Raw genomic sequence first — 227985 nt, 5'->3', positions numbered from 1 at the left:
CGGCGCCTCCGCCGTCCTCGCCGAGACCCTCGGCTCGGTCGGCGCCATGCTGCACGGCGGCAGCTCCAAGATCGCCGTCGGTGTCGACCTGAACTGCACCCACCACCGCGGGGTGCGCTCGGGCCTGGTCACCGGCGTGGCCACCCCCGTCCACCGGGGGCGCTCCACGGCGACGTACGAAATCGTCATCAGCGACGAGAGCGGCAAGCGCGTGTGCACCGCCCGCCTCACCTGTCTGCTGCGCGATGTGCAGCCGGGCGACGAGGCGCACCTGCGCACGGCGGAATGAGCCGCGAAAGCCCGTGGCCCGCACGGCCGTTGCCCTCGGACACCCGGCGGCTTAGCGTCATGGCATGAGAACGGGAGGAGTCCTCCGGCCGGGGCCGACGGCGTGCGGGGTCTGGCTCGGACTGGCGCTGCTGACGAGCGCGGTGACCACCGGGTGCGGCGCCTCCGGTCAGAGCGACGCCAGGAGCGCGGGAGGGGTCGCCTCCCCCTCGACGTCGCCACGGGCCACGCCCGACGAGGAGTTGTGCGCGCGGGTCGTCGCCTACTGGTCGCGCAAGGTGCTGGATGCCCACACCTACGGTGACTACCAGTCGATGGGGCTCTCCAACGGTCAGTACGAGATCCTCCGGACGGTCGTGGACGCCGCGCGGGCGGAGAAGAGGCTCCAAGGCGCCGATGCCGCCAGCAAGCTGATCGACCGCCAGGCCCGCGAGGGTTGTGCCGCCTGGTATCGCACCGGCGGCCCGAGCAAGGGCCCGTGGGGTTGAGCGGCGTAGGCCCCCTCGAGCCGGGCGAGGGCACACAGGCGGGGGACGTGGATCCGGACGACGCCCCCGGTGTCCGCCGTGGACCTCTGGCCCGGCTGTCCGACCGGCACCGCCGTGCGGTCCTCACGGCCGCGACAGCCGCCGTCCTTCTCGCGGGCGGCGGCTATCTCTATGCGACCAGGCCCCACAAGCCACCGGCGCCGGCCCCGCCGTACCCCTCCCAGGTGGTCGACATCACCTATCTGCATACTGCGGCCACACCCCGGGGCGCACCCAGCGCGAGCTTCAGTTTCGAGGTCGCGCTGCGCGTGCAGTCCGGCCCACCGGTCACTGTGACTCGGATCACCCAGCCCTACGCCGGCCTGTCACTGGCCTCCGAGCCCGCCGTCCCTTTCCGGACAGCGGCGGGATCCAATCGCAAGATCACTATCACCATGCATGTGACGGACTGCGGGAAAGCGCCGGAGAACGCCGGACTGCCTTTCCTGGACGTAACTCTGCGTAATACGCGTGCAATAGAGGCTCACAGTTACATACCAGGGGCACGGTATGCGCACGACCTCTCGGAAGCCCTGCAAGTCGCCTGCAGCAACCGTTCGACGTAATCACCAAAACGACTGAGACGCCTGAACGTACCCCGGCACGTCCTGCGAGTTCTCACTATGCGGACTGGGCGAATCAGTCCGAATTCCGCTCTTCCGCCCACCCAGTACCGCTCTTCATTACCCGATGTCATAACAAGAGCGTCACAGCCTCGCTCAACCACTCCTTTACTTCCCCCACACCCGCTTAGAGTCACGGCCAGTCACCGCGCGGTCTGAATGTCAGTTCGGCCCAGCGCTCGACTCGGCCGCTTCCAGGGGGGAGGGCCGTGCCAGGGAAAGGACTGATCGTGCGTCAACGTTCGCTCATCGCCATCACCGCCGCGCTGGCGGCGGGAGCACTCACCCTCACCGCCTGCGGCTCGCGCGACAGCGGCGACAAGGGCTCGTCCGGCAGCGGTGGCGGCACCACCGTCACCATCGGAGTCGACGCCCCGCTGACCGGCGACCTGTCCGCACTGGGCCTGGGCATCAAGAACTCGGTGGACCTCGCGGTCAGGACCGCCAACAAGCAGAACTACGTCAAGGGCGTCACCTTCAAGATCGAGGCCCTCGACGACCAGGCGCAGCCCTCCTCGGGCCAGCAGAACGCCACCAAGCTCGTCGCCGACAACAGCGTCCTCGGCGTCGTCGGCCCGCTGAACTCCTCCGTCGCGCAGTCCATGCAGAAGGTCTTCGACGACGCCAAGCTGGTCGAGGTCTCCCCGGCCAACACCAACCCGGCCCTGACCCAGGGCACGAACTGGCAGACGTCTAAGTCGCGCACGTACAAGTCGTACTTCCGCACCGCGACCACAGACGCCATCCAGGGCCCGTTCGCCGCCCAGTACGTCTACAACGACGCGAAGAAGAAGAAGGTCTTCGTCATCGACGACAAGAAGACCTACGGCGCCGGCCTCGCCTCCACCTTCACCACCGAGTTCAAGAAGCTCGGCGGCCAGGTCGTCGGCACGGAGCACATCAACCCCGACACCAAGGACTTCTCCGCGGTCGCCACCAAGGTGAAGAACTCCGGTGCGGACGTCGTCTACTACGGCGGCGAGTACCCGCAGGCCGGTCCGCTCAGCAAGCAGATCAAGGACGCGGGCGCCAAGATCCCGCTCGTCGGCGGCGACGGCATCTACGACCCCACCTTCATCAAGCTCGCCGGCACCAACAGCACGGGCGACCTGGCCACCTCGGTCGGCGCCCCGGTCGAGCAGCTCCCCTCCGCCAAGGAGTTCGTGGCCAACTACAAGGCGGCGGGCTACAAGGAGGAGTACGCGGCCTACGGCGGCTACTCCTACGACTCGGCGTGGTCGATCATCGAGGCCGTGAAGAAGGTCGTCGACGACAACGGCGGCAAGCTGCCCTCCGACGCCCGCGCGAAGGTCACCGCCGCCATGCAGAACGTCTCCTTCGACGGTGTGACCGGCAAGGTCTCCTTCGACGAATACGGTGACACGACCAACAAGCAGCTCACCGTGTACGCCGTGAAGAACGGTGCCTGGGCGCCGGTCAAGTCCGGTACCTACACCGGCTGATCCACGCCCGCACCACTCCTAGAGCCGCGCGGGGCGCTGTTCCACTGGCGCCCCGCGCGGACTCGCATCCGGCCACATCCGTCGAACATTTCCGAACGTCTCGGAGGACATGCGGTGAACGAACTGCCGCAGCAGCTGGTCAACGGCCTGCTACTGGGATCCATGTACGGGCTGGTCGCCATCGGCTACACAATGGTCTACGGCATCGTCCAGCTCATCAACTTCGCCCACGGCGAAATCTTCATGACCGGCGCCTTCGGCGCCCTGACGGTCTACGCGTACGTGCTGCCCGACGGCACGTCCATGTGGATCGCCCTTCCGCTGATGCTCATCGGCGCCGTTCTGGTCGCCACGCTCGTCGCCGTGGGAGCGGAACGATTCGCCTACCGCCCCCTGCGCAACGCGCCGCGTCTGGCACCCCTCATCACCGCGATCGGCCTCTCCCTCGCCCTCCAGCAGGCGGTCTGGGCCTGGTACCCCGACGCCAAGTCCGCCCGCACCTTCCCGCAGATCGACGGAGGCCCCTTCCACATCGGCAGTGTCACTATTCAGACCGGTGACATCTTCCTGCTCGTCGCGGCCCCCATCAGCATGGCCATCCTCGCCTACTTCGTCATGAAGACCCGTACCGGACGCGGCATGCAGGCCACCGCCCAGGACCCCGACACCGCCAAGCTCATGGGCGTCGACACCGACCGCATCATCGTGATCGCCTTCGCCCTCGGCGCCACCTTCGCCGCGGTCGGAGGAGTCGCCTACGGCCTCAAGTACGGCCAGATCGACTTCAAGATGGGCTTCCTCCTCGGCCTCAAGGCCTTCACCGCGGCCGTCCTCGGTGGCATCGGCAATATCTACGGCGCCATGATCGGCGGCGTCGTCCTCGGCATCGCCGAAACCCTCGCCGCCGCCTACATCGCCGACCTCCCCGGCATGGAGAAATTCGGCAGCCAGTCCTGGGCAGACGTCTGGGCCTTCGTACTCCTCATCCTCGTGCTCCTGTTCCGGCCCCAGGGCCTGCTCGGCGAGCGCGTCGCGGACAGGGCGTGACACCGATGACCACACAGACCACCGCACCTGAAACCCCGGGCACCCCCACCGCGGGCACCACCTCGGGCCTCATCGGCATCCCGCCGCACATCGGCCGCGCTCTCGCCACCGCCGGCGGCGCCCTCACCGTCGTCTCCACCTTCCTGTCCTGGACGTGGACCGACGCCTTCCCCGGCGACCTCACCATCTACGGCTACCCCGGCGGACTGCAGATCCTCGTCCTCATCGGCGGCGCCCTCACCACCCTCTTCGGCCTCGCCTCCTACGGCGTCAAGGGCCTCACCTGGCTCGTACCCGCCGGCGCCGAAGCGGCCATCAAATTCGCCGCCCTCACCGCCTTCGCCACCGCCTGGTACACCGTCCTCTCGATCAGCATCGAACTCGGCGGCCTCGTCAACCTCGAACCCGGCGGCTTCATCGTGGCCGTCACCAGCCTCGCCGCCCTACTCGGCGCCCTCGCCCTGCCCTTCGAACGGCCCCAACCCGACCCGATCGACCCCGACGACACCTCCTGGGAACACTTCAAGCACAAGGCCGCCCACCAGTGGGAAACGGTCAAGGCCGCCTTCGCCTCCGGCACGGCCCGCCCCGTGGGCAAACTGCCCGCCTACGCCGAGATTCTCATCATCGTCGCTGTCCTCGCCCTGGGCCTGACCGTCTTCACCTACGGCATCGGCACCCAGTACGACGAACTCTTCGTCGGCTTCCTCATCACCGCCGGCTTCGGCTTCGCCGCACTCAACAAGGCCGGTCTCATCAACCAGGCCTCCCAGATCACCGCACGCCACCAGTCCATCACCACCTGCGGCGCCTTCATCGCGGCGGCCCTGTTCCCCTTCACCCAGACCGACGACCAGTACGCGACCCTCGGCGTCTACATCCTGATCTTCGCCACCGTCGCCCTCGGCCTGAACATCGTCGTCGGCCTCGCCGGCCTGCTCGACCTCGGATACGTCGCCTTCCTCGGCGTCGGCGCCTACGCCGCGTCCCTGGTCTCCGGCTCCCCCAGCTCACCGTTCCACGTGCACTTCCCCTTCTGGGCCGCCGTCATCATCGGCGCCATAGCCTCGCTCGTCTTCGGCGTCCTCATCGGCGCCCCCACCCTGCGACTGCGCGGCGACTACCTCGCCATCGTCACCCTCGGCTTCGGTGAGATCTTCCGCATCACCGCCAACAACCTGGACGGCACCTCCGGACCGTCCCTCACCAACGGCTCCAACGGCATCTCCTCGATCCCGAACCTCGACGTCCTCGGGTTCGACTTCGGCGCCCAGCACAGCATCGCCGGATTCACCATCGGCCGCTTCGCCAACTACTTCTTCCTGATGCTCCTCATCACCGCGGTGGTCGTCCTCGTCTTCCGACGCAGTGGCAACTCCCGCATCGGACGCGCCTGGGTCGCCATCCGCGAAGACGAGACCGCCGCCCTCGCCATGGGCATCAACGGCTTCCGCGTCAAACTCATCGCCTTCGCCGTCGGCGCCTGCCTCGCCGGCCTCGCCGGCACCGTCCAGGCCCACGTCACCTACACCGTCACACCCGAGCAGTACCTCTTCGCCGGCCCCATCCCGCCCAACTCCGCCTTCCTGCTCGCCGCAGTCGTCCTCGGCGGCATGGGCACCATCAGCGGCCCCCTCATCGGCGCCGCACTCCTCTTCCTCATCCCCAACAAGCTCCAGTTCCTCGGCGACTACCAGCTCTTCGCCTTCGGTGTCGCACTCATCCTGCTGATGCGCTTCCGTCCGGAAGGCCTCATCCCGAACCGGCGCCGACAGCTCGAATTCCACGAAGAGGCGGAAGCGCCCACAGTCCTCAGCAAGACAGGGGCCTGAACACGATGACCACCGACACCACCACCACGGACCCCACCCCGGGAGCCACCACCCCCGGCCAGACCGTACTCGACGCACGCGGCGTCACCATGCGCTTCGGCGGCCTCACCGCCGTACGAGGCGTCGACCTGACCGTGAACAGCGGCGAGATCGTCGGCCTCATCGGCCCCAACGGCGCCGGCAAAACCACCTTCTTCAACTGCCTGACCGGCCTCTACGTCCCCACCGAAGGCGAAGTCCGCTACAAGGGCAACGTCCTGCCGCCCAAATCCTTCAAGGTCACCGCCGCAGGCATCGCCCGCACGTTCCAGAACATCCGCCTGTTCGCCAACATGACGGTCCTGGAAAACGTCCTCGTCGGACGCCACACCCGCACCAAAGAAGGCTTCTGGTCCGCCGTCCTGCGCGGCCCCGGCTTCCACAAGGCCGAAACAGCCTCCCGCGAACGCGCCATGGAACTCCTCGAGTTCGTCGGCCTCGCAGACAAGGCCGAACACCTCGCCCGCAACCTCCCCTACGGCGAACAGCGCAAGCTCGAAATCGCACGAGCACTCGCCAGCGAGCCCGGCCTGCTGCTGCTGGACGAACCGACCGCCGGCATGAACCCGCAGGAAACCCGCACCACCGAGGAACTGGTCTTCGCCATCCGCGACAAAGGCATCGCCATCCTCGTCATCGAGCACGACATGCGGTTCATCTTCAACCTCTGCGACCGCGTCGCCGTCCTCGTCCAGGGCGAAAAACTCATCGAAGGCGACAGCGCCACCGTCCAGGGAGACGAACGCGTCATCGCCGCCTACCTCGGTGAACCCTTCGAAAACGCCCCCGGCGAGGAAGAGATCGCCGAAGTCGAAGCCGCCGAAGCAGCAGCCGAGACCACGACGGACGCCGCGCCCGGCAAGGAGAACGACCGATGACCGCACTGCTCGAAGTCGAAGACCTCCGAGTCGCCTACGGCAAGATCGAAGCCGTCAAGGGCATCTCCTTCAAGGTCGACGCCGGCCAGGTCGTCACCCTCATCGGCACCAACGGCGCCGGCAAGACCACCACCCTGCGCACCCTGTCGGGCCTGTTGAAGCCCGTCGGCGGACAGATCAAATTCAACGGCAAATCACTGAAGAAGACCCCCGCCCACCAGGTGGTCTCCCTGGGCCTCGCCCACTCCCCCGAGGGCCGGCACATCTTCCCCCGCATGACCATCGAGGACAACCTCCGCCTCGGAGCGTTCCTGCGCACCGACAAGCCAGGCATCGAAAAGGACATCCAGCGCGCCTACGACCTCTTCCCCATCCTCGGAGAACGCAGGAAGCAGGCCGCAGGCACCCTGTCCGGCGGCGAACAGCAGATGCTGGCCATGGGCCGCGCACTGATGTCCCAGCCCAAGCTGCTCATGCTCGACGAACCCTCCATGGGCCTCTCCCCGATCATGATGCAGAAGATCATGGCGACGATCGCCGAGCTGAAGTCCCAGGGCACCACCATCCTGCTCGTCGAGCAGAACGCCCAGGCCGCACTGTCCCTGGCCGACCAGGGCCACGTCATGGAGGTCGGCAACATCGTCCTCTCGGGCACGGGCCAGGACCTGCTGCACGACGAGTCGGTACGCAAGGCGTACCTCGGCGAGGACTGAAGCACGTTTCCGGCCACACGCCGAACGACGAGGCCCGCGCCCCGTGCCACGGGGTGCGGGCCTCTCCGCTGCACCGGCGGGGATGTCAGCCCTTGGCGGCCTTCTTCTCCTCCGCGTCCTGAATGACAGCCTCGGCGACCTGCTGCATGGACATACGACGGTCCATCGACGTCTTCTGAATCCACCGGAACGCGGCCGGCTCCGTCAGCCCGTACTCCGTCTGCAGGATCGACTTCGCCCGGTCCACCAGCTTCCGGGTCTCCAGGCGCTGCGAGAGGTCCGCGACCTCCTTCTCCAGCTCCTTCAACTCCGTGAACCGCGAGACAGCCATCTCGATGGCCGGAACGACATCACTCTTGCTGAACGGCTTCACCAAGTACGCCATCGCACCCGCGTCCCGCGCCCGCTCCACCAGATCACGCTGCGAGAACGCCGTCAGCATCAGCACCGGGGCGATACGCTCCTCGGCGATCTTCTCCGCCGCCGAGATGCCATCGAGCTTCGGCATCTTCACATCGAGAATCACCAGGTCGGGCTTGTGCTCACGGGCCAGCTCAACGGCCTGCTCGCCATCGCCGGCCTCACCGACGACGGTGTAGCCCTCCTCCTCGAGCATCTCTTTGAGATCGAGCCGGATGAGCGCCTCGTCCTCGGCGATGACGACACGGGTCGTCAGCGGAGGCACGTGCGACTTGTCGTCGTCGGCAACGGGCTGGGGCGACTCGGGGGCGGTCACTCGGGCTCCTCGTTCCAGGGCAGGCAGGTACTGCTGACAAGAGCCTACCTAGCTGCGGTAAGGTGGGGCACGGCGGGTGACCGCCAACCTTCGTTTTACAGGAAGCCCCGGTAGCCCAGCGGCAGAGGCACGGTGCTCAAACCACCGACAGCGTGGGTTCGAATCCCACCCGGGGCACTTTTCCTTTGGTTCCAAGGCGCAGCCTAAAAAGCGGATGTTCTCATTCTCGTGAGCATCCGCTTTTCGCTGCGTGTCGAGACGTCCAGTCGCACAGAGTGCCCCAATCGCTCAACCAAAGCCGCGCCGCCGTGACCGTCTCCATCGCCCGCAACGCCTCCGTCGCCCTCCTCGACGCCCACGTAGGCCCCAGGCACTGACCCCCTATTTCGGGCTGTCGTCCTCGCCGATGTGGTGTACCCGGACCATGTTCGTCGAGCCCGACACCCCGGGCGGCGAGCCCGCCGTGATCACCACCACGTCCCCCTTCTGACAGCGGCCGTACTTCAGCAGCAGTTCGTCGACCTGGTCGACCATCGCGTCCGTGGAGTCCACGTGCGGGCCCAGGAACGTCTCCACGCCCCAGGTGAGGTTGAGCTGCGAGCGCGTCGCCGGCTCGGGGGTGAAGGCGAGGAGGGGGATCGGGGAGCGGTAGCGGGAGAGGCGGCGGGCGGTGTCGCCGGACTGGGTGAAGGCGACGAGGAATTCGGCGCCGAGGAAGTCGCCGATCTCCGCTGCCGCGCGGGCGACGGCGCCGCCCTGGGTGCGGGGTTTGTTGGTGTCGGTCAGGGGCGGGAGGCCCTTGGCGAGGAGGTCTTCCTCGGCGGCCTCGACGATGCGGGCCATGGTCTTGACCGTTTCGATGGGGTAGTTGCCGACGCTGGTCTCGCCGGAGAGCATGACGGCGTCCGTGCCGTCGATGACGGCGTTCGCGACGTCGCTCGCCTCCGCCCTGGTCGGGCGGGAGTTCTCGATCATCGAGTCGAGCATCTGGGTGGCGACGATGACCGGTTTGGCATTGCGCTTCGCCAGCTTGATGGCGCGCTTTTGCACGATCGGGACCTGTTCGAGTGGCATTTCGACGCCGAGGTCGCCGCGGGCGACCATGATGCCGTCGAAGGCGGCGACGATGTCGTCGATGTTCTCGACCGCCTGCGGTTTCTCGACCTTGGCGATGACGGGGAGGCGGCGGCTTTCTTCGTCCATGATGCGGTGGACGTCCTTGATGTCCCGGCCGCTGCGCACGAATGAGAGTGCGATGACGTCGAAGCCTGTGCGCAGGGCCCAGCGGAGGTCGTCTTCGTCTTTTTTGGAGAGTGCGGGGACGGAGACGGCGACTCCGGGCAGGTTCAGTCCCTTGTGGTCGGAGATCATGCCGCCTTCGACGACGGTGGTGTGGACGCGGGGGCCGTCGACGGCGGTGACCTGGAGGCAGACTTTGCCGTCGTCGACGAGGATGCATTCGCCGGGGATGACGTCGGTGGCGAGGCCGGCGTAGGTGGTTCCGCAGGTCTGGCGGTCTCCCTCGACGCCTTCTTCGACGGTGATGGTGAAGGTGTCTCCGCGTTCAAGGAGTACGGGGCCTTCGGTGAAGCGGCCGAGTCGGATCTTCGGGCCCTGAAGGTCGGCGAGGATTCCGACACTGCGGCCGGTTTCGTCGGCGGCCTTTCGTACGCGTTGGTAGCGCTCCTCGTGTTCGGCGTAGGTGCCGTGGCTGAGGTTGAAGCGGGCGACGTCCATTCCGGCTTCGACCAGTGCCTTGATCTGGTCGTACGAGTGGGTGGCGGGGCCCAGAGTGCAGACGATCTTTGCTCGGCGCATGGTGCGAGCCTATGACTTACCGGCCGGTAGAGAATTCGTTGTGCGTGACTACTCAACAACCTTTGGGTGAAGCCTTGTTGCCAAGTGTTGAATTGTGCGGTGTTCCGCTCCGATGAGCATCCGAGAGAAATTGCGGCGGCATATTCACTGGCGCCGGGGCCCCGGCCGAGGGGGACGGGACCGCCGGGGGCTGCTCCGCATGCCGCCGAGGTCATTGCATTCCGCCGTGGTGACGTATGTCAATCAGGTGGTCGGCAAGGCGACGCAGACGCTATCGACATCGCGCAGCCGGCTGGTTCGCGGATCAGGAATCCGTTGAAGGACTTCGCGTCGGTGGACTGGCGGCTGACGCGGGACGGCACGCCCGTCTTCTAGAGCCTGTGAGGCTTGAGCAGGGCAGGTGGGCGGCGTCGGCGCGGGGTTTTGTGTCGGCGCCGCCCACTTGTCGGTCTTCTAGCGTTCGTCGACGAGCGGGGTGAGGATCTGGGGCCGTCGGCTGGGCGGGATCCGGTCGGGCTGCTGGAGTCCGAAGGTGGTGAAGGCCGTCCGGCGGGGCAGGGGGTAGGGCTCTTTGCCGGTGAGGGAGTTGAGGATGGTGGCGCTGCGCCAGGCGGCGAGGCCGAGGTCGGGGCTGCCGACGCCGTGGGTGTGGAGTTCGGCGTTCTGGACGTAGAGGTGTCCGGTGACGGTGGGGTCGAGGATCATGCGGAAGTGGTCGTCGATGCGGGGGCGGCCGCGTGCGTCGCGGTGGAGGTAGGGGTCGAGTCCGGCGAGGAGGCGGCCGAGGGGGCGTTCGCGGTAGCCGGTGGCGAGGACGACGGCGTCGGTGGTGAGGCGGGAGCGGGTGTCCTGCTGGACGTGTTCCAGGTGGAGTTCGATTCGGGTGGTGCCGACGCGGCCGGCGGTTCGGACGCGGACTGCGGGGGTGAGGACGGTGTCGGGCCAGCCGCCGTGCAGGGTGCGGCGGTAGAGCTCGTCGTGGATGGCGGCGATGGTGTCGGCGTCGATGCCCTTGTGGAGTTGCCACTGGGCGGAGACGAGGCGGTCGCGTACGGGTTCGGAGAGGGCGTGGAAGTAGCGGGTGTAGTCGGGGGTGAAGTGTTCGAGGCCGAGCTTGGAGTACTCCATGGGGGCGAAGGCTTCGGTGCGGCCGATCCAGTGGATCCTCTCGCGGCCGGCGGGGCGGTGGCGCAGCAGGTCGAGGAAGACTTCGGCGCCTGACTGGCCGGAGCCGATGACGGTGATGTGGTCGGCGGCGAGGATCGTGTCGCGGTGCTGGAGGTAGTCGGCGGCGTGGATGACGGGTGGGCCGGGGGCTTTGACGAGGGGTTCGAGGGGTTCGGGCACGTGGGGTTCGGTGCCGACGCCGAGGACGATGTTGCGGGCGTGGGTGCGGCCGAGGGCTTGGGCTTGGCCGGTTGCGTCGAGTTGGGTGTAGTCGACCTCGAAGACGTCCGTGTCGGGGTTCCAGCGGACGGCGTCGATCTGGTGGCCGAAGTGGAGTCCGGGGAGGTTGCCGGCGACCCAGCGGCAGTAGGCGTCGTATTCGACGCGCTGGATGTGGAAGCGTTCGGCGAAGTAGAAGGGGAAGAGGCGGTCGCGGGTCTTGAGGTAGTTGAGGAAGGACCAGCGGCTGGCCGGGTCGGCGAGGGTCACCAGGTCGGCGAGGAAGGGGACTTGGAGGGTGGCGCCGTCGATGAGGAGACCGGGGTGCCAGTCGAAACCGGGGCGTTGTTCGTAGAAGGCGGTGTCGAGTTCGGCGAGGGGGTGGGCGAGGGCGGCGAGGGAGAGGTTGAACGGGCCGATGCCGATGCCGACGAGGTCGCGGGGTGCGTCGGGTTCGTGGTGGGTCGGGGTGGTCATCGGGGCGTGCTTCCTTCCACCAGGTTCAGGAGTGCGGCCAGGTCGCCGGGCCGGGTGTGGGGGTTGAGGAGGGTGGCTTTGAGCCACAGGCGGCCGTCGAGGCGGGCGCGGCCGAGGACGGCGCGGCCGTCGTTGAGGAGGGTGCGGCGGACGGCGGCGACGGTGTCGTCGCAGGCTCCGGTGGGTCGGAACAGGACGGTGCTGATGGTGGGCGCTGCGTGCAGTTCGAAGGCGGGGTGGGCGGCCAGGAGGTCGGCGAACTCCTGTGCGCGGGCGCAGACCTCGTCGACGAGGGTGCCGAGTCCGGTGCGGCCGAGCGTCTTGAGGGTGACGGCGATCTTGAGGATGTCGGGGCGCCGGGTGGTGCGCAGGGAGCGTCCGAGGAGGTCGGGTAGGCCGGCGTCGGTGTCGTCGTCGGCGTTGAGGTAGTCGGCGCGGTGGTGCAGGGCGCGCAGGTCGTGGGGGTCGCGGACGGCGAGGATGCCTGCGGCGACCGGTTGCCAGCCGAGTTTGTGCAGGTCGAGGGTGACGGTGTGGGCGCGCTCCAGGCCGGTGAGGAGGGCGCGGTGGCGGTCGCTGAAGAGGAGTCCGCCTCCGTAGGCGGCGTCGATGTGGAGGCGGGCGCCGTGGGTGGCGCACAGGTCGGCCAGGGCGGGCAGGGGATCGATGAGGCCGGCGTCGGTGGTGCCGGCGGTGGCGGCTACCAGGACGGATCCGCCGGGGCCGGTCAGGTCGGTGAGGGCGGCGTGGAGGGCGGCGGGGTCGAGGGTGCCGCGCGGGGTGGGCAGGACGACGGGTTGCGGCAGTGCGAGGAGCCAGGCGGCGCGGGTGAGGGAGTGGTGGGCGTTGGCGCCGCAGACGAGGCGGACGGCGCCGTGGGCTTCGCGGGCGAGGAGGAAGGCGAGCTGGTTGGCTTCGGTGCCGCCGGTGGTGACGAGGGCGGCGGCGGTTTTCGCCTCGGGGGCGCCTGTGTCGGCGTAGACCTCTTGGGCGAGCGCGTGGGTGACGAGCGCTTCGAGTTCGGAGGCGGCCGGGGCCTGGTCCCAGGAGTCGAGGGAGGGGTTGAGGGACGAGGCGGCGAGGTCGGCGGCGGTGGCGACGGCCAGGGGCGGGCAGTGCAGGTGGGCGGCGCACAGCGGGTCGGCGGGGTCGGCGGCGCCCTCGGCGAGGGTGCGCACCAGGGCTCGTACGGCCTCCGGGTCGCCCTTGTCCGGCAGGACGTCGCCGACGGCGTCGCGTACCCGGGCGGCGACCGCGGTGGGGCCGCCGGCGGGCAGGGGGCCGCCGCGCGCTCGTGCGCCCTCCTGCAGGGCGTCGAGGACGGTGGCGAGCAACGGCCGCAGGGCGCTCGGTCCGTCGGGTCCTGAGGCGAGGGGCGGCAAGCTCATGGGATGTCCTCCCGGGGCGCGCGGCAAGGGTAGTCAAGCCTGGCGGCAAGGGGGTTCGACACGCCCGAAGAGGACAACGATCAGACCTGAAAGCAGGTACTGGCCCGGTGAGGAGAGGAACGGGAAACGGTGGCGGGGGCGGCGCGCGCGGCGCGCGGTCGGCGCCCGGTGGTGAGCCGGGCGCCGGTCGGTGGGGAGGCCGGCCCCCTTACGCCTCGCGGATGCGCAGCGCCCGGGCCAGGTCGTCGAGTTCGTCGACGAGCCTGCGGCGCAGGGCCGGGGTGGGGTCCGCTTCGCGCAGGCACTGTTCGCCCCGGCGGAGGGTGTCCTCGCTCACGGCGTGGCGGGGGAACGCCCAGCGGCCGGCGGCGGTGGCGATGGCGGGGCCGCGGCGGGCGGCGACGGCGGGCGCGTCGGTCCAGTAGCGGTCGACGTACTCCTCGACGAGGTCGGCCTGCTCGGGCTGCCAGAAGCCCTGGGCTGTGGCGGTGAACAGGTAGTTGGACAGATCGGCCTGGTCGTCGGTGGTGAACATCGCCTCCCAGGCGCGCCGCTTGGCCTCCTCATCGGGCAGGGCGGCGCGGCAGCGGGCGGCGCCTTCCTGGCCGGTGGCGCTGGGGTCGCGGGCGAGTTCGTCGGCGATCATGGCCTCGTCGACGGCGCCGAGAACGGCGAGGCGGCCGAGGATGCGCCAGCGCAGTTCGGGGTCGAGTTCGGGTCCGCCGGGCACGGTTCCGTCGGCGAGCCAGGCGGCGATGGTGTCGGGGTGGGCGGCGGCGTCGATGAAGTGGCGCACCGCGATCAGGCGCAGCCCGGGGTTGTCGCCGTCCTCGGTGCGGCGGATGAGGTCGCGGCACAGTTTGGTGAGGGTGGCGAGGGCGCCGGGGCGGGCGGCCGGGGACAGGTAGCGGTCGGCGATGTGGCCGGAGGCGAACGCGAGGACGCCGTCGACGAGGGCCAGGTCGGTCTCGTGCGGGAGGTGGGTGCGGGCGGTCTCCAGGTAGGTGGTGGCGGGCAGTCGGCCGTCGCGGACGGCGTCGCGCAGGGCGTTCCACACGACGGCGCGGCTGAGCGGCTGGGGCAGCCCGGCGAGGGCGTTTTGGACGGCTTCGAAGGACTCGGGGTCGAAGCGGACCTTGGCGTAGGTGAGGTCGCCGTCGTTGAGCAGGAGCAGGTCGGGTCGCTTGCCGAGGGGCTGGGGCGCTGCCTGCGGAATGTCGAGGTCGAGGCGTTCGCGCAGGGCGAGGGCGCCGTCGTCGGCGATGTGGTGGTCGTAGAGGCCGACGCTGATGCGGTGCGGGCGGCTGCCGTCGTGGTCGACGGCGAGCGCGTAGGTGCCGTCGTCGGCCTGGGTGAGGTGCGGGGTGAGGGTGTCGACGCCGGTGGTGCGCAGCCAGGCGTCGGCCCAGGCGTGTACGTCGCGGTCGGTCGCGCTGGCGAGGGAGTCGATGAAGTCGGCGAGGGCGGCGTTTGCGAAGCGGTGTCGGGCGAAGTGGGTGTTGATGCCGGCGAGGAAGTCCTTCTCACCGAGCCAGGCCACCAGCTGCCGCAGCGCGGAGGCGCCCTTGGCGTAGGAGATGCCGTCGAAGTTGAGGAGTGCGGAGGCGGTGTCGTCGACCGCTTCGGGGGCGACGGGGTGGGTGGAGGGCCGCTGGTCGGCGTCGTACCCCCAGGCCTTGCGGGCGACGCCGAAGTCGGTCCAGGTGTCGGTGAAGCGGGTGGCTTCGGTGAGTGTCTGGTAGCCCATGTACTCGGCGAAGGACTCGTTGAGCCAGATGTCGTCCCACCAGCGCAGGGTGACGAGGTCGCCGAACCACATGTGGGCCATCTCGTGGGCGATGACCATGGCGCGGGTCTGGCGCTGGGTGTCGGTGACGGCGGAGCGGTAGACGAACTCGTCGCGGAAGGTGACGAGGCCGGGGTTCTCCATGGCTCCGGCGTTGAACTCGGGGACGAACGCCTGGTCGTAGGAGTCGAAGGGGTAGGGCTCGTCGAACTTCTCGTGGTAGCGGTCGAAGCACTGGCGGGTGATCTCGAACAGTTCGTCCGCGTCGGCGTCGAGGTGGGGGGCGAGGGAGCGGCGGCAGTGGATGCCGAAGGGCAGCCCGCGGTGTTCGGTGGTGACGGAGTGCCAGGGTCCGGCGGCGACGGCGACCAGGTAGGTGGAGATGAGGGGGGTGGTGGCGGCGCGCCACAGGCCGTGGCCGTCGTGGGTGGTGATGCCGTTGGCGAGGACGTTCCAGCCCTCGGGTGCCTTGACGGTCAGGTCGAAGACGGCCTTGAGGTCGGGCTGGTCGAAGGCGGCGAAGACACGCTGGACGTCGTCCAGGAACAGTTGGGTGTAGACGTAGGTCTCGCCGTCGGTGGGGTCGGTGAAGCGGTGCATGCCCTCCCCGGTGCGGGAGTAGCGCATGACGCCCTCGATGCGCAGTTCGTGCTCGCCGGCGGTGAGGTCCTTCAGCGGCAGTCGGTTCTCGACGAGGGTGGCGGGGTCGAGGGGCTGTCCGTCCAGGGTCGCGGAGCGCAGCTCGGCGGGCTTGAGTTCGACGAAGGTGTCCCCGGCCGTGCGGGCGGTGAAGCGGATGACGGTACGGGAGTCGAAGGTCTCGTCGCCGCCGGTCAGGTCGAGGGAGATCGCGTAGCGATGGACGTCGAGGAGCCGGGCACGGGTCTGCGCTTCGTCGCGCGTGAGTACGGACATGGGGGACATGCTGCCCGATGCCGCCGAGCGGGCACAGGGAGCGGTCCGGTACACGCCCTATGTCCGTCCGTCGTCGCGTGCGCTGGTGGGTGCGCGGGGCGGCTCGGTGGCGTGGTCGTCGCGCTGGCCCGGGAGGCGGGGCTCCGGGTGCGGCAGGGCGCGTGCCGGGGGCGCGGCGCCTCCCTTGAGCCGGGCGCGCAGGGCGCGGACCTCCTGCTCCAGCGTCCGGGAGCGCTGGTGGGCGTTGTAGAGGTAGCGGACCTTGGTGCGCAGGGTCCAGGGGTCGACGGGCTTGGTCACGAGGTCGGCGACACCGAGCGCGAAGGCGGCGGAGGTGAGTTCGGCGTCGATGCCGAAGCCGGTGAGCAGGATGACGGGGATGTGCTGGGTCTGCTCGACCCGCCGCATGTAGCGCACGACGTCGAGACCGCTGACCTTGGGCATGCGCACGTCGAGGAGCAGGAGGCCGACCTGGCCGCGCAGCACTTCCTTGAGTGCGGCGTCTCCGTTGGTCGCGCGGGTCACGCGGTAGCCCAGGGGGGCGAGGGCGCTTTCCAGCGCGTAGAGCGTGTCCACATGGTCGTCGACGATGAGAATCCTGGCATCAGACGGCATGGCCCGAGGTCCCCTCGCTTGGGCAACCAGCTTATGCCGGAACCCTCTTACCGCGCGCACCTTTGACCGGACAAAGAGCCTTTCGGCCGATTGGGAAGGCGTACGTGCGTACGGCGGGCGTTCGATCGATCGATCGCATGTACGCCGGTCGGTGCGGGGTGGCCGCCCGGATGGCCGGCTGCCTGCCGGGCGTCCCCGCGGCGGTCCCCCTGCGAATCCGCACCGTCGGTCAGTCGGCGGCCCTCCCGGCCGGCCCGGCCCGTGCGCTCTGGCGCGGCACGTGCGGCGAGGTGCGGAAGGCGCGGGCCGAGTGCGGCGCGGGAGGTGCGCCGCAGGAGGCGTGGCCGGCCGCGGATGTCACTCCGCGGGGGCGTCCGCCGCCGACGTGGCGTCCTCGGCGATGCTCTCGTGGTGGCGGATGACCTCCGCGATGATGAAGTTGAGCAGCTTTTCGGCGAACGCGGGATCGAGTTTCGCGTTCTCCGCCAGACGGCGCAGCCGGGCGATCTGAGCGGCCTCCCGGGCCGGATCGGCGGGCGGCAGCTGGTGCGCGGCCTTGAGGTGGCCGACCTGCTGGGTGCACTTGAAGCGCTCGGCGAGCATGTGGACGACGGCGGCGTCGATGTTGTCGATGCTGTCGCGCAGCCGGGCCAATTCGGCGCGCACGGCCGGGTCGACGTCTCCGGTGGTGCTGTGGCGGGTGGTCATGGCCGACCACCCTACGGGGAGCGCCGCTTCTCGATCCTCTGCGTCCGAAGTGCGGATCGCTCACCTGCGTGCGCCCCGCGCACGACCGCCCGCCCAGGGCGCACCACCCCGGTGGCGCGGGCGCCACTCGTACGCTCCGCCACCGACCGCGAGCCCGCCTACAGTGGAAGCACAGCCGGCGTCTTCAGGGGGTGCGGACGTGGCGAACGGCGGACCGGTCGAGCACGGCTATCCACATCTGGACACGGTGCGGGCGGCCATCACCGCCCTGTACAAGCGGCTCTCGTACGACACCGTCCGCACCTTCGCGACCAGTGTGCTCCCTGCCGACGTGGCCTTCTGCGACCAGGACGACCTGCACCTGGGGGCGCAGCGGGTGGCACGCGAGCTGGTGCGGCACTACCGCCTGCCGGACGCCCGGATGATCGTCAGCTTCCGTGAGATGACGCACGCGGCCAACGTCGAACTCGCCGCGGGTCCTGAGTACTTCGTGGAGCTCAACGACCGGTTCCGCACCCATCGCCGGGACATCGGCGCGGCCCTCGCGCACGAGGTGATGCACGTGTATCTGCACCGCCTCGGCCTGTCCTTCCCCGGCACGCGGGACAACGAGATCCTCACCGACACGGCGGCGACGTATCTGGGCGCGGGCTGGCTGCTGCTGGACGCCTTCCGCGAGGACGGGGTGTCGTCGCAGAAGCTCGGCTATCTCACCCCGGAGGAGTTCGGCTACGTGCTCGCCAAGCGGGCGCTGCTGTTCGGGGAGGACCCCGCGGTCTGGTTCACCAGCCCGCAGGGCTACAGGGCGTACATGAGGGGCATGGCGCTGGCCCGCCGCGACGAGCAGCAGCCGCCGCTGACGGCGGCCGGCTGGGCGGGCCGCCGCCGCTACGCCAGGGACCGCCGCTCGGCCCAGGACCACCTGGCCGTCGGCCCGCACCCGGGCGTCCCGTACTCCTTCACCCCGGCCGGCCACGGCCCGCTGCGCGTCTGCTTCCCCTGCCCGACCTGCCACCAGCGGATCCGGGTGCCGGTACGGGGGCGGGTGCGGGCGCGCTGCGGGCTGTGCCGCACCGTGCTGGAGTGCGACACGTGAGGTGCGGCCGTCGCCCGGAGCGACGGGAGTGCGACAGATGAGTGCGGCGATCCCCCGGAGCGATGGGAGCGCGACACACGAGTGCGGCCGTCGCCCGGAGCGGCCTGTGAGGCGGCTTGGAGGCAGAGCAGAGGTGGCACAGAACACCTCATATGTCTTTGCGCCCACGGCCCTCTCGGAGCGAGGGTCGAGTCATGAACACGCACGAGCCGCCGGGGCTGTTCGCGGCGGTGTACGCAGGGGACGAGGACGCGGTCCTCCGGCTGCTGCGCACGGGTACGAGCCCCGAGTCGACGGATGAGGAGGGCCAGACGGCCCTGTATCTGGCGGCGGTGAGCGACGCGCCGGGCGTCGCTCGGCTGCTGCTGGCGGCCGGCGCCGACCCCGACCGTCTCAGCGCGGGCGCCGACGCTCCCCTGTGTGGCGCCGCCTGCGGGGGCCACACGGAGGTCGTACGGGCGTTGCTGGCGGCCGGCGCCGATCCGGATCTGGAGGAGGGATACGGGTTCCGGGCGCTGACATGGGCGGTGCAGCGTGGCCATGCCGAGGTCGTCCGGCAGCTGCTTGCGGCCGGCGCGAACCCGGACCTGCCCGGCCCCGCCGGGGAACCTCCGCTGGTGGCCGCCGCCCGCCGCGGCTCCCCCGCCTGCGTGAGGGCCCTGCTGGACCATGGCGCCCGGGCACGGCGGGAAGCGCTCGCCGAGGCGCGGCGATGGCTGGCACTGGACGTCGCGGCCGAGCTCCGGGCGGGCCTGGAGGCGGCATACGGCCCGGAGAACGAGTACGTCACGCGCCGCTGGGAGCAGGAGCCGGGCACGGTGACCGTCGAGGTCGCCCTGGTGCGCGACGGCCGGCCGGCGGCGGGGAACGACCAGCAGACGGGACACCGCCTGATCGTGGACCTGTTGCAGACGTGGCCCGGCGCCCTCACCGGGTGAGGCGCGCAAGCGGGGGCGCGGGCCTGGTGGCCCACACCCCCAAAGCTCCTGTGACGCTCACTCCTCAGGCGCGGCCACCGCCCGCCGGGGCAGTGCCGTGCACAGCGCCGCGCACAGCACGAACACACCCGTCACCCACGGCATCGCTCCGGTCAGCGCCCGCGTCGGACCGTGCGAGATCTGCTCGAAGAACACGGTGCCGATCACGGCCGCCCCGAGCGCCCCGCCGAACTGCTGGGCCGTGGAGAAGATCCCGGACGCGGCGCCCGCGAGATCGCCGGGGACGGCGGACAGCACGACGTTGACGAGGGGTACGACCAGCAGTCCCAGCCCGGCGCCGGCGAGCACCAGGCCCGGTACCAGCGGCCACGCTCCGGTGTGCGTGGCGGGCGCCCCGTGCGCCGCCGCCCACACCAACCCGAACCCGCCGGCCATGAGCACCGCGCCCGCCGCCAGCACCAGCCGCCCGAAGCGCACCGCCAGCCCGTCGGCCATCGGCGCGGTCAGGAAGCTGCCGGCCGAGAACGCCACCGTCACCACACCCGCCTGCATCGGGGTGTAGTCCTCGCCGCCCTGCAGCCAGATCGCGAAGATCAGAAAGAAGCCCTGCATGCCCACGGAGAAGAGGAGCTGGACGAGGAAACCGACGGAGAACGCCGGCAGCCGGAACGCCCGCACCGGCAACAGTGGCACCGTGTCCCCACCGCGCCGTTCGGCCTCGAGGACGCCGAGTCCGACGACCGCGGCGACGCCGGCGGCGAGGCAGACCCAGCCCCACAGCGGCCAGCCGTTCACGCGTCCCTGGACAAGCGGCAGCACGATCGCCACCAGGCCCCCGGCCAGGACCAGGCTGCCGAAGACGTCGGGACGCCCGGCCGACCTCTCCTTCGTCGAGGGCACGAGCACCAGCCCGGCCACGAACGTGGCGAGGGCGACGGGGACGTTCACCAGGAACACCGACCGCCAGCCCCAGCCGAACAGATCGGCGTCCGTGAGCAGCCCGCCCAGCAGCAGTCCGATCGCGGAGGCGAACCCGGCGACGGCCCCGTACATCCCGAAGGCGGCGCCCCGTTCCCGGCCCTGGAACAGCGTCCGGAACGAGCCGAGCACCTGTGGCAGCAGCACCGCGGCCATGACGCCCTGCACGGCCCGGGCCGCGATCAGCTGACCCGGCGACTGGGCGATTCCGCAGCCCAGGCCGGCCAGCCCGAAGCCGGCGGTGCCGAGGAGGAAGAGGCGACGGCGACCGAACCGGTCACCGAGGTGCCCGGAGACGATGAGCGTGGCCGCGAAGCCCAGCAGGTAGGCGGAGACCAGCCACTGCAGGGCGTTCTGCGCGGCATGCAGATCACGGCCGATGGACGGGATGGCGACGTTCACGATCGTCCCGTCGAGCAGGTCCATCAGGGCCGCCACCATCATCACGGCGGCAGCGGCCCAGCGGCGCGGATGGGGCTCCGCCACCGGTGCTGAGGTGGCGGCGAGGGTTGAGGTCATGGTGACTCCCGGCGACGACGGCCGCTTGCACGGCCCGGATTTATTTCGTTCGACCTAACGAAAGACTTGCACCGAGGGGGCGCCCGACGCAAGTCCTTAGTTCGCCCAAACGAAATATTCGCTAGCCTGGTGCCATGACCAGCGGTGAGACGGATGGCACGACCGAGGGCGCGGCAGCGGTCGTGGTGGACGACGAGCGACGGGCCAGGGCGCTGGAGCAGCTCATGGCCGTGGGGCGGCAGCACAGCGCCGTCACGGTGATGTTCCATTCGGCGATCGCCGCGAAGCAGGGCCTGAACGCCACGGAGGAGAAGACCCTGGACTTCCTTGAGCGGCGCGGCCCGCTCACCGCGAAGGACCTCGCCGAGCTGACCGGTCTGGCTCCCGCGTCCGTCACGGGACTCGTCGACCGCCTTGAGTCGAAGGGGTTCGTGCACAGGGTCAAGCACCCGACGGACAAGCGGCGTGTGCTCGTGGAGCTGAACCGGCGAAAGCTCGGCGAGTTCGCCGTGTTCTTCGAGGAGTGGGCGCGGGACATCGTCGATGCGTGCGAAGAGTTCAGCGCGCAGGAGCTGGAGACCGTCATCCGGTTCCTGGCAGTGATGTCCGAGCGGCAGAGCAAGTTCGTGGCCCGCCTGTCCGAATAGGACGCACGGACCCTCGCCGTCGGCTCCCGGCCCGGCATCCGGCTGTCGGCCCCTGCCTGGATTCCGGCCCCGGGCTCCCGGCTTCAGTCGGCCCCGGCTCCGTACACGGCCCCCGGCGCCTCGGCCTCCGCCAGGAGTTTCAGCGCCGTCCGCCCCGCCTCGGCTGGGCTCCACCGCGCGCCCTTGTCCACTGTCGGACCCCGCCGCCAGCCCTCCATGACGCTGATCCGGCCGCCCTCCACTTCGAAGACCCGGCCGGTGACGCCGGCACTCACGGCGGATCCCAGCCAGACCACCAGGGGCGACACGTTCTCCGGGGCCATCGCGTCGAAGCCGGTGACGGGTGCCGCCATCGCCCCGGCGAACGTCCGCTCGGTCATCCGGGTACGCGCGGCGGGCGCGATGGCGTTGACCTGCACTCCGTAGCGTCCGAGTTCCGCCGCCGCGACCAGCGTCAGGGCGACGATGCCGGCCTTGGCCGCGCTGTAGTTCCCCTGCCCCACCGAGCCCAGCAGCCCGGCGCCGCTGCTGGTGTTGACGACCCGGGCGCAGGGGGTGCGCCCCGCTTTCGCCTCGGCACGCCAGTGCGCCGCCGCGTGTTTCAGCGGCAGGAAGTGCCCCTTGAGGTGGACGCGCACGACCGCGTCCCATTCGTCCTCGTCGAGATTGACCAGCATCCGGTCGCGCAGGAAACCGGCGTTGTTGACGAGGGTGTCCAGTCGCCCGTGCGCACGCAGGGCGGCCGCCACCAGGGACGCGGCCCCTGCGCTCGTCGCGATGTCACCGCCGTGCGCGACCGCTTCGCCACCGGCCGCGCGGATCTCCTCGACGACCCGCCCTGCCGGACTCTCGGCACCGGGTGTGCCGTCGAGGCCGACTCCGAGGTCGTTGACGACGACCCTCGCGCCCTCGGCGGCGAACGCGAGGGCATGGGCGCGTCCGAGACCACGGCCCGCGCCGGTGACGATCACTACACGGCCGTCGGCGATACCGGTCACGGCATGTCACCTGTTCCTGCTCCCGGAGCGCCCTTGCCGCCGTTGCCGGCCTTGTTGACGGTCGCCGCGTCCAGGAACGCCGGGCGCTCCCCTCCCCCGTGGACGAGGAGGCTCGCGCCGGTGATGTACGCGGCGGCGTCCGAGGCGAGGAAGACGGCGGCCTCGCCGATGTCAAAGGGCTCGGCGAGCCGGCCGAGCGGGACGGTGTGGGAGACGGCCTCGATGCCGTCCCCGTCGCCGTAGTGGAGGCAGGACAGTTCGGTGCGGACCATCCCGACGACCAGCGTGTTGACCCGCACCTCGGGCGCCCACTCCACAGCCATGGAGCGGGCGAGGCTCTCCAGCCCGGCCTTGGCCGCCCCGTAGGCCGCGCTGCCCGGCGAGGGGCGGCCGCCGCTCACACTGCCGATCATCACGATCGCTCCCCGGACACGCCGGAGATGCTCGTACGCGGCGAGGGAGACGGTCAGGGGTGCGACGAGGTTGAGTTCGACGACCCGGGCGTGCCGTTCGGGCCCGACGCCGGCAAGGAGCCGGTAGGGGGTGCCACCCGCGTTGTTGACCAGCACGTCGACACGGGGAAGTGCGGCGAAGAAGTCGCGTACCGCGTCCGGGTCGCGCACGTCGAGCGGGACGAACTCGGTGCCGGGCAGGTCTGCTTCGGGCGGCCGGCGGGCGCAGACGACGACCTGCGCGCCGGCCGCGACGAACGCCCGGGCGATACCGGCCCCCACGCCTCGGGTGCCGCCGGTGACGACGGCCGTACGACCGCGCAGGTTTTCCACAGGCCCTCCCACCGGCTCGCGGCGACTGCTAGCTTCGAATCGCACCTAACAAACGTTTGGTGGAAAGGTAGCTGATGTACCCATGGGTGTCTCCACCTCGTGCCCGGAAAAAGGGGTCGCCGTCGTCACGGTCGACTTCCCGCCGGTGAACGCCCTGCCGGTGGTCGGCTGGTTCGCCCTGGCCGACGCCGTGCGGTCGGCGGGCCGCGACCGGGAGGTCCGCTGTGTCGTGCTGGCCGCCGGGGGGCGCGGTTTCAACGCGGGTGTGGACATCAAGGAGATACAGGCCGAGGGCAGCGGCACGCTGATCGGGGCCAACCGGGGGTGCTTCGAGGCGTTCGCGGCGGTGTACGAGTGCGAGGTGCCGGTCGTCGCCGCGGTGCAGGGGTTCTGCCTGGGCGGCGGGATGGGGCTCGTCGGCAACGCGGACGCGATCGTGGCGAGCGAGGACGCCGTCTTCGGGCTGCCGGAGCTGGACCGGGGGGCGCTGGGCGCGGCCACGCATCTGGCGCGGCTGGTTCCACCGCATCTGATGCGTGTCCTGTACTACACCGCGCGCACGGTGACGGCGGGCGAGTTGCACGCGCACGGCTCGGTGTGGCGGGTGGTGCCGCGGGACGGGCTCAGGGACGCGGCGCTGGAGCTGGCCGGTGAGATCGCCGCCAAGGACGGTGAGCTGCTTCGGCTGGCCAAGGCCTCGCTCAACGGCATCGACCCGGTCGACGTGCGCCGAAGCTACCGCTTCGAGCAGGGCTTCACTTTCGAGGCGAACCTCAGCGGGGTGGCCGGCCGGGTCCGGGACACCTTCGGGAAGGAGGGCGGATAGGTGGGGGACAAGACGATGACCGCCGAGGAGGTCGTCTCCCGGCTGGAGAGCGGCATGACCCTCGGCATCGGAGGCTGGGGCTCGCGCCGTAAGCCGATGGCCCTGGTGCGGGCGCTGCTCCGCTCCGGGATCACCGATCTGACGGTCGTGTCCTACGGCGGTCCGGACGTCGGCATGCTCGCGGCGGCGGGGCGGATCCGGAGGCTGGTCGCCGCGTTCACGACCCTCGACTCGATCCCGCTCGAACCGCACTTCCGGGCGGCCCGGGAGAGCGGTGCGCTGCAGCTGGTGGAGGTCGACGAGGCGATGTTCCTGTGGGGGCTGCGCGCGGCGTCGAACCGGCTGCCGTTCCTGCCGGTGCGGGCGGGCGTCGGCTCGGACGTGCTGCGGGTCAACCCCGGCCTGCGGACGGTGACGTCGCCGTACGGGGAAAGGTGGCCCTTCACCGGCGACTGCGGGACCGCCTCACCCGTCCCGCGCGAGGAGTTCGTGGCGATGCCCGCGCTGCGCATGGACGCCGCCCTGGTGCACGTCAACCGTGCCGACCGCCTGGGCAACGGCCAGTACCTGGGCCCGGACCCGTACTTCGACGACCTGTTCTGCGAGGCGGCCGAGGCGGCGTACGTCTCGTGCGAACGGATCGTGGACACCGCGGAGCTGACGAAGGAGGCCGCACCGCAGACCCTACTGATCAAGCGGCACACCGTGACGGGGGTGGTCGCGGCTCCGAACGGCGCGCACTTCACGTCCTGCGCACCCGACCACGACCGGGACGAGGCGTTCCAGCGGCACTACGCGACCACCGAGTGGTCCAGGTTCGCCGGGAGGTTCCTCGCCGGGGACGAACACGCCTACCAGGCGGCCGTCCGGGCCTGGCACGAGGAGCGGTCATGAGCGGAGCGAGCCGCGCGGAGTACTGCGTGATCGCGTGCGCCGAGGCCTGGCGCGGCGCCGGGGAGATCCTCGCGGGCCCCATGGGCCCCATCCCGTCGATCGGGGCGCGGCTGGCGCGGCGGAGCTTCGCCCCGGACCTGCTGCTCACCGACGGCGAGGCGATGCTGGTGGACGCCGACGGCACGGTGGAGGGCTGGTTGCCGTACCGGCAGCATCTGGAGCTGGTGACCGGCGGTCGGCGGCACGTGATGATGGGCGCCAGCCAGATCGACCGTTTCGGCAACCAGAACATCTCGTGCATCGGGGACTGGGCAGAACCCCGGCGGCAGTTGCTCGGGGTACGCGGAGGGCCGGTCAACACCCTCAACCATCCGACCAGTTACTGGATACCGCGGCATTCGCGGCGGGTGTTCGTCGAGCGGGTCGACATGGTGTGCGGGGTGGGGTACGACCGCGCGGCCCGTCACCCGGCCACCGCCCGCTTCCACCACATCGTGCGCGTCGTCTCCGACCTCGGCGTGTTCGACTTCGACACCCCGGACCGGTCGATGCGGCTGGCCTCGCTGCATCCGGGGGTGACGGTGGCGGAGGTGCGGCAGGCGACGGGCTTCGAGCCGACGGTCCCCGAGGACGTTCCGTACACCCGTGAACCGACGCCTGAGGAGCTGCGGTTGATCCGTGAGGTGATCGATCCGGAGGGGATCCGGGAGCGGGAGGTGCCCGATCGGGTCGGTGAGGGCGGTGGGCGCTGATGGACACCGCGTTCACCCGGCTCGTCGGGGTCCGGCATCCGGTGGTGCAGACGGGCATGGGCTGGGTGGCCGGGCCCCGTCTGGTCTCCGCCGCGGCCGGCGCGGGCGCGCTCGGGATCCTCGGCTCCGCGACCATGACGCTCGACCAGCTGCGGGAGGCGATACGGGAGGTCAGGGCACGGACGGACGCGCCGTTCGGGGTGAATCTGCGGGCGGACGCCCAGGACGCGGGCGATCGGGTGCGGATGCTCGTGGAGGAGGGCGTGCGGGTGGCGTCGTTCGCGCTGGCGCCGTCGGCCGAGCTGATCGCCGAGCTGAAGGCGGCGGGGGTCGTCGTGATCCCGTCCGTGGGAGCGCGGCGGCATGCCGAGAAGGCGGCCTCCTGGGGTGCCGACGCGGTGATCGTGCAGGGCGGCGAGGGCGGCGGACACACGGGTGAGGTGGCGACGACCGTGCTGCTACCGCAGGTGGTGGACGCGGTCGACATCCCGGTGGTGGCGGCGGGCGGCTTCCGTGACGGGCGCGGGCTGGTCGCGGCGCTGGCGTACGGGGCGGCGGGCATCGCGATGGGCACGCGGTTCCTGCTGACGTCGGACTCGACGGTGCCCGAGGCGGTGAAGGCGCGCTATCTGGCGGCGTCCGTGCGGGATGTGAAGGTGACGACGGCGGTGGACGGGCTGCCGCACCGCATGCTGCGCACGCCGTTCGTGGACTCGCTGGAGCACGTGGGCCGGGCGCGGGCGCTGCTGCGGGCGGTGCGCGGGGCGTCGGCGTTCAGGAGGGTGTCGGGTCTGACGTGGCCGCGGATGATCCGCGACGGCCTCGCCCTGAAGCACGGCAAGGAGCTGAGCTGGAGCCAGGTCCTGCTCGCGGCGAACACGCCGATGCTGCTCAGGGCCGCGATGGTTGAGGGTCGGACGGATCTCGGGGTGATGGCGTCCGGGCAGGTCGCCGGGGTGATCGACGACCTGCCGTCGTGCGCGGAGCTGGTGGGGCGGATCATGACGGAGGCGGAGGAGGTGCTCGGGTCCCTGGAAGGGTTCAGAGCCGTTCGATGATCGTCACGTTGGCCTGGCCGCCGCCCTCGCACATCGTCTGCAGGCCCAGGCGACCGCCGGTGCGCTCAAGTTCGTTCAGGAGGGTGGTCATCAACTTGGCTCCGGTGGCACCCAGGGGGTGGCCGAGGGCGATGGCGCCGCCGTTGACGTTGACCTTCTCCGGGTCGGCGCCGGTCTCCTTCAGCCAGGCGAGGACGACCGGGGCGAACGCCTCGTTGATCTCGACGAGGTCGATGTCGTCGATCGTGAGCCCGGACTTCTTCAGGGCGTGCGCGGTCGCCGGGATCGGGGCCGTCAGCATGCGGATCGGGTCCTCGCCGCGCACCGAGAGGTGGTGGACCCGGGCGCGCGGGGTCAGCCGGTGTTCCTGTACGGCCCGTTCCGAGGCCAGCAGCAGGGCCGCCGCGCCGTCGGAGACCTGCGAGGAGCAGGCGGCGGTGACGGTGCCGCCCTCCAGGACCGGCTTCAGCTCGGCCATCTTCTCCAGGGAGGTGTCCCGGCGCGGGCCTTCGTCGACCGTGACGTCCCCGTAGGCGACGGTCTCCTTCTCGAAGCGGCCCTCGTCGAGGGCGCGCACCGCCCGCCGGTGCGAGCTGAGGGCGTACTCCTCCTGCTCGCGCCGGGTGATGCCCCACTTCGCGGCGATCATCTCGGCGCCGACGAACTGGTTGACGGGTTGGTCGCCGTAGCGGGCCCGCCAGCCCTCGCTGCCCGCGAACGGCCCCTCGGTCAGCCCGAGCGGTTCGGCGGCCTGACGGGAGGCGAAGGCGATCGGGATCTGCGACATGTTCTGCACCCCGCCCGCGACCACCAGGTCCTGGGTGCCGGACATGACGGCCTGTGCCGCGAAGTGCACGGCCTGCTGGGAGGAGCCGCACTGCCGGTCGACGGTCACGCCGGGCACCTCTTGGGGCAGCCCGGCAGCCAGCCAGCAGGTGCGGGCGATGTCCCCGGCCTGCGGCCCGACGGTGTCCAGGCAGCCGAGGACGACGTCCTCCACGGCGGCCGGGTCCACGCCCGAGCGCTCCATGAGGGCTTTCAGTACGTGTGCGCCCAGGTCGGCCGGATGGACCGCGCTGAGCCCGCCCCGGCGCCGCCCGACGGGCGTACGGACCGCTTCGACGATGTAGGCCTCGGCCATGGTGGACTCCCTCGCGCAGGACGACGGTTCACGTACGGCTGCTCACGTGCTGCTGTGCTCCTGCTGTTCCTCACGTACGGCGATCCCGTCGAGCACCATCGACAGGTACTGGCGGGCGATCTCCTCCGGGCTGTGCTGTCCACCGGGCCGGTACCAGGAGGCGGCGACCCACACGGTGTCGCGTACGAACCGGTAGGTGAGCCGGACGTCGAGGTCGGCCCGGAAGACCCGGTCGGCGACGCCCCGTTCCAGGGTGGACAGCCACGCCTTCTCGAACTTGCGTTGCGACTCGGCGAGGAACGCGAACCGTTCCTGCGCCGCGAGCTGCTTGGACTCCTTCTGATAGATCGCGACGGCCGCGCGGTGCCGGTCGATCTCCCGGAAGGACTCGGTGACCAGTGCCTCCAGCGTCTTCCGTGGGCCGAGGCCGGCGTCCAGGACGGTGTCGTAGCCGTCCCACAGCTCGTCCAGGAAGGTGCGCAGGATCTCCTCCAGCATCGACTCCTTGGAGTCGAAGTGGTAGTAGAGGCTGCCCGCGAGCATTCCGGCGTGGTCGGCGATCGTGCGGACGGTGGTGGCGTTGTAGCCCTGCTCGGCGAAGACCTCGGCGGCTGTGTCGAGGAGTTCGCGGCGGCGGGCGGGTGCGGCGGTCACCTGTGGCTTCTTGTTGGTCGGCTTGGTCGGCACGGATCCATTGTGATCCCCGGCGTGCTGGTCCATCGCCGGGCCACAGCACTAGGGATGCCGACTGCTGACGGCGACGACCTCGCCGGTCATGTACGAGGAGTAGCCGGACGCCAGGAAGACGATCACGTTGGCCACCTCCCACGGCTCCGCGTGCCGCCCGAACGCCTCTTCCGCGGTCAGCTCCTGAAGCAGTTCGGGGGTCGTGACCTTCACCAGGTGCGGATGCAGGGCGAGGCTCGGAGCGACCGCGTTGACCCGCACGCCGTACGGGGCCGCCTCCATGGCCGCGCACCGGGTCAGGGCCATCACGCCCGCCTTCGCGGCGGCGTAGTGCGCCTGTCCGGCCTGGGCGCGCCAGCCGAGCACCGAGGCGTTGTTGACGATCACGCCGCCGCCGACCTCCTTCATGGCGCGCAGGGCCGCGCGCAGGCACCGGAAGGTGCCGTTCAGCGTCACGTCGAGCACGCGCGACCACTGCTCGTCGGTCATGTCGACGAGCGCGGCGGTGCCGCCCAGGCCGGCGTTGTTGACGACGATGTCGAGTCGGCCATGGGTCCGGACGGCGGTGTCGAAGAGAGCCCGGACCTGGGTCTCGTCGGTGACGTCGCACGGCAGCGCGCTCACCGAGCCCTCGAACTCCCCGGCCAGCTCCGCCTCGTACCGCTTGAGGCGGCGCACGTGCGCGTCGCTGATCAGGACACGCGCGCCCTCCTCCAGGAACCGGCGCGCGATCGCGGCGCCGATCCCCGCACCGGCCGCCGCGGTGATCACCGCGGTGCGCGCCCGCAGCAGCCCATGGCCGGGCACATACGCCGGACTCTCGACGCCTGTCATGAGACCACGCTAACCTACCAAACACTTGTTAGGGAAACTTGGCGAGGAGCGGCGGAAGGACGGAGCTCGTGGATCTGACCCACTCCCCCGCGGACGATGCCTTCCGCGCCGAGGCGCGGGCCTGGCTCGCGACACATGTGCCCGCGGCCCCGCTGCCCTCGCTGGAGACCGAGGAGGGCTTCGCGGCGCACCGGGGGTGGGAGGCGGAACTGGCCGCGGACCGCTGGTCGGTGGTGGCCTGGCCGACCGCGTACGGCGGACGGGACGCGGGGCTGGTGCGGTGGCTGATCTTCGAGGAGGAGTACTACGCGGCGGGCGCACCGGGCCGGGTGAGCCAGAACGGGATCCATCTGCTGGCGCCGACCCTGTTCGACCACGGCACCGAGGAGCAGCGGGCCCGGGTGCTGCCGCCGATGGCGCGCGGGGAGGTGGTCTGGGCGCAGGCGTGGTCGGAGCCGGAGGCCGGTTCGGACCTGGCCTCCCTGCGGTCGAGGGCGGTGCGTGCCAACGGCGGCTGGCGCTTGAGCGGGCAGAAGACGTGGTCGTCGCGGGCGGCCTTCGCGGATCGGGCCTTCGGGTTGTTCCGCAGCGAACCGGAGGCAGCCAAGCACCAGGGGCTGACCTATCTGATGTTCGACCTGCGCGCACCTGGGGTGACGGTCCGACCGATCGGCCGCCTCGACGGGAAACCGGCGTTCGCCGAGCTGTTCCTGGACGAGGTGTTCGTGCCCGACGAGGACGTGATCGGCGAGCCGGGCGAGGGCTGGCGGATCGCGATGTCGGCAGCCGGCAACGAACGCGGGCTCACCCTCCGCTCCCCCGGCCGCTACCTGGCCGCCGCCGACCGGCTGGTGGAGCTGTGGCGGCAGCGAGGATGCCCGGTGCGGGCACAGGACCGGGTGGCCGACGCGGTGATCGGCGCCCGTGCCTACCAGCTCTTCACATACGCGGGCGCGTCCCGCTTCCTTCAGGGCGAGCCGCTGGGTCCGGAGGCCAGCATGAACAAGGTGTTCTGGTCGGAGCACGACATCACGCTGCACGAGACGGCTCTCGACCTGCTGGGCGAGGAAGGCGAGCTGGCGGACACCGGCTGGGCGCAGGGGTACGTCTTCTCCCTCGCGGGGCCCATCTACGCCGGCGCGAACGAGATCCAGCGCGACATCATCGCCGAACGCCTGCTCGGCCTGCCGAAGGGCAGCCGCTGATGCGCCCGCTCCCGAAAGGCGATGGCTGATGCGTTTCCTGCTCACCGATGAACAGTGCGCGTTCGCGGGCTCGTTGGACGCGCTGCTGACGGCTGCCGACACCCCCTCGGTCGTACGGTCCTGGGGTGCCGGCGACCCCACGGCGGGCCGTGCGCTGTGGTCCCGGATCGCGGAGGCGGGCGTCTTCGCGCTGGCGATCCCGGAGGCGTACGGAGGGATGGGGCCGCTTCCCGTGGAACTGGTCGTGGCCTTCGTGGAGTTGGGGCGGCACGCGGTGCCGGGCCCGCTGGTGGAGACGGTCCTCGCGGCGGCCCTCCTGTCCGGACGGCCCGAGCCCGCCGGGCGGCTGCTGCCCCGGCTGGCGTCGGGCAGGGCGCTGGCCACGGTGGGCGCACCGTACGCCCTGGACGCGGACACCGCGGACCTCGTCCTCGCTCTCAGGGACGGCCAGGTATGGCGGGCACCGGGCGCCCGGGACATACGCCCGTCCCTGGACCCCGCCCGGCGCCTTGCCACCACGCTCCCCGGTGGGGAACTTCTCTCCCCCCTCATCCCCCCGGACGCCGTCCTCTGGGCCCGCCTCGCCACCGCGGCCCAGGCGCTCGGCGTGGGGCTGGCGCTCCTCGACAGGACCGTCGCCCATGTCGGGCAACGCGTCCAGTTCGGTGTCCCCACAGGCTCCTTCCAGGCCGTCAAACACCGTCTGGCCGACGCGAAGATCGCCCTGGAGTTCGCGCGTCCGTTGCTCTTCGGAGCGGCCCTGTCCATGACGCCGGCGGACGTGGCCGCCGCCAAGGTCGCGGCCTGCGAGGCGGCGTACGCGAGCGCCCGGACCGCGCTCCAACTGCACGGGGCGATCGGCTACACCGCCGAGTACGACCTGTCCCTGTGGCTGACCAAGGCGCGTGCGCTGCGCACGGCGTGGGGTGGGCCCGCGCAGTGCCGGGCCACCGTCCTCAGCGGTGTCGACCGCGGCACATAAGAACGCTCACGCCACGATGCCGCGCGCCCGCGCCGCCGCGAGCCACTGCGGGAACTCGCCCACCAGACGGTCGTACAGTTCGGCGTCGGGCACGGTCCGCGGGTCCGTACCGGCGTGGAAGAACCCGGCGTTGTCGACGACCCGCTTCCCCGGCACCGCCAGCTCGTCGAGCCTGCGCAGGAAGTCGAACTGCTTGCTGTCCGGGTCTCCGAACCCTATGAACTGCCAGAACATGGGCAGCTTGGCGGCCCTGCACAGATACCGTTCCGCGGCGAGCTTGTCGGTGGGCCCGCCGTCGGTCTGGAAGACGACGAGGGCCGGCTCCCGGGAGCCGCTGTCGAGGTAGTGGTCGATGACGGCGTCCATCGCCACGTGGTAGCCGGTTCTGCCCATGTGGCCGAGCCCGGCGACGATCCGGTCGATACGGCCCCGGTGGTCGCCCAGGGAGATGTCGGAGACGGCGTCGACATCGGTGGAGAAGAAGACGACCGGCACGCTTCCGTCGTCGTCGAGGTGCGCGGAGAGCCCCAGCACACGTTCGGCGAGCGCCTGCACGCTGCCGTCCTTGTAGTAGGGCCGCATGGACCCGGAGTGGTCGACCACGAGGTAGACGGCGGCCCGCTGCCCGTCGAGGCCGTGCTTGCGCAGCGAGACCCCGGCGGTCTTGTACAGGCCGACCAGCGCGGGGGCGGTCTGCTCCACCTTGGTGAGGCTGATCGCGGCCATGGGGGCTCCCTTCGGGCCCGGGGACGGGGTGTCGAGGCTACGCCACGGCACCACCGGCCTTTCTCCGGCGCGCAGTCGGGAGCGTCGGGCCTTGAGAGCACGGGACGCGCGACCTACCCGGTCGGCGACTGGTACGACGTTCGGGTGGAGCAGCGCGGCCCGGTCCTCACCGTCGCGGTCGGCGGCAAGCACCTGGTGACCTTCACCGACGAGGAACGGCCGTATCCGCGGGGCAGGGTGGGCGCCTACACCGCGGACGCGACGGTCAGGTTCGAGGGACTCGAGGCGAGTTCGGGCCGATGACATGCGGCGGCGCCTGCCCTCGCGTCCGGTCGGGGACTGGGTGGGCAGGCGCCGTCTCGCAGGGTCTGGGGGGGGAGGCCCCCCAGACAACCCGCCCGTACGCCGTTGTACGGGACGTATATGAGTGACCGTCAGGTCACGGTTGGAGCCGTCAGACCGTCAGTGCGCGGTCCGTCGGCCGGATCGGGGCCGGCAGGTCGCTGGCACCGGTGAGGTAGCGGTCGACGCCGCGGGCGGCCGAGCGGCCCTCGGCGATCGCCCAGACGATCAGCGACTGGCCGCGGCCCGCGTCACCGGCCACGAACACGCCAGGCACGTTCGTCTGGAAGTCGGCGTCGCGTGCGATGTTGCCGCGCTCGTCCAGCGCCAGGCCGAGCTGCTCGACCAGGCCGTTCTGCTGGTCGGTGCCGGTGAAGCCCATGGCGAGGGTGACCAGCTGGGCGGGGATCTTCCGCTCGGTGCCCGGCTTCTGCGTCAGCTTGCCGTCCACGAACTCGACCTCGGCCAGGTGCAGCCACTGCACGTTGCCGTCCTCGTCGCCCTCGAAGTGGGTCGTCGAGGCGGAGTAGATCCGCTCGCCGCCCTCCTCGTGGGCCGAGGTGACCTTGTAGAGGATCGGGAAGGTCGGCCACGGCTGGTTCGTGGGGTGCCGCTCGTCGTTCGGGCGGGGCATGATCTCCAGCTGCGTGACGGAGGCCGCGCCCTGGCGGTGGGCGGTGCCCACGCAGTCCGCGCCCGTGTCACCGCCGCCGATCACGACCACGTGCTTGCCCTCGGCCGAGATCGGGGTGGTGACGTAGTCGCCCTCCTGGACCTTGTTGGCCAGGGGCAGGTACTCCATCGCCTGGTAGATGCCCTTGAGCTCACGGCCGGGGACCGGGAGGTCGCGGGCGGTGGTGGCGCCCGCGGCGATCACGATCGCGTCGTACCGCTTGCGCAGGTCCGACGCCTTCAGGTCGCGGCCGATCTCGATGCCGGTACGGAAGCGGGTGCCCTCCGCGCGCATCTGCTCGATACGGCGGTTGATGTGCCGCTTCTCCATCTTGAACTCGGGGATGCCGTAGCGGAGCAGACCGCCGATGCGGTCGGCGCGCTCGTACACGGCCACCGTGTGGCCGGCCCGGGTCAGCTGCTGGGCGGCGGCGAGACCGGCGGGGCCGGACCCGATCACCGCGACCGTCTTGCCCGACAGGCGCTCCGGGGCCTGCGGCTTGACGTCACCACTGTCCCACGCCTTGTCGATGATCGAGACCTCGACGTTCTTGATGGTGACCGGCGGCTGGTTGATGCCGAGCACGCACGCCGACTCGCACGGAGCGGGGCACAGGCGGCCCGTGAACTCCGGGAAGTTGTTCGTGGCGTGCAGCCGCTCGGAGGCGGCCGTCCAGTCCTCGCGGTAGGCGTAGTCGTTCCACTCGGGGATCAGGTTCCCGAGCGGACAGCCGTTGTGGCAGAACGGGATGCCGCAGTCCATGCACCGGCTGGCCTGCTTGCTGATGATCGGCAGCAGGGAGCCGGGGACGTAGACCTCGTTCCAGTCCCTGACGCGCTCCTCGACGGGGCGGGACTTGGCGACCTCGCGGCCGTGGTTCAGGAAGCCCTTGGGATCAGCCATTGGTCGCCGCCTCCATCATCTTCTCGTGGGTCTCGGTCTCGGTCAGACCGGCTCGCTCGGCGGCGTCCTTGGCGGCGAGCACTGCCTTGTACGTGCTGGGGATGATCTTGCTGAAGCGGGTCACGGCCGTGTCCCACTCGGCGAGGAGCTTCTCGGCCACGGTCGAACCGGTCTCCTCCTGGTGGCGGCGCACCACGTCGTGCAGCCAGTGCTTGTCGGCGTCGTCCAGGGCCTCGACGGCGCCCAGGTTGCCGGCGTTGACGTTGTCGCGGTCCAGGCCGATGACGTACGCGACACCGCCCGACATTCCGGCTGCGAAGTTGCGGCCCGTCTCGCCGAGGACCACCGCATGGCCGCCGGTCATGTACTCGCAGCCGTGGTCGCCCACGCCCTCCGCGACGACCAGCGCACCGGAGTTGCGGACGCAGAACCGCTCGCCGACCTTGCCCCGCAGGAACATCTCGCCGCTGGTCGCGCCGTAGGCAAGGGTGTTGCCGGCGATGACGCTGTACTCGGCGAGGTGGTCGGCCGCGCGGTCCGGACGGACGACGATCCGGCCGCCGGACAGGCCCTTGCCGACGTAGTCGTTGGCGTCGCCCTCCAGGCGCAGGGTGACACCGCGCGGCACGTAGGCGCCGAAGGACTGGCCCGCGGAGCCCGTGAAGGTGATGTCGATCGTGTCGTCGGGCAGGCCCGCGCCGCCGAACTTCTTCGTCACCTCATGGCCGAGCATGGTGCCGACCGTGCGGTTGATGTTGCGGATCGCGACCTGGGCACGCACCGGCTGGGCGTCGGCCTGCGAGTCCGCGTTCAGGGCGTCGGCGGCGAGCTTGATCAGCTCGTTGTCGAGCGCCTTCTCCAGGCCGTGGTCCTGCGCGATCACCTGGTGGCGCACCGCGCCCTCGGGCAGCTCGGGCACGTGGAACAGCGGCTCCAGGTCCAGGCCCTGCGCCTTCCAGTGGTTCACCGCGCGGGTCACGTCCAGGACCTCGGCGTGGCCGACGGCCTCCTCGATGGAGCGGAAGCCGAGCTCGGCCAGCAGCTCGCGGACCTCCTCCGCGATGAACTGGAAGAAGTTCACGACGAACTCGGCCTTGCCGGAGAACCGCTCGCGCAGCACCGGGTTCTGCGTGGCGATGCCGACCGGGCAGGTGTCCAGGTGGCAGACGCGCATCATGACGCAGCCGGAGACGACGAGCGGAGCGGTCGCGAAACCGAACTCCTCGGCGCCCAGCAGCGCGGCGATGACCACGTCACGGCCGGTCTTCAGCTGGCCGTCGGTCTGCACGACGATGCGGTCGCGCAACCCGTTGAGCAGCAGGGTCTGCTGGGTCTCGGCGAGGCCGAGCTCCCAGGGACCGCCGGCGTGCTTCAGCGACGTCAGCGGGGAGGCGCCCGTGCCGCCGTCGTGGCCGGAGATGAGGACGACGTCCGCGTGCGCCTTGGACACACCGGCCGCGACCGTGCCGACGCCGACCTCGGAGACCAGCTTCACATGGATGCGGGCCTGCGGGTTGGCGTTCTTCAGGTCGTGGATCAGCTGCGCCAGGTCCTCGATGGAGTAGATGTCGTGGTGAGGCGGCGGGGAGATGAGCCCCACGCCCGGCGTCGAGTGCCGGGTCTTGGCCACCCACGGGTACACCTTGTGGCCGGGCAGCTGGCCGCCCTCACCGGGCTTGGCGCCCTGGGCCATCTTGATCTGGATGTCGTCCGCGTTGACCAGGTACTCGGAGGTCACGCCGAAGCGGCCGGAGGCCACCTGCTTGATCGCCGAGCGGCGTGCCGGGTCGTACAGGCGCTCCGGGTCCTCGCCGCCCTCACCGGTGTTGGACTTGCCGCCCAACTGGTTCATGGCGATGGCGAGGGTCTCGTGCGCCTCCTGGGAGATGGAGCCGTACGACATGGCGCCCGTGGAGAACCGCTTGACGATCGACGAGACCGGCTCGACCTCCTCGATCGGGATCGGCTTCCGGTCCGACTTGAAGCCGAACAGGCCGCGCAGCGTCATCAGGCGCTCGGACTGCTCGTTCACGCGGGCCGTGTACTTCTGGAAGACGTCGAAGCGGCCGGTGCGCGTGGAGTGCTGGAGGCGGAAGACCGTCTCCGGGTCGAACAGGTGCGGCTCGCCCTCGCGGCGCCACTGGTACTCGCCGCCGATCTCCAGCGCGCGGTGCGCGGGAGCGATGCCGGAGGCCGGGTAGGCCTTGGCGTGGCGGGCGGCGACCTCCTTCGCGATGACGTCGATGCCGACGCCGCCGATCTTGGTGGCGGTGCCGTTGAAGTACTTCTCGACGAAGGCCTCGTCCAGACCGACGGCCTCGAAGACCTGGGCGCCACGGTAGGAGGCGACCGTCGAGATGCCCATCTTGGACATGACCTTCAGGACGCCCTTGCCGAGGGCGTAGATCAGGTTGCGGATGGCCTTCTCGGGCTCGACGCCCGGCAGGAACGTGCCTGCACGGACGAGGTCCTCGACGGACTCCATCGCCAGGTACGGGTTGACGGCGGCGGCGCCGTAGCCGATGAGCAGGGCGACGTGGTGGACCTCGCGGACGTCACCGGCCTCGACCAGCAGGCCCACCTGGGTGCGCTGCTTGGTGCGGATGAGATGGTGGTGGACGGCCGCGGTGAGCAGCAGCGACGGGATCGGCGCGTGCTCGGCGTCCGAGTGCCGGTCCGACAGGACGATCAGACGGGCGCCGTTCTCGATGGCGGCGTCGGCCTCGGCGCAGATCTCCGCGAGGCGCGCGGCGAGGGCGTCACCGCCACCGTGCACCCGGTACAGGCCGGAGAGCGTGGCGGCCTTGAAGCCGGGCATGTCGCCGTCGGCGTTGATGTGGATGAGCTTGGCCAGCTCGTCGTTGTCGATCACCGGGAAGGGCAGGGTGACCGAACGGCAGGAGGCGGCCGTCGGCTCGAGCAGGTTGCCCTCGGGGCCCAGCGAGGAGCGCAGCGAGGTGACCAGCTCCTCGCGGATGGCGTCCAGCGGCGGGTTGGTGACCTGGGCGAACAGCTGGGTGAAGTAGTCGAAGAGCAGGCGCGGACGCTCGGAGAGCGCGGCGATCGGCGAGTCGGTGCCCATGGAGCCGATCGGCTCGGCGCCGCTCTTGGCCATCGGCGCGAGGATGACGCGCAGCTCCTCCTCGGTGTAGCCGAAGGTCTGCTGGCGGCGGGTGACCGAGGCGTGGGTGTGCACGATGTGCTCGCGCTCGGGCAGGTCGACCAGCTCGATCTCGCCGGCTTCCAGCCACTCGGCGTACGGCTGCTCGGCGGCGAGGGTCGCCTTGATCTCGTCGTCCTCGATGATGCGGTGCTCGGCGGTGTCGACGAGGAACATGCGGCCGGGCTGCAGGCGGCCCTTGCGGACGACCCTGGCCGGGTCGATGTCGAGGACGCCGACCTCGGAGGCGAGCACGACCAGGCCGTCGTCGGTGACCCAGTAGCGGCCAGGACGCAGGCCGTTGCGGTCGAGCACGGCGCCGACCTGGGTGCCGTCGGTGAAGGTGACGCAGGCCGGGCCGTCCCACGGCTCCATCATCGTGGAGTGGTACTGGTAGAAGGCGCGCCGGGCCGGGTCCATGGAGTCGTGGTTCTCCCACGCCTCCGGGATCATCATCAGCACGGAGTGCGGCAGGGAGCGGCCGCCGAGGTGGAGCAGCTCGAGCACCTCGTCGAAGGAGGCGGAGTCGGAGGCGTCCGGGGTACAGATCGGGAAGATCCGCTCCAGCTTCTCCGAGGCGCCGAACAGGTCGGAGATCAGCTGCGACTCGCGGGCGCGCATCCAGTTGCGGTTGCCCTTGACCGTGTTGATCTCGCCGTTGTGCGCGACGAAGCGGTACGGGTGGGCGAGCGGCCAGCTCGGGAAGGTGTTCGTGGAGAACCGCGAGTGGACGAGCGCGATGGCAGTGGCGAAGCGGCGGTCGGACAGGTCCGGGAAGAAAGGCTCGAGCTGGCCGGTGGTCAGCATGCCCTTGTACACGATCGTGCGCGCGGACAGCGACGGGAAGTACACGCCTGCCTCGCGCTCGGCGCGCTTGCGCAGCACGAACGCCTTGCGGTCGAGGTCGATGCCCTTGCTCACGCCGTCCGTCACGAACAGCTGGCGGAAGGCGGGCATCGTGGAGCGGGCGGTGGCACCGAGCAGCTCGGGGGCGACCGGGACCTCGCGCCAGCCCAGGACGGTCAGGCCCTCCTCGGCGGCGATCGTCTCGATCGTCGAGGTGGCCTCGGTGGTGCCGTCCTCGGGCAGGAAGGCGATACCGACGGCGTAGGCGCCCGCCTCGGGCAGTTCGAATCCGGCCACCTCGCGGAAGAAGGTGTCGGGGACCTGCGAGAGGATGCCGGCGCCGTCACCCGAGTCGGGCTCGGAGCCGGTGGCACCGCGGTGTTCCAGGTTGCGCAGAACCGTGAGCGCCTGCTCGACCAGCGCATGGCTCGCCTCGCCGGTGAGGGTGGCCACGAAGCCGACGCCACAGGCGTCGTGCTCGTTGCGGGGGTCGTACATACCCTGCGCAGCAGGGCGAGCATCCATGAAGGACCAGTTCTGGCCATTCGCGGAGTGCTGGGACGGCTGGCGCGGCGTACGCATCGGCTCTCCCGTCGTCGTCATGTGGCATATGCAGGTGCCGAGGGACGACGTTGGCCCTCTGCGAAGAGTCAAAATTTCGTGCAGGTTACATGATGGAGCGGATCTCGGGAACCGGGATAGGCCGTTCCAGCATGCGGACATCGCCGGGGCGTGGCGCGGGTTCCACGCACGGCGATGGAGTGGAGGGGGCACAAGCGGACAGATCAGTGTCCGTCGACCCGGGTACGGAGGGCAACATCGCCCACCGTGAGGGGTGCGGAGCAGGCGTCATTGCCCGCGGCGCGTACGGCTCATGCCCGCTGGTTAAGCACGCGAAACCGTCGAGTAACAACTATTTATGCAGTCCCTCGCATAAATAGCCTGCACTTATCGTACGGCCGTACCGAACAAAGTGCCCAGGACGTACGTCACACCCGCCGCGGCACCACCGAGGGCGAGCTGCCTGAAGCCGCTGTACCACCAGCTGCGCGCGGTCACCTTGGCCACGACGGCGCCGCACGCGAAGAGCCCGAGGAGCGCGAGGAGGACGGCGGGCCACAGGGCGTGGGCACCGAGCAGGTAGGGCAGGAGGGGCAGCAGGGCGCCGAGCGCGAAGGACCCGAAGCTGGAGACGGCGGCCACCAGCGGGGAGGGCAGGTCGCCCGGGTCGATGCCGAGCTCCTCGCGGGCGTGTATCTCCAGGGCCTGCTCGGGGTCGCGGGAGAGCTGCCTGGCGACCTCGCGGGCCAGCGCGGGCTCGACGCCGCGCGCCTCGTACAGCGCCGCCAGCTCCTCCTCCTCGTCCTCCGGGTGCTTCCTCAGCTCCCGCCGCTCGACGTCGAGCTCGGCCTCGACCAGCTCACGCTGCGAGGCGACGGAGGTGTACTCGCCGGCGGCCATGGAGAAGGCCCCGGCCGCCAGACCCGCGAGGCCCGTGATGATGATCGTCTGCTGGCTGACGGATCCACCGGCGACACCCGTCATCAGGGCCAGGTTGGACACCAGCCCGTCCATCGCACCGAACACGGCCGGGCGCAGCCAGCCACCGTTGACATCCCGGTGGGTGTGGTTGTCCCGGTGCGCCTCGTGCAGCGTCGCCTCGGTCTCGATGATGGCCATGAGGGTCCCCCAGGAAGCTTAGGCAAAGCTAAGTTTGGACACGTTCTATCTTTCGACAACACAGAACCTACGCCTTGAATTTCCGCCCCGCCAGCAAGGAAAGGCTGGGCTAACCTGCACCTTTGTCGCCTCGCGCTCATTCGTGATAGCCACCGCTCAGATGCCGGACGGGTGATGCTGAGGCCCGCAAGGCTCTGCGCCACGGTTTCAGGGGGACAGATCCGCACAGGGCGCGCCCCGAGAGGAGAGGCATCGTATGGCCATCGCCTGCAGTCCCCCCGCACAGGCGCCCGAGGACGCCGCCGGTCCCCGGGAACGGGCGCGGGGCGCGTTGCTCGGCCTCGCCGTCGGGGACGCGCTGGGGGCGCCCGCCGAGAACCTGAAGCCGTCCGAGATCCGGGCCCGCTGGGGTCGTGTCACGGGGTTCGTCACCGAGCAGCCGTGCGGCACGGACGACACCGAGTACGCCATCTTCTCGGGGCTGCTGCTGGCCCGGCACGGCTCGGCGCTCACCGTGGCGCATGTGGAGGCGGCCTGGCACGAGTGGATCGTGGACCGGGACGAGGGGCCGCTGCGCGGGGCGGGCTTCAGCGAGCGCGGGACGCTGGAGAACCTGCGCCGGGGCCTTGCCGCACCCGTCTCCGCGCAGCACCGGCACGCCTGGAGCGACGGGCTCGCCATGCGGGCGGCGCCCTTCGGGGTCTTCGCCGCGGGTCGCCCGGCGGAGGCGGCGCGACTGGTGGCGATCGACGGCTCGGTGAGCCATGAGGGCGAGGGCATCAACGGCGGCCGGGCGGTCGCGGCCGGCGTCGCGGCGGCGATGACCGGAGCGTCGACGAGCGTCGTGGTGGCCTCGGCCCTCGCGGCCGTCCCCGAGGACTCGTGGACCGCCCGCTCGCTGCGGCGCGCGATCGCCGTGGCCCACCGCGGCGCCCGCGCGGTCCGCTCCGCGGTGGTGATCGACGGCTACCCCTGGACGGACCTCGCGCCCGAGGCGGTCGCCCTGGCGTTCGGCGCGTACATGGCGGCAGACGGCGACTTCCGGGAGTCGGTGCTCGCTGCGGTCAACATGGGCCGCGACGCCGACACCACGGCGGCGGTCGCGGGCGCCCTGGCGGGCGCGAGCCGGGGGATCGCGGCGATCCCCCGGGAGTGGGCGGCGGTGATCGGCCCGGCACGGGGACGCTGCCTGCCGTCGGTGGAGGGGCACCACGTGCTGGACGTGGCCGAGCTGCTGACGCCGGGGGGCAGGGGGAAGTGGGCCGCGGGGGCCGTCCGCGGGGAGGGGGCCGGGGGAATCCGAGAGGGAAGGGCCACTCGGATCCGCGGGGCCGGGGGCACGGGGGTCCCGGAGACGGGGCCGGGCGTACGGGGCGACGGAGCCCTGGGGCGTGACGTCCGGGAAGCCGGGCGGGGTGACGGCCAGGAAGCCGTACGGGGTGACGGCCAGGAAGCCGTACAGCGTGAACGGCGTGAGGTACGTACGCCACTCGGTGCGGCACCGTACGACCGGACGCAGGGGGAGCCGTGAGCGGGCCTCGGCGGGTCGAGGGTCTGCTGCTCGGGCTCGCCGTCGGCGATGCCGCCGGGTGGCCCGCCGCCCGGCACCGGGCCGCACGGATGCCCGAGTGGACCCGGCGGCTGACCCGGGAGCTGGACACCTTCGCCGAGGAGAACTCGACCACCACCCTGCCGGTGCCGATCGCCCTCAACCAGGCGCCGCAGCCGCTGCGGCTCGGACCGTCGGACGACGCCGAGTGGGCGGCGTTCACGGCCGGGGTCCTGCTGCGTGCCAAGGACGCCGACGCGTTCGGCGGTCTCGACCGGCAGCGCGGACTACGAGCCGCTCTCGACCGGTCCTGGAACGCCCTCGCCGCCGAGGTCGCCGCCCCGGCCGACCGCACCCCCGAAGCGGAGTCGGCCGTCATGCAGCTGCGCGCCCGCATCTCCGTCCGCGCGGGCCTTGGCAACCTCGCCACCGGGCTGCGCCCGCCCGCCACCGGTCACGACAACCCGCACTACTTCGACGACGCGGCCTGCGTACGGGCCTGCGTGCTCGCCGTGGCCCACCCGGGCGCGCCCGAACTCGCCGCCGAACTGGCCGAGTTCGACGCCCGTTACACCCAGGACGGCGACGGGGTGCACGGCGCCCGCGCCATGGCCGCGGCCCTCTCGCTCGCCCTGTCCGGGGAAGCGCTCGACAACTGCGTGAGGGCCGCGCTGGCCGAGCTCCCCGAGTCCACCGAGATCGGCCGCAACGCCCGGCACGCCCTGAAGCTGGCCCACGACGGCGAGGGCGCCTTCCCCGTCGTCCCCCTGCTGGAACATCAGATCGTCGACCACGTCTACAGCTATGGCGTCGCGGCCGCGGAGACCGTCCCGGTCGCCCTCGCCCTCGCGACGGCGGCCCACGGACGCGTCGCGGAGGCGGTGCCCGCCGCCGCATGCCTGTCGCGGGTGGCCGACTCCGCCCCGGCCCTCGCGGGCGCACTCACGGGAGCCCTCGGCGGCGGCGCGGCGATCCCGTGCTCCTGGCGCGACGCCTGCCGCACCCTCGCGGGCTGTGCACTGCCCCACCTGAGCGGCACGGACCTCGTACACCTCGCCGAACTCCTGGAGACGACGGAGCTGGCCACTGCCGGTGGATGATTCGGGCATGACGCCCACTCCTGACGAGTCGGTCCCTCTGGACGAACGCATCACCGGCGCCCTGGTCGGCGCCGCCGTCGGCGACGCCCTCGGCGGTCCCGTCGAGGGCCACTCCCCCGAGCAGATCGTCGAACGGCACGGCGGCCGGGTGCACGGGATCGTCGGACCCTGGCACGGCGACGCCTGGCGCACGGCCCGCCCCATCGCCCCGTACCACAAGGGGGACGGCCACGTCACCGACGACACCTTGATGACGCACGCGCTGGTACGGGTGTACGCGGCCGTCCGCGACCACCTCGACGCGTACGCGATCGCCGAGCACCTGGTCCCCGACCTGATGACGAACCCGCGCTGGATCCCTGAGCTGGAGGCGGAGGCACTCCCGCTGCACCGCGTCTTCCTGGCGGAGAAATGGCTCGTGACACGGCTTCACCACGCCCATGCGGACCCGCGGGAGGCGGGCGTCGGCAACATCGTCAACTGCGGTGCCGCGATGTACATGGCGCCGGTCGGCCTGGTCAACGCGGCGAACCCCGAGGGCGCGTACGCCGAGGCCCTGGACGTGGCGGGCGCGCACCAGTCGTCGTACGGCAGGGAGGCGGCCGGGGTGCTCGCGGCGGCGGTGGCGGCGGCCTGCGCACCGGGCGCGACACCGGACTCGGTCGTGGCGGCGTGCCTGTCGCTGGCGAAGGACGGGACGCGCGCCGCGATCGAGACGGTCTGCGACACGGCCTCCCGCTACTCCGACTACGAGTCGGCGCTACGGCCGCTGCGGGAGGCGGTGGCGCCGTACGACACCGTCGGCCCCGACTACCGCGCTCCGTCCCTGGGCGCCCGCCGACCGTCCCGGCTGCACGCGATCGAGGAACTCCCGGTGGCGCTCGGCATGGTGGTCGTGGCGCGCGGGGACTACCGTCACGCGGTGCTCGGCGCGGTGAACTACGGCCGGGACTGCGACTCCATCGCCACGATGGCGGGCGCGATCACGGGCGCGCTGGGCTCACAGGTCCCGTCCGACTGGGAGAAGGCGGTCGCGGAGGCGAGCCGCCTCGATCTGCACGCCCCGGCCCGGACGCTCACGGAGGTCACCCGGGAGGTCTTCGCCCGGGACGTGCGCCACCGCCGGTCCCATGAGGCGGCCTTCGCCGCGCTGGGAGGATCCAGGTGCTCCGACTGACCTGGGTCCAGCCGGAGGACCTCCTCGGCCATGAGCTCCGCCAGGCGGAACAGGACGGCCGGGAGCCGTCGGCGATCGCAGCGAGGTGGAGGGCGGCAGGCGGCCCACCGGTGCCCCTGACCGCCGGCGCGTCACCGGTACCGGCGTCCCCGTACCTGCGCCTGCTGGCGAAGGACTTGCTGGACGAACTGGCCGACCTGCCGAGCAGCTTGGCGGAACACGAGCCGACCGACCTGGCCCGGATCAGGGCGCTGTGCCGGAGCTGGCCGACTGAAACTGCGGGCAGTCGTGCCACGCAGCCTGCGCGGGAAGGCGAAACCCACCCCCGAGCAACCCCCACCGAGGCGCACCTCGAAGCCGCCTGGCTGGGACGGGCAGCCGGCTGCCTCCTCGGCAAACCGGTGGAAAGGCTCCCCCTCGACGGCATCCGTCAACTCGCCGAAGCCACCGGCAACTGGCCGTTGAAGACCTGGTTCACGGCCCGCGGGCTACCCGCAGACCTGGCCGGGCAGTACCCGTGGAACCGTCGTTCCGCAAAAAACTCCCTCGCCGAGAACATCGACGGCATGCCCGAGGACGACGACCTCAACTACCCACTGCTGAACCTCTTGTTGCTCGGGCGCCACGGCAAGCACTTCACCACCGTCGACGTCGCCCGGCTCTGGCTCGACGAACTCCCCGCCGCCCGTACGTTCACCGCCGAACGCGTCGCCTACCGCAACCTCCTCTCCGGCATCGAACCCCCACGCACCGCCCGCCATCGCAACCCCTTCCGCGAATGGATCGGCGCCCTCATCCGTGCCGACGTGCACGGCTGGACCAACCCGGGCGACCCGGCCGCCGCCGCGGAACAGGCCCACCGCGACGCCACCCTCACCCACACCGGGAACGGCGCCTACGCGGCGATGTTCACCGCGGCCGCCATCGCCGAGGCGGCCACCGGCGCCCACGACGTCCACCACTGCCTGCGCACCGGCCTCACGGTCGTCCCGCCCGCCTCCCGCCTCGCCCGCGCGGTCCGCCACGCGATCCGACTGGCCGAATCCACCTCGGACTTCGACGCGGTGGTCGACGAACTGCACGCCGCCCACCGCGGCTACCACTGGGTCCACGCCATCCCCAACACCGCCCTGATCGCCGCAGCCCTCACCCACGCCGACGGCGACTTCACCGGATCCATCTGCCGTGCGGTGTCCGGGGGGTGGGACACCGATTCGAACGGAGCGACGGCCGGCAGCATCGCCGGACTGCTGGCCGGACACCCCACCGCGCTCCCCGACCGCTGGACCACCCCCCTCAAGAACCGGCTTGCCACGTCCGTCGGCGACTTCAACGGCGTCGGCTTCGACGCCCTTGCCCACCTCACCCACCGGGAGGCCCACCGCTCATGACCGCACCCCTCGCCGGCCTCCGCGTCCTCGACCTCGCGACCCTCTTCGCCGGTCCCCTCGCCGCCACTCTGCTCGGTGACTTCGGCGCCGAGGTCATCAAGGTCGAGCACCCGGCCCGTCCTGATCCCTCCCGCGGCCACGGCCCGACCAAGCGCGGCGTGGGGCTGTGGTGGAAACTGCTCGGCCGCAACAAGCGCACGATGACGCTCGACCTGTCCAAGCCCGGTGGCCGTACGACACTGCTGCGGCTCGCCGCGACCGCCGACGTGATCGTGGAGAACTTCCGCCCGGGCACCCTTGAGAAATGGGCCCTTGGCTGGGACGAGCTGTCCGCCGTGAACTCCCGGCTCGTCCTCGCCCGGGTGACCGCGTTCGGCCAGTTCGGCCCGTACGCGCACCGCCCCGGCTTCGGCACACTCGCGGAGGCGATGAGCGGATTCGCGGCGATCACCGGGGAGCCGGACGGCCCGCCGACACTCCCGCCGTTCGGGCTGGCCGACTCGATCGCGGCCCTGGCGACGGCGTACGCGGTGATGACGGCCCTGGCGGCCCGCGAGCGCACCGGGACCGGCCAGGTGGTGGACATGGCGATCATCGAACCGATCCTCACCGTCCTCGGCCCGCAGCCGATCTGGTTCGACCAGCTGGGCCATGTCCAGGGGCGCACCGGCAACCGCTCCCAGAACAACGCCCCGCGCAACACCTACCGCACCGCGGACGGCGGCTGGGTCGCCGTCTCGGCCTCCGCCACGTCCGTCGCCGAGCGGGTGATGCGCCTGGTCGGACGCCCTGAGCTGATCGAGGAGCCGTGGTTCGCAACAGGTGAGGAGCGTGCCCGGCACGCGGACGTGCTCGACGAGGCCGTCGGCGGGTGGATCGCCGGCCGTACCCGTGCGGAGGTGCTGAAGGCGTTCGAGGACGCGGAGGCCGCGGTGGCGCCCGTGCAGGACGTGCGGGAGGTGATGACCGACCCGCAGTACGCGGCGCTGGGCACGATCACCACGATCCCGGACGACCCGGAGCTGGGCCGCCTACGGATGCAGAACGTCCTGTTCCGCCTCTCCGCCACGCCCGGCGCGATCCGCTGGGCCGGCCGCCCGCACGGCGCGGACACGCGGGCGGTCCTGACCGAGCTGGGCCTGACGGCCCCAGAGATCGCCGCGCTCGAGGCGGAGGGTGCGCTATGACCCCTCTCACCCTGTTGTACGCGCCCGGAGACCGCCCGGAGGTGGTGGGCAAGGCGCTCACCTCCGGGGCGGACATGGTGCTGGTCGACCTGGAGGACGCGGTCGCCCCGGACCGCAAGGCGTACGCGCGGGCGGCGACGGCGGAACGGCTCGCGCAGCGCCCGCCGGTGCCGGTCCATGTCCGGGTGAACGCGCTGGACAGCCCCTGGGGCGAGGCGGACCTCAGGGCGCTCACGGCGCTCGTGGGTCTCGCGGGGCTGCGTCTGCCGAAGGTGACGTCGCCCTCGGACGTCGTCCGTGTCGCGCGACGTGCCCTGCGGGCGGACGGCACGGTCGTCCCCCTCCACGCCCTTCTGGAGACGGCTCTGGGGGTGGAGCGCGCGTTCGCGATCGCGTCGGCGCATCCGGCCGTGCGGGGCATCGCGCTGGGCGAGTCGGACCTCCGGGCCGACCTGGGCGTACGGGAGGACGCGGGGCTCGACTGGTCGCGGGCGCGGGTGGTGGTGGCGGCCCGGGCCGCCGCGCTGCCGCCGCCGACCCAGTCGATCTACCCGGACACACGGGACCTGGAAGGCCTGGCGGCGTCCTGCGCACACGGTCGCGGCCTGGGCTTCCTGGGCCGGGCGGCGATCCATCCCCGTCAGCTTCCGGTCATCGAACGCGCCTACGCACCGACCCCGGAGGAGATCACGCGAGCGGAGGAGACCCTCAAGGCCGCCGCCCTGGACCAGGGCGCCCAGGCCCTCCCCGACGGGCGCTTCATCGACACGGCGGTGGTGAGAGAGGCGTACAGAACCCTGTCGTTGGCCCGCCGGAGGCGTTGAGGACCGGACATGCGCGGACACACGCCGGGGGCGCCGTATCCAGCGATACGGCGCCCCCGGCAACGCGGGAACGTCCCTCAGCCCTTCTGGGCCGACTCGGCCTCGTCCTGCGACGTCTCTGCGGTCCCCTCGGTCTCCGCCTGCTCCGTGGCCTTCGCAGCCGTCGGCTTCTCGTCCTCCGGCTCGGGCTCGCCCTTCTTCTCCGGCTCCCCGGGGTCGGTGTCCCCCTCGGCCTCGCCGCCGGAAGCGCCCGGCTCGACCACTGCCTCCTGGCCCGGCCTGACCCGCGACGACACGATGATGTACGTCACCGCCAGCAGGAACACCAGAATCGCGGTCCACTCGTTCAGCCTGAAGCCCAGGAAGTGGTGCGCGTCGTCGACCCGCAGGTACTCGGTCCCGCCGCGGCCCACGCAGTACGCGGCCACGTAGAGCGCGAACGCCCGCCCGTGTCCCAGCTTGAAGCGGCGGTCCGCCCAGATCACCAGGAATCCGACCCCGATGCACCACAGCGACTCGTACAGGAACGTCGGGTGGTAGTACCCCGGCACCCTTCCGTCCGTGGAGGAGGTGATGTGCAGCGCCCACGGCAGGTCCGTCGGCCGCCCGTACAGCTCCTGGTTGAACCAGTTGCCCCAGCGTCCGATCGCCTGCGCGAAGGCGATCCCGGGTGCGACGGCGTCGGCGTACGAAGGAAGCGTGATGCCCCGGCGACGGCAGCCGATCCACGCGCCGACCGCGCCGAGCGCGATCGCGCCCCAGATACCGAGCCCGCCCTGCCAGACCTTGAAGGCGTCCACCCAGTCACGGCCCTCGCTGAAGTACAGCTCGTAGTCCGTGATCACGTGGTAGAGCCGCCCGCCGACCAGGCCGAACGGCACGGCCCAGACCGCGATGTCGGCCACCGTGCCCGACCGGCCGCCCCGGGCGATCCAGCGCTTGTTGCCGAGCCACACGGCTACGAAGACACCGATGATGATGCAGAACGCGTAGCCGCGCAGCGGAATGGGGCCGAGGTACAGCACTCCGCGCGAGGGGCTGGGGATGTAGGCAAGTTCCATGGCAGGAACGACGCTACCCTGCCGGACACGCAGCGTGGCAACCCACCCGGCTACGGGTCCATAACGTACGACTCCCCCGGCCTATCGGGCGCCGGGGGCATCGCGGAGGCCCACGGTCTCAGGACTTGCCGGCGGCCTCCACCATCTGCTTGAGCTTGGCCGGTGTCATCGTGCGGTCGTCGAAGAGGTTCTTTCCGCCGAGGAGCACCGTCGGCGTGCCGGAGTAGCGGGCGCTCTGGAACGCGGCGTTCGACTTCACCACCCAGCTGTCGTGCGTACCGTCCTTGACGCACTTCTGGAAGGCCGGGCTGTCGAGGCCGCCGACCTTGCCGGAGAGCTCGATCAGCTTGGCGTTGTCCGCGTACGTGTCCTGTGTTTCCTTGGGCTGGTTGTCGTACAGCACGTCGTGGTAGCCCGAGAACTCTCCGGCGTCCTGCGCGCACGCCGCCGCGTTGGCCGCGGTGCGGGAGCCGCTGCCGCCCAGGTTTCCGTCGATGAGCGTGACCAGGTGGTACTCGACTTTGAGCTTCCCGGCGTCGACCAGCTGGTGGATCGTCGGGCGGTAGGCGGTCTCGAAGGCCCGGCAGGCCGGGCAGCGGAAGTCCTCCCACACCGTGAGGGTCGACTTGGCGGAGTCCTTGCCGACGGGGATCGCGAGGGCGCCCTTGCCCGTCGCCCCGGAGGGTGCGATGGCGGGGCCGGACGCACCGCTCTTGCCGCTCTTGCCGGCGTTCGCCGCCAGGACGCCCACCACCGTCGCCAGCGCCAGGACACAGACGACCGAGGCACCCACGATCAGCGCGCGGCGGCGCTTGTCCGCGGCCTTCTGCTTCTGTCGCTCGACCGCCAGCCGCTCGCGGGCGTTGCGCTTTCCTTCACGGTTCTTCTCGCTCACATCGGGCAGAACGAACCGGGGAGGCGCAGCGCGCCTCCCCGGCCTCAGGTCCACTCGTTCGAGTGAGCGGTTTGCCGCCCTCGGCTCACACGTTGCCGCGGACGCCCTCCGCCAGCTCGCCCGCCAGCGTGCGTACCGCTTCGAGGGCCGCCGCCTCGTCGGGCGCGTCCAGCATCCGCTTCACGAACGCCGAGCCGACGATCACGCCGTCCGCGAAACCGGCCACCTCGGCGGCCTGGGCCGCGCCTGAGACGCCGAGGCCGACGCAGACCGGCAGGTCGGTGGTGGCGCGGGTGCGCCGGACCAGGTCCTGGGCCTGCGCGCCGACCGACTCGCGGGTGCCGGTGACGCCCATGAGCGAGGCCGCGTAGACGAAGCCGGAGCCCGCCGCGGTGATCTCGGCGAGCCGTGCGTCCTTGCTGCTGGGCGCGACCACGAAGACCGTGGCCAGTCCGTGCTTCTCGGCGTGCTCCCGCCACAGGGCCGACTCCTGCACGGGCAGGTCCGGCAGGATGCACCCCGCGCCACCCGCCTCGGCCAGCTCGGCGGTGAAGCGTTCCACGCCGTAGCGGTCGATCGGGTTCCAGTACGTCATCACGAGGATGGGCTTGCCGGTGGCCTCGAAGGCCTCGCGGACCGTGCGCATCACGTCGGCGATCTTCACGCCGCCACGCAGTGCGATGTCGTCGGCGGTCTGGATGACAGGGCCGTCGAGGACGGGGTCGCTGTGCGGCAGGCCCACCTCGACGACGTCGGCGCCACCCTCCAGAACCGCCTTGATCGCGGCGATGCCACCGTCGACCGTCGGGAAGCCGGCCGGCAGATAGGCGATGAGCGCGGACCGGCCCTCCGCCTTGGCGGCGGCGAGGGTGTCCGACAGCAGTTGGATGTTGCCGCTCACTGGGCGTCCCCCTCGATCTCCGCGGCGTCGGTGTCGGCGTCCGCGGCGACGGACGCGTCGGTGTCGTACAGGCCGAAGTACCTGGCGGCGGTGTCCATGTCCTTGTCGCCGCGCCCCGACAGGTTGACGACGATCAGCCCGTTCTCACCGAGCTCCCTGCCGACCTCCAGGGCGCCGGCGAGGGCGTGGGCGCTCTCGATGGCCGGGATGATGCCCTCGGTGCGGGACAGCAGGCGCAGGGCCTGCATGGCGGCGTCGTCGGTGACGGCCCGGTACTCGCCGCGGCCGCTGTCCTTGAGGTAGGAGTGCTCGGGGCCGATGCCCGGGTAGTCGAGGCCCGCGGAGATCGAGTAGGGCTCGGTGATCTGGCCTTCGTCGTCCTGCAGGACGTAGGAGCGGGAGCCGTGCAGGATGCCGGGCTCGCCGGCGGTGAGGGTGGCGGCGTGCTCGCCGGTCTCCACGCCGTGCCCGGCGGGCTCGCAGCCGATGAGGCGTACGCCCTCGTCGGGGATGAAGGCGTGGAAGAGGCCGATGGCGTTCGAACCGCCGCCCACGCAGGCGATGGCGGCGTCCGGCAGGCGCCCGGCGCGCTCGAGGAGCTGCCGCCGTGCCTCCACGCCGATCACGCGGTGGAAGTCGCGCACCATGGCCGGGAAGGGGTGGGGGCCTGCGACGGTGCCGAAGAGGTAGTGGGTGTGGTCGACGTTGGCTACCCAGTCACGGAACGCCTCGTTGATGGCGTCCTTGAGGGTGCGGGAGCCGGACTTCACGGCGATGACCTCGGCGCCGAGCATGCGCATGCGGGCGACGTTCAGGGCCTGCCGCTTGGTGTCGATCTCGCCCATGTAGATGGTGCACTCGAGCCCGAACAGGGCGCAGGCGGTGGCGGTGGCGACGCCGTGCTGGCCGGCGCCGGTCTCCGCGATGACCCGCGTCTTGCCCATCCTCCTGGTCAGGAGGGCCTGCCCGAGGACGTTGTTGATCTTGTGAGAGCCGGTGTGGTTGAGGTCCTCGCGCTTGAGGAACACCCGGGCGCCGCCGGCGTGCCGGGCGAACCGCGGCACCTCGGTGAGGGCGCTGGGCCGGCCGGTGTAGTTCACGAGCAGGTCGTCGAGTTCGCGGGCGAACTCGGGGTCGGCCTTGGCCTTCTCGTACTCGACGGCAACCTCGTCCACGGCGGCGACGAGGGCCTCCGGGATGAACTTGCCGCCGAACGCGCCGAAGTAGCCCTCGGCGCTGGGGACCCGGCCTTCCGGGTCTGGGATGAAGAACTCGCTGGGCATGCGGAAACCTCACGGTGAGTTGTGGATACCAATCGCCGTGGGGGCGGGGCCGATCAGTCGGCCTCGGGCCGCCTGTGGCTGATAGCGCCGACGCGGCCGAGCCGCGTGTTCGGGCACTGCCCCGCACCCCTCGCGGGGCGCTGCCATCGCATGCCGTTGACCTGCCCCGGCTCGTCACCGATGACATACCGCACGCGGCGTCCGTGGACCCGGCGTGCGGGCGCGCGGCAGCCGCGGGGGCGGCATCCGCGGGCCAGGCGGGCGTACGGGTCCCTGGTCGTCACGGTGGTCGGAACAGTCATCGGCGCTCACCCTACCGGGACGTCAGTCCCGCCCGTGGCGCAGTGCCGGATGCGCGCCCGCCGCCACCAGGTCGGCGACGGCCGTCTTCGGGTCGCGCCCGGTCACCAGGGACTCGCCGACGAGTACGGCGTCGGCGCCGTCGTTGGCGTACGCGATCAGGTCGTGCGGTCCGCGGACCCCGGACTCGGCGACCTTGACGATCCCGCCGGGGATCTCGGGGGCGACCCGCTCGAACGTGGTGCGGTCCACCTCGAGGGTCCTGAGGTTGCGCGCGTTGACGCCGATGACCTTCGCTCCGGCGTCCACCGCCCGCTCGACCTCGTCCTCGTCGTGCACCTCGACGAGCGGGGTGAGCCCGATGGAGACCGCGCGTTCGATCAGCGACTCCAGGGCCGACTGGTCGAGGGCGGCGACGATCAGCAGCACGAGGTCGGCGCCGTACGCCCGGGCCTCCCACAGCTGGTAGGAGGTGACGATGAAGTCCTTGCGCAGCACCGGGATGTCGACCCGGGCCCGGACGGCCTCCAGGTCGGCCAGCGAGCCGCCGAAGCGGCGCTGCTCGGTCAGGACGGAGATGACGGCCGCGCCGCCCGCCTCGTAGTCCGCGGCGAGCCCCGCCGGGTCGGCGATCGCGGCGAGCGCGCCCTTGGACGGGCTGGACCGCTTGACCTCGCAGATCACCTTGACCCCGTCACCGCGCAGCGCGGCCAGACCGTCCTTGGCCGCGGGGGCCTTCGCCGCGCGCTCCTTGAGCTCGTCGAGGCTGACGCGTGCCTGCCGCTCCGCGAGGTCGGCACGGACTCCGTCGATGATCTCGTCGAGCACACTCACGCGAGCGGCCCCCTTCCTGACGGTTGACGATGGGGTGAGGCCCCACCGGGTCGGGCCTCGGTCCACCGGGGCCGCCTCGGCGGGCGAAACCGATGGTCACTGCGATGGTATCCGGAGCAGGGCCCAAGGCTCACATCCGGTGGAGGCCGGTCCCACTACCTGGACATTCACAGATCGATCACGGGTGCAGGCGGCCGCCGAACGGCAGGTTCCGGACAACGGTGAAGGCCAGCAAGAGGGCGCCCAGGCTCCACAGCTGCACCGGCGTGAGGTCGATCCGCAGCGCTCGTCCCCGTACCGTGCGCACCGCCCACACGGTCCACAGCACGGCGAAGACCAGAAAGCCGGCGACGGCGAGGGCGTTGTCCTGCAGCGCCATCAGGACGTCCCCGTGCACGAAGGCGTGCGCGCTGCGCAGTCCGCCGCAGCCGGGGCAGTACACGCCGGTGTAGTGCAGCAGCGGGCAGACCGGATAGTGGCCGGGCCGGTTCGGGTCCACCGCTCCGACGTACGCGAAGGCCCCGGCGACGGCCGCGAGCACCCCGGCGGGAACCGCGATGCGACGGAGCGCGGCTGCGCTGCCGGTGCCGCCGCGGTGCGGGGTCGCACTGGGGGATTCGGCGTTCACCCCACGCATTGTGCCCGCCCGCCGCCGCGGGTGCGCGGGGACGCGAGAGGCGGCTCCCGTACGCGCCGTGCGGGGCCGCCTGTCGTAACCGGAGGAAGCCTCAGCTCTCCGTCGCCTCCGCGGGCTGGTGCGCCGAGTGCGCCTGGCTCTTCGGCTGGCCGAGACCCATCTGGCGCATGATGCCGCCGACGACGCCACCGAGGACGCAGATCGCGATGCCCGCCCAGAAGCCGACCGGCTGGGCCATCACGGTGAAGGCGCCCGAGACGCAGAAACCGATGAAGGCGATGATGACACCGGTCCAGGCGGCCGGGGTGTGACCGTGGCTGCTGCCCGCCATGACTTGCTCCTTGTTGGCTCTATGTGCGTGGGTGAGTCGAAGCTCGGCGCTCATTGTCCCGTACCCGCGCGTATGAGGTGAGCGCGGGGTCGCGCTGTCCGATTCGGGGCTCGGTGTGCCCGCACGGCGGCCCTTCGGCTCTCAGGCGCCGGTGGGGTCCTCGCCCCGGTCGAGGGCCTTCCACAGGTCCTCGGGACGGTCGGGGTCGACGGGCTTCGTCCGGCGCGGACGGGGAGTGCCGTCGCGCTCGTAGCGGCCGGACATCGCGGGCCACAGCCGGCCGTAGCGCAGGGCGAGCAGCCCGGCGAGGAGGAGGAGCGCACCGCCGGCGGCCGCGATGTACGGCCAGGCGGAGTGCGTGAGCGCGGTCGCGGTCGCGGAGGTGTCGCCGGCCGCCTGTGCCGCCTTCTCGTCGAGCGCCGAGCTGTCGGAGGCGCCCAGCAGCGCGGCGGCGATGGTGCCGGCACCGGAGAGCGCGAGCAGCAGGGAGACGAGGAGGCGCCCGGTGCTGCGGACGGCGAAGACGGCGACGAGTGCGGCGAGGCCCACTATGGCGAGGGCCGCGGGGACGCCTGTGACGTCGCTGCCCTTGGCGGTCAGCGAGTAGTCGCCGCCGGCCACCGCCACGGTCCCCGCCGACCAGCTCTGCCGGGTGGAGAGCAGCGCCACGGCAGCGCCGGCCGCGCCGCAGAGCAGGGCGACGGCGAGGCTGCGCCGGGCGGGCCGGAGGGGTGCGGCGGCCTCGGAACGGGGGTGAGGTACGGCAGTCACGTACTCCACTATCGCCTGAACCCCGGCAGAACCGTCATCCGGGGTCCGTCAACCATGAGCGCACCACCGTTTTCCCTTGGTCATCCCAGCGACAGGCCATGTGTTCCCCATCCAAGGCAAAAGGACGTCACAGCTTCAACGTTCTTCTTGTTGACGTGCCCAGGACATCCATAGGTTCTGCGCGGCCGCCACGCACACCCACGTCGGCGGCTGTACGGCGCACCCCCCACATGTCTCTCCGGTTCACCCACTCATGGAGGACGTACGTTGCGCAGAACCGTTTCCGCCGGCGCCGTGGCCACACTGGCCACCGCCGCCCTCGCCCTGACCGCTCCCGTCGGCCAGGCCGCGTCCACGACATCCACGGCGCACGGCGTCACCGTCGCGCGCTCGTGCGCGGCCCCGACGCAGAAGAACGTCATGGCCTGCAACGCTCTCAAGGTCACCGCGGGCACCCCCACGTCCGCGCACGCGGAGAGCGATCTGACGGCCGCGGCCACCCCCGCCGGCTACGGCCCCGCCTCGCTGCAGGCGGCCTACAAACTGCCCTCGTCGACCGGCGGTTCGGGCCAGACGGTGGCGATCGTCGACGCGTACGACGACCCGAACGCCGAGGCCGATCTCGCCGTCTACCGCTCGCAGTACGGCCTGTCCGCCTGCACCACGGCGAACGGCTGCTTCAAGAAGGTCGACCAGAACGGCGGCACGAGTTATCCGCGCGGCGACTCCGGCTGGGCGGAGGAGATCTCCCTCGACCTCGACATGGTCAGCGCGGCCTGCCCCAACTGCAAGATCCTCCTGGTGGAGGCGAGCTCGGCCACCATGACGAACCTCGGCACGGCCGTGAACACCGCGGTCAGGCTGGGCGCGAAGTTCGTCAGCAACAGCTACGGCGGAAGCGAGTCCTCCAGCGACGCGACGTACGACTCCTCGTACTTCAACCACCCTGGCGTCGCCATCACGGTCTCCTCCGGTGACAACGGCTACGGCGTCGAGTACCCGGCCGCCTCCAAGTACGTGACGGCGGTGGGCGGTACGTCGCTGAGCACCGCGTCCAACTCCCGCGGCTGGACCGACACGGTGTGGAGCGGGGCGGGCTCCGGCTGCTCGACGTACGACGCCAAGCCGGCCTGGCAGAGCGATGGCGGGTGCGCGAAGCGCACCGTCGCCGACGTCTCGGCGGTCGCCGACCCGAACACCGGCGTCGCGGTCTACGACAGCTACCGCTCGGCCACCGGCTGGATGGTGTTCGGCGGCACCAGCGCCTCCTCGCCGCTGATCGCGGCCACGTACGCGCTGGCGGGCGCCCCGTCCTCCGGCTCCTCTCCGGCGTCCTTCCCCTACGCCCACCCGTCGGCGCTGTACGACGTCACCAGCGGCTCCAACGGCAGCTGCTCCGGCTCGTACCTGTGCACCGGCACCACCGGGTACGACGGGCCCTCGGGCCTCGGTGTCCCGAACGGCACGGCGGCCTTCACGGGCTGACCCTCACGGTGACGTGAGCCTGTTGGCCGTGTGCACCGCGCGGAGGACGGCGGCCGCCTTGTTGCGGCACTCGTCGTCCTCCGCCACCGGGTCGGAGTCGGCGACGATGCCGGCTCCGGCCTGCACGTACGCCGTGCCGTCGCGCAGCAGGGCCGTACGGATGGCGATGGCGGTGTCGGAGTCGCCCGCGAAGTCGAGGTAGCCGACGCAGCCGCCGTACAGCCCGCGCCGGGACGGCTCGAGTTCGTCGATGATCTGCATCGCGCGCGGCTTGGGCGCGCCGGAGAGGGTGCCCGCCGGGAAGCAGGCGGTGAGCACGTCGAAGGCCGTGCGCCCGGCCGCGACCCGTCCGGTGACCGTCGAGACGATGTGCATCACGTGGGAGTACCTCTCGATCGACATGAAGTCGACGACCTCCACCGAGCCGGGTTCGCACACCCGGCCGAGGTCGTTGCGGCCCAGATCGACGAGCATCAGGTGCTCGGCGCGCTCCTTGGGGTCGGCGAGCAGCTCGTCGGCGAGGGCCTGGTCCTCCTGCGGGGTCGCGCCGCGGTGCCGGGTGCCGGCGATGGGGTGGACCATGGCCCGGCCGTCCTCGACCTTCACCAGGGCCTCCGGGGACGACCCGACGACATCGAACGCGTCTCCGTCCCCGCAGGGGAACCGGAACAGGTACATGTACGGCGAGGGGTTGGTGGCCCTGAGCACCCGGTAGACGTCCAGCGCGCTCGCGGCACACGGCGTCTCGAAGCGCTGCGAGGGGACGACCTGGAAGGCCTCGCCCGCGCGGATGCGCTCCTTGATGTCCTCGACCGCGTCCCGGAAGTCCTGGCCGCCCCACCGGGCGGTGTACTCGGGCAGTTCGGAGGGCGGCAGGACGGCCGGGGGCTGGGCGACCGCGCGGGACAGGTCGGCCTCCATGGCGTCGAGGCGGGCCACCGCGTCCGCGTAGGCCTCGTCGACGCCCGTGTCGAGGTTGTTGTGGTTGATCGCGTTGGCGATCAGCAGGACCGAGCCCTCCCAGTGGTCCATGACCGCGAGGTCGCTGGTCAGGAGCATGGTCAGCTCGGGCAGCTTCAGGTCGTCGCGCTCACCGGGGCCGATCTTCTCCAGGCGGCGCACGATGTCGTACCCCAGATAGCCGACCATGCCGCCGGTGAAGGGCGGCAGGCCCAGGTCGTGGGCGAGGTCGTGGGGTGTGTGCAGGGCCTCGATGGTGGCCCTCAGGGCGGCCAGCGGGTCGCCGTCCGTGGGGACGCCGACGGGCGGAGTGCCGAGCCAGTGGGCCCGGCCGTCGCGCTCCGTCAGGGTTCCGGCCGAGCGGACGCCGACGAAGGAGTAGCGGGACCATTGATATGCGGCGCGGCCGTTCTCCGCAGACTCCAGCAGGAAGGTGCCGGGGCGCTCCGCGGCGAGTTTGCGGTAGAGCGCGACCGGGGTGTCGCCGTCGGCGAGGAGCTTGCGCGTGACCGGGATGACGCGGCGGTCGGTGGCCAGCTTGCGGAACGTCTCGAGGTCCATGGCGGCCGACCTTACTGATCCGCGGACGCCGGGGAGGAGGGGGCGTCCTTGAGCAGCACGTCGGCGTCGAAGCAGGTGCGGTCGCCGGTGTGGCAGGCGGCGCCCACCTGGTCGACCTTGACCAGCACGGTGTCGGCGTCGCAGTCGAGCGCGACCGACTTCACGTGCTGCACATGGCCTGAGGTGTCGCCCTTGACCCAGTACTCCTGGCGGCTGCGCGACCAGTAGGTGCAGCGGCCGGTGGTGAGGGTGCGGTGCAGCGCCTCGTCGTCCATCCAGCCGAGCATGAGCACCTCACCGGTGTCGTACTGCTGGGCGATGGCGGGGAGCAGCCCGTCGGCGCTGCGCTTGAGGCGCGCGGCGATCTCGGGGTCCAGGCCGCTGGGCCTGCTGGGCGAAGGCGTGCTGGTCATGCGGACCATTGTGCCGCGCCGCACCGACATGCCCGGTCACCGTCCGCTGGGCGGACCGGTCCCCGGGTCGTACGCTGACTGCATGTCGACCCATGCCAAGCGTGAACGACTCCTCCTCGCGGACCTGTTGGAGGCCACGGGCCCCGACGCGCCCACCCTGTGCGAGGGCTGGAAGACCCGGGACCTCGCCGCCCACGTGGTGGTGCGCGAACGCCGCCCGGACGCCGCCGGGGGCGCGCTGATCAAGCAGCTCGCGCCGCGCCTGGAGAAGGTGACGGAGGAGTACACCGCCAAGCCGTACGAGGAGCTGATCCAGCTGATCCGTACCGGCCCGCCGCGCTTCTCGCCCTTCTCCCTGAAGCAGATCGACGAGGCGGCCAACACGGTGGAGTTCTACGTCCACACGGAGGACGTGCGCAGGGCGCAGCCCGACTGGACGCCGCGTGAGCTGGACCCGGTCTTCCAGGACGCCCTGTGGTCCCGCCTGGAACGCACGGCTCGCCTGACCGGCCGCGGCGCCCCGACGGGCCTGGTCCTGCGCCGCCCGAACGGCCAGACAGCGGTCGCCCACCGGGGCACTCCGGTGGTGACGGTCACCGGCGAGCCCTCGGAACTGCTGATGTTCACGCTGGGCCGGCAGCAGGTGGCGGACGTGGAGCTGGAGGGCGAGAAGGAGGCGATCACTCAGGTGCGGGAGACCAAGCAGCTGGGGATCTGAGGGGGGTGCTCAGTGGGGCAGCTCGGCGTGGCGGAGAGGGCCGGAGCGGAGGCCGTGGATCCCGCCGAGTCCGCAGACGGCGGCGCTTGCCACGAACACCGGGCCGGTGCCCCACTGCCCGATCGCGGCTCCGACCAGCGGCATGGTCAGCGGAGCGATGCCGAGGCTGACCAGACTGGAGACGGCGGTGACGCGGCCGAGGTAGCCCGGCTCCGCCTGGGTCTGGAGCAACGCCCCGCACAGGGCACCACTCAGCCCGGCGAGCAGCCCGACCGCCAGGGCGACGCCCACCGCGGCGACGACCGACGGCACGTACGCGAACGCGGCGATCGCGCCGGAGCCCGCGGCGATGGTGGCCGACAGCACGAGGCCGGCGCGCGGAAGCCGACCCCGCACCGCCAACAGCAGTGACGCCGTCCCGGCGCCGATGCCGAACCCGGCGAGCACCCAGCCCATACCGGAGGCGCCCCAGCCGCGTCGGTCGGCCAGGAGCATCAGTCCGACGTTGAGCGGTCCGACGAAGCCCAAGTCGCTGAGTGCGATCACAACGATCAGCGGGCTCAGGACGCGGTGCCGCCGTATGTGGCGCAGTCCGTCGCGCAGGTCACCCCATGCGGTGCGCTGCGCGCCTTCCTCATCGGGCGGCAGCTCACCGATCCGGACGGTGAACAGCAGTGGCACCGAGACGGCGATGAGGAACCCTGCCAGGCCGAACGCTGCGGCGGCCCCGCCGAGGGCCACGCCGAGGCCGCCGAGCGGGCCGCCGAGCACATTGGCGAGGCGGTTCACCAGGCCGCGCAGGCCATGGACCCGGGCAAGCTGGTCCCGCCGTACGACCCGGGCCGGCAAGGCCCCCACCGCCGGCATGAACACCGCGTCGACGGTGCCGAAGACGAGGGCGAGGAGCGCCAGGAGCCACAGCCCCGGGGCGGCCGTGAACAGCAGCACGGCCACCGTGAGGACAGCCGTGCACCGAACCGCGTCACTTCCCATGACGACCCGACGCGGCCCGAACCGGTCCGCCAGGACTCCCCCGCCCAGCATGAGGAGCGCCCGGGGGACGGCGCTCAGGGCCATCACCCACCCCGCCTGTGCGGGGGTTCCGGCACGGACAGCCGCCCACGACAGGGCGAGGTAGTAGACGTTGTCGCCGACCATCGACGAGGCATAGGCGGCGAGCCAGCGCAGAACGTTGCCGTCGCGATGGGCGGGACGCTCGGTGGTGTGCCGGGCGGTGGGTATCGCGGGCACGGTGGTCAAGGCGGTGGCCTCTCAGGGACGGAAGGGGAATCCGTACACGTGCAACGCGACGTTCTCGCGCCCTTCGGTCTCGCCGGCGGCCGCGCGGGCGCGCGCCTGCTCGGTGTGCTTCCTGATCAGGGCGTCCAGCTCGCGGGACAGGCCAGCGAGTTCGGTGGCCGTCATGCGCGGCAAGTACTCGGAGTCGATGACGGCGCTGTTCCACTCGGGACCCCAGTGGGGTCGTTCGTCGAGGTGACGGAGGTAGAGCTCGCCGCGCTGCCGGTAGAAGAGCCGCGAGGCCGCGGTGTGCGCGGCCACCTTCTCCGGAGCGTCCCCGAAGTCCTCTTCGTGGATGCTGACGCCGTCCGACGCGGGCTGCCACCAACGTTCGCGTCCGTCCTCGCTCTGCGGCTCGGCCTCTTCGATCAGCCCGTGCTCGGCGAGCTTGCGCAGGTGGTAGCTGACCAGGGACACGGCCTCGTCGACCAGCTCGGCGAGCCGTGAGGCGGTGGCCACGCGCTCGAGGTACAGCGCCCGAAAGAGCTTCATCCGTAGAGGGTGCGCAAGCGCCTTCAGCGTGCCCACGTCGTTGATCCGGCGGTCTTCCTTGCCTGCCATGTCCGTCACCGTAGACAAGAAAGGAAATTTGCACAATAGATTTTGCGCAATTTTCCCTTCGCATCTGGCCGTGAAAGAGCCCCGGCCGACTACGGCGACCGGGGCTCAAGCGCAGCGCAGCATCACCGCACCGGATGCCCCGCCTCCCGCAGCGTCTGCTTGACCTCGCCGATCCGGAGGTCGCCGAAGTGGAACACCGACGCCGCCAGCACCGCGTCCGCGCCCGCCGCGATCGCCGGGGGGAAGTGGGCCAGTGCGCCCGCGCCGCCCGAGGCGATCACCGGGACCGTGACGTGCTTGCGTACGGCCGCGATCATCTCCAGGTCGTAGCCGTCCTTCGTGCCGTCCGCGTCCATCGAGTTGAGCAGGATCTCCCCGGCGCCCAGCTCCGCCGCTCGGTGCGCCCACTCGATCGCGTCGATGCCGGTGCCACGGCGGCCGCCGTGGGTCGTCACCTCGAAGGAGCCGGACGAGCCATCGCGGGAAGGGGTGCGGCGCGCGTCCACCGAGAGCACCAGGACCTGGCGGCCGAAGCGTTCCGCGATCTCCCGGATCAGATCCGGGCGGGCGATCGCGGCCGTGTTGACGCCCACCTTGTCGGCGCCCGCACGCAGCAGCCTGTCCACGTCCTCGGCGGTACGGACGCCGCCGCCGACCGTCAGCGGAATGAACACCTGCTCGGCGGTGCGGCGCACGACGTCGTACGTCGTCTCCCGGTTGCCCGAGGAGGCGGTGATGTCCAGGAACGTCAGCTCGTCGGCGCCCTCGGCGTCGTACACCTTCGCCATCTCGACGGGGTCGCCCGCGTCGCGCAGGTTCTGGAAGTTGACGCCCTTGACGACCCGGCCGTTGTCCACGTCCAGGCAGGGGATGACTCGGACCGCCAGGGTCATGAATCCACGGCTCCTCTTGCTGCTTCTAGCCTCTGAAAGCTTCCAGTTCCACTTCGACCAGGATGCGCGGGTCGACGAAGCCCTCCACCACCAGCAGGGTCGCCACCGGGCGCACCCGGTCGAACAGCTCCTTGTGGGCGCGGCCCACCTCGTCGACGTCCCGGGGATGGGTCAGGAACATCCGGGTCCTGATCACCGACTCCGGGCCCAGCCCGAACTCGGCGATCGCCTCCAGCGCGCTGGTGAACGCCACCTTCGCCTGCTCGTACGGGTCGCCCTCCCCGTACAGGACGCTGCCCTTGAAGGACGTCGTGCCGCCCACCAGGACGCGGTCGCCGGCCGCGATGGCGCGCGCGAAACCGAAGGTCTCTTCCCAAGGACTTCCGCTCTGCACGCGCCGTACGGCTTCCGACGTCATGACGACACAGCCTCCAAGGCCTCTTCCAGGGTGAACGCCTTCGCGTACAGGGCCTTCCCGACGATCGCGCCCTCAACCCCCGCAGGGACCAGCTCGGCGATCGCCCGCAGGTCGTCCAGCGACGACACACCGCCGGAGGCGACCACGGGGCGGTCCGTCGCCGCGCAGACGTTGCGCAGCAGCTGGAGGTTCGGGCCCTGCAGCGTGCCGTCCTTGGCGATGTCGGTGACGACGTACCGCGCGCAGCCCTCCTTGTTGAGGCGCTCCAGCGTCTCGTAGAGGTCGCCGCCGTCGCGGGTCCAGCCGCGGCCGCGCAGCGTGGTGCCGCGGACGTCCAGGCCCACCGCGATCTTGTCGCCGTGCTCGGCGATGACCTTGGCGACCCACTCGGGGGTCTCCAGGGCGGCCGTGCCGAGGTTGACGCGCGTGCAGCCGGTGGCCAGGGCGGCGGCCAGGGTGTCGTCGTCGCGGATGCCTCCGGACAGCTCCACCTTGATGTCCATCGCCTTGGTCACCTCGGCGATCAGCGCGCGGTTGTCGCCGGTGCCGAACGCGGCGTCCAGGTCGACCAGGTGCAGCCACTCGGCGCCCGCCCGCTGCCAGGCGAGGGCGGCCTCCAGCGGGGAGCCGTAGGAGGTCTCCGTGCCGGACTCGCCGTGCACGAGGCGGACGGCCTGGCCGTCGCGGACGTCGACGGCGGGGAGGAGTTCGAGCTTGGCCATGTCTCTACAGGGTTCCGATCCAGTTGGTGAGCAGCTGCGCGCCGGCGTCGCCGGACTTCTCGGGGTGGAACTGCGTGGCCCACAGGGAGCCGTTCTCCACGGCCGCCACGAACAGCTTGCCGTGCGTCGACCAGGTCACCTTGGGGGCGCTCATCGCCGGGTTGTGCGTCTGAAGCTGCCAGTCGTGGACGGCGTAGGAGTGCACGAAGTAGAAGCGCGCGTCCGCGTCCAGCCCGGCGAACAGCTCGGAGTCGGCCGGTGCCTCGACGGTGTTCCAGCCCATGTGCGGCACGACGTCCGCCTGGAGCTGCTCGACCCGTCCGGGCCACTCGGCGAGGCCCTCGGTCTCGACGCCGTGCTCGATGCCGAGGCCGAAAAGGATCTGCATGCCGACGCAGATGCCCATCACGGGGCGTCCGCCGGCCAGCCGCCGGTCGATGATCCAGTCACCGCGCGCCTCCTTCAGGCCCTGCATGCAGGCGGCGAAGGCGCCGACGCCCGGCACCAGCAGGCCGTCGGCGTTCATGGCGCGGTCGAAGTCGCGGGTGATCTCCACGTCGGCGCCCGTGCGGGCGAGGGCGCGCTCGGCGGAGCGGACGTTGCCGAAGCCGTAGTCGAAGACGACGACCTTCTTCGACGTGTTCGACGTCTTCGACGTGTTCCGGGGAGTGCTCGGGGTGCTCAATTCCACACCTCCAGACGCATGACGCCCGCGACGAGACACAGTGCCGCGCCGATCGACAGCAGCACGATCAGGCTCCTGGGCATCTTCTGCTTGACGAAGGAGATGATCCCGCCGACGAGGAACAGGCCGACGACGATCAGTATGGTCGAGGTGCCGTTCATGGCTTACAGCGCGCCCTTCGTGGACGGGAGGATGCCGGCCGCGCGCGGGTCGCGCTCGCTGGCGTAGCGCAGGGCCCGGGCCAGCGCCTTGAACTGGCACTCCACGATGTGGTGGGCGTTGCGCCCGTAGGGCACGTGCACGTGCAGCGCTATCTGGGCCTGGGCGACGAATGACTCCAGGATGTGCCGGGTCATCGTGGTGTCGTACTCGCCGATCATCGGCGCCATGTTCTCGGGCTCGGTGTGCACCAGGTACGGGCGGCCGGACAGGTCCACGGTGACCTGGGCGAGGGACTCGTCGAGCGGGACCGTGCAGTTGCCGAAGCGGTAGATCCCCACCTTGTCGCCGAGCGCCTGCTTGAAGGCGGTGCCGAGCGCGAGGGCGGTGTCCTCGATGGTGTGGTGCGAGTCGATGTGCAGATCGCCGTCGGTCTTCACGGTCAGGTCGAACAGACCGTGCCGGCCGAGCTGGTCGAGCATGTGGTCGTAGAAGCCGACGCCGGTGGCGATGTCGGTCTTGCCGGTGCCGTCGAGGTCGATCTCGACGAGGACCGAGGTCTCCTTGGTGGTGCGCTCCACGCGCCCTACGCGGCTCATGCGCTGTACTCCTTCGGGGGCGTGGGGGTGTCCCCCACAAGACACTGCAACTCGCCGACCGCGTCGAGGAACGCGTCGTTCTCCTCCGGGGTCCCGGCGGTGACCCTCAGCCACCCCGGTACGCCGTTGTCCCGGACCAGGACGCCCCTCTCCAGGATCTTCCGCCATGCCTCGTGCGCATCGGGGAACCGCCCGAACTGCACGAAGTTGGCGTCGGACTCGGTGACGTCGTAGCCGATCGCGCGCAGCTCGGCGACCAACCGGTCCCGCTCCGACTTCAGCTGCTCGACGTACTTCAGCAGCGTGTCGGTGTGCTCCAGGGCGGCCAGGGCGGTCGCCTGCGTGATCGCCGACAGGTGGTACGGCAGCCGGACGAGCTGGACGGCGTCCACGACGGCCGGGTGCGCGGCGAGGTAGCCAAGGCGCAGGCCGGCGGCGCCGAACGCCTTCGACATGGTGCGCGAGACGACGAGATTCGGCCGACCTTCGAGGAGCGGCAGCAGCGAGGAGCCGTGGCTGAACTCGATGTACGCCTCGTCGACGATCACCATGGAGGGCTTGGCCGCCTGCGCGGCCTGGTAAAGGGCGAAGACCGTCTCCGGCGGGACCGCGTTGCCGGTGGGGTTGTTGGGGGTGGTGATGAAGACGACGTCCGGCCGGTGGTCGGCGATCGCCTTCTCGGCGGCGGCGAGGTCGATCGTGAAGTCCGCGTTGCGCGGGCCCGAGATCCAGCCGGTGCCCGTGCCGCGCGCGATGAGCGCGTGCATCGAGTACGACGGCTCGAAGCCGATCGCGGTGCGGCCGGGGCCGCCGAAGGTCTGCAGCAGTTGCTGGATGACCTCGTTGGAGCCGTTGGCCGCCCACACGTTCTCGAGGCCGACGTGGTACTTGCCGGTCTTCGTCAGGTACTCGGCCAGCTTCGTGCGCAGTTCGACCGCGTCCCGGTCCGGGTAGCGGTTCAGGCCGCGGGCGGCCTCGCGTACACGCTCGGTGATCCGTTCGACCAGCGGCTCGGGCAGCGGGTACGGGTTCTCGTTCGTGTTCAGCCGTACGGGCACGTCGAGCTGGGGGGCGCCGTAGGGGGTCTTGCCGCGCAGCTCGTCCCGGACGGGAAGATCGTCGATTCCGAAGCTCACTTGCTCTCAGGCACCTTCCAACCGAACCTTGCCTTGATCGCCGCGCCGTGCGCGGGCAGGTCCTCGGCGTCAGCCAGCGTCACCACGTGGTGCGCGACCTCGGCCAGCGCGTCCCGCGTGTAGTCGACGATGTGGATGCCGCGCAGGAAGGACTGGACGGACAGGCCGGAGGAGTGGCAGGCGCAGCCCCCTGTCGGCAGCACATGGTTGGAGCCTGCCGCGTAGTCGCCGAGGGAGACCGGCGCCCAGGGACCGACGAAGATCGCGCCCGCGTTCCTGACGCGGTCCGCGACCGCGGCGGCGTCGGCGGTCTGGATCTCCAGGTGCTCGGCGCCGTACGCGTCGACGACCCGCAGGCCCTCGTCGATTCCGTCGACCAGCACGATGGCGGACTGCTTGCCGGCCAGCGCCGGGCGGATCCGGTCCTCGATGTGCCTGGTCGCGGCGACCTGCGGCTCGAGCTCCTTCTCCACGGCGTCCGCGAGTTCGACGGAGTCGGTGACGAGGACGGCGGCCGCCAGCGGGTCGTGCTCGGCCTGGCTGATCAGGTCGGAGGCCACGTGCACCGGGTCGGCGGTGGAGTCCGCGAGGATCGCGATCTCGGTGGGGCCGGCCTCGGTGTCGATGCCGATCCTGCCGGTGAAGTAGCGCTTGGCGGCGGCGACCCAGATGTTGCCGGGGCCGGTGACCATGTTCGCGGGCGGGCAGGACTCGGTGCCGTACGCGAACATCGCGACGGCGGTGGCGCCGCCGGCCGCGTACACCTCGTCGACGCCCAGCAGGGCGCAGGCGGCGAGGATCGTCGGGTGCGGCAGGCCACCGAAGTCGGCCTGGGCCGGGGAGGCGAGGGCGATCGACCCGACACCGGCCTCCTGGGCCGGGACCACGTTCATGATCACGGACGACGGGTAGACGGACCGGCCGCCGGGCGCGTACAGACCCACGCGGTCCACCGGCACCCACTTCTCGGTCACCGTGCCGCCGGGCACCACCTGCGTCGTGTGCGTGCTGCGGCGCTGCTCGCGGTGGACGAGACGGGCGCGGCGGATGGACTCCTCCAAGGCCGCGCGCACGGCCGGGTCGAGCTGCTCCAGCGCTTCCTTCAGGGCCTGGGCCGGGACCCGGACCGAGGTGAGGCGCACTCCGTCGAACTTCTCGGCGAAGTCGATCAGCGCCGCGTCGCCACGATGATGCACGGCTTCGCAGATCGGACGCACCTTCTCCAGTGCGGCCGATACGTCGAAGTCGGCTCGGGGCAGCAGGTCGCGCAGGGCGGGACCCTCCGGGAGGGCGTCGCCGCGCAGATCGATTCGGGAGATCACAGCCCCAATTCTCGCAGACGGCCCCGACGGGCCGGACGGCCGTATCAATGGCTGATACAGAGCGTGGGCGGGCGGACGGCTCGGTGGCGGGCCGGTCGGCCGGAGGCGGCCGGGGACGGATCGGTGGACGACACGGCGTGTCGCAGCCGGGCCGGGGCGCTCGGTGAGGGCTGTCGGGCGGGGTGGCCGGATTCGATGGGTGGCGGCAGTGGGCGGAAGATCCCCTTCACCTTCGGCGTTCGGGTCGTCACACAGCGGGCATGAACGGTCGTACGAAACCCGCGAGTAGCTGGGGAGGAAGGAAGAGCCGTGACCGAGGGTGCCGACATCCGTGTCGAGGAACTCCCGGACGGACTGACCGCCACGGAGGCCGGAATGTGGCAGGCCTTCCGCAACGGCAGCGAGTACGACCTGCGCGACGGGGACCCCGCCGTGGACGATCCGCACGGCGCCCGGCCCTGGGGGCCCGAGCGCAGCGTGCGGGCCCGGATCGTGGCCTGGCTGCTCCTCGACGGCCCGCCCGCGCTCGCAGGACGGGTCTCGTCGCTGAAGCTGACCGGCATCCGGATCACGGACACCCTGGATCTCGCAGGCGGCACGGTCGTGCCGTACATCGAGCTGAACGGCTGCCGGTTCGAGAAGGAGGTCCTGCTGCCGGAGGCCCGTTTCACGACCGTGCGGCTCGTGGACTGCTCGGTGCCGCGTCTGGAGGCGGCGCGCGTGCACACGGAGGGCGACCTGCATCTGGCGCGCTGCCGGTTCCAGGGCGGGGTGCGGCTCACGGACGCGCACATCGGCACCGACCTGATGCTCAACCAGGCCGTCGTCCATCGGGACCGGCGCGGCCGTTCCATCACCGCGGACGGGCTGACCGTCGGTCAGGACCTGCAGGCCGAGATGCTGGAGTCGTACGGGGAGCTGAGCCTGCGCAGCGCCAAGGTCGGCGTGTCGCTGAGCCTGCGCGGCGCCCGGCTGACCAGCCCGTACACCCGGCTGGCCCTGAACGCCCCGCAGCTGACGGTCGAGCGCACCCTGTACCTGACTCCGGCGGGCGTCGGCAATCCGCTGCAGAGCAGTGGCACCACCCCGGCGCGCGGCACCCGGGTGCAGCGCTTCGAGTGCCGGGGCGGGGTCCGGCTGGACGACGGGCGGTTCGGGGACGCGGTCGACCTGGACCGGGCCCACTTCGTCCTCGACGACGACCAGGAGCTGTCGCTGCGCCGGGTCCAGACGCCCGAGCTGCGCTTCCTGGGCGACCGGCCCGAGCGGGGCAAGGTGATCCTCTCGGGCGCCCGCATCGTGAACCTGGTGGACCGGTGGACGAGCTGGCCCGGTCTCGGCGATCTCCACATGGGCGGTTTCGCCTACGAGAACCTCGTGCCGCAGGACGCCTTCCCGCTCGCCCGGCGTCTGGAGTGGGTGGCGGCGGCGACCGCCGAGTACAACCCGGAGCCGTACGAACGGCTCGCGGCCGTGCTGCGCAACTCCGGCGAGGACGAGGACGCGCGCGAGGTCCTGCTCGCCAAGCAGCGGCGCCGCCGCGAGACACTGCCGCTCGCGGCCAAGCTGTGGGGGTACGTACAGGACTGGACGGTCGCCTACGGGTACCGGCCCGGCCGCGCCGCCGTGTGGATGGCGGTGCTGTGGGCGGCGGCGTCGATCGCGTTCTCGCACGCGAGCCATCCGCCGGTCAACAAGGACGGGCATCCGGCGTGGAACCCCTCCCTGTTCGCCCTGGACCTGCTGCTGCCGGTCATCGATCTGGGCCAGGCGGGCCAGTGGCGGCTGAACGGGGCCTGGCAGTGGCTGTCGACGGCGGTGATCCTGCTCGGCTGGATATTGGCCACGACGGTCGCGGCGGGAGCGACGAGGCTGCTGCGACGCAGTTGATCCTGGGTGACGGATGTGGCCTGCGCATAGAGGTCCATCAGCGACCAAACGGTTACTTTTTACTTGTTCTTGAACTTCGCCCGTACAACCAAACACGGGTTACGCATTCGTGCTGGCGCGCCCCCGACCTGCGGCTTTTCAATGGTCGACACCATGGCAATGCTCCGCCCCTTCATCCGTGCCCCACGGGTGGTTCGCACCTCCGCCCGCCTCGCCGACGGGTTGCCCGCCGACGACGAGGTGCTTCTCGACGCGCCCGACGACCGCCTGGCGCCCGCCCTGGTCGCGGCGGGCCGCGGTGAGTACGGTCCGGCGGCCGAACTGCTCGCCGCCACACGTCAGGCCGCCGAGTGGGAGGACCGCGACCGGTACGTGACACGACTCGGCGCCTTCGCCCGCTCGCGCGACGAATGGCTCACCGACTGGCTCGACGCCGCCCCGCAGGATCCGGACGCCACTTTGGTCAGCGCCCAACTCGCGGTGGCCCGCTGCTGGGAGTCGCCGGCCCGCGTCGAACTCCTGCGCAAGGTAGGCCCCTTGGTCACCGCGGCGACCGGGGGCGATCCTCGGGACCCCGTGCCGTGGCGGGTGGCGCTCGACCACGCGCGCGGAGCGCACGCCGGCCACACCGAGTACGAGCGGCTGTGGGCCGAGGCCGTACGCCGCGCCCCGCACCACTACGGCTGCCACGTCGCCGCCCTGCAGTACCTGTCGGCCGCGTGCAGCGCCCAGTGGGGAAGGACTCCGCACAGGCCCGGCGACTCGCACTGGGAGTGCTTCGACTTCGCCGAGACCGCGGCGCAGGACGCCCCGCCGGACTCCCTGGTGCAGGCGCTGCCCGTGCGAGCCGCGTTCAAGTACCTGACGGAGGGCGACGGAGTGGTCGTGACCCGGGGACGGCTGGACGCGGCGGCCGACCGGGCGATCGCGCTGTCGTCGCGGTTCGCGGCCGCCGACCCGTGGCCCGCGGAGATCCGCAATCTCCTCGTCTTCGTCCTGGTCCGGCTGGAACGCTGGCAGGACGCGCTCACGCAGTCGCGCATGATCGGCCCGTACGCCACGTCCTTCCCCTGGGACCGGATCTGCGACGACCCGCTGGGCCGGTTCCTGGAGGTGCGGGAGGCGGTACGACATGCGGTTGCGTCGCCGGTTCCGCCGCACACGCCCGAGCGGCTTCTGCCGCTCATCCCTCCCCCCGGCAGGCAACTGATCGGGCACCTGAACGACCACACCGGCCACAGGCCCCGCTGCGACCATTAGGCTTTCGGGTCGTGACCACCGTCCGGCTCCCGCTCTTCCCGCTGAACTCGGTGCTGTTCCCGGGGCTCGTGCTCCCGCTGAACATCTTCGAGGAGCGCTATCGCGCCCTGATGCGCGACCTGTTGAAGATCCCCGAGGACGAACCGCGCCGGTTCGCCGTCGTCGCCATCCGCGACGGCCACGAGATGGCGCCGAGCGCGCCGGGCATGCCGGATCCCACGGCGCTGCCCGAGCGCGGGCCCGCGGCCGGCTTCGGGTCCGACCCGGCCAAGGCGTTCCACGCGGTGGGCTGCATCGCGGACGCGGCGACGATCCGGGAGCGGGCCGACGGCTCGTTCGAGGTGCTGGCGACGGGCACGACCCGCGTCCGTGTGCTCTCGGTGGACACCTCCGGCCCGTATCTGACGGCCGAACTGGAGGAGCTGCCGGAGGAACAGGGCGACGAGGCGGGCGCGCTGGCCGAGGGGGTGCTGCGGGCGTTCCGGCAGTACCAGAAGCGGCTGGCGGGCGCGCGGGAGAGGTCCCTGGCGGCGGGTGCCGACCTGCCGGACGAACCGGCCGTGGTGTCGTACCTGGTGGCGGCCGCGGTGATGTTGGACACGCCCACGAAGCAGCGGCTGCTGCAGGCGCCCGACACCGCCTCCCGCCTGCGCGACGAGCTGAAACTGCTTCGCTCGGAGACGGCCATCATCCGTAACCTGCCGTCGTTGCCGGCGACCGAGCTGACACGGACGCCGACGAGCCTGAACTGACGCGCGACCGCTTTTGAGGAACGGGACGGAACGGGAACGGCCGGATGGCGAAGAAATCGAAGAAGCAGCAGCCGGGCGGGACCCCGGCGACGGTGGCCCTGACGGCGGCCGGAGTGGAGTTCACGGTCCACGCCTACGACCACGACCCGTCCCACCCGTCCTATGGCGAGGAGGCGGCCGAGGCGATGGGCGTCTCCCCCGACCGGGTGTTCAAGACGCTGGTGGCCGACGTGGACGGGGCGCTCGTGGTCGGGGTGGTCCCGGTGGCGGGTTCGCTGGACCTGAAGGCGCTGGCCACGGCGGTGGGCGGCAAGCGGGCGGCGATGGCGGACCCGGTGCTCGCGGAGCGTACGACGGGCTACGTACGCGGCGGCATCTCGCCCCTCGGCCAGCGCAGGAAGCTCCGCACGGTGCTGGACGAGTCGGCGTCCTCGCACACCACGATCTGCGTGTCCGCCGGCCGCCGGGGCCTGGAGGTGGAGCTGTCCCCCGAGGACCTGGCCAAGCTCACGGAAGCGACGCTGGCACCGATCGCCCGTGCCTGACCACTCGACGCACGGCCCGTCCTCGGCTAGTACGGAAACATGTCGAAGAGGACACGCAAGCGCAAATGGCGCATGAAGAAGGGCCACGCCAACCACGGCCACCGGCCGGCGTGACCACCACCCGTCACAACAGCGCCGGACGAGCTTCTTGAGCCCGTCCGGCGCACGAGCGCCTTGAGCGCCGGGCTACGCCTGCGGCGCAGCCGCCCCGTACGGATCCGGATCCCGCGGCGCGAACAGTGCCGTCAGCCCCAGGTGCACCACCAGTGCCGCCACCGACCACGCCAGCAGCGCCCCCTTGGCCCCGAGTTTCAGCGGGGCGGAGAACGTCACTCCCTTGCCCACGGCCTTGGCGTGCGCGATGACGTTGTGCGGGGGGCCCAGCCAGACCCCCAACCGCCACGCGAGCAGCGAGCCCAGCAGTCCGCCCATACAGAGCGCCACCACCAGCGGTACCCCGCCCCGCTTGCGCACCAGGAAGACGACCAGCGCACTGAGCACTCCGAAGCCGGCCGCGAGCAGCGTGAACGTCCCGTCCACCCCGATCGCCTGTTCCCCCTCGGTGTCCTTCAGATAGACGACCCAGTTGTTGTCGACCTTGTCCCCCACCAGCGGCACATGCGGCGCCAGCCACCACCACAGCACCCCGAGCAGCGCCCCGGCGAGCGCGACGCCCACCGTGATCACGACCGCCTCGCGCACCTCGGTCCTCATACCGGGCCCGTCCGCCCCGTGAACGGCCGTGGCACCGTGCGGTGCCGGCCCGATCCCCACAGGCTCGGACACGGCGTGCCACGCCTCGTGCGAAGAGTGCGGGGACTGTTCATGCGGCGGCGGAGGCGGAGTCAACGGAGCGGTCACCTTCACATCCTGCCAGGCGTGTCTGTCAGCCGCGTCACCGGACGGCCGCCCGGCGGTATGCCCAGGTCGCCATGGCCAGCGAGGCCACCCCGACGGCGGCGCACACGCCCAGGTCGCCGAGGACGAACGCCCAGTCCGGATGCCCGCCGAAGGTCCGCGCAAACGCCTCCACCCCGTACGTCGACGGCAGCAGGTCACGCGCGACCTGGATGGCCTCCGGCATCCGGTGCGCCGGCAGCACGCCCAGCAACAGCGCCGCCGACATGCCCAACTGTCCAAGGAGGGTGGCCAGTTCGGGCCGCGGCGCGAGCAGGCCCAGCGCGGCGCCGAGCCCGGACAGCGCGGCGCCGGCCAACGGGATCACCGCTGCGAGAATCCACAGGTGAGCGAGCGGCAGTCCGAACAGCACGCACCCGAAAACGGCGGTCACCAGCGTCCCGGGCACGGTGAAGGAGGCATAGGCCGCCGCGGCGCCCAGCACCACCGCCGCGGCCGGCACCGGCAGCGTCGCGTAGTGGTCGAGCCCGCCGCTGCCGCGCAGCTGGCCGAAGTACTGGGCGAGCAGGTTCAGACCGACGTACGCGACCACGAGCACGGACGATCCGGCGACCACGGACCACGCGTCGCTCCCGCCGCCGCTCACCACCCCGCGCATCATGATCATGATGCCGATCGACTGGAACGTCGCAACGAACAGCAGCGGGATCCGGGCGACCCGCGCCCTGGACAGCTGAGCCCGGTACACGGCGGCCATCGACGGCAACAGCCGCGCCCGCGGCCCGAGGGCAGCGGCGCCGTCCACGGCACCGTCGTCCGTCGCCCGGGCGCCGGGCAGAACCCCGGCGGGTACGACACTCACCTCGCGCTGCTCCTCTTCGTTTTCCCCAAGGTTCCCGTGGAGCTTCCCCCGGAGCTCCATACGGACACGACGGCCATCGCGCTCATGCCTTCACCAGCCCCTGACCGCTGCCGCCGAGCGTCAGGTAGACGTCCTCCAGGCTGGGCGTGGCCAGTGTGAAGTCGTCGAGGGCGGCGAAGGCGGCGCCCCCGGTGACGGTGGCGACGGCCGCGCGCGCCTCCTCGGGGGCCATCCGCAGGGACCAGCGACGCCCCGACTCCACGGCGCGGGTGCGCAGCGCGGCCACCTCGGGCACCTCCAGGGGCGCCCGCTCCCGCCACACGAGCTCGACGCGGACCTCCCCGGCGACGCGCTCCTTGAGCCCGGCCGGGGTGTCGCAGGCGATGATCCGGCCCCGGTCGAGGACGGCGACCCGGTCGAGGACGGTCTCCGCCTCGATGACGTTGTGGGTGACCAGCAGGACGGTCGTCCCGCGCTCGGCCCGCCGCCGGTCCACGGCGGCCCACACGGCGCGGCGGGCGACCGGGTCCATGCCGGTGGTCGGCTCGTCGAGCACCAGCAGTGGTCGCTCCCCCACCAGCGCGGCGGCGAAGCAGGCGAGCCGGCGCTGGCCGCCGGAGAGCTTCTTCAGCGGCCTGGAGGCGATCGGTGCGAGCCCGAGTTCGTCGAGCACGGCGTCCCGCTCCTCGCGGGCGTGCCGCAGGTCGAGCCCGCGCAGCCGTCCGGTGGTCTCGGCGGCCAGCGAGACGGTCAGCTCGTCGAGGGCGGTGGACTCCTGGCCGAGGTAGGCGAGGATGCGGGCGGCCCGCTCGGGGTGGCGCACGATGTCGTGCCCGAGGATCTCCACGCTGCCGTTGTCGGGCCGCATCAGTCCGGTCAACTGGCGTACGAGGGTGGACTTGCCGGCGCCGTTCGGTCCGAGCAGTCCGAAGATCTCGCCGCGCCGGATGTCCAGCCGTACGTCGTCGGTGGCCCGCACCTCGGGCGTCCCGGGCGCGCCGCGCCGCCCCCGCACCGCCGGATAGGTCTTGGTCAGCCCGCGCACGGCGCACACGACGTCGTCACTGTGCCGTGGTGCCGTTGCGCTGCGCTTGCTCACAAAGGACGAGGGTAAGGGGTACCGCCCGCCGAGCGGTTCCCGGGTCCCGCCGAGACCGCGGTCCGAAGCGGTGTGTCATTCGCCGGCGGGCGCCTCCGCCGCCGTGCGCTGGTCGATCTCCCGCCAGAAGCCCGCGCGGATCGCGTACCGGTCGTGTTCGTCGATCTGGTCGTCCTTGTGGGCGAGCAGGCCGAAGCGGGCCGCGTACCGCAGCAGCTCACCGTCGATGCGGTGCGGCACCCGCGGATACATGGTCGACAGCTTCTGCAGGTGGGAGGGGTCGGCGAGGCGGGAGATCCACCGCCGGGCGAAGACCTGCCCCACCTCGTAGGGGTCGCCGCCGACCGTGGTGATGTCCTCCTCCCGGTCGGCCCACCGCTGCTCCGCGGTCGTCAGCTGCGCCAGCGTCGGCAGCGAGGCGGCCTCCGGCGACTCGGCCGCGACGGGCCGGTCCACCCAGCCCTTGTCGGACGACCAGCGCAGCGTCGCACCGGCGGGCTGCTGCGCGGTCTGCGGCGCCCGCAGCGCCGCGAGGTCCTTCGGGGTCGGTACGCCCTTGGTGACCGGCACCCGTTCCTGGGCGCCGTTCTGGGACGCGGCCGCCGGGCCGTGTTCCGGTTCGGCGGCGGGCCGCTCCGTGGCGGCCGTGAGCGCCGACTCGGGCAGCGGCGCGGACAGGATCGCGGCGATCTCCGGACGGGGCGCGGGCGGCGGCGCGCACACCCCACCCGGCTCCTTGGGCCGCACGGCCTGGGTGATCCACGCCCGGTCGAGCACGCGTCGCTCGTCGGCCTCGGCGACCAGGTCCTCGGACTGGTTGTAGTCGCCGTCCGCGGCCTGCACGGCCCACAGGTGCACGGCTACCCCGTGCTCCTTGGCGGCCATCATGCCCGGCAGCAGGTCCCCGTCGCCCGTGACGAGCACGACGTCCGAGCACGCGCGGTTGCGGGCCAGCTCGGTCAGCTCGGCGTGCATCGCGGCGTCGACGCCCTTCTGCGCCCACCGCCCGTCGCTGCGGGTCAGCGCGCCGAGGCGCACGGTCACCCGGGGCATCACGCGCAGCCGGCGGTGCTCCGGCTGCGGTACCCGGTCCGGAGCGCCGTCGAACCAGTAGATGCGCAGCAGTGGCCGCCCGGTGTCGGCCTCGGCGCGCTCCCGCAGTCCCTGGATGAGGGCGGCGTGGTCGACGGTGATCCGGGACCGCGAGGGTTCCCCGGCGAGGAGGCTGGCGGCAGCCCCGAGCAGATACCCGGCGTCCACCAGGACGATGCAGCGGTCCACGCGATCCACCCTCTTTCCGGGAGGTTTGCTTCGGGCTTGCTTCGAGTCTGCCCGACGGCGGAGAGGTTAACGGCCGGAACTCGATCTTCGGCGTGGCGTATCCGGGGACTGGGTCGCGAAGGACTGTGTCACGCAGGGTAATTGTCCGACATGCGGTTGATGTCAGGCTATGTGAATCTGGTCCCGGCCCTGGCCCCTAGTCCCCACAGGAGGCATCACCATGGCCAAGAACAAGAACCGCAAGCAGGCCGCCCCGCAGAACCGTTCCCCGAAGGCCGAGCAGGCGCAGGAGCACTCCCAGCGGCCCGCGGCGGAGGCGCACACGTCTCCGATGGCGCAGGCCCCGGGCAGCCCGGCGGATGTTACCCGTAAGAAGCAGAAGAGCTTCGGCCACAACTGACGCCTGCACGAGGGCTGATGCCGAGGCCCGCGCGCGAGGGCCGACGCAGAAAAAGGGGCGCACCCGTTCTCGGGTGCGCCCCTTGTCTGCTGAGCCTCTCCGGGTGATCAGCCCGCCAGGCAGGACGGGCCGAGAAGGACCTTCAGGTCGCCGTAGAGGGCGGGGTCCGGCTTGACCCGATGGCGGTCCAGGCGCAGGACCGTCGTCTTGCGCGGTCCCTGGAGCTTGATCCGCACCTCGCTGTCGCCCTTGTGCTGGCTGAGGATCTCGCCGAGGCGGCTCACCATCGGCGGGGTGACCTTCACGGCCGGGATGGTGAGCACCACGGGGGCGTTGGTGCCCGCGTTGGACAGGTCCGGAACCATCAGTTCCATCGCGACCAGCCGGGGCACGTCCTCCCGCTTGTCGAGGCGGCCCTTGACGAACACCACGGCGTCCTCGACGAGTTGGGTGGACACCAGCTGGTAGGTCGCCGGGAAGAACATGCACTCGATGGAGCCCGCGAGGTCCTCGACCGTGGCGATCGCCCACGCATTGCCCTGCTTGGTCATCTTGCGCTGCAGGCCGGAGATGATGCCGCCGATGGTGACGACCGCGCCGTCCGCGTGCTCGCCGCCGGTGAGCTGGGCGATGCCCGCGTCGGCCTTGTCGGACAGCACGTGCTCCAGGCCGAAGAGCGGGTGGTCGGAGACGTACAGACCGAGCATCTCCCGCTCCTGCGCGAGCAGGTAGGTCTTGTCCCACTCCTCGTCGGTGAAGGTGACGTCGAGGCCGAAGCCGGGCTCGCTGCTCTCCTCCTCCATGCCGCCGAAGAGGTCGAACTGCCCCTCGGCCTCCTTGCGCTTGACCGCGACCACGTTGTCGATCATCGGTTCGTACTGCGCCATCAGGCCCTTGCGGGTGTGGCCGAGGGAGTCGAAGGCACCGGCCTTGATGAGCGATTCCGTCGTCCGCTTGTTGCAGACGACCGCCTCGACCTTGTCCAGGTAGTCCGGGAAGGACGCGTACTTCCCCTTGGCCTTGCGGCAGCGGATGATCGATTCGACGACGTTCGAACCGACGTTGCGCACGGCGGAGAGGCCGAAGAGGATCACGTCGTCGCCCTGCGCGGCGAAGTTCGACTCGGACTCGTTGACGTTCGGCGGCAGCACCCGGATGCCCATGCGACGGCACTCGTTCAGATAGACGGCCGACTTGTCCTTGTCGTCCTTCACCGAGGTGAGGAGCGCGGCCATGTACTCGGCGGGGTGGTTCGCCTTCAGATACGCGGTCCAGTACGAGACCAGGCCGTACGCGGCCGAGTGGGCCTTGTTGAACGCGTAGCCGGCGAACGGGACCAGCACGTCCCACAGCGCCTGGATCGCCTCGTCGCTGTAGCCGTTCTTACGTGCGCCCGACTGGAAGATGGCGAAGTTCTTCTCCAGCTCCTCCGGTTTCTTCTTGCCCATCACGCGGCGGAGGATGTCGGCCTCGCCGAGCGAGTAGCCGGCGATGATCTGGGCGGCCTTCTGCACCTGCTCCTGGTAGACGATCAGGCCGTAGGTGACGTCCAGGACCTCCTTGAGCGGCTCCTCCAGCTCGGGGTGGATCGGCGTGATCTCCTGCTGCCCGTTCTTGCGCAGGGCGTAGTTCGTGTGGGAGTTCATGCCCATCGGGCCCGGCCGGTACAGAGCCGACACGGCGGAGATGTCTTCGAAGTTGTCGGGCTTCATCAGCCGCAGCAGCGAGCGCATGGGGCCGCCGTCGAACTGGAAGACGCCGAGGGTGTCGCCGCGCTGGAGCAGCTCGAAGGTCTTGGGGTCGTCGAGCGGGAGGCTCAGGAGATCGATGTCGATCCCCTTGTTCGCCTTCACCATCTTGACGGCGTCGTCCATGATCGTGAGGTTGCGCAGGCCCAGGAAGTCCATCTTCAGCAGGCCGAGCGACTCACAGCTCGGATAGTCCCACTGGGTGATGGTCACACCGTCGGTGTGCCTCACCCAGACCGGGACGTGCTCGGTGATGGTCTCGCTGGACATGATCACGCCGGCCGCGTGCACGCCCATCTGCCGCACCAGGCCCTCCACGCCGCGTGCGGTGTCGATGACCTTCTTCACGTCCGGCTCGTTCTCGTACATCGACCGGACCTCGCCGGCCTCCGAGTAGCGGGGGTGGCTCGGGTCGGTGATGCCGGACAGCGGAATGCCCTTGCCGAGGACGTCGGCGGGCATGGCCTTGGTGATGCGGTCGCCCATCGCGTACGGGTAGCCGAGGACGCGCGCGGAGTCCTTGATCGCGTTCTTGGCCTTGATGGTGCCGTAGGTGCCGATCATGGCGACCTTGTCGGCGCCGTACTTCTCCGTCACGTACCGGATCACCTCGACGCGCCGGCGCTCGTCGAAGTCGATGTCGACGTCGGGCATCGAGATGCGCTCGGGGTTGAGGAACCGCTCGAAGATCAGGCCGTGCGGGATCGGGTCCAGGTCGGTGATGCCGAGGGCGTAGGCGACGATCGAGCCTGCGGCCGAGCCGCGGCCGGGGCCCACCGCGATGCCGTTCTTCTTGGCCCACATGATGAAGTCGGCGACCACGAGGAAGTAGCCCGGGAACCCCATCTGGATGATGACGTCCATCTCGTACTCGGCCTGCTTCATGCGGTCCTCGGGGATGCCGCCCGGGAAGCGGCGCTCCATGCCGCGGCGGACCTCCTCCTGGAACCAGGTGACCTCGGTGTACCCCTCGGGGATGTCGAACTTGGGCATGAGGTCGCGCTTGACGAACATGCCCTCGGTGTCGACCATCTCCGCGATCAGCCGGGTGTTCTCACACCCCTCCTGCCACGCGTCCGAGGAGTCGATGGCGTACATCTCCTCCGTGGACTTCAGGTAGTAGCCCGTGCCGTCGAACTTGAAGCGGTCCGGGTCGGAGAGGTTCTTGCCGGTCTGGATGCACAGCAGGGCGTCGTGGGCGGACGCCTCGTGCGCGTACGTGTAGTGCGAGTCGTTGGTGACCAGCGGCGGGATGCCGAGCTTCCTGCCGATCTCGAGCAGGCCGTCACGGACCCGGCGCTCGATCTCGATGCCGTGGTCCATCAGCTCCAGGAAGTACTTGTCCTTGCCGAAGATGTCCTGGTACTCGGCGGCCGCCTTCAGGGCCTCGTCGAAGTGGCCGAGGCGCAGCCGGGTCTGCACCTCGCCGGAAGGGCATCCGGTGGAGGCGACGATCCCCTCGGACCACTGCGCGATGGTCTCCTTGTCCATGCGGGGCCACTTCTGCAGCCAGCCCTCGGCGTACGCGTCGGAGGACAGGCGGAAGAGGTTGTGCAGGCCGGTCCTGTTCACCGCCCACATCGTCTTGTGGGTGTAACCACCGGAACCGGAGATGTCGTCCCTCTTCTGGTGCGGCTGGCCCCAGAGGATCTTGCGCTTGTTGCGCCGGGACTCGGGGGCGACGTACGCCTCGATGCCGATGATGGGGGTGATTCCGGCCTTCTTCGCGGAGTGGAAGAAGTCGTACGCCCCGTGGAGGTTGCCGTGGTCGGACATGGCGATGTGGGTCATGCCCATCTCGTTGCACGCGTTGAACATGTCCTTCAGCCGCGCGGCACCGTCCAGCAGCGAGTACTGGGTGTGGACGTGCAGGTGCGTGAACGGCGGCTTTGACACGGTTGTGGCCTCCAAGGAGAACTTACGTCGACAGCAGCCCCACCGGCTTCGGACAGTCTGGGGGACAGCGTCGAAGTCTATGCCTCGGCACTGACACCCGGAGGCGTCCGGCGCGTACCTTCATGCGGAGGAAACGTGGGCACTCCCCCGCACCGCCGGACGTTGGCGTGAGGGAACACCCGCGAAGATCACCCCCCAGACGTCACGCACCACCCGTATCAGGAGGCACCCAGCGATGTCGGTTCCGCAGCTCAGCGCCGAGCAACGCGGTGAGGAGATCCTCGCCGTCTTCGACACCGCCTTCGGCGAGCTGCTCGCCGCCGACCCGGCCGCGTTCCGCGTGAAGTTCCGCAAGATGGCGGCCTCCGCGTTCGCGTTCTACCGGGGCACGGCGTGCCTCTTCTACCACGACCTCGACGCGGACAAGCGCGGCGGCCCGTACCTGGACGACCGCACCTCGCGGGTGTGGATCCACGGCGACCTGCACGCCGAGAACTTCGGCACCTACATGGACTCCACGGGCCGCCTGATCTTCAATGTGAACGACTTCGACGAGGCGTACGTCGGCCCCTTCACCTGGGACCTGAAGCGCTTCGCCGCCTCCATGGCGCTGATCGGGTACGCGAAGGCGCTCAGCGACGACCAGATCACCGAGCTGGTCCGCATCTACGCCGCGGCCTACCGTGAGCGCGTCCACGCCCTGGCCACCGGGGCCAAGAGCGACGAGGTGCCGCCCTTCACCCTGGACACCGCCCAGGGCCCGCTTCTGGACGCGCTGCGCGACGCCCGCTCGCTCACCCGCTTCGGGCTGCTGGACTCGATGACCGAGATCCGCGACTTCGAGCGCCGCTTCGCGCCGGGCGGCGGCTCCATCGAGCTGGACGCCGCCACCCGCTACAAGGTGCTCGCGGCCTTCGACGGCTACCTGGAGACGCTGCCGGAGACGTCCCTGGCCCGCCCGGACTCCTACCGGGTCAAGGACGTCGTCGGGCGGCGCGGCATCGGCATCGGCTCGGCCGGACTGCCCTCGTACAACATCCTCCTCGAGGGCCACAGCGACGCCCTGGAGAACGACGTCGTGATCTACATCAAGCAGGCCCAGACCCCGGCCGTCTCCCGGCACATCACGGACCCCGTGATCCGTGAGTACTTCCAGCACGAGGGCCACCGCACGGTGATCTCCCAGCGCGCCCTGCAGGCGCACGCCGACCCGTGGCTGGGCTGGACCGAGCTGGACGGCGCGGGCCAGCTGGTCGCCGAGGTGTCGCCGTACGCGGTCGACCTGGACTGGGGCGACATCGACGACCCGGAGGAGATCGCCTCGGTCGTCGCCGACCTGGGCCGTGCCACCGCCGCCATGCACGCGGCGGCGGACGACCAGTCCGGCGAGTCCCTGGTGCCCTTCTCCACCGAGCGGGCCATCGACGCGGCGATCGCCGCCGACGAGGACGGCTTCGGGGAACTGCTGGTGGACTTCGCCCACACCTACGGGGCACGCGCGCGTGCGGACCACCAGGTCTTCGTGGACCTGTTCCGCAACGGCCGGATTCCAGGTCTGTGACGGAAGGGCCCGGTACGGGAGTCCTTTAGTGTTCCCTTACGGGAGCACGTGACACACTCTCCTCTGCTATGGACATATCCGGGACCCACCTCAGAGCCGTACGCGCGGCGCTGTTCACGGCGCTGGTCGTGACACTCAGCACCGCGTCGCACGTGCTGCTGTCCGAGGTCCCCCTGCCGATGGGGACGGTGGCCGCCATAGCCGCCGCCGTCTTCGTCGTCGCGTACGCGCTGGCGGGCCGTGAGCGCGGCTTCGGGAAGATCGCCGCCCTGCTGGTGCCGCTGGAGCTGACCGCGGACACGGTGTTCACCACCGGCCAGCACGCCTGCTACGGCAGGGCGGGCGGCCCGGTCACCGGCCCGCTGCGCTCGGTGGGCCTGGACCTGCTGTGCAGCGGCGGCAGCGTGGGCACCCCCCTCAGCCGGGTCACCGGCACCGGCAGCGACCGGATCGCGGCGCTCCTGGCGCACGCCGACCCGGAGACCGCCTGGCTGCTGCTCGCCGCCCATGTGAGCGTGGGGCTGCTGGCCGCCGCCTGGCTGCGCCGCGGCGAGCGGGCGCTGGCCCAGCTGCTCGGCGCGGTGGCCGCGACCACGTTCCGGCCGCTGCTGCTCGCGGTCGCCGCGGCGACGGTACGGCTCGCTCCGGCCGGTCCGGCGCCGCGCCCCGCGCCCCGGATCACCGCCCTGCGCACCCGCCTCTTCGTGCACTCCCTGGGACGGCGTGGACCGCCGTGCTCGGTCGCCCTGGCCTGAGCGACACCCCGAGCACTCCAGTCCCCACTCTCACCCCGCGCAGACGATGCGCGTCCCCGAGGAGATCACCCATGAGCAAGCGGAACAGCCAGGCGGCGAAGACGGCGGCCCGTGAGCGGCTGCGCGTCGAGCGCGAGCGGCAGGCCAAGCGCGACAAGGTCAAGCGGCAGCTGATCGTCGCCGGTTCGGTCGTCGCCGTGCTCGCCGTCGCCGGCGGCGTCGGCTACGCCGTCGTGCAGAACAACAAGCCCAGCCACTGGGAGGCCGCGAAGAGCGACAAGCTCGTCGCGCCGGCCAACACCTCCGGCGCGAACGGCACCACCGTCGTGATCGGCAAGAGCAGCGCCAAGAAGACCCTGGTCATGTACGAGGACCCGCGCTGCCCGATCTGCGCCCAGTTCGAGCAGATGGTCGGCTCGACCGTCAAGAAGGACCTCGACGAGGGCAAGTTCAAGATCCAGTACGTCGGGGCCTCGTTCATCGACACCAACACCCAGGGCGAGGGCTCCAAGAACGCCCTGAGCGCCATGGGAGCCGCGCTGAACGTCAGCCCCGAGGCGTTCCTCGAGTACAAGACCGCGCTGTACTCGGCGAAGTGGCACCCGGAGGAGACCGAGGACAAGTTCAAGGACGACAGCTACCTGATCAAGGTCGCGAACACCGTCCCCGCCCTGAAGGACAACGCGGCGTTCCAGAAGGCCGTGAAGGACGGCACCTACGACAAGTGGGCGCTGGACATGTCCGACGTCTTCAACAAGAGCGGGGTGCAGGGCACGCCGACCCTGAAGATGGACGGCAAGACGCTCACCGGGTCCGACGGCAAGAACGCGCCGATGACGGTGGCCGAGTTCAACGCGGCGATCGACAACGCGCTCAAGTCCTGACCGGTCCCCCGGGCGGGCCTGAGCGGTCGGGCGGAGAAAGAGCGGGCGAACTTTGCGTGTTCGCCCGCTCTTTGCGCGTACCGGTCAGTAGTCTGCTCGGCCGTGACCAGTCGACACAGATCATCCGAGAGCGTCAACTCCCTTTCCCCCCGCCGCCGTACGGTCGTCAAGGCCGCGGCGGCGACGGCTGTTCTGGGCGCGCCGCTCGTCGGCGCCCTTCCCGCCCGGGCCGCCGCCGACACACCGGCCTTCCTGCACGGCGTGGCCTCCGGTGACCCGCTGCCCGACGGCGTCCTGCTGTGGACCCGGGTGACACCCACCGCGGAGGCGACACCCGGCTCCGGGCTCGGGCCCGACACCGAGGTGACCTGGGCGCTCGCCAAGGACAAGGCGTTCACAGCGATCGTCGCCAAGGGATCCGTCACCGCGACCGCCGCCTCGGACCACACCGTGAAGGCCGACGTCCGGGGGCTGGAGCCGGCCACCGACTACTGGTTCCGCTTCTCCGCCGGCGGCACCGACTCCCCCGTCGCCCGCACCCGCACCGCGCCGGCCGCCGACGCCGCCGTGTCCGGGCTGCGCTTCGGCGTGGTGTCCTGCGCCAACTGGGAGGCCGGCTACTTCGCGGCGTACCGGCACCTTGCCGCCCGGGGCGACCTGGACGCGTGGCTGCACCTGGGCGACTACATCTACGAGTACAAGACGGGCGAGTACGCGGCCCGTGGCACGGTCGTGCGCCCGCACGCCCCGGCGAACGAGATCATCACGCTGGCCGACTACCGGATCCGGCACGCGAAGTACAAGACGGACCCCGACCTGCAGGCCCTGCACGCGAAGGCACCGGTCATCGCGATCTGGGACGACCACGAGTTCGCCGACAACGCCTGGTCGGGCGGTGCGGTCAACCACACCGAGGGCGCCGAGGGCACTTGGACGGCCCGCAAGGCCGCGGCGAAGCAGGCGTACTTCGAGTGGATGCCGGTCCGCCCGGCCGTCGAGGGCACGACCTACCGCCGGCTGCGCTTCGGCAAGCTGGCCGACCTCTCCCTGCTGGACCTGCGCTCCTTCCGCTCCCAGCAGGCGTCCACGGGCAGCGGTTCCGTCGACGACCCGGACCGCACGATCACGGGCCGCGCCCAACTCGACTGGCTCAAGGCGGGCCTGAAGGCGTCCGACACCACCTGGCGGCTGGTCGGCAACTCGGTGATGATCGCGCCGTTCGTCATCGGCTCGCTCTCCGCGGATCTGCTGAGGCCGCTGGCCAAGCTGCTGGGGCTGCCGCAGGAGGGCATCGCCGTCAACACCGACCAGTGGGACGGCTACACCGACGACCGTCGTGAACTCCTCGCCCATCTGCGGGCCAACGCCGTCCGGAACACCGTGTTCCTGACCGGCGACATCCACATGGCGTGGGCCAACGACGTCCCCGTCGACGCGGGCACCTACCCGCTGTCCGCCTCCGCCGCCACCGAGTTCGTGGTCACCTCGGTCACCTCCGACAACCTCGACGACATCGTCAAGGTCCCCGAGGGCACCGTCTCGGCGGTAGCGGCACCGGTGATCCGTGCTGCCAACCGGCACGTCCACTGGGTGGACACCGACCGCCACGGCTACGGCGTGCTGGACATCACCGCCGAGCGAGCGCAGATGGACTACTACGTCCTGTCCGACCGTACGAACGCGAGCGCCACCTCGTCCTGGGAGCGGTCGTACCGCACGCGCAGCGGCACACAGAAGGTCGAGCGGACGTACGACCCCGTGTAGGCCGCCGCGAACCCGCTACAGGCTGTCGAGGAAGCCGAGCGCCACCCGCCAGGTGGCCTCGGCCGCCTCCTCGTCGTAGTCCGGCAGGTCCGGGTCGGTGTACAGGTGGCCCGCGCCCGCGTACCGGTAGATCTCCACGTCCGCGCCCGCTCTGCCCATCTGCAGGTACCAGGCGCTCAGCCAGTCGTCCGTCTCGAACGGGTCCGGCTCCGCGACGTGCAGCTGGACCGGCAGGGCGTCCACCGAGGCGCTCGGCGCGATGTCCGAGGTGCCGTGCAGCAGCAGGAGTCCGCGCGCCTTGTGGTCGCCGAGCGCCAGGGTCTGCCCGATGGACGCACCGAGCGAGAACCCTGAGTACACGAGCCCTCGCTCCGAGTACGGCGCGGCGGCCAGGACGGCCCGCTTGAGCAGCTCTTCCTTCCCGATCTCGTCCTTGAAGGCCATGCCCTCCTCGACCGTGTCGAAGGTGCGGCCGTCGAACAGGTCGGGGGTCCACACCTCGTGCCCGGCGGCGCGGAGCCGGTCGGCTGCGGCCCGCACGGCCGGCCGCAGCCCGTACGTCGAGTGGAAGAGCATGATGTTCATGAGCCCATGGTGCCAGCCGGGACGGACAACGCCGTGCGCTGCGCGGCAGCGGGTGTTCTTGGCCACAGGTTCACGTCGGGCCTCACCGGTTACGTTCCAAGGATGGAGAACGTACTGCGCCCGGTGATCGTCGTCGGCGGCACGGTCGGACTCACCCTGCTCATCGGGTGGGGCACGGACGTCCTGCTGCGCAAGGCGAACGCCGGACACCCCGAGACGCCCCTGTGGGGTCTGCTGCGCCGCGGCCGCATCCCCTACCAGCTGGTGCTGTGCGCGGCCCTGCTGAGGGGCTCTTACGACCAGGCGAAAGTGCTCCAGGCGCATCAGGTCGGCATCGGCCGGACGCTCACCCTGGTGCTGATCGGTTCCGCGGCATGGCTGGTGATCCGCATCGCGGCGGCCGTGGTCGAGACGACGTACAGCCGCTACGCCCGCGCCCACCACGACCCGGCCCGGGTCCGGCGCGTGCGCACCCAGGTCACGCTGATCATGCGGGTGGTGTACGCGACCGTCGGGGTGGTGGCGGCCAGCGCGATGCTGCTGACGTTCCCGGCCATGCGTACGGCCGGCGCCTCGCTGCTGGCCTCGGCCGGCATCCTCGGCATCGTCGCCGGTGTCGCCGCGCAGTCCACGCTCTCCAACCTCTTCGCCGGGCTGCAGATCGCGTTCGGCGACATGGTGCGGCTCGGCGACACGGTGGTCGTGGACGGCGAGTGGGGCACGGTCGAGGAGATCACCCTGACGTTCCTGACCGTGCGCACCTGGGACGAGCGACGGATCACCATGCCGGTGTCGTACTTCACCTCCAAGCCCTTCGAGAACTGGTCGCGCGGCAGCGCCCAGATGACCGGCATCGTCTACTTCCACGTCGACCACACCGCGCCCGTGGACGCGATGCGCGACAAGCTGCGGGACATCCTGCGCCGCTGCCCGGCGTGGGACGGCCGCGCCTACGGCCTCCAGGTCACCGACTCGACGCCCAACACCATGCAGGTGCGGGCACTGGTGACCGCGAAGGACGCGGACGACATATGGACGGCCCGGGTCACGGTGCGCGAGGAGCTCATCCGCTGGCTGGCCGAGGAGCATCCCTACGCGCTGCCGCGGGTCAACACCGCGGGCGCGGTGCCTCCGCCCGGCTGGGACGGTCACTCCTCGCACGACGGGCACGACGGACAGTTCCACAAGGCGTACGAGCAGCAGCGGGTGGGCCGGGGCTGATCCCCGCCCGCGTCAGCGGCCGCGTTCCGCACCGCCGTTGACCTGGATCACCTGCGCGGTGATGTGGCGGGCGCCGGGGGACGCCAGCCAGTGCAGGGTGGCGGCGACGTCGCCGGGCGTACCGGCGCGGCCGGTCGACGTCTCCGCGATGCGCTGCTCGCGTCGCTCCGGATCCATGGCGTCGCCGAAGAACTCGGTGTCCTCGATGTAGCCCGGCGCGACCACGTTCACCGTGATGCCGCGTGGGCCCACCTCCCGGGCCAGATCGAAGGCGTAGGGGTGCAGGGCGGCCTTGGACCCGGCGTACGCGCCGCTGCCGGAGCCGCGGTAGGCGGCGATGGAGCTGAGGAAAAGCACACGCCCGCCGGGGGAGGCGAGCCGGTCCCGCAGCGCCTCCGTGAGCAGGGCTGCCGTCAGCACGTTCAGCCGGAAGTTGACGGTCCAGGTGTGCGCCACGGCTTCGAGCGGGTCCTCCGTGTCGGACTTGGGCTCCAGAAGTCCGCTGCCGCCCGCGTTGTTGACGAGGACGTCCACGGTGCCCAGCTCGGCGGCCACGAACTGGGCCACCCCGCGCACGGCGTGGGGATCGCTCAGGTCGGCCGCGTAGGTGAGCGCCCCGGGCACGTCGGCCTTCTCCAGCACCTCGGTCCGGCGTCCGAGCAGCAGCACCCGGTCCCCGTCCGCGGCGAAGGCCCGCGCCGCCGCCAGTCCGATCCCCGTGCCACCGCCACTGATCACCACGTTGCGCGTCATGATCCGATCGTACAAAAGCCGCTCCTGGTGGGGCGGTTGGTCGGCCGGGCGGGTCGCGGCCCCGGATACCGGTGTCAGCGCAGGCTGCGGACGTCCAGGTGGCGCAGCACCCGGTCGACGATCTCCGGGTCGGCACCCGGTTCGCTGCGTGCCGCCAGCACCTCGTGGCGTGCCGCGCTCAGCATCTCCCCGTGGATCCTGCGCACCCGCTTGACGCGCCGGGCCCGCTGCTCGTGGGCCTCGCGCCGCTCCTCGTCCCCGAGGTCGGGGCTGATGCGGGCGCCGATGTCGAAGGCCCGCCGCAACAGTTGCTCGGAGAGCTCGTCCGGCAACTCCTCTACCTGTTCGATCTCCTTCAGTCTGCGCTTCGCCGCCTTGGCCGCGCGGACCGCCAGCGCGTGCTCGAACTCCTTTTCGCGCTCTGTGTCGGCCCGCACGTTCAGCTTCCGCACCAGCCACGGCAGCGTGAGCCCTTGGAGCACGAGCGTGGCGATGATCACCCCGAAGGCGATGAAGACGATCTCGTCGCGGCCGGGGAAGGGCGATCCGTCGTCCATGGTCAGCGGAATGGCCAGGGCCAGCGCCACCGACGCCACGCCCCGCATCCCCGACCACCACATGACGACGGTCTCCCGCCAGGACACCGGGATCTCCTCGTCGTAGTCCCGTTTGGCGTGCAGCCGCTTGGTCAGCCAGGTCGCGGGCAGCAGCCACGCGAGGCGGACGAACACCACGACGGCCACGATCGCGGCGGCCCAGCCGAGCATCTCGCCCCACCGCCCGGACGCGGTCCGGATCGCGTGATGCAGTTCCAGCCCGATCAGCCCGAACGCGATCCCGGTGACCAGAGTGTCCACCACGTCCCAGAACGTGTGTCCGGCGAGCCTCATCATCACGTCGTCCGGATCGGCGGCGTACTCCGCCAGGAACAGCGCGGTGATCAGCACGGCCAGCACACCGGAGCCGTGCAGTTCCTCGGCAAGGACGTAGGAGGCGTACGGCACGAGGAGCGTCAGCCCGATCTGCAGGGTGGCGTCGCCGAGCAGGTCGAGCAGCTTGTTGGCGGCCCAGCCGAGGGCGAGCCCGACGGCGAGGGCCACGACCGCGGAGAGTGCCAGTTCGAGCAGGGCGTGCGGTAGCGAGAACGTTCCGCTGACGGCGGCGGCGATCGCGACGTGGTACAGCACGATCGCCGTGACGTCGTTGAACAGGCCCTCGCCCTCCAGGATCGACACCAGACGGCGGGGCAGCCCGAGCTGTCCCGCCACGGCGGTCGCCGCGACCGGGTCGGGCGGCGCGACCAGGGAGCCGAGCGCCACTGCCGCGGCGACCGGCAGCCCCGGCACGACCTCGTGGGCGACGGCGGCCACGCACACGGTGGTGACGAACACCAGCGCGACGGCCAGCAGGAAGATGGGCCGCTTGTTCGCCGTGAACTGCCGCCACGAGGTGCGGCGCACCGCCGCGTACAGCAGCGGCGGCAGCAGCGCGGGCAGGATCAGCCCGGGCGGGATGTTGACGTTGGGCACGAAGTCGAGCAGGGCGAGCACGATCCCGAGCAGGGTCATCAGCACCGGCGCCGGCAGCCGGAGCCGGTCCCCGACCGGGACGCTCACCACGGCCCCGAGCAACAGCAGCAGGAACAGGGCCAGTTGGTCCACGGTGAGCGCTCCGGGAAGTTCGACGTCACACAGCAGGTCTCAAGCCTGCCATGCCACCCTTCTCACCCCTTTTTCCGGCTTCACTACAGAAAGCGGCGCATCGATCGGTGCGGTATCCCCGCGTCGGGGAACTCCGGTCCGTACGCCGCGTAGCCCAGCCGCTCGTAGAAGCCCAGCGCGTGGGTCTGCGCATGCAGGTCCACCGCCGTCAGACCACGCGCGCGTGCCGCGTCCTCGATGGCCCGCACCAGCGCCGCGCCGACACCCAGCCCGCGTGCCTCCCGCGTCACCGCGAGCCGTCCGAGCGAGCCCACGGACGCGTCGCCGCCGTTCTTGGCGGCGGCCGCCTCCCCGTACAGCAGCCGGCCCGTACCGAGCGGGACGCCGTCCTCCCGTACGGCCAGGACGTGCACGGCACCGGCGTCGTAGGCGTCGTACTCGATGTCCTCGGGCACGCCCTGCTCGGCGACGAAGACCTCCTTGCGGACCGCGAAGCACACCTCACGGTCGGCGGCCTCCTCGGCGATCCGCACGACGTACCCGGCGTTCCCGGCGCTCATGCCCAGCTCTCCTCGCGCACCTTGTCCAGTGCCTTCTGCAGATCGGCGGGGTAGGCGCTCTCGAACTCCACCCACTGCCCGTCCCCCGGGTGCTCGAAGCCGAGGCGTACGGCGTGCAGCCATTGGCGGGTCAGGCCGAGCCGCTTGGCGAGCGTGGGGTCCGCGCCGTACGTCAGGTCGCCGACGCACGGGTGCCGGTGGGCGGCCATGTGGACGCGGATCTGGTGGGTGCGCCCCGTCTCCAGCTTGACGTCGAGCAGGGACGCCGAGCGGAACGCCTCGAGCAGGTCGTAGTGCGTGACCGAGGGCTTGCCGTCGGCTGTCACCGCCCACTTGTAGTCGTGGGCGGGGTGGCGGCCGATGGGTGCGTCGATAGTGCCGCTGGTCGGGTCGGGGTGGCCCTGGACGAGCGTGTGGTAGCGCTTGTCGACCGTGCGCTCCTTGAACTGGCGCTTGAGCGACGTGTACGCGTACTCCGACTTGGCCACCACCATCAGGCCGGACGTGCCGACGTCGAGGCGGTGGACGATGCCCTGGCGCTCGGCGGCGCCGGAGGTGGAGATCCGGTAGCCGGCCGCTGCCAGGCCGCCGATCACGGTCGGGCCGGTCCAGCCGGGGCTGGGGTGCGCGGCGACGCCGATCGGCTTGACGATCACGACCACGTCCTCGTCGTCGTGCACGATCTCCATGCCCTCGACCGGCTCGGCGACCACCTGCACCGGCGCGGGCGCCTGCGGCATCTCGACCTCGAGCCAGGCGCCGCCGCGCACCCGCTCCGACTTGCCGACCACGGCGCCGTCGACGTGCACCTTGCCCGCCGCGGCCAGCTCCGCGGCTTTGGTGCGGGAGAAGCCGAACATGCGGGAGATGGCGGCGTCGACGCGCTCGCCCTCCAGGCCGTCGGGCACGGGCAGGGTACGGATCTCGGGAAGCGTGCTCACCCGTCGAGTATGCCGGACGGGTGCCCCGGCCCCGAGAGGAGCCTGTGGACAGCGGCCTCGGCCCCTGTCGACAGCCCGCGATCTCAGTCCTTGTGGACGGTGCCGTCCGGGTCGAGCCCGCGGAAGGACAGCAGCACGATGAGGATGCCGCCGCAGACGATCGCCGAGTCGGCCAGGTTGAAGACGGCGAAGTGCTTGGGCGCGATGAAGTCGACGACCGCGCCCTCGAACACGCCCGGCGAGCGGAAGATCCGGTCGGTGAGGTTGCCGAGCGCGCCGCCGAGCAGCAGGCCGAGGGCGATCGCCCAGGGCAGGCTGTAGAGCTTGCGGGCGAGCCGGGCGATCACCACGATCACCGCCGCCGCGATCACCGTGAAGATCACGGTGAAGGCCTCACCGAAGCCGAAGGCCGCACCCGGGTTGCGGATCGCCTCGAACTTCAGCCAGTCCCCGATGATCTCGATCGGCTCGTGGTGCTCCAGCTTCGCGACCACGATCAGCTTGCTGCTCAGGTCCAGGGCGTACGCGAAGGCGGCGACCGCGAACAGGACCGCGATGCGGCGCCTGCCCTTGGGGCGCTCGGCGGCGCCGGAACCCGGCTCCTGGGCTCCGGCGCCCTCGGCCGGGGCCCGCCCGTCGGACTGCTCCGGCCCGGCCGCGTCTGGGATGTCCGGCGTACCGATGATGCGCTCCGCCTCTGCCACGTGAATCCCTCAACCTAGGTGCCCTGACTGGACGAGACTACGACACCACCGCGCCGGATCAGGTGTTCAGCCGGGGGTCACGGGCGGCGTTCCCGCTTCTGCTTGCATTCCACGCACAGGGTGGCGCGCGGAAAGGCCTGCATACGGGCCTTTCCGATGGGGTTGCCGCAGCTCTCGCACAGGCCGTAGGTCCCGGAGTCGAGACGTTCCAGGGCGTGTTCCGTCTGTTCGAGCATCTCCCGGGCGTTGTGGGCGAGCGCCAGCTCGTGCTCACGGGTGATGTTCTTGGTGCCGGTGTCCGCCTGGTCGTCGCCCGCGCCGTCCCCGGAGTCGCGCATCAGACCGACCAGCGCCTGTTCGGAGGCGTCGATCTCGCCGCGCAGCCGCACGGCCTCGGACTCCAGCTCGGCGCGTGCCTCGGCCACCTCCTCGGGGGTCCACGGGTCCTCTCCGGGGCGCACCGCCAGTTCCCCGGGCCCGGCCGCGGCGATCCTCGCCTTGGGGACCGCGGTGGGGCCCGTGTCCGCCGTGGCCGTCCCAGGAGTCTTCTTCGCAACCACCGTCGTGGCTCCCGTCTGCTTCGCGGCCTCGACCTCGCTCGCCTTCTTGGCCGTGCTCTTCTTGGCCGCACTCTTCGTGGAGGTGCTTTTCGTCGTGCCGCCCTTCGCGGCGCTCTTGTCGGCAGCGGCTTTGGAGGGGGCCGCCTTCTCGGGGGCGGCTTTCCTGGCCGCCGTCTTGGGGGTGACGGCCTTCTCGGCCGCCGTCGTGGGAGTGACGGCCTTCTCGGCCGCCGCCTTCTCCGCAGCGGCCTTCTTCGCTGCCGCCTTCTTCGCGACGGTGCTGGTCACCGGAGCCTCCTTGCCGGGCGCCGCCTTCTTCGCCGCCGCCTTCTCGGGAACAGTGCCGGGTGCTGCCGCCTTCCTGGCAGCGACACCCTTGGTTGCCGCTTTCTTGGCCGCCGCCTTCTTGGTGACGGACTTCTCGGTGACGGACTTCTTGGCCGCCGCCTTCTTCGGGACGGCCTCCTCGACCGCCGCCTTCTCGGCCGCCGCTGCCTTCTTGGCGACGGTCTTCCTGGCCGGTGCCGTCCGGGCGGTGGTCTTCTTCGCCACCGTCTTCTTCGCCACCGCCTTCTTCCCGGCTGCGCTCTTCTTCGCCGCCGTCTTCCTGACCGCGGCGCCGGTCACCGCCGTCTTCTTCGGGGCGGCCTTCTTGGCCACCGCCTCGGGAGAGGCTTTCCCGGCCGCCGCCCTGCCGGTGGCGGCCTTCGTCACCTCCGCCTTCTTCCCGGCTGCGCTCTTCTTCGCCGCCGTCTTCCTGACCGCGGTGCCGGTGGCCGTCGCCTTGCCGGGCGCCGCCTTCTCAGCCACCGACCGTTCGGGGTCGCCTTCCTTCCTGGCCGCCTTCTTCGAGGGTGCCGCCTTCGACTCGGTCCGGCGCCCGCCGGCCTGCCCGGCGGGCGCCTTGCCGGAGGCCGTGCTCCCCCTGGTCCGCTCGCCCGTCCTGGCAGCCGTCGCCCTCATCGCGCCCGGCCCCTCCGAGGCGCTCACGAGGTCGGTCGCCCCACCGGGGGCGGCGGTTCCCGCTCCAGCGCCCCTGGCCGCCGCCGTGCTCCTTCCCTGCGTCCCCGTCCCCCCGGCCCTGTGCGCACCCTTCCCGGCCCCGGCCTCGATGGGGGCCCGGCCCAGCCGGCCGGCCGGCCCGACCGTCCGCCTCGCCCCCGCCGTATGGGTGGTCTTCTTTCCGTCCACGCTCCTGGCCGCCACACCGCCGGAGGCCGCCGCACCCGTGGTGCTGCCGGACGCCGACTGCTGTACGGCGGTCTTCTTCACCACCATGGCCGCGGCCCCTTCACATATTGTGATCTTGCGCGCGAGTCGTTCTGGGACGATAAATCGACTTCTGGCCCGCGGCAACGGGGCACGCCCGCGAAGCGCCCGCCACGCGCGTGCCCTGCGGCGAGCCTGCATCCGTTGTGCCCAGCTCTCGGCCCGGTAATCCGCCGGGCCCCCGCTCCCCGAATCCGCCAGGCCGGCGTCTCGCCATTCGGGTCACCTGCGGGGCCGCCGCGCCCCCGGCCGCCGGAGCGGGAAATCCGGTCGGCCGCTGTCCGTGCGGCGCCGTACACTGGGCGGAGCGAAAAGCGTGGATGGGGACGAGTAGCGGCGTACGCAGCCCAGAGCGACCCGGGGACGGTGTGAGCCCGGGGGCGAGCGCGACGTGAAGATCACCCCGGAGCCGCCGGAAGAACGCCCCAGCGAGAGCCAAGGGGTCAGTAGAACCGGTTTCGCGACCCCAATGAGGGGGCTCACCGGCGCGTACGGCGCACCGGGGAGCCAAGGAGGGTGGTACCGCGGGAGCGCCGCAGACGGCGTACGGAGAATTCTCGGAATTCCCGGCTCTCGTCCCTCCGACGGAAGGCAGCACGTCCGCCGGAGGAAGATCGATGACGCAGTACCGCCAGGTGCCCGCCCAGGTCGACCTGCCCGCGCTCGAGCACGCGGTGCTCGACTTCTGGCGCGAGCAGAAGATCTTTGCCAAGAGCCTGGAGCAGTCCGAGGGCCGCCCCGAATGGGTGTTCTACGAGGGTCCGCCCACCGCCAACGGCATGCCGGGCGCCCACCACATCGAGGCGCGCGTCTTCAAGGACGTCTTCCCCCGCTTCCGCACCATGCGCGGCTACCACGTGGCCCGCAAGGCAGGCTGGGACTGCCACGGCCTCCCGGTGGAGCTGGAGGTCGAGAAGGAGCTCGGCTTCAGCGGCAAGAAGGACATCGAGGCGTACGGCATCGCCGAGTTCAACGCCAAGTGCCGCGAGTCCGTGACCCGCCACACCGACGCCTTCGCCGAGCTGACGACCCGCATGGGTTACTGGACGGACCTCGACGGCGCCTACCGCACGATGGACCCGGACTACATCGAATCCGTCTGGTGGTCGCTCAAGCAGATCTTCGACAAGGGGCTCCTGGTCCAGGACCACCGCGTCGCCCCCTGGTGCCCCCGCTGCGGCACGGGCCTGTCGGACCACGAGCTGGCGCAGGGCTACGAGACGGTCGTGGACCCGTCGGTCTATGTCCGTTTCCCGCTCACCTCCGGTCCGCTGGCCGGCGAGGCCGCTCTCCTTGTCTGGACGACGACCCCCTGGACGCTGGTCTCCAACACCGCGGTCGCCGCCCACCCCGAGGTCACCTACGTCGTCGCGACGAACGGCGCAGAGAAGCTCGTCGTCGCCGAGCCGCTCGTCGGCAAGGCGCTCGGCGAGGGCTGGGAGACCACGGGCCGGACCTTCACCGGCGCCGAGATGGAGCGCTGGACGTATCAACGTCCCTTCGAGCTGGTCGAGTTCCCCGCCCCGGCCCACTACGTGGTGAACGCCGAGTACGTCACGACCGAGGACGGTACGGGTCTGGTCCACCAGTCCCCCGCCTTCGGTGAGGACGACCTCAAGGTGTGCCGCGCGTACGGCCTGCCCGTGGTCAACCCGGTGCGCCCCGACGGCACCTTCGAGGAGGACCTCCCGCTGGTCGGCGGTGTCTTCTTCAAGAAGGCGGACGAACGGCTCACCGAGGACCTGCAGCAGCGCGGTCTCCTCTTCAAGCACATCCCCTACGAGCACAGCTACCCGCACTGCTGGCGCTGCCACACCGCGCTCCTCTACTACGCACAGCCGTCCTGGTACATCCGCACCACGGCGATCAAGGACCGCCTCCTGGAGGAGAACGAGAAGACCAACTGGTTCCCGGAGACCGTCAAGAACGGCCGGTACGGCGACTGGCTGAACAACAACATCGACTGGGCGCTGTCCCGCAACCGCTACTGGGGCACCCCGCTGCCGATCTGGCGCTGCGAGGACGGTCACCTCACCTGCGTCGGCTCCCGCGCGGAGCTGACCGCGCTGACGGGCACCGACCAGTCGGAGCTGGACCCGCACCGACCGTTCATCGACGAGGTCACCTTCGCCTGTCCGCAGGACGGCTGCGGGAAGACCGCCACGCGCGTGCCCGAGGTCATCGACGCCTGGTACGACTCGGGCTCGATGCCGTTCGCGCAGTGGGGCTACCCGTACAAGAACAAGGAGCTGTTCGAGTCCCGCTACCCGGCGCAGTTCATCTCCGAGGCCATCGACCAGACCCGCGGCTGGTTCTACACGTTGATGGCGGTCGGCACCCTGGTGTTCGACAAGTCGTCGTACGAGAACGTCGTCTGCCTGGGCCACATCCTCGCGGAGGACGGCCGCAAGATGTCCAAGCACCTGGGCAACACCCTGCAGCCCATCCCGCTCATGGACCAGCACGGCGCGGACGCGGTGCGCTGGTTCATGGCGGCCGGCGGCTCCCCGTGGGCGGCGCGCCGCGTGGGCCACGGCACGATCCAGGAGGTCGTCCGCAAGACGCTCCTCACCTACTGGAACACGGTCGCCTTCCAGGCCCTGTACGCCCGCACCTGCAACTGGGCGCCGAGCGAGGCCGACCCGGCCCCGGCCGACCGCCCGGTCCTGGACCGCTGGCTGCTCTCGGAGCTGCACGCGCTCACCGACCAGGTGACGCAGGCGCTGGACGCGTACGACACCCAGCGCGCCGGCAAGCTGCTGTCCGCGTTCGTCGACGACCTCTCCAACTGGTACGTCCGCCGCTCCCGCCGCCGCTTCTGGCAGGGCGACAAGGCCGCGCTGCGCACGCTGCACGAGGTCCTGGAGACGGTGACGAAGCTGATGGCGCCGATCACCCCGTTCATCACCGAGCGGGTGTGGCAGGACCTGATCGTGCCGGTGACCCCGGGCGCCCCGGAGTCGGTGCACCTGGCGTCCTGGCCGGAGGCGGACCTGTCGGCGATCGACCCGGAGCTGTCGCAGCAGATGGTGCTGGTGCGCCGTCTCGTGGAGCTGGGCCGTGCCACGCGCGCGGAGTCGGGCGTCAAGACGCGCCAGCCGCTGTCGCGTGCGCTCGTCGCGGCGGCCGGCTTCGAGTCCCTGGACAAGGAGCTGCACACGCAGATCACGGAGGAGCTGAACGTCTCGTCCCTGGCCTCCCTCTCCGAGGTCGGCGGCTCCCTGGTCGACACCACGGCGAAGGCGAACTTCCGGGCCCTCGGCAAGCGTTTCGGCAAGCGCGTCCAGGACGTGGCCAAGGCCATCGCGAACGCCGACGCGGCGGCGCTGTCCCTGGCGCTGCGCGCGGGCACGGCGTCGGTGGACGTCGACGGCGAGACCGTCACCCTCGCCCCGGACGAGGTGATCATCACGGAGACCCCGCGCGAGGGCTGGTCGGTGGCGTCCGACTCGGGCGCGACGGTCGCCCTCGACCTGGAGATCACCGAGGAGCTGCGGCAGGCGGGCCTCGCCCGTGACGCGATCCGGCTGATCCAGGAGGCCCGCAAGAACAGCGGCCTGGACGTCGCCGACCGCATCGCGCTGCGCTGGACCGCGACGGACCCGGCGGTCATCGCGGCCCTGACCGAGCACTCGGGGTTGATCGCCGAGGAAGTCCTCGCCACGGACTTCGCCCAGGGCGAGGCGGACGAGACCTACGGTGAGCCGTTCACCGACGAGGGCCTGTCCCTGACCTTCCGCCTGCGCAAGGCGTAAGACACACCCCAAGGCCCGGGCCCGCCGAAAAATCTCGGCGGGCCCGGGCCTTCGGCGTTGCGTCCGTACGCACAGCCGCTCTCCGGTCCGAACACGGGCGCCAAGGACTTCGCACGAAAGAGATGCCACACGAAAGGGCGGGGCCCCGGATCGAGATCCGGGGCCCCGCCCTGAACGCTGCCGACGCCTACGGCGTCTTCACGACCCTCAGTTGTCGTCCTCGTCGATGAGGAACCCGCGCATCGGCGAGGGCGCCTGGCCCATCGGCGACGGGCCCTGCGGACGGACCGGCGCCATCGGCTGGGTCATCGCCGGGGACATCTGCTGCTGGCCGCCGTAGGACGGAGCAGAAGGAGCCGGGCCGCCACCCATCGTCTGGTTGCCGCCGTACGACGGGGCGCTGGCGCCCGCCGGGGCCATCGACGGCGCCGACGGCGACGGCAGGGAAGCCGTGGCCGGGGTGCGCGGCGGGGCCAGCGAGTCGTCGGCCTGGGTCTCCAGCTGACGCAGCTGCGACTCCAGGTACGACTTCAGGCGCGTGCGGTACTCGCGCTCGAAGCCACGCAGGTCCTCGACCTTGCGCTCCAGCGTGGCGCGGGCGGACTCCAGGGAGCCCATCGCGACGCGGTGCTTCTCCTGCGCGTCCCGCTCCAGGGCGTCCGCCTTGGCACGGGCGTCGCGCTCCAGACCCTCGGCGCGGCTGCGGGCCTCACCGACGATCTTGTTCGCCTCGGCGCGGGCCTCGGCGATCGCCTGGTCGGCGGTCTGCTGGGCCAGCGAGAGAACGCGCGCGGCGCTGTCGCCACCGGGACCCTGGCCGGGCATCCCCGGACCACCCATGGGGCCGCCCATAGGACCGCCCATGGGGCCACCCATCTGCTGCTGCATCGGGGGCTGGCCACCCATCGGACCCTGACCCATCGGACCCTGGCCCATCGGACCCTGACCCATCGGACCCTGACCCATCGGACCCTGGCCCATCGGACCCGGTCCCTGGGGACCACCCTGACCGCCGCCGGGGCCGGCCGGCAGCTGCGGGGCACCGCTCGGCAGCTGGGGCGGGCCACCCATGGGGCCGCCCATCTGCTGCTGCGGCGGGCCCGATATCCCGGCGGGAACGGGCGACCCGGGACCGCGCATGCCCTGCTGCTGATGCTGCTGGTCCTGGCCCTCCGGGGGCTTGCGCATGTTCTGCTGGTTCTGCGCGGCGGCACGAGTGGCGGCGGCCAGCTTGGCGCGCAGGTCCTCGTTCTCCCGGAGCAGGCGGGTCAGTTCGGCTTCGACCTCGTCGAGGAAGGCATCGACCTCGTCCTCGTCATAGCCTTCTCGGAGGCGGACGGTCGTGAACTGCTTGTTCCGAACGTCCTCGGGGGTCAGCGGCATGTCTTCACCTCAACGTAGTCATCGGCAGTCGGCAAGACCGTATCGTCCACATTCACCTCGCGAAGCTGCCCACGATCGAGATCAGGATGTAGACGATGATCATCAGTACGAAGAAGGACAGGTCGAGCGCCACGCCCCCGAGACGCAGCGGCGGGATGAACCGCCGCAGAAGCTTCAGCGGTGGATCGGTGACAGTGTAGGTGGCCTCCAGAACGACCACCATCGCCTTGCCGGGTTGCCATGAGCGGGCGAACTGGAAGACGTAGTCCATGACCAACCGGAAAATCAGCACGACGAGGAAGCACATCAGCGCGATGTAGACAACCTGTAGGAACACGCCCATGGTCCGCGCTTCCCTCTCCCCTGCTCCCGTGCCGTCTTTCCGGTCGTGCGTCTCAGCTCTGGTTGAAGAACCCGCCCTCTGCGATGCGGGCCTTGTCCTCCGCCGTGACATCGACGTTAGCAGGCGACAACAGGAACACCTTCTGCGTCACCCGCTCGATGCTGCCGTGAAGACCAAACACCAAACCGGCCGCAAAGTCGACAAGTCGCTTCGCATCTGTGTCATCCATCTCAGTCAGATTCATGATCACAGGAGTGCCCTCACGGAAGTGTTCCCCGATGGTACGGGCCTCGTTGTAGGTCCGGGGGTGAAGCGTGGTGATCCGGTACGGCTCTCGTTCGGACACGACCTTGGGCATGATCACCGGTGCGTTCTTCTCCAGACTCTGGCGTTCTTGTGTGATGGATGCCACGGGCGCGATGCGGGCCGGACGCCCGGATTCCGCGGGTAGCGAAGCGGAAGGGGACACGGGCTCGCGGGGCGCCGGCGGCTGCACCACGCGTACCGATTCGTCCCGTTGGGACTGAAGTGCCTGGTGCGCCTGGTGAGTCGGTTCGTGCCGCCGGCGGTCCCGCTCCGGCTCCGGATCGAGCTCGGGCTCGAAGTCGTCATCGGGGTCGAAACCCCGGCCGTCGTACCCATCGTCCTCCACGAGGCCGAGGTAGACCGCCATCTTGCGCATCGCGCCGGCCATGCTCTGAGTCCTCCGCTCTGTGGTGGATCGGCTGACGACTGCCAAGTGCCCGCGATCCACGAGGTCGTTACGCCCGCCTATCAGCGGTAATGACCATATTTTCTGCTGTGGTCCGACTTCCTGGCGACGTTACCCGAGCCTGGGGCGGACTCCGAGTACCGCAGTGCCGACGCGCACATGTGTCGCTCCGGCCGCAACGGCCTCCTCGAGATCCGCACTCATTCCTGCCGAGACCATGGTGGCAGCCGGATGGGCCCTGCGCAGGTCGGTCGACAAATCCATGAGCCGCTCGAACGCCGCCCGTTGACGCCCCGCGTACTCGCCGGTGAGCGGGGCGACCGTCATCAGGCCGTCCAGCCGCAGCCCCGGCGCGCTCGCGACGAGGTCGCCCAACTCTTCGATTCCTTCGGGCGCCACACCTCCGCGTTCCCCTCGACCGCTCGCCCCCGCGTCGAGCGCGACCTGGATGAGACAGCCCACCTCGCGCCCGGCCCGTACGGCCTCCTTGGACAGGGCCGTCACCAGCTTGGAACGATCGACGGACTGCACAAGATCCGCGTAACCGACCACGGATCGCACCTTGTTGGTCTGCAACTGACCGACAAAATGCCACGAAAGCGGCAGATCTGAGCAAGCCGCCGCCTTCGGTGCCGCATCCTGATCGCGGTTCTCGGCGACGTGCCGCACACCGAGTTCCGACAGAATCCGCACATCGGAGGCGGGATAGGTCTTGGTGACCACGATCAGGGTCACCTCCTCGCGCTTGCGCCCGGCGGCCGCGCACGCGGCGGCGATCCGGTCCTCCACCTTCGCGAGGTTCGTGGCGATGTGATCCCTACGGTCCGTCATGCCCCATCAGTCCAGCCAGACATAACCCGCGAGCCGCCCGGTCGTACGGTCACGGCGGTACGAGAAGTGATCGTGCGACTCCAGCGTGCACACCGGGGACTGCGCCCGGTCGCGCACCCCGAGCCGGTCGAGCTGCGCGTGCACGCCGGCGGTCACGTCGACCGCGGGAGTGCCCCAGCTCGTCTCGGCGTGCGCCGCCGGTTCGACGGCGGACACCTCGGCGCGCATGGCCTCCGGCACCTCGTAGCACCGGCCGCAGACCGCGGGTCCCGTGCGGGCGACGATCCGGGACGGGTCGGCGCCCAGTTCCATCATCGCGCGCACGGCGGCGGGGACGACTCCGGCGACCATGCCGGGCCGGCCGGCGTGGGCGGCGGCCGCGACGCCGGCGACCGGGTCGGCGAGCAGGACGGGGGTGCAGTCGGCGGTGAGCACCGCGAGGGCGAGACCGCGCCGGGCGGTGACGATCGCGTCCACCTCGGGTACCGGATTTTCACCCCAGGGGGCGTTCACCACGGCCACTTCGGCACCGTGCACCTGGTTCATCCACACCACCCGGACCGGATCGAGGCCGAGCGACTTCGCGGCCAGCTCCCGGTTGGTGCGTACGGCCTCGGGGTCGTCGCCGACCGCGCCGCCGAGGTTGAGCTCCTCGTACGGAGCGGCGCTCACCCCGCCCCACCGGTCGGTGAAGGCGAAGTGCGCGCCGCTCAGGGTGTCGCGCCGTCCTATCACTTGAGGAAGTCCGGAACGTCCAGTTCCTCGGCCGCGCTGTCCGAGTAGGTCCGCGACGGCGGCACCGACGGCGGGGGCACCGGGAGGTCGGCCACCGGCTCCGGGGCGGGCTCCGGGGCCTCCTTCGGCGTGACGCTGCCGAGCGAGCCGAAGGACGGACGGCTCTCGGCGGGGCGGACCGGTTCCTCGCGCTTGAGCGAGGAGGAGCCGAGGACGTTCTCCCGCTTGGCCGGGGGCTGGCCGCCGTCGAAGCCGGCGGCGATCACGGTGACCCGGACCTCGTCGCCGAGGGCGTCGTCGATCACCGCACCGAAGATGATGTTGGCCTCGGGGTGGGCGGCCTCGCTCACCAGCTGAGCGGCCTCGTTGATCTCGAACAGGCCGAGGTCGGAGCCGCCGGAGATGGACAGCAGCACACCGCGGGCGCCGTCGATGGACGCCTCGAGGAGCGGCGAGGAGATCGCCATCTCGGCCGCGGCCACCGCGCGGTCGTCGCCGCGGGCCGAGCCGATACCCATGAGGGCGGAACCGGCCTCGGACATCACGGACTTGACGTCGGCGAAGTCGAGGTTGATCAGGCCGGGCGTGGTGATGAGGTCGGTGATGCCCTGGACACCGGAGAGCAGGACCTGGTCGGCCGACTTGAAGGCGTCGAGGACCGAGACCTGGCGGTCCGAGATGGACAGCAGCCGGTCGTTCGGGATGACGATGAGGGTGTCGACCTCTTCGCGGAGGGCCGCGATGCCGTCCTCCGCCTGGTTCGCGCGGCGCCGTCCCTCGAAGGTGAACGGGCGCGTGACCACGCCGATGGTGAGCGCGCCGAGCGAGCGCGCGATGTTGGCCACGACGGGCGCGCCGCCGGTGCCGGTGCCGCCGCCTTCACCGGCCGTCACGAAGACCATGTCGGCCCCCTTGAGGACCTCCTCGATCTCCTCGCGGTGGTCCTCGGCGGCCTTGCGGCCGACGTCCGGGTTGGCCCCGGCGCCGAGTCCGCGCGTGAGTTCCCGGCCGACGTCCAGCTTGACGTCGGCGTCGCTCATCAACAGTGCTTGCGCGTCGGTGTTGATGGCGATGAACTCGACGCCCTTGAGACCGACCTCGATCATCCGGTTGATGGCATTGACACCACCGCCGCCGACACCGATGACCTTGATGACTGCGAGGTAGTTCTGCGGTGCTGCCACGTCGAAGGCCTCTCGCCTCGAATTACGTTGCCGTCGCCCCGCGGGTGACCCGCGGCCCGACGGCAGATGCCGAATGGGACGGTCCGAACGCCGACCCGAACCCTAACCCTGAAGTTTAGGGTTACCAGTGTGTCTGTTCCTTGGACTCTTCCGAACAGGACACTAAGTCGACAAGTGGCGCCCGTTCAACGAACACGCCGAACCTCCCGCTTTTCTTTTCACCCTATGTGATCAGCCGTAGCAGTGCCCAACCAGGGTGCTGGCCTGCGCGGATGTGCGTCAACTCCCCGATGACGCCGGGGCGGTGGGAACGCTGACATCGAAGTGCCGCGCGCCGGACGCGGCTTTCATCAGCGCGGTGAGCGCGGCGGCCTTCGCGCGGCCCCTCTCGCCACTGCCCCACAGCACCGTCCGCCCGCCGCTCAACTCCAGCGAGATGGCGTCGTAGGAACGGACTCTGACGGTCCGGATGTCCCGCTTGACGCCGGCCGGTACGTCCTGGGCCACGCGGGCGGCCTCACGGACCATCCGGTCGGTGCCGAATCGCCGCCAGCCGGCCGACTTGGAGACCGTCAATTCCAGAGCCGGGATGCCGTTCGGGGCTCGCGAAACCGTGGCGAACCGTACACCTTCCCTGTCCACTTCGACGAACTTTCCGCCGTTTTTGATGACCAGAACCGGAGTACGTTCAGCCACTTTCAGCCCGATTCCGTGAGGCCAGGAGCGGACCGCGTCAATCGTGTCAATTCGGGGCAGTTTCCGACGCACACGCGCCTCGATCGCCTCGGTGTCGACGGAAATCAGCGGCGTTCCGATCCGTACTCCGGCCGCCTCGCGCACCTGCGCCGCAGTCAGCACCCGGGTTCCGGAGACGGACACGCGCTCCACGCGCAGCCACGGGGAGCCGTACAGCAGCCAGAGCGAGCCACCGGCCGCCAACACCCCCGCCAGCGAAAGGATGATGAGCATACGAAGGGTGCGCAGCCGCCCGAGGCGAGGAGGCCGGGGCGGGCCGGGCCGAACCTGCTTCCGCTCACCGCGCTCGGCGGTCGTCGGTCCGGCCACGGTTCCTGCCTTCCCTCAAGCTGTTACTGGTGGCGCGAGGCGATCGCCTCGTACACCATGCCGACCAGCAGCTCGTCGGCGTCACGGCGGCCGAACTCGCTAGCTGCACGGGACATCTGGTACAGCCGGTGCGGATCGGCGAGCACCGGCAGGACGTTCTGCTGGACCCACTCGGGCGTGAGTTCCGCGTCGTCGACCAGCAGCCCACCGCCGGCCTTGACCACCGGCTGGGCGTTCAGCCGCTGTTCGCCGTTGCCGATGGGCAGCGGAACGTACGCGGCCGGCAGCCCGACGGCGGAAAGCTCGGCGACGGTCATCGCGCCCGCGCGGCAGAGCATCATGTCGGCCGCCGCGTACGCGAGGTCCATCCGGTCCAGATAACTTACCGGGATGTAGGGCGGCATCCCCGGCATCTGGTGCACCTGCGGCAGTTCGTTCTTCGGGCCGACCGCGTGCAGGATCTGGATGCCGGACTGCTGGAGGTACGGGGCGACCTGCTGGACGACCTCGTTGAGCCGGCGGGCGCCCTGGGAGCCGCCGGAGACCAGCAGCGTCGGCAGGTTCGGGTCGAGACCGAACGCGGCGCGGGCCTCGGGCCGCATGGCGGCGCGGTCCAGGGTGGCGATGGAGCGGCGCAGCGGGATGCCGATGTAGCGGGCGCCGCGCAGCTTGCTGTCCGGGGTGGAGACGGCGACCTGGGCGGCGTACCGCGAGCCGATCTTGTTGGCGAGGCCGGGGCGTGCGTTGGCCTCGTGGATGATGATCGGCACGCCGAGGCGCTTGGCGGCCAGATAGCCGGGCAGTGCCACATAGCCGCCGAAGCCGACGACGGCGTCCGCCTTGGTGCGCTCGATGATCTGCTCCGCAGCCTTGATCGTGCCGCGCAGCCGCCCGGGGACCGTGATCAGCTCGGGGGTCGGCTTGCGCGGCAAGGGGACGGCGGGGATCAGCGCGAGTTCATAGCCCCGCTCGGGGACGAGCCTGGTCTCCAGCCCGCGCTCCGTGCCCAGGGCCGTGATCCCCACGGTCGGATCCTGCCTGCGCAGGGCGTCCGCGAGGGCGAGCGCGGGCTCGATGTGGCCGGCGGTCCCCCCACCGGCGAGTACGACATGCACCGAAATTCACCGCTCTCCGGACGAACGCGCCGCCGAGGCACGCCGTCGCATCGTGTTCCATCTCCGAGGCCCCCGATCCATCCTGGTGCCTCCCGCCCGCTTTCTACCAAAGCGGGGTTGCCGCATCGCAAGCGCCGCCCGCGCAGCGGGCTCGTCGCGCGCGAAGGCGATCAGCAGCCCGATGGCGAACATGGTCGGCAGCAGGGCGGATCCCCCGTAGGAGAACAGCGGGAGCGGGACGCCGGCGATCGGCAGCAAGCCGAGCACCGCACCCATGTTGATCACGGCCTGGGCCATGATCCAGGTGGTCACGCCTCCCGCGGCGTACCTCACGAAGGGATCCTCCGTGCGTCCGGCCACGCGGATACCCGCATAGCCTAGAGCCGCGAAGAGGGCCAGTACCGACAGCGTGCCCGCGAGGCCGAGTTCCTCACCGGTGACGGCGAAGATGAAGTCCGTGTGCGCCTCGGGGAGTTGCCCCCATTTTTCCACACTGGCGCCGAGCCCGGAACCGAAGATTCCGCCCGAGGCGAGGGCGTAGAGGCCGTGCACGCCCTGCCAGCAGATGTCGTTCGGACCCAGGTCGGTCGCGCCGATGCAGGCCAGGCGGTTCAGGCGGTGCGGGCTGCTCTCGATGGCGAGGGCGCCGAGCACCACGGCGACGCCCAGCACGCCGGCGAACAGCCGCGTGGGCGCCCCGGCCAGCCACAGCAGTCCGAACAGGATCGCGGTCAGGATGATCGTCGTACCCATGTCGCCGCCCAGCATGATCAGCCCGAGCAGCACGAACGCCATCGGAACGAGCGGCACGAGCATGTGCTTCCACTGCGTGAGCAGCCGCTTGTCCTGCTTGCGCGCGATCAGGTCGGCGCCCCACAGCACGAGTGCGAGCTTGCCGAACTCGCTGGGCTGGATCTGGAAGGAGCCGCCCAGCGAGATCCAGTTCTGGTTCCCGTTGACCGCCATGCCCACCCCCGGCACCTGCACCAGGACGAGCAGGAAGAGGCCACCGGCCAGGATCGGGTACGCCAGCGCCCGGTGCAGCTTCACGGGCATCCGCGAGGCGACGAGCATCAGCAGGGCCCCGATCGCGGCCGCCAGGAACTGCTTGCGGAAGAAGTACGACCCGGGCAGCGACATCTGCAGCGCGGTGATCTGGGAGGCCGAGTAGACCATCACCAGACCCAGCACCGTGATCAGCAGACTGCTGCCGAGGATCAGGTAGTACGCGGTGAGCGGCCTGTCCCAGGCCCGCCGGGCCCGCGCGACGAGCCGGGTGAGGGCGTTGTCGCGCGGCGGCGGGGCGGTGGGGGGGCGCTTGGGCGCACGCGGCGTGGTACGGCTACTCGCTGCCACCGGTCACCTCATCGTCGCTGTGATACCGGCGGACCGCCGCCGACGAATCACCAGCCACATCTCACTCACGCGTCCCTCCAAGGGTCCCCAGGCCACCGGCGGTGGCCGAGACCCGGCGTCAGGCGCCCGCGCCCTCACCGAGTTCGCGAACGGCCTCCGCGAACGCATCCCCACGCTTGTTGTAGTTGGCGAACATGTCCATCGAGGCACAAGCAGGGGCCAACAACACGGTGTCACCCGCATGCGCCAGCTTCCGCGCCTCGGCCACAGCCGCCCGCATCGCCCCAGTGTCGGTCCGTTCGAGGTCCACCACCGGTACTTCCGGCGCGTGTCGCGCGAGGGCTTCACGGATCAGCGCCCGGTCCGCACCGATGAGCACCACACCCCGAAGCCGCTTGGCCGCGCCCGCGACCAGCTCGTCGAAGGTCGCTCCCTTGGCGAGCCCGCCGGCGATCCACACGATCGACTCATAGGCCGCCAACGAGGCCCCAGCGGCATGCGTGTTGGTGGCCTTGGAGTCGTCGACGTACGCGACGCCGTCCACGTCCGCGACATGCGCGATGCGGTGCGCGTCCGGCCGGAAGGCGCGCAGGCCGTCCCGTACGGCATTGGCCGGCACCCCGAAGGCGCGCGCGAGGGCCGCCGCCGCAAGGGCGTTGGCGATGTTGTGCGGGGCGGGCGGGTTGACGTCGGAGACCTCCGCCAGCTCCTGCGCGTTCTTCTGCCGGTCCTCGACGAAGGCCCGGTCCACCAGAATGCCGTCCACGACGCCGAGTTGGGACGGCGCGGGCGTGCCCAGCGTGAAACCGACGGCCCGGCAACCCTCTTCGACGTCCGCCTCGCGCACCAGGTCCTCGGTGGCCTTGTCGGCGACGTTGTAGACGCAGGCGACCCGATTGCCCTCGTAGATACGGCCCTTGTCCTTGGCGTAGGCCTCCATGGAGCCGTGCCAGTCGAGGTGATCGGGCGCCAGGTTCAGTACGGCGGCGGAGTGGGCGCGCAGCGACGGGGCCCAGTGAAGCTGATAGCTCGACAACTCCACCGCCAGGACGTCGTACTTCTCCTCGCCGAGGACGACGTCGAGCAGCGAGACCCCGATGTTGCCGACGGCGGCCGTGCGCAGGCCCGCCGCCTCCAGGATGGAGGCGAGCATCTGCACGGTCGTGGTCTTGCCGTTGGTGCCGGTGACGGCGAGCCAGGGCGCGGCGTCGGGACCGCGCAGCTGCCAGGCGAGTTCGACGTCGCCCCAGACCGGGACGCCCGCCTTCGCGGCCGCGGCGAACAGCGGCTTGTCCGGCTTCCAGCCGGGCGCGGTGACGATCAGCTCCGTGCCCTCGGGCAGGGTCGCGCCATCACCGAGGCGCACGGTGATCCCGCGCGCCTCCAGCTCCGCGGCCTGCGCCCGGGCCCGCTCGTCGTCGCCGTCGTTGACGACGGTCACGACCGCGCCGAGCCCGTGCAGCACCTTGGCCGCCGGGACGCCCGAGACGCCGAGCCCCGCGACGGTGACGTGCCTGCCCTGCCAGTCGGTCACTTTTCCGCTGCCCATCCTGCGTAGAAGATGCCCAGTCCGACGACCACGCAAATACCCTGGATGATCCAGAACCTGACCACCACCAGGACCTCGGACCAGCCCTTGAGCTCGAAGTGGTGCTGGAGCGGCGCCATCCGGAAGACCCGCTTGCCGGTGAGACGGAAGGAGCCGACCTGGATCACGACGGACATGGTGATCAGGACGAACAGGCCGCCCAGCAGCGCGAGCAGCAACTCGGTGCGGGAGCAGATGGCGAGGCCGGCGAGCGCGCCGCCCAGCGCGAGCGACCCGGTGTCGCCCATGAAGATCTTGGCGGGTGAGGTGTTCCACCACAGGAAGCCCAGGCAGGAGCCCATCAGCGCCGAGGCGACGATGGCGAGGTCGAGAGGGTCGCGCACCTGGTAGCAGGCTGACGGGTTGGTCAGCGTCATGGCGTTGGCGCAGGACTCCTGGAACTGCCAGACGCCGATGAACGTGTACGCGCCGAACACGAGCACGGAGGCGCCGGTGGCCAGGCCGTCGAGACCGTCGGTGAGGTTCACGCCGTTCGACATCGCGAGGATCATGAACAGCGCCCAGACCACGAAGAGCACCGGGCCGATGGTCCAGCCGAAGTCCTGCACGAAGGAGAGCTTGGTGGAGGCCGGGGTGTTGCCGCGGGCGTCTGCGAACTGCAGCGCCAGCACCGCGAAGGCGACGCCGACGATCAGCTGTCCGGCCATCTTGGCCTTGGCGCGCAGACCGAGCGACCGACGCTTGACGATCTTGATGTAGTCGTCCAGGAAGCCGACCAGGCCCATGCCCGCCATCAGCGCGAGCACCAGCAGCCCGGAGTAGTTCGGCGGGTAGCCGGTGATCACCTTGGACAGGAAGTACGCGGCGATGGTCGACAGGATGAAGGCGATACCACCCATGGTCGGCGTACCGCGCTTGCTGGCGTGCTCGCGCGGTCCGTCGTCGCGGATGTACTGGCCGTAGCCCTTGCGGGCCAGCAGCTTGATCAGCAGCGGCGTGCCGACCAACGTCAGGAAGAGGCCAATGACTCCTGCGAACAGGATCTGCTTCATCATCGGGCTGCGACCTCACCCTCGGCACCGGTCTCGAGCAGCGCCTGCGCCACGCTCTCGAGCCCGACCGACCGGGACGCCTTCACGAGTACGACGTCTCCCGGGCGCAACTCGCTGCGCAACAGGTCGATCGCCGCCTGTGCGTCGGACACGTGCACCGACTCCTCACCCCACGAACCCTCGTTATATGCGCCCAGTTGCAGCCAGGACGCTTCCCTGCCCCCGACCGCGACGAGCTTGCTGACGTTGAGCCGGACGACGAGCCGTCCGACCGCGTCGTGCTCGGCGAGCGCCTCGTCCCCGAGCTCGGCCATCTTGCCGAGCACCGCCCAGGTCCGCCGTCCCCGGCCCATGGCGGCCAGCGCGCGCAGGGCGGCCTTCATGGACTCCGGGTTGGCGTTGTAGGCGTCGTTGACGATGGTCACGCCGTCAGGGCGCTCGGTGACCTCCATCCGCCAGCGGGAGAGGGAGCCCGCCTCGGAGAGCGCGACGGCGATCTCGTCTGCGGACATGCCCAGCTCATGGGCGACGGCGGCCGCGGCGAGCGCGTTCGACACGTGGTGCTCACCGTACAGGCGCATGGTCACATCGGATGCACCGGAGGGTGTGTGAAGCCTGAAGGCGGGCTGTCCGCTGTCCGTGAGTCGCACGTTCTCGGCGCGTACGTCCGCTTCGTCGGACTCCCCGAAAAGGATCACCTTCGCCTTCGTACGGGAGGTCATGGCACGCACGTACGGATCGTCGGCGTTGAGGACCGCGATGCCGCCGGCGTCCGAGACGGGCAGGCTCTCGACGAGCTCGCCCTTGGCCTGTGCGATCTGATCCCGGCCGCCGAACTCGCCGATGTGGGCGGAGCCGACGTTGAGCACGACACCGACCTTCGGCGGCGTCAGCTCGGTGAGGTAGCGGATGTGGCCGATGCCTCGGGCGCCCATCTCCAGGACGAGGAACCTGGTGTCCTCGGTGGCGCTGAGAGCGGTCAGCGGCAGCCCGATCTCGTTGTTGAGCGAGCCGGGGGTGAACACGGTCGGCGCCTTGCGCTGGAGCACCTGCGCGATGAGGTCCTTGGTGCTGGTCTTGCCGGCGGAGCCGGTGAGGGCCACGAGGGTCGCCCCCAGCCGGGAGACGACGTGACGCGCGAGGGCGCCGAGGGCGGCCTGGACGTCGTCCACGACGATCGCGGGCACGCCGACGGGGCGCGCCGCCAGGACGGCGGCGGCACCCGCCTCGACGGCCGCGCGGGCGAAGTCGTGGCCGTCCACGCGTTCGCCGACGAAGGCGACGAAGAGGCAACCGGGCCGCACCTCGCGGGAGTCCCGGACGACCGGCCCGGTGACCTGGACGGACGGGTCCGGTATGTCATGCGTCTGCCCGCCGACGACTTCTGCGATCTCGGCGAGGGAGAGGGCGATCACAAGTTCATCCCTGGGTCTTCTGGATAGCTTCGCGAAGCACCTGGCGGTCGTCGAAGGGACGGACCACTCCGGCGATGTCCTGGCCCTGTTCGTGGCCCTTGCCCGCGACGAGCACGGTGTCCCCGGGCCGCGCGCGGGCGACGGCGGCCTCGATGGCGGCGGCCCGGTCCTCGAAGACCTGGACCTCGCCGCGCTCGTGCGCGGGCACGGACGCGGCGCCCTGGAGCATGGTGGCGAGGATCGCGAGGGGGTCCTCGGAGCGCGGGTTGTCGGAGGTCAGTACGGCCGTGTCGGCGAGCCGGGCCGCGGCGGCGCCCATCGGGGCGCGCTTGGTGGTGTCACGGTCGCCGCCGCAGCCGATGACGACGTGCAGCCTGCCCTCGGTGACCTTGCGCAGGGCGCGCAGCACCGATTCGACGGCGTCGGTCTTGTGGGCGTAGTCCACGACCGCGAGGTAGGGCTGGCCGGCGTCCACGCGCTCCAGTCGCCCGGGGACGCCCGGCACGGCGGCGACGCCGTCGGCGGCGGTCTGCGGATCCAGCCCGGCCTCGGCGAGGGCGACGATCGCGGCGAGGGTGTTCGCCACGTTGAACGGGCCCGGCAGCGGCGACCTGGCGGCGATCCGCTGGTCCTTGGGGCCGATCACGGTGAACGTGGAGTCCAGCGGGCCGATGTGGACGTCCTCGGCACGCCAGTCGGCATCCGGGTGGCCCTCGGCGGAGTACGTGACGACCGGGACGCCGGCCTCCTTGGCGAGCCTGCGGCCGTACTCGTCGTCGAGGTTGACCACGCCGAGCCTGCTGCGTTTCTGGGTGAACAACTGCGCCTTCGCCCGGAAGTAGTCCTCCATGTCGGAGTGGAACTCCATGTGTTCCGGGCTGAGGTTGGTGAAGACGGCGACGTCGAACACGCAGCCGTCGACGCGGCCGAGGACCAGCGCGTGGCTGGAGACCTCCATGGCGACGGCCTCGACCCCGCGCTCGCGCATGACCGCGAACAGGGCCTGCAGGTCGGTGGCCTCGGGGGTGGTGCGCTCGGACTTGATGCGGGTCTCGCCGATGCGCATCTCGACCGTGCCGATCAGTCCGGTGGAGCGGACCGTCTTCAGACCGCCCTCGACGAGGTAGGCGGTGGTGGTCTTGCCGGAGGTGCCGGTGATGCCGATCTGGAGCAGGTCACGGCCGGGGTGGCCGTAGATCGTGGCCGCCAGCTCGCCCATTCGTGCGCGGGGGTCGTCGACCACCAGGACCGGCAGGCCGGTCGCGGCGGCGCGCTCGGCGCCCGTCGGGTCGGTCAGCACGGCGACCGCGCCGAGTCCGGCGGCCTGGGTGACGAAGTCGGCGCCGTGCGCTCGGGCGCCGGGCAGGGCGGCGTACAGGTCGCCGGGGCGGACGGCGCGTGAGTCGTGGGTGATGCCCGTGACCTCGGCGGCGCCCTCCGGGGCGGTGACACCCAGCTGGCCGGCGAGCTCCGCGAGTGGTGTGGCGGAGAGGTGCTGCGGCCTGGGCGGTCCCGGATACGTCACGGAAGCGCCCTTCTGAGTGGTGGGGGACTGATCAGCGTGTGGCACGGCGGTGAGCGTACCGGGCGTACCCCCTGAGGGGCGAAAAGGGAGCCCGCGCGAAGCGCGGTCCGACAAGGGCGGTGGTGGGAGACGGGCGGGCGGGGGCGAGGGCGGGGTGTGGTTCCCGGGGTCGGGAGTGTTCGTTGTCACGAGCTGGTTCCTGGTCGGTCTTTCCCGTAGTGCTTCGTGGAGCTGATCATGGCGTGAACGTGACGGGCAGGTTCGCTGAGGCGGCTCCGGTGGGCGGGACCTGGAGGGTCTTCAGGGCGAACTCCATCACCTGCTTGAAGACGGGGCCGCAGATGTCGCCGCCGAAGTAGCTGCCCTTCGTGGCGTTCTGGATCGCGCAGTAGACGGTGATGCGCGGGTTGTCCGCGGGGGCGAAACCGGCGAAGGAGGACGTGTAGCCGCGGTACCTGCCGGTGGCCGGATCCACGCGGTTGGCCGTACCCGTCTTGCCCGCGACGCGGTAGCCGGGGATGCGCGCCTTCTTGCCGGTTCCCTGCCCGTCGTCCACGACGGCCTCCAGCATCTGGGCGAGCGTCTTCGCCGTCTTGCCGCTGACGACCCTGGTCTTCTCGGGCTGGGTGGCCGGGGTGAAGTGGCCGTCCGGGCCCTTCGTGCCGCGCACCAGGGTGGGCTCGACGCGCACGCCGCCGTTGGCGATGGTCGAGTAGACGGACGCGGCCTGCACCGCGTTGATCGACACACCCTGGCCGAAAGGAATCGTGTACTGCTGGGAGGTCGACCACTTGCCGGGCGGCGCGAGGATGCCGGCGGTCTCACCGGGGAGGTCGAGCCCGGTGGGGCGGCCGATGCCGAATTTGCGCAGATAGGAGTACAGAACCTGGTTGGCCTGCGCCTGCGTCCTGCCGAGCTGGCCGGCCGCCAGGATGGTGCCGATGTTGCTGGACCTGGCGAGGACGCCGTTGAGGGTCAGGTACCAGGTCGTGTGGTCGACGTCGTCCGCGAAGAGCCGGTCGCCGCGGTGCAGCCGGTTGGGCACGGTGACGTGGGTCAGCGGGGTCGCGGCGTTCTCCTGGAGCACGGCCGCCATGGTCATGACCTTGGCGGTGGAGCCAGGCTCGTACGCGTCCTGCAGGGCGGCGTTGCCGAGGGCGGCCGAGTCGGCGTGCGCGAGGTCGTTGGGGTCGAAGCCGGGCGAGTTGGCGAGGGCCAGGATCTGACCGGTCCGGGTGTCCTGCACCACGACGTACCCGCGGTCGGCCTTGGACTTCTTCACCTGGTCGGTGATGGCGCTCTGGGCGGCCCACTGGATGTCCCGGTCGATGGTCAGTTCGACGTCGGAACCGGCCACGGCGGGTGTCTCGGCGGAGCCCGCGGTCGGCACCAGACGGCCGCCGGACTGGGCGTAGCGGATCTTGCCGTCCTTGCCGGCCAGCTCCTGGTTCAGCTGTTGCTCGATGCCGCCGGCGCCCTTGCCCTCGGCACTGACCCAGCCGAGCACTCCGGCGGCGAGGTCACCGTTGGGGTAGACGCGTTTGTTGGTGGGCTCGGCGAGGACTCCGGCGAGGACGTTGGCCGTGTTCGGGTCCGTCCTCGCCTTGGCCGCGAGGGTGTTCCTCAGATCCTTGATCTGGTTCCACACCTGAGGGGTCTGGCGGTGGGCGAGCAGCACGTACTGGGTGTCCGGGGTCCTGAGTTTCCTGGCGATCTCGGCGGTGTCCTGGCCGATGATCGGGGCCAGCAGCGCGGCGGCCTGCTCGGGGGCGTCGGCGACCTTGGTGACCTTCGGCGTGAAGAGCGTCGGGTCGGCCGTGATGTCGTACGCGTCCACGCTGCTCGCCAGCGCGACGCCGTTGCGGTCGGTGATCTCGCCGCGGACGGCGGCCAGGGTGCGGCCGACATAGCGGTTCTGGTCGGCCTTGGCGGTGTACGTGCTCGCGTCCACGGCCTGCACCTGGAGCAGCCGTACGACGAAGGCGGACATCACCAGGGTCAGTGCGAGGCCGATCAACCGCAGCCGGGGGCGGGGGCTGCCGAGCCGGATGGTGCGCGGGGCGGGGCGGCGGCCCGTGGCCGGGCGGCGTGCCGGGCGGGCGCCGGGGCTCGGGCGGCGCCGGGCGTCGGGACGCACGGGCCGGGCGGGGCCGGGCACGCGACGGCGCGGCGGTTCCCTGTCGGACACTTCCGTCACCTGCCGGGGGTCGGGGAGGGGGCTTCGGGCGGGGTCGGGGACGCGGCCGTGCGGGCGGCCGGAGTCGGGGACGCGGCCGTGCGGGCGGCCGGGGTCGAGGGCGCGGCCGTGCGGGCGGCCGCCGGATGGGTGGAAGGGGACGGTGACGGCGGTGCCGCCGGGCTGGGGCCGGTGCTGAGCGCCTCGGGCGGGCGCACGGCTGCGGTGCTCGCCGAGGCCTGCTGACCGGCGGGCTCGGGGACGCCCTTGACGGTGCCGTCGGGGTTCAGGAAGGCGGGGTCGCCGCCGGGGACCATGCCTAGCTCGCGGGCCCGGCGCTGGAGCGCGTCGGGCGCGGAGTAGGCGTCGACGTCCCGTTGGAGGGCCTGTTCCTCGTCGGTGAGGCTCTTGGTCTGCCGCTGCAGGTCGTCGAGCTTGAACGCGCCCTCGCTGAGCGCGGAGTTCAGCATGAGGAGCGCGATGAGGCCGCCGCCGAGCAGCAGGACGACGAGCAGCACGAAGGGGGTACGGGCGGCCCGGCTGCCGCCGGCGGGGATCAGCCGGGCGAGCCGGGCTGCCCGGCCCCTGAGTTCGGGTTTGCCGCTCACACGCCCTCCCGCCGCGCTTCCACACCCTCCTCGCGTCTCCTGCTCACTCGCCCACCCCTTTCGTGCGCCTCACTCGGTTGTCGTACGGCTCACTCGGTGCCCTGGCTCACTCGACGTCCGCACGGACGCGCTCGGCACCACGCAGACGCGCCGGAGCCGCCCGGCGGTTCTCGGCGATCTCCTCTTCGGTGGGAAGTTCGGCACCGCGGGTGAGGAGCTTGAGCCGGGGCTGGTAGCGCTCGGGGACGACCGGCAGCCCGGGCGGCGCGGTGCTCGCCGCACCCGCCGCGAACACCTGCTTGACCAGGCGGTCCTCGAGCGAGTGGTAGGAGAGGACGGCGATCCGGCCGCCGACGGACAGCGCCTTGACGGCCGCGGGGATCGCCCGTTCCAGGACGGCGAGCTCGCCGTTGACCTCGATGCGCAGCGCCTGGAAGGTGCGCTTGGCCGGGTTGCCGCCGGTCCGCTTGGCCGCCTGCGGGAGCGCGTCGCGGATCAGCTCCACGAGCCGCGCGCTGTTGGTGAACGGCTCCTTCTCGCGCTCGCGCACGATCGCGGACACGATCCGCTTGGCCTGCTTCTCCTCGCCGTACGTCCGCAGGATCCGCACCAGGTCGCCGGCCGGGTAGGTGTTGAGGACCTCGGCGGCGCTGATGCCCGTCGTCTGGTCCATGCGCATGTCGAGCGGGGCGTCCTGGGCGTAGGCGAAACCACGCTCGGCCTCGTCGAGTTGCATGGACGAGACGCCGAGGTCGAAGAGCACGCCCTGGACGCGCGGCACGCCCAGCCGGGCGAGCACGTCGGGCAGTTCGTCGTAGACCGCGTGCACCAGCGTGGCCCGGTCGCCGAAGGGGGCGAGGCGCTCCCCGGACAGGCGCAGCGCCTCCTTGTCCCGGTCCAGTCCGATGAGCCGGGCCTCGGGGAACCGCGCCAGCAGCGCCTCGCTGTGACCGCCGAGCCCGAGGGTGCAGTCGACGACGACGGCCCCCGGCTCGGCGAGGGCCGGGGCCAGCATGTCCAGGCACTGCCGGAGCATGACGGGCACGTGTCGACTCTGGGACAAGGGGGCCTCTCAGATCCGGCGCGGCCCGCATCGCACCGCCAGGTCCCCGCCCGCTCACAAGGCGGCCTGCCGGCGCCGGAAGCGTCAGCCGACCGGGAGCGGGAGGAGGCCGAGCCGTACGTACGCGCCGCGCACGCGGGGAGTCATCGGCGTCCGCCGACTCCTCCGGGGTGAACAGTGGCGGGGAGAGCGTCTCGCCTCCCGCTTCGCGTCACTTTAGTCCACCCCGTCTCGCGGTCAATCAACGGGCCTGCGTGTGGCGCCACCGGCCCGCCACGGCGGAAGGATTCGAAAGGATTCACCCATCCGGTGGATGTTTCCCCTCGCGTGTGGGTTGGCTCACAACATGCCGCAGTGGCGTTTTTTGTCCCTGTCCACAGCGGGCCGAGATCGCGGATGACCAGTAACGTCATGGGTATGACGACTTCCGCATCCGTGCCCGCCGGTCCCGAAGGCGCCATAGTGGGCCCTGTCACCGATCGCCTCGTCGAGGCCAACCAGCGCTACGCCACCGCGTTCACCGATCCCGGGATGGATGCCCGTCCCGTGCTCGGCGTCGCCGTCGTGGCCTGCATGGACGCACGCCTCGACCTGCATGCCGCGCTCGGCCTGAAGCTGGGCGACTGTCACACCATCCGCAACGCGGGCGGTGTGGTCACCGACGACGTGATCCGCTCCCTCACCATCAGCCAGCGGGCGCTCGGCACCCGCAGCGTCGTGCTCATCCACCACACGGGCTGCGGCCTGGAGTCGCTGACCGAGGAGTTCCGGCACGAGCTGGAGATGGAGGTCGGCCAGCGGCCCTCCTGGGCGGTCGAGGCGTTCCGCGACGTCGACCAGGACGTGCGGCAGTCGATGCAGCGCGTGCGCACCTCGCCGTTCCTGGTGCACACGGACGACGTGCGCGGTTTCGTGTTCGACGTGAAGACGGGCCGGCTGCGGGAGATCGATCCGGCGTAACGGCACGTTCCGGGCCCCCACCCCGTACTCCACCCGCCGTCAGCGGGCCACCGGGAAAAGTCCATTCGGACAAAGATCCCGGCTCCGGTGCACCAAAAAGCCCGTAAGGCCGACATATCGCGGCCAGTTATCCACAGGCGAGTGACACGAATCGGTAACGGCGGCAAGATTGCGGGTTGTGGCGTCACGCGGAGCTTCTCAGGCGTGGTGTCCGTGTTTCGGGGTGGGCCGGTCCGCACAGCAGAGCGTCGGCCCGGAGAAAAAACGGGCCGAGGAGGGCCGGGTGACGACCTATGACGATCGAGCGAGCCTCACTGATCTGACCGCCACTGTGGAGCGCGTCCGCAGATCGGTGGAAGGAGTGATCGAGGGCAAGCCCGAGGTCGTACGGCTTTCGCTGACCGTGCTGCTCGCCGAGGGGCACCTTCTGATCGAGGACGTCCCCGGCGTGGGCAAGACCATGCTCGCCAAGGCACTGGCCCGGTCCATCGACTGCTCGGTGCGGCGCATCCAGTTCACGCCCGACCTGCTGCCCTCGGACATCACGGGCGTGTCCATCTGGGACCAGCAGCGGCGGGACTTCGAGTTCAAGCCGGGCGCCATCTTCGCCCAGATCGTGATCGGCGACGAGATCAACCGCGCCTCGCCCAAGACACAGTCCGCGCTCCTGGAGTCGATGGAGGAGCGGCAGGTCACCATCGACGGCCAGACGTACGAACTGCCCAGCCCCTTCATGGTGGTCGCCACCCAGAACCCGGTGGAGATGGAGGGCACCTATCCGCTGCCCGAGGCCCAGCGCGACCGCTTCATGGCCCGTGTCTCCATCGGCTACCCCAGCCCCGAGGCCGAACTGCAGATGCTCGACATCCACGGCGGCGTCAACCCCCTGGACGACCTCCAGCCGGTGGCGCACGCGCACGAGATCGTGAAGCTGGTGGAGGCCGTCCGCGGTGTCCACGTCGCCGAGACGGTCCGGCGCTACGCGGTGGACCTGGTCGCCGCCACACGCACGCATCCCGACCTCAGACTCGGCGCCTCGCCGCGCGCCACGCTCCATCTGCTGCGCGCGGCGAAGGCCTCCGCCGCCCTGGCCGGCCGGGAGTACGCGCTGCCGGACGACGTGCAGGCGCTCGCCGTGGCGGTCCTCGCCCACCGGCTGCTGCCCACCGCCCAGGCCCAGCTCAACCGCCGTACTGCGGAGCAGGTCGTGCAGGAGATCCTGCAGAGCACCCCCGTGCCCGCCGGGCCCCAGCAGCAGTCCGGCTTCACCACGGGTCGCGGCTTCGGTCAGCAGCCGCCCCGGAGGCTCTGATGACCCACGGGGGGACGGCGCGCACCGCCGAGGAGGACCGGGGCGGGCTGCGCACCGCGCTCGCCGGGCTGACCACGCGCGGCCGGTCCTTCCTGGCCGCGGGTGTGGCCGCCGCGATCTGCGCCTACGTCCTCGGCCAGAGCGAGCTGCTGCGGGTGGGCATCCTGCTCGCGGTACTGCCCCTGGCGTGCGCCTCAGCGCTGTACCGCACGCGTTACCGGGTCGCGGGCAGCCGTCGTCTGTCCCCCTCGCGGGTGCCCGCGGGGTCCGAGGCTCGGGTCCATCTGCGGATGGACAACGTCTCACGGCTGCCCACCGGGCTGCTGATGCTCCAGGACCGGGTGCCCTACGTCCTCGGGCCGCGCCCCCGGTTCGTCCTGGACCGGGTGGAGGCGGGCGGCCGCCGCGAGGTGTCCTACCGCGTGCGCTCTGACCTGCGCGGCCGGTATCCGCTGGGCCCCCTCCAGCTGCGGCTCACCGACCCCTTCGGGATGTGCGAGCTGACCCGCTCCTTCTCCACGTACGACACCCTGACGGTCATCCCGCGCGTGGAGCCCCTGCCGCCGGTCAGGTTCGCGGGCGAGGCGCAGGGGTACGGCGACGGGCGGCAGCGCTCGCTGGCGCTGGCCGGCGAGGACGACGTGATTCCGCGCGGGTACCGGTACGGCGACGACCTGCGCCGGGTGCACTGGCGCTCCACCGCGCGGTACGGCGAGCTGATGGTGCGCCGGGAGGAGCAGCCGCAGCGGGCCCGGTGCACGGTGCTGCTCGACACCCGGGCGATCGCCTTCCAGGGCGCGGGCCCGGACTCGGCCTTCGAGTGGGCGGTGACGGGCGCGGCGTCCGCGCTGGTGCACATGCTCGAACGGGGCTTCTCGGTGCGGCTGTTGACCGACACGGGCAGTTCGGTGCCCGGTGAGGGCGCGGACGGGTTCGCGGGCGCGAGCCAGGAGACCGCGGACGCGGCCGGGCTGATGATGGACACACTCGCCGTGATCGACCACTCGGACGGCGCGGGTCTGTCGCGCGCCTACGACGTGCTGCGCGGCGGGAACGAGGGGCTGCTGGTGGCGTTCTTCGGCGATCTCGACGAGGAGCAGACCGCGATGGCCGCCAAGATGAGCGGGCGCAGCGGCGGCGCACTGGCGTTCGTGCTGGACAGTGACACCTGGGGACGCGAACCGACCGATGTGCCGGGCCCGGGGGACCGGAGCGCGGAGCGGTTGCGGCTGCTGCGCGAGGCGGGCTGGACCGCCGTGCCCGTGCCCCGGGGCGTGTCCCTGACGGAGCTGTGGCGCGAGGCGGACCGGCAGCGCACGGACGTGGGTGCCCTGAGCGGCACGGAGGGACGGTCATGAGCGGGCGGGCGCGTCTGGCACTCTGTGCCGCGGCGGCGACGCTGATGACGTCGTGCGCCCTGCTGCCGCTGGTGAGCCCGGCGACCTGGCTGTTCCAGGCGGCGATGCTGGTGGCGATGGTGACCGCAGTGGGCGCGGCGACCCGGCGGGTGCCGCTGGCGCGTCCGCTGACCCTAGCCTGCCAGGTGGCGGTCGCCCTGCTGCTGCTCACGCTGGTCTTCGCCCGGCAGCAGGCCCTCGCCGGGTTCGTCCCCGGCCCCGAAGCCTTCCACCACTTCGGGGAACTGCTGCAGTCGGGCAGGGACGATGTCGGGCGGTACACGAGCCCGGCGCCGCTGACGCCCGGGATCCGGCTGATGATGGTCGGCGGGGTGCTGCTGATCGGGCTCCTGGTGGACGCTCTGGCGGTGACGTTCCGCGCGGCGGCCCCAGCCGGACTGCCACTGCTCGCGCTGTACGCGGTGGCGACCGCCCTGTCGCACGGCGGAGCCGACTGGGTGTGGTTCCTGGTGGCCGCGGCCGGCTATCTGATGCTGCTGCTGGCCGAGGGCCGCGACCGGCTGTCCCAGTGGGGGCGGGTCTTCACCGGCGCCCCGCGCGCGGGGGGCGGGGACTCCGGGGGCGCGGTGGCTCCCGTGCGCACCGGGCGCCGCATCGGCGCCGTCGCGTTGGGCATCGCCCTGGTGGTGCCGCTGGCCCTGCCCTCGCTGCGGGGCGGGCTGCTGGACGGCACCGGGGCCGGGGTGGGCGCGGGGCTCGGCGACGGCAACACGATCTCCGCGGTCAACCCGCTGGTGTCGCTGCGCGACAGCCTGAACGTGGACCAGGACCGCCAGGTCATGGCGTATCGCACCAACACGGACGACACCCAGGACATGTACCTGAGGATCGTCGCCCTGGACGACTTCGACGGCACCACCTGGAAGCCCGCGCAGCGGCACATCACCTCCGTGCCGGACTCGTTCCCGACGCCGACCGGACTCGCGGGCAGCGTGCGGCGGACCGAGATCGAGACGCGGATCTCGGCCGCGGACTGGTACGCGCAGGACTGGCTGCCGATGCCGTACCCGGCGACGAGCGTGAAGATCAAGGGCAGCTGGCGGTACGAGCCGGTGGGCCGCACGCTCGTCGGCGACCACGGGCAGAACACGCGGGGCGTGCAGTATGACGTCAAGAGTCTGATCGTGCAGCCGACGGCGGAGCAGCTGGCCGAGGCGCCCGAGCCGCCGGCGTCGCTGAAGCGCGAGTTCACGAAGGTGCCGTCCTCGTTGCCCGCCGTGGTGGCACAGACGGCCCGCAGGGTGACGGCCGGGTCGTCGAACCACTACGAGGAGGCGGTCAAGCTCCAGGACTACTTCGCGGTCGACGGCGGCTTCACCTACAACACCCAGGTGCAGGTCGGCACCGGACCGAACGCGATCGCCCGGTTCCTGAAGGACAAGCAGGGCTTCTGCGTGCACTTCTCCTTCGCGATGGCCGCGATGGCGCGGACGCTGGGGATACCGGCGCGCGTCGCGGTCGGCTTCACCCCGGGGTCGTCGCAGGCTGACGGTTCGATGTCGGTGGGGCTGAGGGACGCGCACGCGTGGCCGGAGCTGTACTTCGAGGGCGTGGGCTGGACCCGTTTCGAGCCGACCCCGAACCGGGGCTCGACCCCGTCGTACACGCAGTCGAACACGCCGAGCGGGGAGATTCCGGTGGTGCCGCGGCCGTCGCTGTCGTCGTCGACGGCGCCGTCCGCCGCGCCGTCGACGACGACGAGCTGTTCGGCGACCCTGCGGAAGATCGAGGGGTGCCCGAGCCAGTCCGCGCAGGTCGCTGCGGGCTCCGGGGACGACGGACCGCCGTGGTACAGGGTGCTGTTCTGGGCGCTGCTGGGTCTGGTGCTGGTGGCGGTGCCGCTGACGCCGATGCTGTGGCGACTCAGGAGCCGGTCGGTGCGGCTGGCGTCCGCGCAGCACGCTCCGTCCGCGCTGCCGCCGGCCCGCGTCCGCCGCGGGGATCGCGGCGGTGAGCGGTATGCGGACGGGATGGGGATGACGGTGCTGCCCGGTGAGACCGCCTCGGGCCGGTCGAGCGAGGTGGCCGTGGGGCACACCCTGGCCGTCTGGCGTGAGCTCACGGACACGGCGTGGGACTACGGGATCGCGCCGGACGACGCGCTGACCCCGCGGAAGGCGGCCGAGCGGATCGTACGGCTCGGCCGGCTGGACCCCGAGACGGCGGGGGCCGTCCACCGGGTGGCGGGTGCGGTGGAGCAGGTGCTGTACGCACCGGAGCCGGGAGCCGAGGCGGGCCTGGTGGAAGACGTACGCAAGCTGCGAGCGTCACTGCGCTCCACGGCCGACCGCCGCACCCGCCTGCGCGCCATAGTGGCCCCGCCCTCGGCGATGCGCGCGGTATGGGCGGCGGCGGACCGCTTGGCGGACCTGAGGACGCGCTGGGCGACCCGCTGGACGGCCGGGATACGCCGCCCGTCGGACCAGCGAGGGGGCTGACACGGGGTGCCGCCCGTCCCGGCGACGGGGCGGGCGGCACCGGGCACTGCGCTCGGCGTCGATGGCCTCCGGTACGGCTCCCCCACCGCCTCAACGGACTGAGGGCCCCTCCAGTGGCGTCGTCGTCGGTCGTACGCGGTCTCCGGGCCTGCCGGCGCTACCGGCTCGCCGCTGCGAGCTCCGTGCCGCACGCCCCGCCCGTGCGGGGGCGGTGGGCGGCACGGGCTGCGGCGGCCCGCCAGGGGGCGTACGGGTACAGGTACAGCAACAGGGGCGACCTTCCGGTCGCCCCTGTTGCGTCACGTCTACGGCTACTGGCCTTGTTCGTCCCGTCGGCGCTGCCAGCGTTGTTCGATGCGGTCCATCATGGAGCGTCGCTGGTGCGCCTGACGGCGGATGCCCGGCGCTCCCTGTTCACCCGGCTTGGGAACCTTGCGCCAACCGGTCACCACGAGCACCGCACAGCCCAGCATGACGAGGAAGCCCACCACGCTGATCCAGATCTGCTTCGCGACCATTCCGGCCATGAGGAGCGCGATACCCACGAGGAAGCCCGCGACCGCCTGGTAGACCCGCCGCCGGGTGTACGTACGCAGCCCGCTTCCCTCAAGCGCCGACGCGAACTTGGGATCTTCGGCGTACAGCGCTCGCTCCATCTGCTCGAGCATGCGCTGCTCGTGCTCCGAGAGCGGCACGGAGTCCTCCTCATCGTGCAGTCGCCGGGGCGACCGGGGGTCCCCTTCAGGATAGGCAGGGAATCGCCCCCTTGAAACCCGCCCCTCTACGCCAATTGGCCAACCGGAATCCGCCATGCCCGTCCCGGCTCACTGAGATCTTCATTCCCCAGCGGCCGACCCGTCATGCCGGTCGGTCTCCCTCGATCATACGGCGCGGACCGCACGATCGGGGGGCCTGTGGCGTACTCCATCCGCCGCCAAGCCGCTGATCAGCGGGGCGCCACGAGGGGCCGCTCAGGACTCGGCGGCCCCCTTGGTCTCACCCAGCACGTGCAGCTGCGTAGCCACGGAGTGGAACGCCGGGGACTCGGCCGCCGCGGCCTCCAGCTTGAGCAGCGCCTCCAGCGCGCCCGGCTCGGTGTCCACCAGCACCCCGGGCACCAGGTCCGCGAAGACCCGCACGCCGTGCACCGCGCCCACGCTCAGGCCCGCGTCCTCGACGAGCGCGGTGAGCTGCTCGGTGGTGAAGCGGTGCGGTACGGGGTCGCCCTCGCCCCAGCGGCCGTTCGGGCCCTGAAGCGCCTGCCGGGCCTCCTTGAAGTGCCCGGCGAGGGCCCGCGCGAGCACGGCACCGCCGAGGCCCGCGGCGAGCAGGCTGAGGACACCGTCGGGGCGCAGGGCCGCGACGGCGTTGCGGACGCCCTCGGCGGGGTCGTCGACGTACTCCAGGACGCCGTGGCACAGCACCACGTCGTAGCCGCCGCGCTCGACCACGTCGAACAGGCCGTGCGCGTCGCCCTGAACGCCCTGCACCCGGTCGGCGACACCGGCTTCGGCGGCCCGGCGCTCCAGCGCGAACAGCGCGTTCGGGCTGGGGTCGACAACGGTGACGCGGTGGCCGAGTCGGGCGACCGGTACGGCGAAGTTCCCGCTGCCGCCACCGGTGTCGAGGACGTCCAGCACGTCCCGCCCCGTGGCCTTGACCCGGCGGTCGAGGGCGTCCTTGAGGACCTCCCAGACCACGGCGGTACGGAGAGACGCGCGGGGGCGAGTGGGGTCCGACACGGCAGTTGACTCCTCGGCGCGGCACCGCCTGATGTTCGGCGGAGCGATCGGACGGCCTTCCGACCCCCGTTACCAGGGCGAAAGACTTCAGGCGCCTCCACCCTATTGCCTCCGGCCCCCGCCCAGGACCCCTCACCCCGCCCGGATCCTCACCCCGCGTCCGGCATCTCCCGCTCCGCATCCTGTCGCGGCTGCGGAAGCACCGGCTGGAGGACCAGCATCCGCTCGACCAGGCGCAGGAACATCGCCACGTCCCGTATCAGGTCGTCCGCGTCCCGGGTGCCGGCCGCACCCCGGATGCCGGCCTCGGCGCGGGCGCGACGGGCGGCGCCGGAGGCGAACAGCGCGCTCCACTCGGTGAGTTCGGGTGCGATCTCGGGGAGCACTTCCCAGGCGCTGCGGATCTTCGCGCGGCGTCGCGCGGTCGGCTCCGGGCGCCCGCGCGCGGCGAGCACGGCGGCGGCGGTGCGCAGGGCCGCCAGATGGGCCGTCGCATACCGCTCGTTCGGCGTTTCGAGGAGGGTGGCCTCCTCCAGTGCGGCGCGGGCCTGGGCCAGCAGGTCGAGGGCGGCGGGCGGGGCCGTGGCCCGGCGCAGCACGGGGTGCACGTCGCTCGCCGGGCCGGTCAGTGAGGGGGCAGGGCCGGCGGCGCGGCGCCGACGTGCGGCGGCTGCGTGGTGACTGGCCATGACGAACCTCCTGTCGTCTGTGTGACGGCACGCCCTGATACGGGCTGCCGTATGTCCCCATCGTGGGGTATGGCACTGACAATCCGTTCTGACCTGCTCTTTTGCTTCGCTCACAGGTTCGGAGTAGTTTTTGCACTGACCAGTCAGTTCAAAAACTCGGGGTTCCGTGACGGGGCCCCGGGACTGGGTGCCCGGCCCAGGGGAACGAGGGGGGACATGGACATGCAGGAGACGGCGGCCGGGGTCGCCGTCAGTGCCGCCGGCTTCGGGCTGAAGGGACCGCGCGGCTGGGCCTTCCGGGGCGTCGGCCTCGAGGCGGAGCCCGGCTCGCTCATCGCCGTCGAGGGCCCCTCGGGCTCCGGCCGCACCTGTCTGCTGCTCGCGCTCACCGGGAGGATGAGGCCGAGCGAGGGACGGGCCACGGTCGGCGGGCACCGGCTGCCCAAGGAGATGTCCGCCGTGCGCCGGACCAGCGCGCTCGCGCACGTGCCGGGTGTCACCGACCTCGACCCAGCCCTGACCGTCGGCGAGCACCTGCGTGAACGTGCCCTGCTGGAAAGCAGGTTCGGGGACTCCCTGCGGGCGCTGCTGCGGCCCAGGAGCGATCGGGCGGCCGAGGCGGCACGCCGGATCGACACCGCCCTCGCCGCCGCCGGACTCGACCCGGAACAACTGCCCAAGGGCCGCCGGACCGCCGTACGCGACCTGGAGCGACTGGAGGCCCTGCGGCTGTCCGTGGCGCTGGCCCTGATCGGCCGGCCCCGCCTGCTCGCCGTCGACGACGCCGACCTGAAGCTGTCCCCCGCCGAACAGACCGAAGCCTGGGACCTGTTGAGGTCGCTGACCGAGGACGGGACGACCGTCCTCGCGGTGTGCACCGAGGCCCCCGAGGACACCGTCGTGGTGTCGACGGCACCCGGCGCGCGGCACGCGCGCGAGGAGACCACCCCCGACGAGCCGACCGAAGACGGCGACGACGACAAGGAGACGGCGGATGCGCTCGCCGAAACTGGCCGCGCTTGAGCTCAGGCGGTTCGGCAGGGGAAAGCTGCCGCGTGCGGCGCTGGTCGCGCTCCTGCTGCTGCCGCTGCTGTACGGCGCCCTGTACCTGTGGTCGTTCTGGGACCCCTACGGGCGGCTGGACCGCATCCCCGTGGCGCTCGTCGACGACGACAAGGGCACGACCGTCGCCGGCCGGAGGCTCACCGCGGGCGACGACCTCGTCAAGGGGTTGCTCAAGAGTGACACCTTCGAGTGGCACCGGGTCAGCGCCGTCGAAGCCAGGAAGGGCGTCGAGGACGGCACCTACTACCTGTCGCTGACCATGCCCTCCGACTTCAGCGCCGAGATCGCCTCCAGCTCCGGCGATTCCCCTGAGACGGGCGCCCTTCAGGTGCGGACGAACGACGCCAACAACTACATCGTCGGGCAGATCTCCAAGACGGTGTTCGCCGAGGTGCGCGCGGCGGCCTCCACCAAGACGTCGCGGTCGTTCCTCGACCGGATCTTCATCTCGTTCTCGGACATCCACGGGGCCACCGTGAAAGCCGCCGACGGCGCCGACCAGCTCACGGGCGGGATCGGCAAGGCGGAGAAGGGCTCCAAGGACCTGGCCGACGGCTTGAAGGAGGCCAAGAGCGGCAGCGGAAAGCTGTCGAGCGGCCTGACCAGGCTCGACCAGGGCGCGGGCGCCCTTCAGGACGGCGCCCAGCAGGTCGCGGACGGCACCCAGGCGCTCGCCGACCGGGTGCACGGCGCGGCCGACCAGGTGCGGCCGTTCCTGAAGAAGGACGGACGGCAGATCGCCGACACCTCGACCGTCGTGGCCGACTCGGCGGGCGTCATCAGCGACCACCTCGACGCCTTCGTCACCACGGCCCCCGTCGCCGAGAAGGGCACGCGTGAAGCGTCCGAGACGCTGGACGCGGTGTACGAGAGGCGCTGTGTGAGCCAGGTCCTGCCCGACCCCGCCTGCGCGGACCTGAAGAAGGCGAGGGACGCCGCGGCGGACGCGGCGCGGCTCGCCAAGGACGTGAACACGGTGGTGCGGGACTATCACGGCGACATGACAGCCATGCGGCAGGACCTGAAGACCCTCCAGCGGCAGGCCCGGGCGCTGGCCAAGGCGGCACCGCACCTGTCCGACGACCTCGACGACGCGGTCTCCAAGGTGGACGCGCTCAACAAGGGCGCCGCCGAGGTCGCCAAGGGCGCCCGGACCCTGCACACCGGCCTGGGCACCGCCCGGGCCGGGGCGGCCGACCTGGACTCGGGCATCGGCAGGCTGGAGAGCGGCGCGATCGACCTCAACGGCGGCATGTACAAGCTCGCCGACGGCTCCGGGAAGCTCGCCGGCGGACTGCACGACGGCGCGGGGAAGATCCCCGACTACGACAAGCAGGACCGCGACCGGCGCACCCAGGTCATGGCGGACCCGGTGCAGTTGGCCTCCCGGGACCTGCACCACGCGCCCAACTACGGCACCGGTTTCGCCCCGTACTTCATCCCGTTGTCCCTGTGGGTGGGCGCGATGGTGGCGTACATGCTGATCCCGCCCATGAACCGGCGCGCGCTCGCGGCGGGCGCCTCCGCCTGGCGGATCGCGCTGGCGGGCTGGCTGCCGGTGGCCGCCGTGGGCGTGCTGCAGACGGCTGCCCTGATGGCCGTGCTGCACTGGGCGATCGGCCTCCAGATGGTGCGGGCGGCGGGGACGATCGGGTTCCTGTTCCTGGTGGCGGCGTGCTTCGCGGCGCTCGTCCAGTGGCTGAACGCGCGCTTCGGGGCGGCGGGCCGGATCCTCGTCCTCGCCCTGCTGATGCTCCAGCTGACGTCCGCGGGCGGTACTTACCCCGTGCAGACCTCTCCGGGCTTCTTCAACGCGATCCACCCCTTCCTGCCGATGAGTTACGTCGTCGAAGCGCTGCGGCGGCTCATCACGGGCGGCGGCCTCGGTCCCGTGTGGCAGGCGTGCGCCGTGCTCGCGGCGTTCACCGCGGGCGCCCTCGCGTTGACCGCCCTGTCGGCCCGGCGCAGGCAGGTGTGGACGCTCGACCGGCTGCACCCGGAGCTGAACCTGTGAGGTCCGGGCCATCCCACCGGGCCGTTCCTGTGAGAATCAGGGCCATGGAACGCAGCAGCGCCGCTACGTCCGGCGGCTCGAGCCGCCGCGAGGCGACCCGGCAGAAGCTCTACGAGGCGGCCGTCACCCTGATAGCGGAGCAGGGCTTCTCCGCGACCACCGTCGACGAGATCGCCGAGCGGGCCGGGGTCGCGAAGGGCACGGTCTACTACAACTTCGCGAGCAAGTCCGTCCTCTTCGAGGAGTTGCTGCGGCACGGTGTGGGGCTGCTCACCGCCTCCCTCAGGGACGCGGCCGAGCAGAGCGACCTGGCGGGCGGTACCAAGGTGGACGCCCTGGACGCCATGATCCGCGCCGGGCTGGCCTTCATCGCCCGCTACCCGTCCTTCACCCAGCTGTACGTGGCCGAGCTGTGGCGCACCAACCGGGCCTGGCAGTCCACGCTCATGGTGGTCCGGCAGCAGGTCGTCGCGGCCATCGAGGACGTGCTGCGCGCGGGGGTGGACAGCGGCGAGTTCAGCGACGAGATCGACGTCCCGCTGACGGCGGCGGCGCTGGTCGGCATGGTGCTGGTGGCGGCGCTGGACTGGCAGTCGTTCCAGCCGGAGCGCTCCCTGGACGACGTCCACGCGGCGCTCTCACGGCTGATCCAGGGGCGCGTGAGCGGCGGCTGGTAGGGCACGTGGACGGCCGGTGGCGCCCGGCAGACGAAAGCGCCGGTCCGTGTCGGCCGCGCCCTTGGCGGGCCGACACGGACCGGCGCTTATCGTGCCCCCGTGACCCCCGTTCGGTCCTTCCCCCGGGTCTCCCCCTGCCTCGCTTCCGCCGCAGGAGTGCCGGCGGAAGGAGCGGTCGAGGGCAGGCACCGTTCCGCCGCCCCGTGTCGGCGGTGCCGGAGCCGTGCCCCTTTCCGTGCCTCCACTGTCTCGTCCGCGCGGGTCGGACCCCATCCGCGCAGATACTCATCTCTCCGGCTAGGTACGGATACTCAGACCTGAGCGCTCAGCCCCAGGGCGCGAATGTTGCGAAAAGCGCCGGTCACCGGCCCGCGGCCGGATTGTCGGTGGCGGCCGATAAGGTCGCAGGCATGGCACGGATTGCGGTGATCGGCGCCGGGATGGGCGCGATGGCGGCCGCCGCCCGGCTGGCCGTCGCGGGCCACCGGGTGGTGGTGTACGAGCGTACGGAGACGTACGGCGGCGCGGTGCGCCGGTTCGAGCGGGACGGGTTCCGCTTCGACACGGGCCCGGGACTGCTGACGCTGCCCGCCGTCTACCGCGATCTGTTCGTCAAGACCGGCAAGGAGCCGCTGGAGGACTGCGTCGATCTGGTCCAGGTGGACCCGTCGTCACGGCACGTCTTCGCGGACGGCACCGAGGTGGCGCTGCCCAACGCATCGCGCGCGGGTGTGGTGTCCGCGCTGGACGCGGCGCTGGGTGCGGGCGCGGGCGAGCGCTGGGGCGACTTCCTGGTGCGGGCGCGCGAGGCCTGGGACCGCACGCGCCGGCCGCTCCTTGAGGAGCCGCTGTGGCCCAACTGGCAGGTGCTTGCGGAGAAGGAGCCGTATCCGGCGGTGCCGCACAAGCGGCTGCTGCGCACGCGCCGGGCCAGGACGCTGACCGAGATCGCCTACTGGGAGCTGCGCGACGACAGGCTGGAGGCCCTGCTGGTGAGTCATGCGCTCGTGTACGGTCTCTCCCCCTGGACCGCTCCGGCGAGCGCGGCCGTGCTGCCGTACATGGAGCACGCCTTCGGCACCTGGTATGTACGCGGCGGCATGCGGGAGTTGGCGCGCGCGGTGTACGAGCGATGCCGCAAGCGGCGGGTGGAGTTCGTCTTCGGCGCCGAGGTCACCCGGATCGTGGAGAAGGACGGCCGGGCCGCGGGTGTGCAACTGGCGGACGGGACGGTGGCCGACGCCGACCATGTCGTGGCGGACGTCCACCCGACACGGCTGCGAGCCCTGACGGAGCGACCTGTGGACAACGAGGGTGACGTACGGGCCGACCCCGGCGCAGCTCCACCCTCCCGGTTCACCCTGCTGCTCGCCCTGCGCGGCGGCCGTGAGCCCGGCGCCGTGCACCGCACGGTGGCCCATCCGGCGGCCCCCGAGCCGGAGTGGGACTTCCTGGCCTCACCGGGCGGCGACGTGCCCCCGCCGCCCACGGTGACCGTCCTGCGCCCCGACGACCCCGCACTCGCGCCCGACAGCGAGCACGAGTCCATGGTGGCGTCCGCCGTGGTGTCTTCGGAGGCCCCCTGGGAGGACGAGGGTACGGTCCGGCGGTACACGGATCTGCTCCTTGAAGCCGCCGAGAAGGCGATACCCGGTCTGCGCGAGCGGCTGCTGTGGCACGAGGTGCGGGCACCCGGACACGTCGAGGACGAGACGGGTGCCCCCTCCGGGGCCGTGCCCGCGCCCGCGCTCGCCGCGGGGCACGGTCGTTTCCTGCACCCGGCGAACACCACGCGGCTGCCCGGTCTGTACCGGGTCGGCGGCTGGTCCCACCCAGGCGGCGGTCTCGCCCATGCCGGCATGTCGGGTGCCCTGGTCGCCGGGCTCATCGTGGAGGGACCGGACTTCCGGGGCTCTCAGTGACCGTTCCGGGGCCGAGCGCCCCGGGACGTCAGAAGCGGTAGCGCTCGTCGTAGCCGTTGCCGTGCGGGGTGCCGTTGTCCTGGTAGGGGTACGGCTGTTCGGGCGGGAGTTCGCCGCCGAGCGCTTCGTCGGTGGTGCGCTGCTGGGGCACCCAGACACCACCGGGCGGGGTCTCGCCGTAGGTGCCGGTGGCGTACTGGTCCTGCCCGTACGTCTGCTGTCCGTACTGCTGCTCGCCGCCGTACGTGGTGTCGTACGAGCCGGCGCCGTAGGTCCCCGTGCCCTGGTACGGGTCGGAGTATCCGCCGTACTGCTGCTGACCGCCCTCGTAGCCGTAGTGCTGCTGCTGGCCGTATCCGGAGTAGCCGTCGTAGGCGTAGGCCTGCTGCTCCTGGGGCTGGTCGGCGGGGGTGTAGGCGGCCTCCGTGTAGACACCGTAGGAGCCGGTGTCCTCGGGCAGGGGCTGCGGCTCGTAGACGGAGGTGGCCTCGGCCGCGGTCTCCACGGGCGAGGTGGTCCCCGGGCGGGAGAAGACGTCGTCGTGGTCGTCCTCGTCGTACGCGTCGTCCTGGCGGTACGTTCCGGCGGGCATCGTCGTCGTCGCGCCCGTCGGCTCGACGTCGGTGTCCGCCGCCTCTTCCTGACGGACCTTCTCTCCCCGGCGGCGCTTGCTTCCGGTGCCCGCGCCCTCGCGCGGGCGGTTGCCGACGGCCCAGCCGGCCGCGAACCCGCGGCGGAACGACAGGGTGACGTAGGTCTGCCCGACCGCGAAGGCGGCGGCGCCCAGGCCGATGACCACGACGGACTGGATGAGCACGCCGAACACGACGCCGAGGAATCCGGCGAACGCGAGCAGCCGCCAGCGCAGGCGTGCCTTGTACTGCAGCAGCACCTCACCGAGCAGCCACAGCGCGACGATGCCGAACGCGATGTAGAGGACCGTCCAGCCCATGTACGCCCCTCTCCCAGTGGCCGCTACGCAGTGTGTCCTATACGGGTGCGGCGGTCTAGGCCCGCTGCGGGTGGTGCAGGCCCAGGTTCTCGTAGATCTCCAACGTCGCCGTGGAGCTGTTGAGTGTAATGAAGTGCAGTCCGGGGACCCCCTCGGCCAGCAGCCTCGCACAGAACTCCGTGGCGAAGTCGATGCCGACCGAGCGTACCGCCGCCGGATCGTCCTTCACCGCGAGGATCCGCTCTTCAAGGCCGCCGGGGAGGGCGGCGTTGCTGAGCTGGGGCAGCCGCTGAAGCATCCGCACGCTGGTCACGGGCATGACCTCGGGGATGACCGGGGTGTCGCAGCCGGCCGCGGCGACCCGGTCGCGCAGGCGCAGGTACGACTCCGGCTGGAAGAACATCTGCGTGATCGCGTAGTCGGCGCCGGCCCGGCACTTGTCGACGAAGTGCGCGACGTCGGTGTCCCAGTCTCTGGAGCGGGGGTGCATCTCCGGGAAGGCGGCGACGCCCACGCAGAAGTCGCCCGACTCCTTGATGAGCCGGACGAGTTCGGCCGCATAGGTCAGGCCCCTGGGGTGCGGCACCCACTCGCCCATGGGGTCGCCGGGCGGGTCGCCGCGCACCGCGAGCATGTTGCGGATCCCGGCGTCGGCGTACTGGCCGATGATGTTGCGCAGCTCGGCGACGGAGTGGTTGACCGCGGTGAGGTGGGCGACCGGGGTGAGCGTCGTGTCGGCGACGATCTGCTCGGTCTCCTTGACCGTGCCCGCACGGGTGGACCCGCCGGCGCCGTACGTGACGGAGACGAAGTCGGGGGCGACCGCCTCGACCCTTCGCAGCGCAGTCCACAGGTTCCGCTGGCCCTTGGGGGTCTTCGGCGCCGAGAACTCGAACGAGTACGTCGTCTTGCCGGTGGCGAGGATGTCGCGCACGGTCCGTGCGCGATCAGTCCTCGTGGATGCAGTTCCGAGGGCCATAGTCGCAGGTTAGCCAGGGCTCGGCGGTCCCCCAACCGGACGCCCGGGATTTGCCCGAATTGTCGACTTGTTGTCCACCCATCGGACAACACGGCGCAGGACCGGCCTCCGGGCGCTCCTACGCGGCGCGCAGCCGCTTGGCGAACTCCGCCGCCGCCGCGCCGGGGTCGTCCGCCTCCGTGATCGCGCGGACGACCACCACGCGGCGGGCGCCGGCCTCGAGGGCCTGATCCAGGTTGCCCAGGTCGATGCCGCCGATGGCGAACCAGGGGCGGTCGATGCCGAGCGCGGCGGTGTGACGGACCAGGCCGAGGCCGGGGGCGGGGCGGCCGGGCTTGGTGGGGGTGGGCCAGCAGGGGCCGGTGCAGAAGTAGTCCACACCTTCCTGGACGGCGGCGGCCTCGGCCTCCGCCTCGGAGTGGGTGGAGCGGCCTATCAGGATGTCGTCGCCGAGGATGGCGCGGGCCGCGGGGACGGGGAGGTCGCCCTGGCCGAGGTGCAGGACGTCGGGGCGGGCGGCGTGGGCCACGTCCGCGCGGTCGTTCACCGCGAGGAGCTTGCCGTGGCGGGCACAGGCCTCGGCGAGGACCTGGAGGTGCTCCAGCTCCTCGGCGGCCTCCATGCCCTTCTCGCGCAGCTGCACGATGTCGACGCCGCCGGCGAGGACCACGTCGAGGAACTCGGCGAGGTCGCCCTGGCGCTTGCGTGCGTCCGTGCACAGATAGAGGCGGGCGTCGGCGAGCCGGGCGGTACGGGCGGTGTCGGGCACGGTGGTGTTCCCCCGTTGTCGGTGGCGTACGGGCCGCGGCGGGGCGCGGTCGGCCGGAGCCGGGGCGTGTCCCTGGCCCGCGGCCCGTACGCCGGACGGTTGTTCTTGTGTGCCGGCCTGATCGGACCGGAACCGGTCCGATCGGGTCAGGTCCGATCGGGTCGCCCGGTCCGATCAGGCCGGCTCGATCAGACGGCGAGCGCCTGCGCGCGGCGCTTCACCTCCGTGCCGCGATTCTCGCTGAGAGCCTGCGCGGGGGTGCCGGGCAGGGTCGGGTCGGAGGTGAAGAGCCACTCGATCATCTCTTCGACCGTGAAGCCGTCGTCCCGCAGCAGGGTCAGGGTGCCGGACAGGCCCTTGACCACCTTGTCCCCGTCGATGAAGGCGGCGGGGACGTGCAGCGCCTTGTTCTCGCCTCGGCGGACGGCGATGAGCTGGCCCTCCTTGACCAACTGCCGCACGCGGGTCACCTCCACGCCGAGGGCGTCGGCGATGTCTGGCAGGGTGAGCCAGGCGGGGACGAGAGCATCGATCTTTGCGTCAATCTCGGTCACGGGATCAAGCGTGCCATCCCGGACTGACAGTCGGAAGCGGAGCGCCTCCGGCGGGGTTAGGCGGAGAGGGTGGTTGCGTCCTAGGCCGTCGCCTCCTTCAGTGGGCGGGACGGGTCCGACAGCAGTGCGGGGTTCATGGGGGTGCCCGATTCGATCAGGCGGCGGCCCTGCGCCAGGTCCCGGGGGCGGCCCACGGCCAGCAGGGCCACCAGACGGCCCTCGCGCAGCCAGCAGACCGTCCAGGCCGCGCCCTCGGGGTCGCCGCGCCACACCGTCGTGTCGGCGGACGCGTGGTGGCCCACGTACTGGACGAACCGGCCGAACTGCTCCGACCAGAAGTACGGCACCGGGTCGTACGCCACCGGTGTCTGGCCGATGATGTTCGCGGCCACCGTGCGCGGACCCTGGAGGGCGTTGTCCCAGTGATGGACGAGCAGGCGCTCCTCGTAGCGGCCCGACGGGAAGGACGCGCAGTCACCGACCGCGTACACGTCCGGCACCGAGGTGCGCAGATGGTCGTCGGCCAGCACCTCGCCGTGCACGCCCAGCTCGATCCCTGACCCGGCCAGCCATGCCGTGGCGGGCCGGGCCCCGATGCCCACCACCACCGCCCCGGCCGGCACCCGGGAGCCGTCGTCCAGCACGACCGCGCCCGGCTCGATGCGCGCCACGCGCGCGTGTGTGCGCAGCTCGGCCCCGCTGTCCGCGTACCAGGCCGTCATCGGCGCCGCCACCTCCGCGGGCAGCGCTCCCGCGAGCGGCCGGTCCGCGGCCTCCACCACGGTCACCGCGCAGCCCGCCTCGCGTGCCGCGGTGGCGAACTCGGCGCCGATCCAGCCCGCGCCGACGACCACGATGTCGTGCTGAAGGGCGAGCACCGGCCGCAGCCGCTCGGCGTCGTCCAGCGTGCGCAGCAGATGCACCCCGGGGACGCCCTCCGCACCCGGCAGCCGGATCGGCTCCGCCCCGGTCGCGATGACCAGGACGTCGTACGGGACGGGGCCCCGCTCGGTGTCCAGCTCATGGTCATCGGGGCGCAGGCCGGTCGCCTCGCGACCCAGCTCGAGCCCGATGTCCAGCGCCTCGAAGTCGACGTCGAAGGCGGAGCCCTCGGCCTTGCCGAGCAGCACCGCCTTGGACAGCGGCGGCCTGTCGTACGGCTGGTGCGGCTCCGCGCCGATCAGCGTCACGCCGCCGGTGAAGCCCTGTTCCCGCAGGGCGACCGCGGTCTGCACCCCGGCCATGCCCGCGCCCACGACGACGACGCGCCGTGCCGTACCGCCCCGTGCCTGCGTCTGCTCGCTCACCTGATCACCATAGACAACTGACGAATTGTCAGTCAGGGGGCGTGCTGAGTGACGTCCTGCACAGCCCCGGGCCGGGCGGAGGCTGCCTTACAAGGGCGGCGCTCCGAGGGCTAGGGTTGCCACCGTAAGCACTCACGGGAGCCCGGCGCACCGGGCTGAGAGGGAGGCTGGGACGGCCTCCGACCGTACGAACCTGATCCGGGTCATGCCGGCGAAGGGAGGGGCTGGACGCCCATGTCGCGTACACCGGACGAACCGTCGACTTCGCGCGATGCGTCGACCGTGTCGGACGTCCTCGTCATCGGGGGCGGGATCATCGGTCTGGTGACCGCCTGGCGGGCGGCGCAGCGCGGGTTCGTCACCGCCGTGGTGGATCCGGAGCCGGGCGGCGGAGCCGCGCAGGTGGCCGCCGGGATGCTGGCCGCGGTCACCGAGCTGCACTACGGCGAGCAGACGCTGCTCGCCCTGAATCTCGCCTCCGCGCGCCGCTACCCGGACTTCGCCGCCGAACTGACCGAGGCCACCGGCCGGGACCTGGGCTACCGCCGCTGCGGCACGCTCGCCGTCGCGCTCGACGCCGACGACCGCGCCGAGCTGCGCGAACTGCACGCCCTGCAGCAGCGCTCGGGGCTGGAGTCGGAGTGGCTGAGCGGGCGGGAGTGCCGCCGTCTGGAGCCGATGCTCGCACCGGGCGTGCGCGGGGGGCTCAGGGTCGACGGCGACCACCAGATCGACCCGCGCTGCCTCGCCGCGGCCCTGGTGACGGCCTGTGAACGCGCCGGGGTGGTCTTCCACCGGGTGTGGGCCGAGCGGCTCACGATGGTGCGGGAGCGGGCCTGCGGGGTGCGGACCGCCGACGGCACCGAGCTCGCCGCCGGGCAGGTCGTCCTCGCCGCGGGCAGCCTCAGCGGGCGGCTCGCGGGCGTCCCGGACGACGTCCTGCCGCCCGTACGTCCCGTGAAGGGCCAGGTGCTGCGGCTGACCGTGCCCGAGCGGTACGCGCCGTTCCTGAGCCGTACGGTGCGCGCCGTCGTCCGCGGTGGCGCCATCTACCTCGTGCCGCGTGAGAACGGCGAGCTGGTGGTCGGCGCGACCAGTGAGGAGCTGGGCTGGGACACCACGGTCACCGCGGGCGGGGTGTACGAGCTGCTGCGGGACGCGCACGAGCTGGTGCCGGGGATCACCGAGCTGCCGCTCACCGAGACGCGGGCGGGACTGCGCCCCGGCTCCCCGGACAACGCGCCGCTGCTCGGCCCCACCGGGCTGGACGGCCTGCTGCTGGCCACCGGCCACTACCGCAACGGTGTCCTGCTCACCCCGGTCACCGGGGACGTCATGGCGCACGTGCTGACCACCGGTGAGCTTCCTCGGGAGGCCCGCCCCTTCACCCCCCGGCGTTTCACCGCCGCCGCACTCACGGAGCAGCCCGTATGAACATCTCGGTCAACGGGGAGACCCACGAGGTCACCCCGGGTGTCGCGCTCGACGCGGTGGTGCGGAACCTGACCGCTGCCCCCTCGGGCGTGGCCGCCGCCGTCAACGAAACCGTCGTCCCGCGCGCCCAGTGGGCGTCGACGTCCCTCAGCGAGGGAGACCGCGTCGAGGTCCTCACCGCCGTCCAAGGAGGCTGACCCATGGCTGACGATCCCTTCGTCCTCGGTGGGACCACCTACTCGTCCCGGTTGATCATGGGAACGGGTGGTGCGCCCAGCCTGGATGTGCTGGAGCGGGCGCTGGTGGCGTCCGGCACGGAGCTGACGACGGTCGCGATGCGGCGCGTCGACGCCTCGGTGCACGGCTCGGTCCTGTCCGTGCTCGACAAGCTGGGCATCCGGGTCCTGCCGAACACCGCGGGCTGCTTCACCGCGGGCGAGGCCGTGCTCACCGCCCGCCTCGCGCGCGAGGCCCTCGGCACGGATCTGGTCAAGCTGGAGGTCATCGCCGACGAGCGGACCCTGCTGCCGGACCCGATCGAGCTGCTGGAGGCGGCCGAGACGCTGGTGGACGACGGCTTCACCGTGCTGCCGTACACGAACGACGACCCCGTTCTCGCCCGCAAGCTGGAGGACGTCGGCTGCGCCGCGATCATGCCGCTCGGCTCCCCGATCGGGTCCGGGCTCGGCATCCGCAACCCCCACAACTTCCAGCTGATCGTGGAGCACGCGCGCGTGCCGGTCATCCTGGACGCGGGCGCGGGCACGGCGTCGGACGTGGCGCTGGCGATGGAGCTGGGGTGCGCGGGTGTGATGCTCGCCTCGGCGGTGACGCGGGCGCAGGAGCCGGTCCTGATGGCGGAGGCCATGCGGCATGCGGTGGAGGCCGGCAGGCTCGCCCGCCGGGCGGGCCGTATCCCGCGCCGGCACTTCGCGGAGGCGTCGTCGCCGATGGAGGGCATGGCCAGGCTGGACCCGGAGCTGCCGGCCTTCTGAGCCGGACCGGGGGAGGCCGCGTCACAGGTCGGCTGCAGTCGGGCGCCGGTATCCCCGCAGCGGACGGTGGGTGACAGTGCGCCCTCGTAGACTCACCAGCGTGGATACGACCCTTCAGGACCCTCTCGTCGGGCAGGTGCTCGACGGCCGCTATCGCGTCGACGCGCGGATCGCGGTCGGCGGGATGGCCACGGTCTACCGGGCCCTGGACACCCGCCTGGACCGTGTGCTCGCGCTGAAGGTGATGCACCCGACGCTGGCGGCCGACGGCTCGTTCGTCGAGCGCTTCATACGCGAGGCCAAGTCGGTCGCCCGTCTCGACCACCCGAACGTCGTGCAGGTTTTCGATCAGGGTGCCGACGGGTCGTACGTCTACCTGGCCATGGAGTACGTCGCCGGCTGCACCCTGCGCGACGTGCTGCGCGAGCGCGGGGCGCTGCAGCCGCGCGCGGCCCTGGACATCCTGGAACCGGTGCTGGCCGCCCTGGGGGCCGCGCACCGCGCCGGGTTCGTGCACCGGGACATGAAGCCGGAGAACGTCCTCATAGGTGACGACGGCCGGGTCAAGGTGGCCGATTTCGGTCTCGTCCGGTCCGTCGACACCGTCACCAGTACCACGGGCGCCGTCCTCGGCACCGTCTCCTACCTCGCCCCGGAGCAGGTCGAGCACGGCGCGGCCGACCCGCGGGTCGACGTCTACGCGTGCGGGGTCGTCCTCCACGAGATGCTGACCGGCGCCAAGCCGCACCACGGCGACTCCCCCGCCCAGGTGCTCTACCGGCACCTGAACGAGGACGTGCCCCCGCCGTCGGCTGTCGTGCCCGGGCTGTCCGTCGAACTCGACGACCTGGTCGCGTCCGCGACCGCGCGCAACCCCGAGCTGCGCCCGGCGGACGCGGTGGCGCTGCTGGGTCAGGTGCTTCAGGCCCGTGGCGCGCTGACCGACGAGCAGCTGGACGCCGTGCCGCCGGGGGCCATCGCCGCGGAGCACGACAACGCCGAGGACCGCACGAGCGTGATCCCTCGCCTGCTGCCGGCCCATCCCGTGGGCGAGGACCGCGAGGCAGTCCTCAACCGGACGAGCCGGCTTCAGACCCCGCCGCCCGAGCCGCCTCGGCGCTCGCCGCGACCCCGGCGCGGGCTGCTCGCGCTGGTCCTCGCCGTGCTGGTGGTGTTCGGTGTCGGCACGGGGGTCTGGTACATCAACTCGGGCCAGTTCACCAAGGTCCCGCCGCTCCTGGCGAAGACGGAGGCCGAGGCCCGGGCCCGGCTGAAGGAGGCCGGTCTCGAGGTCAAGCAGGTCAGACACGCCTACAGCGACACGGTGAAGCGCGGCACGGTGATCAGGACCGATCCGGCGGTGGGTGCGCGGATCCGCTCTCACGACGCGGTGACGCTGACGCTCTCGGACGGTCCCGAGACAGTGCAGGTGCCCGACCTGAAGGGCTACCCGCTGGACCAGGCGCAGGCCCGGCTGAAGAAGGACGGCCTGGTGCCGGGCATGGTCACACAGGCGTTCAGCGCGGACGTGCCCAAGGGCTCCGTGATCGGCACCGATCCCGGGGCGGGGACCGAACGGCACGGCGGTTCGGCGATCGCGCTCACCGTCAGCAAGGGCAGCCCGGTGGACGTGCCCGACGTCAGGGGCGCCTCCATCGACGACGCCACGTCACAGCTCCAGGAAGCGGGCCTGCGGGTGAGGATCGCCGACACGCAGGTCACCTCGGAGTACGACGCCGGAAAGGTCGCCCGGCAGTCGCCGGACGGGGGGCAGCAGGCCGCCGGGGGCGACACGGTCACGTTGACGATCTCCAAGGGCCGACCGATGGTCGAGGTGCCGGACGTCACCGGGCAGAACGTCGACGACGCGAAGAAGGCACTCGAGGCCGCCGGCTTCCAGGTCGAGGAGGACCGGGGTCTGCTGGGCCTGTTCGGCGACACGGTGAAGAGCCAGTCGGTCAAGGGCGGGGACAAGGCGCCGAAGGGATCGACGATCACCATCAAGATCCGCTAGCGGACCGGCCGAGGACGGGCGGCCCGGCAGCACGTGACACCCTTGGGGGGTGAGCACTGAGCAGTCCCGTGACGCCCTCGGCCCCTTTGGCCCCTCTCGCAACCCGATCGGCAGTCACGTCCCGGTGGCCGGTGGGCTGAACTCCGTCGGGCTGGCCTACGCCCGTGACATCGGGGCGGAGACGGTCCAGGTCTTCGTGGCCAACCCGCGCGGCTGGGCGACGCCCGCCGGCAGTCCGCGTCAGGACGAGGAGTTCCAGGCCGTGTGCGCCGCCGAGTCGATCCCGGTGTACGTCCACGCTCCATACCTGATCAACTTCGGCTCGCACACCGAGGCGACCGTGGACAGGTCGGTGGAGTCGCTGAGGCACTCGCTGCGGCGGGGCCGTCGGATCGGGGCGCGGGGCGTGGTCGTGCACACCGGCAGCGCGACCGGCGGCCGGGACCGTTCGGTGGCGCTGAAGCAGGTGCGGGAGCGCATGCTGCCGCTGCTGGACGAGCTGACGCACGACGACGACCCGTGGCTGCTGCTGGAGTCGACCGCGGGCCAGGGCGCCTCACTGTGCTCCCGCACCTGGGACTTCGGGCCGTACTTCGAAGCCCTGGACGCCCACCCCAAGCTCGGTGTCTGCCTGGACACCTGTCACATCTTCGCGGCCGGGCACGACCTGACCGGGCCGGACGGGGCGCATCGGACGCTGGACCTGCTGGTGGACACCGTCGGCGAGGGCCGGCTGAAGCTGATCCACGCGAACGACTCCCAGGAGGCGGTCGGCGCCCACCGGGACCGTCACGCGAACATAGGCGCCGGCCACATCGGCGAGGCCCCGTTCGGCGCGCTGATGACGCACCCGGCCACCGAGGGCGTGCCTCTGATCATCGAGACGCCCGGCCGCAAAGAAGGGCACGCGGCGGACGTGGAACGGCTGAAGAAGCTGCGCGACGGCTGACCCGCTGCCGCCCTGGACCTCAGAGTTCGGGGCCGTCCCCGGGCCCCTCCTGGTAGGAGTAGCGCTGCTCCTTCCACGGGTCACCGATGTTGTGGTACCCGCGCTCCTCCCAGAAGCCGCGCCGATCGGTGGTCATGTACTCGACGCCGCGAACCCACTTGGGGCCCTTCCAGGCGTAAAGGTGCGGCACGATCAGGCGCAGCGGGAAGCCGTGTTCCGCGGTGAGCAGTTCGCCGTCCTTGTGCGTGGCGAAGATGGTGCTGTCGGAGGCGAAGTCGGACAGGCGCAGATTGGAGCTGAACCCGTACTCCGCCCACACCATCACGTGGGTGACCGTGGGCGCGGGCGGGGCGATCTCCAGGATCGTACGGGCCGGGATGCCGCCCCATTCGGCGCCGACCATGCTGAACTTCGTCACACAGTGCAGATCGGCCACGACGGTCGCGTACGGCAGCGACGTGAACTCCTCGTGGTTCCAGCAGTGCTTCCCGCCGTCCGCGGTGGCGCCGAAGACCCGGAACTCCCAGCGCTCGGGGCGGAACTTGGGCACGGGACCGTAGTGCGTGACCGGCCAGCCCCGCTGGAGTCGCTGTCCCGGCGGAAGCTGTGACCGTGCCGTTTCTCCAGATTCGCGCTCCACCGGATGACCCATGACTCCATCCTGACAGACCGCGGAGGGTGCACATGACCAGCCCGGATTCAATTCGGACATCTCAGACTAAGCGTGAACTTACTGGACGCTCTTCGGCGCCAGTGCCATGATGCGGCGCAGCCCGCCCGTCCCCCGCCCGGAAGGACCCCCGCCATGCAGGGCGACCCAGAGGTCATCGAATTCCTCAACGAGCAGCTCACCGGTGAGCTGACCGCGATCAACCAGTACTTCCTGCACGCGAAGATGCAGGAGAACCTCGGGTGGTACAAGCTCGCCAGGTACACGCGGCGGGAGTCGTTCGACGAGATGAAGCACGCGGAGGTGCTCACCGACCGCATCCTCTTCCTCGAGGGCCTGCCGAACTACCAGCGACTCTTCCATGTGCGGGTGGGGCAGACCGCCAGGGAGATGTTCGAGGCGGACCGGCAGATCGAGGTGGAGGCGATCGACCGGCTCAGGCGGGGGATCAAGGTGATGCGGGAGAAGGGCGACATCACCTCCGCGAACATCTTCGAGTCGATCCTGGCGGACGAGGAGCACCACATCGACTACCTGGACACCCAGCTGGACCTGCTGGAGAAGCTGGGCGACGCGCTGTACATCTCCCAGGTCATCGAACAGCCGGAGAGCTAGCGCCGCGGGCGCCGGGCGGCGCTAGGCGGCTTCTTCCAGGCCGGAGAGCACCGGCTCGGCGATCTCAGGACGAGGGCACGCGCCGCGCCCCAAGAGCGCCTGGATCCTGCGTACACAGGAACCGCAGTCCGTGCCCGCCTTGCAGGCGGAGGCGATCTGCCGCGGGGTGCAGGCGCCGTCCTGCGCGTGCTGCCTCACCTGCTGCTCGGTGACGCCGAAGCAACTGCAGACGTACACGCGGTGCACCTCCCGCCGAGATCAATAAGGCAAACCTAACCTTACCTTCCCTACCGGGAGCGCAACAGCAGAGTGGGGCGCGGATCGTGTGATCCGCGCCCCACTCTCGTCGGTCGGCGCCCGCAGGCTACTGGTCCCGGTACATCTCCGCGACGAGGAACGCCAGGTCCAGCGACTGGCTGCGGTTCAGCCGCGGGTCACACGCCGTCTCGTAGCGCTGGTGCAGGTCGTCGACGAAGATCTCGTCACCGCCGCCCACGCACTCGGTGACGTCGTCGCCGGTCAGCTCCACGTGGATGCCACCCGGGTGCGTACCGAGCCCCTTGTGGACCTCGAAGAAGCCCTTGACCTCGTCGAGCACGTCGTCGAAGCGGCGGGTCTTGTGCCCGGAGGCCGCCTCGAACGTGTTGCCGTGCATCGGGTCGGTCACCCAGGCCACCACCGCGCCGGACGCCGTGACCTTCTCCACCAGCTCGGGGAGCCGGTCGCGGATCTTGTCCGCGCCCATGCGGACGATGAAGGTCAGCCGACCGGGCTCGCGGTCCGGGTCGAGGCGGTCGATGTACCGCAGCGCCTCCTCGGCCGTCGTGGTCGGGCCGAGCTTGATGCCGATCGGGTTGCGGATCCTCGAGGCGAACTCGATGTGCGCGCCGTCCATCTGCCGAGTGCGCTCACCGATCCACACCATGTGCGCCGAGACGTCGTACAGCTGCCCGGTACGGGAGTCGGTGCGGGTCAGCGCAGACTCGTAGTCGAGCAGCAGCGCCTCGTGCGAGGAGTAGAACTCGACGGTCTTGAACTCCTCCGGGTCGGCCCCGCAGGCGTGCATGAAGTTCAGTGCGTTGTCGATCTCGCGCGCCAGCTGCTCGTAGCGCTGACCGGACGGCGACGACTTCACGAAGTCCTGGTTCCAGGCGTGCACCTGGCGCAGGTCGGCGTAGCCGCCGGTGGTGAAGGCACGCACCAGGTTCAGCGTGGACGCCGAGGCGTGGTACATGCTCTTCAGGCGCTCCGGGTCCGGGATCCGCGACTCCTCGGTGAACTCGAAGCCGTTGACGGAGTCGCCCCGGTACACCGGCAGCGTCACCCCGTCGCGGGTCTCGGTCGGCTTGGAGCGCGGCTTGGAGTACTGGCCGGCGATACGGCCGACCTTCACCACCGGCACCGAGGCGGCGTACGTGAGCACGGCGCCCATCTGGAGCAGCGTCTTGAGCTTGTTGCGGATGTGATCGGCGGACACCGCGTCGAAGGCCTCGGCGCAGTCGCCGCCCTGGAGCAGGAACGCCTCGCCCCTGGCGACGGCTCCCATCCGGGCGCGCAGCTGGTCGCACTCGCCCGCGAAGACGAGCGGCGGATACGACGCGAGGTCCGCGATCACCTTGCGCAGAGCCTCGGGGTCGGGGTACTCGGGCTGCTGCGCCGCGGGCAGGTCTCGCCAGGTGTTGCCAGCGCTCGGGCTGGTCTTAGCGTTCACGGTCACCCCCTAAACATTACGGGGTCGTGTCCACCGCTTATCGGTGCGCTCGACTGTTGAGACGGCTCGTCCCGCCCGGGGCGGGGATCGGGTGTAGGGTGCGGGGCATGTTCGCGCACTCGACCCAGAACCAGAACTGGTGGTGGACCGCTTCTCCGGCGGCCCACTGACTGCGCGTACGCACGACTTCGCGAAGGCCGCCCGAGGGGCGGCCTTCGGCGTTCTCGCGACCGGGCCGTTCCCTCTCACCTCACCGAGAAGGGCACCGCCCATGAACCTGCTCGACCTGCTGGACGACCCCCGCCCGTTCGCCCTGCTGCGCCGCCGCACCCCGGGGCGTGAGCACGACACCGTCGAGGTGCTGACCGGCCCGGTCGGCCGTTTCGAGCGCCTGGCCGACCTGCCCGGGGAGGCCCTCGCCCTCGTCCCGTACCGACAGATCCGCGAGCGCGGCTTCGACGTCCGCGACGACGGCACACCGCTGCTGGCGCTCACGCCCGAGCAGTCGTACGAGATCCCCCTGGACCAGGCGCTGGCGCAGCTGCCTCGGCACGACGTCCGGGTCGAGGACGGCGGCTTCGACGTCGCCGACGAGGAGTACGCCGGGATCGTCGGGCGGGTGCTTCAGGAGGAGATCGGGCGTGGCGAGGGCGCCAACTTCGTGATCCGGCGGACGTACGAGGGCCGGATCCCGGAGTTCGGCCGGGCCGACGCCCTCGCGCTCTTCCGGCGGCTGCTGGTCGGGGAGCGCGGCGCGTACTGGACCTTCGTCGTATACACCGGTGACCGGACTCTGGTGGGGGCCAGCCCCGAGGTGCACGTACGGATGTCCGGTGGAACCGTCGTCATGAACCCGATCAGTGGCACCTACCGCTATCCCGCTGACGGCCCGACCCCCGCGGACCTGCTCCGCTTCCTCGCCGACGGCAAGGAGATCGAGGAGCTGTCGATGGTCGTCGACGAGGAGCTGAAGATGATGTGCACGGTCGGCGACATGGGCGGGGTCGTCGTCGGACCGCGCCTGAAGGAGATGGCCCACCTCGCGCACACCGAGTACGAACTGCGCGGGAAGTCCACGCTCGACGTGCGCGCGGTGCTGAAGGAGACGATGTTCGCGGCGACCGTCACCGGTTCACCGGTGCAGAACGCCTGCCGGGTGATCGAGCGGCACGAGGTCGGGGGCCGGGGTTACTACGCGGGCGCGCTGGCGCTGCTCGGCCGGGACGCCGGAGGCGCGCAGACCCTTGACTCCCCCATCCTGATCCGCACCGCCGACATCGCCGCCGACGGACGGCTGCGGGTACCCGTCGGGGCCACGCTCGTGCGCGGTTCCGACCCCAAGAGCGAGGTCGCGGAGACCCACGCCAAGGCGGCCGGGGTGCTGGCGGCGCTGGGGGTACGGGCCGGGCGGCCGCGCGAGGACCACGTACGGCCGAACCTGGCGGAGGACCCGCGGGTGCGGGCGGCGCTGGACGGACGGCGGGAGAAACTCGCCCCGTTCTGGCTGCGGATGCAGGAACGGGCCTCGGAACTGACCGGGCACGCGTTCGTCGTGGACGGCGAGGACACATTCACCGCGATGCTCGCGCACGTCCTGCGCTCGACCGGTCTGGAGGTGACCGTACGGCGGTACGACGAGCCGGGGCTCAAGGAGGCGGTGCTCGCGCACTCCGGTCCCGTGGTGCTCGGGCCGGGGCCGGGCGACCCCTCGGACCTGGCCGATCCCAAGATGCGGTTCCTGCGGGAGCTGACGGCCCAGGTCCTCAGGGGCCACCGGCACGGGGTGCTGGGCGTCTGCCTGGGCCATGAGCTGATCGCGGCCGAGCTGGGCCTGGAGATCGTCCGCAAGGAGGTTCCGTACCAGGGCGCCCAGACGGAGATCGACCTGTTCGGGCGGCGGGAGACCGTCGGCTTCTACAACAGCTTCGTGGCGCGCTGCGACGACGACGTGGCGGCCGAGCTGGTGGCGCACGGCGTCGAGGTCAGCCGCAGCGCGACCGGGGAGGTCCACGCGCTGCGCGGGCCCGGGTTCGCCGGGGTGCAGTTCCACCCGGAGTCGGTGCTGTCGGTGGGCGGCGCCGGCGTCGTACGGCAGCTGCTGGGCGGGCTGGCCGCCGCGGACACGAGCCCGTTCGCGGAGCGGCGGCCGGCGCTGTAGCGGGGCGACCCACGCTGTAGCAGGCGGGGAGGACACGGCCGGGGTGGGACCGCCCCGGCCGGGTTCCTCGCTGTGCGGCGTCAGCCGAAGAAGACGCCGACCTCCTGGTACAGCTTCAGGTCGACCGTCTTCAGCTTGGCGGTGGCCTCGGAGAGGGGGACTCGGACGATGTCCGTGCCGCGCAGGGCGACCATCTTCCCGAAGTCGCCGTCGCGGACGCAGTCGATGGCGTGCAGGCCGAAGCGGGTGGCGAGCCAGCGGTCGAAGGCGCTGGGCGTGCCGCCGCGCTGGACGTGGCCGAGCACGGTCGTCCGGGCCTCCTTGCCGGTGCGCCTCTCGATCTCCTTCGCCAGCCACTCGCCGACGCCGGAGAGGCGGACATGCCCGAAGGAGTCCAGCGACCCGTCCTTGAGCACCATGTCGCCGTCCTTCGGCATCGCTCCCTCGGCCACGACCACGATCGGCGCGTACGACGCCTTGAACCGGGACGTCACCCAGGCGCACACCTGGTCGACGTCGAAGCGCTGCTCGGGGATGAGGATGGCGTTGGCGCCGCCGGCGAGCCCTGAGTGCAGGGCGATCCAACCCGCGTGACGGCCCATCACCTCCACCACGAGGACCCGCATGTGGGACTCCGCCGTGGTGTGCAGGCGGTCGATCGCCTCGGTCGCGATGTTGACGGCGGTGTCGAAGCCGAAGGTGTAGTCCGTGGCGGACAGGTCGTTGTCGATGGTCTTGGGTACGCCGACGACGTGGACGCCGTACTCGTCGGACAGCCGCGCCGCGACCCCGAGGGTGTCCTCGCCGCCGATCGCGACGAGCGCGTCGACCTCCTCCTTGGCGAGGTTGTCCTTGATGCGGCGGATGCCGTTCTCCTGCTTGAGGGGATTGGTGCGCGAGGAGCCGAGGATGGTGCCGCCGCGGGGGAGGATGCCGCGCACGGCGGGGATGTCGAGCCGTACGGTGTCGCCTTCGAGGGGACCCCGCCAGCCGTCCCGGAAGCCGACGAAGTCGTAGCCGTACTCCTGCACGCCCTTGCGCACGATGCCCCGGATGACGGCGTTGAGCCCGGGGCAGTCGCCGCCTCCGGTCAGTACTCCGACCCGCATGGAAATGTCCCTTCGCCGCGGTTGCCTGGTGCAGGTCACGCTAATAGTGACCCAGGTCACTTCGGCATGGGTGTGAAGGTCAATTCCGGTGAATTGTCCGGCAGTTGATCACCGTCAATCCACTCGAAAGCGGGATATCCCTCCAGGGGTTGACCGGGCGGTCCGCTACGGCCTACTCGCCGTCGAGTCCCCGCTCGATCGCGTACCGCACCAGCTCCACCCGGTTGTGCAGCTGGAGCTTGCCCAGGGTGTTCTGGACGTGGTTCTGCACGGTGCGGTGCGAGATCACCAGGCGTTCGGCGATCTGCTTGTAGCTCAGGCCCTTGGCGACCAGACGCAGCACCTCGGTCTCACGGTCGGTCAGCCGCGGTGCCTTCGGCTCGTCCGCGCCGGCTGCGGGGGCCGGTTCGGAGGCGAGGCGGCGGTACTCGCCGAGGACGAGCCCCGCGAGGCCAGGGGTGAACACCGGGTCGCCGACCGCCGTGCGGCGCACCGCGTCTATCAGCTCCTGAGTGGACGCCGACTTCAGCAGGTAGCCGGTCGCACCCGACTTCACGGCCTCCAGCACGTCCGCGTGCTCGCCGCTGGCCGACAGCACCAGCACGCGCAGCGCCGGATCGGCGCCGACCAGTTCCTTGCAGACCTGGACGCCGGGCTTGGCCGGCAGGTTGAGGTCCAGGACGAGCACGTCCGGCGAGGCGGCCCGGGCCCGGCGCACGGCCTGCACACCGTCCCCGGCGGTGGCGACGACGTCGAACCCGGACTCGGCGAGGTCACGTGCGACGGCGTCCCGCCACATGGGGTGATCGTCGACCACCATGACCCTGACCGGGCCCTGCCCCCGCTCGTCCGTCGTCGTGCCGCTCTCCGTCACCGCTGCTCCGCCTTCCCCCGTGCGTCCCTGAGGTCCTGCCCGTCCCTCACGGCCTTCGGTAGCTTCAGTTCCACTTCCGTGCCCTGACCCGGGACCGAGATCCACTCGGCCGTGCCGCCGATGTCGCGCAGACGGCCGCGGATCGACTGCGCCACTCCGAGGCGTCCCTCCTCCTCCGCCCGGGCGAGGCGTCCCTCCGGGATGCCGGGCCCGTCGTCCCGCACGGTCACCACGATCCCCTCCGGCTCGTCCTCGACCAGGATCCAGGCGCGGGCGCCCTCCCCCGCGTGCCGGCGGACATTGTCCAGGGCGGCACCGACAGCGGCGGCCAGTTCCCGTGCCACGGCCGGGGCGAGCGGCACCGGGCAGCCCGGTTCGGACAGCGTCACCCGGGCGCCCGCGTACCGGGCGAGCAGGGTGCGCAGATCGACCGGGCCCTCCTCGGCGTCCGGTTCGTCGACGGCGCGGACGACCGCGCCGAGCGCCGTGTCCTCCGACACCCGCGACGGCGGCACCAGGCCCCCGGAGACCAGGGTGCGCAGCGCCACCTCCTGCTCCCCGGCCAGCCGGCCCAGCTCGGCGGCCTCGCCGCCGAGCGCGGTGCCGCGCCGCTGCACCATGGCGAGCACCTGGAGCACACTGTCGTGGATGCCCCGGGCCAGCCGCTCCCGCTCCCGGGTCGCGGCCTCGATCTCCAGCGCGCGGGCGAGGGTGCGCTCGGAGGCGCGGGCGACCTCGACGACGTAGCCGATCGCGATGGAGGCGACCCAGACGAGGACCACGTTGTGCACGGTGTCCCGGGCCGGGGAGCCTCGCTCGACCAGGTTCGCCACGGCGACCGGTGTGGAGGCGAAGGCCGCCCAGCGCCAGCCGCCCTTGAGCGCGTACGCCAGGACCGACCCGGCGGTCCATATCGACGGCAGGGTCGGGCCGCCGGAGGCGATCCGCTCGTGCGAGTCGGCGACGGGGGTGAGCAGGATGCCGGTGAGCGCGATGGTGAGGTCGATGGCCAGGAACCACCTGGTACAACTCGCCGCGTTCGCGACCCGGGGAAGCGTGGCCAGGGTCCACACGCTCAGCACCACGTAGTACGCGATCGCCGGCCAGGGCCGGGTGAACGTGTCGTAGGCGGTCGCGAAGAACCCGATCGCGTACAGCATCGTCAGGACCCGGTACCCGGCCAGGGCGCGCCACAGCGGCTGCTCGACGGACATCCTGATGACACGCTCGCGCTTGGCCATGTCCCCCCTCTTCCTCGGCCGTTCCCCGCCACCCCAGCCCGTAAGGGCCGTGTCCTAAGAGCCCGTCGGTCCCTTCCCCGCGTCCTTCTGCGCGTCCTTCTGTGCCTGCTTCTCCGCCTTGGCAGCCTCCGCGATCTGCCGCTTGGCGGCGGTCGCGTAGATGTCGACGTACTCCTGGCCAGAGAGCTTCATGATCTCGTACATGACCTCGTCGGTGATCGCGCGGAGCACGAACCGGTCGTGCTCCATGCCCTGGTAGCGGCTGAAGTCCAGCGGCTTGCCGATCCGGATCCCCGGCCGCATCAGCTTGGGGACGACCTTCCCCGGCGGCTGGATCTTCTCCGTGTCGATCATGGCGACCGGGATGACGGGCGCCCCGGTCGCGAGCGCCACGCGCGCGAGGCCGCCGGGCTTGCCCCGGTAGAGACGGCCGTCGGGCGAGCGCGTGCCCTCCGGGTAGATGCCGAACAACTCGCCGCGTTCCAGCACTTCGATGCCGCTCTTGATGGCGGCCTCACCCGCGCCGCGCGCTCCCGAGCGGTCGACGGGAAGCTGACCGACGCCCTTGAAGAAGGCGGCGGTCAGCCGGCCCTTCACACCGGGCGTGGTGAAGTACTCGGCCTTCGCGATGAAGGTCACCTTGCGATCGAGCACCGCGGGCAGGAAGAACGAGTCCGAGAAGGACAGGTGATTGCTCGCCAGGATCGCGGGGCCCTCGGCGGGAACGTTCTCCAGGCCTTCCACCCACGGCCTGAAGGCGAGCTTCAGCGGCCCCCCGATGGATACCTTCATCGCGCCGTACAACAACCGAGTGCCTCCTGTGTCTGTAGATCAGACCTTAACGCGGCCCGCCGACAAAGGATCCGACGACCCTGGTCGGTGTCAGTGCCGTCGCGTACGGTGAAGTACCTGCAATCGACGTGCCCAGCCCCTTTTCATGAACAGGAGACCGACGTGCCGGTCCTCCCCGGAGCCGAGCCGTACCGCCACGAGGGCGGGGAGATCGGCGTCCTCCTCTGCCACGGCTTCACCGGTTCCCCGCAGTCGCTGCGCCCCTGGGCGGAGCATCTGGCCGAGCGCGGCCTCACCGTCTCGCTGCCGCTGCTGCCCGGGCACGGCACGCGCTGGGAGGACATGCAGCTCACCGGCTGGCAGGACTGGTACGGAGAGGTGGACCGCGAGCTGCGCGCCCTGCTCCGGAGCTGCGCGCAGGTGTTCGTGGCCGGCTTGTCCATGGGGGGTGCCCTGGCCCTCCGGCTGGCCGCCAGGCACGGGGACGCGGTCAGCGGCGTCATCGTGGTCAACCCGGCGAACAAGGTGCACGGCCTGTCCGCGTACGCCCTGCCGGTCGCCCGCCACCTCGTGCGGACGACGAAGGGGATCGCCAGCGACATCGCCAAGCCGGACAGCGTGGAGCTGGGCTACGACCGGGTGCCGCTGCACGCGGCGCACTCGTTGCGAAACTTCTTCCGGGTCGTCGACGGCGAGCTGCCGCAGGTCACCCAGCCGCTGCTGCTCCTGCACAGCCCGCAGGACCACGTGGTGCCGCCGGCCGACTCGGCCCGGATTCTGAGCCGGGTCTCCTCCACGGACGTGCGGGAGATCCTGTTGGAACAGAGCTACCACGTGGCGACGTTGGACCACGACGCGGACCGGATCTTCGAGGAGAGTCACGCGTTCATCGGCCGGCTCGCGAGCAGTGTCGGCAAGGAAGGGACGGCCGCAGGTGGCTGAGCACGACTCCGACCGCGAGGACCGCGAGCCGGACGAGAAGGGTGTGCCCTTCGACGAGGAGGCCGCGTGGGCGGCGATCGTCGCGGGCTACGGCGAGGAGCCGCCGGACCCGCCGGGTTCGAAGCCGTTCAAGCCGGTCGAGGACCTGGCGCTGCCCGACTGGGAGCCGAACAGCGTCACGTTCAAGGACGACGAGACGAAGGACGGACCGGTGAAGCCGCTGGGCAGCTCGGTGTCCTTCGCCCCCGGGGTGGGCCCTCGGGACTACGCGCCGCCGGAGCCGTCCGAGGACGACTTCGACGAGGCCGACGAGGGCCACTTCGTACCGCCGGAGCCGCCGCCGCTGCCCGCGACGGACACGACGGCGAAGTTCGCGTGGCTCTCGGTGATCGGCGGCCCGGTGCTGCTTCTGCTGGCGGTGGTGCTGGGCTGGGAGATGAGCTGGTGGCTCGCCACGCTCGGCGTCGGCGGCTTCCTGGGCGGCTTCGCGACCCTCGTCGTACGCATGAGGACGGACGACGACGGGGACGACGAACCGGGTCGCGGCGCGGTGGTCTGACGCGGTGGTCCGATCCCCTACGAGGCGGGGACCCTGAGGGCGGCGAGCACCGGAAGGTGGTCCGTGGCCGCCGTGAGGTCCCGCTCCGTCACGCCGGGGTGGCCGAGGGGGACCCCGCAGCCGAGGACCTCGATGCCGCGGGTGGCGAAGACGGCGTCGATACGGCGTGGGGGGCCGGAGCGGGTCCAGGTGTGCTCGCCGCCCCAAGGAGCGGTGGCCCGGGCGTCCTGAAGGTCGGCGGCGAGGCGCTTGAAGGTGGGCCCGTCGGGGGTCTCGTTGAGATCGCCGCCCGCGATCGCGTGCTCGACGCCCATCGCGGCGAGGCGGTCGAGGAGCATGCCGCCCTGTTCGTAGCGCTCGTCGTCCTGCAGGCTCAGATGGCAGCCGATGACGCCGAGCCGGGCGCCGCCGAACCGCACGACCGCCGTTGCGAACCCGCGGCGGTGCAGGCCGGGGGTGAGGGGCAGCAGGACGTCCTCGGTGCGCTCGACGGTGGCCCGCAGCGAGCAGAGCAGGGCCGGTCCGGCGGCGGTGGCGCCGCCCGAGAGGATCACGAGACCGGAGGCCGCCGCGAGCCGGGCGAGCTTCTTGCGCCACCGGAAGAAACGTGGGGCCTCCTGGACGAGCACGAGGTCGGGGGCGCAGGCGCGGATGACGCGCGCGAGCGCGTCCGTGTCGTCGCGCATCGACCGGATGTTGTAGCTGAGCACCCGGAGGACGGCGGATCCGTCGGCTTCGGTTCGGGAGTCGGGGAGCAGCGGGTCGGAGGTCGCCATGCGGATCAAGATACGCGTCGCCCGGCTGCGGCCCCGCAGGGGTTGCTCGCCCCCGCCGCCCTTACCGGTCCGGTCCCGGGGAACCCACCCCGGGCCCCGGGGAACCCGCCGGGTCCGGCCGGAACGGCGGCGCCCGCCGGGCCCCTGGGGGCGCGGCGGGCGCTGCCGTGCGTGGAACGGTGTCACATGATCGGGTCGGGCTCCCGGGCCAGGTCCGCCGCGCCCACCAGGCCCGCCTTGTTGCCCAGCTGGGCCGCGATCACGTCGGCGACCGGGCGCCAGTTGCCGCCCACCAGCCAGCGCTTGTAGGACTTGCGGATCGGGTCCAGGACCAGTTCGCCCTCGTCGGAGAGGCCGCCGCCGACGATGAACGCCGAGGGGTCGAAGAGCGACGCCAGGTCGGCGAGGCCCGCGCCGGCCCAGCGGGCCAGCTCGCGGTAGGAGTCCACCGCCACCGGGTCGCCCTGACGCGCGGCCATCGAGATGTGCTTGCCCTCGATGCCGTCGGGGGTGCCGTCGCCCAGCGACAGCAGCAGCTCCGCGTTCTCGGGCGTCGCGTTCGCGCGCTGCTTGGCGTAACGGACCAGTGCGCGGCCCGAAGCGTACTGCTCCCAGCAGCCCTGCGACCCGCAGCCGCACAGCAGCCCGTCCGGAACCATCCGGATGTGGCCGAACTCGGCGGCGACGCCGAAGTGCCCGCGGCGCAGCTTGTTGCCGATGATGATGCCGCCGCCGAGGCCGGTGCCGAGCGTGATGCAGATGACGTTGCGGTGGCCCTTGCCCGCGCCGAACTTGTACTCGCCCCACGCGGCCGCGTTCGCGTCGTTCTCGACGACCACCGGGAGGCCCACGCGGGCCTCGACCTTCTCCTTCAGCGGCTCCTGGCGCCAGTCGATGTTCGGCGCGAAGTAGACCGTCGAGCGCTGACGGTTGACGTATCCGGCAGCACCGATCCCCACGCCGACGATCTCGTGTCCGGCACGGGCGCCCTCGACGGCAGCGGCAATGGCGTCCACGATGGCCTCGGGCGTGCCCGGAGTCGGCACCTTGTGGGTCGAGAGGATGTTGCCTTCCTCGTCGACCACACCGGCCGCGATCTTCGTGCCGCCGATGTCGACGCCGATGGTGAGTCCCATGAATCCCTCAGTTTCGGTCGAGCCCCGCTACGGCCCACCGTACCCGAGGGGCCGTAAGGGCGTCGGGCGGCTCCCTCCGGCCCCCGGACCCCGGCCTCTGACGGCTCTCCCCCGCCGGACACAGCTCTAGTCGAGGTCGATGTGCTCGCCGGGGCCCTCGTCCCCGTCCTGTCGGCGGGGGTCCACGTCGCCGGACGTGCGGTTGGTCCAGCGCCGCTCCTGGGCCTCGACCGCGGAGCGGTAGGCCGCGAGCAGCTCGGAGCCGGCCGTCGCGAGGTGGTCGAAGACGTCCGGGTTGCGCTCGATGACCGGCTCCACCGCCGCCTTGGCCTGCTGCACGACCTGGCGGACCATCTGCTGGGCCGTGCCCGAGGCCGCCGCGCCGAGCAGCGGCGCCTGCAGCCCGGACAACTTGTCCGCGACGGCGTCGACGAGCTTCTTCAGCTCCTCGGTGGCCGAGCCGGGCGGCGGGCCGTACCGGGCCCGGCGGCGGGCCTTCTCCGCGGCGAGGTCCTCGGCGCATGCTGTCGCCCAGGCGTCGGCGTCGGTCACCCGCACTTCCTCGGCCTCCTCCTGAGCGGCGTCGGAGTAGGGGCGCTCTTCGCTCATGGCGGACTCCTGACTGCGGTTCGTACTACCGACGTTACCCGAACGGGGGTACGTGCTTCATCAGACGAGGCCGGGGCCGCGCACCGCCCCTACGAGGTGCGCGGCCACAGCTCCGGATCCGGTGCGAAGCGGATGCGCAGCTCGCCCTCGCGCAGCGCCGCCCCGGCCACGGTGCAGCGGCGCAGCGCCGACGGAAGGGGAACGATGCGGCGGAACGGCCCCGCGGTCACCACGATCTCGTCGCCGCGCCGGACGAGGTCCAGTTCCTCGCGTATCGCGCCGGGCAGCGGAATGTGCCACACGAGCACTCCGTCCTCGGCGAGCCGGTCCTCAACGGGCCACTCGGCCGGGGAAGGCGCCGGATTGACGTCCGGGAGTGCGAGCGCGGCGAGGTCGTCGGCGCCGCGCGGGTCGTGGCCGAGGTGCGGGACGCCGTGCACGGCGTAGGCGCCCTGCCACTCCTGAAGGGTCTTGCGCTGCTGGGCGGCGAGCTGAGCGAGCCAGGCGTCGTGGCCGCCGTCGGGCACGACGCGGTTCGCGACCAGGGTCTCGGGGCGCAGGGTGCGCAGGGCCAGGCCGGTACCGGCGGTACGGACCGCGTCGGCGGCGGCCGGGCCCGGTTCGGCGACCAGCCACACGCTGGTGCCGCGGTCGGCGAGTACCGCCTCCACGGCGGCCAGTTCGACGTCCCAGCGGGCGCTGGTCTCGTACAGCCACTCGGCGGGCATCGGCACGCCCGCGAGACGGCCGAGGACGGGGCGCAGGGCGCGCGCGGCCTGCCGCTCCGGTGGGAGCAGCCGGCGCAGATAGCGGCGGAGTTCCTCGGGCAGGGCGAGCAGGACGAGCGCCTGCGGAGCGGGGGGCAGGTCGACGACGAGGAGGTCGTAGGACTCGGAGAGCGCGGCGTCGCGCAGGGCACGCAGCAGGGCGAGTTCCTCGGCGCCGGGCAGGGGGGTGACCTCCTCCGCGTCCAGCGGGACGGCGCCGAGGAGGTCGAGCGCGGTGGCCGCGCGGTCCTGGAAGGCCACGAGGCCGTCGCGGAAGCGGGCGGCGGCGTCCGGGCGCCAGGCGGTGAGACCGGGTGCGGCCTCGACGGGGCGGGCGCCGGTGGGGACGCCGAGTACGGCACCGAGGGTGTCGGTGCGGTCGGCGCTGAGCACGAGGGTGCGGCTGCCCCGACGGGCGGCGTTCAGCGCGGTGGCCGCGGCGACGGTGGTCCGGCCGGAGCCGCCGGGGCCGGTGATCAGGATGGTGCGCATGACCGTGAACGGTAACGGAGAGGTACCGCCGCGACGCGACAGCACCCGGCGCGTGCCGTGGCCGTCACCTGTCCCCCGGCCGCACGTCACCTCTCCCGCGACTCGAAGGCGGCTACTTCTCCCCCGACTCCACCCGCTTCTTCAGCCCGGCCAGCGCGCGGTCGGTGATGACCTTCTCCGCCTTGCGCTTGATCATGCCGAGCATCGGGATCTTGACATCGACGGTCAGCCGGTAGGTCACCTCGGTGGCGCCCGCACCGGCCGGCTTGAGCAGGTACGAGCCGTCCAGGGAGCGCAGCATCTGCGACTTGACGAGGGTCCAGGAGACCTCGCTGTCGCCCGTCCAGGTGTACGCGAGCGTCTGGTCGTCCTTGATGGCGCCGGCGTCCATGACGAGGCGCACCTGCTCGGCACGGCCCTGCTCGTCGGTGGAGAGGACCTCCGCCTCCTTCACCTCGCCCGTCCAGTCCGGGTAGCGCGCGAAGTCGGCGATCACCCGCATGACGTCGGCCGGAGCCGCCTCGATCGTGATGCTCGAGCTGGTGTGTTCCGCCATCGCCGTGGCTCCTCCAGATGCGGTCCGGTGAGGGAGGGTGTGCGCCGTGCGCACGTGTGTGCAGCGTGAAGGCTACCGCGCACGCGCGGCGCCGCTACCACCCCACCGGGGCTTGGGCCGGCGGGGACGTCTCAGAGCCGGGGCGCCGCCCCGCGGGCCGCTCACCACTCCAGTACCCAGGGCCTCCCGCTCCCCGCGAAGTGCCCCACGTTCACGCACTCCGTCGCCCCGATCCGCATCCGGCGCACCAGCGGCTGGTGGACGTGGCCGAACAGGGAGTACCGCGGCCGGGTGCGGCGGATGGCGTCGAGCAGGGCCCGGCTGCCGCGCTCGAAGCGGCGCGCCACCGTGTCGTAGACCAGCTCGGGAACCTCCGGCGGGATGTGGGTGCACAGCACGTCCACCTCCCCCACCGCCTCGATCTTGGCGGCGTACTCCTCGTCGCTGATCTCGTACGGGGTCCGCATGGGGGTGCGCAGGCCGCCGCCGACGAAGCCGAAGGTCCAGCCGCCGATCTCCACGCGTTCGCCGTCCAGCACCCGGGTGCCGTCGCCCGCGTACTCGGGCCACAGGGGCGGCATGTCGACATTTCCGTAGGTGGCGTACGTCGGGGTGGGGAACGCGGCGAACAGCTCGGCGTACTGCCGACGCACCGCCTTCTCGATCACGGCGGCCCGGTCCATGCCCACCCCGGCCCACAGCCCGGCGCCGAACGCGCGCGCCTCCTCGTAGCGGCGGGCGGTGCGCAGTTCCACCAGCCGGTCGGCGTTCTCCGTGCCGAACAGGTCGGCGAATATCCCGCGCGAGTGGTCGGCGTAGTCGAGGAAGAGGATGAGGTCGCCCAGACAGATCAAGGCGTCCGCACTCTCGCCGGCTTTGGCCAGGTCGCGCACGTTGCCGTGCACGTCGCTGACCACGTGGACACGCGTCCTGGTGTTACCGCCCGATGTGGGTGCCATGACGATCAAGCGTAAGGCTGTGAGGCAGACGTGAACAGTGGCGGCGGAACCTGCGGTTACTGGCCGGTAAGTCAAGGGGTGGACTACTGTGCGCCGAGGAACGCCAACACGTGTGACGCACGGAACATCTCGTCGGGACCCCCTGTCGGAGAAGCCATACCGGCGGGTAACGTCCGGGCAGTCCAGTCGTGCTCAGGGTTTCAACCAGTGAATCCCGGAGGAATCCTGAGCACCTGACCGAGCCTTGGACCGCACCGTCGCAGCACACAGAGTCGTGGCGTCGGCGCCCTGTGAGGAGCAGCAGTCTTGCGCGAGTTCAGCCTTCCGGCTTTGTACGAGGTCCCTGCGGACGGAAACCTGACCGACATCGTCCGCAGAAACGCCGCGCAGCATCCGGACGTCGCCGTCATCGCCCGCAAGGTGGCGGGCGCCTGGCAGGACGTCACCGCCGCCGCCTTCCTCGCCGAGGTGCAGGCCGCGGCGAAGGGCCTGATCGCCTCCGGAGTGCAGCCGGGCGACCGGGTGGGCCTGATGTCGCGGACCCGCTACGAGTGGACCCTGCTGGACTTCGCGATCTGGAGCGCGGGCGGGGTCACCGTGCCGGTGTACGAGACCAGCTCGCCGGAACAGGTGCAGTGGATCCTCAGCGACTCGGGCGCGACCGCCTGCATCGTGGAGCAGGACGCGCACGCCGCGGCCGTCGAGACGGTGCGCGAGAAGCTGCCCGCGCTCAAGCACGTCTGGCAGATCGAGGCCGGGGCCGTGGAGGAGCTGGGCCGTGTCGGCCGGGACGTCAGCGACACGGCGGTCGAGGAACGCAGCTCCCTCGCCAAGGCCGACGATCCGGCGACGATCGTCTACACCAGCGGCACCACCGGGCGCCCCAAGGGCTGTGTGCTGACCCACCGCAACTTCTTCGCCGAGTGCGGGAACGTCGTGGAGCGGCTGCGCCCCCTGTTCCGTACCGGCGAGTGCTCGGTGCTGCTCTTCCTGCCGCTCGCGCACGTCTTCGGGCGTCTGGTGCAGATCGCGCCGATGATGGCGCCGATCAAGCTGGGTTGCGTCCCGGACATCAAGAACCTCACCGACGAACTGGCCGCGTTCCGGCCGACGTTGGTCCTCGGCGTACCGCGCGTGTTCGAGAAGGTCTACAACTCTGCGCGCGCCAAGGCACAGGCGGACGGCAAGGGGAAGATCTTCGACAAGGCGGCGGACGCGGCGATCGCCTACAGCAAGGCGCTGGACGCGCCGTCCGGTCCGTCCCTCGGCCTGAAGATCAAGCACAAGGCGTTCGACAAGCTCGTCTACAGCAAGCTCCGCGCGGTGCTGGGCGGCCGGGGCGAGTACGCCATCTCGGGCGGCGCCCCGCTGGGCGAGCGCCTGGGCCACTTCTTCCGCGGCATCGGCTTCACGGTCCTGGAGGGCTACGGCCTGACCGAGTCCTGTGCTGCGACGGCGTTCAACCCGTGGGACCGGCAGAAGATCGGTACGGTCGGCCAGCCGCTGCCGGGTTCCGTGATCCGCATCGCGGACGACGGCGAGGTGCTGCTGCACGGCGAGCACCTGTTCAAGGGCTACTGGAACAACGAGGCCGCGACCGCGGAGGCGCTGGCCGACGGCTGGTTCCACACCGGTGACATCGGCACCCTCGACGAGGACGGCTACCTCAGGATCACCGGCCGCAAGAAGGAGATCATCGTCACGGCGGGCGGCAAGAACGTGGCCCCGGCCGTGATCGAGGACCGTATCCGGGCGCACGCGCTGGTCGCGGAGTGCATGGTGGTGGGCGACGGGCGGCCGTTCGTGGGTGCGCTGATCACGATCGACGAGGAGTTCCTCACCCGCTGGGCGGCCGAGCACGGCAAGCCGGCGGGTTCCACCGCGGCGTCGCTGTGTGACGACCCGGATCTGCTCGCCGCGATCCAGGACGCGGTCGACGACGGCAACGCCGCGGTGTCGAAGGCGGAATCGGTGCGGAAGTTCCGCATTCTCTCCTCCCAGTTCACCGAGGAGTCGGGCCACCTCACGCCGTCCCTGAAGCTCAAGCGGAACGTGGTGGCGAGGGACTACGCCGAGGAGATCGAGGCCCTGTACCGGAAGTAGTCAGGCCCTCTCCCGCATCTCACGTCATGGCGCGGTGTCCTCGGCGAGGACCCGCGCCATGGTGCGTTCCGCGAGTGCGGTGATGGTGAGGAACGGGTTGACGCCGAGGTTGCCCGGCACCAGGGAGCCGTCGGTGACGTACAGCCTGGAGCAGCCCTTCACCCGGCCGTGGTCGTCGGTCGCCCTGCCCAGCACACAGCCGCCGAGCGGGTGGTACGTGAAGTCGTCGGCGAAGACCTTGCTGCCGGAGCCGAAGAGGTCGTACCGGTAGATGGTCGAGTTGGCCGCGTTGATCCGGTCGAAGAGCTTCTTGGCCATGCTCACCGAGACGGCGCTCTGCGCGGCGGTCCAGCCGAGTTTCACGCCGTCGGTCGAGGGGTCGTAGGAGAACGCGGCCCGCTCGGGGTTCTTGGTGATCGCAAGATAGAGGCTGACCCAGTGCTCAAGCCCCGTCGGCAGCGGGGCGATCTCGGCGAAGACGGGACTGTCGGCGTTGGCCCAGTCGTCGATGCCCATCACGGGGATGGTGGACTCGTCGGCACCGACCGTGTCCCAGACGTGGTTGGCGCGACCGAGCATCACGTTGCCGTTGGGGCCCCAGCCGGTGCCGACGCTCGCGTCGAGCGCGGGTAGGGTGCCCGTCTCCCGCGCGCGGACCAGGAGTTCGGTGGTGCCGACGCTGCCGGCCGCGAGGAAGAGGTACGTGCACCCGTACTGCTTGGTCTCGACGACCGCGCCGGTCACGTCGATCCGGTCGGCGGTCAGTACGAAGGTGCCGTCGACGGCTCTTCGGATCTCCCTGACCCGCTCCAGGGTGTTGATGGTCACGTTGCCGCTGCCGAGCGCGGAGGCGAGGTAGGTCTTGTCGAGGCTGCGTTTGCCGTGGTTGTTGCCGTAGATGACCTCGCCGGCGAGTGCGGACCGGGTGGCGGTGCCGGCCGCCTCGCGCCGCATGTAGGCGAAGTCGTAGACGTTGGGCACGAAGGTGGTCCTCAGGCCGGCGTTCGCGGCGGCCTTCCGGGAGGTGCGGGCGAACCGGTACCACTCGGTCGACTCGAACCAGGCGGGATCGATCGTGTTGACGCCGAGCATGGCGCGGGCGCGCGGGAAGTAGGTGCCGTACATCTCGGTGGCGTCGACGGTGGGGAACTGCTCGCTGAAGTACGACTGGACGGGTGTGACCGCCATGCCGCCGTTGACGAGGGAGCCGCCGCCGACGCCGCGGCCCACGTACACGGACATCGCGTCGAAGTGCACGCGGTCGAGGACGCCGGGGTAGGGGCTGATGTCCCGGTTGACGACGTCCAGCCAGAGGAAGGTGGCCAGCGGGGCCTCGGTGCGGGTGCGGAACCACATGGACCTGCGGTCCGGGGCGCTGGTGGAGCAGAACACCGTGCCGTCGGGGCCGGGGGTGTTCCACAGGCGGCCCATCTCCAGGACGAGGGTGCGGATGCCGGCCTGGCCGAGGCGGAGGGCGGCTACGGCGCCGCCGTAGCCGGAGCCGATGACGATCGCCGGGGCGGATTCGACTGCGTCGGGCTCTGCAGCGTTTGCCGACTGCAGGTCGATGCGAGTGAAGCCCAGTGCGGCTGCCGTTTGGAGGGCTGCGACGCCCAGGATCTGACGGCGTGTCAGGTTCGTTGTCATGGGCGCAGCATCGGTGGATTTTCAGGTTCCGGCTAGTGCTGTGGCCGGAAAGGTTTGCCGGAAAGCTCGCGGCGTCCGGTGCGGTGCATCGCACGGCGGAGCGTCGCCCGCGTACCGGATGTACTCGGGCGATGCGACAACGCGGCGAGGTGCCGTGCCGGACGTCGCGAGCCGGTGAACCTTTCCGGCCACAGCACCAGGGGGTTCGGGCGCCTTCCGGGGTGCCGCGTTCGGCCGTCGGGCGGATGCGGGTCGTCCGTGGCTTGTCGCGCAGTTCCCCGCGCCCCTGGAGGGGCGCACGCGCCCCCCTCACAGAAGTTCCCGGAGCCTTTCCGCCAGCAGGTCCCAGCGCCACTTCTCCTCGACCCACCGCCTGCCCCGCTCCCCCATCCTGCGGCGCAGCTCCGGGTCTCCCAGGAGGGTGGTGACGCGGTCCGCCGTCTCCTCCTGCGAGCCGCCCCGCACCACCCATCCCGTCTCGCCGTCCAGGACCGCGTCCGGGGCGCCGCCCGAGTCGCCGGCCACCACCGGGAGACCCGTCGCGGAGGCCTCCAGGTAGACGATGCCGAGACCCTCCACATCCAGGCCGCCCCTGCGGGTGCGGCACGGCATCGCGAAGACGTCGCCCGCCCCGTAGTGCGCGGGCAGCTGGGACCAGGGGACGGCGCCGGTGAAGCGGACCGCGTCGGCGACCCCGGTGTCCTGGGCGAGCGTGCGCAGGTCCCTCTCGTAGGGTCCGCCCCCGACGATCAGCAGGACCGTCTCCGGCTCCTTGGCGAGGATGCGCGGCAGCGCCCGGATCAGGGTGTCCTGGCCCTTGCGCCGGACCAGGCGGGAGACGCAGACCACCACCGGGCGGTCCGTGAGCCCCAGGCGGGCGCGGACCTCGTCGCCGCCCGAGCCGGGGTGGAAGGTCTTCTCGTCGACGCCCGGCGGCAGCTGCACCATCCGCCCCACCGCCTGAGGGGTGAGCGCGGTGGCGATGCGGGAGCGGGTGTACTCGCCGAGGTAGGTGATCGTGTCCGTGGACTGACCGACGCGACGCAACAGCGTGCGCGCGGCGGGCAGTTGGGCCCAGCCCGCTTCGTGGCCGTGTGTGGTGGCGACCAGCCGCCGCGCCCCGGCGCGCCGCAGCGCCGGTGCCATCAGGCCGAGCGGTGCCGCCGCCCCGAACCACACCGAGGTGCAGCCGTGCTCCCGCAGCAGCCCCACCGCCCGCCGGGTCGCGGCCGGTGTCGGCAGCAGCATCGTCGTCCGGTCCCGTACGACGGTGAAGGGCTGCTCGGCGTCGAAGGCAGCCGTCGCCTCGGCGCCCTCCCGGCCGCGCTTCCAGGTGGAGGCGTAGACGACCAGCCGGTCGGGGTCCAGGCGGAGCGCCATGTTGTGCAGGAACGCCTGGATGCCGCCGGGGCGCGGCGGAAAGTCGTTGGTCACGATGAGCGTCTTGTGCATCGTCGTCGACAGTACCGAACCGGTTGTGCGACCGTACTCACAGCGCCGTACGGCCGCGTTTGCCGCCCCCCGCCCGGCTCGACGCGAGATCATGGCTCCTCGACGACAGCGATACCGGACATGTGAGGACGGGGACTGAAGGTGTACATGGCGGGCGCACGGCGCATTCCGGTCTGGCTGCTGCTCGCCACCTGGCTGCTGACGAGACTCGTCCTGCTGCTCTTCGTCTTCGAGGTGTGGGTCTTCCCCGGACCGGACGTCACCAGCGACGTCTCGGTGATCTACCAGGGCTGGTACGAGACCTTGCGCACCGGCAGGTTCCCCCAGGGCGACGTCACCTGGCAGTACCCGCCGGCCGCGGCGCTCGCGATCCTGTCCCCCGCGCTGCTGCCCTTCCTGCAGTACGCGCAGGCGTTCTTCGTGCTCGCCTGCGTAGCCGACCTGGCGGGTTTCGGTCTTCTGCTGTACGCGGGCCTGAGGCGCGGCAAGTCCCTGCGCGGCGCCTGGGTGTGGGTGGTCGGGGTTCCGCTGCTCGGCCCGACGGTGTACGCCCGCTACGACCTGATGGTGACGGCCGTGGCGGTCGCCGCGCTGCTGGCCGGGACGCGCCGCCCACGGCTGATGGGAGCGCTCGCGGCGTTCGGCGCGCTGCTGAAGGTGTGGCCGGCGCTGCTGCTGGTGGGCGCCGGCAGGCGCCGGGCCTGGGTCTCGGCGGCGGCGACGGCGGGCGCTCTCGCCCTGCTGTGCGCCGTGGCGATGCCCGGCGCCTTCTCCTTCCTGACCGCCCAGCGCGACCGCGGCACCGAGGTGGAGTCGCTGGGCTCGCTGGTGTTCCACGTGGCCCGGCACCACGGCTGGGCGGGCCGGGTGATGCTCAACTACGGCTCGGTGGAGTTCCTCGGCCCCTACGTCGACTGGGTCAGCGCGGCGGCCCTCTTCCTGACCGTGATCGCGTTCGGCTGGCTGCTGCTGTGGCGGGTGAGCGTGCGCCACCTGCCGCCGCACGCGCTCGCGGACGCGGCCTTCGTGGCGGTGCTGCTGTTCACGCTCACCAGCCGGGTGATCAGCCCGCAGTACATGGTCTGGCTGGTCGGGCTCGCGGCCGTCTGCCTGTGCTTCCCCGGCAGCCGGATGCTCCTGCCCGCCGGGCTGGTGCTGGCCGCCTGCCTCGCCACGGTCCTGGAGTTCCCCGTGTACTTCGCGAACGTCGTGGCGAGCGACCGGCTGGGCGTCACCCTCCTCACCACGCGCAACGGTCTGCTGCTGCTCGCCGCTCTGACCGCGGCCAGGGCCCTGTGGCGCACCACGGTCTCCCCCCCGACCGCGACGGTGCCGTCTCAGACCGCCCGCACCCAGGAGACGCTGACGCGTTCCTGAGAGACGTCCCCTGCTCGACGCCGGACCGAACCGACCGCGGCCTCAGCCGAGTTGGGACCTCAGATACGCCCGCCACTGCTGCGTGAACTTCTCCGGGGTCGTGCCGAGCACCCTTGCGAGGGCCGTCTCGAGAGATCCCTCACGCTTCGCGTGGTCGCCGACCGCCCGGTAGAAGTCGTTCAGCCGGGCCTCGCCCCAGCGGTCGGCGATCATCCGGCAGGCCATCCAGCCGCTTTCGTAGGCCTGCGCCAGTTTGCCCGCGTCCCCGGAGAAGGCGAAGTCGGAGTCCTGCGGCAGCGTGGACGGGGCGGTGCCGAGCCCGACGGCGCGCTCGAGTTCGGGTGCCACCTGGGCGGGGGTCCGGCCGGTGCGGCGGTAGGCGACCCAGTCGGCGTACCCCTCGGAGAGCCACAGGGGTGTGGCCGCCGTGGTGTGGCGGCGGGTGGCGACATGGGTGGTCTCGTGGGTGAGGACGACCTGTTTGCCGAGGTCGCCGAGGATGGCGTAGGCGTCCGGGTTGACGGTGATCCGGTCCGCGGGCGCCGTCCCGCTCCCGCCTACCTCACCGGTGGTGACCGCGGCTATCCCCCGGTACCCGGACGCCGGCGCGCCGAGCAGCGCCGCCATGCCCTCCAGCGACTTCGGTACGAGCACCACGACCCGGCCCGGCCAGCCGGTCCCCCACGCCTCGGTGACGGCGGGCACCGCCCGGTCCGCGAGGCGCGCGTACTCCCGCAGCGCCTCCCGGGGTTGCCCGACGCCGAGCACGAGGCTGTGCACGCCTCGAACCGCCTCGACGGCGCCCTGGTCCCACAGTTGCCGGGCGGCCTTCCGCGCGGGCTCCTCGAAGCTGACGTACCAGCGTCCGCCGGTGCGGGTCAGCCGCAGTGACCGGGCGGCGGTGACCGGCGCCCGGTCGTATCCCCTGACGCGGTAGCGCAGTTCGGCGTCGGCGGTGGCGCGGTCACCGGTCAGGTGAACGGCGGTGAGCCGGTACGACCAGGCGGCCAGCGGCACGGCGCGCAGGTTGTCGAACCCGGCGGCGCCTGCGGTGCGGGTCTGGGTCGCGAGGAACGCTGAGCGGTCGCCGTCCAGGACAGCCGTCGCCCGCCGGTCGAGCAGCTGCCGCACGGCGGCCGTCGCGTTCCCGGCGGGGACGGCGCCGCCGCAGCCGACGAGCCCCGCCAGCAGCAGGACACAGCAGGCCACGATCCCCGACGCACGCCCACGATCAGCCACCGTCCGATCGTACGCGGCGCTCGTGCGCCACTCGCGCGCCGGTTTCGGCCGCGGACCGGTGCCTTCAGGGCCTGGTGACCGAGGCGATCGGCATCATGCCGACCGGGTCGTAGCGCACCGCCGCACCCGGGTGGGGTGCGTGGATGACCTGGCCGTTGCCGACGTACATCGCCACATGGCTGGCGTCGGAGCGGTAGACCACCAGGTCTCCGGGCTGGGCCTGGGACAGCGGCACCTGGCGGCCGGCGTACCGTTGCTCCTGCGAGGTGCGCGGCAGTCCGACGCCCGCCCGCGCGTACGCCCACTGCATGAGGCCCGAACAGTCGAAGCCGCCCGGCCCGTTGGCGCCCCACACATACGGGCGGCCGAGCGCCGAACGGGCAGCTGCGACGGCCGCCGCCGCGCGGGAGTCGGGCACCGCGACCGGGGTGAGGCCGGGCACCTCGCCGGCGGAGCGGGAGGCCCGCTGGTAGGCGGTGCGCTCCTCGGTCGGCAGGGAGTTCAGCAGTCGCTGTGCCGCGACGAGCTTCCGCTCCACGGCCTTCTTGTGCTGCGCGACCGCCTCACGGCTCTTCTCCAACTGGGCGAGCTCACCGGCCACGACCGCGCGTTCCCGGGCCAACCGGCGCAGCGCTCCCTGGAGTTCCTTGAGCTGCCCGGCCTGGCGGGCGCCGATCCGGTCCAGCGCGGCCGCCTTGTCGAGGTATTCGCCGGGGTCGTCCGACAGCAGCAGCGCGAGGGAGGAGGCGAGTCCGCCGGAGCGGTACTGGGCCCCGGCGAGCGCACCGAGCGCGTCCCGCATGCTGTTGACGCGGTCCTGCTGCCGGGCGACGCGGTCCTGTGCCCGGTCGACGTCCCGACGCAGCGCGTCGGCGCGTTCCCCGGCCTTGTTGTAGGCCTCGGTGGCCTGCTCCGCCTCCCGGTACAGCCGGTCCACCGTGGCCCGGGTGTCGCGTGGCGCGGCGTTCGCCGGTACGGCGCCCAGTGTCGCCGCGGCCGCCGCTGCGGCGGACAGTACGGCGGCTGCCCTCTTCAGGGCTCGGTTGGACTCCGCGGCACTGGCGCCCTGGCGCATGCCGGACGGTGCAAGGCGGCGATGGGACCCCACGACCGGTCGCTCTCCTTCCGCTGACGAACCCCCCGCCGGGCGGCGGGGGAAACGCGGCAGACAGTAGCGGGGTGATCACCGCGGGTCCAAAGACCTCGAGGGGCCGACAGAGCGACGCCCCGCCGCTGACGCAGGTCATCGGCGGGACGTGGAGTCAGCGGGAGTCGCTGGAATTCGCTCGTTCGGGCGGTGTGGTGTCGTGCGGTTCGAGGAACCGGGTAACCGGGTCGGACTCGGAACCGGGGTTCAGACCCGGACGCCGAACATGAACGGTCCGCCGATCGTGGACATCGACTCGTAGCGGACGACGGTGCCGGTGCGCGGGGCGTGCAGGATCTGGCCGTTGCCCGCGTAGAGACCCACGTGGTGGATGTCGTTGAAGAAGAACACCAGGTCGCCGACCTGGAGGTCGTTGACCGAGTAGATGCGGGTGCCTATGTTGGCCTGCTCCTGCGAGGTGCGCGGGATGGAGACGCCGGCCTGCGCGTACGCCCAGGAGGTCAGGCCCGAGCAGTCGTAGGCGTTGGGGCCCGTGGCGCCGTAGACGTACGGCTTGCCGATCTGCGTCTGGGCGGCGGAGAAGGCGGCACCGGCCCGGCCGGAGCCGACGCCGACGGAGACACTGAGGGCGGTGCGCTCGCTGGCCCGGCTGGCGCGGTCCTGGTCGGCCTGCAGGGCGGCCCGCTGCTGGGCGGTGAGGCTGTTGAGGAGCTTCTGCGCCGCGGCCAGCTTGCCCTGGACTTCCTGCTTCTTCTTGCCCAGTTCGGTGCGGGTGGCGGCGAGGTCCTTGAGCTTGTCGGTGGCTTCCTGGCGCTCCTGCGCCAGCTCGCGCTGTTTCTCCTGGATCTTCTTCAGCGCCTCGACCTGCTGGCTGCTCAACTGGTCGAGGGTGGACGCCTTGTCGAGGTAGTCGTCCGGGTTCGAGGAGAGGAAGAGCTGGAGGGAGGGGTCGATGCTACCGGTGCGGTACTGGGCGCTGGCCATGGTGCCGATGCCGTCACGCAGCTTGTTGAGCTCGTCCTGACCCCGGGCGACCTTGTCCTGGAGGGTGGATATCTCCTGCTGGAGCTTCTCCTGCTTCTCCTTGGCCCCGTTGTACTGCTCGGTGGCCTTCTCGGCGTCCTCGTAGAGCTTGTCGACCTTGGACTTGACCTCGTCCACGCTCGGCTTGGCACTGGGCGCCGCGTTGGCGGCGTTCGCGCTGAACGCGACGGCGGCGGCTGCCGCGGTGGTCAGCACGGTCACACGTGCACGGCTCGGCTGCTTGGGTCGACGGTGGGACGCCACTGGAAGCAGGCTCCTTCTTCTGAGTGATCACCCGCTCGGAGGTTCGAGGCCAGACCCTAGTGACCTCATCGTGATGAATTCAAATCCTCACACCAAAAAATCCTGTCCCGCAATGCATTCTTTGCACATGAGGCACAGGAAGTGAGGCACTCCTGACGCTACGTTGCGCGACGGTCCCGTCAATTCGGGCATTGAGCCTGTACGTTGCGGTTGATGACGTAGGTGACCTAAGGCCTGATTTCAGCCGCGTGAGAGACGCTTCAGCAGCACCGCAGAAGCGACCGGGCGCGCTCCCGCCCTCGCGATCCCGTCGGCCACCTCGCGGTCCGTGGAGGCGACGATGACGGGCCGGCCCGGCGGCTCGGCGCGCACCAGCTGGCGGATCAACTCGTCCGCGGTGACGCCCGGTTTGGAGAACAGCACCCGAACCCCGCGCGGCGGCGCGAGCAGCACCGGTGCGGCCAGTTCCGCCCCGTCGAAGACACAGGTGACCTCGGCGCCGGTCTGCGCGGCGAGTTGGGAGAGCTGCCCGAGGAGCCTCAGGCGTTGCTTCTCCAGCGGCATCTGCGGATAGCCGGTCTTGGTGACGTTGTAGCCGTCGACGACCAGGTGCACCTGCGGCAGTGCGAGCAACTGGTCGAGGATCGCGGGATCGTTCTCGGACAGCGCACGGGCGGCGATGTCCTTCGGGGTCATTCGTCCCGGTTCGACCGCGTCCACGGTCTCCGCCGGCCGCACGGAGACCGGTGGCAGCGCCAGTTCACGGCGCAGCCCCTGGGCCGCGTCCAGCAGGGTGTCGAGCAACAGCCGTACCCGCATGTCCTCGACGCTGCGTCCTTCGCGCGCCGCCCTGCGCGTGGCCTCCAGGGCGGCCTCCGCCTCGGCCAGGCGCGCCTTGAGCCGCCGGGTCTCGCTCTCGGCGACGGAGAGCTGGGCCTGCCCTTCGGCGCGCACCGCCTCCATCTCACCCTGGGCCTTGCGCAGGGCGGCCTCGCCGCGTCTGACGTCACTGACGGCGGCTCGCAGTTTACGGTGGAGCGAGTCGGCTTCCTTGCGGGCCGCGTCCAATTCCGCCCGCAGCCGCTCGGTCTCGGCGCGGGTGTGCTCGCGCGCGGCCGCCAGCTCGGCGCGCAGCCGCTCCAGCTCGGCCCGGCTCTCCTCGCCGGCGCGCTCGGCGTCGACGCGCTGGGCCTCCTCGCCGGCGGCGGTCACCAGCTTCACCCAGCCCGCCGGGCGAAGTACATAGGCCGCGGCCGCCACGTCGAGCGGGTCCGCGGCCGGGGGCGGGGAGCCGGAGTCCATGGCGCCGGCGAGCTCCGGCTGGGCCTCTCTGAGCTTCTCGGCGATGCGCTGCCGGAAGAGTGCGTCCGTCTCCACGGCCGCCGCCATGGCGTTGCCGGCGAACTTGGCCCGGCGGGTGGGGGTGAACCGGGCGTACTGCCGCAGCTGTGCGGGCAGCTCGGCGAGGGTCAGCCCGCCGAAGCCGTCGGACACGATCTGCACGACCCGGCGGCGCACGCCGTCGGGCAGCGGACGGTCGAGCACCTCAGCGGTGCCGTCGACCGGCTCCCCGCCTGTGGTCTCAGCCATCCCTCACCCCATACGCCCTGCGGGGCCGCCTCCCTCAGGAGCCGGCGCCCGGCCTGTCCACGAGCTCCACCTGGTCGACCGCGTTGCACCAGCGGCAACGGACCGACTCGATGGTCTCACTGACCACCTCGCGCTCCTCCACCTTCGGCTCCCCGGCCAGATCGAGGTGCACGTACTCCACGACCTTCGACGAGCGGGTCACGTCGAAACGGGTGAGGTTGCCGCAGAGCGTGCAGCGCCAGCGGGTCGTCTCCGTCGGCAGGGGAACCGTCATCGTGGGTGCTCTTCCTTCTTCCAGTCTCCGTGATGCGCCAGTTTCCCTGGAGCGTGTGGCTCGTAACCCTACGGCCTGGCGAGTACCCGCCGCCCGCCCGTTCCACGGCGGCGAGGCACTCTGTGCGGATCGGTCCGGTTACGCCATGCTCTGTACCATGATCAGCACCTGGGGCAGGACAGCCGTGGGAGCGCTGCGCGGACAGTCGGCGCCGGTGACGTACGGGCTGATCGTCCTGTGCTGCGTGCTCTTCGTCGTCGGACCGGCCGCGGGGCTGAATCCGGCCTACGGGACGGGGGACGCGCTGCTCGCCGCGCAGCGGGCCTACTTCGCACGCTGGGGCGTGGTGCCGGTGGAGCTGTTCAGCGGGGCCCCGCGAGCGGCGCTCACGCCCGCGACCGCGCTGTTCGTGCACGGCAGCTGGGTGCATCTGCTGGGCAACATGCTCTTCCTCTATGTCTTCGGGGCCATGGCCGAGGAGCGGATGGGGCATGTGGAGTTCGCCCTGTTCTACCTGGGCTGCGGCTGCCTGGCGCTGCTGGGGTACGCGGCGGCCAACGCCGCGTCGGCGCAGACGCTGGTCGGAGCGTCCGGGGCGATCTCCGCGGTCCTGGGTGCGTTCCTGTTCCTCTTCCCCGACGCGCGGGTGACCAGTCTCTTCCCGTTCCTGTTCTTCCTGCCGCTGAGGTTCCCGGCCTGGGTGGTCCTGCCGTTCTGGGCGTCCCTGCAGTGGATGGCGGCGGGCCGGGCCGCGCAGGGGCCCGGGGTGGCCTACCTGGCCCACCTGGTGGGGTTCTCGCTGGGGTTCCTCTATGCGTGGGTGCGCTACGTGCCTACGAGTAGGGTGAAACCACCAGCCCAGGCCCCCGAGGGAGAACAGCAGCCGTGATCACCGCGATCGTGCTCATCAAGACCAGCGTGGACCGGATCCCCGAGATCGCGGAGCGGATCGCCTCGCTGGATTCCGTCAGCGAGGTCTTCTCCGTGACGGGGACGTACGACCTGATCGCCATGGTGCGGGTGAAGGAGCACGAGGAGCTGGCGGACGTCATCCCCGGGCGGATCAGCAAGATCCCGGGGGTCGAGGCGACGGACACCCACGTGGCGTTCCGTACCTACTCCCAGCACGACCTGGAGGCGGCGTTCGCGATCGGGCTGGACGCCTGATCCGCCCGATCCGCTGAACGCCGCCTCACCGGCCCTACCGGTTCAGACCGCCGGGACGCAGCGGCCGTTCTCCGTGCGGTACTGCCACCGCGCGCCGTCGCTCACCAGTTCCGTCACCGCGTTGACGAAGCGCTCCACATGCTCGTCGGGGGTGCCGGCGCCGAAGCTCACCCGGATCGCGTTGAGGGACTTCTCCCCGGGCGCCGCCTCGGGGGCGCCGCACTCGCCCTGGGTCTGGGGGTCGCTGCCGAGCAGGGTGCGGACCAGCGGGTGGGCGCAGAACAGGCCGTCGCGGACGCCGATGCCGTACTCGGCGGAGAGCGCGGCGGCGAAGTGGGAGCTGTTCCAGCCCTCGACGACGAAGGAGATCACGCCGACGCGGGGGGCGTCGTCGCCGAAGAGGGAGAGGATCCTGACCTCGGGGACGTCGGCGAGGGCCTCCGTGACCCTGCGGATCAGGTGCTGCTCGCGGGCGACCAGGGTGTCGAAGCCGGCCTCGGTGAGGGCCTTGCAGGCGGAGGCGATGGCGTAGGCGCCGATCACGTTCGGGGAGCCGGCCTCGTGACGGGCCGCCGTGTCGTGCCACTCCACGTCCACTCCTCCGTCCGTCCGGCGCGTGACCTTGCGGCTGGCGCCGCCGCCCGCGAGGTACGGCTCGGCCTGGCGCAGCCAGTCGGCGCGGCCGGCCAGGACGCCGGAGCCGAAGGGGGCGTAGAGCTTGTGGCCCGAGAAGGCGACCCAGTCCACGTCGAGGTCCTTGACGGACACCGGGTGGTGCGGGGCGAGCTGGGCGGCGTCCAGGACGATACGGGCGCCGTGCGCATGGGCGGCCGCCGCCAGCTCCTGTACCGGCCACAGCTCACCGGTGACGTTGGAGGCACCGGTGACGCAGACCAGGGCCGGGCCGTAGGGGTCGCGGTCGGCGAGGGCGCGCTCCAGGGTCTCGACGGCCTGCCGGGGGCTGCTCGGGGCGTCGAGGTAGGTGACCCGGGCGTCCCGCCACGGCAGCAGGGAGGCGTGGTGCTCGGTCTCGAAGACGAAGACCTGGCAGTCGGCCGGGAGGGCGGCGGCGAGGAGGTTGAGCGAGTCGGTGGTGGAGCGGGTGAAGACCACCTGGTCGGTGTCGCGGCAGTCGAGGAACTCGGCGACCGTGCGGCGGGCGTTCTCGAACAGGTCGGTGGACAGCTGGGAGAGGTAGCCGGCGCCGCGGTGGACGCTGCCGTAGTACGGGGCGTACGCCGCCACGTCGTCCCAGACGCGCTGCAGCGCGGGGGCGCTGGCCGCGTAGTCGAGGGCGGCGTAGGTGACGTCGCCGCCGGTGACGAGCGGGACGGTGACATCGCGCCCCAGAACGGGCAGCGGGGCACAGACGGACTGGTCGACGGCAAGGGTGGAGACGGACATGGGTGTACTCCCGTAGGGCAGGCGAGACTCACCGGTGCCGGAGGCGCGCACGGGCGCAGCGGTGTCCACGGCACGGAGAAGGTGAAAGGAAAAAGGAGCGCGGAGGCGGGGCTCTGCGGCCCTAACGCATTCGCTTGCTCACGGAAGGCTCCCTCGAACGACCAGGACCCCTGGAAGGCACGAGGGGTCCGCGCTTGCCGCAGACCTCGCTGCCTGCGACCTGGTCCTCACCCGGGGCACCCCGCCACGGACGGAGGGTTGCCGGACAGCCGGCCGGGGCCGAATGGCTGTCGCTCATGACCTGATGTGGAAACTACGACAGGTGATCAGCTGCTCGCAACTTCTGTCCGTATACCGGGACGGGCGGACCCGTCCCGGTGCGTCACCGAATCAGGTGGTGCTTCGAGTGCCGCCCCCAGCGCATACCGAACAGAAGGAGGCTGGCCAGGAAGACCACTATGCCGATGATCAAGAGGTAGAACAGCCCCTTCACGACCACGCCGATGATGCCCAGGGCGACCGCCGCGAGGATCAGGAACAGGAAGAACGCCATCATGGTGACCACTTCCCTCGGCCCGGGGTCAGCGGCGCGCGAGACGGCGTCCGCGGTCGGCACCGGGCTCGTAGGACCTGTCGTAGTGTTTGAAGATCTCTTCTTCCCGCTCGACCGGCAGCACGTCGTCCACGCCGATGGACGGCGCTTTGCGTACCTGCCCCTTGGAGTGGGCCACCTGGACGTATCCGGGTCCCACGGTCGCCTCGTCGATGGGGACGAAGACGAGCCTCTGCCGGGTCACCAGCCCGGTGCGGACGGTGGCCATGGCGGGCGTGTCGGTGGTGGTGTCGACGTACACCGCCTCAAGGGACCCGATCTTGCGGCCCTTGGCGTCGATCACGTCCCGGTTGCGCCACTCGCGGATATCGGCTGAATGGATCATGCCCAGCCTCCTTGCGGCCCGCGGGAGAGCTGCCTTTGTCTCACTGTACTCCAGCCAGCCTGACCTGGCCTTTTCCGCGGGGCGTGCCCGGAGTCAGGCGTTACTGGCGGCCACCCACCGCTCCAGGGCACGCTTGGCCGCGCCCGAGTCGATCGACTCGGCGGCCTTGGCCATGCCGGTGCGGATCTGGTCCGCCAGCGGGCCGTCACCCGGCTCCAGCGCCACCAGCGCCGCTGCAGAGTTCAGCAGGACGGCGTCCCGTACCGGGCCCGTCTCCCCGTCGAGAAGGCGGCGGGCGACCTCGGCGTTGTGGGACGGGTCGCCGCCGCGCAGGGCCTGAACCGGGACCAGTTCGATACCGGCGTCCCGCGGGTCGAAGGTCTCCTCGGTGACCTTGCCGTCGCGGACGATCCAGACGTGGGAGGTGGCAGTCGTCGTCAGCTCGTCGAGGCCGTCGTCGCCGCGGAACACCAGGGAGGAGTTGCCGCGCTCGGCGAGCACCCCCGCGATCATCGGCGCCAGTCGCGGGTCTGCGACGCCGACCGCCTGGGCCTTCACCTTCGCCGGGTTGGTCAGCGGGCCGAGGGCGTTGAAGACGGTCCGGATACCCAGCTGACCGCGCGCGGCGGCGACATGGCGCAGGGCGGGGTGGAACTTCACCGCGAAACAGAAGGTGATGCCCGCCTCCTCCGCGACCTGCGCCACCCGCTGGGGCGTCAGGTCGAGGTTGACGCCCAGCTTTTCCAGGACGTCCGACGAGCCCGACGCCGACGAGGCCGCGCGGTTTCCGTGCTTGACGACCTTGGCCCCCGTGCCGGCCACCACCAGCGCCGACATCGTGGAGATGTTCACCGTCTTCGCGCCGTCGCCGCCCGTGCCGACGATGTCGACCGTGCGACCCGACACCTCGATCACGTTGGCGTGCTCGTACATCGCCCGGACCACGCCGGTGATCTCCTCGACGGTCTCGCCCTTGGCCCGCAGCGCCACCACGAACCCGGCGATCTGCGCGTCCGTCGCCTCGCCGCGCATGATGCGGTCCATCGCCCAGGCCGTGTCGTCCGCGCTCTGGTCGCGGCCCTCGAGGAGCCCGTTCAGCACCTGGGGCCAGGAACGGCCCGCCGCGGTGTCGCCTCCAGCGGGGTGCACAGCGCTCATAAGCCGCTCCTGGGTCGGTGTCCCGGACTACGGGACGCGAGTCTCGAACAGGTCCACCCTATCCAGCTGGAGGCATGGCGAAGGGCCCCGTCCGAACACCGGACGGGGCCCTTCGACCGTGGCGTGGCGTGCAGCGATCAGTGGTGGCCGTGGCCGCTCGTGATCTCCTTGTATTCCTCGACCGTGGGCTTGGGGATCTGGTTGTTCTCCCCGTAGTACGCGTTGCTGAGCTTGGCACGCAGCTTCGCTGAGCCCTTGATCTTCCGCTCGACGCCGTTCTCGTCGACCGTCGGGCCGAGCTCGGCCGGCTTGTACTGCTCGTGCGCCGTGAGCGTGTGCAGCTGCTCCTGGCTGAGCGGCTCGTGGACCTCGATGAACTCACCGTGCGGCAGCCGCTTGATGATGCCCGACTCGCGGCCGTGCAGCACCTTGTCGCGGTCCCGACGCTGCAGGCCGAGGCAGATCCGCTTGGTGACGATGAACACGAGCACCGGCACCACGAAGAAGGCGACGCGGACGAACCAGGTGATCGCGTTGATCGACAGGTGGAAGTGGGTGGCCCACAGGTCGTTGCCACCACCGACCAGCAGTACGAAGTACCACGAGATCCAGGCGGCACCGAACGCGGTGCGCGTCGGAGCGTTGCGCGGCCGGTCCAGGATGTGGTGCTCGCGCTTGTCGCCGGTGACCCAGGACTCGATGAACGGGTAGACCGCGATCGCGACCAGGACCAGCGGGAAGATCACCAGCGGGACGAACACACCCAGGACGAGCGTGTGACCCCAGAAGTTGATCTCCCAGCCCGGCATCGTGCGGATCAGGCCCTCGGAGAAGCCCATGTACCAGTCGGGTTGGGCGCCCGTGGACACCTGGTCCGGACGGTAGGGGCCGATGGCCCAGATGGGGTTGATGGTGGCGATCGCCGCGATGGCCGCGATGACGCCGAAGACCAGGAAGAAGAAGCCTCCGGCCTTGGCCATGTACACCGGCATCAGCGGCATCCCGACGACGTTGGTGTTCGTCTTGCCGGGGCCCGCGAACTGCGTGTGCTTGTGGTAGACGACCAGGATCAGGTGGCCGACCACCAGGCCGAGCATGATGCCCGGGAGCAGCAGGATGTGGATCGAGTAGAACCGGGCCACGAAGTCGCCGCCCGGGAACTCGCCGCCGAAGAGGAAGAACGACAGGTACGTGCCGACGATCGGCACGGACAGGATCGCGCCCTCCATGAAGCGGACACCGGTGCCGGAGAGCAGGTCGTCCGGGAGCGAGTAACCGGTGAAGCCGGTGAACATGCCCAGGACGAACAGCAGGAAGCCGAACAGCCAGTTGATCTCACGCGGCTTGCGGAACGCGCCGGTGAAGAAGACGCGCATCATGTGGACGAACATGCCGGCGAGGAAGATCAGCGCCGCCCAGTGGTGGATCTGCCGGACCAGCAGACCGCCGCGGACGTCGAAGCTGATGTGCAGCGTCGAGTTGAACGCCTCGCTCATCAGCTGACCCTGAAGCGGCACGTAACTGCCGTGGTACACCACCTCGTTCATCGACGGGTGGAAGAACAGGGTCAGGTAGACACCCGTGAGGATGATGATGAGGAAGCTGTAGAGGCAGACCTCGCCCAACATGAACGACCAGTGGTCGGGGAAGATCTTCCGCATGTTCGACTTGGCCAGGGTGTAGATGCCCAGGCGTCCGTCGGCCCAGTCGGCGACGCGCTCGCCGGCCGGTGCCCGTCCGCGCGACGCGGACCCGTTGCTCGTTGTAGTGCTCATCCGCGCTCCCAGAAGGCAGGACCGACGGGCTCCTCGAAGTCGCCGAGCGCCTCGAGGTAACCGTCCGCGTTGACGCCGATGCGCAGCTGCGGCAGGGCGTGACCGGCCGGGCCGAAGATGACCCGGGCCCCGTCGGAGAGGTCGAAGGTGGACTGGTGGCACGGGCAGAGGACGTGGTGCGTCTGCTGCTCGTACAGGGAGATCGGGCAACCGACGTGGGTGCAGATCTTGGAGAACGCCACGATGCCCTCGTGGGACCAGGACAGTTCCTTCTTGTCCTTGATGTTCTCCGGCTGCAGCCGGACGATCATCAGCGCCGCCTTGGCGATCTCCACCTGGAAGTCCTCGCTGGTCTCCTCCAGGCCCTCGGGCTTGGCGAAGGTGAGCGAACCGACCTGGACGTCCGAGGGACGCAGCGGCTGGTTCGTGTTCATGTTGACGAGGAGCTTGCCCTTGGACCACATCGTGTGGCGCAACTTCGTCCCGGGCAGGGAGCCGAGGTCACGCAGCAGGAAGAGGCCGGAGAGCGGGAACATGGCCAGCGCGCCGAGCATCGTGGTGCGGATCAGCTTGCGGCGGCCGATCACCGACTCCTTGGCGCCCTGCCGGAAGTCGGCCATCACTTTGGCCTTGACCTCGGGGGACGCCTCGACCGGGTGACGCTCGTCGGCGATCTCCACGTCGGACATCAGGGTGCGGGCCCAGTGGACCGCACCCGCGCCGATCGTGAACAGCGCCACGCCGAGCGTCAGGCCCAGCGCGAAGTTCATCGCGCTGATGTGCCCGATCGGGAAGACGTAGATCGACTTGTCGTTCGGGATCCCGACGTACGAGGCGATGAAGCCGATGGTGGCCAGCATCGACACGGTGAACAGCAGGGCGACCGTGCGCTCGGAGCGCTTGGCGGCCCGCTCGTCGATGTCCTGGATGCGGTGCTCGTGGGGCGGCAGCCCCGGGTCGGCGAACGGGTTCTCCTCGTCCGCGACGGCTACCGCACCGGACTCGGTGTCCTGCTCAGCGGGCAGGTTCTCTTCTGGAATGTCGTGGCTACTCATGACTTCTTGGCCTTTGCGGTCCGAGCGGCGACCCAGACGGCGACGACGATCAGCGCGCCGAGGCCGAAGATCCAGGCGAACAGGCCCTCGGAGACCGGGCCGAGGCCGCCCAGCTTGAGACCGCCGGGGTTCTCGGTCTGGTCACCGTTGACCGCGTTCAGGTACGCGATGATGTCCTTCTTGTTCTGCTGCGACAGCGTGGTGTCCGGGAAGGACGGCATGTTCTGCGGGCCGGTCTGCATGGCCTCGTAGATGTGCTTGGGGTCGACACCCTCAAGGCTCGGGGCGAACTTGCCGTGCGTCAGCGCGCCACCCTCACCGGTGAAGTTGTGGCACTGCGCGCAGTTCGTACGGAAGAGCTCCCCACCCTTGGCGATGTCGGCGCCTTCCGGGCTGTAGTCGTTCTTCGTCGGGATCGCCGGGCCGGCGCCGAGGGACGAGATGTACGCCGCGAGCTGGTCGATCTGGGTCTGGTTGTAGATCGGCTTCTTCCGCGGCACCTGGGCGCCCTGCGAGGTGGCGGCGGGCATACGCCCGGTGCCGACCTGGAAGTCGACGGCCGCGGCACCCACGCCCACCAGGCTCGGACCGTCGGAGCTGCCCTGACCGTTGGTGCCGTGGCAGCTGGCGCAGCCCACCTGGTAGAGCTTCTTGCCCTCGTCGATGGCGAGGGACTGGGCGGTCGTATCGGCCTGCGCCTGGGTCGCGGGCGCGAACGCTGCGTACAGCCCCCCGGTGGCCGCCAGCGCGAGGAGTAGGACGACGACAGCCGCCAGCGGATGGCGTCGTCGTGCGGAGAGCTTTTTCACGGATTACCCCGGTGTCAGGATCTTCTGCGTCGATGCTTCTGGAGGTGGATCGGGTCGCCGGGGGCGATCGGCTCCCCCCGGTCGGGGGACCGTCCGCCGCGCGGCGGCCGACTACCGGATCATGTAGATCGTGGCGAAGAGGCCGATCCAGACGACATCGACGAAGTGCCAGTAGTAGGACACGACGATGGCGGCGGTCGCCTGCTCATGGGTGAACCTGCGCGCCGCGTAGGTGCGGCCGAGGACCAGGAGGAAGGCGATGAGACCACCCGTCACGTGCAGGCCGTGGAAGCCGGTGGTCAGGTAGAACACCGAGCCGTACGGGTCCGAGGACAGCGAGAGGCCGTCCTTCTTGACCAGCTCGGTGTACTCGAAGATCTGACCGCCGACGAAGATCGCACCCATGATGAAGGTGACGATGAACCAGCCCCGGAGCTTCTTCACGTCCCCGCGCTCGGCGGCGAACACGCCGAGCTGGCAGGTCAGGGAGGAGAGCACCAGGATCGTGGTGTTCGTCGCCGAGAACGGGAAGTTGAGATGGCTCGCCATCTCCTTCCAGTGAGCCGGCCCGGTCACCGATCGCAGGGTGAAGTACATCGCGAAGAGGGCCGCGAAGAACATCAGCTCGGAACTCAGCCAGATGATGGTTCCGACGCTGGTGAGGTTCGGCCGGTTGACCGACGGGTGCGCGTGCCCGGTTTCTACTGTCGTTGCTGTCGCCACGACCGACATTATGTCGGTCGCTTATCTCGCCCTCACCCCGGGGGGTGCCGTTCGGAGTGTCCGTACCGTCTGTAGTGCCCGGATGGCGCACCGAAGGGCGGTGCACGCCGGTGTCGACCCGGTGTTCCAGGGGGTAGCATCCGCACCGATGGTCCGTTCCGTACGACGACGACGTCCCGGAGGGAAGCATGCAGCCGACCGCCACGGTGCTGGTCTACAGCGACGATTCCAACACCCGCGCCCAGGTGCGGCTGGCCTCCGGCCGCAGGCCGGCTCCGGACGTACCCGAGGTGGAGTTCGTCGAGTGCGCCACGCCGGAGGCCGTGCTCAGGGAGCTGGACAAGGGCGGCATCGATGTGTGCGTGCTGGACGGCGAGGCCGTGCCGATGGGCGGCATGGGCGTGTGTCGGCAGATCAAGGACGAGATCTTCCATTGCCCGCCGGTGCTGGTGCTGATCGCTCGGCCTCAGGACGCGTGGCTTGCGACCTGGAGTCGCGCGGATGCGGCTGTGGCGCTGCCGGTCGAGCCGGTCGAGTTCGCCTCTGCTTTGGCTGCGCTGTTGCGGCGCAGGGCCCTCTCGAGCGCCTGAGAGCCCGGGTTCCAGGCTGGTACGGCGACCGCGGGTACGTTGTGGTTGCCCGCGCCCACGCGGCGCAGCCGCCACACGTCGCAGCCCAGCGCCCCTTGTGGGGCGCTCAGACGCTCTCCGGGCTCAGTCGTGCCGTCATGGCGGGGTTCGAAGTGTCGGGGCTCAGGGCGCTGCCCTTCTGCCACTTCTTCCAGTCCACATTCCAGTCGCCGAAGCCGTTGCCGAACGGTTCCATCTGTTTGCCGCCCGAGTTGACGACCTGGACGATGTCTCCCTGCCGGACCGTGTTGTAGAACCACTGGGCGTACGAGGTGCTCATCCCCGTGCAGCCGTGGCTGACGTTGGCGTACCCCTGGGAGCCCACGGACCAGGGTGCGGCGTGCACGTACTCGCCGCTCCAGGTGACCCGGGCCGCCCAGTAGACGTTCAGGTCGTAGGAGTCGCTGGAGCCCGCCGAGATGCCGATGGTGGATCCGCGCATCCGTACGACGTAGCTCTTGTTCAGGATCACCTTGACGCCGTTGCGGGTCTCGTAGCCGGGCTTGCCGGTGGTGATGGGGATCTGCTTGATCGCCTGGCCGTTCTTGTAGACCGTCATCCGGTGTGACGCGGAGTCCGTGACGGCGATGACGCTGTCCCCCGTGGTCAGCTTCACGGGCTTGGTGTCGCCGCCCCAGAGGCGTTCGGCGATCTTCACCCCGGCGAGGTTGCTGTAGGCCGTGACGGTGGCGTGGACGGGCCAGTAGTCCTTGGGGCGGTAGTGCAGCGTCTTGTCGTCCACCCAGTACCAGGAGCCCTCCACGGCGGGCACCGAGTCCACCCTGAGGGCCCGCTCGACGAGGGCCCGCTGCGCTCTGTCCTTGACGGGCTCGCTGAGGGTGGCCGTGACGGGCTGGCCGATGCCGTAGGTCCCGGAGTCGGGGCCGAAGGTGACGTTCAGTACCTTCCTGGTCTTCGGGGTGCCGGTGTCGAACTCCAGGGTCTTGCGGCCCGGGTTGCCGTCCTCGTCCTCCGTGCTGACCTGCACCGTGTAGTGGATGCCCGCGGCCAGCGGTGAGGTGCTGTGCCAGCGGCTGCCGTCGGCGGAGAGCTCACCGGCGACGTAGCGTCCTCGAGAGTCGGTGGCGGTGACGTCCGTGATGCGCGCGTCCGAACCCGAGGCGGTGATCTCCAGTGGTTTGTCCGGGTCGACCTTCTTGTCGTCGCCGACCGGGGCGTTGAAGGCGATGTCGTCCGCCGCGTCGTACGGCTTCGCCGCCGGGTCCCCGTCCCCGCCGCAGGCGACGAGACCCGCACCGAGGGCGATCACCAGCAGGGTGCAGCCGACGACCGTGCCGTTCCTCAAGAACGCTGTGTGGCTCATGCCCTCACGCTAGGAACGTCCGTCAAGCATGGCGCGCCGGGCAATCCGTGTGGGGGACGGAAGACGCGGCAAAAGAGGGAGCCCGGACACTCCAGGCGGTGTGTCCGGGCTCTCGTCGCGCTCGGCGCGTGTTACTGGGTGCGGTTCTCGCCGCGGTAGTACTCGAAGACCCAGCCCCACAGGCCCACCAGGATCAGCGGGGCCGAGAAGTACAGCAGCCACCAGCCGATCGCGATCGCCAGGAAGGCGAACGCTCCACCGATGCCGAGGGCGAGCGGCTGCCAGCTGTGCGGGCTGAAGAAGCCGATCTCACCGGCGTCGTCGGCGACGTCGGCCTCCTTGTTGTCCTGGGCGCCCGCGTCGACCCGCCGGGCCGTGAAGGCCAGGTAGTAGCCGATCATCACGCTCAGGCCGAAGGCCAGGAACAGCGCGGTCGTGCCGGCCGGCTCCTTCGACCACAGGCCGTAGATGATGGCCATCGCGAGGATGAAGACGGCCAGCCACAGGAACATCTTGCCCTGGATCTTCACTTGCCGGCCTCCTTGCCACCAGCGACGCCCTTGCTGCCGGCACCCGCGTACTCGAGCTGCTCGAGCGCGGCGATCTCCGGGTGGTGCAGGTCGAAGGCGGGGGATTCGGAGCGGATGCGCGGCAGCGTGAGGAAGTTGTGCCGCGGCGGCGGGCAGGAGGTCGCCCACTCCAGCGAACGGCCGTAGCCCCACGGGTCGTCGACGCCGACCGGCTTGCCGTACTTGGCCGTCTTCCACACGTTGTAGAGGAACGGCAGGATCGACAGGCCGAGCAGGAAGGAGGAGATCGTCGAGATCGTGTTCAGGGCGGTGAAGCCGTCGGCGGCGAGGTAGTCCGCGTAACGACGCGGCATGCCCTCGGCGCCCAGCCAGTGCTGGACCAGGAAGGTGCCGTGGAAGCCGATGAACAGCGTCCAGAAGGTGATCTTGCCGAGGCGCTCGTCGAGCATCTTGCCCGTCATCTTCGGCCACCAGAAGTGGAAGCCGGAGAACATCGCGAAGACGACGGTGCCGAAGACCACGTAGTGGAAGTGCGCCACCACGAAGTACGAGTCCGAGATGTGGAAGTCCATCGGCGGCGAGGCCAGGATGACGCCGGTCAGACCACCGAAGGTGAAGGTGATCAGGAAGCCGGTCGCCCAGAGCATCGGCGTCTCGAAGGACAGCGAGCCCTTCCACATCGTTCCGATCCAGTTGAAGAACTTCACGCCGGTGGGAACGGCGATGAGGAACGTCATGAAGGAGAAGAACGGAAGCAGCACGCCACCGGTGACGTACATGTGGTGCGCCCACACCGTCACGGACAGACCGGCGATGGCGATGGTGGCGCCGATGAGGCCCATGTAGCCGAACATCGGCTTACGGCTGAAGACCGGGATGACCTCGGAGATGATGCCGAAGAACGGTAGCGCGATGATGTACACCTCTGGATGGCCGAAGAACCAGAAGAGGTGTTGCCACAGCAGTGCGCCGCCGTTGGCCGCGTCGAAGACGTGGGCGCCGAACTTGCGGTCCGCCTCCAGGGCGAACAGCGCGGCCGCCAGGACCGGGAAGGCCAGCAGCACGAGCACACCGGTCAGCAGCACGTTCCACACGAAGATCGGCATGCGGAACATCGTCATGCCGGGGGCGCGCATGCAGATGATCGTGGTGATGAAGTTGACCGAGCCGAGGATCGTGCCGAAACCGGAGAAGGCCAGACCCATGATCCACATGTCGGCGCCGACGCCCGGCGAGCGGACCGCGTCCGACAGCGGGCTGTAGGCGAACCAGCCGAAGTCGGCCGCGCCCTGCGGGGTGAGGAAGCCGCCGACCGCGATGAGCGAGCCGAACAGGTAGAGCCAGTAGGCGAACATGTTCAGCCGCGGGAACGCCACGTCGGGCGCGCCGATCTGCAGCGGCATGATCCAGTTCGCGAAGCCGGCGAACAGCGGCGTCGCGAACATCAGCAGCATGATCGTGCCGTGCATCGTGAACGCCTGGTTGAACTGCTCGTTCGACATGATCTGCAGGCCCGGACGGGCCAGCTCGGCGCGCATGAGCAGCGCCATCACGCCGCCGATCAGGAAGAACGCGAACGACGTCGTCAGATACAGCGTGCCGATCGTCTTGTGGTCGGTGGTCGTCAGCCACTTGACGACGACGTTACCGGGTCGCCTGCGCCGTACCGGCAGCTCGTTCTCGTACGACTCGGCTGCCGCGGCACCCTGGGGTTCGTTGAGGATGCTCACAGGTTGTTCGTCTCCCGGTTCTTCTCGTGGCTCGTCTGCGCGATGCCGGCGGGAATGTAACCGGTCTGCCCCTTCTTCGCGAGGTCCTTGAGGTGCTGCTCGTACGCTGCGGGCGAGACGACCTTCACGTTGAACAGCATCCGGGAGTGATCGACGCCGCAGAGCTCGGCGCACTTGCCGCGGAAGGTGCCCTCCTGGTTGGGGGTCACCTCGAAGGCGTTGGTGTGGCCCGGGATGACGTCCTGCTTCATCAGGAACGGCAGCACCCAGAAGGAGTGGATGACGTCACGCGAGGTGAGGATGAAGCGGACGGTCTTGCCCTTGGGGAGCCACAGGGTGGGACCGGGGTTGCCCGTCTGCGGGTTCCGCGTGGCGGGCGTGCCGAAGTCGTAGACACCGCCGGCGTTCGCCGGGAAGTCGTTCTTGAACCGGTCCGGAATCGCGACCAGGTTCTTGTCGGTCTTCGCGTCGCCCGTCACCCCGTCGACGGGGGTGATGTAGTTGAAGCCCCAGCTCCACTGGTAGCCGATGACGTTCACGGTGACGTCGGGCTTCTTGGAGAGGCTGAGGAGCTTCGACTCGTCACGGGCGGTGAAGTAGAAGAGCACCGAGACGATGATGAGCGGGACCACGGTGTACAACGCCTCGATCGGCATGTTGTACCGGGTCTGCTGGGGAACCTCGACCTTGGTGCGGCTGCGCCGGTGGAACATCGCGCTCCACAGGATCAAGCCCCACACCAGCACGCCGACGGCGAGCGCGGCCGCCCAGGACCCCTGCCACAGGGAGAGGATCCGCGGAGCCTCTTCCGTGGTCGGGGTGGGCATACCAAGGCGGGGGAAGTCCTTGTATGTGCAACCGGTTGCGGTCGCCAGGACCAGGCCCGCGGTCAGTGCCTGCAGCAGCTTCCGCCGCATCGGGCGCCGCGGCGAGCGGTCGGAGCCGTTGGGACTCACGTAGCGCCTTCCCGAGAGTCTCGCCCGCGCGGTTGGCTGCGGCCTTCTCGCTGGTCGGTCGCCGCCCTGCGTCGGGCAGGGGTTTGGATGTTTATGCGGACCAAACCCTACTCGACGCCATCCAGCGGTTCGCGGGGAGGGTGCCGTACGCGCCGCGGGGCGCCCCGAAGGGGTGGAGTGGGGCATATGGGGCGCCTATTGGCTCGGGAGTACGGCTTGTGTGGCGGGTGCGGATGTTTTTGGGTTAATCGCACGGTTCCCCGCGCCCCTTGAGGTCCGTTGCGCTTGCCCGGCGTTTTAGCGTTGCCCTGTGGGTTACTTCGACGCTGCTTCCGGTGCTCCCCTTCATCCCGTCGCCCGGCAGGCTCTGCTGGCCTCGCTCGACGAGGGGTGGGCCGATCCCGCGCGGCTGTACCGCGAGGGGCGGCGGGCGCGACTGCTGCTGGACGCGGCGCGGGAGACGGCCGCCGAGGCGGTGGGCTGCCGTCCGGACGAGCTGGTCTTCACCGCCTCCGGAACGCGGGCGGTGCACGCGGGGATCGAAGGGGTGCTGGCGGGCCGCCGCCGGGTCGGACGTCACCTGATCGTGTCAGCGGTCGAACACTCCTCGGTGCTTCATTCTGCGGAGGTGTTCGAGGCGTCGGGCGGGACGGTGACACAGGTGCCGGTCTCGCGCGCGGGCGCCGTCACCCCCGAGCAGTACGCGGAGGCGTTGCGCCCGGACACCGCGCTGGCCTGCCTGCAGTCGGCCAACCACGAGGTGGGCACGGTGCAGCCGGTGGCCGGAGTGGCTGAGGTGTGCCGGGCGGCCGGGGTGCCACTGCTGGTGGACGCGGCGCAGTCGCTGGGCTGGGGGCCGGTGGAGGGCGACTGGTCGGTCCTGACGGCCAGTGCGCACAAATGGGGCGGACCGTCGGGTGTCGGGCTTCTCGCGGTGCGCAAGGGGGTGCGGTTCGCGCCCCAAGGGCCCTCGGACGAGCGGGAGTCGGGGCGGGCGGCCGGGTTCGAGAACATCCCGGCGGTCGTGGCGGCCGCGGCGTCGCTGCGGGCGGTACGGGCGCAGGCGGCCGAGGAGGCCCTGCGGCTGCGGGAGCTGACGGAGCGGATCCGGGTGCGGGTGCCGGAGCTGGTCCCCGATGTGGAGGTGGTGGGCGATCCGGTGCGCCGACTGCCCGGGATCGTCACCTTCTCCTGTCTCTATGTCGATGGGGAGACGCTGCTGCACGAGCTGGACCGCGCGGGCTTCTCCGTCTCGTCCGGTTCGTCCTGTACGAGCAGCACGCTGACGCCGAGCCATGTGCTGAGGGCGATGGGGGTGCTGAGCGAGGGCAACGTGCGCGTGTCGCTGCCGCCGGGCACGCCGGCGGAGGACGTCGAACGGTTCCTCGCGGTGCTGCCGGAGGCGGTGTCGGGGGTCCGGGAGAAGCTGGGGGCGCCCTCCCCGCGGACCGCCGGGCCGGAGGAGGCCCTGGTCGTCGACGCCCTCGGCAAGCGCTGCCCGATCCCGGTGATCGAGCTGGCGAAGGTCTTCGGGGACGTCCCGGTCGGCGGCACGGTCCGCGTCCTGGCGGACGACGAGGCGGCGCGCCTGGACATCCCGGCGTGGTGCGAGATGCGGGGACAGGAGTACGTGGGAGAGGAGCCGGCGGAACAGGGCTCGGCGTACGTGGTCCGCCGGCTCTCCTAGTGCCCCGGAAGGCGACGTTCGCGCGACGGGGCGAACGCTGCCTGTCGGGGCACTGGCCTCGGGCTGTGGCCCCGCTGCGGCCTCAGGCCAGGTGTTCCCGGACCTCCGCGGCTGCCTCGTCCCCGTACGCCTTGGTGAAGCGTTCCATGAAGTGCGCCCGCCGCAGCTGGTACTCCTGCGTGCCCAGCGTCTCGATGACCAGGGTCGCCAGCATGCAGCCCACCTGGGCCGCCCGCTCCAGCGTGACCCCCCATACCAGCCCCGAGAGGAACCCGGCCCGGAAGGCGTCGCCGACCCCGGTCGGGTCCACCTTCGCCGTCTCCTCGGGGACGCCGACCTCGATCGGGTCGTCGCCGACGCGCTCGATGCGCACGCCGCGGGAGCCGAGCGTGGTCACCCGGTGGCCCACCCGGCCCAGGATCTCGGCGTCCGACCAGCCCGTCTTGGTCTCGATGAGCCCCTTCTCGTACTCGTTGGAGAAGAGGTAGGTCGCCCCGTCCAGCAGTATCCGGATCTCGTCGCCGTCCATGCGGGCGATCTGCTGCGAGAAGTCCGCGGCGAACGGGATGGACCGGGAGCGGCACTCCTCCGTGTGGCGCAGCATCGCCTCCGGGTCGTCGGCGCCGATGAGAACCAGGTCGAGGCCGCCCACCCGGTCGGCGACCGTCTTGAGCTCGATGAGCCGGGCCTCGCTCATCGCGCCGGTGTAGAAGGAGCCGATCTGGTTGTGGTCGGCGTCGGTGGTGCACACGAAGCGGGCCGTGTGCTGGGTCTCCGAGATCCGCACGGAGTCCGTGTCCACTCCGTGTCGGTCCAGCCATGCGCGGTACTCGTCGAAGTCGGAGCCGGCCGCGCCGACCAGGATCGGCTTGGTGCCGAGCTGCCCCATACCGAAGGCGATGTTCGCGCCCACCCCGCCGCGGCGTACGTCGAGGCGGTCGACCAGGAAAGAGAGGGAAACCGTGTGCAGCTGGTCCGCGACGAACTGGTCGGCGAAGCGGCCGGGGAAGGTCATGAGGTGGTCGGTGGCGATGGAGCCGGTGACTGCGATACGCACGGCTAGGACACGCTCCTGGGGCGGAGGGGATGGACAGTTCACGCTACCCGGTCCACCGGACCCTCTGAAGCAGGCAAAACTACCCGATGGTAGATCTTTCCCGGTGGGCTCGGGCCTGCCTACGGTGCGGCCATGACGAAGCTCGAGGTCCTCGGCACCGCCCCGCTCGGCACGGAACCGGAAGCAGACCTGGCGTCGCTGCGCGGCGACTGTGCCCGCATGGTCCCGCACTGGGCCGCGCCCGCGAAGGCCGCCCCCGTCCCGGTCCCACCGTCCCTGATCCACGGGGTCAGCGTGCCGCCCGCCTCCGCCCGCCTCCTGGACGCGATGTCCGACTACGGGGACTGATCCCGGGCCCGGCCGCGCCCGGCCGACCGGCGCACCCGCGAGGGAACCGTGCGCTCCCCCGCCGCGTCCCATCGCTGTCCCCCGTAAGAGGGAGGCGGGATACGACCTTTCGTGCCCCTTTTCCGGCACGGCGGGGTCTCCTGGGACAGTGTGGAGCCGAAGGAGCGATGCGGTGAACACCGAGCGACCCGACGACGTGAGCGAGCCGGCGGACGTCCCCGAGGACGGGGGCGGCACCGTGCCGCGACGGCGTTCCCCGGTGGTGGTCGCCTCGGTCGCGGCCGCGGTCCTGCTGGTGGGGGGCGGCGGGGCGTATCTGGCCACGAGCCTGTCCGGCGGGTCCGGCGGCTCCTCCGCACCGGGCGGTGACGGCGCTCCCCCGGCGCTGGCCCTCGACGGCCTCGGCGGGGTCGGCTCACCGGGCATCGCGGTGGGCGAGCCGAACCCGTACGGCACGACGTACCGCGCGGCGGGCAAGCTCCCCGGCGGACCCGGGTCGGCGCCCGTGTACTGGGCGAAGGGCGAGGTGACGCGGGACGAGGTGGCCCGGCTCGCCAAGGCGCTGGACGTCGCCGGCACGCCGCAGCGGGCCGGCGACTCCTGGACGGTGGGCGGCGGCAAGGACGGGGCACAGCCGCTGCTGCGGGTGGCCGGGCAGGCACCGGGCATGTGGACGTTCAGCCGGTACGGGCCCGGGTCCGACAACCTGTGCCAGGGCACCAAGGTGTGCGCCTCCGCGCAGGGCTCGGCCGAGGGCTCCTCCGCCGCGGTGAGCGAGGCCGTGGCGAAGCGGGCCGCCGCTCCGGTGCTGAAGGCGCTCGGCCAGGACGACGCCAAGCTGGACGCGCACCAGCTCCTGGGCTCCCTTCGGGTGGTGAACGCCGATCCGGAGGTCGGCGGGCTGCCCACGCACGGCTGGTCGACCGGTATCCAGGTGGCCGCCGACGGCCGCGTGGCGGGCGGCAGCGGCAACCTGAAGGCGCCGGTCAAGGGAGCGGCGTATCCCGTTCTCGACGCGAAGCGGACGCTGGAGCTGATGAACGGCGCGCCGTCCTACGGCCGCAAGGGCATCGGCGGCTGCGCCAGTCCCGTACCGGTCCAGGAGCGGGACGAGAAGCCGTGCGGGGCGTCCACCGCGGCGCCGAAGCGGGCGTCGGCGACGGTGGACGGCGCGGTGTTCGGGCTGGCCCGGCACTCCGTGAACGGCCAGGCGGTGCTGGTGCCGTCGTGGCTGTTCGAGGTACGGCCGACGGGAGGCGGGGACGACCTCACGGTGACGTATCCGGCGATCGACCCGCAGTATCTGACCACTCCGCAGCCGCCGGGACAGCCGAGCCGGACGCCGTCCCCGGGTACGGGCGCGCCGGGCGGGACGCCGCCCCCGGCGCCCACCAAGCATGACGTGAAGGTGATGGGCTACACCGCCGACGGCCGGGACCTCACCATCGCCTACGAGGGCGGGGTGTGCGCCGACTACGCGGCGTCCGTGAGCGAGGGCTCGGACAAGGTGACGGTGACCGTGACCGAGACGCCTTGGCGGGGCAAGGTGTGCATCATGATCGCCAAGGTCTACCACGAGACGCTGCACCTCCAGGCGCCGCTGGGCGGCCGCCAGGTGGTCGGTTCGGACGGCGCGCCGATCCCGAAGGGGACGGTGCCCGCCGACGGGGCGGGGCCTCCGCTCGCGCGGTAGGAGGCCCCACGGACGGACGAAGGCGGCGCCCCCCGGGTGGGGGACGCCGCCTTCACACGCCTACTGGTGGGCGCTGCTCAGCTGAAGGAGTCGCCGCAGGCGCAGGAGCCCGTCGCGTTCGGGTTGTCGATGGTGAAGCCCTGCTTCTCGATGGTGTCGACGAAGTCGATGGTCGCGCCGCCCAGGTACGGGGCGCTCATGCGGTCGGTGACGACCTTGACCCCGCCGAAGTCCTTCTCCACGTCGCCGTCGAGCGAGCGCTCGTCGAAGAAGAGCTGGTAGCGCAGGCCGGAGCAGCCGCCGGGCTGAACCGCGACGCGCAGCGCCAGGTCGTCACGGCCTTCCTGGTCGAGCAGGGCCTTGACCTTGGCCGCGGCGGCGTCGGTCAGGATGATGCCGTCGGTGACGGTGGTGGTCTCGTCCTGTACGGACATCTACATCTCTCCCGGGTTGTACGGAGACTGCTTGCCGACGAGTGCAACCGGCGTGGCCGCGGATTCATTCCGGGCCCGCGCGCGTCTTTTCGCGTCTCGCTTCTTCCTCATGCTCGCATACACGCCGGAACACGCACACCGGCCTGTGGAGGGGCGGCCGTCGGCAGGCCGGGATTCACGTCACATCGACGCTATCGCCATCGTCAAAGTGACATGAAGCGGTTATGATAGATAGCGTCAATTCGACGAAAAGGCTTGTCCCGCATGTCCCGCCGGCCCGCCTGAAGGGCCGGCGAGCCGCAGAACAGAAAGGGTGCGTGTCGTGACCACCGCCCAGACCCAGGAGCTCGACGTACAGCCGACGCCCCTCGCCCTCCTGCTCCTCGGCCGCGAGGCCGACCCGAAGAGCGAACGGGGCGTCGAGTGTCCAGGCGAGCTTCCCTCCCCGTCCGACCCGGACCTGGTCGAGCGCGCTCGCGCGGCCAAGGAGAAGCTGGGCGACAAGGTGTTCGTGCTCGGGCACCACTACCAGCGCGACGAGGTCATCCAGTTCGCGGACGTCACGGGCGACTCCTTCAAGCTGGCCCGGGACGCCGCGGCGCGGCCGGAGGCCGAGTACATCGTCTTCTGCGGTGTGCACTTCATGGCGGAGTCGGCGGACATCCTGACGTCCGACCACCAGAAGGTGGTCCTGCCCGACCTCGCGGCCGGCTGCTCCATGGCCGACATGGCGACGGCCGAGCAGGTCGCCGAGTGCTGGGACGTGCTGACCGAGGCGGGGATCGCCGAGCAGGTCGTGCCGGTGTCGTACATGAACTCGTCCGCGGACATCAAGGCGTTCACCGGTAAGCACGGCGGCACGATCTGCACGTCGTCCAACGCCCGGCGGGCCCTGGAGTGGGCGTTCCAGCAGGGCGAGAAGGTCCTGTTCCTGCCGGACCAGCACCTGGGCCGCAACACCGCGGTGCGCGACATGGGCATGTCCCTGGACGACTGCGTCGTCTACAATCCGCACCGCCCGAACGGCGGCCTGACAGCCGAGCAGTTGCGCGCCGCGAAGATGATCCTGTGGCGGGGCCACTGCTCGGTGCACGGTCGCTTCGGCCTGGACTCGGTGAACGACGTGCGGGAGCGGATCCCGGGCGTGAACGTGCTGGTGCACCCCGAGTGCAGGCACGAGGTGGTGACGGCGGCGGACTACGTGGGTTCGACCGAGTACATCATCAAGACGCTGGAAGCGGCCCCGGCGGGCTCGAAGTGGGCCATCGGCACGGAGCTGAACCTGGTCCGCCGCCTGGCGAACCGTTTCGCGCCGGAGGGCAAGGAGATCGTCTTCCTCGACCGCACGGTGTGCTTCTGCTCCACGATGAACCGCATCGACCTGCCGCACCTGGTGTGGGCCCTGGAGTCCCTGGCCGAGGGGAACCTGGTCAACCGCATCGAGGTGGACAAGGAGACGGAGGCGTTCGCGAAGCTGGCACTGGAGCGGATGCTGGCGCTGCCGTAGCGCGGACGTGACAGGGCCCCGGCCGCCTCACCGGGCGGCCGGGGCCCTGGCGTGCGGCTACGGGGTGCCGCCGCCGGGTGGGAACTCCTTCCGCCATGCGTCACGCATCGCGTCCCAGTCGAGCGACGTGTCGCTCTCGGCCGTGGGCGGCATGAGCCGGAGAAGGGCCTCCCATGCATCTGGCTCAGACATCACTGCCTCCTCTGCTACAACCGCCGGCCCGCCGTCCCCGGCCGCGGCGCCGGGTGGACGCGTCGTCCGGAGGCCGCTCAGTCCACGCGTGGGCGCACCAGTCCCGACTCGTAGGCCATGACCACCAGTTGTGCCCGGTCGCGGGCGCCCAGTTTCGCCATGGCTCGGTTGACGTGTGTCTTCACCGTCAGCGGGCTGACCTCCAGGCGCTCGGCGATCTCGTCGTTGGAGTGACCGCCGGCGACCTGGACGAGCACCTCGCGCTCCCGGACGGTGAGGGTGCCGAGCCGGTCGGAGTGTGCCGGGTCGCGGCCGTCGTCGTCGCCCCGGGCGAGGAACCGGGCGATGAGCCCCTTGGTGGCGGCGGGCGACAGCAGTGCCTCGCCGCCGTGCGCGACGCGGATGGCGTTCAGCAGGTCCTCGGGCTCGGAGCCCTTGCCGAGGAAGCCGGACGCGCCGGCGCGCAGCGACTGCACGACGTAGTCGTCGACCTCGAAGGTCGTGAGGATGACCACCCGGACGTGGGCGAGGGCGGGATCGGCGCTGATCAGGCGGGTGGCGGCGAGGCCGTCCGTGCCGGGCATGCGGATGTCCATCAGGACGACGTCGGGGCCCCGCTCCCCGGCCAGCCGTACCGCCTCCGCGCCGTCGGCCGCCTCGCCCACCACCTCCATGTCCGGCTCGGAGTCGACGAGCACGCGAAAGGCGCTGCGGAGCAGCGCCTGGTCGTCGGCGAGCAGGACCCGGATGGTCATACGGGCGCTCCCTGGGCGGCGGTCACACGGTCCCCCCGGCTGCGGTCGTGGTGTGCTGCTCGATCGGCAGGATGGCATGGACCCGGAAGCCGCCTCCGTAGCGGGGACCGGTGGTGAGGGAGCCGCCGAGGGCGGTGACGCGCTCCCGCATGCCGAGCAGGCCGTGGCCGCCGTGGCCGTCGTCGTCGCCGGGTGCGGTGTCCTCGCCGGGGCCGTCGTCGAGGACCGTGATCTCCACGTCCGGGCCCACGCGGACGACGCTGACCTCGGCCTTGGCGGTGGGCCCCGCGTGCTTGCGCACGTTGGTGAGGGCCTCCTGGATGACGCGGTACGCCGCCAGGTCCACGGCGGCGGGCAGGGCCGTGCCGTCGTCGGCGCGGGCGACCTCCACGGGGAGCCCTGCGCTGCGGAAGGTGTCGGCGAGCTCGTCGAGGCGGGCGAGGCCGGGGGCGGGTTCGGTGGGGGCCTCGGGGTCGCCGGACTGGCGGAGCAGGCCGACGGTGGCGCGGAGTTCGTTGAGTGCGGAGCGGCTGGCCTCGCGGACGTGGGAGAGCGCTTCCTTGGCCTGGTCGGGCCGCTTGTCCATGACGTGGGCGGCGACTCCGGCCTGCACGTTGACCAGGGCGATGTGGTGGGCGACGACGTCGTGCAGGTCGCGGGCGATGCGCAGCCGTTCCTCGGCGACGCGGCGGCGGGCCTCCTCCTCACGGGTGCGCTCCGCACGCTCGGCGCGCTCCCTGATGGCCTGCACGAAGGCGCGGCGGCTGCGCACGGCGTCGCCTGCGGCCGCTGCCATGCCGGTCCAGGCGAAGAGGCCGAGGTTGTCCTGCGCGTACCACGGCAGGGGGCCGGTGAGCATGGCGGCGGCGGTGAGCACGGTCATGGTCAGCAGGCCGACGCGCCAGGTGGTGGGGCGGTCGGTGGTGGAGGCGACGGTGTAGAGGGCGACGACGGCGGACATCGCGACGGGGGCGCGCGGGTCGGCGGTGACCAGCTCCACGAGGGACAGGGCGACGGTGACGGCGAGGACGGCCATGGGGCACCGCCTGCGGAGGACCAGCGCTGCCGCGCCGAGCACCATGAGGACGAGGCTGAGGGCGTCGGGGGTGTGGGCCCCCCAGGTGCCCTTTTCGCCGTGGGGGTCGGCGAAGGAGGTGGCCAGCATGACGACGAGGACACCGAGGGCCAGCGCAGCGTCCAGGGCGAGGGGATGGGCGCGGATCTGGCACCGGGTGCGTTCCAGGGTGCTCACGGCTTTCACGGTACGGGGCGCCTGCGGCGGGCGGAACCAGGGTCGGGTGTGCCTGCCGGTGCGCATGCGCATACCGTCTGGGGGCTGCTGCCCCCCTGCCCCGCCATCGGCCTGAACGGCCTCGTCCTCGGTCTCCCTCAAGCTCTTCGTGCAGGCGGCACCCCCAGACGGGCTGGTACTGCCCACCCCGGCTGAACAGTGCCGCCTGTCAGCCCGGGATCAGCCCGTCCCCGTTCAGCATCTCCCTGACCTCCTCCAGACTCGCGTCCGGCGACGGCAGGATCAGCTCCGACGGCTCCAGGGAGTCGTCCGGAAGCGGAGCGCCCAGGCGGCGGACCTCCTCGAGCAGTGCCGTCAGGGTGCGGCGGAAGCCGGCCTCGTCGCCGTGCTCCATCTCCGCGAGCAACTCGTCGTCCAGCTTGTTCAGCTCGGTGACGTGGGCGTCGTCCAGGCGTACCTGCCCCTCACCCATGATCCGTACGATCATGCCGCCTCCTCGGGCGCGAGACCGGCTACTGCTTGTCGAAGCGCGGGGTGTCCTGCGGCTGGGACTGGCTCTGGCCCTGCCCGGTGCCGCCCTCGAGCGCCTGCCGCTGGTCGGACGAGCCTCCCGCCAGCTCCGCCTTCATGCGCTGCAGCTCCAGCTCCACGTCCGTACCGCCGGAGAGCCGGTCCAGCTCGGCCTGGATGTCGTCCTTGGCCATGCCCGAGGAGTCGTCCAGGGCGCCGGAGGCCAGCAGCTCGTCGATGGCGCCGGCGCGGGCCTGGAGCTGGGCCGTCTTGTCCTCGGCGCGCTGGATCGCGAGGCCGACGTCGCCCATCTCCTCGGAGATGCCGGAGAACGCCTCGCCGATCCGGGTCTGCGCCTGGGCCGCCGTGTACGTCGCCTTGATGGTCTCCTTCTTCGTGCGGAAGGCGTCCACCTTCGCCTGCAGCCGCTGAGCCGCGAGCGTGAGCTTCTCCTCCTCGCCCTGCAGGGTCTGGTGCTGGGTCTCCAGGTCCGTCACCTGCTGCTGGAGCGCCGCCCGCCGGGACAGCGCCTCGCGGGCCAGGTCCTCGCGGCCCAGCGCGAGCGCCTTGCGGCCCTGGTCCTCCAGCTTCGACGACTGCTGCTGGAGCTGGTTGAGCTGGAGCTCCAGGCGCTTGCGCGAGGTGGCCACGTCCGCCACGCCGCGGCGCACCTTCTGCAGCAGCTCCAGCTGCTTCTGGTACGAGTAATCGAGGGTCTCGCGCGGGTCCTCGGCCCGGTCAAGGGCCTTGTTCGCCTTCGCGCGGAAGATCATCCCCATACGCTTCATGACACCGCTCATGGGCTTCGCGCGCCCCCTTCTGACCGACTCCGGCTCACAGTCCTACGACAGAACCCACAGTACGGGCCCTGCATCCATTACCGCACTGTTCGGGAACGGATGCGGTCATCCCCAAGGACGACTGCGTACGGTCCCGCTCCGGCGTAGGGAGTAGGCGTCCCCCGGGCTTACGTACGGGCAGACGCCGGGATTCCCTCAGCCACCCTGTGGAAGAACGTCGGCGGTCATCCTTTTACGGCCGCTCTGTCCCCCTGGAGACGAGCGGTGTTGCCGGATCGTTCCCCACGGGGCTGGGGTCCATGCGGGGGCACCCCGTACCCTTGGGTTTTGTGTTCCGTAGCCGTGCCAAGGAAGAGAAGGCCCCGATCGCCGACAAGGCGCCGGTGACCGACTCCAAGCAGCCCCGTGACCCGCAGGCCCCGAAGGGCAGGCCCACGCCCAAGCGCAATGAGGCCCAGTCCCAGCGGCGCAGCGTCGCCAACACCTCGATGTCGCGCAAGGATGCCGCCAAGCGGCAGCGCGAGGAGCGGCGCGTCGCGCTGGAGAAGCAGCGCCAGGCGCTGGCCGGCGGTGACGAGCGGTACCTGCCGGCGCGGGACAAGGGCCCGGTCCGCAAGTTCGCGCGCAACCACGTCGACTCCCGGCTCAACGTCGCGGAGTTCTTCCTGCCCATGGCCGTGGTCATCCTCGTGCTGAGTGTGGTGCGGGTGGGTGCGCTGCAGTCGATCGCGCTGCTGCTGTGGCTGATCGTGATCCTGGGGATCGTCGTCGACTCGGTGTTCTCCGCGTTCCGGCTGCGCAAGCGGCTCAGCGAGCGCTTCCCCGACCAGAACAAGCGGGGCGCGGTCGCCTACGCCCTGATGCGCTCTCTGCAGATGCGCCGGCTTCGGCTTCCGAAGCCGCAGGTCAAGCGCGGAGAGCGGCCCTGAGCACGACGTCTTTCTCGGGGGGCGCGGCGGACGCCTGGCTGAGCAGGCTCGACGGTCTGCGTGATGTCGTACGGCAGGAGCTGGTGGCCCGGCAGCTGGACGAGCAGATAGCCGGGCGGTTCCCGGTCGGGCAGCGGCTGCGGGTGCTCGACGTGGGCATGGGCCAGGGGACGCAGGCGCTGCGCCTGGCCCGGGCGGGGCACCAGGTGACCGGGCTCGAGCGCGACGAGAAGATGATCGCCGTAGCCCGCGAGGCCCTGTCCGGTGAGCCGGAGGGCATCCGGGAGCGGATGCGGATCATCGAGGGCGACGGCCGGGACACCGGCGTGCACTTCCTGCCGGGCAGCTTCGACGTGGTGCTGTGCCACGGGGTGCTGATGTACGTCGAGGAGCCGGACGCCCTGCTGGCGGGCATGGCCCGCATGCTGGCGCCCGGTGGGCTGCTCTCCCTGCTGGTGCGGAACGGGGACGCGCTGGCGATGCGGCCGGGTCTGTCCGGTGACTGGGCGGGCGCGCTGGCCGCGTTCGGCACCGTGTCCTACACCAACCGGCTCGGCCTGCAGGTGCGCGCGGACCGGCTGGAGGCGTTGACCGCGACGCTGGCGGGGATCGGCGCACCGCTGCACGCCTGGTACGGGGTGCGGGTCTTCACCGACACGGCGGCGGACGACGCGGCGGTTCCCGCCGATGCCGAGACGCTGCTGGCGGTGGAGGAGCGGGCCGGACGGACGGACCCGTACCGCGGGGTCGCGGCGTTGCTGCATCTGTGCGGCGTGCGCGGCTGAGGGCCGCCCGGCGGATCCACGTTCGGGTGAGCACCGGGGGCAGGGCCGCCGACCCTTGGTGACACTCGGGGCATGGACGCTTCCCGTACCCGCCGTGTCCCGTACCGGCTGTGCGCCCCGCTCCTCGTCTGCTGTCTGCTCCTGCTGGGCGGCTGCACCGACGGCTCCGGGGCCCCGGCCCGGACGGAGGACACGGCGAACAGTCGGGCGGCCCCGGCCACGGCGGCGGACGACCTGCAGAGCGAGTACCAGCGAGTCGTCAAGGACGTCCTGCCGTCCGTCGTGCAGATCCGGACGGGCAACGCCCTGGGGTCCGGCGTGGTCTACGACGGCAAGGGGCACATCGTCACCAACGCCCATGTGATCGGGCGCGACCGGGCGTTCGAGGTGACCATCCCCAACAGCGAGCAGCCCCTGACCGCCCGGCTCGTCTCCTCGTACCCGGAGCAGGACCTCGCCGTCATCCGGCTGGACAGAGTGCCGAGAGGGCTGAAGGCGGCCGCCTTCGGGGACTCGGCCAAGGTCGAGGTGGGGCAGATCGTGCTCGCCATGGGCTCCCCACTCGGGCTCGCGTCGAGCGTGACGCAGGGGATCGTGTCGGCGACCGGACGGACCGTCAGCGAGGGCCGCGACGGGGGCACGGGCGCCACCATCGGGAACATGGTGCAGACCTCGGCGGCGATCAACCCGGGCAACAGCGGGGGCGCGCTGGTCAACCTCGGCAGCCAGGTCATCGGCATCCCCACGCTCGCCGCGGTCGACCCGGAGCTCGGGGGCGGCGCGGCACCCGGCATCGGCTTCGCGATCCCGGCGTCCCTGGTGAAGACGGTCGCCGACCAGATCATCAGGACCGGGCACGTCACCGACTCGGGACGCGCGGCCCTCGACATCTCGGCCCGCACGGTGGTGGACGACAGCTACCAGCCGTCCGGGGCCGCGGTGGTCGACGTCAAGAGCGGGGGCGCGGCCGACAGGGCGGGGCTCAGGGCGGGCGACATCATCACCGCACTCGGTGACACGCGCATCACCACGGTGACGTCCCTCGCGGAGGCGCTCGCCGGTGACAAGCCGGGGCAGCGGACGACGGTGACGTTCCTGCGGGACGGTCACCGGAAGACGGTGGACGTCACGCTGGGCCAGCAGTAAGGGCACGGGCGAGGGCCGGGCCCTCGCCCCGTGCCGGTGGACTACTCCTCGGCGTGCAGGCTCATGGGCCCGTAGATCTCCGTGCCGTCCTCGAACAGCCACACCTGGTCGGCTCCTCCGGCGAGCAGTTCCTTCCAGTGCTCCCCGATCCAGGACTCGGCGTCCCCCTGCGTGGTGAACTCCTCGGGCGCGACCGCGGGCTGGACCTCCGTCCCGTCGGCCTTCTCGAACCGCCACGTCCATGCCACCATGTACGCCTCCACGATGTGAGCACCTGCGAACCAGGGGCCGGATCTTGGTCCGGCTCGTGATCCGAGGGTAGCCGGACGCGCAAGACGTGCGACGACCCGGGAAAATCGGGTCCGTGGAACTCACTCTGCTCGGTACCGGTGCCCCGCTCGGACTCCCCCGCCCCGACTGTCCCTGCGCCGCCTGCGCGCGGGCGCTGGGAGCCGAGGCGCGGGCGGCGACCTCCCTGCTCGTGGACGGGGCGCTGCTGCTCGACCTGACGCCGGGCGCGGCATTCGCGGCCGCGCGTGCCGGGCAGTCCCTGGCGGGCGTACGGCAGGTGCTGCTCACGCATCCGCACGACGGTCCCCCGGTGGAGGTCCCGGCGGGGCTGCCGGAGCCCGGTCGGGTGCCGGACGGACGGGAGTTGGCGCTGCTGACCGGGCACCGGGTGCGGGCGCTCGCGATGGACGCGCCGGGCACGGGGTACGCGGTGACCGGTCCGGACGGGATGCGGCTGCTGTATCTGCCGCCGGGCGCGGCGCCCGCTGGGATCGCGGGGCCGGCGGAGCCGTACGACATGGTGGTCGCCGATGTCGTGGGGCGGCCGGACGCGCTGGCGAAACTGCGGGCGGTGGGGGCGCTCGGGCCGACCACGGACGTCGTCGCCGCCCATCTGGACCATGACGTACCGCCGGGCGCGGAGCTGGCGCGGCGGCTCGCGGCGGCGGGTGCGCGGGCGGTGCCGGACGGCACGGTGCTGCCCGTCGGAGCCTATGAGGACGTACCGGACGTGCCGCGGCGCACCCTCGTGCTGGGCGGGGCGCGGTCGGGCAAGTCGGTGGAGGCGGAGCGGCGCCTGGAGGCGTTTCCCGACGTGCTGTACGTGGCGACGGGCGGGACACGGGGCGGGGACACGGAGTGGACGGCGCGGGTGGCCGCGCACCGTGAGCGGCGGCCCGGCTCCTGGCGCACCGTCGAGACCTGCGACCTCGTACCGCTTCTGAAGGAGGACGGGGCGCCGCTGCTGATCGACTGTCTGTCGCTGTGGCTGACGGACGCGATGGACGCGGTGAACGCGTGGGACGACACCGAGTGGGCGACGGGCGGCGAGCGGGCGCTGCGGGCCCGGGTGGAGGAACTGGCGGCGGCGGTCCGTGAGACCCGGCGGACGGTCGTCGCCGTCTCGAACGAGGTGGGCTCCGGCATCGTCCCGGCGACCGCGTCCGGCCGCCGCTACCGCGACGAACTCGGCCGTCTGAACACGGCGTTCGCGGCGGAGTGCGAGCATGTGCTGCTGGTGGTGGCCGGGCAGGCGCTGACGCTCCGCGGATGACGGCCGAAGGGACGTCCTTCACGGCACACCCTGACCGCGGGTGGCGCCCTGGCGTTCGATCTCTGCCGGTACTGTTCGGCGAATGAGCTCGCTTAATCTCGACGACTTCACCGATCTGATCGAGCGCCCCGACGGCGGGGTGCGCCGCGACGCGGAGGCGCGCCGGGAGCGTCAGATCGTGCCGCCCGGGGCGCTGGGGCGACTGGACGACCTGGGTGAGTGGCTGGCGGCGGCGCAGTCCGCCGTGCCGGTGCGGCCGATCGAGCGGCCGCGCGCGGTGCTGTTCGCGGGCGACCACGGGGTCGCCTCGCTCGGCGTGTCGGCGCGGCCGACGGGCGGCGCCGACCAGTTGGTGCGGGCGGTCCTGGACGGCGCCAGCCCGGCGTCGATCCTGGCCCGGCAGATGGGCGTGCCCGTGCGGGTGGTGGACATGGCGCTGGACTGCGACCCCGAGGGGCTTCCGCAGGACGTCGTACGGCACCGGGTGCGGCGCGGCAGCGGACGCATCGACGTGGAGGACGCGCTGACGCTTCAGGAGGCGGAGGCGGCGTTCCGGGCGGGGGTCGCGGTGGCGGACGAGGAGGCGGACGCCGGGACGGACCTGGTCGTCCTCGGCGATGTGAGCGTCGGCGGGACGACGCCGGCGGCGGTGCTGATCGCCGCGCTGTGCGGGACCGACGCCTCCGTGGTGACCGGGCGCGGAGGCCTGGCGATCGACGACCTGACGTGGATGCGCAAATGTGCGGCGATCCGGGACGCGCTGCGGCGGGCCCGGCCCGTGCTCGGGGACCAGTTGCGGCTGCTGGCGGCGGTGGGCGGTGCCGATCTGGCCGCGATGACCGGCTTCCTGCTGCAGTGCGCGGTGCGCAAGACGCCGGTGATCCTGGACGGGGTGGTGTCGGCGGCGTGCGCGCTGGTCGCGCAGCGGATCGCGTTCCGCGCGCCGGACTGGTGGCTGGCGGGCCAGAACAGCGGGGAGCCGGCCCAGGCCAAGGCTCTGGACCGGATGGCCCTGGAACCGCTGCTCGACCACGGTGTGACGGTCGGTGAGGGAGCCGGGGCCCTGCTGGCGCTGCCCCTGGTGCAGGCCGCCGCCGCGCTGGCGGCGGAGCTCCCGGAGAAGCCCGCGGAGGCCGGCGACAAGGGGTGAACTGGCCGATTTCTGCCTCGAACCGCTCCCCCGCACTCCCTTGAGCGCCCCATATCATCGCCCTTCATGGGAGATGCCCGATTTAGCGTGGAACGGGAACGCTCGGTTCGGCCGGGGGGCGGGGGGCGGGCCTCCCGGCGGGCCGCCGCGTGCGCCGTCTGGTACCTGCGCGCCGTCACGTTCATCAACTTCCTCTCCGCCGTCTGGGTCTCGTTCGGGCAGGACGTGCGACGGCACAACCAGGAGAACCTGTTCACGCCGTACCTGCTGACCGCGGGCTTCGCCTCCGGCGTGTTCACGATGTTCCTCGCCGTCACCATGCGGCGCCGCAAGCGGGCCGCGTGGATCCTCAACCTGGCGCTCAGCGGCCCGTTCCTGCTGCTGTTCGCGTTCGCCATGACCTTCCCGGAGATCCGGCAGTACGCCCAGAACTGGATCTCCCTGGTCCTCACCGCGGCCTTCGCCGGCGCACTCCTCGTCGGCCGGCGCGAGTTCTACGCCAAGGGCGACCGGTCCAACCCGCGGCTCGCCGCCGCCGTCGCCGCCGGTGGTCTGCTCGTCTCCTCGCTGCTCGCCGCGCTCCTGGTCACCGTCACCAACACCGCGCGCGACGCCCACCGTTCGACCTTCCCGGAGCGCTGGCGCTACGGCACCCTGCGCCTGGTCTCGGTCACCGTCGACGACTCGCACTACCCGGAGATCGCCACCCCCAACTGGGTCAACGTCACCATCAACGTGTTCAGCACGCTGCTCGTCCTCGCCGTCCTGTACGCCGCGTTCCGCTCCCGGCGCGCCGTCGACCCGATCACCGAGAACGAAGAGAAACGGCTGCGGGCGCTGCTGGAGCGGCACGGCGAGCGCGACTCCCTCGGCTACTTCGCGCTGCGCCGCGAGAAGAGCGTCATCTGGTCGCCCACCGGCAAGGCGGCCGTCGCCTACCGCGTCCTCGGCGGCGTCTCGCTCGCCTCCGGCGACCCGCTCGGCGACCCGGAGGCCTGGCCCGGCGCCATCGAGCCGTGGCTCGCCGAGGCCCGCACGCACGGCTGGATCCCGGCAGTGATGGGCGCGAGCGAGGAGGCAGGGACCGTCTACGCGCGGCACGGGCTGGACGCCCTGGAACTCGGCGACGAAGCCATCGTGGACGTCGGCGAGTTCACCCTCGAGGGGCGGGCCATGCGCACCGTCCGCCAGGCCTGCAACCGGGTCCGACGCGCCGGGTACACGGTCCGCGTCCGGCGCCACGCGGACATCCCCGCCGAGGAGATGGCGTTCCTGCTGCGCAAGGCCGACGACTGGCGCGACGGGGCCACCGAACGGGGCTTCAGCATGGCGCTGGGCAGGCTCGGCGACCCGGAGGACGGGCAGTGCGTGATGCTGGAGTGCAGGGACGGCGAGGGACGGCTGCGGGCGCTGCTGTCCTTCGTGCCGTGGGGACCGCACGGCCTGTCGCTTGACCTGATGCGGCGCGACCGGGACTCAGACAACGGCCTCATGGAGTTCATGGTCATCGAACTGCTGCGCCGCGCCCGGGAGATCGAGGTCACGCAGGTCTCGCTCAACTTCGCCATGTTCCGCTCCGTCTTCGAACGTGGTGCACGGCTCGGCGCCGGACCGGTGCTCAGGCTGTGGCGTTCGCTGCTCAGCTTCTTCTCGCGCTGGTGGCAGATCGAGTCGCTGTACCGGGCCAACGCGAAGTACCGGCCCATCTGGGAACCCAGATTCCTGCTCTTCGAGAAGAGCGCGGACCTGCTGCGCATCGGCATCGCGTCGGCGCGTGCCGAAGGGTTCCTGGAGGCACCGGGACTGCCGAAGTGGCTGCACCGCAAGCACCTCCAGTCACACAGGTGAGGAGCACGGGGGAGATGACGAGCGGCGGGCAGATGACGGGCGCCGGGGAGTCGATGCGTGCCGGGCAGATGCGGACCGCTGGATGAACGCCCTCGCCCGTCTGGTGCGCGCCGAGTGGGGACCGCCGTACGTCACCGTGCGTCTGGCACTCGTCCGGCGCACCTGGCGGGCGCTGCCGATGACGCTCGCGGCCGTGTGCCTCACGTCAATCCTGCAGTTCGTGCAGAACCAGTCGTGGGGCTTTCAGTTCGTGCAGAACATCGGATCGGTACGGGCCGAGGAGCCGCTGTGGCTGGCCCTGTTGCGCACCCCGCTCTCCCTCTTCGTACCGGCGCTCGACCTGCCGGTGTGGGGGGCGCTGCTGCAGATACTGTTCGTCTTCGGGATCGCCGAGATCTGCCTGGGCTGGTGGCGCACCCTCTCCATCGCCTACGCGGCCACGCTGTCCGGCACCCTGTACGCGCGCGTGGGCATCGGACTGGGCGCGCACCATCCGCTGGGGCTGCCCGCGACGGACGCGCAGGTCGTCGACACCGGGCCGTCGGCGGCGGTGATCGGGCTGGCCCTGTTCCTGTGCTGGCGGTACGGCGCGCGCGTCACGGGGAGCGTGGTGATCGCGGCGATGGTCGTGGAGCTGGTCGTGAAGGACAACCTCGCGGGCAAGGAGCACATCGCGGCGATCGGGGCGGTGGTGTTGGTGTGCGGGGTGTCGGAGCTGCGGCAACGGTCCCTGGACGCGTCGTGGTTGCGTGATACCCGGGGGTGAGGGTCCGGGGCGTGTCAGCTCGGCCAGCTACGCTGCCGCCGTGTCCAGGATCCCGCCCGCGAATGGCCTCCGTTTCGCCTTCGGCACCCTCACCGTGCTTCCCGTCAAGGTCACCCGTTGGGACCGGGACGCCGCGCGTGGAGGCATGTTGTGCGCGCCCCTCGCCGGAGTCGTCGTCGGGGGGATCGCCGGGTCGGCCGGGGCGGTGCTGGACCTGCTGGGTGCGGGAGCTCTGCTCGCCGCCGTCGGTTCCGCCGCCGTGCCCGCCGTGCTCACCCGGGGGCTGCATCTGGACGGGCTGGCCGACACCGCCGACGGGCTCGGAAGCGGCAAGCCCGCCGAGGACGCGTTGCGGATCATGAAGCAGTCCGACATCGGGCCGTTCGGGGTGATCACGCTGCTCCTCGTGCTGCTGGCGCAGGTGGCGGCGCTCGCGCAGGCGTACGACCACTCCCTGGAGCGGGGGGTCCTCGCGGCGGTCGTCTCCGCGACGGCGGCCCGGCTGGCCCTCACGCTGGCCGCGCGTGACGGCATACCGGCCGCCCGGCCCGAGGGGCTCGGGGCCGCGGTCGCGGGCGTGGTGCCGGCGGGCGGTGCGCTGGCGGTGACCATCGCCGTCGCCGTGACCGCGGCGGCCGCGGGCGCGCTCCTCGGGGCGTACGACACGGCCCGTACGGTCCTCGCGGTCGTCGTCGCGGTCGCCGTCGCCGAACTGCTGCTGCGGCACTGCGTGCGCCGCTTCGGCGGGGTCACCGGTGATGTCTTCGGCGGGCTCGCGGAGACCGCCGCGACGGCGGCACTCGTCGTGCTGTCACTGGGCTGAACAGGGCGCCGCCACGCCTCAGGTCGTACCGGACGCTCCGCCGGGCGGACTTCGGGGAGTGCGCGACCGTCCCGGTGGTGATCGCCGACGCCGGGCACCACGGAAACCGGCCACCGCGCGTAGGCTCGTGCCGGGTGTTTCCCTGCCCAGGTGAAAACCGGATACGGGGCAGGGCCTAGGGTCGGTTCCCGGGCCGGCCGACCCCATCCGTTCGGCCACCTGAAACTCAATCGGAAGCGAGATTTCACCACCGTGACTGCTCTCACTCTCAGCACCGCCGCCGCGGCCGGCCTGCGCGCCGACGCGATCGTGGTCGGTGTCGCGAAGGGCGCTGAGGGCCCGGTCGTCGCACCGGGCGCCGAGGCCGTGGACCAGGCGTACGACGGCAGGCTCGCCGCCATCCTGCAGACCCTGGGCGCCTCGGGTGCCGAGGGCGAGGTGACGAAGCTGCCCGCGCCCTCCGGCTTCAAGGCCCCCGTCGTGGTGGCGGTGGGCCTCGGTGCCGAGCCGGAGAAGGACGAGGCGTTCACCGCCGAGGCGCTGCGCCGCGCCGCCGGATCCGCGGCCCGCGCGCTCGTCGGCTCCAAGAAGGCCGCCTTCGCGCTGCCGATCACGGACGCCGCCGACGCCGGCGTCATCGGCGAGGGGGCGCTGCTCGGCGCGTACTCCTTCGACACGTACAAGGAGAACGGCAAGAACGGCCGGAACGCCAAGAACGGCAAGGCCCCGCTCGCCGAGATCGCCCTGCTCGGCGGCAAGCCCCGCGACAAGGCGTACAAGGCGGCCGTGGAGCGAGCCGTCGCGGTCACCGAGGAGCTCAACCGCGCCCGCGACCTGATCAACACCCCGCCGAACGACCTGAACCCGGCGGCCTTCGCGGCCCTCGCACAGACCGCGGCCAAGGAGCACGGCATCAAGGTGCAGGTGCTCGACGAGAAGGCGCTGGCCAAGGGCGGCTACGGCGGCATCCTCGGCGTCGGCGCGGGCTCCGCCTCCGCCCCGCGCCTGGTGAAGCTGTCGTACACGCACTCCAAGGCGAGCAGGCACCTGGCCTTCGTCGGCAAGGGCATCACCTACGACTCGGGCGGCATCTCGCTGAAGCCGGCCGGCCACAACGAGACCATGAAGTGCGACATGTCCGGCGCGGCGGCGGTGTTCGCCGCGGTCGTGGCCGCCGCCCGCCTCGGTCTCGAGGTGAACGTCACCGGCTGGCTCGCCCTCGCCGAGAACATGCCGTCGGGCTCCGCGACCCGCCCCGGTGACGTGCTGCGCATGTACAGCGGCAAGACCGTCGAGGTCCTCAACACGGACGCCGAGGGCCGGCTGGTCCTCGCGGACGCGCTGTGGGCGGCCTCGGAGGAGAACCCGGACGCGATCGTGGACGTCGCCACCCTGACCGGCGCGATGATGCTGGCGCTCGGCAGCCGCACCTTCGGGATCATGGCGAACGACGACGCCTTCCGCGCAGCGGTCCACGAGGCGGCCGAGGAGGTCGGCGAGGACTCCTGGCCGATGCCGCTGCCGGAGCACCTACGCAAGGGCATGGACTCCCCCACGGCCGACATCGCGAACATGGGCGAGCGGATGGGCGGCGGCCTGGTCGCCGGCCTGTTCCTGAGGGAGTTCGTCGGCGAGGGCATCACCTGGGCGCACCTCGACATCGCGGGACCGGCCTTCAACGAGCAGGCCCCGTTCGGCTACACACCGAAGGGCGGCACGGGTTCGGCGGTGCGCACGCTGGTCCGGCTCGCGGAGCTGGCGGCCGCCGGCGACCTGGGCTGACCGCGGCACACAACGACGAGGGCGGCCCCGGACCGGCGCGGTCCGGGGGCGCCCTCGCCATCGCGCGGGGCGTTACGCCCTCGACGAAATCCGTACGGCCCGCCGACGCCGCGACCTTGCCGACGTGACGGATCAGACGTCTCACACACCGGCCCGGCGTCTCGGTGGCCGCCGACAAGTGCAAAGATGGGGTCTCGGCAGGACAGGGCCCCACCGAAGGGCCGAAGCATCAAGCGGCCGGACACCAGCCGCCTGCCGGTCACCGACGACCGGCGCACGGCGCACATGCATGGAGGACGTGACGTGGCGAACGACGCCAGCACCGTTTTCGACCTAGTGATCCTCGGCGGTGGTAGCGGTGGTTACGCCGCGGCCCTGCGCGGGGCGCAGCTGGGCCTGGACGTCGCCCTGATCGAGAAGGACAAGGTCGGCGGCACCTGCCTGCACCGGGGCTGCATCCCCACCAAGGCCCTGCTGCACGCGGGGGAGATCGCCGACCAGGCCCGCGAGAGCGAGCAGTTCGGTGTCAAGACCAGCTTCGAAGGCATCGACGTACCGGCCGTCCACAAGTACAAGGACGATGTCATCTCGGGCCTGTACAAGGGTCTGCAGGGACTGATCGCCTCCCGCAAGGTGACCTACATCGAGGGTGAGGGCTACCTGTCCTCCCCGACCTCCGTCGATGTCAACGGCCAGCGGATCCAGGGCCGCCACGTCCTGCTCGCGACCGGCTCCGTGCCGAAGTCGCTGCCCGGTCTGGAGATCGACGGCAACCGCATCATCTCCTCCGACCACGCCCTCGTCCTGGACCGCGTGCCGAAGTCCGCGATCATCCTGGGCGGCGGCGTCATCGGCGTCGAGTTCGCCTCCGCGTGGAAGTCCTTCGGCTCCGAGGTCACGATCATCGAGGGCCTCAAGCACCTCGTCCCGGTCGAGGACGAGAACTCCTCCAAGCTTCTCGAGCGCGCCTTCCGCAAGCGCGGGATCAAGTTCAACCTCGGCACCTTCTTCCAGAAGGCCGAGTACACCCAGGACGGTGTGAAGGTCACCCTGGCCGACGGCAAGGAGTTCGAGGCCGAGGTCCTCCTCGTCGCCGTCGGCCGCGGCCCGGTCTCGCAGGGCCTCGGCTACGAGGAGGCCGGGGTCGCCATGGACCGCGGCTACGTCCTCGTCGACGAGTACATGCGCACCAACGTCCCGACCATCTCCGCCGTCGGCGACCTGGTCCCGACCCTCCAGCTGGCCCACGTCGGCTTCGCCGAGGGCATCCTGGTGGCGGAGCGTCTGGCGGGTCTGAAGACCGTTCCGATCGACTACGACGGTGTGCCGCGGGTGACGTACTGCCACCCGGAGGTCGCCTCCGTCGGCATCACCGAGGCCAAGGCCAAGGAGATCTACGGCGCGGACAAGGTCGTCGCCCTGAAGTACAACCTGGCGGGCAACGGCAGGAGCAAGATCCTCAAGACCGCCGGCGAGATCAAGCTCGTCCAGGTCAAGGACGGTGCCGTGGTCGGCGTCCACATGGTCGGCGACCGCATGGGCGAGCAGGTCGGCGAGGCCCAGCTGATCTACAACTGGGAGGCACTGCCGGCCGAGGTGGCCCAGCTCATCCACGCCCACCCGACGCAGAACGAGGCGCTCGGCGAGGCCCACCTGGCCCTGGCCGGCAAGCCGCTGCACGCACACGACTGACCCTCGGTCGACGAACGCGACGACACAGACTTCCGCTTCCCCTGGTCCTCGACCCCGCTCGAACTGGGGGAGACCCATCCGTAAGGAGCAACCGAAACCATGGCGGTTTCCGTAACCCTTCCGGCGCTCGGTGAGAGCGTCACCGAGGGCACTGTCACCCGCTGGCTGAAGGCCGAGGGTGAACGCGTCGAGGCCGACGAGCCGCTGCTCGAGGTCTCGACCGACAAGGTCGACACCGAGATCCCGGCGCCGGCTTCCGGCGTGCTGTCCTCCATCAAGGTCGCCGAGGACGAGACGGTCGAGGTCGGCGCCGAGCTGGCCGTCATCGACGACGGCTCCGGTGCCCCGGCCCCCGGTGCAAGCACCGGCTCCACCGGAGCGGCTGCCGCCGCGCCCCCTGCTGCGGCCCCGGCCGCCCAGGCCGCTCCCGCCCCGGCCCCGACCCCCACGGCCGCTCCGGCCGCCCAGGCACCGGTGGCCCCCTCCACCGAGCAGGCCGCCCCGGCGCCGGCCCCGACCGCCGAGGCCACCGCCGGTGCCGGCACCGCCGAGGGCACCGAGGTGGTCCTGCCCGCGCTCGGCGAGTCCGTCACCGAGGGCACCGTCACCCGCTGGCTGAAGTCGGTCGGCGACACCGTCGAGGCCGACGAGCCGCTGCTCGAGGTCTCCACGGACAAGGTCGACACCGAGATCCCGGCGCCCACCTCCGGTGTGCTGCTCGAGATCGTCGTCGGTGAGGACGAGACCGCCGAGGTCGGCGCCAAGCTCGCCGTCATCGGCGCCCCGGGTGCCGCTCCTGCGGCCGCCCCGGCCCCGGCCGCCCCCGCCCCGGCGCCCGCCGCCGAGGCCCCGGCTGCTCCGGCTCCGGCTCCCGCCGCGCCTGCGCCCACCCCGGCCCCCGCCGCCCCGGCGGCACCCGCCGCTGCCGCCCCGGCCCCGGCCCAGCCCGCGGCTCCGGCTCCCGCGCCGGCCGCGCCTGCGCCCACCCCGGCCCCGGCTGCTCCGGCCGCCCAGCCGACCGACGAGGGTGCCTACGTCACCCCGCTGGTGCGCAAGCTCGCCGCCGAGAACGGCGTCGACCTGTCCAGCGTCAAGGGCACCGGCGTCGGCGGCCGTATCCGCAAGCAGGACGTCATCGCCGCCGCCGAGGCCGCGAAGGCCGCCGCCGCAGCCCCGGCTCCGGCCGCTGCACCGGCCGCGAAGGCCCCGGCGCTCGAGGTCTCCCCGCTGCGCGGTCAGACCATCAAGATGCCGCGGATCCGCAAGGTCATCGGCGACAACATGGTCAAGGCCCTGCACGAGCAGGCCCAGCTGTCCTCGGTGGTCGAGGTCGACGTGACCCGCCTGATGAAGCTGCGCGAGCGGGCGAAGGCCTCGTTCCAGGCGCGTGAGGGCGTCAAGCTCTCCCCGATGCCGTTCTTCGTCAAGGCCGCCGCCCAGGCGCTGAAGGCCCACCCGGTCATCAACGCCCGGATCAACGAGGCCGAGGGGACCATCACCTACTTCGACACCGAGCACGTCGGTATCGCGGTGGACTCCGAGAAGGGCCTGATGACCCCGGTCATCAAGAACGCCGGTGACCTGAACATCGCCGGTATCGCCAAGGCCACCGCCGACCTGGCGTCCAAGGTCCGCGGCAACAAGATCACGCCGGACGAGCTGGCCGGCGCGACCTTCACCATCTCCAACACCGGTTCGCGCGGTGCGCTCTTCGACACGATCATCGTGCCGCCGGGCCAGGTCGCGATCCTCGGCATCGGCGCCACGGTCAAGCGCCCGGCCGTCATCGAGACGGAGGAGGGCACGGTCATCGGCGTCCGCGACATGACCTACCTGACTCTGTCCTACGACCACCGCCTGGTGGACGGCGCCGACGCGGCCCGTTACCTGACGACGGTCAAGGCGATCCTGGAGGCGGGCGAGTTCGAGGTCGAGCTCGGCCTCTGATCCCCTCAGGGATACGGCTGTACGACGCCCCCGTCCGGAGCTCTCCGGCGGGGGCGTCGCGTTTGCCGGGTGTAAGCCTCGTCTCACCTGCGCAAAAGCGCCGGTATGCGCCCTTCCCCCAGGCGGTGGCGGCCGTATTGTCTAAACGTCGAACGCCCCCGGGGGCCACTGGGCCCCTTTCTAAGGAGCCCTCATGACCGCGCCCGTCGTCCACTCGCTGCGCGAACAGATCCGCGAGCACATCGTGGAGGGGATCGTCAGCGGTCGCTGGAAGCCGGGCGAGCGGATCGTGGAGCGGCGGATCGCGACCGAGCTGGAGGTCAGCCAGACGCCCGTGCGCGAGGCGCTGCGCGAGCTGGAGTCGCTGCGGCTGATCGAGTCCGCGCCGAACAAGGGCGTACGGGTGCGGAACCTGTCGGCGGCCGACCTGGAGGAGAGTTACCCGGTCCGGGCCGGTCTGGAGGCGATCGCGGCGGAGCTGGCGGCGCAGCGGCTGGCGGAGGACTGCTCGGCGCTGGAACCGCACGTGGCCGCGCTCTACGAGGCGGACCGCAGGTCGGACGGTACGGCGCAGGTACGGCACACCGTGGCCTTCCACCGGGAACTGGTCCGGGCGGCGGGCAACTCGGTGCTGCTGCACACCTGGGAGGGCCTGGGCATCGAGGTCTTCACGGCCCTGTCGATCCGCTGGCTGGGCACGGTCCAGCAGTCGTACGCGGAGGAACACGAGGAACTGGTACAGGCGTTCAAGCGCCGCGACCCGAGGATCGCGGACCTGGTGAAGGCCCATGTGCTCGGCTGCGCGCCGAGGGCGTGAAATCCTTTCCCGCCGCTCCGGCGATCAGTCTCCAGGGCGGTGACCGGCGGTGCGGGACGCGCCGCAGCCACCCCGAAAAGACCCCGAACACCAGAGCGGCCCCGCGCTCAGACGCACTCTCGCCTGCGAAAACCCTGCACAGCGACGTCACCCCGTGCCACCACAAGAGGCACCGCGTGCCGACTTTCTCGTGATCAAGAGGTTTTGCCCCTCAACCCTTTGATCGATCATCGATCAGGGAGTTAGAGTCCCCGATGGACTCTCACCGGAGCCCACGCCCTGTCCTGCCAAAGACCAAGGGCACCCCCGACCCTTACCGATGAGGGAACCCCCTTCGACTGAGGAAGGCGGCGACATGACCGACCCCCAGGCCATCCAGCCGAGCGAGCTCGACCAGCTCCCGGACCGCGACCCCGAGGAGACCGCCGAATGGCAGGCCTCCCTGGACGCCGTCGCCAAGGCGGCCGGGCCGCACCGTGCCGCATACCTGATGCGCCGCACGCTGGAGCGCGCCGAGGGCGCCGGCATCGCGCTGCCGAAGCTCCTCGAGACCGACTACGTCAACTCCATCCCCACCGCAGCCGAGCCGTCCGTGCCCGGTGACGAGGAGATGGAGGCCCGGATCACCGCCTGGAACCGCTGGAACGCGGCAGCCATGGTGACCCGTGGCAGCAAACACGGCGTCGGCGGCCACATCGCCACCTTCGCTTCCGCCGCCTGGCTCTACGAGACCGGCTTCAACCACTTCTTCAAGGGCAAGGAGGGGGACGGCTCGGGCGACCAGCTCTACATCCAGGGCCACGCCTCCCCCGGCATCTACGCCCGTGCCTTCCTCGACGGCCGTCTGACCGAGCAGCACCTGGACAACTTCCGCCAGGAGGCCGGCGGCAACGGCCTGCCGTCCTACCCGCACCCGCGCCGCCTGCCCTGGCTGTGGGAGTTCCCGACGGTGTCGATGGGCCTCGGCCCGCTCTCCGCCATCTACCAGGCGCGCTTCAACCGCTACCTCACCAGCCGCGGCATCAAGGACGTCTCCGCCTCGCACGTGTGGGCGTTCCTCGGTGACGGCGAGATGGACGAGCCGGAGTCGACGGCGGCCCTCGCGCTCGCCGCCCGTGAGGAGCTGGACAACCTCACCTTCGTCATCAACTGCAACCTGCAGCGCCTCGACGGCCCGGTGCGCGCCAACTTCAAGATCGTGCAGGAGCTGGAGGCCCAGTTCCGCGGCGCCGGCTGGAACGTCGTCAAGACGCTGTGGGGCACCGCCTGGGACGAGCTGTTCGCCCTCGACACCACGGGCGCGCTGGTCCGCCGCCTGCGCGAGGTGCCGGACGCGCAGGTCCAGACGTACCAGACCCGCGACGCCGCCTACATCCGCGAGGACTTCTTCGGCAAGGACCCGGCGCTCGCCGAGATGGCGAAGCTGCTGAGCGACGACAAGATCATCGAGTGCTTCCACCTCTCCCGCGGTGGTCACGAGGCACGCAAGGTCTACGCCGCGTACAAGGCCGCCCTGGAGCACAAGGGCGCGCCGACCGTGATCCTGGCCCAGACGGTCAAGGGTCACACCCTCGGTGAGGGCTTCGCGTCGAAGAACGCCAACCACCAGATGAAGAAGCTGACGGTGGACGAGTTCAAGGCGATGCGCGACCGCCTCGGCCTGCCGATCAAGGACAGCGACTTCGCCGACGGCGTGGTCCCCTACGGCCACCCGGGCGCCGACTCCCCCGAGGTCCGCTACCTCCAGGAGCGCCGCGCGGCCCTCGGCGGCCCGGCCCCGGCCCGCCGCGTCCACCCGGTGGCCCCGCTGCCGGCCCCGGCCGAGAAGGCGTTCGCCGCCTTCGACAAGGGCTCCGGTTCCCAGAACGTGGCCACCACCATGGCCTTCGTCCGCCTGGTCAAGGACCTGGTCCGCGACAAGGAGACGGGCAGGCGCTGGGTGCCGATCGTCCCGGACGAGGCGCGCACCTTCGGCATGGAGTCGCTCTTCCCGTCCCTCGGCATCTACTCGCCCAAGGGCCAGACGTACGAGCCGGTCGACCGCGACCAGCTGATGTACTACAAGGAGGCCAAGAACGGCCAGATCCTCAACGAGGGGATCACCGAGGCCGGTTCGATGGCCGACTTCATCGCCGCTTCGACGTCGTACGCGACGCACGGCGAGGCGATGATCCCGTTCTACATCTTCTACTCGATGTTCGGCTGGCAGCGCACCGCCGACCAGATGTGGCAGCTCGGCGACCAGCTCGGCCGCGGCTTCCTCGTCGGTGCGACGGCCGGCCGTACCACGCTGACCGGTGAGGGCCTGCAGCACGCGGACGGCCACTCACCCGTCATCGCCGCGACCAACCCGGCGGCCCTGACGTACGACCCGGCGTTCGCGTACGAGATCGCGGTCATCGTCAAGGACGGTCTGCGCCGCATGTACGGCGAGGCGGCGCCGGGCGAGGACCAGAACGTCTTCTACTACCTGACCGTCTACAACGAGCCGCTGCCGCAGCCCGCGAAGCCTGCCGCTCCGGGCGTCGACGAGGGCATCGTCAAGGGCCTGTACCGCTTCAACACGGCGGAGTCCGCGGGTCTCGCCCCGACTGCCAACGCCCCGCGCATCCAGCTGCTGGGCTCCGGCACCGCGATCCACTGGGCGCTGAAGGCGCAGAAGCTGCTCGCCGAGGAGTGGGGCGTGGCAGCGGACGTCTGGTCGGCGACCTCTTGGACCGAGCTGCGGCGCGAAGCCATGGAGGCCGACGCGGCCCTGCTGCGGGGCGAGGAGCGGGTGCCGTACGTGCGCCAGGCGCTCCAGGGCGCCGAGGGCCCGGTACTGGCCGTCTCCGACTACATGCGCCAGGTCCCGGACCAGATCGCGCAGTGGGTGGAGCAGGACTACTCCTCGCTGGGCGCCGACGGCTTCGGCCTCTCGGACACCCGTGAGGCGGCCCGCCGCCACTTCGGCGTCGACGCCGAGTCGATCGTGGTCGCGGCCCTCGCCCAGCTCGCGAAGCGCGGCGAGGTCAAGGCGACGGCCGTGAAGGAGGCCCGGGAGAAGTACGGCCTGTAAGGCCTTGGGTCCGGGTGAAGGGGTGCGGCGGCCGTCGTACCCCTTCACTGTCGTCTGTGTCAGTGACCCCCGGCATCATGAACCCATGCGTGCCGCCCGTCTTATCAAAATGGTGCTGCTGCTCCAGGCCCGGCCCTCCATGACCGCCGCCGAGCTGGCGAGGGAGCTGGAGGTGTCCGAGCGGACCGTCACCCGGGACGCCCAGGCGCTCTCGGAGGCGGGGATCCCGGTGTACGCGGACCGGGGGCGGATCGGCGGCTACCGCCTGGTCGGCGGGTACCGCACCCGGCTGACCGGTCTCGCCCGCAGCGAGGCCGAGGCGCTGTTCCTGAGCGGCGTACCGGGCGCGCTGCGCGAGATGGGTCTTCAGGACGCGGCCTCGGCGGCCCGTCTGAAGGTGTCGGCGGCCCTCCTCCCCTCGCTGCGCGACGCGCCGCGCACGGCGGCGCAGCGGTTCCATCTGGACGCTCCCGACTGGTTCAAGGAGCCCGAGACACCCGCCCTGCTCCCGGCGGTCGCGGACGCCGTGTGGGACGACCGGCCGGTCACCGCGAGCTACCGGCGCGGCGAGGACGTCGTGGAGCGCGAACTGGAGCCCTACGGGCTCGTGCTGAAGGCGGGCGTCTGGTACCTGTGCGCGCGGACCGGCGAGCCGCAGGTGCGCACCGCAGAGGACGCGGGGCACGGCTCCTTCCGGGTGTACCGCATCGACCGCTTCACGGCCGTGGACGTGGGCGGGGAACGCTTCGCCCGGGACGAGGAGTTCGACCTGCCCGCCTTCTGGGCGGAGCGCGCCGAGCAGTTCGCGCGGTCCGTCCTGCGGGCCGAGGTCGTGGTGCGGCTGTCCGAGGACGGCGTGAGAAGACTGCCGTACGCCGTCGGCAGCACCTCGGCTCGCGAGGCGCTGCGGGACGCGGGCGCCCCGGACGGACGCGGCTGGGTGACGGCGACCCTGCCCGTGGAGTCCGAGGAGGTGGCGCACACCCAGCTCACTGCGCTCGGCCCGGAGGTCGAGGTGCTGTCGCCCGAGGGGCTGCGCGCGCGTTTCGCGAGCGACGCTCGGCGGCTCGCGGGGCTCTACGCCTCCTGACGTCCCCGGGGCACTCCGCGTGCGTCCCTCACGCCGAAGGCCGATGCTGGTCCCGTGATGGACGAGATGGAGTTCTGGGAGCTGGTGGACGCAAGCCGCGAGGCCGCCGAGGGCGACCCCGAGGAACAGGCCGACGTGCTCGTCGAGCGGCTGCTGCAACTGGACCCGGAGTCGGTCGTGGACTTCGCCCGGCACTTCGAGTCCCGGTTCAACCGCTCCTACCGCTGGGACCTGTGGGGTGCCGCCTGGGTGCTGCTCGACGGGGCCAGCGACGACGCGTTCGACTCCTTCCGGTGCTGGCTGATCGGCCGGGGCCGGCACGTCTTCGAGGGTGCCCTGCACGATCCCGACTCGCTCGCCGACCTGCTGGAGGAGTTCGACGAGGAGATCGACGGCGACGGAGAGGAACTCGGCTACGCGGCGGACGAGGCGTACGAACAGCTCACCGGCACCGAGACGCCCGACCTGGGCATCCCGCCCGCGCCCGCGGAGCCGGAGGGCACGTCGTTCGACCTGGAGAACGAGTTCGTGCTGGCCGAGCGCTACCCGAGACTGTGGGACCGTTTCCGGGCCTGAGGCTCACTCCCCCCACTCTCGACACCGCCCCGGCGGGGGCACCACCATCGTGCCGGCGGGTGGCCTGCGGGGGCGAGGAGGCCTGCCTGTGCGCCTGGCCGGCGCCCGGGAGGTGGGGTGCGGCGCCCGAGCCGCGGCACGGGGCCATGATGGGCCCCTCACTTCCTGCCCTGGAGGCGGGCCGCCTTCTGTCTGATCGACGGGAGCATGGCGGTGAGGGCCGCGCCGGGGCAGTTGGTCATATAGCCGTCGTTGTGGCCGGCGAGGGCGGGCAGGAGGGCGGTCCTGCCCGCCTCGTACCGGCTCTGGCCGTTGCTGGAGACCAGCTTGACCCTGCCGCGCGGGTCGACGTCCGCGAGGCCCAGCTTCCATGCGGCCAGGGCGGCGATCGCGTCGGTCATCGCCCGGGGCACGGACACGCCCTGGGAGAAGGTGCCGATGGCGGCGATGCCGCAGGTGCGGTGGTTGAAGCCCTGGGTGTGGGCGCCGGTGACGGGGCGTTCGGCGCCGCCGGCACGGCCCTCGTAGATCGTGCCGCAGCGGTCGACCAGGAAGTTGTAGCCGATGTCGTCCCAGCGGCGGTTGCCGATCTGGCCCGCGTACAGCGCCCGGATGATGCGGGGTGTGTCGGCGCAGTCGTACTGGTTGGGCGAGGCGGTGTGGTGCACGAAGACGGCGACGACCCTGTCGTCGTAGCGCGGCGCCGGCCGGCTCCCGGCGCCTTCCTCCGCCTGCGCCCAGGCGGACCTCGGCACGATGTGCGGCCTGGGCGCCGTGTGCAGGACGGCGGAGCGGACGCCGACCGGCCGCGGGCGCCGCACCTCGACCGGGGTCTCGGCATCCAACGTCCCGATCAGCAGCGCGGCACCGGCGGTGAGTCCGGGCGTACAGCCGATCAGCAGCAGGACGACGCCCGAGATCCGCACCGAACGGAGCGAACGGAGCGGGCGTCTTCTTCTGCCCCTTCGTGCTCTTCGGAAGACACACATGGACCCACTGTCCATCCGCTCCGTCGCGTCCGCGATGTGTGGTGTGCCACCCGGTGGAACCATCGTCCCGGTCCAGGACGTTTTCACCAGTGCGGGCCGCCCGGGCGACCCGCGCGGGCCGGCGGTCCGGAAGTCGTCCCCTCGGGTGGTGCAGCGCAGGTAGGCGCGCGGGGCCGATTTCCGCGCGTCGCGTGCGTGGGGCTGATCACTGGGACCCCGCTGCGCGTACTAAGGGGTCCAAGAGAAAGGCGGCTTCGTGGACCTGCTCGACATCCTTCTGATGCTGGTGATCCTGGCCTACGCGGCGTCCGGCTACCGGCGCGGACTGGTGGCCGGCTGTGTCTCCCTGGCCGGTTTCGTTGGCGGCGCCGTCGTTGGCGTGTGGGTCCTGCCCTGGGTGATGCATCTGGTGACGCGGGGGACGACCGCGGCCACGGTGACGGCGGTGTTCACGGTGCTGGTCCCGGCGGCGATCGGCCACGAGCTGGCGGGCCGGCTCGCGCTGAAGCTGCGGCGCGAGCTGGACCACGGGCCGCTCAGGGTGGCCGACGGGATCGGCGGGGCGGCGGCGAACTCGCTCGCGGTGCTGATCGTGGCGTGGGTGGCCGCGAGCGTCCTCGGCGCCTCCTCCTCGCCACTGGTCACGGAGGCGATCCGGGACTCACGGCTGCTGGGCTCCGTGCAGAACGTGATGCCGGACACCACCCCCACCTGGTTCTCGCGCGCCACCTCGGCGCTCACCCAGGCGGGGTTCCCACAGGTCTTCAACCCCTTCGAGAACGAGCCGACGGCCGGGGTGGCCAAGCCCTCCGGGGACAACGTCACGCCGAGCGCGACGAACGCCGCCAAGCTCAGCACCGTCAAGATCGAGGGCGCCTCGGGCCTCCAGGGCCGCGAGGGCAGCGGGTTCGTGTACGCGGCGCGGCATGTGATGACCAACGCCCATGTGGTGGCCGGCATCGACCACCCGACCGTGCGCGTCGGCGGCGTCGGACCGGCGTACGCCGCCCGGGTGGTGCTCTTCGACCCCGACCGGGACGTGGCCGTGCTGTACGTGCCGGATCTGCGGGCGCCGGTGCTGCGCTTCGACGACAGCGCCAAGCGCGGTGACGCGGCCGTGGTCGCGGGCTATCCGCAGGACGGCGACCTGACGCTGCGGGCCGCCACGGTGGCGAACAAGATCCAGGCGACGGGTCAGAACATCTACGGCACGGACACCGTCACCCGGGAGATCTACTCCGTCCGCTCCACGGTCCTGCCCGGCAACTCCGGCGGCCCGCTGCTCACGGCCGACGGCGAGGTGTACGGCGTGGTGTTCGCCCGCTCCACCTCCGACCAGGAGACGGGGTACGTCCTGACGGCGGACGAGGTGGCGGGCGACGGCCGGCGGGCGGCGAACGCCACGACACCCGTGGACACGGGCGAGCTCGTCACGTCCTGAGCCCCTGGCCGTCACAAGGAGCGGCCCATGAGCACGTCGTCGACGTACTCGCCCTCGATCAGGAACTCCTCGGACAGGACGCCCTCCACCACGAAGCCCTCGGACTCGTAGAGCCTGCGGGCGGGGCTGTTGTGGGCGAGAACGCGCAGGGTGATGCGGCGGGCGCCGCGGCGGCGGGCCTCGTCCTGAGCGGCCCGCAGCAACGCCCGGCCGACGCCGGCGCCGCGCGCCTCCTCGGCGACGGCCAGGCCCTGGATCTGCCGGACGTGGGAGTTGCACGCGAGCGAGGTCGGGAACCCGAGCCGGATGTAGCCGACGAGGGTGCCGTCGAGTTCCGCGACGAGGTGGTCGCGCGGCCCGAACCGCTCGTCGTAGAAGGGCTTGTACGGCGGCTGGGGACGGGGCTGGACGGCGTGCAGCGGGGACCAGGTCTCCCGGTCGAGTCGGCCGAGCGCGTCCTCGTCGTCGGGGACGGCGAGCCGTATGTACGAAGCGGGCATGAAGGTCACTGTACGGCGGGGTACACATGTCCTGACCGGGGTTTCAGGCGGCGACGGGCAGGATGGATTCCATGGAACTTTCAAGGATCGCCGTGGCCGGTGCGTCCGGACTCATCGGCAGTGCCCTGGTCCGGTCACTGGCCGCGGAGGGGCATGAGGTGGTGCGCCTGGTACGTCGCGCCGCCCGGGGCGAGGACGAGGTGTGCTGGGATCCGGAGGGGAGTTACGTCGACACGGCCGCTCTGGCCGGGTGCGACGCGGTGGTCAACCTCGCGGGGGCCGGTGTCGGCGACCACCGCTGGACGGACGCGTACAAGAAGACGCTGCGGGACAGCAGGGTACTCGGTACGGCGGCGCTCGCGGAGGCCGTCGCCTCCCTGCCCGAACCGCCGCGCGTCCTGGTGAACGCGAGCGCGATCGGCTACTACGGCGAGACCGGGGACCGGGTGGTCGACGAGGAGGCCCCGCCCGGGGACGGCTTCCTGTCCCGGATGTGTGTGGAGTGGGAGGAGGCGACGGATCCCGCGCAGGAGGCGGGCGTGCGGACGGTGTTCCTGCGCACGGGACTGGTGGTGGCCCGTGAAGGCGGTGCCTGGGGCCGGCTGTTCCCCCTCTTCCGGGCGGGGCTCGGTGGGCGGATGGGCGACGGGCGCCAGTACTGGTCGTTCATCTCGCTGTACGACGAGGTGGCGGCGATCCGTCATCTCCTGGGCACGGACGGGCTGACGGGGCCGTTCAACCTGACGGCTCCCGAGCCGCTGACGAACGGTGAGATCACGGCGGCGATGGGGCGGGTGCTGCACCGGCCGACGCTCTTCTCGGTGCCAGCGCCGGCCCTGCGGCTCGCGCTCGGCGAGATGGCCGGGGATGTGCTCGGCAGCGCACGGGTGGTGCCCAAGCGGCTGCTGGAGTCCGGGTTCTCCTTCACGTTCCCCGAGATCGAGGACGCGCTGCGGGCGGCGCTCCGGCAGTGACCGGTCGGCACCCCGCGGCACGGAACCTTTCACGTTCGACCATATGCGACCACTGTGCGACCGTGCTCTGTCGATGCGCGACTTCACTTGAGCGTGCGCGGCCCTACCCTCGAGCAGAACTCGGGAATTCCTGAAGCCGGTCGCGGGCATGACGTCTTCGCCGACCGCGCAACCTCGAGGAGGGGCACGTGTTGAAGCCCGTGTATCAGGCGGACGTCGTCATCGTGGGGGCCGGGGTGGCGGGCCTCGCGGCGGCCCACCGGCTGACCAGCGCAGGAGTGAGTACCACCGTTCTGGAGGCCACCGATGGTGTGGGCGGCCGGATGTCGACCGAGAAGGTCGACGGCTTCCGGCTCGACCGCGTCGGACAACTCCTGTCCACGTCATATCCCGAACTGGGCCTGACACCCGGGCTCGACACGCTCGTCCTGCGCCCCTTCGCGCCGGGCGTCCTGGTGCACAGCGGCGGCCGCCACCGGCGCGCGGGCGCTCTCCCGATGGCAGGGGGCGCACGGGGAGCGCTCAACGCCGTGCGCGCTCTTGCCAGTGCGCCCCGCACGGGGAGCGGAACGGCCGGCGTGCGGGCCGTCCGGCCGCGGGCGGCGGGATCCCCTGTCCCGCTCGGCGGTGCCCTGGACCAGGCGCGGCTCAACGCGGCACTGGCCCGGATGGCCGCGACCCCCGTGGAACGGCTGCTGGCGCGGCCCGAGTTGCCCGCCGGACGCGCGTTCGCGGCCCGGGGGATGCCCGCCCGTACGGTCGAGGGCGTTCTGCGTCCGCTGCTCGCCGCGCTGTTGTGCGACCCGGAGCTCGGCATGTCGAGCCGCGCCGCCGACCTCGCGTTGCGCGCCTTCGCGAGCGGCCGGCTGTGCTTGCCGGAGGGCGGCGCGGAGGCGCTGCCCGAACTGCTGGCGCAGGCGCTGCCGCCGGGCACGGTGCACACGGGCGTGCGCGCCACCTCGATCTCCACCACCTCGGTCACCACCGCCGAGCACGGCGAATTCCGCTGCCGTGCCGTGCTGTTGGCCACCGACGCTCATGCCGCCGCCGAGCTGCTGCCCGGGCTGCGCGTGCCCGACTTCCACCCCGTCACGGTCGTCCACCACACCATGGACGAGCCGCCGCCGACCGGCGCGTCACTGCTCCTCGACGCGGACCGCGACGGCCCGGTGGCCCACACGGCGGTGGTCAGCCTGGTGGACCCGTCCCGGGCGCCCGCGGGCCGGCCCCTGGTCTCCTCCACCGTTCTCGGCGCGCCTCCGGAGGACCTCGACAGTGCCGTACGCGCCCATCTGACCCGTCTGTACGGCACCTCGACCACGCGGTGGGAGACGCTCGCCGTACACCACACCGCGCGGGCCGTCCCGGTGATGCGGCCGCCGCACGACGTACGCCGGCCCGTGCGGCTGCTGGCCGGTCTGTACGTGTGCGGCGACCACCGGGACACCGGCACGGTGCAGGGGGCACTGCACTCGGGCCACCGGGCCGCCTCCGCGGTCCTGGCGGACCTGGGCACGGGTCCGACCAAGCTGGCGGACCCGCTGCCGACGGCGGCCTGAGCGGCCCCCAGAGTCAGTGCAGGGCGGCGACCTTGTCGCGGTAACCGCGCACGGGGGCGGCGTCCTTGTAGGGCTCCAGGCGGCGCTCGAAGTCCCGTACGTACTCCGTCGCCCGCACCGACCGCATCTCCGCCGCCTGCCCCGCGGCCTCGGCCGCGAGCTGGCACGCCTGGTCCAGCTCGCCGAGGCCGAGCCGCGCCGTGGCGAGCACGACCCGGCAGAACAGCCGGCTGCGGGCGTAGCCGGGCGCCCGCAGCTGCAGCGAGCGCTCGGCGTGCTGGATGGCGGCCCGGTACTGCTGCAGGTCCCGGTGGCAGTGCCCGAACTCGTCGGCGAGCTGCGCCTCGTCGAAGAACCGCGCCCAGTACGGGACCTCCTCGCCGGGCCGGGCGGACTCCAGCGCACGCTCGGCCCGTACGAGGGAGGACGTACAGGCGCGCACCTCGCCGAGCACGCCGTGCCCGCGCGCCTCCACGGCGTGCAGCAGCGCCTGCACGACGGGCGGCGCCGAGGTGCCGACACCCTGCTGTGCCACACGCGCGAGCTGCACGGCTTCCCGGCCGTGTCCGAGGTAGACGGCCTGGCGGCTCATCGTGACCAGCACGTACGCCCCGTACATCCGGTCGCCGGCGGCCTGGGCGAGCCGGAGAGCCTGGACGAAGTAGCGCTGGGCGAGGCCGTGCGCGCCGATGTCGTACGACGTCCAGCCGGCGAGCCGGGTCAGATCGGCGGCGGCCGCGAACAGCCGGCGGCCGGTCTGCTCGCCGTAGGTGCCGCGGAGCATCGGCTCGGCCTCGTGCTCCAGGTAGCGCACGAGGGCCTGGCGGGCGTGGCCGCCGCCGTAGGCGTTGTCGAGGGCGCGGAACAGCTCGCCGACCGAGCGCAGGGCGGCGATGTCTCCGCCGGTGACCTTCTGGCCGGGGCCGCGCTCGGACTGGCCGCGCTGCCGGGGCACAGCGGGGCGGCCCTGGGCGGGGACGCGGGGGGCGCTTTCACCTCGGGCGACCTTGTCGTCCGGGCGCCCGATCAGCCAGTCGCGGCTGGGGACGACGAGCCCGGCCGGCGTGAACGCGATCTTCCGAAGTTCGGCGTGGCTGCCGGAGTCCTTGCGCCACAGGCCACTGACGATGTCGACGGCCTCCTCCGGGGTGGCGGCGAACTCCAGCCCCGCGTACACCGGGGCGCAGGCGTCGAGCCCGAGGTCCTGGGCGGTGAGCCGGCGTCCGAGTCTGCGGGTGAACACCTCGGCGATCAGCGCCGGGGTGGTGCCGCGGGGCTGCTGCCCGCGCAGCCAGCGCGTCACGGACGTCTTGTCGTATCTCAGGTCAAGCCCGTGTTCGAGGCCCAGCTGGTCGACGCGACGGGCGAGACCTGCGTTGGAGAACCCCGCTTCTGCGATGAGCGCGGCGAGCTGTCGGTTGGGGGTGCGCTGCGCGGGTCGTTCCGTCATCTGCGGTGCGGTCTCCTGCCTGCCCTGAAATCGTCTGTGAACAGCCCTTATGGCCTGGTGACGGCGTGAATGTAGCGGAGAGTGAGCAGACGATCGCAATCTTCGGTACCCATTCATCCGATCGTGTGAGGATTGCTCGGTCGAGCTGACGGTGGCCGGGCGGCACCTTTCCCCGGGCCGGACGTACAGTGGCGTGGGCGCGTTTCGCGCCTTACGAGGCTTCTAGGGAGGCGCTTGCCGTGAGTGAGTTGCGGTTCGTCCGTATGGGGTTCGGGACCGGTGCCGTCGACTACCAGGAGGCGTGGGACGAGCAGCGCCGGGTGCACGCCGCCCGCTTCGCGGACGAGATCCCGGACACCTGCCTGCTTCTGGAGCACCCTCCGGTCTACACGGCGGGCCGGCGCACGGCGCCCGAGGAGCGGCCCCTGGACGGCACGCCGGTCATCGACGTGGACCGCGGCGGCAAGATCACCTGGCACGGCCCGGGCCAGCTGGTGGGCTACCCGATCCAGAAGCTCCCGCGCCCGGTGGACGTGGTGGCCCACGTACGGCGTCTGGAGGAGGCCCTGATCCGCACGTGTGCGGAGTTCGGCCTGGAGACGACGCGGGTGGAGGGCCGGAGCGGGGTGTGGGTCCTCGGCGACCCGGTCGACCAGCGCCCCTCCCTGGGCGGCCTCTCCCTGGACTTCGACCCGCGCCTGCACGACGAGGAGTTCGACCCGCGACTCAACGGCCCGGAGTACGCGCCGTCCAACGCGGGGCAGCGGCGGGAGGACCGCAAGATCGCGGCGATCGGGATCCGCGTCGCCAAGGGCGTCACGATGCACGGCTTCGCGCTGAACGTGAACCCGGACAACGCCTGGTTCGACAAGATCATCCCGTGCGGGATCCGGGACGCGGGCGTCACCTCCCTGGCGAGCGAGCTGGGCCGGGACGTGACGATCGAGGAGGTGCTGCCGGTGGTGGAGCGGCACCTGCGGGACGTGCTGGAGAACGCGGAGCTGAAGCCGCGGGAGGTCGAGCGGGCGTCGGCGTGAGGGCCGCCCGGGGGCGAAACAAATCCCGAGCACCGGGCAGGGGAATGCACCCCGAGGCCCCCAGGTTGGCCTTGACGCGGGGGCAGACAACCACGGGCGTACCCTGGTGTACGCCGAAGAATCGAAGCTACAGGGAGCCGACGTGTCCGCAGTCGCACCCGACGGACGCAAGATGCTGCGCCTGGAGGTCCGCAACAGCCAGACCCCCATCGAGCGCAAGCCCGAGTGGATCAAGACCCGGGCGAAAATGGGTCCCGAGTACACGAAGATGCAGAACCTCGTGAAGAGCGAGGGCCTGCACACGGTCTGCCAGGAAGCCGGCTGCCCGAACATCTACGAGTGCTGGGAGGACCGCGAGGCCACCTTCCTCATCGGCGGCGACCAGTGCACCCGCCGCTGCGACTTCTGCCAGATCGACACCGGCAAGCCCGAGGCCCTCGACCGCGACGAACCGCGCCGCGTCGGTGAGTCCGTGGTCACGATGGACCTGAACTACGCCACCATCACCGGCGTCGCACGCGACGACCTGGAGGACGGCGGCGCCTGGCTGTACGCCGAGACCGTGCGGCAGATCCACCAGCAGACGGCGAACCGCGAGGACGGCCGTACGAAGGTCGAGCTCCTCGCCCCCGACTTCAACGCGATCCCCGAGCAGCTCGAGGAGGTCTTCTCCTCCCGCCCCGAGGTCTTCGCCCACAACATCGAGACCGTACCGCGGATCTTCAAGCGCATCCGTCCCGGCTTCCGTTACGAGCGCTCCCTGAAGGTGATCACCGCGGCGCGCGACTACGGCCTGGTGACGAAGTCGAACCTGATCCTCGGCATGGGCGAGACCCGCGAGGAGGTCAGCGAGGCCCTGCGCCACCTGCACGACGCCGGCTGCGAACTGGTCACCATCACCCAGTACCTGCGCCCGAGCGTCCGCCACCACCCCGTGGAGCGCTGGGTGAAGCCGCAGGAGTTCGTGGAGCTCAAGGAGGAGGCCGAGCAGATCGGCTTCTCCGGCGTCATGTCCGGTCCGCTCGTGCGCTCCTCGTACCGCGCCGGGCGGCTCTACCGGATGGCCATAGAACAGCGTCAGGCGGATGCTCCGCAGCAGGGCGGCACATACGTCGCCGCACAGGCCGTCTGACCCGGCCGTCACCCTGGTCCTGGCACCCCGTGCCAGTTTCCGTGTGTGAATCCGCACACAAGCGGCTACCGCCGGGTAGTGGCCGATTGAAGCGGCCCGACCGTCCCCGCAGCTAGCGGGCACGGTCGGGCCGCGTCCGGCTTTTCGTGTTGCGCAGCAAGGCTTCATTGGCGTTTGACCGGTCGGTCACGTCCTGGTAACACCAAACAGTGAGCCTGGCTTTACGCCCGGTAGCACCCAGGCCACGAGCCGCCGACCCGAGGGGAACCTCCACCATGCAGGCCGCACCCGTACGTGCCAACGCGATCCCGTCGTTCACCGATGCACTCCGTGCCATCGAGTCGCTGCTGATGAGCAGCGGCCAGCGGACCGCCCGTCGCAACGCCTGGACCTCCGTCCTGGAGGACCGCCGCCGCGCCAAGGACCGGGTCGAGGCCGAGCGCGTCCTCGAGGCCGCGGCGTCCCGCTCGTAACAGCCGGTCCAGGCAGCGGCGTCCCGCTCGTAGCAGCCGCGCGTCCCGCTGCTCGTGACAGCCACGCGTCCCGCTCAGGGCCCGCCACGCGCCGCCTCCCCGGCGTACCGGAGCGTCCCCACCGCTCCGCACCCTCCGCACCGCTCCACCCCGGCACTGCCGTCGTAGCCGCTTCCCGGGCCACGTAGACTGCGTGGCATGGCGAGGAAGGAACCTGCAGCGGACGCTGCGAACGCCGGGCGACTGAAGCAGATCGCCCTGACCTACAAGATGACCCGCAAGGCCGATCCGAAGATCGGTCTTGTACTCGCGGCTGTCGGAATCATCACCTTCGGTGTCTTCCTCGCGATCGGTTTCTTGATCGGCCACCCCATCTATCTCGGCATTCTGGGCCTCCTGCTCGCCTTCCTGGCGATGGCGATCGTCTTCGGACGCCGGGCCGAGCGCGCCGCCTTCGGCCAGATGGAGGGCCAGCCGGGCGCCGCAGCGGCGGTCCTGGACAACATCGGCCGCGGCTGGACCACCACCCCGGCGGTCGCGATGAACCGCAACCAGGACGTGGTGCACCGCGCGGTCGGCAAGGCCGGCATCGTCCTGGTCGCCGAGGGCAACCCGAACCGGGTCAAGAGCCTGCTCGCCGCCGAGAAGAAGAAGATGGCGCGCATCGTCGCGGACGTGCCGGTGCACGACCTGGTCGTGGGCACCGGTGAGGGTCAGGTCGAACTGAAGAAGCTGCGCACGACGATGCTGAAGTTCCCGCGGGTGCTCACCGGTCCCCAGGTGACCGCCACGAACGACCGGCTGCGGGCCCTCGGTGATCTGATGAGCAACATGCCGCTGCCGAAGGGGCCCCTGCCGAAGGGGATGCGGATGCCGCGAGGTGGCCCGAAGGGCCGATGAGCCGACAAGCCCGGACCGCTCCGATCGGCCGTCCTGAGACGTCTGTCTCGGACGGCCGATCGGCGTTCTGGGCCGGCAGACACCTCAGAGCCTGACCTCGACCGTCCCCGCCATCCGGTCGTGCAGCCCCCTGCCGTCCCGGTCCCAGACCAGCGGCGGAACGGCCAGGCACAGCAGCAGCGTGCGCAGCACCGCGCGCAGGGGCGAGACCCGGCCCGTGCCCAGGGCCACCACCCGCAGCCCGAAGAGGCGCTTGCCGGGGGTGAAGCCGATCGTGCCGACCGTGAGGACGCCGAGCACGAAGAAGACGAGCAGCGCCCAGTTGCTCGTGGCCGGCTCGTAGCCGTGGGTGATCAAACCGTATGCGATCAAGACGCACAGGCCCCAGTCGACGGCGAGGGCGCCGAGGCGCCTGCCCGGGCGGGCGATCGAGCCCGGCCCCTGCTCCGGCAGACCGAGCTGCTCTCCGCGGTATCCGAGGTCCGCCCCGGCTTCTTCCATGGCCGCGCGGGGACCGGAGAGCCACGAGCCGATTGCTTGCCTGTTGTCCACCCGTCCACGGTATCGCTCCCGATTCGGCGGCCCGGGGGCCGGGTCACGGAGGCGCGAGCTGGTTAACCTGGGAGAAACAAATGGGTCACGCCTGAGAAACCGCCCGTCCCTATGGTCGGCTGCAGCGTGTGCCACCGCACTGGCCGCACGAACGAACTACCACCCCGGCACGGACGGTCGGGAGTAGGAGGAGCTGGATGTTCCAGAACGCCGACGAGGCCAAGAAGTTCATCGCGGACGAGGACGTCAAGTTCATCGACGTCCGCTTCTGCGACCTGCCGGGCGTGATGCAGCACTTCACGGTGCCGGTCGAGGCGTTCGACCCGGACGACGAGCTCGCCTTCGACGGATCCTCGATCCGTGGCTTCCAGGCCATTCACGAGTCCGACATGGCGCTGCGCGCCGACCTGTCGACCGCTCGCGTCGACCCGTTCCGCCGGGACAAGACGCTCAACATCAACTTCTTCATCCACGACCCGATCACGGGCGAGCAGTACTCCCGTGACCCGCGGAACGTGGCGAAGAAGGCCGAGGCCTACCTCGCCTCCACCGGGATCGCCGACACGGCGTACTTCGGTCCCGAGGCCGAGTTCTACGTCTTCGACAGCGTCCGCTTCGCCACCAGCGCGAACGAGTCCTTCTACCACATCGACTCCGAGGCGGGTGCCTGGAACACCGGCGCCCTCGAGGACAACCGTGGTTACAAGGTCCGCTACAAGGGCGGCTACTTCCCGGTCCCGCCGGTCGACCACTTCGCCGACCTGCGCGCCGAGATCTCCCTGGAGCTGGAGAAGGCCGGTCTGAAGGTCGAGCGCCAGCACCACGAGGTGGGCACCGCCGGCCAGGCCGAGATCAACTACAAGTTCAACACGCTGCTCTCGGCCGCGGACGACCTGCAGCTGTTCAAGTACATCGTGAAGAACGTCGCCTGGCGCAACGGCAAGACGGCGACCTTCATGCCGAAGCCGATCTTCGGTGACAACGGCTCGGGCATGCACGTGCACCAGTCGCTGTGGAGCAACGGTGACCCGCTGTTCTACGACGAGGCCGGTTACGCGGGCCTGTCGGACACCGCCCGTTACTACATCGGCGGCATCCTCAAGCACGCCCCGTCGCTGCTGGCCTTCACCAACCCGACGGTGAACTCGTACCACCGCCTGGTACCGGGCTTCGAGGCCCCGGTGAACCTGGTGTACTCGCAGCGCAACCGCTCCGCCGCGATGCGCATCCCGATCACCGGCTCGAACCCGAAGGCCAAGCGCGTCGAGTTCCGCGCCCCGGACTCCTCCGGCAACCCGTACCTGGCCTTCTCGGCGCTGCTGCTGGCCGGTCTGGACGGCATCAAGAACAAGATCGAGCCGGCCGAGCCGATCGACAAGGACCTGTACGAGCTGGCTCCCGAGGAGCACGCGAACGTCCCGCAGGTCCCGACCTCGCTGTCGGCCGTTCTCGACTCTCTCGAGGCCGACCACGAGTTCCTCCTCCAGGGCGACGTCTTCACGTCCGACCTGATCGAGACGTGGATCGACTTCAAGCGCACGAACGAGATCGCCCCGCTCCAGCTGCGTCCGCACCCGCACGAGTTCGAGCTCTACTTCGACGTGTGATATCGCCCCAGGTCAGAGCGGGTAACCGCTCCCCTGGGCCGTATGTGGGCCGTCGGCCGTGTTCTTCCTGTCTGGAAGGGCACGGCCGACGGCCTATTTCCGGCCCGGCCGCCGCTTAGGGCAGCACGTCGCCCTCACAAGGGCCGCCTTCCACGTCGGGTGCGCCGAATCTTAGCTGTCACCTTCCTCACTCTCCTCATAGTCGGAATACTCATGGTCCACATCAAGCGGACCTGCGGTGATGTTCTGCAATTCGCTTCGCCTGAGTTCGATCTGCTCCAGAGCAAACCGGGCCATCACCTTCTTGGTTTCAGCTTCTGCCGCCCTGACCGCAGCCTCAGCCGCTTCAGCATCAGCTTCGGCGCGGCGCGCATTCTCTTGTGCAATAAGACGCTTGGTCTTAGGGATAAGCGCAGCAAGAGCTGGACCAGATTTCAGCGCGGCATAGAATCCCAGGAGAGCCTTGCCCGCATCTACATAATAAGAGTCGAAGGCGCTCAAAAATTCCATAATGAGCGAATGCGTCTCAAGGCGGTAAATTGGGGGCCGCGGTACCCGAACAGCCTTTGATTCAATCTTCTCGACGATGGCGTCGAGGTCCACGCTTGCAGTTTCGAGAGAATTCTCGATGGCCAGCAACAAGAATACGTTGACGTAAATTTCATCGAGATGGATGAAAAATCTGACCCACTGATCTAGCTCAGAGGGATGCCGGAAGGCAGTGAGGCGGAAATTTCTGACCTCGTACTGCGCTGGAAAACCTTGTCCGAAATCTTCCATGCGGTCACCCACCGTGCATTCCTTGCCACCTTGCCATAGATGCGGAGGGAACTACCAAACCATCATTGCCCGATCTACACTCGTGGCCGAACTCACACCTTCCGCGTCATGACGGCCCTGTACCGGACTGCAATGCTCCCCAGACCTGGGACCCTTCCAAGGCGTATAGCCGTATGCCTTGCGCAAATCACGCGATCGGATGGCGACTCCCCGCCATATGGAGCAGCCCTAGAGCGGTGACGCCGCCCCATTCCTAGGTGCGGTTGAGGCTGGAAGAGCTGGGACGCGGAGATCAGCCGACCATGGCCCCGGCGGAAGTCGGGCCAGGTCACCCATCTGAGCTAGTCGACTTGCCGGGACTCGACCAGCGTTTGACCCTAGAGACATGCTAATAGCGGACTCAGCAGACGTGGCGGGGAAAGTTGCCTGGCCAGCAGCCGTCGTCATCTCCGTGATTGTGCTAGCCCTGTGCGCAAGCTCGGCCGTAAGGCACTACATCGAACGAATCGATAAGGTTCAAATCGCGGGCGTTAGCATAGATACGCCCAACCTCGACCAGTGTGCAGCGCGCCTGGAAAGCACCCTCCAAAGGGCAGCCGAGGCCTCTCTTCCGCCACCAACCCTATCTGATATCTCGAAGGCGTCTGTAGACCTTGGGTGGGCGCTCTGCAGCTCTGGGAAGGATCCAAGCGAGTTCAACTTGACATGGGAACACGACCATCCAGTAATCGACTACCAACACAATCGCCCTCGCTCTATCGGCCGCTAGAGGCCTTCAAGCCGCAGGCAAGTCAAGCCGCGCCTCCTGCCGTAAGAACGATGACTCGCTCCTGTGGGCCGTCGACGATGCTCCCCCTGCGTGGAAGGGCACGGCCGACGGCCTGTTTCCGGCCCGCCGCCGCTCAGGACAGCACATCGCCCTCACGAGGGCCGTCGTCCGCGTCGGGCGCGCCGAATGCGGCGTCAATGGCTCGGCGAGCCCGATCCTGGCTGTTCGGCATGAGGTGCGTGTACGTCCGGAGCGTGAATCCCGGATCGGAATGACCGAGGTACTCGGCCAGGGCCTTGATGTTCTCCCCGGAGTCCAGCAGCACCGACGCGTAGTAGTGCCGCAAGGCGTGCATGCCGTGCTCACGCGACGGCTTGAACCGTCCCCCCGGCGCCCGGTCCGGGATGACCCCAGCAGCGATCAGGGCGGGCTTCCACAGGTACATGTTGAAGTAGTTCCTGTTCAGCGCCTTACGCTCCCGCGAGTAGAACAGCAATTTCGCGGTGACGGGCGGGCCGTCCGGGGTCTTCCACGGCAGAGTGACGTCGATAGGGGGCCGGCGGGTGATGTGAGCGGCGAGCGCTTCCGATACCACATTGGGCAGGGGCACGTCTCGCAGCTTGCCGCCCTTGGGCGGAGCGAACACCATCTGCGGGCCGACCAGCTTGACCTGCCGCACGACGTGCACCACTCCTTCGACGAAGTCGACTTCGTCGACGGCAAGCCCGAAGATCTCGCCCTGCCGCAGACCGCACCCGGCGCCGACGTCGACGACCGTCGCGTACTGGCTCGGGAGTCCATCCCGGACGGCGATCACCCGGTCACGCGTCCACGGCTTGACCTTCCGCCGATCCAGCTTGGGGGCTCGCACGGAACCTGCCCGGCAGGGGTTCCGGGCCAGAATGCCGTCGTCCACGGCGGCGCCGAACACAGCGGAGACGTTCGCAAAGACCGTCCGCTGATAGGACGCTGCCATCCCGGAGTCTGCGAGGGCTCGCGCCCACGTACGGATATGGGCGGGTTGGAACGCGGTCAGCGAGCGAGAGCCGATGTAGGGGAAGGCGTGCAGCCGGAACCTCAGCTCCATGTTCACGATGGTGGAAGGGTCCGTGGTCTGGGATGCCAGCCACTGAGTGGCGAACTCCTTGAAGGTCACCTTGCCGGCCGACGGATCGACATACTGGCCACGGGTCATGTCAGCCGCGATCTGCGTCAGCCACGCCTCTGCGAGTCGCTTCTGCTTGTCCGGGAAGGACTTGCTGCGTTCGCTCCCGTCCGGGGCGACGTAGCGGGCCCGGTAGCGCAAGCCGGTCCCGTATCGGTCGGTCTTCACCCTGATCGTCTTGCCATTGGGTGCCGTCTCGGTCTTGTACCAACGGTCCTGGATGTGGCCAGCCATTCGGGGACGTCCTCTCGACATGCAGCAGGGAGAGTCGCTCGCAGCGGCTCTCCCTGCTCTCTGGGTTAGGTTGGCTAGGCGGCGCCCTGGCCGGCGCTCTTGCGCTGCATGACGTAGGCGCGCACGTCAGCCGGGTCGTAGCGCAGGTGCTTGCCGATACGGAAGCCGGGCGGTCCGGTGCGCTTCCTGCGCCACTGGTAGACGGTTTCGAGCGGCACGCCGAACATGTCGGCGATGTCGTCGGGGGTGAGGTACCGGTCCGGGAGGCCGCGTCGGAGGGTCGCGCGGGGATCGGAATCTGTCGGCGTTGCCATAAGGACTCCAAGCGGGGAGGGGCATGGCCGCGTCTGTCCGAGGTGGGGATTTCTGCGTCACCCGCGTCATCTGCGTCATTCACGCTTCTGACCTGCGGCTTCGAGGTGACGCAGGGCTTGGAGGGTGCGTCATCGGTGACGCAGACCTTCGTCAACGGGTGACGCAGGTGACGCAGGGTGACGCAGAAATGGGCCGTTTGCGTCACCGCCGTTTCAGCAGGTCATAGACCGTTTTCGGGGTGTGGTTGACGCAGGTGACGCAGTCTCTCTCTACTTCGGACAAGAGAGGGCTGATGTCTGTTGTGTTGCGCGGCTCAGAGAGTGAAGAACGGGCCGCTTCGCGGCGCGACCTCTCAGGGCGGCTGGCGCCGCCGAACAGCAAGAGGAGCACGCCGCGCGGGGGTGCTCCTCTTGCTTGTGCGGTGGTCGTGGTGCCGCGCGGTCAGAAGGCCGCTGCCTGCTCGTGCGGGGGCGGCGGGGAGGACGGCCGCGCGATCTCGATGAAGCGGGACGTCTTGGTACGGCCCCAGTCGATGAGGACGCCCCGAGCGGCGAGGGTGGGCTGAAGCCGCTTGAGACGGTCGGAGAGCACCTTGCCCGTAGTCGGCCACCCCTTGGGCAGGGGACGGCTCTCCTCGCCGCTGTAGAGGCCCGTGAGGCAGTGCAGCCACTCGGCTGACGTCATCCGCTGCTCGGTGCCCGGGTCGATGCTTGCGGCGTGCTTCAGCACCGTCTGCGCCAGCAGGTCGCCCTCGATGACGTCGTCGTTGAGGTCGTCCAGGCTCGCCCGGTAGGCGCCCAGCGCCCCCAGACCGGTCGCCGCATCGAGCTGAGCACACAGGTGGGCGAAGTCGGCCATGCGGAGGTCCGTCGGGATATCCGCCTGTGCTGCGCGGACCTTGACCGTGAGGTCGAGCAGGGACCCAAGGATGACCGGCAGCGCCTCGGCGTACTCGGCCCACAGTTCCGCTTCCGTGCGCCGGACCTTGGGCCGCTCCAGCCGCAGGGGCAGGAGCCGTTCGGCGAGGTCGGGCTTGATGATGCCCACGTCGATGCCGGTCAGGAGCAGGGGGCGTCGGTAGCCGATGCGGAAGACGTCCCCGTCGGTGAACAGGGCGCGTTTGACGTCCTCGGCGCCGGTGACGATGCGGCACATGGCGTCGGACAGGTCCGGGGTCATGTGGGAGAGGTTGTCCAGGGCGGTGACCCATCCGGCCGCGACGGTCGTGGTCAGGTTCTCTTCGTCCTTCGGTGCGCGGCGCAGGTCCCCACTCATGCCCTCGACGACGCGCACGAGCATCCGGCCGCCGGTGGACTTGCCAGCGCCCTGCGGACCGGTGAGGAACGGAGCGGGGACGGGCACGGACGGCTCCAGGCAGCCGATCAGCCAGGCGATAGCCAGGCACTCGGTCTCCGCGTTGGCGAAGTTGCACAGGCGCAGCAGGAGGTCGATGCCCTTGCCGTTGGTGTCCTTGGCCGGCAGGGGCAGTTCCCCCGTGAGTTGGGTCCGGCGCCAGCACACCTCGCGCGGGTCGGGAACGGCGATGTCCCAGCCGGTGGCGTGGATGCGGACGGACTGCCCGTCGTCGCGGCCCAGGTCCAGCCACGTCGCCCCGTCGAATCCGGGGGCGACGCGGATGTGGACGGACTGCACGTCCGCGCTCAGCGCGAGCGCTTCGATCAAGTCCAACGCCTCCTTGAGCGCGGTCCCGT

Annotated in this window: 210 protein-coding genes, 1 tRNA gene and 2 riboswitches (2 of these 213 running past the window's edge); of the genes, 89 read left to right on the top strand and 122 right to left on the bottom strand. The window is 71.1% G+C overall.

Annotated elements, in window-relative coordinates; genetic code table 11:
• From ACZ7L1_RS03845 to ACZ7L1_RS03810, 8 genes are all read left to right on the top strand, one after another.
• A protein-coding gene (locus tag ACZ7L1_RS03845; protein ID WP_471433916.1) for a PaaI family thioesterase crosses the window boundary here: on the top strand, positions 1-289 show its 3' portion. 200 nt of this gene lie to the left of the window's left edge; the window shows 289 of its 489 coding nt (coding positions 201-489); its start codon lies beyond the left edge, outside the window; it ends in the stop codon at positions 287-289.
• Positions 290-353: 64 nt separating this feature from the next.
• A complete protein-coding gene (locus ACZ7L1_RS03840) occupies positions 354-776 on the top strand; it encodes a hypothetical protein (RefSeq protein WP_471433914.1) in 423 nt (140 codons plus the stop codon).
• Positions 773-1381: a Tat pathway signal sequence domain protein gene (locus ACZ7L1_RS03835; RefSeq protein WP_471433912.1), complete on the top strand. Its 609-nt coding sequence runs from the start codon at positions 773-775 to the stop codon at positions 1379-1381. Before ACZ7L1_RS03840 ends, ACZ7L1_RS03835 begins: the two co-directional genes overlap by 4 nt.
• Positions 1382-1668: 287 nt before the next feature.
• On the top strand, positions 1669-2901 hold the full coding sequence (locus ACZ7L1_RS03830; protein WP_471433911.1) for a branched-chain amino acid ABC transporter substrate-binding protein: 1233 nt from the start codon (positions 1669-1671) through the stop codon (positions 2899-2901).
• 114 nt (positions 2902-3015) lie between these two features.
• Positions 3016-3948 carry a branched-chain amino acid ABC transporter permease gene (locus ACZ7L1_RS03825; RefSeq protein ID WP_471433909.1) on the top strand — a complete coding sequence of 311 codons (933 nt, stop codon included), beginning with the start codon at positions 3016-3018 and terminating at the stop codon, positions 3946-3948.
• 5 nt (positions 3949-3953) lie between these two features.
• Positions 3954-5780: a branched-chain amino acid ABC transporter permease gene (locus ACZ7L1_RS03820; RefSeq protein WP_471433907.1), complete on the top strand. Its 1827-nt coding sequence runs from the start codon at positions 3954-3956 to the stop codon at positions 5778-5780.
• Positions 5781-5785: 5 nt separating this feature from the next.
• Positions 5786-6697, top strand: a complete 912-nt coding sequence (locus ACZ7L1_RS03815) for an ABC transporter ATP-binding protein (RefSeq protein ID WP_471433906.1) — start codon at positions 5786-5788, stop codon at positions 6695-6697.
• Complete coding sequence (locus ACZ7L1_RS03810) at positions 6694-7410, top strand: ABC transporter ATP-binding protein (protein ID WP_471433904.1); 717 nt, start codon at positions 6694-6696, stop codon at positions 7408-7410. The genes ACZ7L1_RS03815 and ACZ7L1_RS03810 overlap by 4 nt, the downstream gene beginning before the upstream one ends.
• Before the next feature lie 85 nt (positions 7411-7495).
• Here ACZ7L1_RS03810 and ACZ7L1_RS03805 read toward each other — a convergent pair whose 3' ends face one another.
• Complete coding sequence (locus tag ACZ7L1_RS03805) at positions 7496-8146, bottom strand: ANTAR domain-containing response regulator (protein WP_388987780.1); 651 nt, start codon at positions 8144-8146, stop codon at positions 7496-7498.
• A gap of 104 nt (positions 8147-8250) precedes the next feature.
• Between ACZ7L1_RS03805 and ACZ7L1_RS03800 the strand changes: the two genes are divergently transcribed.
• Positions 8251-8323, top strand: a tRNA-Leu gene (locus tag ACZ7L1_RS03800).
• A 204-nt stretch (positions 8324-8527) separates the two neighbouring features.
• Here the strand turns inward: ACZ7L1_RS03800 and pyk are convergent.
• The 6 genes from pyk to ACZ7L1_RS03770 form a co-directional block, all read right to left on the bottom strand.
• On the bottom strand, positions 8528-9964 hold the full coding sequence (pyk, locus tag ACZ7L1_RS03795) for a pyruvate kinase (RefSeq protein WP_471433903.1): 1437 nt from the start codon (positions 9962-9964) through the stop codon (positions 8528-8530).
• A 453-nt stretch (positions 9965-10417) separates the two neighbouring features.
• Positions 10418-11827: a lysine N(6)-hydroxylase/L-ornithine N(5)-oxygenase family protein gene (locus ACZ7L1_RS03790; RefSeq protein WP_471433901.1), complete on the bottom strand. Its 1410-nt coding sequence runs from the start codon at positions 11825-11827 to the stop codon at positions 10418-10420.
• Positions 11824-13215 (bottom strand): pyridoxal phosphate-dependent decarboxylase family protein, encoded by a 1392-nt coding sequence (locus ACZ7L1_RS03785; protein ID WP_471433899.1) that lies wholly within the window; start codon positions 13213-13215, stop codon positions 11824-11826. Before ACZ7L1_RS03785 ends, ACZ7L1_RS03790 begins: the two co-directional genes overlap by 4 nt.
• Positions 13216-13423: 208 nt before the next feature.
• Positions 13424-15916 (bottom strand): aminopeptidase N, encoded by a 2493-nt coding sequence (gene pepN / locus ACZ7L1_RS03780; protein ID WP_471433897.1) that lies wholly within the window; start codon positions 15914-15916, stop codon positions 13424-13426.
• A gap of 57 nt (positions 15917-15973) precedes the next feature.
• Positions 15974-16531 carry a response regulator gene (locus ACZ7L1_RS03775; protein ID WP_471433896.1) on the bottom strand — a complete coding sequence of 186 codons (558 nt, stop codon included), beginning with the start codon at positions 16529-16531 and terminating at the stop codon, positions 15974-15976.
• 357 nt (positions 16532-16888) lie between these two features.
• Positions 16889-17239 carry a chorismate mutase gene (locus ACZ7L1_RS03770; protein ID WP_471433894.1) on the bottom strand — a complete coding sequence of 117 codons (351 nt, stop codon included), beginning with the start codon at positions 17237-17239 and terminating at the stop codon, positions 16889-16891.
• A gap of 199 nt (positions 17240-17438) precedes the next feature.
• On the opposite strand from ACZ7L1_RS03770, the gene ACZ7L1_RS03765 reads away from it, so the two are divergent.
• Both ACZ7L1_RS03765 and ACZ7L1_RS03760 read left to right on the top strand, forming a co-directional pair.
• A complete protein-coding gene (locus tag ACZ7L1_RS03765) occupies positions 17439-18335 on the top strand; it encodes a hypothetical protein (protein ID WP_471433893.1) in 897 nt (298 codons plus the stop codon).
• A 194-nt stretch (positions 18336-18529) separates the two neighbouring features.
• Positions 18530-19273, top strand: a complete 744-nt coding sequence (locus ACZ7L1_RS03760) for an ankyrin repeat domain-containing protein (protein WP_471433891.1) — start codon at positions 18530-18532, stop codon at positions 19271-19273.
• Between the two features lie 57 nt (positions 19274-19330).
• On the opposite strand, the gene ACZ7L1_RS03755 is transcribed toward ACZ7L1_RS03760, so the two are convergent.
• Positions 19331-20770 carry an MFS transporter gene (locus ACZ7L1_RS03755; protein WP_471433888.1) on the bottom strand — a complete coding sequence of 480 codons (1440 nt, stop codon included), beginning with the start codon at positions 20768-20770 and terminating at the stop codon, positions 19331-19333.
• A gap of 134 nt (positions 20771-20904) precedes the next feature.
• On the opposite strand from ACZ7L1_RS03755, the gene ACZ7L1_RS03750 reads away from it, so the two are divergent.
• Positions 20905-21417, top strand: coding sequence for a MarR family winged helix-turn-helix transcriptional regulator (locus tag ACZ7L1_RS03750; protein WP_471433887.1), 513 nt, complete (start codon positions 20905-20907; stop codon positions 21415-21417).
• Positions 21418-21500: 83 nt separating this feature from the next.
• Here ACZ7L1_RS03750 and ACZ7L1_RS03745 read toward each other — a convergent pair whose 3' ends face one another.
• Together ACZ7L1_RS03745 and ACZ7L1_RS03740 are read right to left on the bottom strand one after the other, a co-directional pair.
• Entirely contained in the window at positions 21501-22415 is a 915-nt protein-coding gene (locus ACZ7L1_RS03745) for an SDR family oxidoreductase (RefSeq protein WP_471433886.1), read from the bottom strand.
• Positions 22412-23191 (bottom strand): SDR family oxidoreductase, encoded by a 780-nt coding sequence (locus ACZ7L1_RS03740; RefSeq protein WP_471434223.1) that lies wholly within the window; start codon positions 23189-23191, stop codon positions 22412-22414. The genes ACZ7L1_RS03745 and ACZ7L1_RS03740 overlap by 4 nt, the downstream gene beginning before the upstream one ends.
• A 91-nt stretch (positions 23192-23282) precedes the next feature.
• Between ACZ7L1_RS03740 and ACZ7L1_RS03735 the strand changes: the two genes are divergently transcribed.
• From ACZ7L1_RS03735 to ACZ7L1_RS03720, 4 genes are read left to right on the top strand one after another with little or no spacing between them, the layout of a single operon-like run.
• A complete protein-coding gene (locus ACZ7L1_RS03735; protein ID WP_471433885.1) occupies positions 23283-24026 on the top strand; it encodes an enoyl-CoA hydratase family protein in 744 nt (247 codons plus the stop codon).
• Positions 24027-24920, top strand: coding sequence for a CoA transferase subunit A (locus tag ACZ7L1_RS03730; RefSeq protein WP_471433884.1), 894 nt, complete (start codon positions 24027-24029; stop codon positions 24918-24920).
• On the top strand, positions 24917-25672 hold the full coding sequence (locus ACZ7L1_RS03725) for a CoA-transferase subunit beta (protein ID WP_471433882.1): 756 nt from the start codon (positions 24917-24919) through the stop codon (positions 25670-25672). Before ACZ7L1_RS03730 ends, ACZ7L1_RS03725 begins: the two co-directional genes overlap by 4 nt.
• Complete coding sequence (locus ACZ7L1_RS03720) at positions 25672-26730, top strand: NAD(P)H-dependent flavin oxidoreductase (RefSeq protein ID WP_471433880.1); 1059 nt, start codon at positions 25672-25674, stop codon at positions 26728-26730. The genes ACZ7L1_RS03725 and ACZ7L1_RS03720 overlap by 1 nt, the downstream gene beginning before the upstream one ends.
• Here the strand turns inward: ACZ7L1_RS03720 and ACZ7L1_RS03715 are convergent.
• Genes ACZ7L1_RS03715 through ACZ7L1_RS03705 form a run of 3 tightly spaced genes read right to left on the bottom strand, consistent with a single transcriptional unit; the run spans position 26714 to position 29392 of the window.
• On the bottom strand, positions 26714-27871 hold the full coding sequence (locus ACZ7L1_RS03715; RefSeq protein WP_471433879.1) for an acetyl-CoA C-acetyltransferase: 1158 nt from the start codon (positions 27869-27871) through the stop codon (positions 26714-26716). The genes ACZ7L1_RS03720 and ACZ7L1_RS03715 overlap by 17 nt on opposite strands.
• A gap of 42 nt (positions 27872-27913) precedes the next feature.
• Positions 27914-28558, bottom strand: coding sequence for a TetR/AcrR family transcriptional regulator (locus ACZ7L1_RS03710; RefSeq protein WP_446789910.1), 645 nt, complete (start codon positions 28556-28558; stop codon positions 27914-27916).
• Positions 28559-28606: 48 nt separating this feature from the next.
• On the bottom strand, positions 28607-29392 hold the full coding sequence (locus ACZ7L1_RS03705) for an SDR family oxidoreductase (protein ID WP_471433877.1): 786 nt from the start codon (positions 29390-29392) through the stop codon (positions 28607-28609).
• 68 nt (positions 29393-29460) lie between these two features.
• On the opposite strand from ACZ7L1_RS03705, the gene ACZ7L1_RS03700 reads away from it, so the two are divergent.
• Both ACZ7L1_RS03700 and ACZ7L1_RS03695 read left to right on the top strand, forming a co-directional pair.
• Positions 29461-30597, top strand: a complete 1137-nt coding sequence (locus ACZ7L1_RS03700) for an acyl-CoA dehydrogenase family protein (RefSeq protein WP_471433875.1) — start codon at positions 29461-29463, stop codon at positions 30595-30597.
• Between the two features lie 28 nt (positions 30598-30625).
• Positions 30626-31579 carry an acyl-CoA dehydrogenase family protein gene (locus ACZ7L1_RS03695; protein ID WP_471433873.1) on the top strand — a complete coding sequence of 318 codons (954 nt, stop codon included), beginning with the start codon at positions 30626-30628 and terminating at the stop codon, positions 31577-31579.
• Positions 31580-31585: 6 nt separating this feature from the next.
• Here ACZ7L1_RS03695 and ACZ7L1_RS03690 read toward each other — a convergent pair whose 3' ends face one another.
• Positions 31586-32305 (bottom strand): vWA domain-containing protein, encoded by a 720-nt coding sequence (locus tag ACZ7L1_RS03690; RefSeq protein ID WP_471433871.1) that lies wholly within the window; start codon positions 32303-32305, stop codon positions 31586-31588.
• Between the two features lie 144 nt (positions 32306-32449).
• Between ACZ7L1_RS03690 and ACZ7L1_RS03685 the strand changes: the two genes are divergently transcribed.
• Positions 32450-32608, top strand: coding sequence for a hypothetical protein (locus tag ACZ7L1_RS03685; protein ID WP_471433869.1), 159 nt, complete (start codon positions 32450-32452; stop codon positions 32606-32608).
• Positions 32609-32759: 151 nt separating this feature from the next.
• On the opposite strand, the gene ACZ7L1_RS03680 is transcribed toward ACZ7L1_RS03685, so the two are convergent.
• The 3 genes from ACZ7L1_RS03680 to ACZ7L1_RS03670 all read right to left on the bottom strand — a co-directional run bounded on the left by ACZ7L1_RS03680 (position 32760) and on the right by ACZ7L1_RS03670 (position 39909).
• The gene (locus tag ACZ7L1_RS03680; protein ID WP_471433867.1) at positions 32760-34223 is read right to left on the bottom strand and encodes a glutamate synthase subunit beta; all 1464 of its coding nucleotides are present in this window, start codon (positions 34221-34223) and stop codon (positions 32760-32762) included.
• Positions 34216-38811 carry a glutamate synthase large subunit gene (gene gltB / locus ACZ7L1_RS03675; protein WP_471434221.1) on the bottom strand — a complete coding sequence of 1532 codons (4596 nt, stop codon included), beginning with the start codon at positions 38809-38811 and terminating at the stop codon, positions 34216-34218. The genes ACZ7L1_RS03680 and gltB overlap by 8 nt, the downstream gene beginning before the upstream one ends.
• Positions 38812-39177: 366 nt before the next feature.
• On the bottom strand, positions 39178-39909 hold the full coding sequence (locus ACZ7L1_RS03670) for a VIT1/CCC1 transporter family protein (protein ID WP_471433864.1): 732 nt from the start codon (positions 39907-39909) through the stop codon (positions 39178-39180).
• Between the two features lie 256 nt (positions 39910-40165).
• On the opposite strand from ACZ7L1_RS03670, the gene ACZ7L1_RS03665 reads away from it, so the two are divergent.
• From ACZ7L1_RS03665 to ACZ7L1_RS03640, 6 genes are read left to right on the top strand one after another with little or no spacing between them, the layout of a single operon-like run.
• Positions 40166-41440, top strand: coding sequence for an ADP-ribosylglycohydrolase family protein (locus ACZ7L1_RS03665; protein WP_471433863.1), 1275 nt, complete (start codon positions 40166-40168; stop codon positions 41438-41440).
• A complete protein-coding gene (locus ACZ7L1_RS03660; RefSeq protein ID WP_471433862.1) occupies positions 41437-42558 on the top strand; it encodes an ADP-ribosylglycohydrolase family protein in 1122 nt (373 codons plus the stop codon). Before ACZ7L1_RS03665 ends, ACZ7L1_RS03660 begins: the two co-directional genes overlap by 4 nt.
• A 7-nt stretch (positions 42559-42565) precedes the next feature.
• Positions 42566-43735 (top strand): ADP-ribosylglycohydrolase family protein, encoded by a 1170-nt coding sequence (locus ACZ7L1_RS03655; protein WP_471433861.1) that lies wholly within the window; start codon positions 42566-42568, stop codon positions 43733-43735.
• On the top strand, positions 43723-45126 hold the full coding sequence (locus ACZ7L1_RS03650) for an ADP-ribosylglycohydrolase family protein (RefSeq protein ID WP_471433859.1): 1404 nt from the start codon (positions 43723-43725) through the stop codon (positions 45124-45126). The genes ACZ7L1_RS03655 and ACZ7L1_RS03650 overlap by 13 nt, the downstream gene beginning before the upstream one ends.
• Positions 45123-46313: a CaiB/BaiF CoA transferase family protein gene (locus ACZ7L1_RS03645; RefSeq protein ID WP_471433857.1), complete on the top strand. Its 1191-nt coding sequence runs from the start codon at positions 45123-45125 to the stop codon at positions 46311-46313. The genes ACZ7L1_RS03650 and ACZ7L1_RS03645 overlap by 4 nt, the downstream gene beginning before the upstream one ends.
• Positions 46310-47137: an HpcH/HpaI aldolase/citrate lyase family protein gene (locus ACZ7L1_RS03640; protein ID WP_471433855.1), complete on the top strand. Its 828-nt coding sequence runs from the start codon at positions 46310-46312 to the stop codon at positions 47135-47137. The genes ACZ7L1_RS03645 and ACZ7L1_RS03640 overlap by 4 nt, the downstream gene beginning before the upstream one ends.
• Positions 47138-47214: 77 nt before the next feature.
• Here the strand turns inward: ACZ7L1_RS03640 and lgt are convergent, their stop codons facing one another.
• The 9 genes from lgt to ACZ7L1_RS03595 form a co-directional block, all read right to left on the bottom strand.
• On the bottom strand, positions 47215-48198 hold the full coding sequence (lgt, locus tag ACZ7L1_RS03635) for a prolipoprotein diacylglyceryl transferase (protein ID WP_471433853.1): 984 nt from the start codon (positions 48196-48198) through the stop codon (positions 47215-47217).
• A 118-nt stretch (positions 48199-48316) separates the two neighbouring features.
• On the bottom strand, positions 48317-49093 hold the full coding sequence (locus ACZ7L1_RS03630) for a DsbA family protein (RefSeq protein WP_471433851.1): 777 nt from the start codon (positions 49091-49093) through the stop codon (positions 48317-48319).
• 85 nt (positions 49094-49178) lie between these two features.
• The gene (gene trpA / locus ACZ7L1_RS03625) at positions 49179-49994 is read right to left on the bottom strand and encodes a tryptophan synthase subunit alpha (protein ID WP_471433850.1); all 816 of its coding nucleotides are present in this window, start codon (positions 49992-49994) and stop codon (positions 49179-49181) included.
• Positions 49991-51277, bottom strand: coding sequence for a tryptophan synthase subunit beta (gene trpB, locus ACZ7L1_RS03620; RefSeq protein WP_471433848.1), 1287 nt, complete (start codon positions 51275-51277; stop codon positions 49991-49993). The genes trpA and trpB overlap by 4 nt, the downstream gene beginning before the upstream one ends.
• Positions 51278-51330: 53 nt before the next feature.
• Positions 51331-51579 (bottom strand): tryptophan biosynthesis modulator TrpM, encoded by a 249-nt coding sequence (gene trpM, locus ACZ7L1_RS03615; protein ID WP_471433847.1) that lies wholly within the window; start codon positions 51577-51579, stop codon positions 51331-51333.
• A 22-nt stretch (positions 51580-51601) separates the two neighbouring features.
• Positions 51602-52411 (bottom strand): indole-3-glycerol phosphate synthase TrpC, encoded by an 810-nt coding sequence (trpC, locus tag ACZ7L1_RS03610; RefSeq protein WP_471433845.1) that lies wholly within the window; start codon positions 52409-52411, stop codon positions 51602-51604.
• A gap of 178 nt (positions 52412-52589) precedes the next feature.
• Complete coding sequence (locus ACZ7L1_RS03605; RefSeq protein WP_471433844.1) at positions 52590-53048, bottom strand: DUF2752 domain-containing protein; 459 nt, start codon at positions 53046-53048, stop codon at positions 52590-52592.
• Between the two features lie 91 nt (positions 53049-53139).
• Positions 53140-53379, bottom strand: coding sequence for an HGxxPAAW family protein (locus tag ACZ7L1_RS03600; RefSeq protein WP_471433843.1), 240 nt, complete (start codon positions 53377-53379; stop codon positions 53140-53142).
• A gap of 141 nt (positions 53380-53520) precedes the next feature.
• A complete protein-coding gene (locus ACZ7L1_RS03595; RefSeq protein ID WP_471433842.1) occupies positions 53521-54159 on the bottom strand; it encodes a TIGR02234 family membrane protein in 639 nt (212 codons plus the stop codon).
• 258 nt (positions 54160-54417) lie between these two features.
• Between ACZ7L1_RS03595 and ACZ7L1_RS03590 the strand changes: the two genes are divergently transcribed.
• Complete coding sequence (locus ACZ7L1_RS03590) at positions 54418-55635, top strand: S53 family peptidase (RefSeq protein ID WP_471433840.1); 1218 nt, start codon at positions 54418-54420, stop codon at positions 55633-55635.
• A 3-nt stretch (positions 55636-55638) separates the two neighbouring features.
• Here ACZ7L1_RS03590 and ACZ7L1_RS03585 read toward each other — a convergent pair whose 3' ends face one another.
• Positions 55639-57156, bottom strand: coding sequence for an anthranilate synthase component I (locus ACZ7L1_RS03585; protein WP_471433839.1), 1518 nt, complete (start codon positions 57154-57156; stop codon positions 55639-55641).
• Positions 57157-57167: 11 nt separating this feature from the next.
• A complete protein-coding gene (hisI, locus tag ACZ7L1_RS03580) occupies positions 57168-57569 on the bottom strand; it encodes a phosphoribosyl-AMP cyclohydrolase (RefSeq protein WP_471433837.1) in 402 nt (133 codons plus the stop codon).
• Positions 57570-57651: 82 nt separating this feature from the next.
• Between hisI and ACZ7L1_RS03575 the strand changes: the two genes are divergently transcribed.
• Complete coding sequence (locus tag ACZ7L1_RS03575; RefSeq protein WP_471433836.1) at positions 57652-58287, top strand: TIGR03085 family metal-binding protein; 636 nt, start codon at positions 57652-57654, stop codon at positions 58285-58287.
• A gap of 9 nt (positions 58288-58296) precedes the next feature.
• Here the strand turns inward: ACZ7L1_RS03575 and ACZ7L1_RS03570 are convergent, their stop codons facing one another.
• The 10 genes from ACZ7L1_RS03570 to hisD all read right to left on the bottom strand — a co-directional run bounded on the left by ACZ7L1_RS03570 (position 58297) and on the right by hisD (position 66081).
• Entirely contained in the window at positions 58297-59547 is a 1251-nt protein-coding gene (locus ACZ7L1_RS03570; protein ID WP_471433834.1) for an MFS transporter, read from the bottom strand.
• A 12-nt stretch (positions 59548-59559) separates the two neighbouring features.
• Entirely contained in the window at positions 59560-60147 is a 588-nt protein-coding gene (locus ACZ7L1_RS03565) for an ArsR/SmtB family transcription factor (protein ID WP_471433832.1), read from the bottom strand.
• A 122-nt stretch (positions 60148-60269) separates the two neighbouring features.
• Positions 60270-61040 (bottom strand): imidazole glycerol phosphate synthase subunit HisF, encoded by a 771-nt coding sequence (hisF, locus tag ACZ7L1_RS03560; RefSeq protein WP_471433830.1) that lies wholly within the window; start codon positions 61038-61040, stop codon positions 60270-60272.
• 25 nt (positions 61041-61065) lie between these two features.
• Positions 61066-61458 carry a RidA family protein gene (locus ACZ7L1_RS03555; RefSeq protein WP_471433829.1) on the bottom strand — a complete coding sequence of 131 codons (393 nt, stop codon included), beginning with the start codon at positions 61456-61458 and terminating at the stop codon, positions 61066-61068.
• The gene (gene priA / locus ACZ7L1_RS03550) at positions 61455-62180 is read right to left on the bottom strand and encodes a bifunctional 1-(5-phosphoribosyl)-5-((5-phosphoribosylamino)methylideneamino)imidazole-4-carboxamide isomerase/phosphoribosylanthranilate isomerase PriA (RefSeq protein ID WP_471433827.1); all 726 of its coding nucleotides are present in this window, start codon (positions 62178-62180) and stop codon (positions 61455-61457) included. Before priA ends, ACZ7L1_RS03555 begins: the two co-directional genes overlap by 4 nt.
• A 4-nt stretch (positions 62181-62184) precedes the next feature.
• Positions 62185-62865 (bottom strand): imidazole glycerol phosphate synthase subunit HisH, encoded by a 681-nt coding sequence (hisH, locus tag ACZ7L1_RS03545; RefSeq protein WP_471433825.1) that lies wholly within the window; start codon positions 62863-62865, stop codon positions 62185-62187.
• On the bottom strand, positions 62862-63026 hold the full coding sequence (locus ACZ7L1_RS03540; protein ID WP_471433823.1) for a hypothetical protein: 165 nt from the start codon (positions 63024-63026) through the stop codon (positions 62862-62864). The genes hisH and ACZ7L1_RS03540 overlap by 4 nt, the downstream gene beginning before the upstream one ends.
• A 3-nt stretch (positions 63027-63029) precedes the next feature.
• Complete coding sequence (gene hisB / locus ACZ7L1_RS03535; protein ID WP_471433822.1) at positions 63030-63623, bottom strand: imidazoleglycerol-phosphate dehydratase HisB; 594 nt, start codon at positions 63621-63623, stop codon at positions 63030-63032.
• Positions 63620-64759 carry a histidinol-phosphate transaminase gene (locus ACZ7L1_RS03530; protein ID WP_471433820.1) on the bottom strand — a complete coding sequence of 380 codons (1140 nt, stop codon included), beginning with the start codon at positions 64757-64759 and terminating at the stop codon, positions 63620-63622. Before ACZ7L1_RS03530 ends, hisB begins: the two co-directional genes overlap by 4 nt.
• Positions 64756-66081: a histidinol dehydrogenase gene (gene hisD, locus ACZ7L1_RS03525; RefSeq protein WP_471433819.1), complete on the bottom strand. Its 1326-nt coding sequence runs from the start codon at positions 66079-66081 to the stop codon at positions 64756-64758. Before hisD ends, ACZ7L1_RS03530 begins: the two co-directional genes overlap by 4 nt.
• A gap of 309 nt (positions 66082-66390) precedes the next feature.
• Here hisD and ACZ7L1_RS03520 point away from each other — a divergent pair, with 309 nt between their 5' ends.
• From ACZ7L1_RS03520 to ACZ7L1_RS03500, 5 genes are all read left to right on the top strand, one after another.
• Positions 66391-67971 carry an oxidoreductase gene (locus ACZ7L1_RS03520; RefSeq protein WP_471433817.1) on the top strand — a complete coding sequence of 527 codons (1581 nt, stop codon included), beginning with the start codon at positions 66391-66393 and terminating at the stop codon, positions 67969-67971.
• Positions 67972-68124: 153 nt separating this feature from the next.
• A complete protein-coding gene (locus ACZ7L1_RS03515) occupies positions 68125-69231 on the top strand; it encodes a hypothetical protein (RefSeq protein ID WP_471433815.1) in 1107 nt (368 codons plus the stop codon).
• An 11-nt stretch (positions 69232-69242) separates the two neighbouring features.
• Entirely contained in the window at positions 69243-69983 is a 741-nt protein-coding gene (locus tag ACZ7L1_RS03510) for an LON peptidase substrate-binding domain-containing protein (RefSeq protein WP_471433813.1), read from the top strand.
• A gap of 44 nt (positions 69984-70027) precedes the next feature.
• The gene (gene ybaK, locus ACZ7L1_RS03505) at positions 70028-70528 is read left to right on the top strand and encodes a Cys-tRNA(Pro) deacylase (protein WP_471433811.1); all 501 of its coding nucleotides are present in this window, start codon (positions 70028-70030) and stop codon (positions 70526-70528) included.
• Positions 70529-70567: 39 nt separating this feature from the next.
• Positions 70568-70642 carry a hypothetical protein gene (locus ACZ7L1_RS03500; protein WP_465269763.1) on the top strand — a complete coding sequence of 25 codons (75 nt, stop codon included), beginning with the start codon at positions 70568-70570 and terminating at the stop codon, positions 70640-70642.
• A gap of 72 nt (positions 70643-70714) precedes the next feature.
• Here the strand turns inward: ACZ7L1_RS03500 and ACZ7L1_RS03495 are convergent, their stop codons facing one another.
• The 4 genes from ACZ7L1_RS03495 to ACZ7L1_RS03480 form a co-directional block, all read right to left on the bottom strand.
• Positions 70715-71389, bottom strand: a complete 675-nt coding sequence (locus tag ACZ7L1_RS03495; protein WP_471433810.1) for an AAA family ATPase — start codon at positions 71387-71389, stop codon at positions 70715-70717.
• Between the two features lie 34 nt (positions 71390-71423).
• The gene (locus ACZ7L1_RS03490; protein WP_471433809.1) at positions 71424-72248 is read right to left on the bottom strand and encodes an ABC transporter permease; all 825 of its coding nucleotides are present in this window, start codon (positions 72246-72248) and stop codon (positions 71424-71426) included.
• An 82-nt stretch (positions 72249-72330) separates the two neighbouring features.
• A complete protein-coding gene (locus ACZ7L1_RS03485; RefSeq protein ID WP_471434220.1) occupies positions 72331-73302 on the bottom strand; it encodes an ABC transporter ATP-binding protein in 972 nt (323 codons plus the stop codon).
• 120 nt (positions 73303-73422) lie between these two features.
• Entirely contained in the window at positions 73423-74628 is a 1206-nt protein-coding gene (locus ACZ7L1_RS03480) for an NYN domain-containing protein (protein WP_471433807.1), read from the bottom strand.
• Positions 74629-74848: 220 nt separating this feature from the next.
• Here ACZ7L1_RS03480 and ACZ7L1_RS03475 point away from each other — a divergent pair, with 220 nt between their 5' ends.
• Positions 74849-75028: a hypothetical protein gene (locus ACZ7L1_RS03475; RefSeq protein WP_471433806.1), complete on the top strand. Its 180-nt coding sequence runs from the start codon at positions 74849-74851 to the stop codon at positions 75026-75028.
• 107 nt (positions 75029-75135) lie between these two features.
• Here ACZ7L1_RS03475 and dnaE read toward each other — a convergent pair whose 3' ends face one another.
• A complete protein-coding gene (dnaE, locus tag ACZ7L1_RS03470) occupies positions 75136-78672 on the bottom strand; it encodes a DNA polymerase III subunit alpha (RefSeq protein ID WP_471433805.1) in 3537 nt (1178 codons plus the stop codon).
• Between the two features lie 235 nt (positions 78673-78907).
• On the opposite strand from dnaE, the gene ACZ7L1_RS03465 reads away from it, so the two are divergent.
• The 4 genes from ACZ7L1_RS03465 (at position 78908) to ACZ7L1_RS03450 (ending at position 83636) form a co-directional block, all read left to right on the top strand.
• A complete protein-coding gene (locus ACZ7L1_RS03465) occupies positions 78908-80233 on the top strand; it encodes a DUF2252 domain-containing protein (protein ID WP_471433803.1) in 1326 nt (441 codons plus the stop codon).
• Between the two features lie 68 nt (positions 80234-80301).
• Positions 80302-80988 carry a hypothetical protein gene (locus ACZ7L1_RS03460; RefSeq protein WP_471433801.1) on the top strand — a complete coding sequence of 229 codons (687 nt, stop codon included), beginning with the start codon at positions 80302-80304 and terminating at the stop codon, positions 80986-80988.
• Between the two features lie 71 nt (positions 80989-81059).
• Positions 81060-81872, top strand: coding sequence for a DsbA family protein (locus tag ACZ7L1_RS03455; RefSeq protein WP_471433800.1), 813 nt, complete (start codon positions 81060-81062; stop codon positions 81870-81872).
• 102 nt (positions 81873-81974) lie between these two features.
• A complete protein-coding gene (locus ACZ7L1_RS03450; RefSeq protein ID WP_471433798.1) occupies positions 81975-83636 on the top strand; it encodes an alkaline phosphatase D family protein in 1662 nt (553 codons plus the stop codon).
• Positions 83637-83651: 15 nt separating this feature from the next.
• On the opposite strand, the gene ACZ7L1_RS03445 is transcribed toward ACZ7L1_RS03450, so the two are convergent.
• Entirely contained in the window at positions 83652-84221 is a 570-nt protein-coding gene (locus tag ACZ7L1_RS03445; protein ID WP_471433797.1) for a dienelactone hydrolase family protein, read from the bottom strand.
• 102 nt (positions 84222-84323) lie between these two features.
• On the opposite strand from ACZ7L1_RS03445, the gene ACZ7L1_RS03440 reads away from it, so the two are divergent.
• Entirely contained in the window at positions 84324-85442 is a 1119-nt protein-coding gene (locus ACZ7L1_RS03440) for a mechanosensitive ion channel family protein (protein WP_471433795.1), read from the top strand.
• A gap of 12 nt (positions 85443-85454) precedes the next feature.
• Here ACZ7L1_RS03440 and ACZ7L1_RS03435 read toward each other — a convergent pair whose 3' ends face one another.
• The 6 genes from ACZ7L1_RS03435 to ACZ7L1_RS03410 all read right to left on the bottom strand — a co-directional run bounded on the left by ACZ7L1_RS03435 (position 85455) and on the right by ACZ7L1_RS03410 (position 91899).
• The gene (locus tag ACZ7L1_RS03435; protein ID WP_471433794.1) at positions 85455-86195 is read right to left on the bottom strand and encodes an SDR family NAD(P)-dependent oxidoreductase; all 741 of its coding nucleotides are present in this window, start codon (positions 86193-86195) and stop codon (positions 85455-85457) included.
• Positions 86196-86269: 74 nt separating this feature from the next.
• Positions 86270-87856: a Na+/H+ antiporter gene (locus ACZ7L1_RS03430; RefSeq protein WP_471433793.1), complete on the bottom strand. Its 1587-nt coding sequence runs from the start codon at positions 87854-87856 to the stop codon at positions 86270-86272.
• A gap of 83 nt (positions 87857-87939) precedes the next feature.
• The gene (locus ACZ7L1_RS03425; protein WP_471433792.1) at positions 87940-88416 is read right to left on the bottom strand and encodes a GNAT family N-acetyltransferase; all 477 of its coding nucleotides are present in this window, start codon (positions 88414-88416) and stop codon (positions 87940-87942) included.
• Positions 88413-89357: an RluA family pseudouridine synthase gene (locus ACZ7L1_RS03420; protein WP_471433790.1), complete on the bottom strand. Its 945-nt coding sequence runs from the start codon at positions 89355-89357 to the stop codon at positions 88413-88415. The genes ACZ7L1_RS03425 and ACZ7L1_RS03420 overlap by 4 nt, the downstream gene beginning before the upstream one ends.
• An 83-nt stretch (positions 89358-89440) precedes the next feature.
• Positions 89441-90061, bottom strand: coding sequence for a signal peptidase II (lspA, locus tag ACZ7L1_RS03415; RefSeq protein WP_471433788.1), 621 nt, complete (start codon positions 90059-90061; stop codon positions 89441-89443).
• A gap of 77 nt (positions 90062-90138) precedes the next feature.
• Positions 90139-91899, bottom strand: a complete 1761-nt coding sequence (locus tag ACZ7L1_RS03410) for a TraR/DksA family transcriptional regulator (RefSeq protein ID WP_471433787.1) — start codon at positions 91897-91899, stop codon at positions 90139-90141.
• 608 nt (positions 91900-92507) lie between these two features.
• Between ACZ7L1_RS03410 and ileS the strand changes: the two genes are divergently transcribed.
• The gene (gene ileS / locus ACZ7L1_RS03405; protein WP_471433785.1) at positions 92508-95645 is read left to right on the top strand and encodes an isoleucine--tRNA ligase; all 3138 of its coding nucleotides are present in this window, start codon (positions 92508-92510) and stop codon (positions 95643-95645) included.
• A 207-nt stretch (positions 95646-95852) separates the two neighbouring features.
• Here ileS and ACZ7L1_RS03400 read toward each other — a convergent pair whose 3' ends face one another.
• The 16 genes from ACZ7L1_RS03400 to rsmH all read right to left on the bottom strand — a co-directional run bounded on the left by ACZ7L1_RS03400 (position 95853) and on the right by rsmH (position 113757).
• Complete coding sequence (locus tag ACZ7L1_RS03400) at positions 95853-97028, bottom strand: DivIVA domain-containing protein (protein ID WP_471433783.1); 1176 nt, start codon at positions 97026-97028, stop codon at positions 95853-95855.
• Positions 97029-97080: 52 nt separating this feature from the next.
• Positions 97081-97371 (bottom strand): YggT family protein, encoded by a 291-nt coding sequence (locus ACZ7L1_RS03395; protein WP_103839876.1) that lies wholly within the window; start codon positions 97369-97371, stop codon positions 97081-97083.
• Positions 97372-97423: 52 nt separating this feature from the next.
• The gene (locus ACZ7L1_RS03390) at positions 97424-98065 is read right to left on the bottom strand and encodes a cell division protein SepF (RefSeq protein WP_471433781.1); all 642 of its coding nucleotides are present in this window, start codon (positions 98063-98065) and stop codon (positions 97424-97426) included.
• Between the two features lie 129 nt (positions 98066-98194).
• The gene (locus tag ACZ7L1_RS03385) at positions 98195-98914 is read right to left on the bottom strand and encodes a YggS family pyridoxal phosphate-dependent enzyme (protein WP_471433780.1); all 720 of its coding nucleotides are present in this window, start codon (positions 98912-98914) and stop codon (positions 98195-98197) included.
• A gap of 6 nt (positions 98915-98920) precedes the next feature.
• Positions 98921-99649 (bottom strand): peptidoglycan editing factor PgeF, encoded by a 729-nt coding sequence (pgeF, locus tag ACZ7L1_RS03380; protein ID WP_471433779.1) that lies wholly within the window; start codon positions 99647-99649, stop codon positions 98921-98923.
• Positions 99646-100833 carry a cell division protein FtsZ gene (gene ftsZ / locus ACZ7L1_RS03375; RefSeq protein WP_103839872.1) on the bottom strand — a complete coding sequence of 396 codons (1188 nt, stop codon included), beginning with the start codon at positions 100831-100833 and terminating at the stop codon, positions 99646-99648. The genes pgeF and ftsZ overlap by 4 nt, the downstream gene beginning before the upstream one ends.
• Before the next feature lie 279 nt (positions 100834-101112).
• Positions 101113-101898 carry a cell division protein FtsQ/DivIB gene (locus ACZ7L1_RS03370; RefSeq protein WP_471433777.1) on the bottom strand — a complete coding sequence of 262 codons (786 nt, stop codon included), beginning with the start codon at positions 101896-101898 and terminating at the stop codon, positions 101113-101115.
• Between the two features lie 23 nt (positions 101899-101921).
• Complete coding sequence (gene murG, locus ACZ7L1_RS03365) at positions 101922-103013, bottom strand: undecaprenyldiphospho-muramoylpentapeptide beta-N-acetylglucosaminyltransferase (protein ID WP_471433775.1); 1092 nt, start codon at positions 103011-103013, stop codon at positions 101922-101924.
• 6 nt (positions 103014-103019) lie between these two features.
• Positions 103020-104369: a putative lipid II flippase FtsW gene (gene ftsW, locus ACZ7L1_RS03360; RefSeq protein ID WP_471433773.1), complete on the bottom strand. Its 1350-nt coding sequence runs from the start codon at positions 104367-104369 to the stop codon at positions 103020-103022.
• Positions 104370-104487: 118 nt separating this feature from the next.
• Positions 104488-105918, bottom strand: a complete 1431-nt coding sequence (gene murD / locus ACZ7L1_RS03355; protein ID WP_471433772.1) for a UDP-N-acetylmuramoyl-L-alanine--D-glutamate ligase — start codon at positions 105916-105918, stop codon at positions 104488-104490.
• Entirely contained in the window at positions 105900-106973 is a 1074-nt protein-coding gene (mraY, locus tag ACZ7L1_RS03350; protein WP_471433771.1) for a phospho-N-acetylmuramoyl-pentapeptide-transferase, read from the bottom strand. Before mraY ends, murD begins: the two co-directional genes overlap by 19 nt.
• Positions 106970-108385 (bottom strand): UDP-N-acetylmuramoyl-tripeptide--D-alanyl-D-alanine ligase, encoded by a 1416-nt coding sequence (locus ACZ7L1_RS03345; protein ID WP_471433769.1) that lies wholly within the window; start codon positions 108383-108385, stop codon positions 106970-106972. Before ACZ7L1_RS03345 ends, mraY begins: the two co-directional genes overlap by 4 nt.
• 4 nt (positions 108386-108389) lie before the next feature.
• Entirely contained in the window at positions 108390-109910 is a 1521-nt protein-coding gene (locus tag ACZ7L1_RS03340; RefSeq protein ID WP_471434219.1) for a UDP-N-acetylmuramoyl-L-alanyl-D-glutamate--2,6-diaminopimelate ligase, read from the bottom strand.
• A gap of 235 nt (positions 109911-110145) precedes the next feature.
• Positions 110146-112098: a peptidoglycan D,D-transpeptidase FtsI family protein gene (locus ACZ7L1_RS03335; RefSeq protein WP_471433768.1), complete on the bottom strand. Its 1953-nt coding sequence runs from the start codon at positions 112096-112098 to the stop codon at positions 110146-110148.
• Positions 112099-112103: 5 nt separating this feature from the next.
• Positions 112104-112694 (bottom strand): cell division protein FtsL, encoded by a 591-nt coding sequence (gene ftsL, locus ACZ7L1_RS03330; RefSeq protein WP_471433767.1) that lies wholly within the window; start codon positions 112692-112694, stop codon positions 112104-112106.
• A gap of 106 nt (positions 112695-112800) precedes the next feature.
• Entirely contained in the window at positions 112801-113757 is a 957-nt protein-coding gene (gene rsmH, locus ACZ7L1_RS03325) for a 16S rRNA (cytosine(1402)-N(4))-methyltransferase RsmH (RefSeq protein WP_471433765.1), read from the bottom strand.
• A 417-nt stretch (positions 113758-114174) separates the two neighbouring features.
• Between rsmH and ACZ7L1_RS03320 the strand changes: the two genes are divergently transcribed.
• From ACZ7L1_RS03320 to ACZ7L1_RS03305, 4 genes are all read left to right on the top strand, one after another.
• Entirely contained in the window at positions 114175-114717 is a 543-nt protein-coding gene (locus tag ACZ7L1_RS03320; RefSeq protein WP_366028448.1) for a beta-class carbonic anhydrase, read from the top strand.
• Positions 114718-115000: 283 nt separating this feature from the next.
• Positions 115001-116029: an AAA family ATPase gene (locus tag ACZ7L1_RS03315; RefSeq protein ID WP_388987521.1), complete on the top strand. Its 1029-nt coding sequence runs from the start codon at positions 115001-115003 to the stop codon at positions 116027-116029.
• On the top strand, positions 116029-117387 hold the full coding sequence (locus ACZ7L1_RS03310; protein ID WP_471433764.1) for a DUF58 domain-containing protein: 1359 nt from the start codon (positions 116029-116031) through the stop codon (positions 117385-117387). Before ACZ7L1_RS03315 ends, ACZ7L1_RS03310 begins: the two co-directional genes overlap by 1 nt.
• Positions 117384-119885 carry a transglutaminase TgpA family protein gene (locus tag ACZ7L1_RS03305; RefSeq protein ID WP_471433762.1) on the top strand — a complete coding sequence of 834 codons (2502 nt, stop codon included), beginning with the start codon at positions 117384-117386 and terminating at the stop codon, positions 119883-119885. Before ACZ7L1_RS03310 ends, ACZ7L1_RS03305 begins: the two co-directional genes overlap by 4 nt.
• A 311-nt stretch (positions 119886-120196) precedes the next feature.
• Here ACZ7L1_RS03305 and ACZ7L1_RS03300 read toward each other — a convergent pair whose 3' ends face one another.
• The 3 genes from ACZ7L1_RS03300 to ACZ7L1_RS03290 all read right to left on the bottom strand — a co-directional run bounded on the left by ACZ7L1_RS03300 (position 120197) and on the right by ACZ7L1_RS03290 (position 122316).
• Positions 120197-120580: a DUF3040 domain-containing protein gene (locus tag ACZ7L1_RS03300; protein WP_471433760.1), complete on the bottom strand. Its 384-nt coding sequence runs from the start codon at positions 120578-120580 to the stop codon at positions 120197-120199.
• Positions 120581-120856: 276 nt separating this feature from the next.
• Positions 120857-121627 (bottom strand): methyltransferase, encoded by a 771-nt coding sequence (locus ACZ7L1_RS03295; RefSeq protein ID WP_471433759.1) that lies wholly within the window; start codon positions 121625-121627, stop codon positions 120857-120859.
• Between the two features lie 149 nt (positions 121628-121776).
• Positions 121777-122316 carry an SAV_6107 family HEPN domain-containing protein gene (locus ACZ7L1_RS03290; RefSeq protein WP_471433758.1) on the bottom strand — a complete coding sequence of 180 codons (540 nt, stop codon included), beginning with the start codon at positions 122314-122316 and terminating at the stop codon, positions 121777-121779.
• Positions 122317-122532: 216 nt separating this feature from the next.
• Here ACZ7L1_RS03290 and ACZ7L1_RS03285 point away from each other — a divergent pair, with 216 nt between their 5' ends.
• The 4 genes from ACZ7L1_RS03285 to ACZ7L1_RS03270 all read left to right on the top strand — a co-directional run bounded on the left by ACZ7L1_RS03285 (position 122533) and on the right by ACZ7L1_RS03270 (position 127994).
• Entirely contained in the window at positions 122533-123339 is an 807-nt protein-coding gene (locus tag ACZ7L1_RS03285) for an ATP-binding cassette domain-containing protein (RefSeq protein WP_471433756.1), read from the top strand.
• The gene (locus ACZ7L1_RS03280) at positions 123311-125395 is read left to right on the top strand and encodes a YhgE/Pip family protein (RefSeq protein WP_471433755.1); all 2085 of its coding nucleotides are present in this window, start codon (positions 123311-123313) and stop codon (positions 125393-125395) included. The genes ACZ7L1_RS03285 and ACZ7L1_RS03280 overlap by 29 nt, the downstream gene beginning before the upstream one ends.
• Before the next feature lie 44 nt (positions 125396-125439).
• Positions 125440-126072, top strand: a complete 633-nt coding sequence (locus tag ACZ7L1_RS03275; protein WP_471433754.1) for a TetR/AcrR family transcriptional regulator — start codon at positions 125440-125442, stop codon at positions 126070-126072.
• 410 nt (positions 126073-126482) lie between these two features.
• Positions 126483-127994 (top strand): phytoene desaturase family protein, encoded by a 1512-nt coding sequence (locus tag ACZ7L1_RS03270; RefSeq protein WP_471433752.1) that lies wholly within the window; start codon positions 126483-126485, stop codon positions 127992-127994.
• A gap of 28 nt (positions 127995-128022) precedes the next feature.
• Here ACZ7L1_RS03270 and ACZ7L1_RS03265 read toward each other — a convergent pair whose 3' ends face one another.
• The 5 genes from ACZ7L1_RS03265 to ACZ7L1_RS03245 all read right to left on the bottom strand — a co-directional run bounded on the left by ACZ7L1_RS03265 (position 128023) and on the right by ACZ7L1_RS03245 (position 132555).
• Positions 128023-128946 (bottom strand): SCO2102 family sporulation regulator, encoded by a 924-nt coding sequence (locus ACZ7L1_RS03265; protein WP_471433751.1) that lies wholly within the window; start codon positions 128944-128946, stop codon positions 128023-128025.
• 55 nt (positions 128947-129001) lie between these two features.
• A complete protein-coding gene (gene metF / locus ACZ7L1_RS03260) occupies positions 129002-129925 on the bottom strand; it encodes a methylenetetrahydrofolate reductase [NAD(P)H] (protein WP_471433750.1) in 924 nt (307 codons plus the stop codon).
• 118 nt (positions 129926-130043) lie between these two features.
• The gene (gene thiE / locus ACZ7L1_RS03255; protein WP_471433748.1) at positions 130044-130694 is read right to left on the bottom strand and encodes a thiamine phosphate synthase; all 651 of its coding nucleotides are present in this window, start codon (positions 130692-130694) and stop codon (positions 130044-130046) included.
• 188 nt (positions 130695-130882) lie between these two features.
• Complete coding sequence (locus ACZ7L1_RS03250; protein WP_471433746.1) at positions 130883-131248, bottom strand: Rv2175c family DNA-binding protein; 366 nt, start codon at positions 131246-131248, stop codon at positions 130883-130885.
• Positions 131249-131328: 80 nt separating this feature from the next.
• Positions 131329-132555, bottom strand: a complete 1227-nt coding sequence (locus ACZ7L1_RS03245) for an NAD(P)/FAD-dependent oxidoreductase (protein ID WP_471433745.1) — start codon at positions 132553-132555, stop codon at positions 131329-131331.
• A 124-nt stretch (positions 132556-132679) separates the two neighbouring features.
• Positions 132680-132792: riboswitch (TPP riboswitch) on the top strand.
• Between ACZ7L1_RS03245 and thiO the strand changes: the two genes are divergently transcribed.
• The 5 genes from thiO to ACZ7L1_RS03220 all read left to right on the top strand — a co-directional run bounded on the left by thiO (position 132790) and on the right by ACZ7L1_RS03220 (position 137947).
• Positions 132790-133989, top strand: a complete 1200-nt coding sequence (gene thiO / locus ACZ7L1_RS03240) for a glycine oxidase ThiO (protein ID WP_471433743.1) — start codon at positions 132790-132792, stop codon at positions 133987-133989. Its footprint overlaps the riboswitch before it by 3 nt.
• Positions 133986-134186 (top strand): sulfur carrier protein ThiS, encoded by a 201-nt coding sequence (thiS, locus tag ACZ7L1_RS03235; protein ID WP_471433741.1) that lies wholly within the window; start codon positions 133986-133988, stop codon positions 134184-134186. Before thiO ends, thiS begins: the two co-directional genes overlap by 4 nt.
• A 3-nt stretch (positions 134187-134189) precedes the next feature.
• Entirely contained in the window at positions 134190-134984 is a 795-nt protein-coding gene (locus ACZ7L1_RS03230) for a thiazole synthase (protein ID WP_103839847.1), read from the top strand.
• Positions 134985-135084: 100 nt separating this feature from the next.
• Positions 135085-136998, top strand: coding sequence for a Stk1 family PASTA domain-containing Ser/Thr kinase (pknB, locus tag ACZ7L1_RS03225; RefSeq protein ID WP_471433740.1), 1914 nt, complete (start codon positions 135085-135087; stop codon positions 136996-136998).
• Positions 136999-137047: 49 nt separating this feature from the next.
• Complete coding sequence (locus ACZ7L1_RS03220; RefSeq protein ID WP_471433738.1) at positions 137048-137947, top strand: deoxyribonuclease IV; 900 nt, start codon at positions 137048-137050, stop codon at positions 137945-137947.
• Between the two features lie 19 nt (positions 137948-137966).
• Here ACZ7L1_RS03220 and ACZ7L1_RS03215 read toward each other — a convergent pair whose 3' ends face one another.
• Complete coding sequence (locus ACZ7L1_RS03215; RefSeq protein ID WP_471433737.1) at positions 137967-138599, bottom strand: sulfite oxidase-like oxidoreductase; 633 nt, start codon at positions 138597-138599, stop codon at positions 137967-137969.
• 153 nt (positions 138600-138752) lie between these two features.
• Between ACZ7L1_RS03215 and bfr the strand changes: the two genes are divergently transcribed.
• Positions 138753-139232, top strand: coding sequence for a bacterioferritin (bfr, locus tag ACZ7L1_RS03210; RefSeq protein WP_471433735.1), 480 nt, complete (start codon positions 138753-138755; stop codon positions 139230-139232).
• Positions 139233-139253: 21 nt separating this feature from the next.
• Here bfr and ACZ7L1_RS03205 read toward each other — a convergent pair whose 3' ends face one another.
• Together ACZ7L1_RS03205 and ACZ7L1_RS03200 are read right to left on the bottom strand one after the other, a co-directional pair.
• Positions 139254-139478, bottom strand: a complete 225-nt coding sequence (locus ACZ7L1_RS03205) for a (2Fe-2S)-binding protein (protein WP_471433734.1) — start codon at positions 139476-139478, stop codon at positions 139254-139256.
• 118 nt (positions 139479-139596) lie between these two features.
• Positions 139597-140949 (bottom strand): class II 3-deoxy-7-phosphoheptulonate synthase, encoded by a 1353-nt coding sequence (locus ACZ7L1_RS03200; protein WP_471433732.1) that lies wholly within the window; start codon positions 140947-140949, stop codon positions 139597-139599.
• Between the two features lie 101 nt (positions 140950-141050).
• Here ACZ7L1_RS03200 and ACZ7L1_RS03195 point away from each other — a divergent pair, with 101 nt between their 5' ends.
• Both ACZ7L1_RS03195 and ACZ7L1_RS03190 read left to right on the top strand, forming a co-directional pair.
• Positions 141051-141113, top strand: coding sequence for a trp operon leader peptide (locus tag ACZ7L1_RS03195; protein ID WP_376395695.1), 63 nt, complete (start codon positions 141051-141053; stop codon positions 141111-141113).
• A gap of 101 nt (positions 141114-141214) precedes the next feature.
• Positions 141215-143101, top strand: coding sequence for an anthranilate synthase family protein (locus ACZ7L1_RS03190; RefSeq protein ID WP_471433731.1), 1887 nt, complete (start codon positions 141215-141217; stop codon positions 143099-143101).
• Positions 143102-143181: 80 nt separating this feature from the next.
• On the opposite strand, the gene ACZ7L1_RS03185 is transcribed toward ACZ7L1_RS03190, so the two are convergent.
• The 4 genes from ACZ7L1_RS03185 to ACZ7L1_RS03170 all read right to left on the bottom strand — a co-directional run bounded on the left by ACZ7L1_RS03185 (position 143182) and on the right by ACZ7L1_RS03170 (position 147117).
• Positions 143182-144210, bottom strand: coding sequence for a 6-phosphofructokinase (locus ACZ7L1_RS03185; protein WP_103843037.1), 1029 nt, complete (start codon positions 144208-144210; stop codon positions 143182-143184).
• A gap of 172 nt (positions 144211-144382) precedes the next feature.
• Positions 144383-145030 carry a response regulator gene (locus ACZ7L1_RS03180; RefSeq protein WP_471434218.1) on the bottom strand — a complete coding sequence of 216 codons (648 nt, stop codon included), beginning with the start codon at positions 145028-145030 and terminating at the stop codon, positions 144383-144385.
• A 50-nt stretch (positions 145031-145080) separates the two neighbouring features.
• Entirely contained in the window at positions 145081-146325 is a 1245-nt protein-coding gene (gene macS / locus ACZ7L1_RS03175) for a MacS family sensor histidine kinase (RefSeq protein ID WP_471433729.1), read from the bottom strand.
• A 54-nt stretch (positions 146326-146379) separates the two neighbouring features.
• Entirely contained in the window at positions 146380-147117 is a 738-nt protein-coding gene (locus ACZ7L1_RS03170; RefSeq protein WP_471433728.1) for a lysophospholipid acyltransferase family protein, read from the bottom strand.
• Positions 147118-147279: 162 nt separating this feature from the next.
• Here ACZ7L1_RS03170 and ACZ7L1_RS03165 point away from each other — a divergent pair, with 162 nt between their 5' ends.
• On the top strand, positions 147280-148059 hold the full coding sequence (locus ACZ7L1_RS03165; RefSeq protein ID WP_471433726.1) for an alpha/beta hydrolase: 780 nt from the start codon (positions 147280-147282) through the stop codon (positions 148057-148059).
• Positions 148052-148618, top strand: a complete 567-nt coding sequence (locus ACZ7L1_RS03160) for a hypothetical protein (RefSeq protein WP_471433724.1) — start codon at positions 148052-148054, stop codon at positions 148616-148618. The genes ACZ7L1_RS03165 and ACZ7L1_RS03160 overlap by 8 nt, the downstream gene beginning before the upstream one ends.
• 17 nt (positions 148619-148635) lie before the next feature.
• Here ACZ7L1_RS03160 and ACZ7L1_RS03155 read toward each other — a convergent pair whose 3' ends face one another.
• The 6 genes from ACZ7L1_RS03155 to ACZ7L1_RS03130 form a co-directional block, all read right to left on the bottom strand.
• On the bottom strand, positions 148636-149394 hold the full coding sequence (locus tag ACZ7L1_RS03155; protein ID WP_471433722.1) for an endonuclease/exonuclease/phosphatase family protein: 759 nt from the start codon (positions 149392-149394) through the stop codon (positions 148636-148638).
• Between the two features lie 182 nt (positions 149395-149576).
• Positions 149577-150530, bottom strand: coding sequence for an ROK family glucokinase (locus ACZ7L1_RS03150; RefSeq protein ID WP_388562681.1), 954 nt, complete (start codon positions 150528-150530; stop codon positions 149577-149579).
• 126 nt (positions 150531-150656) lie between these two features.
• Positions 150657-151139, bottom strand: coding sequence for a DUF5304 domain-containing protein (locus ACZ7L1_RS03145; protein ID WP_471433720.1), 483 nt, complete (start codon positions 151137-151139; stop codon positions 150657-150659).
• 89 nt (positions 151140-151228) lie between these two features.
• Complete coding sequence (locus ACZ7L1_RS03140; RefSeq protein ID WP_471433719.1) at positions 151229-152398, bottom strand: ArsA family ATPase; 1170 nt, start codon at positions 152396-152398, stop codon at positions 151229-151231.
• Between the two features lie 112 nt (positions 152399-152510).
• Positions 152511-152954, bottom strand: coding sequence for an SRPBCC family protein (locus ACZ7L1_RS03135; protein ID WP_200416974.1), 444 nt, complete (start codon positions 152952-152954; stop codon positions 152511-152513).
• 161 nt (positions 152955-153115) lie between these two features.
• Positions 153116-153913, bottom strand: a complete 798-nt coding sequence (locus ACZ7L1_RS03130) for a metallophosphoesterase family protein (RefSeq protein ID WP_471433718.1) — start codon at positions 153911-153913, stop codon at positions 153116-153118.
• 306 nt (positions 153914-154219) lie between these two features.
• Here ACZ7L1_RS03130 and ACZ7L1_RS03125 point away from each other — a divergent pair, with 306 nt between their 5' ends.
• Positions 154220-156016, top strand: coding sequence for an AMP-dependent synthetase/ligase (locus ACZ7L1_RS03125; protein ID WP_471433717.1), 1797 nt, complete (start codon positions 154220-154222; stop codon positions 156014-156016).
• 24 nt (positions 156017-156040) lie between these two features.
• Here ACZ7L1_RS03125 and ACZ7L1_RS03120 read toward each other — a convergent pair whose 3' ends face one another.
• Both ACZ7L1_RS03120 and ACZ7L1_RS03115 read right to left on the bottom strand, forming a co-directional pair.
• A complete protein-coding gene (locus ACZ7L1_RS03120) occupies positions 156041-157663 on the bottom strand; it encodes a GMC oxidoreductase (RefSeq protein WP_471433716.1) in 1623 nt (540 codons plus the stop codon).
• Between the two features lie 309 nt (positions 157664-157972).
• Positions 157973-159115, bottom strand: coding sequence for a glycosyltransferase family 4 protein (locus tag ACZ7L1_RS03115; RefSeq protein WP_471433715.1), 1143 nt, complete (start codon positions 159113-159115; stop codon positions 157973-157975).
• A 147-nt stretch (positions 159116-159262) separates the two neighbouring features.
• Here ACZ7L1_RS03115 and ACZ7L1_RS03110 point away from each other — a divergent pair, with 147 nt between their 5' ends.
• Complete coding sequence (locus ACZ7L1_RS03110; protein ID WP_471433714.1) at positions 159263-160492, top strand: glycosyltransferase 87 family protein; 1230 nt, start codon at positions 159263-159265, stop codon at positions 160490-160492.
• 42 nt (positions 160493-160534) lie between these two features.
• Here ACZ7L1_RS03110 and ACZ7L1_RS03105 read toward each other — a convergent pair whose 3' ends face one another.
• The 5 genes from ACZ7L1_RS03105 to ACZ7L1_RS03085 all read right to left on the bottom strand — a co-directional run bounded on the left by ACZ7L1_RS03105 (position 160535) and on the right by ACZ7L1_RS03085 (position 165990).
• Positions 160535-161731, bottom strand: a complete 1197-nt coding sequence (locus ACZ7L1_RS03105; protein WP_471433713.1) for a hypothetical protein — start codon at positions 161729-161731, stop codon at positions 160535-160537.
• 64 nt (positions 161732-161795) lie between these two features.
• Entirely contained in the window at positions 161796-162839 is a 1044-nt protein-coding gene (locus ACZ7L1_RS03100) for a C40 family peptidase (RefSeq protein WP_471433712.1), read from the bottom strand.
• 246 nt (positions 162840-163085) lie between these two features.
• Positions 163086-164126: a C40 family peptidase gene (locus ACZ7L1_RS03095; RefSeq protein WP_471433711.1), complete on the bottom strand. Its 1041-nt coding sequence runs from the start codon at positions 164124-164126 to the stop codon at positions 163086-163088.
• 240 nt (positions 164127-164366) lie between these two features.
• The gene (locus ACZ7L1_RS03090) at positions 164367-165716 is read right to left on the bottom strand and encodes an NYN domain-containing protein (RefSeq protein ID WP_471433709.1); all 1350 of its coding nucleotides are present in this window, start codon (positions 165714-165716) and stop codon (positions 164367-164369) included.
• 34 nt (positions 165717-165750) lie between these two features.
• Entirely contained in the window at positions 165751-165990 is a 240-nt protein-coding gene (locus ACZ7L1_RS03085; protein WP_103843079.1) for a hypothetical protein, read from the bottom strand.
• A 157-nt stretch (positions 165991-166147) separates the two neighbouring features.
• Here ACZ7L1_RS03085 and ACZ7L1_RS03080 point away from each other — a divergent pair, with 157 nt between their 5' ends.
• Positions 166148-166879, top strand: a complete 732-nt coding sequence (locus tag ACZ7L1_RS03080) for a rhomboid family intramembrane serine protease (RefSeq protein WP_471433707.1) — start codon at positions 166148-166150, stop codon at positions 166877-166879.
• On the top strand, positions 166876-167157 hold the full coding sequence (locus tag ACZ7L1_RS03075) for an Lrp/AsnC family transcriptional regulator (RefSeq protein WP_471433705.1): 282 nt from the start codon (positions 166876-166878) through the stop codon (positions 167155-167157). The genes ACZ7L1_RS03080 and ACZ7L1_RS03075 overlap by 4 nt, the downstream gene beginning before the upstream one ends.
• Before the next feature lie 42 nt (positions 167158-167199).
• On the opposite strand, the gene ACZ7L1_RS03070 is transcribed toward ACZ7L1_RS03075, so the two are convergent.
• From ACZ7L1_RS03070 to ctaE, 8 genes are all read right to left on the bottom strand, one after another.
• A complete protein-coding gene (locus tag ACZ7L1_RS03070; RefSeq protein ID WP_471433703.1) occupies positions 167200-168561 on the bottom strand; it encodes an aminotransferase class V-fold PLP-dependent enzyme in 1362 nt (453 codons plus the stop codon).
• Positions 168562-168746: 185 nt separating this feature from the next.
• A riboswitch (SAM riboswitch) is annotated at positions 168747-168863 on the bottom strand.
• 80 nt (positions 168864-168943) lie between these two features.
• Positions 168944-169117 carry a hypothetical protein gene (locus ACZ7L1_RS03065; RefSeq protein ID WP_471434236.1) on the bottom strand — a complete coding sequence of 58 codons (174 nt, stop codon included), beginning with the start codon at positions 169115-169117 and terminating at the stop codon, positions 168944-168946.
• Positions 169118-169142: 25 nt separating this feature from the next.
• Positions 169143-169499, bottom strand: a complete 357-nt coding sequence (locus ACZ7L1_RS03060) for a PRC-barrel domain-containing protein (protein WP_471433701.1) — start codon at positions 169497-169499, stop codon at positions 169143-169145.
• A 93-nt stretch (positions 169500-169592) separates the two neighbouring features.
• On the bottom strand, positions 169593-170657 hold the full coding sequence (gene trpD, locus ACZ7L1_RS03055) for an anthranilate phosphoribosyltransferase (protein WP_471433699.1): 1065 nt from the start codon (positions 170655-170657) through the stop codon (positions 169593-169595).
• A 137-nt stretch (positions 170658-170794) separates the two neighbouring features.
• The gene (gene qcrB / locus ACZ7L1_RS03050) at positions 170795-172432 is read right to left on the bottom strand and encodes a cytochrome bc1 complex cytochrome b subunit (RefSeq protein WP_471433697.1); all 1638 of its coding nucleotides are present in this window, start codon (positions 172430-172432) and stop codon (positions 170795-170797) included.
• The gene (gene qcrA, locus ACZ7L1_RS03045) at positions 172429-173487 is read right to left on the bottom strand and encodes a cytochrome bc1 complex Rieske iron-sulfur subunit (RefSeq protein WP_263229503.1); all 1059 of its coding nucleotides are present in this window, start codon (positions 173485-173487) and stop codon (positions 172429-172431) included. The genes qcrB and qcrA overlap by 4 nt, the downstream gene beginning before the upstream one ends.
• Positions 173484-174296, bottom strand: coding sequence for a cytochrome bc1 complex diheme cytochrome c subunit (qcrC, locus tag ACZ7L1_RS03040; RefSeq protein WP_388987385.1), 813 nt, complete (start codon positions 174294-174296; stop codon positions 173484-173486). Before qcrC ends, qcrA begins: the two co-directional genes overlap by 4 nt.
• 111 nt (positions 174297-174407) lie before the next feature.
• The gene (ctaE, locus tag ACZ7L1_RS03035; RefSeq protein WP_103843096.1) at positions 174408-175028 is read right to left on the bottom strand and encodes an aa3-type cytochrome oxidase subunit III; all 621 of its coding nucleotides are present in this window, start codon (positions 175026-175028) and stop codon (positions 174408-174410) included.
• 179 nt (positions 175029-175207) lie between these two features.
• Here ctaE and ACZ7L1_RS03030 point away from each other — a divergent pair, with 179 nt between their 5' ends.
• Positions 175208-175609 carry a response regulator gene (locus ACZ7L1_RS03030; RefSeq protein WP_471433695.1) on the top strand — a complete coding sequence of 134 codons (402 nt, stop codon included), beginning with the start codon at positions 175208-175210 and terminating at the stop codon, positions 175607-175609.
• 106 nt (positions 175610-175715) lie between these two features.
• Here ACZ7L1_RS03030 and ACZ7L1_RS03025 read toward each other — a convergent pair whose 3' ends face one another.
• The 4 genes from ACZ7L1_RS03025 to ctaC form a co-directional block, all read right to left on the bottom strand.
• The gene (locus ACZ7L1_RS03025; protein WP_471433693.1) at positions 175716-176972 is read right to left on the bottom strand and encodes a L,D-transpeptidase; all 1257 of its coding nucleotides are present in this window, start codon (positions 176970-176972) and stop codon (positions 175716-175718) included.
• 131 nt (positions 176973-177103) lie between these two features.
• Positions 177104-177502 (bottom strand): cytochrome c oxidase subunit 4, encoded by a 399-nt coding sequence (locus tag ACZ7L1_RS03020; RefSeq protein ID WP_471433691.1) that lies wholly within the window; start codon positions 177500-177502, stop codon positions 177104-177106.
• Positions 177499-179232, bottom strand: coding sequence for an aa3-type cytochrome oxidase subunit I (gene ctaD, locus ACZ7L1_RS03015; RefSeq protein ID WP_468238912.1), 1734 nt, complete (start codon positions 179230-179232; stop codon positions 177499-177501). The genes ACZ7L1_RS03020 and ctaD overlap by 4 nt, the downstream gene beginning before the upstream one ends.
• A complete protein-coding gene (ctaC, locus tag ACZ7L1_RS03010) occupies positions 179229-180188 on the bottom strand; it encodes an aa3-type cytochrome oxidase subunit II (protein ID WP_103843106.1) in 960 nt (319 codons plus the stop codon). The genes ctaD and ctaC overlap by 4 nt, the downstream gene beginning before the upstream one ends.
• A 310-nt stretch (positions 180189-180498) precedes the next feature.
• Between ctaC and ACZ7L1_RS03005 the strand changes: the two genes are divergently transcribed.
• Positions 180499-181875: an aminotransferase class V-fold PLP-dependent enzyme gene (locus tag ACZ7L1_RS03005; protein WP_471433689.1), complete on the top strand. Its 1377-nt coding sequence runs from the start codon at positions 180499-180501 to the stop codon at positions 181873-181875.
• 82 nt (positions 181876-181957) lie between these two features.
• Here the strand turns inward: ACZ7L1_RS03005 and ACZ7L1_RS03000 are convergent, their stop codons facing one another.
• Entirely contained in the window at positions 181958-182932 is a 975-nt protein-coding gene (locus ACZ7L1_RS03000) for a carbohydrate kinase family protein (protein ID WP_471433687.1), read from the bottom strand.
• 132 nt (positions 182933-183064) lie between these two features.
• Here ACZ7L1_RS03000 and ACZ7L1_RS02995 point away from each other — a divergent pair, with 132 nt between their 5' ends.
• Positions 183065-183280 carry a hypothetical protein gene (locus ACZ7L1_RS02995; protein ID WP_471433684.1) on the top strand — a complete coding sequence of 72 codons (216 nt, stop codon included), beginning with the start codon at positions 183065-183067 and terminating at the stop codon, positions 183278-183280.
• Between the two features lie 172 nt (positions 183281-183452).
• The gene (locus ACZ7L1_RS02990; protein ID WP_471433682.1) at positions 183453-184973 is read left to right on the top strand and encodes a hypothetical protein; all 1521 of its coding nucleotides are present in this window, start codon (positions 183453-183455) and stop codon (positions 184971-184973) included.
• Positions 184974-185050: 77 nt separating this feature from the next.
• Here the strand turns inward: ACZ7L1_RS02990 and ACZ7L1_RS02985 are convergent, their stop codons facing one another.
• Positions 185051-185407, bottom strand: coding sequence for an iron-sulfur cluster assembly accessory protein (locus ACZ7L1_RS02985; RefSeq protein WP_055491910.1), 357 nt, complete (start codon positions 185405-185407; stop codon positions 185051-185053).
• A 322-nt stretch (positions 185408-185729) separates the two neighbouring features.
• Here ACZ7L1_RS02985 and nadA point away from each other — a divergent pair, with 322 nt between their 5' ends.
• On the top strand, positions 185730-186914 hold the full coding sequence (gene nadA, locus ACZ7L1_RS02980) for a quinolinate synthase NadA (RefSeq protein ID WP_471433680.1): 1185 nt from the start codon (positions 185730-185732) through the stop codon (positions 186912-186914).
• A 57-nt stretch (positions 186915-186971) separates the two neighbouring features.
• On the opposite strand, the gene ACZ7L1_RS02975 is transcribed toward nadA, so the two are convergent.
• From ACZ7L1_RS02975 to ACZ7L1_RS02955, 5 genes are all read right to left on the bottom strand, one after another.
• A complete protein-coding gene (locus ACZ7L1_RS02975) occupies positions 186972-187106 on the bottom strand; it encodes a hypothetical protein (RefSeq protein ID WP_471433678.1) in 135 nt (44 codons plus the stop codon).
• 77 nt (positions 187107-187183) lie between these two features.
• Positions 187184-187861 carry a response regulator gene (locus tag ACZ7L1_RS02970; protein WP_471433676.1) on the bottom strand — a complete coding sequence of 226 codons (678 nt, stop codon included), beginning with the start codon at positions 187859-187861 and terminating at the stop codon, positions 187184-187186.
• 22 nt (positions 187862-187883) lie between these two features.
• Complete coding sequence (locus ACZ7L1_RS02965; protein WP_471433674.1) at positions 187884-189113, bottom strand: sensor histidine kinase; 1230 nt, start codon at positions 189111-189113, stop codon at positions 187884-187886.
• Positions 189114-189321: 208 nt separating this feature from the next.
• Entirely contained in the window at positions 189322-189600 is a 279-nt protein-coding gene (gene pspAA / locus ACZ7L1_RS02960) for a PspA-associated protein PspAA (RefSeq protein ID WP_471433672.1), read from the bottom strand.
• 25 nt (positions 189601-189625) lie between these two features.
• On the bottom strand, positions 189626-190423 hold the full coding sequence (locus tag ACZ7L1_RS02955) for a PspA/IM30 family protein (RefSeq protein ID WP_471433670.1): 798 nt from the start codon (positions 190421-190423) through the stop codon (positions 189626-189628).
• A 299-nt stretch (positions 190424-190722) separates the two neighbouring features.
• Between ACZ7L1_RS02955 and ACZ7L1_RS02950 the strand changes: the two genes are divergently transcribed.
• The 3 genes from ACZ7L1_RS02950 to ACZ7L1_RS02940 all read left to right on the top strand — a co-directional run bounded on the left by ACZ7L1_RS02950 (position 190723) and on the right by ACZ7L1_RS02940 (position 193283).
• Entirely contained in the window at positions 190723-191352 is a 630-nt protein-coding gene (locus ACZ7L1_RS02950) for a DUF3043 domain-containing protein (RefSeq protein WP_471433668.1), read from the top strand.
• Positions 191353-191435: 83 nt separating this feature from the next.
• Positions 191436-192137: a class I SAM-dependent methyltransferase gene (locus tag ACZ7L1_RS02945; protein ID WP_471433667.1), complete on the top strand. Its 702-nt coding sequence runs from the start codon at positions 191436-191438 to the stop codon at positions 192135-192137.
• A 72-nt stretch (positions 192138-192209) separates the two neighbouring features.
• A complete protein-coding gene (locus tag ACZ7L1_RS02940; protein ID WP_471433665.1) occupies positions 192210-193283 on the top strand; it encodes a S1C family serine protease in 1074 nt (357 codons plus the stop codon).
• A 41-nt stretch (positions 193284-193324) separates the two neighbouring features.
• On the opposite strand, the gene ACZ7L1_RS02935 is transcribed toward ACZ7L1_RS02940, so the two are convergent.
• Positions 193325-193534: a hypothetical protein gene (locus ACZ7L1_RS02935; protein WP_471433663.1), complete on the bottom strand. Its 210-nt coding sequence runs from the start codon at positions 193532-193534 to the stop codon at positions 193325-193327.
• Positions 193535-193647: 113 nt separating this feature from the next.
• Here ACZ7L1_RS02935 and ACZ7L1_RS02930 point away from each other — a divergent pair, with 113 nt between their 5' ends.
• The 12 genes from ACZ7L1_RS02930 (at position 193648) to ACZ7L1_RS02875 (ending at position 210396) form a co-directional block, all read left to right on the top strand.
• Complete coding sequence (locus ACZ7L1_RS02930; RefSeq protein ID WP_471433661.1) at positions 193648-194847, top strand: bifunctional adenosylcobinamide kinase/adenosylcobinamide-phosphate guanylyltransferase; 1200 nt, start codon at positions 193648-193650, stop codon at positions 194845-194847.
• Between the two features lie 82 nt (positions 194848-194929).
• Complete coding sequence (gene cobT / locus ACZ7L1_RS02925; protein WP_471433659.1) at positions 194930-195997, top strand: nicotinate-nucleotide--dimethylbenzimidazole phosphoribosyltransferase; 1068 nt, start codon at positions 194930-194932, stop codon at positions 195995-195997.
• A 66-nt stretch (positions 195998-196063) separates the two neighbouring features.
• Positions 196064-197845 carry a phosphatidylglycerol lysyltransferase domain-containing protein gene (locus ACZ7L1_RS02920; RefSeq protein ID WP_471433657.1) on the top strand — a complete coding sequence of 594 codons (1782 nt, stop codon included), beginning with the start codon at positions 196064-196066 and terminating at the stop codon, positions 197843-197845.
• A gap of 82 nt (positions 197846-197927) precedes the next feature.
• The gene (locus ACZ7L1_RS02915; protein ID WP_471433655.1) at positions 197928-198611 is read left to right on the top strand and encodes a hypothetical protein; all 684 of its coding nucleotides are present in this window, start codon (positions 197928-197930) and stop codon (positions 198609-198611) included.
• 40 nt (positions 198612-198651) lie between these two features.
• Complete coding sequence (locus ACZ7L1_RS02910) at positions 198652-199434, top strand: adenosylcobinamide-GDP ribazoletransferase (protein WP_471433654.1); 783 nt, start codon at positions 198652-198654, stop codon at positions 199432-199434.
• Between the two features lie 252 nt (positions 199435-199686).
• Positions 199687-201216: a leucyl aminopeptidase gene (locus tag ACZ7L1_RS02905; RefSeq protein WP_471433652.1), complete on the top strand. Its 1530-nt coding sequence runs from the start codon at positions 199687-199689 to the stop codon at positions 201214-201216.
• Between the two features lie 303 nt (positions 201217-201519).
• Positions 201520-202908: a dihydrolipoyl dehydrogenase gene (lpdA, locus tag ACZ7L1_RS02900; RefSeq protein WP_471433650.1), complete on the top strand. Its 1389-nt coding sequence runs from the start codon at positions 201520-201522 to the stop codon at positions 202906-202908.
• 99 nt (positions 202909-203007) lie between these two features.
• Positions 203008-204855 carry a 2-oxoglutarate dehydrogenase, E2 component, dihydrolipoamide succinyltransferase gene (gene sucB, locus ACZ7L1_RS02895; RefSeq protein WP_471433648.1) on the top strand — a complete coding sequence of 616 codons (1848 nt, stop codon included), beginning with the start codon at positions 203008-203010 and terminating at the stop codon, positions 204853-204855.
• 193 nt (positions 204856-205048) lie between these two features.
• Positions 205049-205672: a GntR family transcriptional regulator gene (locus ACZ7L1_RS02890; protein WP_200417025.1), complete on the top strand. Its 624-nt coding sequence runs from the start codon at positions 205049-205051 to the stop codon at positions 205670-205672.
• Between the two features lie 355 nt (positions 205673-206027).
• Positions 206028-208730: a pyruvate dehydrogenase (acetyl-transferring), homodimeric type gene (gene aceE, locus ACZ7L1_RS02885; protein WP_471433646.1), complete on the top strand. Its 2703-nt coding sequence runs from the start codon at positions 206028-206030 to the stop codon at positions 208728-208730.
• Between the two features lie 85 nt (positions 208731-208815).
• Positions 208816-209820: a helix-turn-helix transcriptional regulator gene (locus tag ACZ7L1_RS02880; RefSeq protein ID WP_471433644.1), complete on the top strand. Its 1005-nt coding sequence runs from the start codon at positions 208816-208818 to the stop codon at positions 209818-209820.
• Positions 209821-209877: 57 nt separating this feature from the next.
• Positions 209878-210396, top strand: a complete 519-nt coding sequence (locus ACZ7L1_RS02875; protein WP_471434216.1) for a DUF4240 domain-containing protein — start codon at positions 209878-209880, stop codon at positions 210394-210396.
• Positions 210397-210554: 158 nt separating this feature from the next.
• Here the strand turns inward: ACZ7L1_RS02875 and ACZ7L1_RS02870 are convergent, their stop codons facing one another.
• A complete protein-coding gene (locus ACZ7L1_RS02870) occupies positions 210555-211322 on the bottom strand; it encodes a peptidoglycan recognition protein family protein (protein ID WP_471433642.1) in 768 nt (255 codons plus the stop codon).
• A gap of 319 nt (positions 211323-211641) precedes the next feature.
• On the opposite strand from ACZ7L1_RS02870, the gene ACZ7L1_RS02865 reads away from it, so the two are divergent.
• On the top strand, positions 211642-212826 hold the full coding sequence (locus ACZ7L1_RS02865) for a MarP family serine protease (RefSeq protein WP_471433640.1): 1185 nt from the start codon (positions 211642-211644) through the stop codon (positions 212824-212826).
• A gap of 11 nt (positions 212827-212837) precedes the next feature.
• Here ACZ7L1_RS02865 and ACZ7L1_RS02860 read toward each other — a convergent pair whose 3' ends face one another.
• Positions 212838-213326 carry a GNAT family N-acetyltransferase gene (locus tag ACZ7L1_RS02860; protein ID WP_471433638.1) on the bottom strand — a complete coding sequence of 163 codons (489 nt, stop codon included), beginning with the start codon at positions 213324-213326 and terminating at the stop codon, positions 212838-212840.
• Positions 213327-213397: 71 nt separating this feature from the next.
• Here ACZ7L1_RS02860 and ACZ7L1_RS02855 point away from each other — a divergent pair, with 71 nt between their 5' ends.
• Together ACZ7L1_RS02855 and ACZ7L1_RS02850 are read left to right on the top strand one after the other, a co-directional pair.
• Positions 213398-214300, top strand: a complete 903-nt coding sequence (locus tag ACZ7L1_RS02855; RefSeq protein ID WP_471433636.1) for a TIGR01777 family oxidoreductase — start codon at positions 213398-213400, stop codon at positions 214298-214300.
• A 188-nt stretch (positions 214301-214488) separates the two neighbouring features.
• A complete protein-coding gene (locus ACZ7L1_RS02850) occupies positions 214489-215859 on the top strand; it encodes an NAD(P)/FAD-dependent oxidoreductase (protein ID WP_471433634.1) in 1371 nt (456 codons plus the stop codon).
• A 13-nt stretch (positions 215860-215872) separates the two neighbouring features.
• Here ACZ7L1_RS02850 and ACZ7L1_RS02845 read toward each other — a convergent pair whose 3' ends face one another.
• Complete coding sequence (locus ACZ7L1_RS02845) at positions 215873-217309, bottom strand: regulator (RefSeq protein WP_471433633.1); 1437 nt, start codon at positions 217307-217309, stop codon at positions 215873-215875.
• Between the two features lie 239 nt (positions 217310-217548).
• Between ACZ7L1_RS02845 and lipB the strand changes: the two genes are divergently transcribed.
• The 4 genes from lipB to ACZ7L1_RS02825 all read left to right on the top strand — a co-directional run bounded on the left by lipB (position 217549) and on the right by ACZ7L1_RS02825 (position 220851).
• Entirely contained in the window at positions 217549-218346 is a 798-nt protein-coding gene (gene lipB / locus ACZ7L1_RS02840; protein WP_471433632.1) for a lipoyl(octanoyl) transferase LipB, read from the top strand.
• 142 nt (positions 218347-218488) lie between these two features.
• Complete coding sequence (gene lipA, locus ACZ7L1_RS02835) at positions 218489-219478, top strand: lipoyl synthase (protein ID WP_471433630.1); 990 nt, start codon at positions 218489-218491, stop codon at positions 219476-219478.
• 275 nt (positions 219479-219753) lie between these two features.
• Positions 219754-219951 carry an SCO2195 family GlnR-regulated protein gene (locus tag ACZ7L1_RS02830; RefSeq protein WP_446790043.1) on the top strand — a complete coding sequence of 66 codons (198 nt, stop codon included), beginning with the start codon at positions 219754-219756 and terminating at the stop codon, positions 219949-219951.
• A gap of 198 nt (positions 219952-220149) precedes the next feature.
• Positions 220150-220851 carry a DUF4191 domain-containing protein gene (locus tag ACZ7L1_RS02825; protein ID WP_471433628.1) on the top strand — a complete coding sequence of 234 codons (702 nt, stop codon included), beginning with the start codon at positions 220150-220152 and terminating at the stop codon, positions 220849-220851.
• 84 nt (positions 220852-220935) lie between these two features.
• Here the strand turns inward: ACZ7L1_RS02825 and ACZ7L1_RS02820 are convergent, their stop codons facing one another.
• On the bottom strand, positions 220936-221403 hold the full coding sequence (locus ACZ7L1_RS02820) for an RDD family protein (protein WP_471433626.1): 468 nt from the start codon (positions 221401-221403) through the stop codon (positions 220936-220938).
• Positions 221404-221600: 197 nt separating this feature from the next.
• Here ACZ7L1_RS02820 and glnA point away from each other — a divergent pair, with 197 nt between their 5' ends.
• Positions 221601-223010: a type I glutamate--ammonia ligase gene (gene glnA, locus ACZ7L1_RS02815; RefSeq protein WP_471433624.1), complete on the top strand. Its 1410-nt coding sequence runs from the start codon at positions 221601-221603 to the stop codon at positions 223008-223010.
• A gap of 171 nt (positions 223011-223181) precedes the next feature.
• Here glnA and ACZ7L1_RS02810 read toward each other — a convergent pair whose 3' ends face one another.
• From ACZ7L1_RS02810 to ACZ7L1_RS02795, 4 genes are all read right to left on the bottom strand, one after another.
• Positions 223182-223802, bottom strand: coding sequence for a hypothetical protein (locus ACZ7L1_RS02810; protein WP_471433622.1), 621 nt, complete (start codon positions 223800-223802; stop codon positions 223182-223184).
• Between the two features lie 890 nt (positions 223803-224692).
• A complete protein-coding gene (locus tag ACZ7L1_RS02805) occupies positions 224693-225958 on the bottom strand; it encodes a tyrosine-type recombinase/integrase (protein WP_471433620.1) in 1266 nt (421 codons plus the stop codon).
• A 74-nt stretch (positions 225959-226032) separates the two neighbouring features.
• Complete coding sequence (locus tag ACZ7L1_RS02800; RefSeq protein ID WP_471433618.1) at positions 226033-226272, bottom strand: helix-turn-helix domain-containing protein; 240 nt, start codon at positions 226270-226272, stop codon at positions 226033-226035.
• Between the two features lie 442 nt (positions 226273-226714).
• Positions 226715-227985, bottom strand: partial view of an ATP-binding protein gene (locus ACZ7L1_RS02795; protein ID WP_471433616.1) — the 3' portion only. Its footprint extends 208 nt past the window's final position; only the last 1271 of its 1479 coding nucleotides appear in the window; the start codon falls outside the window, past its right edge; its stop codon occupies positions 226715-226717.

This window comes from Streptomyces sp. NPDC107546 (assembly GCF_055639175.1).
This window is presented reverse-complemented; position numbering and strand designations above follow the sequence as displayed.

Excerpts from the sequence above, each read along its gene's own strand:
- ACZ7L1_RS03840 (WP_471433914.1), top strand. The coding sequence starts at position 354 with ATGAGAACGGGAGGAGTCCTCCGGCCGGGGCCGACGGCGTGCGGGGTC.
- ACZ7L1_RS03820 (WP_471433907.1), top strand. The coding sequence starts at position 3,954 with ATGACCACACAGACCACCGCACCTGAAACCCCGGGCACCCCCACCGCG.
- ACZ7L1_RS03815 (WP_471433906.1), top strand. The coding sequence starts at position 5,786 with ATGACCACCGACACCACCACCACGGACCCCACCCCGGGAGCCACCACC.
- ACZ7L1_RS03810 (WP_471433904.1), top strand. The coding sequence starts at position 6,694 with ATGACCGCACTGCTCGAAGTCGAAGACCTCCGAGTCGCCTACGGCAAG.
- pyk (WP_471433903.1), bottom strand. The coding sequence starts at position 9,964 with ATGCGCCGAGCAAAGATCGTCTGCACTCTGGGCCCCGCCACCCACTCG.
- ACZ7L1_RS03790 (WP_471433901.1), bottom strand. The coding sequence starts at position 11,827 with ATGACCACCCCGACCCACCACGAACCCGACGCACCCCGCGACCTCGTC.
- ACZ7L1_RS03785 (WP_471433899.1), bottom strand. The coding sequence starts at position 13,215 with ATGAGCTTGCCGCCCCTCGCCTCAGGACCCGACGGACCGAGCGCCCTG.
- pepN (WP_471433897.1), bottom strand. The coding sequence starts at position 15,916 with ATGTCCGTACTCACGCGCGACGAAGCGCAGACCCGTGCCCGGCTCCTC.
- ACZ7L1_RS03775 (WP_471433896.1), bottom strand. The coding sequence starts at position 16,531 with ATGCCGTCTGATGCCAGGATTCTCATCGTCGACGACCATGTGGACACG.
- ACZ7L1_RS03770 (WP_471433894.1), bottom strand. The coding sequence starts at position 17,239 with ATGACCACCCGCCACAGCACCACCGGAGACGTCGACCCGGCCGTGCGC.
- ACZ7L1_RS03760 (WP_471433891.1), top strand. The coding sequence starts at position 18,530 with ATGAACACGCACGAGCCGCCGGGGCTGTTCGCGGCGGTGTACGCAGGG.
- ACZ7L1_RS03755 (WP_471433888.1), bottom strand. The coding sequence starts at position 20,770 with ATGACCTCAACCCTCGCCGCCACCTCAGCACCGGTGGCGGAGCCCCAT.
- ACZ7L1_RS03750 (WP_471433887.1), top strand. The coding sequence starts at position 20,905 with ATGACCAGCGGTGAGACGGATGGCACGACCGAGGGCGCGGCAGCGGTC.
- ACZ7L1_RS03735 (WP_471433885.1), top strand. The coding sequence starts at position 23,283 with ATGGGTGTCTCCACCTCGTGCCCGGAAAAAGGGGTCGCCGTCGTCACG.
- ACZ7L1_RS03725 (WP_471433882.1), top strand. The coding sequence starts at position 24,917 with ATGAGCGGAGCGAGCCGCGCGGAGTACTGCGTGATCGCGTGCGCCGAG.
- ACZ7L1_RS03720 (WP_471433880.1), top strand. The coding sequence starts at position 25,672 with ATGGACACCGCGTTCACCCGGCTCGTCGGGGTCCGGCATCCGGTGGTG.
- ACZ7L1_RS03715 (WP_471433879.1), bottom strand. The coding sequence starts at position 27,871 with ATGGCCGAGGCCTACATCGTCGAAGCGGTCCGTACGCCCGTCGGGCGG.
- ACZ7L1_RS03705 (WP_471433877.1), bottom strand. The coding sequence starts at position 29,392 with ATGACAGGCGTCGAGAGTCCGGCGTATGTGCCCGGCCATGGGCTGCTG.
- ACZ7L1_RS03695 (WP_471433873.1), top strand. The coding sequence starts at position 30,626 with ATGCGTTTCCTGCTCACCGATGAACAGTGCGCGTTCGCGGGCTCGTTG.
- ACZ7L1_RS03690 (WP_471433871.1), bottom strand. The coding sequence starts at position 32,305 with ATGGCCGCGATCAGCCTCACCAAGGTGGAGCAGACCGCCCCCGCGCTG.
- ACZ7L1_RS03680 (WP_471433867.1), bottom strand. The coding sequence starts at position 34,223 with ATGGCTGATCCCAAGGGCTTCCTGAACCACGGCCGCGAGGTCGCCAAG.
- gltB (WP_471434221.1), bottom strand. The coding sequence starts at position 38,811 with ATGCGTACGCCGCGCCAGCCGTCCCAGCACTCCGCGAATGGCCAGAAC.
- ACZ7L1_RS03670 (WP_471433864.1), bottom strand. The coding sequence starts at position 39,909 with ATGGCCATCATCGAGACCGAGGCGACGCTGCACGAGGCGCACCGGGAC.
- ACZ7L1_RS03665 (WP_471433863.1), top strand. The coding sequence starts at position 40,166 with ATGGCCATCGCCTGCAGTCCCCCCGCACAGGCGCCCGAGGACGCCGCC.
- ACZ7L1_RS03655 (WP_471433861.1), top strand. The coding sequence starts at position 42,566 with ATGACGCCCACTCCTGACGAGTCGGTCCCTCTGGACGAACGCATCACC.
- ACZ7L1_RS03645 (WP_471433857.1), top strand. The coding sequence starts at position 45,123 with ATGACCGCACCCCTCGCCGGCCTCCGCGTCCTCGACCTCGCGACCCTC.
- ACZ7L1_RS03640 (WP_471433855.1), top strand. The coding sequence starts at position 46,310 with ATGACCCCTCTCACCCTGTTGTACGCGCCCGGAGACCGCCCGGAGGTG.
- lgt (WP_471433853.1), bottom strand. The coding sequence starts at position 48,198 with ATGGAACTTGCCTACATCCCCAGCCCCTCGCGCGGAGTGCTGTACCTC.
- trpB (WP_471433848.1), bottom strand. The coding sequence starts at position 51,277 with ATGCCCAGCGAGTTCTTCATCCCAGACCCGGAAGGCCGGGTCCCCAGC.
- trpM (WP_471433847.1), bottom strand. The coding sequence starts at position 51,579 with ATGACTGTTCCGACCACCGTGACGACCAGGGACCCGTACGCCCGCCTG.
- ACZ7L1_RS03605 (WP_471433844.1), bottom strand. The coding sequence starts at position 53,048 with ATGCGTGGGGTGAACGCCGAATCCCCCAGTGCGACCCCGCACCGCGGC.
- ACZ7L1_RS03600 (WP_471433843.1), bottom strand. The coding sequence starts at position 53,379 with ATGGCGGGCAGCAGCCACGGTCACACCCCGGCCGCCTGGACCGGTGTC.
- ACZ7L1_RS03585 (WP_471433839.1), bottom strand. The coding sequence starts at position 57,156 with ATGGACCTCGAGACGTTCCGCAAGCTGGCCACCGACCGCCGCGTCATC.
- hisI (WP_471433837.1), bottom strand. The coding sequence starts at position 57,569 with ATGACCAGCACGCCTTCGCCCAGCAGGCCCAGCGGCCTGGACCCCGAG.
- ACZ7L1_RS03575 (WP_471433836.1), top strand. The coding sequence starts at position 57,652 with ATGTCGACCCATGCCAAGCGTGAACGACTCCTCCTCGCGGACCTGTTG.
- ACZ7L1_RS03565 (WP_471433832.1), bottom strand. The coding sequence starts at position 60,147 with ATGGCAGGCAAGGAAGACCGCCGGATCAACGACGTGGGCACGCTGAAG.
- hisF (WP_471433830.1), bottom strand. The coding sequence starts at position 61,040 with ATGACCCTGGCGGTCCGAGTCATCCCCTGCCTGGACGTGGACAACGGC.
- ACZ7L1_RS03555 (WP_471433829.1), bottom strand. The coding sequence starts at position 61,458 with ATGACGTCGGAAGCCGTACGGCGCGTGCAGAGCGGAAGTCCTTGGGAA.
- priA (WP_471433827.1), bottom strand. The coding sequence starts at position 62,180 with ATGGCCAAGCTCGAACTCCTCCCCGCCGTCGACGTCCGCGACGGCCAG.
- ACZ7L1_RS03540 (WP_471433823.1), bottom strand. The coding sequence starts at position 63,026 with ATGAACGGCACCTCGACCATACTGATCGTCGTCGGCCTGTTCCTCGTC.
- hisB (WP_471433822.1), bottom strand. The coding sequence starts at position 63,623 with ATGAGCCGCGTAGGGCGCGTGGAGCGCACCACCAAGGAGACCTCGGTC.
- ACZ7L1_RS03515 (WP_471433815.1), top strand. The coding sequence starts at position 68,125 with ATGGCAATGCTCCGCCCCTTCATCCGTGCCCCACGGGTGGTTCGCACC.
- ybaK (WP_471433811.1), top strand. The coding sequence starts at position 70,028 with ATGGCGAAGAAATCGAAGAAGCAGCAGCCGGGCGGGACCCCGGCGACG.
- ACZ7L1_RS03475 (WP_471433806.1), top strand. The coding sequence starts at position 74,849 with ATGGCCAAGAACAAGAACCGCAAGCAGGCCGCCCCGCAGAACCGTTCC.
- ACZ7L1_RS03465 (WP_471433803.1), top strand. The coding sequence starts at position 78,908 with ATGTCGGTTCCGCAGCTCAGCGCCGAGCAACGCGGTGAGGAGATCCTC.
- ACZ7L1_RS03460 (WP_471433801.1), top strand. The coding sequence starts at position 80,302 with ATGGACATATCCGGGACCCACCTCAGAGCCGTACGCGCGGCGCTGTTC.
- ACZ7L1_RS03455 (WP_471433800.1), top strand. The coding sequence starts at position 81,060 with ATGAGCAAGCGGAACAGCCAGGCGGCGAAGACGGCGGCCCGTGAGCGG.
- ACZ7L1_RS03445 (WP_471433797.1), bottom strand. The coding sequence starts at position 84,221 with ATGAACATCATGCTCTTCCACTCGACGTACGGGCTGCGGCCGGCCGTG.
- ACZ7L1_RS03440 (WP_471433795.1), top strand. The coding sequence starts at position 84,324 with ATGGAGAACGTACTGCGCCCGGTGATCGTCGTCGGCGGCACGGTCGGA.
- ACZ7L1_RS03435 (WP_471433794.1), bottom strand. The coding sequence starts at position 86,195 with ATGACGCGCAACGTGGTGATCAGTGGCGGTGGCACGGGGATCGGACTG.
- ACZ7L1_RS03425 (WP_471433792.1), bottom strand. The coding sequence starts at position 88,416 with ATGAGCGCCGGGAACGCCGGGTACGTCGTGCGGATCGCCGAGGAGGCC.
- ACZ7L1_RS03410 (WP_471433787.1), bottom strand. The coding sequence starts at position 91,899 with ATGGTGGTGAAGAAGACCGCCGTACAGCAGTCGGCGTCCGGCAGCACC.
- ileS (WP_471433785.1), top strand. The coding sequence starts at position 92,508 with ATGACGCAGTACCGCCAGGTGCCCGCCCAGGTCGACCTGCCCGCGCTC.
- ACZ7L1_RS03400 (WP_471433783.1), bottom strand. The coding sequence starts at position 97,028 with ATGCCGCTGACCCCCGAGGACGTTCGGAACAAGCAGTTCACGACCGTC.
- ACZ7L1_RS03395 (WP_103839876.1), bottom strand. The coding sequence starts at position 97,371 with ATGGGCGTGTTCCTACAGGTTGTCTACATCGCGCTGATGTGCTTCCTC.
- ACZ7L1_RS03390 (WP_471433781.1), bottom strand. The coding sequence starts at position 98,065 with ATGGCCGGCGCGATGCGCAAGATGGCGGTCTACCTCGGCCTCGTGGAG.
- ACZ7L1_RS03385 (WP_471433780.1), bottom strand. The coding sequence starts at position 98,914 with ATGACGGACCGTAGGGATCACATCGCCACGAACCTCGCGAAGGTGGAG.
- murD (WP_471433772.1), bottom strand. The coding sequence starts at position 105,918 with ATGGGCAGCGGAAAAGTGACCGACTGGCAGGGCAGGCACGTCACCGTC.
- mraY (WP_471433771.1), bottom strand. The coding sequence starts at position 106,973 with ATGATGAAGCAGATCCTGTTCGCAGGAGTCATTGGCCTCTTCCTGACG.
- ACZ7L1_RS03320 (WP_366028448.1), top strand. The coding sequence starts at position 114,175 with ATGACGACTTCCGCATCCGTGCCCGCCGGTCCCGAAGGCGCCATAGTG.
- ACZ7L1_RS03310 (WP_471433764.1), top strand. The coding sequence starts at position 116,029 with ATGACCCACGGGGGGACGGCGCGCACCGCCGAGGAGGACCGGGGCGGG.
- ACZ7L1_RS03305 (WP_471433762.1), top strand. The coding sequence starts at position 117,384 with ATGAGCGGGCGGGCGCGTCTGGCACTCTGTGCCGCGGCGGCGACGCTG.
- ACZ7L1_RS03290 (WP_471433758.1), bottom strand. The coding sequence starts at position 122,316 with ATGGCCAGTCACCACGCAGCCGCCGCACGTCGGCGCCGCGCCGCCGGC.
- ACZ7L1_RS03285 (WP_471433756.1), top strand. The coding sequence starts at position 122,533 with ATGGACATGCAGGAGACGGCGGCCGGGGTCGCCGTCAGTGCCGCCGGC.
- ACZ7L1_RS03280 (WP_471433755.1), top strand. The coding sequence starts at position 123,311 with ATGCGCTCGCCGAAACTGGCCGCGCTTGAGCTCAGGCGGTTCGGCAGG.
- ACZ7L1_RS03275 (WP_471433754.1), top strand. The coding sequence starts at position 125,440 with ATGGAACGCAGCAGCGCCGCTACGTCCGGCGGCTCGAGCCGCCGCGAG.
- ACZ7L1_RS03270 (WP_471433752.1), top strand. The coding sequence starts at position 126,483 with ATGGCACGGATTGCGGTGATCGGCGCCGGGATGGGCGCGATGGCGGCC.
- ACZ7L1_RS03265 (WP_471433751.1), bottom strand. The coding sequence starts at position 128,946 with ATGGGCTGGACGGTCCTCTACATCGCGTTCGGCATCGTCGCGCTGTGG.
- metF (WP_471433750.1), bottom strand. The coding sequence starts at position 129,925 with ATGGCCCTCGGAACTGCATCCACGAGGACTGATCGCGCACGGACCGTG.
- thiO (WP_471433743.1), top strand. The coding sequence starts at position 132,790 with ATGTCGCGTACACCGGACGAACCGTCGACTTCGCGCGATGCGTCGACC.
- thiS (WP_471433741.1), top strand. The coding sequence starts at position 133,986 with ATGAACATCTCGGTCAACGGGGAGACCCACGAGGTCACCCCGGGTGTC.
- ACZ7L1_RS03230 (WP_103839847.1), top strand. The coding sequence starts at position 134,190 with ATGGCTGACGATCCCTTCGTCCTCGGTGGGACCACCTACTCGTCCCGG.
- ACZ7L1_RS03215 (WP_471433737.1), bottom strand. The coding sequence starts at position 138,599 with ATGGGTCATCCGGTGGAGCGCGAATCTGGAGAAACGGCACGGTCACAG.
- bfr (WP_471433735.1), top strand. The coding sequence starts at position 138,753 with ATGCAGGGCGACCCAGAGGTCATCGAATTCCTCAACGAGCAGCTCACC.
- ACZ7L1_RS03190 (WP_471433731.1), top strand. The coding sequence starts at position 141,215 with ATGAACCTGCTCGACCTGCTGGACGACCCCCGCCCGTTCGCCCTGCTG.
- ACZ7L1_RS03185 (WP_103843037.1), bottom strand. The coding sequence starts at position 144,210 with ATGCGGGTCGGAGTACTGACCGGAGGCGGCGACTGCCCCGGGCTCAAC.
- ACZ7L1_RS03180 (WP_471434218.1), bottom strand. The coding sequence starts at position 145,030 with ATGGTGGTCGACGATCACCCCATGTGGCGGGACGCCGTCGCACGTGAC.
- macS (WP_471433729.1), bottom strand. The coding sequence starts at position 146,325 with ATGGCCAAGCGCGAGCGTGTCATCAGGATGTCCGTCGAGCAGCCGCTG.
- ACZ7L1_RS03170 (WP_471433728.1), bottom strand. The coding sequence starts at position 147,117 with ATGAAGGTATCCATCGGGGGGCCGCTGAAGCTCGCCTTCAGGCCGTGG.
- ACZ7L1_RS03155 (WP_471433722.1), bottom strand. The coding sequence starts at position 149,394 with ATGGCGACCTCCGACCCGCTGCTCCCCGACTCCCGAACCGAAGCCGAC.
- ACZ7L1_RS03150 (WP_388562681.1), bottom strand. The coding sequence starts at position 150,530 with ATGGGACTCACCATCGGCGTCGACATCGGCGGCACGAAGATCGCGGCC.
- ACZ7L1_RS03145 (WP_471433720.1), bottom strand. The coding sequence starts at position 151,139 with ATGAGCGAAGAGCGCCCCTACTCCGACGCCGCTCAGGAGGAGGCCGAG.
- ACZ7L1_RS03140 (WP_471433719.1), bottom strand. The coding sequence starts at position 152,398 with ATGCGCACCATCCTGATCACCGGCCCCGGCGGCTCCGGCCGGACCACC.
- ACZ7L1_RS03135 (WP_200416974.1), bottom strand. The coding sequence starts at position 152,954 with ATGGCGGAACACACCAGCTCGAGCATCACGATCGAGGCGGCTCCGGCC.
- ACZ7L1_RS03130 (WP_471433718.1), bottom strand. The coding sequence starts at position 153,913 with ATGGCACCCACATCGGGCGGTAACACCAGGACGCGTGTCCACGTGGTC.
- ACZ7L1_RS03120 (WP_471433716.1), bottom strand. The coding sequence starts at position 157,663 with ATGACAACGAACCTGACACGCCGTCAGATCCTGGGCGTCGCAGCCCTC.
- ACZ7L1_RS03115 (WP_471433715.1), bottom strand. The coding sequence starts at position 159,115 with ATGCACAAGACGCTCATCGTGACCAACGACTTTCCGCCGCGCCCCGGC.
- ACZ7L1_RS03110 (WP_471433714.1), top strand. The coding sequence starts at position 159,263 with ATGGCGGGCGCACGGCGCATTCCGGTCTGGCTGCTGCTCGCCACCTGG.
- ACZ7L1_RS03090 (WP_471433709.1), bottom strand. The coding sequence starts at position 165,716 with ATGGCTGAGACCACAGGCGGGGAGCCGGTCGACGGCACCGCTGAGGTG.
- ACZ7L1_RS03085 (WP_103843079.1), bottom strand. The coding sequence starts at position 165,990 with ATGACGGTTCCCCTGCCGACGGAGACGACCCGCTGGCGCTGCACGCTC.
- ACZ7L1_RS03080 (WP_471433707.1), top strand. The coding sequence starts at position 166,148 with ATGATCAGCACCTGGGGCAGGACAGCCGTGGGAGCGCTGCGCGGACAG.
- ACZ7L1_RS03070 (WP_471433703.1), bottom strand. The coding sequence starts at position 168,561 with ATGTCCGTCTCCACCCTTGCCGTCGACCAGTCCGTCTGTGCCCCGCTG.
- ACZ7L1_RS03065 (WP_471434236.1), bottom strand. The coding sequence starts at position 169,117 with ATGATGGCGTTCTTCCTGTTCCTGATCCTCGCGGCGGTCGCCCTGGGC.
- ACZ7L1_RS03060 (WP_471433701.1), bottom strand. The coding sequence starts at position 169,499 with ATGATCCATTCAGCCGATATCCGCGAGTGGCGCAACCGGGACGTGATC.
- trpD (WP_471433699.1), bottom strand. The coding sequence starts at position 170,657 with ATGAGCGCTGTGCACCCCGCTGGAGGCGACACCGCGGCGGGCCGTTCC.
- qcrB (WP_471433697.1), bottom strand. The coding sequence starts at position 172,432 with ATGAGCACTACAACGAGCAACGGGTCCGCGTCGCGCGGACGGGCACCG.
- qcrA (WP_263229503.1), bottom strand. The coding sequence starts at position 173,487 with ATGAGTAGCCACGACATTCCAGAAGAGAACCTGCCCGCTGAGCAGGAC.
- ctaE (WP_103843096.1), bottom strand. The coding sequence starts at position 175,028 with ATGTCGGTCGTGGCGACAGCAACGACAGTAGAAACCGGGCACGCGCAC.
- ACZ7L1_RS03030 (WP_471433695.1), top strand. The coding sequence starts at position 175,208 with ATGCAGCCGACCGCCACGGTGCTGGTCTACAGCGACGATTCCAACACC.
- ACZ7L1_RS03025 (WP_471433693.1), bottom strand. The coding sequence starts at position 176,972 with ATGAGCCACACAGCGTTCTTGAGGAACGGCACGGTCGTCGGCTGCACC.
- ACZ7L1_RS02995 (WP_471433684.1), top strand. The coding sequence starts at position 183,065 with ATGACGAAGCTCGAGGTCCTCGGCACCGCCCCGCTCGGCACGGAACCG.
- ACZ7L1_RS02985 (WP_055491910.1), bottom strand. The coding sequence starts at position 185,407 with ATGTCCGTACAGGACGAGACCACCACCGTCACCGACGGCATCATCCTG.
- ACZ7L1_RS02975 (WP_471433678.1), bottom strand. The coding sequence starts at position 187,106 with ATGTCTGAGCCAGATGCATGGGAGGCCCTTCTCCGGCTCATGCCGCCC.
- ACZ7L1_RS02970 (WP_471433676.1), bottom strand. The coding sequence starts at position 187,861 with ATGACCATCCGGGTCCTGCTCGCCGACGACCAGGCGCTGCTCCGCAGC.
- pspAA (WP_471433672.1), bottom strand. The coding sequence starts at position 189,600 with ATGATCGTACGGATCATGGGTGAGGGGCAGGTACGCCTGGACGACGCC.
- ACZ7L1_RS02955 (WP_471433670.1), bottom strand. The coding sequence starts at position 190,423 with ATGAGCGGTGTCATGAAGCGTATGGGGATGATCTTCCGCGCGAAGGCG.
- ACZ7L1_RS02950 (WP_471433668.1), top strand. The coding sequence starts at position 190,723 with ATGCGGGGGCACCCCGTACCCTTGGGTTTTGTGTTCCGTAGCCGTGCC.
- ACZ7L1_RS02940 (WP_471433665.1), top strand. The coding sequence starts at position 192,210 with ATGGACGCTTCCCGTACCCGCCGTGTCCCGTACCGGCTGTGCGCCCCG.
- ACZ7L1_RS02935 (WP_471433663.1), bottom strand. The coding sequence starts at position 193,534 with ATGGTGGCATGGACGTGGCGGTTCGAGAAGGCCGACGGGACGGAGGTC.
- cobT (WP_471433659.1), top strand. The coding sequence starts at position 194,930 with ATGAGCTCGCTTAATCTCGACGACTTCACCGATCTGATCGAGCGCCCC.
- ACZ7L1_RS02920 (WP_471433657.1), top strand. The coding sequence starts at position 196,064 with ATGGGAGATGCCCGATTTAGCGTGGAACGGGAACGCTCGGTTCGGCCG.
- ACZ7L1_RS02915 (WP_471433655.1), top strand. The coding sequence starts at position 197,928 with ATGAACGCCCTCGCCCGTCTGGTGCGCGCCGAGTGGGGACCGCCGTAC.
- sucB (WP_471433648.1), top strand. The coding sequence starts at position 203,008 with ATGGCGGTTTCCGTAACCCTTCCGGCGCTCGGTGAGAGCGTCACCGAG.
- ACZ7L1_RS02890 (WP_200417025.1), top strand. The coding sequence starts at position 205,049 with ATGACCGCGCCCGTCGTCCACTCGCTGCGCGAACAGATCCGCGAGCAC.
- aceE (WP_471433646.1), top strand. The coding sequence starts at position 206,028 with ATGACCGACCCCCAGGCCATCCAGCCGAGCGAGCTCGACCAGCTCCCG.
- ACZ7L1_RS02880 (WP_471433644.1), top strand. The coding sequence starts at position 208,816 with ATGCGTGCCGCCCGTCTTATCAAAATGGTGCTGCTGCTCCAGGCCCGG.
- ACZ7L1_RS02875 (WP_471434216.1), top strand. The coding sequence starts at position 209,878 with ATGGACGAGATGGAGTTCTGGGAGCTGGTGGACGCAAGCCGCGAGGCC.
- ACZ7L1_RS02860 (WP_471433638.1), bottom strand. The coding sequence starts at position 213,326 with ATGCCCGCTTCGTACATACGGCTCGCCGTCCCCGACGACGAGGACGCG.
- ACZ7L1_RS02855 (WP_471433636.1), top strand. The coding sequence starts at position 213,398 with ATGGAACTTTCAAGGATCGCCGTGGCCGGTGCGTCCGGACTCATCGGC.
- ACZ7L1_RS02845 (WP_471433633.1), bottom strand. The coding sequence starts at position 217,309 with ATGACGGAACGACCCGCGCAGCGCACCCCCAACCGACAGCTCGCCGCG.
- ACZ7L1_RS02830 (WP_446790043.1), top strand. The coding sequence starts at position 219,754 with ATGCAGGCCGCACCCGTACGTGCCAACGCGATCCCGTCGTTCACCGAT.
- ACZ7L1_RS02825 (WP_471433628.1), top strand. The coding sequence starts at position 220,150 with ATGGCGAGGAAGGAACCTGCAGCGGACGCTGCGAACGCCGGGCGACTG.
- glnA (WP_471433624.1), top strand. The coding sequence starts at position 221,601 with ATGTTCCAGAACGCCGACGAGGCCAAGAAGTTCATCGCGGACGAGGAC.
- ACZ7L1_RS02805 (WP_471433620.1), bottom strand. The coding sequence starts at position 225,958 with ATGGCTGGCCACATCCAGGACCGTTGGTACAAGACCGAGACGGCACCC.
- ACZ7L1_RS02800 (WP_471433618.1), bottom strand. The coding sequence starts at position 226,272 with ATGGCAACGCCGACAGATTCCGATCCCCGCGCGACCCTCCGACGCGGC.